Origin of the sequence: Priestia sp. FSL R5-0597 (assembly GCF_038006305.1) — a bacterium.
Taxonomy (GTDB): Bacteria; Bacillota; Bacilli; order Bacillales; family Bacillaceae_H; genus Priestia; species Priestia zanthoxyli.
In genome coordinates this window covers 4,816,517-5,047,202 of the sequence record NZ_JBBOUZ010000001.1, presented here as the reverse complement: position 1 = coordinate 5,047,202, position 230,686 = coordinate 4,816,517, and the positions used below count along the sequence as shown (strand labels likewise).

217 protein-coding genes, 5 tRNA genes and 1 pseudogene (2 of these 223 cut by a window edge) are annotated in these 230,686 nt (G+C 38.4%); 175 read left to right on the top strand and 48 right to left on the bottom strand.

Features of this window, described 5'->3' with window-relative positions; all coding sequences use genetic code 11:
• From MKX72_RS26575 to rlmH, 16 genes are all read left to right on the top strand, one after another.
• On the top strand, nucleotides 1-568 hold the final stretch of the coding sequence (locus MKX72_RS26575) for a DHH family phosphoesterase (protein WP_025752414.1). Its footprint begins 1,406 nt before the window's first position; 568 of the gene's 1,974 nt are visible here — the last part of the coding sequence; its start codon lies off the left edge, out of view; the stop codon is at nucleotides 566-568.
• Nucleotides 565-1,014, top strand: a complete 450-nt coding sequence (gene rplI / locus MKX72_RS26570) for a 50S ribosomal protein L9 (RefSeq protein ID WP_013059910.1) — start codon at nucleotides 565-567, stop codon at nucleotides 1,012-1,014. Before MKX72_RS26575 ends, rplI begins: the two co-directional genes overlap by 4 nt.
• A gap of 115 nt (nucleotides 1,015-1,129) precedes the next feature.
• The gene (gene dnaB, locus MKX72_RS26565; protein ID WP_013059909.1) at nucleotides 1,130-2,494 is read left to right on the top strand and encodes a replicative DNA helicase; all 1,365 of its coding nucleotides are present in this window, start codon (nucleotides 1,130-1,132) and stop codon (nucleotides 2,492-2,494) included.
• Between the two features lie 187 nt (nucleotides 2,495-2,681).
• Nucleotides 2,682-3,968 (top strand): adenylosuccinate synthase, encoded by a 1,287-nt coding sequence (locus MKX72_RS26560; RefSeq protein ID WP_013085553.1) that lies wholly within the window; start codon nucleotides 2,682-2,684, stop codon nucleotides 3,966-3,968.
• Between the two features lie 168 nt (nucleotides 3,969-4,136).
• Nucleotides 4,137-4,209, top strand: a tRNA-Lys gene (locus tag MKX72_RS26555).
• Nucleotides 4,210-4,224: 15 nt separating this feature from the next.
• Nucleotides 4,225-4,296 (top strand) — tRNA-Glu (locus MKX72_RS26550).
• Between the two features lie 35 nt (nucleotides 4,297-4,331).
• Nucleotides 4,332-4,407 (top strand) — tRNA-Asp (locus MKX72_RS26545).
• Between the two features lie 4 nt (nucleotides 4,408-4,411).
• Nucleotides 4,412-4,484, top strand: a tRNA-Phe gene (locus MKX72_RS26540).
• Nucleotides 4,485-4,746: 262 nt separating this feature from the next.
• Nucleotides 4,747-5,454 carry a response regulator YycF gene (yycF, locus tag MKX72_RS26535; protein WP_013085552.1) on the top strand — a complete coding sequence of 236 codons (708 nt, stop codon included), beginning with the start codon at nucleotides 4,747-4,749 and terminating at the stop codon, nucleotides 5,452-5,454.
• A gap of 6 nt (nucleotides 5,455-5,460) precedes the next feature.
• Nucleotides 5,461-7,368 carry a cell wall metabolism sensor histidine kinase WalK gene (gene walK / locus MKX72_RS26530; protein WP_033580358.1) on the top strand — a complete coding sequence of 636 codons (1,908 nt, stop codon included), beginning with the start codon at nucleotides 5,461-5,463 and terminating at the stop codon, nucleotides 7,366-7,368.
• Nucleotides 7,359-8,726: a YycH family regulatory protein gene (locus MKX72_RS26525; RefSeq protein WP_028411920.1), complete on the top strand. Its 1,368-nt coding sequence runs from the start codon at nucleotides 7,359-7,361 to the stop codon at nucleotides 8,724-8,726. The genes walK and MKX72_RS26525 overlap by 10 nt, the downstream gene beginning before the upstream one ends.
• Complete coding sequence (locus MKX72_RS26520; RefSeq protein WP_033580359.1) at nucleotides 8,713-9,492, top strand: two-component system regulatory protein YycI; 780 nt, start codon at nucleotides 8,713-8,715, stop codon at nucleotides 9,490-9,492. The genes MKX72_RS26525 and MKX72_RS26520 overlap by 14 nt, the downstream gene beginning before the upstream one ends.
• A gap of 18 nt (nucleotides 9,493-9,510) precedes the next feature.
• Entirely contained in the window at nucleotides 9,511-10,305 is a 795-nt protein-coding gene (locus MKX72_RS26515; protein ID WP_014457688.1) for an MBL fold metallo-hydrolase, read from the top strand.
• 57 nt (nucleotides 10,306-10,362) lie between these two features.
• A complete protein-coding gene (locus MKX72_RS26510) occupies nucleotides 10,363-11,595 on the top strand; it encodes a S1C family serine protease (RefSeq protein WP_155008453.1) in 1,233 nt (410 codons plus the stop codon).
• A 73-nt stretch (nucleotides 11,596-11,668) separates the two neighbouring features.
• Nucleotides 11,669-11,827, top strand: coding sequence for a CxxH/CxxC protein (locus MKX72_RS26505; protein ID WP_013059901.1), 159 nt, complete (start codon nucleotides 11,669-11,671; stop codon nucleotides 11,825-11,827).
• Between the two features lie 83 nt (nucleotides 11,828-11,910).
• Nucleotides 11,911-12,390 (top strand): 23S rRNA (pseudouridine(1915)-N(3))-methyltransferase RlmH, encoded by a 480-nt coding sequence (gene rlmH, locus MKX72_RS26500; protein WP_028411923.1) that lies wholly within the window; start codon nucleotides 11,911-11,913, stop codon nucleotides 12,388-12,390.
• Nucleotides 12,391-12,526: 136 nt separating this feature from the next.
• Here rlmH and MKX72_RS26495 read toward each other — a convergent pair whose 3' ends face one another.
• Nucleotides 12,527-13,525: a tRNA dihydrouridine synthase gene (locus MKX72_RS26495; protein WP_014457691.1), complete on the bottom strand. Its 999-nt coding sequence runs from the start codon at nucleotides 13,523-13,525 to the stop codon at nucleotides 12,527-12,529.
• Between the two features lie 392 nt (nucleotides 13,526-13,917).
• Nucleotides 13,918-15,816 (bottom strand): PhoX family protein, encoded by a 1,899-nt coding sequence (locus MKX72_RS26490; protein ID WP_033580363.1) that lies wholly within the window; start codon nucleotides 15,814-15,816, stop codon nucleotides 13,918-13,920.
• A 381-nt stretch (nucleotides 15,817-16,197) separates the two neighbouring features.
• On the opposite strand from MKX72_RS26490, the gene MKX72_RS26485 reads away from it, so the two are divergent.
• A complete protein-coding gene (locus MKX72_RS26485) occupies nucleotides 16,198-17,040 on the top strand; it encodes a PepSY domain-containing protein (RefSeq protein ID WP_049166321.1) in 843 nt (280 codons plus the stop codon).
• A gap of 40 nt (nucleotides 17,041-17,080) precedes the next feature.
• Here the strand turns inward: MKX72_RS26485 and MKX72_RS26480 are convergent, their stop codons facing one another.
• Together MKX72_RS26480 and MKX72_RS26475 are read right to left on the bottom strand one after the other, a co-directional pair.
• Entirely contained in the window at nucleotides 17,081-18,529 is a 1,449-nt protein-coding gene (locus MKX72_RS26480) for a sensor histidine kinase (RefSeq protein WP_049166320.1), read from the bottom strand.
• On the bottom strand, nucleotides 18,526-19,209 hold the full coding sequence (locus MKX72_RS26475) for a response regulator transcription factor (RefSeq protein WP_028409748.1): 684 nt from the start codon (nucleotides 19,207-19,209) through the stop codon (nucleotides 18,526-18,528). Before MKX72_RS26475 ends, MKX72_RS26480 begins: the two co-directional genes overlap by 4 nt.
• 228 nt (nucleotides 19,210-19,437) lie before the next feature.
• On the opposite strand from MKX72_RS26475, the gene MKX72_RS26470 reads away from it, so the two are divergent.
• The 3 genes from MKX72_RS26470 (at nucleotide 19,438) to MKX72_RS26460 (ending at nucleotide 23,583) form a co-directional block, all read left to right on the top strand.
• A complete protein-coding gene (locus MKX72_RS26470; RefSeq protein WP_155008454.1) occupies nucleotides 19,438-20,475 on the top strand; it encodes a PepSY domain-containing protein in 1,038 nt (345 codons plus the stop codon).
• A 193-nt stretch (nucleotides 20,476-20,668) separates the two neighbouring features.
• A complete protein-coding gene (locus tag MKX72_RS26465; RefSeq protein WP_033580367.1) occupies nucleotides 20,669-21,868 on the top strand; it encodes a class I SAM-dependent rRNA methyltransferase in 1,200 nt (399 codons plus the stop codon).
• Nucleotides 21,869-22,149: 281 nt separating this feature from the next.
• Complete coding sequence (locus MKX72_RS26460) at nucleotides 22,150-23,583, top strand: anion permease (RefSeq protein ID WP_028411930.1); 1,434 nt, start codon at nucleotides 22,150-22,152, stop codon at nucleotides 23,581-23,583.
• A 29-nt stretch (nucleotides 23,584-23,612) separates the two neighbouring features.
• On the opposite strand, the gene MKX72_RS26455 is transcribed toward MKX72_RS26460, so the two are convergent.
• A complete protein-coding gene (locus MKX72_RS26455) occupies nucleotides 23,613-25,064 on the bottom strand; it encodes an alpha-amylase (protein WP_047749557.1) in 1,452 nt (483 codons plus the stop codon).
• 238 nt (nucleotides 25,065-25,302) lie between these two features.
• On the opposite strand from MKX72_RS26455, the pseudogene MKX72_RS26450 reads away from it, so the two are divergent.
• Nucleotides 25,303-25,503 (top strand): annotated as a pseudogene (locus tag MKX72_RS26450) (ATP-binding protein); the annotation flags it as partial.
• A gap of 325 nt (nucleotides 25,504-25,828) precedes the next feature.
• On the opposite strand, the gene katA reads toward MKX72_RS26450, so the two are convergent.
• Both katA and cstA read right to left on the bottom strand, forming a co-directional pair.
• Nucleotides 25,829-27,289 carry a catalase KatA gene (gene katA, locus MKX72_RS26445; RefSeq protein ID WP_034263806.1) on the bottom strand — a complete coding sequence of 487 codons (1,461 nt, stop codon included), beginning with the start codon at nucleotides 27,287-27,289 and terminating at the stop codon, nucleotides 25,829-25,831.
• 276 nt (nucleotides 27,290-27,565) lie between these two features.
• Nucleotides 27,566-29,374: a carbon starvation protein CstA gene (gene cstA / locus MKX72_RS26440; RefSeq protein ID WP_014457699.1), complete on the bottom strand. Its 1,809-nt coding sequence runs from the start codon at nucleotides 29,372-29,374 to the stop codon at nucleotides 27,566-27,568.
• A gap of 253 nt (nucleotides 29,375-29,627) precedes the next feature.
• Between cstA and proB the strand changes: the two genes are divergently transcribed.
• Together proB and MKX72_RS26430 are read left to right on the top strand one after the other, a co-directional pair.
• Nucleotides 29,628-30,452, top strand: coding sequence for a glutamate 5-kinase (proB, locus tag MKX72_RS26435; protein ID WP_013085533.1), 825 nt, complete (start codon nucleotides 29,628-29,630; stop codon nucleotides 30,450-30,452).
• On the top strand, nucleotides 30,449-31,693 hold the full coding sequence (locus tag MKX72_RS26430; RefSeq protein WP_155008455.1) for a glutamate-5-semialdehyde dehydrogenase: 1,245 nt from the start codon (nucleotides 30,449-30,451) through the stop codon (nucleotides 31,691-31,693). Before proB ends, MKX72_RS26430 begins: the two co-directional genes overlap by 4 nt.
• A 273-nt stretch (nucleotides 31,694-31,966) precedes the next feature.
• Here the strand turns inward: MKX72_RS26430 and MKX72_RS26425 are convergent, their stop codons facing one another.
• Nucleotides 31,967-33,352 carry a sugar porter family MFS transporter gene (locus MKX72_RS26425; protein WP_049166315.1) on the bottom strand — a complete coding sequence of 462 codons (1,386 nt, stop codon included), beginning with the start codon at nucleotides 33,350-33,352 and terminating at the stop codon, nucleotides 31,967-31,969.
• A 191-nt stretch (nucleotides 33,353-33,543) separates the two neighbouring features.
• Here MKX72_RS26425 and MKX72_RS26420 point away from each other — a divergent pair, with 191 nt between their 5' ends.
• The 9 genes from MKX72_RS26420 (at nucleotide 33,544) to MKX72_RS26380 (ending at nucleotide 44,994) form a co-directional block, all read left to right on the top strand.
• A complete protein-coding gene (locus tag MKX72_RS26420; protein WP_033580373.1) occupies nucleotides 33,544-34,320 on the top strand; it encodes an alpha/beta hydrolase in 777 nt (258 codons plus the stop codon).
• Between the two features lie 95 nt (nucleotides 34,321-34,415).
• Nucleotides 34,416-35,426 carry a LacI family DNA-binding transcriptional regulator gene (locus MKX72_RS26415; RefSeq protein WP_033580374.1) on the top strand — a complete coding sequence of 337 codons (1,011 nt, stop codon included), beginning with the start codon at nucleotides 34,416-34,418 and terminating at the stop codon, nucleotides 35,424-35,426.
• Between the two features lie 144 nt (nucleotides 35,427-35,570).
• Nucleotides 35,571-36,332, top strand: coding sequence for a threonine/serine exporter family protein (locus tag MKX72_RS26410; protein WP_013085528.1), 762 nt, complete (start codon nucleotides 35,571-35,573; stop codon nucleotides 36,330-36,332).
• Nucleotides 36,333-36,346: 14 nt separating this feature from the next.
• Nucleotides 36,347-36,802: a threonine/serine exporter family protein gene (locus MKX72_RS26405; RefSeq protein ID WP_013059882.1), complete on the top strand. Its 456-nt coding sequence runs from the start codon at nucleotides 36,347-36,349 to the stop codon at nucleotides 36,800-36,802.
• A 300-nt stretch (nucleotides 36,803-37,102) separates the two neighbouring features.
• The gene (locus MKX72_RS26400) at nucleotides 37,103-38,509 is read left to right on the top strand and encodes a cytochrome ubiquinol oxidase subunit I (protein WP_028411940.1); all 1,407 of its coding nucleotides are present in this window, start codon (nucleotides 37,103-37,105) and stop codon (nucleotides 38,507-38,509) included.
• Nucleotides 38,496-39,512, top strand: coding sequence for a cytochrome d ubiquinol oxidase subunit II (cydB, locus tag MKX72_RS26395; protein ID WP_028411941.1), 1,017 nt, complete (start codon nucleotides 38,496-38,498; stop codon nucleotides 39,510-39,512). Before MKX72_RS26400 ends, cydB begins: the two co-directional genes overlap by 14 nt.
• On the top strand, nucleotides 39,512-41,224 hold the full coding sequence (gene cydD / locus MKX72_RS26390) for a thiol reductant ABC exporter subunit CydD (protein WP_155008456.1): 1,713 nt from the start codon (nucleotides 39,512-39,514) through the stop codon (nucleotides 41,222-41,224). The genes cydB and cydD overlap by 1 nt, the downstream gene beginning before the upstream one ends.
• The gene (gene cydC, locus MKX72_RS26385; RefSeq protein WP_235918778.1) at nucleotides 41,224-42,969 is read left to right on the top strand and encodes a thiol reductant ABC exporter subunit CydC; all 1,746 of its coding nucleotides are present in this window, start codon (nucleotides 41,224-41,226) and stop codon (nucleotides 42,967-42,969) included. Before cydD ends, cydC begins: the two co-directional genes overlap by 1 nt.
• Before the next feature lie 225 nt (nucleotides 42,970-43,194).
• Nucleotides 43,195-44,994, top strand: coding sequence for a cation:proton antiporter (locus tag MKX72_RS26380; protein WP_028411944.1), 1,800 nt, complete (start codon nucleotides 43,195-43,197; stop codon nucleotides 44,992-44,994).
• 29 nt (nucleotides 44,995-45,023) lie between these two features.
• On the opposite strand, the gene MKX72_RS26375 is transcribed toward MKX72_RS26380, so the two are convergent.
• The 9 genes from MKX72_RS26375 to MKX72_RS26340 all read right to left on the bottom strand — a co-directional run bounded on the left by MKX72_RS26375 (nucleotide 45,024) and on the right by MKX72_RS26340 (nucleotide 55,345).
• Complete coding sequence (locus MKX72_RS26375) at nucleotides 45,024-46,400, bottom strand: O-antigen ligase family protein (RefSeq protein ID WP_028411945.1); 1,377 nt, start codon at nucleotides 46,398-46,400, stop codon at nucleotides 45,024-45,026.
• Between the two features lie 25 nt (nucleotides 46,401-46,425).
• Nucleotides 46,426-47,928: a murein biosynthesis integral membrane protein MurJ gene (murJ, locus tag MKX72_RS26370; protein ID WP_013059875.1), complete on the bottom strand. Its 1,503-nt coding sequence runs from the start codon at nucleotides 47,926-47,928 to the stop codon at nucleotides 46,426-46,428.
• 178 nt (nucleotides 47,929-48,106) lie between these two features.
• Nucleotides 48,107-49,816 (bottom strand): DUF6020 family protein, encoded by a 1,710-nt coding sequence (locus MKX72_RS26365; RefSeq protein ID WP_155008458.1) that lies wholly within the window; start codon nucleotides 49,814-49,816, stop codon nucleotides 48,107-48,109.
• 27 nt (nucleotides 49,817-49,843) lie between these two features.
• Complete coding sequence (locus MKX72_RS26360) at nucleotides 49,844-50,932, bottom strand: glycosyltransferase family 4 protein (protein ID WP_155008459.1); 1,089 nt, start codon at nucleotides 50,930-50,932, stop codon at nucleotides 49,844-49,846.
• A 210-nt stretch (nucleotides 50,933-51,142) separates the two neighbouring features.
• Nucleotides 51,143-51,511, bottom strand: a complete 369-nt coding sequence (locus MKX72_RS28345; RefSeq protein ID WP_155008460.1) for an EamA family transporter — start codon at nucleotides 51,509-51,511, stop codon at nucleotides 51,143-51,145.
• Between the two features lie 7 nt (nucleotides 51,512-51,518).
• Nucleotides 51,519-51,869 (bottom strand): DUF2304 domain-containing protein, encoded by a 351-nt coding sequence (locus MKX72_RS26355; RefSeq protein ID WP_034648222.1) that lies wholly within the window; start codon nucleotides 51,867-51,869, stop codon nucleotides 51,519-51,521.
• 8 nt (nucleotides 51,870-51,877) lie between these two features.
• Entirely contained in the window at nucleotides 51,878-52,567 is a 690-nt protein-coding gene (locus MKX72_RS26350) for a glycosyltransferase family 2 protein (RefSeq protein WP_202188193.1), read from the bottom strand.
• A 347-nt stretch (nucleotides 52,568-52,914) separates the two neighbouring features.
• A complete protein-coding gene (locus MKX72_RS26345) occupies nucleotides 52,915-53,703 on the bottom strand; it encodes an endonuclease/exonuclease/phosphatase family protein (protein WP_155008461.1) in 789 nt (262 codons plus the stop codon).
• Nucleotides 53,704-53,707: 4 nt separating this feature from the next.
• Nucleotides 53,708-55,345 (bottom strand): PTS transporter subunit IIBC, encoded by a 1,638-nt coding sequence (locus MKX72_RS26340; RefSeq protein WP_155008462.1) that lies wholly within the window; start codon nucleotides 55,343-55,345, stop codon nucleotides 53,708-53,710.
• A gap of 275 nt (nucleotides 55,346-55,620) precedes the next feature.
• Here MKX72_RS26340 and pgmB point away from each other — a divergent pair, with 275 nt between their 5' ends.
• Together pgmB and MKX72_RS26330 are read left to right on the top strand one after the other, a co-directional pair.
• A complete protein-coding gene (gene pgmB, locus MKX72_RS26335) occupies nucleotides 55,621-56,328 on the top strand; it encodes a beta-phosphoglucomutase (protein ID WP_155008463.1) in 708 nt (235 codons plus the stop codon).
• A gap of 88 nt (nucleotides 56,329-56,416) precedes the next feature.
• Entirely contained in the window at nucleotides 56,417-57,286 is an 870-nt protein-coding gene (locus tag MKX72_RS26330) for a Cof-type HAD-IIB family hydrolase (protein WP_033580381.1), read from the top strand.
• Between the two features lie 33 nt (nucleotides 57,287-57,319).
• Here the strand turns inward: MKX72_RS26330 and pdxK are convergent, their stop codons facing one another.
• Nucleotides 57,320-58,144 (bottom strand): pyridoxine/pyridoxal/pyridoxamine kinase, encoded by an 825-nt coding sequence (gene pdxK / locus MKX72_RS26325; RefSeq protein ID WP_033580382.1) that lies wholly within the window; start codon nucleotides 58,142-58,144, stop codon nucleotides 57,320-57,322.
• A gap of 490 nt (nucleotides 58,145-58,634) precedes the next feature.
• Here pdxK and MKX72_RS26320 point away from each other — a divergent pair, with 490 nt between their 5' ends.
• Nucleotides 58,635-59,324 carry a hypothetical protein gene (locus MKX72_RS26320; protein WP_243495283.1) on the top strand — a complete coding sequence of 230 codons (690 nt, stop codon included), beginning with the start codon at nucleotides 58,635-58,637 and terminating at the stop codon, nucleotides 59,322-59,324.
• 62 nt (nucleotides 59,325-59,386) lie between these two features.
• Here the strand turns inward: MKX72_RS26320 and ald are convergent, their stop codons facing one another.
• Together ald and MKX72_RS26310 are read right to left on the bottom strand one after the other, a co-directional pair.
• A complete protein-coding gene (ald, locus tag MKX72_RS26315) occupies nucleotides 59,387-60,520 on the bottom strand; it encodes an alanine dehydrogenase (protein WP_013059863.1) in 1,134 nt (377 codons plus the stop codon).
• A 252-nt stretch (nucleotides 60,521-60,772) separates the two neighbouring features.
• Nucleotides 60,773-62,008: a PucR family transcriptional regulator gene (locus MKX72_RS26310; RefSeq protein ID WP_028411954.1), complete on the bottom strand. Its 1,236-nt coding sequence runs from the start codon at nucleotides 62,006-62,008 to the stop codon at nucleotides 60,773-60,775.
• Between the two features lie 396 nt (nucleotides 62,009-62,404).
• Between MKX72_RS26310 and gndA the strand changes: the two genes are divergently transcribed.
• Complete coding sequence (gene gndA / locus MKX72_RS26305; protein WP_013059861.1) at nucleotides 62,405-63,817, top strand: NADP-dependent phosphogluconate dehydrogenase; 1,413 nt, start codon at nucleotides 62,405-62,407, stop codon at nucleotides 63,815-63,817.
• 42 nt (nucleotides 63,818-63,859) lie between these two features.
• Here gndA and zwf read toward each other — a convergent pair whose 3' ends face one another.
• Both zwf and MKX72_RS26295 read right to left on the bottom strand, forming a co-directional pair.
• On the bottom strand, nucleotides 63,860-65,362 hold the full coding sequence (gene zwf / locus MKX72_RS26300; protein WP_013085508.1) for a glucose-6-phosphate dehydrogenase: 1,503 nt from the start codon (nucleotides 65,360-65,362) through the stop codon (nucleotides 63,860-63,862).
• Nucleotides 65,363-65,667: 305 nt separating this feature from the next.
• Complete coding sequence (locus MKX72_RS26295; RefSeq protein ID WP_013085507.1) at nucleotides 65,668-66,114, bottom strand: staygreen family protein; 447 nt, start codon at nucleotides 66,112-66,114, stop codon at nucleotides 65,668-65,670.
• A 177-nt stretch (nucleotides 66,115-66,291) separates the two neighbouring features.
• Between MKX72_RS26295 and MKX72_RS26290 the strand changes: the two genes are divergently transcribed.
• The 3 genes from MKX72_RS26290 to MKX72_RS26280 all read left to right on the top strand — a co-directional run bounded on the left by MKX72_RS26290 (nucleotide 66,292) and on the right by MKX72_RS26280 (nucleotide 67,774).
• Entirely contained in the window at nucleotides 66,292-66,966 is a 675-nt protein-coding gene (locus MKX72_RS26290; RefSeq protein ID WP_028411955.1) for a uracil-DNA glycosylase, read from the top strand.
• A 103-nt stretch (nucleotides 66,967-67,069) separates the two neighbouring features.
• A complete protein-coding gene (locus MKX72_RS26285; RefSeq protein ID WP_028411956.1) occupies nucleotides 67,070-67,387 on the top strand; it encodes a YwdI family protein in 318 nt (105 codons plus the stop codon).
• A gap of 15 nt (nucleotides 67,388-67,402) precedes the next feature.
• Entirely contained in the window at nucleotides 67,403-67,774 is a 372-nt protein-coding gene (locus MKX72_RS26280) for a DUF423 domain-containing protein (protein WP_013059856.1), read from the top strand.
• A 24-nt stretch (nucleotides 67,775-67,798) separates the two neighbouring features.
• On the opposite strand, the gene gerQ is transcribed toward MKX72_RS26280, so the two are convergent.
• The 3 genes from gerQ to hemQ form a co-directional block, all read right to left on the bottom strand.
• Nucleotides 67,799-68,281, bottom strand: coding sequence for a spore coat protein GerQ (gene gerQ, locus MKX72_RS26275; RefSeq protein ID WP_028411957.1), 483 nt, complete (start codon nucleotides 68,279-68,281; stop codon nucleotides 67,799-67,801).
• A gap of 26 nt (nucleotides 68,282-68,307) precedes the next feature.
• A complete protein-coding gene (locus tag MKX72_RS26270; RefSeq protein ID WP_016765947.1) occupies nucleotides 68,308-68,730 on the bottom strand; it encodes a cell wall hydrolase in 423 nt (140 codons plus the stop codon).
• 156 nt (nucleotides 68,731-68,886) lie between these two features.
• Complete coding sequence (gene hemQ / locus MKX72_RS26265; RefSeq protein ID WP_013059854.1) at nucleotides 68,887-69,630, bottom strand: hydrogen peroxide-dependent heme synthase; 744 nt, start codon at nucleotides 69,628-69,630, stop codon at nucleotides 68,887-68,889.
• A 276-nt stretch (nucleotides 69,631-69,906) separates the two neighbouring features.
• Here hemQ and pta point away from each other — a divergent pair, with 276 nt between their 5' ends.
• A complete protein-coding gene (pta, locus tag MKX72_RS26260; protein ID WP_013059853.1) occupies nucleotides 69,907-70,878 on the top strand; it encodes a phosphate acetyltransferase in 972 nt (323 codons plus the stop codon).
• A 31-nt stretch (nucleotides 70,879-70,909) separates the two neighbouring features.
• Here the strand turns inward: pta and MKX72_RS26255 are convergent, their stop codons facing one another.
• Both MKX72_RS26255 and MKX72_RS26250 read right to left on the bottom strand, forming a co-directional pair.
• Nucleotides 70,910-71,761, bottom strand: coding sequence for a lipoate--protein ligase family protein (locus MKX72_RS26255; protein ID WP_028411958.1), 852 nt, complete (start codon nucleotides 71,759-71,761; stop codon nucleotides 70,910-70,912).
• Between the two features lie 128 nt (nucleotides 71,762-71,889).
• Entirely contained in the window at nucleotides 71,890-72,564 is a 675-nt protein-coding gene (locus MKX72_RS26250; RefSeq protein ID WP_033580385.1) for an RsfA family transcriptional regulator, read from the bottom strand.
• Nucleotides 72,565-72,765: 201 nt separating this feature from the next.
• On the opposite strand from MKX72_RS26250, the gene MKX72_RS26245 reads away from it, so the two are divergent.
• The 3 genes from MKX72_RS26245 (at nucleotide 72,766) to MKX72_RS26235 (ending at nucleotide 75,024) form a co-directional block, all read left to right on the top strand.
• Nucleotides 72,766-72,990 carry a DUF1450 domain-containing protein gene (locus MKX72_RS26245; RefSeq protein WP_013059850.1) on the top strand — a complete coding sequence of 75 codons (225 nt, stop codon included), beginning with the start codon at nucleotides 72,766-72,768 and terminating at the stop codon, nucleotides 72,988-72,990.
• Between the two features lie 193 nt (nucleotides 72,991-73,183).
• Nucleotides 73,184-74,491 (top strand): HD domain-containing protein, encoded by a 1,308-nt coding sequence (locus MKX72_RS26240; RefSeq protein ID WP_013059849.1) that lies wholly within the window; start codon nucleotides 73,184-73,186, stop codon nucleotides 74,489-74,491.
• Nucleotides 74,492-74,514: 23 nt separating this feature from the next.
• Nucleotides 74,515-75,024 carry a YwgA family protein gene (locus MKX72_RS26235; protein WP_033580386.1) on the top strand — a complete coding sequence of 170 codons (510 nt, stop codon included), beginning with the start codon at nucleotides 74,515-74,517 and terminating at the stop codon, nucleotides 75,022-75,024.
• Between the two features lie 46 nt (nucleotides 75,025-75,070).
• On the opposite strand, the gene MKX72_RS26230 is transcribed toward MKX72_RS26235, so the two are convergent.
• Entirely contained in the window at nucleotides 75,071-75,256 is a 186-nt protein-coding gene (locus MKX72_RS26230) for a 2-hydroxymuconate tautomerase (protein WP_013085497.1), read from the bottom strand.
• A gap of 273 nt (nucleotides 75,257-75,529) precedes the next feature.
• On the opposite strand from MKX72_RS26230, the gene MKX72_RS26225 reads away from it, so the two are divergent.
• Together MKX72_RS26225 and MKX72_RS26220 are read left to right on the top strand one after the other, a co-directional pair.
• Entirely contained in the window at nucleotides 75,530-76,177 is a 648-nt protein-coding gene (locus MKX72_RS26225; protein ID WP_028411960.1) for a site-2 protease family protein, read from the top strand.
• A gap of 16 nt (nucleotides 76,178-76,193) precedes the next feature.
• A complete protein-coding gene (locus tag MKX72_RS26220) occupies nucleotides 76,194-76,706 on the top strand; it encodes a YwhD family protein (protein WP_013085495.1) in 513 nt (170 codons plus the stop codon).
• Between the two features lie 38 nt (nucleotides 76,707-76,744).
• Here MKX72_RS26220 and MKX72_RS26215 read toward each other — a convergent pair whose 3' ends face one another.
• The gene (locus MKX72_RS26215; protein ID WP_028411961.1) at nucleotides 76,745-78,811 is read right to left on the bottom strand and encodes a transglycosylase domain-containing protein; all 2,067 of its coding nucleotides are present in this window, start codon (nucleotides 78,809-78,811) and stop codon (nucleotides 76,745-76,747) included.
• A 266-nt stretch (nucleotides 78,812-79,077) separates the two neighbouring features.
• Here MKX72_RS26215 and speE point away from each other — a divergent pair, with 266 nt between their 5' ends.
• From speE to argS, 4 genes are all read left to right on the top strand, one after another.
• Nucleotides 79,078-79,905 carry a spermidine synthase gene (gene speE, locus MKX72_RS26210; protein WP_034264012.1) on the top strand — a complete coding sequence of 276 codons (828 nt, stop codon included), beginning with the start codon at nucleotides 79,078-79,080 and terminating at the stop codon, nucleotides 79,903-79,905.
• Nucleotides 79,906-79,980: 75 nt separating this feature from the next.
• Complete coding sequence (gene speB / locus MKX72_RS26205; protein WP_028411962.1) at nucleotides 79,981-80,859, top strand: agmatinase; 879 nt, start codon at nucleotides 79,981-79,983, stop codon at nucleotides 80,857-80,859.
• A 189-nt stretch (nucleotides 80,860-81,048) separates the two neighbouring features.
• Nucleotides 81,049-81,489: a DUF1934 domain-containing protein gene (locus MKX72_RS26200; protein WP_014457736.1), complete on the top strand. Its 441-nt coding sequence runs from the start codon at nucleotides 81,049-81,051 to the stop codon at nucleotides 81,487-81,489.
• The gene (argS, locus tag MKX72_RS26195; protein WP_033580387.1) at nucleotides 81,486-83,156 is read left to right on the top strand and encodes an arginine--tRNA ligase; all 1,671 of its coding nucleotides are present in this window, start codon (nucleotides 81,486-81,488) and stop codon (nucleotides 83,154-83,156) included. Before MKX72_RS26200 ends, argS begins: the two co-directional genes overlap by 4 nt.
• 32 nt (nucleotides 83,157-83,188) lie before the next feature.
• Here argS and uvsE read toward each other — a convergent pair whose 3' ends face one another.
• Nucleotides 83,189-84,142, bottom strand: coding sequence for a UV DNA damage repair endonuclease UvsE (gene uvsE / locus MKX72_RS26190; protein WP_034263994.1), 954 nt, complete (start codon nucleotides 84,140-84,142; stop codon nucleotides 83,189-83,191).
• 24 nt (nucleotides 84,143-84,166) lie between these two features.
• On the bottom strand, nucleotides 84,167-85,360 hold the full coding sequence (cls, locus tag MKX72_RS26185) for a cardiolipin synthase (protein ID WP_155008464.1): 1,194 nt from the start codon (nucleotides 85,358-85,360) through the stop codon (nucleotides 84,167-84,169).
• Nucleotides 85,361-85,558: 198 nt separating this feature from the next.
• Here cls and MKX72_RS26180 point away from each other — a divergent pair, with 198 nt between their 5' ends.
• The 9 genes from MKX72_RS26180 (at nucleotide 85,559) to MKX72_RS26140 (ending at nucleotide 98,818) form a co-directional block, all read left to right on the top strand.
• A complete protein-coding gene (locus MKX72_RS26180) occupies nucleotides 85,559-87,670 on the top strand; it encodes a (Fe-S)-binding protein (RefSeq protein WP_034263992.1) in 2,112 nt (703 codons plus the stop codon).
• A 104-nt stretch (nucleotides 87,671-87,774) separates the two neighbouring features.
• Complete coding sequence (locus tag MKX72_RS26175) at nucleotides 87,775-88,938, top strand: acetyl-CoA C-acetyltransferase (RefSeq protein WP_028411968.1); 1,164 nt, start codon at nucleotides 87,775-87,777, stop codon at nucleotides 88,936-88,938.
• A 15-nt stretch (nucleotides 88,939-88,953) separates the two neighbouring features.
• Nucleotides 88,954-89,808, top strand: a complete 855-nt coding sequence (locus MKX72_RS26170) for a 3-hydroxybutyryl-CoA dehydrogenase (protein WP_028411969.1) — start codon at nucleotides 88,954-88,956, stop codon at nucleotides 89,806-89,808.
• Nucleotides 89,809-89,820: 12 nt separating this feature from the next.
• Nucleotides 89,821-90,948 carry an acyl-CoA dehydrogenase gene (locus MKX72_RS26165; protein WP_028411970.1) on the top strand — a complete coding sequence of 376 codons (1,128 nt, stop codon included), beginning with the start codon at nucleotides 89,821-89,823 and terminating at the stop codon, nucleotides 90,946-90,948.
• A gap of 11 nt (nucleotides 90,949-90,959) precedes the next feature.
• Nucleotides 90,960-92,093 carry an acyl-CoA dehydrogenase gene (locus tag MKX72_RS26160; RefSeq protein WP_013059833.1) on the top strand — a complete coding sequence of 378 codons (1,134 nt, stop codon included), beginning with the start codon at nucleotides 90,960-90,962 and terminating at the stop codon, nucleotides 92,091-92,093.
• Between the two features lie 27 nt (nucleotides 92,094-92,120).
• Nucleotides 92,121-92,765 (top strand): TetR/AcrR family transcriptional regulator, encoded by a 645-nt coding sequence (locus MKX72_RS26155; RefSeq protein ID WP_014457745.1) that lies wholly within the window; start codon nucleotides 92,121-92,123, stop codon nucleotides 92,763-92,765.
• On the top strand, nucleotides 92,762-96,004 hold the full coding sequence (gene icmF, locus MKX72_RS26150) for a fused isobutyryl-CoA mutase/GTPase IcmF (protein WP_155008465.1): 3,243 nt from the start codon (nucleotides 92,762-92,764) through the stop codon (nucleotides 96,002-96,004). The genes MKX72_RS26155 and icmF overlap by 4 nt, the downstream gene beginning before the upstream one ends.
• Before the next feature lie 349 nt (nucleotides 96,005-96,353).
• A complete protein-coding gene (rpoE, locus tag MKX72_RS26145; protein ID WP_033580392.1) occupies nucleotides 96,354-96,890 on the top strand; it encodes a DNA-directed RNA polymerase subunit delta in 537 nt (178 codons plus the stop codon).
• Between the two features lie 320 nt (nucleotides 96,891-97,210).
• Nucleotides 97,211-98,818 (top strand): CTP synthase, encoded by a 1,608-nt coding sequence (locus MKX72_RS26140; protein WP_155008466.1) that lies wholly within the window; start codon nucleotides 97,211-97,213, stop codon nucleotides 98,816-98,818.
• Between the two features lie 38 nt (nucleotides 98,819-98,856).
• On the opposite strand, the gene MKX72_RS26135 is transcribed toward MKX72_RS26140, so the two are convergent.
• Nucleotides 98,857-99,387, bottom strand: coding sequence for a DUF2529 family protein (locus MKX72_RS26135; protein WP_033580394.1), 531 nt, complete (start codon nucleotides 99,385-99,387; stop codon nucleotides 98,857-98,859).
• Nucleotides 99,388-99,624: 237 nt separating this feature from the next.
• On the opposite strand from MKX72_RS26135, the gene MKX72_RS26130 reads away from it, so the two are divergent.
• The 40 genes from MKX72_RS26130 (at nucleotide 99,625) to fabZ (ending at nucleotide 135,644) form a co-directional block, all read left to right on the top strand.
• Nucleotides 99,625-99,999, top strand: a complete 375-nt coding sequence (locus MKX72_RS26130; RefSeq protein ID WP_087944205.1) for a response regulator — start codon at nucleotides 99,625-99,627, stop codon at nucleotides 99,997-99,999.
• Between the two features lie 224 nt (nucleotides 100,000-100,223).
• Entirely contained in the window at nucleotides 100,224-101,081 is an 858-nt protein-coding gene (locus MKX72_RS26125) for a class II fructose-bisphosphate aldolase (RefSeq protein ID WP_013059826.1), read from the top strand.
• Between the two features lie 137 nt (nucleotides 101,082-101,218).
• Complete coding sequence (gene fsa / locus MKX72_RS26120; protein ID WP_013059825.1) at nucleotides 101,219-101,863, top strand: fructose-6-phosphate aldolase; 645 nt, start codon at nucleotides 101,219-101,221, stop codon at nucleotides 101,861-101,863.
• 207 nt (nucleotides 101,864-102,070) lie between these two features.
• Entirely contained in the window at nucleotides 102,071-103,357 is a 1,287-nt protein-coding gene (locus MKX72_RS26115) for a UDP-N-acetylglucosamine 1-carboxyvinyltransferase (protein WP_028411974.1), read from the top strand.
• 525 nt (nucleotides 103,358-103,882) lie between these two features.
• Nucleotides 103,883-105,157 (top strand): transcription termination factor Rho, encoded by a 1,275-nt coding sequence (gene rho / locus MKX72_RS26110; RefSeq protein ID WP_014457752.1) that lies wholly within the window; start codon nucleotides 103,883-103,885, stop codon nucleotides 105,155-105,157.
• A 154-nt stretch (nucleotides 105,158-105,311) separates the two neighbouring features.
• On the top strand, nucleotides 105,312-105,512 hold the full coding sequence (gene rpmE, locus MKX72_RS26105) for a 50S ribosomal protein L31 (protein WP_013085477.1): 201 nt from the start codon (nucleotides 105,312-105,314) through the stop codon (nucleotides 105,510-105,512).
• A gap of 204 nt (nucleotides 105,513-105,716) precedes the next feature.
• Complete coding sequence (locus MKX72_RS26100) at nucleotides 105,717-106,331, top strand: thymidine kinase (RefSeq protein ID WP_306430466.1); 615 nt, start codon at nucleotides 105,717-105,719, stop codon at nucleotides 106,329-106,331.
• Between the two features lie 138 nt (nucleotides 106,332-106,469).
• A complete protein-coding gene (prfA, locus tag MKX72_RS26095; RefSeq protein WP_013059820.1) occupies nucleotides 106,470-107,537 on the top strand; it encodes a peptide chain release factor 1 in 1,068 nt (355 codons plus the stop codon).
• On the top strand, nucleotides 107,537-108,388 hold the full coding sequence (gene prmC / locus MKX72_RS26090; RefSeq protein WP_028411975.1) for a peptide chain release factor N(5)-glutamine methyltransferase: 852 nt from the start codon (nucleotides 107,537-107,539) through the stop codon (nucleotides 108,386-108,388). The genes prfA and prmC overlap by 1 nt, the downstream gene beginning before the upstream one ends.
• Before the next feature lie 121 nt (nucleotides 108,389-108,509).
• Nucleotides 108,510-109,403 (top strand): stage II sporulation protein R, encoded by an 894-nt coding sequence (spoIIR, locus tag MKX72_RS26085; protein ID WP_033580396.1) that lies wholly within the window; start codon nucleotides 108,510-108,512, stop codon nucleotides 109,401-109,403.
• Between the two features lie 85 nt (nucleotides 109,404-109,488).
• On the top strand, nucleotides 109,489-109,935 hold the full coding sequence (locus MKX72_RS26080) for a GNAT family N-acetyltransferase (RefSeq protein ID WP_034263676.1): 447 nt from the start codon (nucleotides 109,489-109,491) through the stop codon (nucleotides 109,933-109,935).
• Between the two features lie 192 nt (nucleotides 109,936-110,127).
• Entirely contained in the window at nucleotides 110,128-111,168 is a 1,041-nt protein-coding gene (locus MKX72_RS26075; RefSeq protein ID WP_098627061.1) for an L-threonylcarbamoyladenylate synthase, read from the top strand.
• 67 nt (nucleotides 111,169-111,235) lie between these two features.
• Entirely contained in the window at nucleotides 111,236-111,796 is a 561-nt protein-coding gene (locus MKX72_RS26070; protein ID WP_028411979.1) for a manganese efflux pump MntP, read from the top strand.
• A 231-nt stretch (nucleotides 111,797-112,027) separates the two neighbouring features.
• Nucleotides 112,028-112,456, top strand: a complete 429-nt coding sequence (locus MKX72_RS26065) for a low molecular weight protein arginine phosphatase (protein WP_155008467.1) — start codon at nucleotides 112,028-112,030, stop codon at nucleotides 112,454-112,456.
• Between the two features lie 79 nt (nucleotides 112,457-112,535).
• The gene (gene rpiB / locus MKX72_RS26060; protein ID WP_028411981.1) at nucleotides 112,536-112,997 is read left to right on the top strand and encodes a ribose 5-phosphate isomerase B; all 462 of its coding nucleotides are present in this window, start codon (nucleotides 112,536-112,538) and stop codon (nucleotides 112,995-112,997) included.
• 35 nt (nucleotides 112,998-113,032) lie between these two features.
• Nucleotides 113,033-113,584: a TIGR01440 family protein gene (locus MKX72_RS26055; protein WP_235918779.1), complete on the top strand. Its 552-nt coding sequence runs from the start codon at nucleotides 113,033-113,035 to the stop codon at nucleotides 113,582-113,584.
• Between the two features lie 117 nt (nucleotides 113,585-113,701).
• Nucleotides 113,702-114,946: a serine hydroxymethyltransferase gene (gene glyA / locus MKX72_RS26050; RefSeq protein ID WP_013059811.1), complete on the top strand. Its 1,245-nt coding sequence runs from the start codon at nucleotides 113,702-113,704 to the stop codon at nucleotides 114,944-114,946.
• A 213-nt stretch (nucleotides 114,947-115,159) separates the two neighbouring features.
• Entirely contained in the window at nucleotides 115,160-115,789 is a 630-nt protein-coding gene (upp, locus tag MKX72_RS26045; protein ID WP_013059810.1) for a uracil phosphoribosyltransferase, read from the top strand.
• A 22-nt stretch (nucleotides 115,790-115,811) separates the two neighbouring features.
• The gene (wecB, locus tag MKX72_RS26040; protein ID WP_155008469.1) at nucleotides 115,812-116,963 is read left to right on the top strand and encodes a non-hydrolyzing UDP-N-acetylglucosamine 2-epimerase; all 1,152 of its coding nucleotides are present in this window, start codon (nucleotides 115,812-115,814) and stop codon (nucleotides 116,961-116,963) included.
• Nucleotides 116,964-117,030: 67 nt separating this feature from the next.
• Nucleotides 117,031-119,223 (top strand): S8 family serine peptidase, encoded by a 2,193-nt coding sequence (locus MKX72_RS26035; protein WP_155008470.1) that lies wholly within the window; start codon nucleotides 117,031-117,033, stop codon nucleotides 119,221-119,223.
• Nucleotides 119,224-119,520: 297 nt separating this feature from the next.
• A complete protein-coding gene (locus MKX72_RS26030) occupies nucleotides 119,521-119,742 on the top strand; it encodes an AtpZ/AtpI family protein (protein ID WP_013085464.1) in 222 nt (73 codons plus the stop codon).
• A gap of 6 nt (nucleotides 119,743-119,748) precedes the next feature.
• Nucleotides 119,749-120,120 carry an ATP synthase subunit I gene (locus tag MKX72_RS26025; protein ID WP_013059806.1) on the top strand — a complete coding sequence of 124 codons (372 nt, stop codon included), beginning with the start codon at nucleotides 119,749-119,751 and terminating at the stop codon, nucleotides 120,118-120,120.
• Between the two features lie 18 nt (nucleotides 120,121-120,138).
• Nucleotides 120,139-120,849, top strand: a complete 711-nt coding sequence (gene atpB / locus MKX72_RS26020; RefSeq protein WP_013059805.1) for a F0F1 ATP synthase subunit A — start codon at nucleotides 120,139-120,141, stop codon at nucleotides 120,847-120,849.
• Nucleotides 120,850-120,939: 90 nt separating this feature from the next.
• Complete coding sequence (gene atpE, locus MKX72_RS26015) at nucleotides 120,940-121,152, top strand: F0F1 ATP synthase subunit C (protein ID WP_013059804.1); 213 nt, start codon at nucleotides 120,940-120,942, stop codon at nucleotides 121,150-121,152.
• A gap of 102 nt (nucleotides 121,153-121,254) precedes the next feature.
• Nucleotides 121,255-121,773, top strand: a complete 519-nt coding sequence (locus MKX72_RS26010; RefSeq protein WP_013085463.1) for a F0F1 ATP synthase subunit B — start codon at nucleotides 121,255-121,257, stop codon at nucleotides 121,771-121,773.
• On the top strand, nucleotides 121,770-122,315 hold the full coding sequence (locus MKX72_RS26005) for a F0F1 ATP synthase subunit delta (RefSeq protein WP_028411987.1): 546 nt from the start codon (nucleotides 121,770-121,772) through the stop codon (nucleotides 122,313-122,315). Before MKX72_RS26010 ends, MKX72_RS26005 begins: the two co-directional genes overlap by 4 nt.
• 15 nt (nucleotides 122,316-122,330) lie before the next feature.
• A complete protein-coding gene (gene atpA, locus MKX72_RS26000; protein WP_013085461.1) occupies nucleotides 122,331-123,839 on the top strand; it encodes a F0F1 ATP synthase subunit alpha in 1,509 nt (502 codons plus the stop codon).
• Nucleotides 123,840-123,944: 105 nt separating this feature from the next.
• Nucleotides 123,945-124,802 (top strand): F0F1 ATP synthase subunit gamma, encoded by an 858-nt coding sequence (locus tag MKX72_RS25995; RefSeq protein ID WP_013059800.1) that lies wholly within the window; start codon nucleotides 123,945-123,947, stop codon nucleotides 124,800-124,802.
• Between the two features lie 36 nt (nucleotides 124,803-124,838).
• A complete protein-coding gene (atpD, locus tag MKX72_RS25990) occupies nucleotides 124,839-126,260 on the top strand; it encodes a F0F1 ATP synthase subunit beta (RefSeq protein ID WP_013059799.1) in 1,422 nt (473 codons plus the stop codon).
• A gap of 26 nt (nucleotides 126,261-126,286) precedes the next feature.
• A complete protein-coding gene (locus tag MKX72_RS25985) occupies nucleotides 126,287-126,691 on the top strand; it encodes a F0F1 ATP synthase subunit epsilon (protein WP_028411988.1) in 405 nt (134 codons plus the stop codon).
• A 274-nt stretch (nucleotides 126,692-126,965) separates the two neighbouring features.
• Nucleotides 126,966-127,202 carry a DUF1146 family protein gene (locus MKX72_RS25980; protein ID WP_013059797.1) on the top strand — a complete coding sequence of 79 codons (237 nt, stop codon included), beginning with the start codon at nucleotides 126,966-126,968 and terminating at the stop codon, nucleotides 127,200-127,202.
• 160 nt (nucleotides 127,203-127,362) lie between these two features.
• Complete coding sequence (locus MKX72_RS25975; RefSeq protein WP_028411989.1) at nucleotides 127,363-128,103, top strand: YwmB family TATA-box binding protein; 741 nt, start codon at nucleotides 127,363-127,365, stop codon at nucleotides 128,101-128,103.
• 31 nt (nucleotides 128,104-128,134) lie between these two features.
• The gene (gene murA, locus MKX72_RS25970) at nucleotides 128,135-129,439 is read left to right on the top strand and encodes a UDP-N-acetylglucosamine 1-carboxyvinyltransferase (RefSeq protein WP_028411990.1); all 1,305 of its coding nucleotides are present in this window, start codon (nucleotides 128,135-128,137) and stop codon (nucleotides 129,437-129,439) included.
• A 161-nt stretch (nucleotides 129,440-129,600) separates the two neighbouring features.
• The gene (spoIID, locus tag MKX72_RS25965; RefSeq protein ID WP_028411991.1) at nucleotides 129,601-130,623 is read left to right on the top strand and encodes a stage II sporulation protein D; all 1,023 of its coding nucleotides are present in this window, start codon (nucleotides 129,601-129,603) and stop codon (nucleotides 130,621-130,623) included.
• Between the two features lie 161 nt (nucleotides 130,624-130,784).
• Nucleotides 130,785-131,615: a M23 family metallopeptidase gene (locus MKX72_RS25960; protein ID WP_034263682.1), complete on the top strand. Its 831-nt coding sequence runs from the start codon at nucleotides 130,785-130,787 to the stop codon at nucleotides 131,613-131,615.
• A 275-nt stretch (nucleotides 131,616-131,890) separates the two neighbouring features.
• Nucleotides 131,891-132,154: a sporulation transcriptional regulator SpoIIID gene (spoIIID, locus tag MKX72_RS25955; protein ID WP_013059792.1), complete on the top strand. Its 264-nt coding sequence runs from the start codon at nucleotides 131,891-131,893 to the stop codon at nucleotides 132,152-132,154.
• Nucleotides 132,155-132,340: 186 nt separating this feature from the next.
• Nucleotides 132,341-133,342 carry a rod shape-determining protein gene (locus MKX72_RS25950; protein WP_013059791.1) on the top strand — a complete coding sequence of 334 codons (1,002 nt, stop codon included), beginning with the start codon at nucleotides 132,341-132,343 and terminating at the stop codon, nucleotides 133,340-133,342.
• 114 nt (nucleotides 133,343-133,456) lie between these two features.
• On the top strand, nucleotides 133,457-134,281 hold the full coding sequence (locus MKX72_RS25945; protein ID WP_033580401.1) for a flagellar hook-basal body protein: 825 nt from the start codon (nucleotides 133,457-133,459) through the stop codon (nucleotides 134,279-134,281).
• Nucleotides 134,282-134,304: 23 nt separating this feature from the next.
• Nucleotides 134,305-135,126, top strand: a complete 822-nt coding sequence (locus MKX72_RS25940; RefSeq protein WP_033580402.1) for a flagellar hook-basal body protein — start codon at nucleotides 134,305-134,307, stop codon at nucleotides 135,124-135,126.
• 83 nt (nucleotides 135,127-135,209) lie between these two features.
• On the top strand, nucleotides 135,210-135,644 hold the full coding sequence (gene fabZ / locus MKX72_RS25935) for a 3-hydroxyacyl-ACP dehydratase FabZ (protein ID WP_013059788.1): 435 nt from the start codon (nucleotides 135,210-135,212) through the stop codon (nucleotides 135,642-135,644).
• 28 nt (nucleotides 135,645-135,672) lie between these two features.
• Here fabZ and MKX72_RS25930 read toward each other — a convergent pair whose 3' ends face one another.
• Complete coding sequence (locus MKX72_RS25930; protein WP_028411995.1) at nucleotides 135,673-136,095, bottom strand: helix-turn-helix domain-containing protein; 423 nt, start codon at nucleotides 136,093-136,095, stop codon at nucleotides 135,673-135,675.
• 523 nt (nucleotides 136,096-136,618) lie between these two features.
• Entirely contained in the window at nucleotides 136,619-137,056 is a 438-nt protein-coding gene (locus MKX72_RS25925; protein ID WP_028411996.1) for a YwpF-like family protein, read from the bottom strand.
• A 96-nt stretch (nucleotides 137,057-137,152) separates the two neighbouring features.
• Here MKX72_RS25925 and ssb point away from each other — a divergent pair, with 96 nt between their 5' ends.
• Complete coding sequence (ssb, locus tag MKX72_RS25920) at nucleotides 137,153-137,515, top strand: single-stranded DNA-binding protein (RefSeq protein WP_063248419.1); 363 nt, start codon at nucleotides 137,153-137,155, stop codon at nucleotides 137,513-137,515.
• Between the two features lie 282 nt (nucleotides 137,516-137,797).
• Here ssb and MKX72_RS25915 read toward each other — a convergent pair whose 3' ends face one another.
• The 3 genes from MKX72_RS25915 to MKX72_RS25905 form a co-directional block, all read right to left on the bottom strand.
• Nucleotides 137,798-138,844 carry a C40 family peptidase gene (locus tag MKX72_RS25915; protein ID WP_047749581.1) on the bottom strand — a complete coding sequence of 349 codons (1,047 nt, stop codon included), beginning with the start codon at nucleotides 138,842-138,844 and terminating at the stop codon, nucleotides 137,798-137,800.
• A 297-nt stretch (nucleotides 138,845-139,141) separates the two neighbouring features.
• On the bottom strand, nucleotides 139,142-141,772 hold the full coding sequence (locus MKX72_RS25910) for a DEAD/DEAH box helicase (RefSeq protein ID WP_033580403.1): 2,631 nt from the start codon (nucleotides 141,770-141,772) through the stop codon (nucleotides 139,142-139,144).
• Nucleotides 141,765-143,327, bottom strand: a complete 1,563-nt coding sequence (locus MKX72_RS25905; RefSeq protein ID WP_048021738.1) for a hypothetical protein — start codon at nucleotides 143,325-143,327, stop codon at nucleotides 141,765-141,767. The genes MKX72_RS25910 and MKX72_RS25905 overlap by 8 nt, the downstream gene beginning before the upstream one ends.
• Before the next feature lie 241 nt (nucleotides 143,328-143,568).
• On the opposite strand from MKX72_RS25905, the gene galU reads away from it, so the two are divergent.
• The 3 genes from galU (at nucleotide 143,569) to MKX72_RS25890 (ending at nucleotide 146,757) form a co-directional block, all read left to right on the top strand.
• Nucleotides 143,569-144,453 (top strand): UTP--glucose-1-phosphate uridylyltransferase GalU, encoded by an 885-nt coding sequence (galU, locus tag MKX72_RS25900; RefSeq protein ID WP_155008471.1) that lies wholly within the window; start codon nucleotides 143,569-143,571, stop codon nucleotides 144,451-144,453.
• A 246-nt stretch (nucleotides 144,454-144,699) separates the two neighbouring features.
• A complete protein-coding gene (locus MKX72_RS25895; protein ID WP_028412002.1) occupies nucleotides 144,700-145,983 on the top strand; it encodes a nucleotide sugar dehydrogenase in 1,284 nt (427 codons plus the stop codon).
• 66 nt (nucleotides 145,984-146,049) lie between these two features.
• Nucleotides 146,050-146,757, top strand: a complete 708-nt coding sequence (locus MKX72_RS25890) for a WecB/TagA/CpsF family glycosyltransferase (protein WP_028412003.1) — start codon at nucleotides 146,050-146,052, stop codon at nucleotides 146,755-146,757.
• Between the two features lie 36 nt (nucleotides 146,758-146,793).
• Here the strand turns inward: MKX72_RS25890 and MKX72_RS25885 are convergent, their stop codons facing one another.
• Together MKX72_RS25885 and MKX72_RS25880 are read right to left on the bottom strand one after the other, a co-directional pair.
• Complete coding sequence (locus MKX72_RS25885; protein ID WP_028412004.1) at nucleotides 146,794-148,323, bottom strand: flotillin family protein; 1,530 nt, start codon at nucleotides 148,321-148,323, stop codon at nucleotides 146,794-146,796.
• A 20-nt stretch (nucleotides 148,324-148,343) separates the two neighbouring features.
• Nucleotides 148,344-148,877 (bottom strand): NfeD family protein, encoded by a 534-nt coding sequence (locus tag MKX72_RS25880; protein WP_013059777.1) that lies wholly within the window; start codon nucleotides 148,875-148,877, stop codon nucleotides 148,344-148,346.
• Between the two features lie 629 nt (nucleotides 148,878-149,506).
• Here MKX72_RS25880 and MKX72_RS25875 point away from each other — a divergent pair.
• On the top strand, nucleotides 149,507-150,559 hold the full coding sequence (locus MKX72_RS25875; protein WP_013059776.1) for a glycosyltransferase family 4 protein: 1,053 nt from the start codon (nucleotides 149,507-149,509) through the stop codon (nucleotides 150,557-150,559).
• Nucleotides 150,560-150,597: 38 nt separating this feature from the next.
• Here MKX72_RS25875 and MKX72_RS25870 read toward each other — a convergent pair whose 3' ends face one another.
• A complete protein-coding gene (locus MKX72_RS25870; RefSeq protein ID WP_028412005.1) occupies nucleotides 150,598-151,596 on the bottom strand; it encodes an LCP family protein in 999 nt (332 codons plus the stop codon).
• 195 nt (nucleotides 151,597-151,791) lie between these two features.
• Complete coding sequence (locus MKX72_RS25865) at nucleotides 151,792-152,427, bottom strand: YigZ family protein (RefSeq protein ID WP_098627053.1); 636 nt, start codon at nucleotides 152,425-152,427, stop codon at nucleotides 151,792-151,794.
• Between the two features lie 438 nt (nucleotides 152,428-152,865).
• Between MKX72_RS25865 and MKX72_RS25860 the strand changes: the two genes are divergently transcribed.
• From MKX72_RS25860 to cudC, 15 genes are all read left to right on the top strand, one after another.
• Entirely contained in the window at nucleotides 152,866-154,014 is a 1,149-nt protein-coding gene (locus tag MKX72_RS25860) for a sensor histidine kinase (RefSeq protein WP_034264327.1), read from the top strand.
• A 77-nt stretch (nucleotides 154,015-154,091) separates the two neighbouring features.
• Entirely contained in the window at nucleotides 154,092-154,775 is a 684-nt protein-coding gene (locus MKX72_RS25855) for a response regulator (RefSeq protein WP_013059772.1), read from the top strand.
• Nucleotides 154,776-155,153: 378 nt separating this feature from the next.
• Nucleotides 155,154-155,585, top strand: a complete 432-nt coding sequence (gene fliS / locus MKX72_RS25850) for a flagellar export chaperone FliS (protein WP_155008490.1) — start codon at nucleotides 155,154-155,156, stop codon at nucleotides 155,583-155,585.
• A 120-nt stretch (nucleotides 155,586-155,705) separates the two neighbouring features.
• The gene (locus MKX72_RS25845) at nucleotides 155,706-156,143 is read left to right on the top strand and encodes a YaaR family protein (protein ID WP_028412008.1); all 438 of its coding nucleotides are present in this window, start codon (nucleotides 155,706-155,708) and stop codon (nucleotides 156,141-156,143) included.
• A gap of 106 nt (nucleotides 156,144-156,249) precedes the next feature.
• Nucleotides 156,250-157,095 carry a DegV family protein gene (locus tag MKX72_RS25840; protein WP_033580406.1) on the top strand — a complete coding sequence of 282 codons (846 nt, stop codon included), beginning with the start codon at nucleotides 156,250-156,252 and terminating at the stop codon, nucleotides 157,093-157,095.
• A gap of 97 nt (nucleotides 157,096-157,192) precedes the next feature.
• Nucleotides 157,193-158,683 carry a DEAD/DEAH box helicase gene (locus tag MKX72_RS25835; protein ID WP_235918780.1) on the top strand — a complete coding sequence of 497 codons (1,491 nt, stop codon included), beginning with the start codon at nucleotides 157,193-157,195 and terminating at the stop codon, nucleotides 158,681-158,683.
• Nucleotides 158,684-158,778: 95 nt separating this feature from the next.
• A complete protein-coding gene (locus MKX72_RS25830; protein WP_224980623.1) occupies nucleotides 158,779-159,372 on the top strand; it encodes a ComF family protein in 594 nt (197 codons plus the stop codon).
• Between the two features lie 61 nt (nucleotides 159,373-159,433).
• Nucleotides 159,434-159,847, top strand: a complete 414-nt coding sequence (locus MKX72_RS25825; RefSeq protein ID WP_048021753.1) for a TIGR03826 family flagellar region protein — start codon at nucleotides 159,434-159,436, stop codon at nucleotides 159,845-159,847.
• Between the two features lie 159 nt (nucleotides 159,848-160,006).
• The gene (gene flgM / locus MKX72_RS25820) at nucleotides 160,007-160,261 is read left to right on the top strand and encodes a flagellar biosynthesis anti-sigma factor FlgM (RefSeq protein WP_014457790.1); all 255 of its coding nucleotides are present in this window, start codon (nucleotides 160,007-160,009) and stop codon (nucleotides 160,259-160,261) included.
• Between the two features lie 21 nt (nucleotides 160,262-160,282).
• On the top strand, nucleotides 160,283-160,744 hold the full coding sequence (locus MKX72_RS25815) for a flagellar protein FlgN (RefSeq protein WP_235918781.1): 462 nt from the start codon (nucleotides 160,283-160,285) through the stop codon (nucleotides 160,742-160,744).
• 18 nt (nucleotides 160,745-160,762) lie between these two features.
• Nucleotides 160,763-162,286, top strand: a complete 1,524-nt coding sequence (gene flgK, locus MKX72_RS25810) for a flagellar hook-associated protein FlgK (protein WP_154992153.1) — start codon at nucleotides 160,763-160,765, stop codon at nucleotides 162,284-162,286.
• 2 nt (nucleotides 162,287-162,288) lie between these two features.
• Entirely contained in the window at nucleotides 162,289-163,170 is an 882-nt protein-coding gene (gene flgL, locus MKX72_RS25805) for a flagellar hook-associated protein FlgL (protein ID WP_028412015.1), read from the top strand.
• A gap of 81 nt (nucleotides 163,171-163,251) precedes the next feature.
• On the top strand, nucleotides 163,252-163,674 hold the full coding sequence (gene fliW, locus MKX72_RS25800) for a flagellar assembly protein FliW (RefSeq protein WP_028412016.1): 423 nt from the start codon (nucleotides 163,252-163,254) through the stop codon (nucleotides 163,672-163,674).
• A 24-nt stretch (nucleotides 163,675-163,698) separates the two neighbouring features.
• The gene (csrA, locus tag MKX72_RS25795; RefSeq protein WP_029714345.1) at nucleotides 163,699-163,929 is read left to right on the top strand and encodes a carbon storage regulator CsrA; all 231 of its coding nucleotides are present in this window, start codon (nucleotides 163,699-163,701) and stop codon (nucleotides 163,927-163,929) included.
• A 226-nt stretch (nucleotides 163,930-164,155) separates the two neighbouring features.
• Complete coding sequence (gene cudC / locus MKX72_RS25790; protein ID WP_028409671.1) at nucleotides 164,156-164,710, top strand: choline uptake/conversion transcriptional regulator CudC; 555 nt, start codon at nucleotides 164,156-164,158, stop codon at nucleotides 164,708-164,710.
• A 42-nt stretch (nucleotides 164,711-164,752) separates the two neighbouring features.
• Here cudC and MKX72_RS25785 read toward each other — a convergent pair whose 3' ends face one another.
• The gene (locus MKX72_RS25785) at nucleotides 164,753-165,955 is read right to left on the bottom strand and encodes an iron-containing alcohol dehydrogenase (RefSeq protein WP_016765895.1); all 1,203 of its coding nucleotides are present in this window, start codon (nucleotides 165,953-165,955) and stop codon (nucleotides 164,753-164,755) included.
• Nucleotides 165,956-165,976: 21 nt separating this feature from the next.
• On the bottom strand, nucleotides 165,977-167,467 hold the full coding sequence (gene betB, locus MKX72_RS25780; protein ID WP_176344900.1) for a betaine-aldehyde dehydrogenase: 1,491 nt from the start codon (nucleotides 167,465-167,467) through the stop codon (nucleotides 165,977-165,979).
• A gap of 630 nt (nucleotides 167,468-168,097) precedes the next feature.
• Between betB and MKX72_RS25775 the strand changes: the two genes are divergently transcribed.
• Nucleotides 168,098-169,810 carry a sodium:solute symporter family protein gene (locus tag MKX72_RS25775; protein ID WP_028412019.1) on the top strand — a complete coding sequence of 571 codons (1,713 nt, stop codon included), beginning with the start codon at nucleotides 168,098-168,100 and terminating at the stop codon, nucleotides 169,808-169,810.
• Nucleotides 169,811-169,849: 39 nt separating this feature from the next.
• Here MKX72_RS25775 and MKX72_RS25770 read toward each other — a convergent pair whose 3' ends face one another.
• On the bottom strand, nucleotides 169,850-171,247 hold the full coding sequence (locus MKX72_RS25770) for an amino acid permease (protein WP_028412020.1): 1,398 nt from the start codon (nucleotides 171,245-171,247) through the stop codon (nucleotides 169,850-169,852).
• Nucleotides 171,248-171,578: 331 nt separating this feature from the next.
• On the opposite strand from MKX72_RS25770, the gene MKX72_RS25765 reads away from it, so the two are divergent.
• The 5 genes from MKX72_RS25765 (at nucleotide 171,579) to hpf (ending at nucleotide 175,757) form a co-directional block, all read left to right on the top strand.
• Nucleotides 171,579-172,259, top strand: coding sequence for a hypothetical protein (locus MKX72_RS25765; protein ID WP_028412021.1), 681 nt, complete (start codon nucleotides 171,579-171,581; stop codon nucleotides 172,257-172,259).
• Nucleotides 172,260-172,461: 202 nt separating this feature from the next.
• A complete protein-coding gene (gene fliD / locus MKX72_RS25760; protein WP_033580411.1) occupies nucleotides 172,462-174,258 on the top strand; it encodes a flagellar filament capping protein FliD in 1,797 nt (598 codons plus the stop codon).
• 16 nt (nucleotides 174,259-174,274) lie between these two features.
• The gene (gene fliS, locus MKX72_RS25755) at nucleotides 174,275-174,676 is read left to right on the top strand and encodes a flagellar export chaperone FliS (protein WP_028412023.1); all 402 of its coding nucleotides are present in this window, start codon (nucleotides 174,275-174,277) and stop codon (nucleotides 174,674-174,676) included.
• A 125-nt stretch (nucleotides 174,677-174,801) separates the two neighbouring features.
• Nucleotides 174,802-175,017, top strand: a complete 216-nt coding sequence (locus MKX72_RS25750) for a hypothetical protein (protein ID WP_223546273.1) — start codon at nucleotides 174,802-174,804, stop codon at nucleotides 175,015-175,017.
• Between the two features lie 188 nt (nucleotides 175,018-175,205).
• A complete protein-coding gene (gene hpf, locus MKX72_RS25745) occupies nucleotides 175,206-175,757 on the top strand; it encodes a ribosome hibernation-promoting factor, HPF/YfiA family (RefSeq protein WP_013059750.1) in 552 nt (183 codons plus the stop codon).
• Nucleotides 175,758-175,830: 73 nt separating this feature from the next.
• On the opposite strand, the gene MKX72_RS25740 is transcribed toward hpf, so the two are convergent.
• Nucleotides 175,831-176,235: a GNAT family N-acetyltransferase gene (locus MKX72_RS25740; protein WP_028412025.1), complete on the bottom strand. Its 405-nt coding sequence runs from the start codon at nucleotides 176,233-176,235 to the stop codon at nucleotides 175,831-175,833.
• A 226-nt stretch (nucleotides 176,236-176,461) separates the two neighbouring features.
• On the opposite strand from MKX72_RS25740, the gene secA reads away from it, so the two are divergent.
• The 6 genes from secA to cccB all read left to right on the top strand — a co-directional run bounded on the left by secA (nucleotide 176,462) and on the right by cccB (nucleotide 183,675).
• The gene (secA, locus tag MKX72_RS25735) at nucleotides 176,462-178,978 is read left to right on the top strand and encodes a preprotein translocase subunit SecA (protein WP_013059748.1); all 2,517 of its coding nucleotides are present in this window, start codon (nucleotides 176,462-176,464) and stop codon (nucleotides 178,976-178,978) included.
• A gap of 99 nt (nucleotides 178,979-179,077) precedes the next feature.
• Nucleotides 179,078-180,176 (top strand): peptide chain release factor 2 gene (gene prfB / locus MKX72_RS25730; RefSeq protein ID WP_114896991.1). Its coding sequence is split into 2 segments (ribosomal slippage): nucleotides 179,078-179,140 and nucleotides 179,142-180,176, totalling 1,098 coding nucleotides; the frame shifts between segments, so codons are not numbered across the junction.
• A gap of 305 nt (nucleotides 180,177-180,481) precedes the next feature.
• On the top strand, nucleotides 180,482-182,215 hold the full coding sequence (locus tag MKX72_RS25725; protein WP_371129336.1) for an alkaline phosphatase D family protein: 1,734 nt from the start codon (nucleotides 180,482-180,484) through the stop codon (nucleotides 182,213-182,215).
• A gap of 26 nt (nucleotides 182,216-182,241) precedes the next feature.
• Nucleotides 182,242-182,460 (top strand): twin-arginine translocase TatA/TatE family subunit, encoded by a 219-nt coding sequence (locus MKX72_RS25720; RefSeq protein ID WP_028412028.1) that lies wholly within the window; start codon nucleotides 182,242-182,244, stop codon nucleotides 182,458-182,460.
• Nucleotides 182,461-182,519: 59 nt separating this feature from the next.
• A complete protein-coding gene (tatC, locus tag MKX72_RS25715) occupies nucleotides 182,520-183,236 on the top strand; it encodes a twin-arginine translocase subunit TatC (protein WP_028412029.1) in 717 nt (238 codons plus the stop codon).
• Between the two features lie 124 nt (nucleotides 183,237-183,360).
• Entirely contained in the window at nucleotides 183,361-183,675 is a 315-nt protein-coding gene (gene cccB, locus MKX72_RS25710) for a cytochrome c551 (protein ID WP_013059743.1), read from the top strand.
• Between the two features lie 25 nt (nucleotides 183,676-183,700).
• On the opposite strand, the gene MKX72_RS25705 is transcribed toward cccB, so the two are convergent.
• Nucleotides 183,701-184,237 carry a flavodoxin family protein gene (locus MKX72_RS25705; RefSeq protein ID WP_028412030.1) on the bottom strand — a complete coding sequence of 179 codons (537 nt, stop codon included), beginning with the start codon at nucleotides 184,235-184,237 and terminating at the stop codon, nucleotides 183,701-183,703.
• Nucleotides 184,238-184,575: 338 nt separating this feature from the next.
• Between MKX72_RS25705 and ftsE the strand changes: the two genes are divergently transcribed.
• The 7 genes from ftsE to MKX72_RS25670 all read left to right on the top strand — a co-directional run bounded on the left by ftsE (nucleotide 184,576) and on the right by MKX72_RS25670 (nucleotide 191,958).
• Nucleotides 184,576-185,262 carry a cell division ATP-binding protein FtsE gene (gene ftsE / locus MKX72_RS25700; protein WP_013085414.1) on the top strand — a complete coding sequence of 229 codons (687 nt, stop codon included), beginning with the start codon at nucleotides 184,576-184,578 and terminating at the stop codon, nucleotides 185,260-185,262.
• Nucleotides 185,252-186,142 carry a permease-like cell division protein FtsX gene (ftsX, locus tag MKX72_RS25695; protein ID WP_014457813.1) on the top strand — a complete coding sequence of 297 codons (891 nt, stop codon included), beginning with the start codon at nucleotides 185,252-185,254 and terminating at the stop codon, nucleotides 186,140-186,142. The genes ftsE and ftsX overlap by 11 nt, the downstream gene beginning before the upstream one ends.
• Before the next feature lie 160 nt (nucleotides 186,143-186,302).
• Nucleotides 186,303-187,511, top strand: coding sequence for a murein hydrolase activator EnvC family protein (locus MKX72_RS25690; protein WP_033580413.1), 1,209 nt, complete (start codon nucleotides 186,303-186,305; stop codon nucleotides 187,509-187,511).
• Between the two features lie 173 nt (nucleotides 187,512-187,684).
• The gene (locus MKX72_RS25685) at nucleotides 187,685-189,124 is read left to right on the top strand and encodes a S41 family peptidase (protein WP_028412032.1); all 1,440 of its coding nucleotides are present in this window, start codon (nucleotides 187,685-187,687) and stop codon (nucleotides 189,122-189,124) included.
• Nucleotides 189,125-189,286: 162 nt separating this feature from the next.
• A complete protein-coding gene (locus tag MKX72_RS25680) occupies nucleotides 189,287-190,477 on the top strand; it encodes a PDZ domain-containing protein (protein WP_034264283.1) in 1,191 nt (396 codons plus the stop codon).
• A gap of 26 nt (nucleotides 190,478-190,503) precedes the next feature.
• Entirely contained in the window at nucleotides 190,504-190,728 is a 225-nt protein-coding gene (locus MKX72_RS25675) for a DUF2198 family protein (protein ID WP_028412034.1), read from the top strand.
• Nucleotides 190,729-191,043: 315 nt separating this feature from the next.
• Nucleotides 191,044-191,958: a proline dehydrogenase family protein gene (locus MKX72_RS25670; protein ID WP_028412035.1), complete on the top strand. Its 915-nt coding sequence runs from the start codon at nucleotides 191,044-191,046 to the stop codon at nucleotides 191,956-191,958.
• A gap of 64 nt (nucleotides 191,959-192,022) precedes the next feature.
• On the opposite strand, the gene MKX72_RS25665 is transcribed toward MKX72_RS25670, so the two are convergent.
• The gene (locus MKX72_RS25665; protein ID WP_047749599.1) at nucleotides 192,023-193,684 is read right to left on the bottom strand and encodes a sigma-54 interaction domain-containing protein; all 1,662 of its coding nucleotides are present in this window, start codon (nucleotides 193,682-193,684) and stop codon (nucleotides 192,023-192,025) included.
• A 335-nt stretch (nucleotides 193,685-194,019) separates the two neighbouring features.
• Between MKX72_RS25665 and uvrB the strand changes: the two genes are divergently transcribed.
• From uvrB to MKX72_RS25540, 25 genes are all read left to right on the top strand, one after another.
• Nucleotides 194,020-195,999, top strand: a complete 1,980-nt coding sequence (uvrB, locus tag MKX72_RS25660) for an excinuclease ABC subunit UvrB (protein ID WP_033580416.1) — start codon at nucleotides 194,020-194,022, stop codon at nucleotides 195,997-195,999.
• A gap of 6 nt (nucleotides 196,000-196,005) precedes the next feature.
• A complete protein-coding gene (gene uvrA / locus MKX72_RS25655; RefSeq protein ID WP_028412038.1) occupies nucleotides 196,006-198,882 on the top strand; it encodes an excinuclease ABC subunit UvrA in 2,877 nt (958 codons plus the stop codon).
• Nucleotides 198,883-198,969: 87 nt separating this feature from the next.
• The gene (locus MKX72_RS25650) at nucleotides 198,970-199,281 is read left to right on the top strand and encodes a hypothetical protein (protein WP_013059730.1); all 312 of its coding nucleotides are present in this window, start codon (nucleotides 198,970-198,972) and stop codon (nucleotides 199,279-199,281) included.
• A gap of 38 nt (nucleotides 199,282-199,319) precedes the next feature.
• Complete coding sequence (locus MKX72_RS25645; protein WP_028412039.1) at nucleotides 199,320-200,411, top strand: DUF4097 family beta strand repeat-containing protein; 1,092 nt, start codon at nucleotides 199,320-199,322, stop codon at nucleotides 200,409-200,411.
• Between the two features lie 41 nt (nucleotides 200,412-200,452).
• A complete protein-coding gene (locus tag MKX72_RS25640; protein ID WP_013059728.1) occupies nucleotides 200,453-200,647 on the top strand; it encodes a PspC domain-containing protein in 195 nt (64 codons plus the stop codon).
• Between the two features lie 2 nt (nucleotides 200,648-200,649).
• On the top strand, nucleotides 200,650-201,015 hold the full coding sequence (locus MKX72_RS25635; protein WP_155008474.1) for a phage holin family protein: 366 nt from the start codon (nucleotides 200,650-200,652) through the stop codon (nucleotides 201,013-201,015).
• Between the two features lie 190 nt (nucleotides 201,016-201,205).
• A complete protein-coding gene (gene hprK, locus MKX72_RS25630) occupies nucleotides 201,206-202,141 on the top strand; it encodes an HPr(Ser) kinase/phosphatase (RefSeq protein WP_013059726.1) in 936 nt (311 codons plus the stop codon).
• Nucleotides 202,142-202,157: 16 nt separating this feature from the next.
• Nucleotides 202,158-202,991 carry a prolipoprotein diacylglyceryl transferase gene (lgt, locus tag MKX72_RS25625; RefSeq protein WP_033580417.1) on the top strand — a complete coding sequence of 278 codons (834 nt, stop codon included), beginning with the start codon at nucleotides 202,158-202,160 and terminating at the stop codon, nucleotides 202,989-202,991.
• A gap of 60 nt (nucleotides 202,992-203,051) precedes the next feature.
• Nucleotides 203,052-203,699, top strand: a complete 648-nt coding sequence (ppaX, locus tag MKX72_RS25620) for a pyrophosphatase PpaX (RefSeq protein WP_155008475.1) — start codon at nucleotides 203,052-203,054, stop codon at nucleotides 203,697-203,699.
• Nucleotides 203,696-204,223, top strand: coding sequence for an acyltransferase (locus MKX72_RS25615; protein ID WP_155008476.1), 528 nt, complete (start codon nucleotides 203,696-203,698; stop codon nucleotides 204,221-204,223). The genes ppaX and MKX72_RS25615 overlap by 4 nt, the downstream gene beginning before the upstream one ends.
• 183 nt (nucleotides 204,224-204,406) lie before the next feature.
• Entirely contained in the window at nucleotides 204,407-205,588 is a 1,182-nt protein-coding gene (locus MKX72_RS25610; protein ID WP_028412043.1) for an ATP phosphoribosyltransferase regulatory subunit, read from the top strand.
• On the top strand, nucleotides 205,588-206,220 hold the full coding sequence (gene hisG / locus MKX72_RS25605) for an ATP phosphoribosyltransferase (RefSeq protein WP_155008477.1): 633 nt from the start codon (nucleotides 205,588-205,590) through the stop codon (nucleotides 206,218-206,220). The genes MKX72_RS25610 and hisG overlap by 1 nt, the downstream gene beginning before the upstream one ends.
• Before the next feature lie 15 nt (nucleotides 206,221-206,235).
• The gene (hisD, locus tag MKX72_RS25600) at nucleotides 206,236-207,504 is read left to right on the top strand and encodes a histidinol dehydrogenase (protein WP_033580419.1); all 1,269 of its coding nucleotides are present in this window, start codon (nucleotides 206,236-206,238) and stop codon (nucleotides 207,502-207,504) included.
• Nucleotides 207,505-207,579: 75 nt separating this feature from the next.
• A complete protein-coding gene (gene hisB, locus MKX72_RS25595; RefSeq protein WP_013059719.1) occupies nucleotides 207,580-208,164 on the top strand; it encodes an imidazoleglycerol-phosphate dehydratase HisB in 585 nt (194 codons plus the stop codon).
• Complete coding sequence (gene hisH, locus MKX72_RS25590; protein WP_034264272.1) at nucleotides 208,165-208,812, top strand: imidazole glycerol phosphate synthase subunit HisH; 648 nt, start codon at nucleotides 208,165-208,167, stop codon at nucleotides 208,810-208,812.
• On the top strand, nucleotides 208,799-209,533 hold the full coding sequence (gene hisA / locus MKX72_RS25585; protein WP_025752584.1) for a 1-(5-phosphoribosyl)-5-[(5-phosphoribosylamino)methylideneamino]imidazole-4-carboxamide isomerase: 735 nt from the start codon (nucleotides 208,799-208,801) through the stop codon (nucleotides 209,531-209,533). The genes hisH and hisA overlap by 14 nt, the downstream gene beginning before the upstream one ends.
• Nucleotides 209,533-210,291, top strand: coding sequence for an imidazole glycerol phosphate synthase subunit HisF (gene hisF / locus MKX72_RS25580; protein WP_025752585.1), 759 nt, complete (start codon nucleotides 209,533-209,535; stop codon nucleotides 210,289-210,291). Before hisA ends, hisF begins: the two co-directional genes overlap by 1 nt.
• Complete coding sequence (gene hisIE / locus MKX72_RS25575; protein WP_013059715.1) at nucleotides 210,288-210,911, top strand: bifunctional phosphoribosyl-AMP cyclohydrolase/phosphoribosyl-ATP diphosphatase HisIE; 624 nt, start codon at nucleotides 210,288-210,290, stop codon at nucleotides 210,909-210,911. Before hisF ends, hisIE begins: the two co-directional genes overlap by 4 nt.
• Before the next feature lie 181 nt (nucleotides 210,912-211,092).
• The gene (locus MKX72_RS25570; protein WP_155008478.1) at nucleotides 211,093-212,595 is read left to right on the top strand and encodes a tetratricopeptide repeat protein; all 1,503 of its coding nucleotides are present in this window, start codon (nucleotides 211,093-211,095) and stop codon (nucleotides 212,593-212,595) included.
• 111 nt (nucleotides 212,596-212,706) lie between these two features.
• Complete coding sequence (gene trxB / locus MKX72_RS25565; RefSeq protein WP_013059713.1) at nucleotides 212,707-213,660, top strand: thioredoxin-disulfide reductase; 954 nt, start codon at nucleotides 212,707-212,709, stop codon at nucleotides 213,658-213,660.
• A 303-nt stretch (nucleotides 213,661-213,963) separates the two neighbouring features.
• Complete coding sequence (locus tag MKX72_RS25560; protein ID WP_013059712.1) at nucleotides 213,964-214,422, top strand: 8-oxo-dGTP diphosphatase; 459 nt, start codon at nucleotides 213,964-213,966, stop codon at nucleotides 214,420-214,422.
• Nucleotides 214,423-214,463: 41 nt separating this feature from the next.
• Entirely contained in the window at nucleotides 214,464-215,357 is an 894-nt protein-coding gene (gene rapZ / locus MKX72_RS25555; RefSeq protein WP_013059711.1) for an RNase adapter RapZ, read from the top strand.
• Complete coding sequence (locus MKX72_RS25550; protein ID WP_028412048.1) at nucleotides 215,354-216,340, top strand: gluconeogenesis factor YvcK family protein; 987 nt, start codon at nucleotides 215,354-215,356, stop codon at nucleotides 216,338-216,340. Before rapZ ends, MKX72_RS25550 begins: the two co-directional genes overlap by 4 nt.
• 33 nt (nucleotides 216,341-216,373) lie before the next feature.
• On the top strand, nucleotides 216,374-217,318 hold the full coding sequence (whiA, locus tag MKX72_RS25545; protein ID WP_013085390.1) for a DNA-binding protein WhiA: 945 nt from the start codon (nucleotides 216,374-216,376) through the stop codon (nucleotides 217,316-217,318).
• Between the two features lie 28 nt (nucleotides 217,319-217,346).
• The gene (locus MKX72_RS25540) at nucleotides 217,347-217,601 is read left to right on the top strand and encodes an HPr family phosphocarrier protein (protein WP_013059708.1); all 255 of its coding nucleotides are present in this window, start codon (nucleotides 217,347-217,349) and stop codon (nucleotides 217,599-217,601) included.
• Nucleotides 217,602-217,635: 34 nt separating this feature from the next.
• Here MKX72_RS25540 and clpP read toward each other — a convergent pair whose 3' ends face one another.
• Nucleotides 217,636-218,223, bottom strand: coding sequence for an ATP-dependent Clp endopeptidase proteolytic subunit ClpP (gene clpP / locus MKX72_RS25535; protein ID WP_013059707.1), 588 nt, complete (start codon nucleotides 218,221-218,223; stop codon nucleotides 217,636-217,638).
• 220 nt (nucleotides 218,224-218,443) lie between these two features.
• On the opposite strand from clpP, the gene MKX72_RS25530 reads away from it, so the two are divergent.
• The 13 genes from MKX72_RS25530 to rnr all read left to right on the top strand — a co-directional run.
• A tRNA-Arg gene (locus MKX72_RS25530) sits at nucleotides 218,444-218,515 on the top strand.
• 201 nt (nucleotides 218,516-218,716) lie between these two features.
• Complete coding sequence (locus MKX72_RS25525) at nucleotides 218,717-219,391, top strand: hypothetical protein (protein ID WP_155008479.1); 675 nt, start codon at nucleotides 218,717-218,719, stop codon at nucleotides 219,389-219,391.
• A 286-nt stretch (nucleotides 219,392-219,677) separates the two neighbouring features.
• Nucleotides 219,678-220,988 carry an RNA polymerase factor sigma-54 gene (gene rpoN / locus MKX72_RS25520; RefSeq protein ID WP_028412050.1) on the top strand — a complete coding sequence of 437 codons (1,311 nt, stop codon included), beginning with the start codon at nucleotides 219,678-219,680 and terminating at the stop codon, nucleotides 220,986-220,988.
• Nucleotides 220,989-221,000: 12 nt separating this feature from the next.
• Nucleotides 221,001-221,249 (top strand): glutaredoxin family protein, encoded by a 249-nt coding sequence (locus tag MKX72_RS25515; protein WP_033580423.1) that lies wholly within the window; start codon nucleotides 221,001-221,003, stop codon nucleotides 221,247-221,249.
• Between the two features lie 133 nt (nucleotides 221,250-221,382).
• Entirely contained in the window at nucleotides 221,383-222,411 is a 1,029-nt protein-coding gene (locus MKX72_RS25510; protein WP_014457838.1) for a sugar-binding transcriptional regulator, read from the top strand.
• 46 nt (nucleotides 222,412-222,457) lie between these two features.
• The gene (gene gap, locus MKX72_RS25505; RefSeq protein WP_014457839.1) at nucleotides 222,458-223,465 is read left to right on the top strand and encodes a type I glyceraldehyde-3-phosphate dehydrogenase; all 1,008 of its coding nucleotides are present in this window, start codon (nucleotides 222,458-222,460) and stop codon (nucleotides 223,463-223,465) included.
• Between the two features lie 309 nt (nucleotides 223,466-223,774).
• Nucleotides 223,775-224,959: a phosphoglycerate kinase gene (locus MKX72_RS25500; RefSeq protein WP_028412053.1), complete on the top strand. Its 1,185-nt coding sequence runs from the start codon at nucleotides 223,775-223,777 to the stop codon at nucleotides 224,957-224,959.
• Nucleotides 224,960-225,134: 175 nt separating this feature from the next.
• Nucleotides 225,135-225,890, top strand: coding sequence for a triose-phosphate isomerase (gene tpiA, locus MKX72_RS25495; RefSeq protein WP_013085385.1), 756 nt, complete (start codon nucleotides 225,135-225,137; stop codon nucleotides 225,888-225,890).
• Nucleotides 225,890-227,422 (top strand): 2,3-bisphosphoglycerate-independent phosphoglycerate mutase, encoded by a 1,533-nt coding sequence (gene gpmI / locus MKX72_RS25490; RefSeq protein ID WP_155008480.1) that lies wholly within the window; start codon nucleotides 225,890-225,892, stop codon nucleotides 227,420-227,422. The genes tpiA and gpmI overlap by 1 nt, the downstream gene beginning before the upstream one ends.
• Nucleotides 227,423-227,446: 24 nt before the next feature.
• Nucleotides 227,447-228,742, top strand: coding sequence for a phosphopyruvate hydratase (gene eno, locus MKX72_RS25485; protein ID WP_028412055.1), 1,296 nt, complete (start codon nucleotides 227,447-227,449; stop codon nucleotides 228,740-228,742).
• 209 nt (nucleotides 228,743-228,951) lie between these two features.
• A complete protein-coding gene (gene secG / locus MKX72_RS25480) occupies nucleotides 228,952-229,185 on the top strand; it encodes a preprotein translocase subunit SecG (protein WP_014457843.1) in 234 nt (77 codons plus the stop codon).
• Between the two features lie 268 nt (nucleotides 229,186-229,453).
• Nucleotides 229,454-230,194 (top strand): alpha/beta hydrolase, encoded by a 741-nt coding sequence (locus MKX72_RS25475; protein WP_028412056.1) that lies wholly within the window; start codon nucleotides 229,454-229,456, stop codon nucleotides 230,192-230,194.
• Nucleotides 230,195-230,232: 38 nt separating this feature from the next.
• Nucleotides 230,233-230,686, top strand: partial view of a ribonuclease R gene (gene rnr, locus MKX72_RS25470; protein WP_028412057.1) — the beginning only. The gene runs 1,889 nt beyond the window's last position; the window shows 454 of its 2,343 coding nt (coding positions 1-454); the start codon lies at nucleotides 230,233-230,235; the stop codon falls past the right edge of the window.

The following is a 230,686-nucleotide window of genomic DNA, read 5'->3' as shown; positions in this document are numbered from 1 at the left end:
ACTCGTTACTGAGCTTCTTGAATACCAGCCAAAACGATTTAAAATTGATATGCTAGAAGCAACAGCACTTTTAGCCGGTATTATTGTCGATACAAAAAGCTTTACATTACGCACGGGATCTCGTACGTTTGATGCAGCGTCCTTTTTACGTTCTCAAGGCGCAGATACGGTTCTTGTTCAAAAGTTTTTAAAAGAAGATATTACGCAATATGTACAGCGAGCACGCTTCATTGAACATGCAGAGATTTATACAGCGGGTATTGCCATTTCACGTGCTGAACCGAACAAAATGTATGATCAAGTGTTAATCGCGCAAGCTGCAGATACGCTGCTTTCAATCAGCGGAGTGGTTGCTTCGTTTGTTATTTCTAAGCGACGGGATAATCTAATTGGCATTAGTGCTAGATCGCTTGGAGATATCAATGTACAAGTTATTATGGAAAGTCTCCAAGGCGGAGGCCACTTAACGAATGCTGCTACTCAGCTTCAAGACATTAGTTTGGATGAAGCTGAAGAAAGGCTTAAACAAGCAATTGATGAGTACTTAGATGGAGGTAAAAAATCATGAAAGTAATTTTCTTAAAAGATGTAAAAGGAAAAGGCAAAAAAGGTGAAGTGAAAAATGTTTCAGATGGTTATGCACATAACTTCTTATTAAAAAATGGTTATGCTGTTGAAGCTACGGGCGGTAATGTGAAAGTATTAGAAGCACAAAAAAATAGAGAGCAAAAAGATGCAGCTGCAGAACTGCAAGCAAACAAAGAGTTAAAAGCAACTCTTGAAGAACTGACAGTTGAATTAACAGCAAAATCTGGTGAAGGCGGCCGTTTATTCGGTTCTATCACAAGCAAACAAATTGCTGAAGAATTAAAGAAAAAACACAAAATTAAAGTAGATAAGCGTAAAATTGAATTAAATGATGCCATTCGCGCATTAGGCTACACAAATGTACCGGTTAAATTACATCCGGAAGTAACGGCTACTGTAAAGGTACATGTGACTGAACAAAAATAAACGTACGATTGAAAAATAGGTAAATAATATAAAGGGTTGGCGCGGACTTGTATTTGTTCGCGCCAACATTTATGATGAAAGAAAATATGAAAGAATATAAGAGGGGCATAGAAATATGAGTGATCTTTTTGCTGATCGTCTTCCGCCTCAGAATATTGAAGCAGAGCAAGCGCTATTAGGGGCCATTTTCTTAGAGCCTTCTTCTTTAACCTTAGCATCTGAACTGCTGATACCTGAAGATTTTTACCGGGCATCGCACCAGAAAATCTTTACATGTATGCTGAAACTTTCTGACCAAGGTGAACCGGTTGATTTGGTAACGGTAACGTCTGAATTAGCTGATCAAAAAATCTTAGAAGAAGTTGGCGGCGTATCGTATTTAAGTGATTTAGCTAACTCTGTTCCAACGGCTGCAAACGTAGAGTATTACGGTAAAATCGTAGAAGAAAAGTCGATTTTACGCCGTCTAATTCGTACTGCAACGCATATTGCTTCAGAAGGATATGCAAGGGAAGACGAAGTGGAAGTTTTATTAAATGAAGCGGAAAAAAACATTTTAGAAGTAGCACAGCGTAAAAACAGCGGTGTGTTTCAAAATATCAAAGATGTACTTGTACAAACGTACGATGATATCGAAGTTCTTCACAATCGAAAAGGTGACATTACAGGTATCCCAACTGGGTTTAGTGATTTAGATAGAATGACAGCAGGGTTCCAACGAAATGATTTAATCATTGTAGCGGCCCGTCCATCGGTAGGTAAAACGGCTTTTGCCTTAAATATTGCGCAAAACGTTGCAACGAAAACGGATGAGAACGTAGCAATATTCAGTTTAGAGATGGGTGCTCAGCAGCTTGTTATGAGGATGCTGTGTGCCGAAGGAAATATTGATGCACAAAGGCTGCGTACAGGCTCGCTTACAGCCGATGACTGGGGAAAGCTCACGATGGCAATGGGATCTTTGTCCAATGCAGGGATTTATATTGATGATACACCGGGTATTCGAGTAGGTGAAATTCGTTCTAAGTGTCGTCGCTTGAAACAAGAAGGCGGACTTGGGATGATTTTAATTGACTACTTACAGCTTATTCAAGGTAATGGACGAAGCGGAGAAAACCGACAGCAGGAAGTATCTGAAATTTCGCGTGCGTTAAAAGCTTTAGCCCGTGAATTAGAAGTTCCTGTTATCGCCTTATCACAGCTTTCCCGTGGCGTAGAGCAGAGACAAGATAAGCGACCGATGATGTCTGATATTCGTGAATCCGGAAGTATTGAGCAGGATGCCGATATCGTAGCTTTCTTATATCGTGAAGACTATTATGAAAAAGACACAGAAAATCAAAATATTATCGAGATTATTATAGCCAAGCAGCGTAACGGTCCAGTTGGAACCGTACAGCTTGCCTTTGTAAAAGAATACAATAAATTCGTTAATCTCGAGCGGCGCTTTGATGACGCAGGAGTGCCGCCTGGTGCATAAAACCTCTCAATATGAGAGGTTTTATTTTATTGTTATCGCATTCGTTCCGCAAAATACGATATATTTGTAATAACTTTTGTTAAATCGTTCGGATTTAATTGACTTTAGTGTGATAAATTGATACACTTATCCATGGTTAAATTATGTCGTAGTGAGCTGTTGCTTACTAAGCGGAGGTGCTTAAGATATGTCTTCAGTCGTTGTAGTAGGAACACAATGGGGAGATGAAGGAAAAGGGAAGATTACAGACTTCCTATCAGAAAATGCAGAAGTGATTGCACGTTACCAAGGTGGGAACAATGCAGGTCACACAATTAAGTTTAATGGTGAAACTTATAAGTTACATTTAATTCCTTCAGGTATTTTTTATAATGACAAAACGTGTGTAATTGGAAACGGTATGGTTGTTGATCCAAAAGCACTTGTTCAAGAATTAAAATACTTACATGATCGCGGTGTAACAACAGAAAACTTACGTATTAGTAACCGAGCTCATGTGATTCTTCCATATCATTTAAAATTAGATGAAGTTGAAGAAGAACGTAAAGGTGAAAATAAGATTGGTACAACGAAAAAAGGTATTGGACCAGCTTATATGGATAAAGCAGCACGTGTTGGTATTCGAATTGCCGATTTACTAGACCGTGAAGTATTTGAAGCAAAATTAACACAAAACTTAGCTGAAAAGAATCGCCTTCTTGAAAAAATGTATGAAGTAGAAGGCTTTACATTAGAAGAAATTTTAGATGAGTACTATGAGTATGGTCAACAAGTTGCAAAATATGTTGTTGATACATCAGTAGTATTAAATGATGCGTTAGACGAAGGACGTCGTGTACTATTTGAAGGCGCACAAGGTGTTATGTTAGATATCGACCAAGGAACATATCCATTTGTTACATCTTCAAACCCAGTAGCGGGTGGAGTAACAATTGGTTCTGGTGTAGGTCCATCTAAAATCAAACACGTTGTAGGTGTATCAAAAGCCTATACAACTCGTGTTGGTGACGGTCCTTTCCCAACTGAATTAACAAACGAAATCGGTGATCAAATCCGTGAAGTAGGACGTGAATATGGTACAACAACTGGTCGTCCTCGCCGTGTAGGTTGGTTTGACAGTGTAGTTGTACGTCATGCTCGCCGCGTTAGCGGAATCACAGACTTATCTTTAAACTCAATTGATGTATTAACGGGAATTGAGACATTAAAGATTTGTGTAGCTTACCGTTATAAAGGGGAAGTTATGGAAGAATTCCCTGCTAGCTTAAAAACACTTGCAGAATGCGAACCTGTATATGAAGAGCTTCCAGGTTGGACAGAAGATATCACGGGTGTGAAAACATTAGATGAGTTACCTGATAACGCTCGCCACTACTTAGAGCGCGTGTCTCAATTAACAGGTATTCCTTTATCTATTTTCTCTGTAGGTCCAGATCGTACACAAACAAATGTATTACGTGGTGTATATAGCTAAATAAAAAGAGTTAGCTCTTCGTGAGCTAACCTTTTTTATTTATAATTGGTGCTTTTTTAACAAGACTTTTAAAAAAAGCTCAATAATAAAAAGAAAGTTTTAAAAAAACTATTGCATTTATATGAAATATCATGTTATTATAATAAGCGTCGCTAAGAGATATAACATGAGCCATTAGCTCAGTTGGTAGAGCATCTGACTTTTAATCAGAGGGTCGAAGGTTCGAGTCCTTCATGGCTCACTTTTGTTACAACGTGGCCCGTTGGTCAAGCGGTTAAGACACCGCCCTTTCACGGCGGTAACACGGGTTCGAATCCCGTACGGGTCATTTTTAATATTTTTAATACATAGCATATAGACTGAGGTCCCGTGGTGTAGCGGTTAACATGCCTGCCTGTCACGCAGGAGATCGCGGGTTCGATTCCCGTCGGGACCGCCATTTTGGCTCGGTAGCTCAGTTGGTAGAGCAAAGGACTGAAAATCCTTGTGTCGGCGGTTCGATTCCGTCCCGAGCCATCAAAAAGCATGACTTTATTTAAAGTCATGCTTTTTTCTTTTATTTACATTTAAAAGAAAACGTTATTTGCTTTGCATCTCTTTTATGGTAATATATTACTTTTGTATTTGGAGATGGTTGAAAATCATATATCTTCATGTATAGTAGAGGATGAACTTGTGACGTTTCAAGGGTTATCAAGTATAATAAAACTACGGTATTCAAACAGTATGAATACTATCTTTTATATTTTGCTTCAACTAATAAAGGAGAACGATGATCATGGATAAACGTATTTTAGTCGTAGATGACGAAAAGCCGATTGCAGATATTTTAAAGTTTAATTTGCAAAAAGAAGGTTACGAAGTATTTTGTGCTTATGATGGCGTAGAAGCACTTGAAAAAGTGGAAGAAGTACAGCCTGAAATGATTTTATTAGATATTATGCTTCCTCAGAAAGATGGAATGGAAGTTTGCCGAGAAGTGCGCAAAAAATATGATATGCCCATTATCATGTTAACAGCAAAAGACTCTGAAATTGACAAGGTTTTAGGTCTAGAATTAGGTGCAGATGATTATGTAACTAAGCCGTTCAGTACGCGTGAATTATTAGCACGTGTAAAAGCTAATTTACGTAGACATCAGCAGGTAGCTGTTCCAACAGAAGAAAGTGAAACGAATGAAATTACGATTGGAGCACTTGTTATTCATCCAGATGCTTATATTGTGTCTAAGCGCGGAGAAACGATTGAACTGACTCATCGTGAATTTGAGCTGCTGCATTATTTAGCGAAGCACATTGGACAAGTCATGACGCGTGAACACTTGCTTCAAACTGTATGGGGTTATGACTATTTTGGTGATGTGCGTACGGTAGATGTAACAGTTCGAAGATTACGTGAAAAAATTGAAGATAATCCAAGCCATCCAATGTGGATTGTAACAAGACGTGGAGTAGGCTATTATTTACGCAGCCCAGAGCAGGAGTAATTTTAGATGAAGAAAGTAAGGCTCCTGCAATCTATTCATTTAAAGTTTGTATTGATTTATGTGCTGCTCATTTTAATTGCGATGCAAATTATTGGGGTCTATTTTGCACGACAATTAGAAAAAGAATTAGTTAACAACTTTCGAACGTCTCTTCAAGAGCGGACAGACTTGCTGACGTATAACATTGGACAAGAAATGGTGAAAAATCGTGATGATGATTCACCGACTCTTGAGGAAGACTTAAAGACTATTTTAAGAGATTTTGCTTCAAGACCCAATTTAGCTTCAAATGATATGAATGACATTTCTGAAGTAAGAGTCATTGACCAAAATAGAAGAATCATTGCTACATCGAACTCAAATCCTCAACAGATCATAGGTAAAAAGACTAATGATTTAGCGATTACAAATGCGTTGTTAGCAGGAACGAACTCTGATAATGTATTTGTTGATCAAAGCGGGCAGCGAATCAGAGTTATGATACAGCCTATCCGTTTACAGGATAAAGTAGGTGCCAGTCAATCAAGTTCAACTAATAAAAATGGAAAAGTTCAGTCTAGCGAAGAAATCTTAGGCGCTATTTACTTAACAGCTTCCATGGAGCCTGTTTACGATCAAATGAGTAATATCAATCAGATCTTTAAGGCAGGTACGGTGATTGCTCTTTTTATCACAGCTATTTTAGGCGTGTTTTTAGCTCAGACCATTACTCGTCCAATGTCTGAAATGAGAAAACAAGCACTTGAGATGGCCAAAGGGAATTTTACGAGAAAAGCTAAGGTGTACGGGTATGATGAAATTGGTCAGCTAGCTCTCACATTCAACAACTTAACAAGAAAGCTTCAAGAAGCACAGGCAACGACAGAAGGGGAGCGCCGTAAGCTTAGTTCGGTATTAGCTCATATGACGGACGGCGTTATTGCGACGGATCGAAAGGGAAGAGTAATTTTAATTAATGATCCAGCCGCAGCTATGCTAAATGTTTCACGTGAAACGGTTTTGTCTGATCCAGTTGTTTCCCTATTAGATCTTGAAGAAACGCATACGTTTGAAAGCTTGCTTGCCAATCAAGAGTCATTAATTTTGGACTTTAGTACAAAATCGGATCCCTTTATTTTACGAGCTACCATTTCCGCTATTCAAAAAGAGACCGGTTTTATCAACGGGATTATCATTGTCTTGCATGACATTACAGAGCAGGAGAAAATTGATCAAGATCGCCGAGAATTTGTAGCGAATGTTTCACATGAATTGCGTACGCCGTTAACAACGATGCGCAGTTATTTAGATGCGCTTGCAGACGGTGCTTGGCAAGATAAGGACTTAGCTCCAACATTTTTAAATGTAACGCAAACGGAGACAGAGCGAATGATTCGTCTCGTTAACGACTTGCTTCAATTATCTAAGCTAGATAGCCAAGACTACCGATTTAGTCGTGACCCAATCAATTTTGTGAAGTTTTATCATTACATCATTGATCGCTTTGAAATGACAATTGAACAAGGTATTTCGTTCGTGCGCGACTTGCCAAATGAAGCAATCTATGTCGCTATTGATCAAGATAAAATTACACAAGTATTAGATAACATTATTTCCAATGCAATAAAATATTCACCTGAAGGCGGAACCATTACATTTTCAATTGCTCAGCATACGCATGAAATTGTTGTGAGCATTAAAGACCAAGGTATGGGAATTCCAAAATCAAATTTAGCTAAAATTTTCGAACGCTTCTATCGTGTAGATAAAGCACGAACGCGTAAATTAGGCGGAACAGGATTAGGGCTTGCTATTGCCAAGGAAATTATTGAAGCACATGATGGACGCATTTGGGCAGATAGTCAGGAAGGAAAAGGAACAACGATTTACTTTACTCTTCCGATTGAAAGTGAGAATGATGACGAATGGGAATGAGATATGAACATATCAAAACGGCCATCTTAGTTGTTCTCGTCGCTTCCAGTTTAATTATGACGTATCATATATGGACGTATCAGCCTTCTTATAAGGTCATTTCAAAAAATCAACATTTGCAAGAAGTTGAAGTTAGTTCAAAAAGTAAAATAGAAGATCATATTCTTCCAACAGAAGTTCTCTATCATCGAAACGATAATCACTACATGTCTCACGATGAAGATGATGTAAACAAATGGGTAAATGAAATGAAAAAGTGGAAATTTTCGAATGTGACGGACGTTTCGGATGCTATTTCTCCTGATGGATTTTTAAATTATGTCCATGGAAGTAATTCTATTGAAGTGCTGTATCCAGACGCACTACCTTTGAAAACATTTCAACAGCTTTTTTCATTTTCTCAAACGTCTTTGCCTAATCAAACATTTGACCGTGTACTCATTAAAATTAAGCGTACACCTTCCTTTTTCGTGAGCGTGTATCTTGTGAATTATGAGCAAAAAAAGATTTATTCGGTTACAGTCAAGAATTTGGCCAAAGATGATATCAAAGAATTAGAAGATAAAATGAAGCGTACGTATGCCCCGAGCCTTGTATATAAAGAAAACAAAAATCGGTATATCTTCCTTCCGGAAAATAATATTACGATGAATAGTGAAGTCTACTATACGAGCATGAGGCATTTAGATATTGAAAAATATAAAGAAGCGCTTTTTAACAACCCAGACTATGCACGGAAAGAAACGTCTACAAACCGAGATGTCTACACTGAAGGTACAAAAGTGATCAATGTCAATACGAAGACAGATGTGATGGAATATGTGAATCTTGTAAATTCCACGACCGAGGTAATGGAAGATTATAATTTAATAAATCGCAGCTTTAGCTTCGTTAATGACCACGGCGGCTGGACAGAATCTAATTACAGGTTCAACAGCTGGAATCGCATTACAAAAGAAATTAGCTATCGTTATTATAAAGATAACTATCCAGTGTACAGCAATCAGGGAATGACTGAAATATATCAAAGATGGGGAAATGCGGAGATTTTAAATTACCGTCGTCCTCTTTATCGTTTTGTAAGAGTACAGGACTCGAGTGTAGAAAAGCTGCAGTCATCTCAAAAGGTGATTCAATTAATTGAAAAACATCAAAACTTTGACCCGAATCTGTTAAAAGATATTTCAATAGGCTATCAGCTAGAAGAAGTGTCACAGCAGCCGAAAACCGGCGAAAAGACGGTTGAGTTTAATTCTAATTCTGTCAAACTCGTTCCTTCTTGGTTCTATTATTATAATAGCAAATGGTATCGAATTGCACCGCCGACCGAAGGAGGCGATAACGATGGATTGGAATAGAACAAAAACCATCTTTATTTTCACTTTCTTGATTCTTAATATTTACTTAGGCTATCAGATTTTTAAAACTCATCAAGAAGATCAGTACTCTCTATTTGTGGAGTCGAGCGTGGAAGAACAATTAACGAGTGAAGGCATTGAATATAAACATTTACCTGTAGATGTGAAAGAAGCTTCTTCGTTAAATGCTAAAAGTAAGCTGTTTAAAGAAGAAGACTTAAAAAAGCTGAAAGAGCAAAAAGCAACGCTGCTTGAGGAAAAAACAATTCGAAGCGTATTGGACAAACCTTTTTCAGTGCCTGAAAAAAATACAAAAGCAAAGCTAAGTCAATTTTTGAAACGATATGTGCTCTCCGGTGAAGATTATGAGCTATGGAACGTTAATAAAGAGAAAAAAACAGTTACATTCTTTCAACAATATAAAAAGCACAAAATCTATGACAATGAAAATGGCATGATCATTGCTCATTTAAATGACAAAGGTGAAATTGTTTCATATGAACAAACGATGCTAGGTTCCGTGAAAACGTTGGATGATGAGCAGGATGTTTTGTCTCCTTTAAAAGCATTGGAAAATTTGTTTTTGAAGGATGAATTGAAAAAGAAAGATTCTGTAACAAACGTAGAGTTTGGATACTATACGTTTGATCTGCCGTTATTAAATTCTCAAGTTTTAGCACCAACTTGGCACATTGTTGTAAATGGAGATACAAGTTATTTTGTAAATGCCTTTGAAGGACAGATCATTAAAAAAGGAAATAAATAAGTATTTGGAGTGAGATAAATGAGCCTGCATTTCAGCGTGCTAGCGAGTGGGAGCACAGGAAATGCGATTTTAGTAAGTGATGGAGAACATTCCTTACTAGTTGATGCAGGGCTGAGCGGAAAACAAATGGAAGCTCTCTTTCAACAAGTAAATCGCAATATCCCGGATTTATCAGGAATCTTAGTGACTCACGAACATAGTGACCATATTAAAGGACTAGGTGTTCTGGCACGTAAATATAAGCTCCCTATTTTCGCAAATGAAAAAACGTGGAACGCAATGGACGGCTTGATCGGCAACATTGATACGGAACAGAAGTTTCACTTTGAAATTGGCCAAACGAAATCGTTTGGTCAATTGGAAGTGGAGTCTTTTGGCGTTTCGCATGATGCTGCAGAGCCTATGTTTTATGTCTTTCATCAAGGGTCTAAAAAATTGACCCTTATTACGGATACCGGCTATGTAAGTGACCGCATGAAAGGTACAATTAAAAATAGTGATATGTACGTATTTGAAAGCAATCATGATGTTGAAATGCTGAGAATGGGGCGCTACCCTTGGAGCATTAAAAGACGAATTCTAAGCGACGTGGGACATGTATCAAATGAAGACGCGGCGCTTGCAATGGCAGATGTGATCGGAGATCAAACCAAACGCATTTACTTGGCGCATTTGAGTCAAGACAATAACATGAAGGAAATTGCCCGCATGTCGGTTGCGCAAGTGTTACAACAAAAAGACATCAATGTAGAGGACAATATTCTTCTATGTGATACTGATCCAAAAAGACCGACTGATATTGTTTATGTATAGTCTCTAGAAAGGAAGCGAAAAATAACTTCATTTAGTACGTGAATGCAGACATTCACGATGATAAATGAAGGGTTCGGTGATAGTGTGGAACATTATGATGAAGGCCAAGAGCCGAATAGTCGGCCGCCTAAACGCCGCAGAGGATATTTCGCTTCTGCTCTGATTGGAGCTATTATAGGTGCACTTATTGTACTGCTTCTTATGCCAGCCTTGGTGAGGAACGGGATTTTGCCATACGGATGGATGAATGATGAAAACGGAGATGAACAAACAGGGTCTACGATACAAAAGTCAGTATCTCTTGACGTTACTACGGCCGTCACCAAAGCCGTTTCCGAAGCCAATGCAGCAGTTGTAGGAGTTGTAAACATTCAGAACTCTGAAAGCTTTTGGAATGATGAACGAACTGATGCCGGGACGGGCTCAGGTGTTATTTACAAAAAGCAAGGCAATAAAGCTTATATTGTGACAAACTATCATGTCATTAAAGGCGCTAACGAAATTGAAGTGAGCTTCAGTAACGGTACAAGGGTATCAGCTAAAATTCTTGGCAGCGATGATTTAATGGACTTAGCAGTTCTTGAAATTGATGCAGGTCACGTGACAAAAGTGGCTACCTTCGGAAATTCTGATAAGCTTAAAGCTGGTGAACCAGTGATTGCTATCGGAAACCCGCTAGGCCTTCAATTTTCTGGATCCGTTACACAAGGAGTTGTCTCAGGAGTTAACCGTGTCATTCCTCAAGATTTGAATGGCGATGGAAATCCTGATTGGCAATCAGAAGTCATTCAAACAGATGCCGCAATTAACCCTGGCAATAGCGGGGGTGCTCTTGTTAATATTGATGGTGAATTAATAGGCATTAATTCCATGAAAATTGCCCAAGAAGCAGTTGAAGGCATTGGTCTTGCAATACCAATTAACATGGCTAGGCCCATTATTAATGACTTAGAACGACATGGTGAAGTTAGACGTCCGTATCTTGGAGTTAGTACACTATCATTAAGTGAGGTATCAGGGTATCATTTAAAAGAAACCCTTAAGTTACCGCATGATGTAGTAAACGGAGTCGCTGTTCTAAAAGTCGAGCCAGGTTCGCCAGCCGCTAAAGCTGGGTTGAAGGAATATGATGTGATTGTTGAGCTAGATCACAGCAAAGTAAGGGATATTGCGACACTTCGCAAACACCTCTACATTGAAAAAGAAATTGGCGATAAAATGAATGTAACGTTCTATCGTGATGGCAAAAAGAAATCCACAGAAGTAAAATTAACTCGTCAAATGAAGTAAAAGAAAAGTTATCCACAGGGGATAAACTCCTGTGGTTTTTTAATGAAAAGAATAGAGAAAGGAAGATAAATACATGAAGATATATTGCTGTTTAGAACACACGGAACTAGCGCTGGATGTAATGGTAGATGAGATTGAGCTAGCACCGGTTTTTGAAAAAATAGAAAATTCAACTGACAAAAAAAGCTGCGAATATTGTGACAATGAAGCTGTATATGTAGTAGGGAACTAATATTCTTATACAAAATGTGGATATGACATGTGGATATGTGGATAATATCTGTGGATAAGGGATAAAGGAGAGGAGAATAGCCTGTGAATATCTCTATTATAACCATTGGGAAGTTAAAAGAAAAATACTTAAAACAAGGCATTGAAGAATATTTAAAGCGTTTATCAAGCTATGCAAAAGTAGAAATTATTGAGCTTGCAGATGAAAAAGCGCCCGAAAACTTAAGTGAATCTGAAATGGAACAGGTGAAACAAAAAGAAGGAGAACGCATCTTAGCGAAAATCTCAGATGATACTCACGTGATCGCATTAGCTATCAACGGAAAACAAAAATCTTCCGAGGAACTGGCAAAAGAAATCGATTCATTAGCTACTTACGGAAAAAGTAAAGTAGCGTTTGTCATTGGCGGATCGCTTGGCTTAAGCAGCGAAGTAATGAAACGTTCAAACGCAGCTCTTTCTTTTTCAAAAATGACCTTTCCTCATCAGCTTATGCGCCTAGTATTAGTAGAACAAATTTACCGAGCTTTTCGTATTATTCGAAATGAACCTTATCATAAATAGAACGTGTGGATATTTTTTCATCAAAAGCTGAGGCAGAAGGAAATGTAGAACCTTCTGCCTCAGCTTTTATCATATGTGGATAAATAGCAAACGTCTATAAAATAGAACAATTGAGTTTAAGCAAACGAGCTCTTATTTAAGAAACAGAAAAACCTTCGTCTTCTTTCACTCCAGCTCTGTCTTTAAACTCATCAAGCAATGCACGCACTTCATCAGTCGTTTCCGTGCTCATGAGCAGATTTCTTAATTCACTTGCACCGCGGAATCCACGAACGTAAATTTTGAAAAAGCGTCGAAGCGGTTTGAAAGGGCGCGGCTCTAGTTCTTCAGAATATTTGTCATGAAGGTCTAGCTGCAGGCGAAGAAGTTCTAATAGCTCTTCGCTTGTGTGCTCTTTCTTTTCTTTTTCAAACGCAAACGGATTATGGAAAATTCCGCGTCCAATCATAATTCCATCAACGCCGTACTTCTCCGCAAGTTCAAGACCTTTCTGGCGGTCAGGAATATCACCGTTAATTGTTAGTAGCGTATGAGGAGCAATTTCGTCACGAAGCTTCTTGATCTCCGGAATTAACTCCCAGTGCGCGTCAACATCGCTCATTTCTTTTTTCGTACGAAGGTGAATAGAAAGGTTCACGATATCCTGTTCTAAAATGTGCTTCAGCCAGTCGTACCACTCATCAACTTGCGTATAGCCAAGACGAGTCTTTACGCTTACTGGAAGCCCTCCAGCTTTGGCTGCCTGGATAATCTCAGCCGCAGTATCTGGACGGCGAATCAAACCAGAACCTTTTCCGTTTCCTGCAACGTTCTGTACAGGGCAGCCCATATTAATATCAATGCCGCGAAAGCCCATTTCTGCCATGCCAATACTCATTTGACGGAAGTATTCAGGCTTATCTCCCCAAATATGCGCAACGATTGGCTGTTCATCATCTGTAAACGTCAAACGTCCTTTTACGCTATCTTTCCCTTTCGGATGGCAGTAGCTTTCCGTATTCGTAAACTCTGTAAAAAATACGTCAGGTCGCGCTGCTTCAGTCACAACATGGCGAAAAACGACATCCGTCACAGCTTCCATCGGTGCCAAAATAAAAAACGGACGCGGCAACTCATGCCAAAAATTATCTTTCATCTTATATCTAAACCCTTTCTTTTAGGGAAAACATCTTCCCAAAATTAAAAAGTGTAATTTCTTTTATAAGGTTGAATGCTAGTATAAACTTCAACCAATATATACTTTAATGGTATGGAACGAAAAGTGCAAGGGAACGAGACATTTTGTTTAGCTGGAAATACTTATTGAAACGAATTCTATATCTAGCATTAGTGGGGCATAAGGGAGCCTGAAGGGATATACCGGATACTTACCAATAAATATGCTAACGCGTTTGGGGCTAGGCACTTTCTTTAAGGATATTATAAAGTATTCACCATAATTGTGGTTGCGATAAGCGGTTTTATAAATAACTTCTACTATATAAAAACCACGTCTGTCACTCACAACAGACGTGGTTTCATTACGTATTAATGCTTTTTGTAAGGAGCGCCGTCCTTAGAAGGCAGTCCAGAAATGTATCCGACACCACCTGTTTCTTGAATGCCAATGCTTTCTTTCATTGCATTAGCTAACTCTTCTTTATCAACAGCGGTAATATTTTTGTCGCTGATGTCCTCGCCCGGGTGCTGATAGTTGCTTAGTACGTAGCGAGAGTTTTTAATGTTTTCTACTGCACGAAGTCCTGTTGCTTCTGCTCCCACTGGAACCGAAAGGATGCGTGATAGTTTTTTGGTTTTTACATTATAGGCCCATACAAAGTTGTTTGTGTGCAGTGAGCTGTCTTCTCCGATAAACAGTGTATTTAAGTCATTTGAATACGTAAGGTTATCAGGGTTGGCAATTTTATTTGGATCCGCTGTATTGCCGTATGCATCTGCTTTTTCTAGGTCTTGTCCAATCAATAGCCCTTCCATACTTGCAGGAACGTAGCGGCTGTTAATCTTGCCTTTTGCTTGGTCTTTTTGATGCGAGCCTAAGTTCAGCTGGTAGGTCACACCAGACTCTAATTTTGGAAGCTGAATATCATCTTGTACAGCACCAGGCTCTTTTAGCATGGCACTATTTTGGTAAGAAATAGCCATATACGCTTTTTTGTCTTTTTTATTAACCGTTAGTCCTTCCATCTTGTTGAATTCAGACGTGGCACCTAGAATCGCACCGTATCTGCGTGATTCTAAAAAGGCAGCTGCTTTTTCCATGCCAGGCTTTACTTTTAAATATTCAACTTTTTTACTTGCGGCGGTTTTGACTGCTTTAAATCCTTTTGTAGGCTGGTCGGCTGTTTCAAAAATATCACTAAATTTTGTGCCTTTGTCGATTATTGTTTTCACTTCATTGTCTGTTGCATGGCCAAGCTTAATCCACTGAAGGTCGCCTTTCCCTCCATTTTTTGTGCTCGTTTGTTTAAACTTTGCGGCATAAAGAGTTCCTGCTGAGAAGTCTTTTTCCTTATCTGCTACATACATAAACATCATGGTATTAGACCCATCGTCTCCAAAAAGAGCGGTTTTATTATCTGGAAGTACCTGCATCATTTCATGTGAAAAACGGCCTGTGCTGTAATGTTTTACGACAGACGCATCGCCGCTTTCATCCACTGAAATTTCTGGAATCCAGCCGTAGTAGTAAGGGTTTGCTTTTGACGTGTCACCGAAATAAAGCTTAGCGAAGTTCGTAACGTCTTTATAAGAGCTAGATGCAGGGTCTTCAAAAGCGCGTGCATCAGGCTCGTATTCTTCTGAACCGAGGTGAGTACCCCAATCCGTTGTAGAGCCATTACACGGCGTCCACAAACCATTTACATTAGAAAAATCAATTTTTTTGGCATGGTTGACGGTTAGTTTTCCTGTTTTATCATCTCGATCAACTTGTGTAAGCGTCATGGAAGCAGGAAGACCGGAAATCTCTTTTCCAGCATTATTAACAGATTCGTATTCATAATGTGAAATAATATAAGACTTACCGTTAATGGTAATAAAGCTGTTTGAATCCGGCGCGTCTGATACGTACGGTGATGGCTGATCAGGAACGCTTCGGTCAATAATTGGATCCCCGTTTGCATCGATTGGTGTACCTGCGGCGATTAATTCTCCTTTATTATCGACAATTTTATCTTTTGAAAGAAAGAGTTGGTTATAGTTAAGCGGCGTTTCTTCCACACTTCCATCTTTATACGTTACTTTTACAGAGGCCTCTGTATACGTTTTAATCATATTTTCAATCGTAGTAGGTGCTTTCATTGGCTGAAACTCGACGCTTTTGATTTGTTTTGGATGTTGAACTGGATGATGCTCTGCTGCAAAAGCAGAAGCGGCGCTAGAAGCTAAGAGAGTGAGAGATAGTCCAAGAGATACTCGTTTTTTCATGGTTGATAACCTCCAAATCGTATTCATACATTTATTAAATCATTTGATTGTTGAGGAAATATGAAGAGAAGCATTGGATTTGTTGAGCTGTTGTTAAGAACGTTGAACATTTAGATGACAAGTTTAACTAGAAGTTATTCAGCTATCTTTCAGAATTTGTTCAGATAGCATTCAGCTGGGCTTCATAGTGAATTCATGTTCCGCTCTTACAATAAACACATAGCTAAAGAGGACAAGAAGCGCTTTGGCTCGTACAGCAAAAGTGAAAGGTATTTTAGCAGAAAAAAACGTTACTCCAATGGCGCTATTTTGATAAATGACCGCTGTTAAAACCTTTAGCTTGTGCTGTAAATACATTGGAAATTACGCGGAGGTATAATCATGATTGGAAAAGTATTAGCAGGAAAAGCAGTAGTAGCAAAAGCCGTGGGAGGTGCCACAATTGGAACAGCTATTGCTCTTGGTTCAATGACAAGTGCATTTGCTTCAGACGGTCAGCACATTACTTCAACAAAAGCGTCGGCTCATACTGAAGCGGCCACATATACACAAGCTCAAGCAAAAACAATTGCCTTAAAGAACTGCGGAGGAACGGTTCAATCGGTTTCTTTTGAAAATAACGCCTACACGTTTTTAATTCACGGAAAAGATAATCAAGACCATCATGTGAAAGTAAATGCACACAGCGGAAAAGTGGTAAAGGTTGAAAAACTATCTTTTTCTCAAAGTGAGGCACAAGCAGTAGCGGTGAAAAACTGTGGAGGAACGGTTAAGTCGGTAGGCTTCAACGATGGAGTGTATACGTTCTTAATTCATGGAAACGATAGCCGTGATCACCACGTAAAAGTCAATGCACAAAGTGGAAAAGTGATTCAAATTCAAAGCGCTGCATTTACAAAAGCACAGGTTCAATCAATTGCATTAAAAAATTGCAGTGGAACGATTCAATCGAGTTCATATGCAAATGATGTATACACATTTTTAATTCACGGGAAAGATAACAAAGATCACCATGTGAAAATAAACGCTGAAACGGGAAAAGTAATCAAAGTCGAAGCGGTAAAGTTTACGCAAGAACAAACTAAACAAGCTGCTCTTCAACAGCACAAAGGAACGGTTCAATCTGTTTCATTCAGTGAACAAGCGTACACGTTTGTGATCAAAGGAACAGACAATATAAAACATACTGTAAAAATCAGCCCTCAAACAGGAAAAGTATGCTGATTTGATAAAAAAGACGATTGCTTCAAGGCAATCGTCTTTTTTATGTCAAGGGCAATACGATTTCAAAAGCAGTTCCTGCATTCAATTTGCTTTCTACATGTATTTTCCCCCCGTGCAGCTCTATAATAGATGCGCTAATGGCCAAGCCTAAGCCCGCTCCTCCATATGCCCGAGAGCGTGAAGCATCAGCTTTGTAAAATCGCTCAAATAAATGAGGAAGGTGTTCTTGAGGAATACCATGACCGTTATCTTGTATTATTAACGAAAGTTCTTTCTCATTTATTTTTCCTATCACTTGAATAACTCCTGTAGTTGGATTTGTATGCTGTACGGCGTTGGAAAATAAGTTTAAAACAACTTGTTTAAATTGATCTTTGTTAATGTCTGATGGTAAACGGCTTGGAAAGTCGAATAAAACCTTTCTGTTCCCCGCCAATAGTATGAGTTGAGGTCTCATATCTAAAATCAACTCATCTACAAAACAGTATTCTTTTTGAAACGGTGGAAGTTGATCAAGCTGAGCAAGAAGCAGAAGATCCTGAATAAGTTTGTGCAGTCTTTTGGACTCTCCATACATGCTTTTTAATGCGTCGTTTAATTGTTCTGGATTACTGCTAGCCCCTCTTAATAAAACTTCTAAAAAGCCGTGAATAGATGTAAGCGGCGTTCGCAGTTCATGGGAAGCATCCGCAACAAAACGCCGCATTTGTTCTTTGGCTTCTGTTTCTGCTTTAAATGCTTTTTCAAGACGTTCAAGCATTTCATTAATAGAAAGAGAAAGGCGATCCATTTCGATTTGTCCTTGATTAACAGGCAAGCGGTCATGTAAGCTTCCGGCATTAATATGCTCCACTTTTTTAGTAGTAGTAAACAAAGGGACTAACGTCTGTTTTAAAACAGAAGAAAAAACAAAAAAAGCAATGGTCATTGCGGTAAGTGAAAGCATTAAAAAGATGAGCATTTGTCTGATTAAGAGGTCTCTTAATGATTCTGTGGGAGTATTAATTTGAATAACTCCCTGTATTTCTCCATCAAAGATAATGGGTTTTAAAACAATGACTTGCTCTTGATGACCATCCATTTTTTTTATGAGGCTCGTCGTGTTGTCCGGCTGGTTGCTGTTTTTCATTACTTGTTTGTATGCAGATGCAGAAAGCTTAGGGAAGTAAGAATGATGTGGATCCTTAGCCAGCCGTAAAAAGGTGCTTTTTTGATTGATAAAGGTAATATTAACGCCCGGGAAATAAACCATTGGTCTTGATGATTGTTTTACATTCTGGCTTGTTTCAATATCGTGCTTCCAGACATCATCGGGAATTAAGTGAATTTGGTCTTCGATGCTTCTAATTTTATTTGTGTAAATAAATTGCTTCATAAATACGTATTGAAAAACGCCTATCAGCATCAGTAAACTCAAAATAACGAGTAAACTTCTAGATAAAAGCTGAAGGCGAAGAGAGTTCAAATGAAAGAAACGTTTGTGCTTCATGAAATATCAATCCGGTACCCTACACCGCGAAGCGTTCGAATAACGGTTCGGCTATGGTCCTGTAATTTTTCTCTCAGTGATCGAATGTATACTTCAACAATGTTTTCTTCTCCTCCAAAATCATATCCCCACACTCGATCTAAAATGGTGGATTTACTTAGTACGAGACCGTGATTAATAACTAAGAATTTTAAGAGTGCATATTCAGTAGGGGATAAATCAAGTATGTGATTAAGGTATTTAATTTCTTTGCGGCGGTCATCAATTTTAAATGGACCGATGGATACTTCGTCTAATAAGTTGGGAAATTGATTGCGGATTCTAGCTTGAATGCGCGCAAGAAGTTCTTCAAAACTGAAGGGTTTGACCATATAATCATCTGCTCCAATAGTCAGCCCCTTTACTCGATCGTCCACTTGATCTTTTGCTGTTAGCATGATGACAGCTATATTCCCCATTTTCTTTAACAAGCGGCATACTTCAAATCCATCCATTCCCGGAAGCATAACATCTACAATAGCGATATGAGGCTTGAATTCTTTGGCTATATTAATGCCTTCCATTCCGTCTTGGGCAGCTTTGATATCAAATCCTTCATTCGTTAACCCTAAAGATAAAAACTGTAAAATAGTTGGTTCGTCATCTATAAGCAAGACTTTAATTCCTTTTAGTTGATCCATCATGGTGAAAACTCCTTTGCTCCTCTACTTTCTATTATGCTTTTTTATCTGAAACAGCCCTGAATAATAGCTGAAAGCAAGCTGAAAAATAGTAGCTATTCTTATATCTTCAGCTAACTTTAAGCTTCTATTCGTCTTATTCTCAGAAATCTTTTGCATAATGAACGGCGTACTAGATAGAACGCCATAGACGGAAAGTCTAATGGTGAAGGAGGAGGAAATGTAAGGATGATTAAATGGGCAAAAGTATTGTCTACATCTGCTTTAGGAGCTGCAGTTGCATTTAGCTCTATTACAACGAGTCACGCTGCAGAGATGAAGACAGCGAAAGCAGAGACAACTGAACATGTCAGTATCTCGCAAGCTCAGGCAAATGGTATTGCTCTGCAAGATTGCGACGGGACAGTCACATCTACGGAATTTAAGCAAGAATCAAGTGTGTATGTGATTACAATTGTAACGAATAACCTTGAGCAAAGAATCGTAGAAGTAAGCGCAAGCACTGGAAAAGTAGTGAAGAAGCAAGAAGTGAAGTTATGGACACAAAATCAAGTGAAAGAATCCATTTCTAAGCAGTATACAGGAGCGATTCAATCTATTACATTTAACAAAGAAACGCATGAATATACGTTAACTGTAGTAGATGGCAAAGTAGAATATACGCTAACCGTGGATGGTCTAACGGGGAAAGTCATTCATGAGAATAAAAAAGAGCTGCAGCTAATATCAGAGCAAAAAATAAAAGAAGCAATTGTTAAACAATATAGTGGTTACGTATATAGTCTAGAGTTTAAAGAATCCGCTAGTCAGTATGTCGCAGTGATTCTTAAAGATAGCACTCAATATACGGTAACGTTAGATGCTTTCACAGGAAAAGTAGTTAATACTTCTCAGCAAGAAGTGAAGCTATTAACGAGACAAGATGCAAAAGATCTTGCATTGGCTACATATGCAGGTAAGGTGAAAATGGTAGAATATGATCAAAACGCAGCGATTTTCACAGTAAAAATAATCAAAGATAATACGGAATACACCGTTACAATCGATGCGGTTTCGGGTGAAATCACACATGTAAAACATGATAAGCTTCAGCCGTTAACGGAGACCGCTGTAAAAGTTCTTGCTTTAAAACATCAAGAAGGAAAAGTAGAGCATATTGAGCTTATAACAGAAAACTCAATAACTGTATACGTGGTGACTTTAGTGAGCGGAAGCAAGCAGCAGACGCTTAAGTTCGATGCATATACTGGACAAGAGTGCTCATAATTTTTTATCTTAAAACATAAAACATACATTTCATTTTTCATTCATATCAAGCAGAGGGTGCTTCAAGGCATCCTCTGCTTTTCTATTTTGTAACTGGAAACATTACCGGTTATCTATGTTAAGATAAATGTAGATTATTCTCGTAAAATGGATAAAACTAGAATGAACTAAATTAAATAGATAGGGTGTACACATGAGAAAAGAAGTACAAGTTATAGCCAAAGAAGCTTTTATTAAAAAAGTGAATAAAGGTTATCCACTCATTGAAAAAGATGCGCTTGTTGATGGTCATAAACTGCAAGAAGAAGGCGTTATTATTAACTTAGTCACTCCAAAGAATCAATTCTTAGCCAAAGGCTATTATGGAAAACAAAACAAAGGCTACGGATGGATTCTGACGAAGAAGAAAAGTGAACAAATTGACGCGGCGTTTTTTGTACGAAAAATTCAGCGAGCTATTACCTCTCGTCACGATTTTTATGCGTCTGAAGATACAACTGCTTTTCGTGTATTTAATAGTGAAGGTGACGGAATTGGCGGCTTAATCATTGATTATTATGACGGATATTACGTCACGAGTTGGTATAGTGAAGGAATTTATCAATTTAAAGAATACGTTATTGAAGCTTTAAAATCTGCGCCTAACTTTAAAGGGCTGTACCAGAAAAAACGTTTCAACGTAAAAGGGCAGTATATTGAAGAAGATGATTTTGTCACAGGAAATAAAGGTGAATTCCCTTTAATTGTAAGAGAAAATGGTATTCGTTTTGCCGTTTATTTAAATGACGGAGCGATGGTTGGGGTCTTTTTAGATCAGCGAGACGTCCGTAAAACGATTCGAGATAAATATGCAAAAGGAAAGACCGTTCTAAACATGTTTTCGTATACAGGCGCATTTTCAGTGGCGGCCGCTCTTGGAGGAGCTGCGAAAACAACAAGTGTCGACTTGGCCAATCGCAGCTTGGCAAAAACAATTGAGCAATTTAGTGTAAATGGAATTGATCACGAAGCACAGGACATTATTGTGGAAGATGTTTTTAAGTATTTTAAATATGCGGTTAAGAAGAATATGACGTTCGATCTTGTGGTGCTAGATCCGCCGAGCTTTGCTAAATCGAAAAAGCATACGTTCAGCGCGGCAAAAGACTACAAAGATTTATTAAAAGAAGCCATTGCTCTTACAAAGCCAAATGGTGTCATTGTAGCTTCGACGAATGCAAGTAATTTTGATATGAAAAAATTTCATTCGTTTATTGAAAAAGCTTTTAACGAAAAAGGGGAACGTTACAAAATGATGGAGCAGTTCTCTCTTCCAGCTGATTTTAAAACAATAAAAGAATTTAAGTCAGGTGATTATCTCAAAGTCGTGTTTATTCAAAAGGTAAATCGTTAAATGCAAGGCTGCATGATGAACTCATGCAGCTTATTTATTTTGATGAAATAACGCTTACAAGCTATTTTGAAGGGAATAAAATGAAGGTGAAAGATAAAAATTGTCAATATGTATGATAAAATAATAAAGGAATTATGCTCAACACTTCACAAATTTACAATATCATCCTTATGAAACGTATTTTTACAATTATTTTATTTTAAATGGGACAAGTATTGGGTACGAAGGGGAAAGAGCATACTACTACTATTATTATTTAAAAACATGAAAGGAGAAAGATTATGGCTGAAACAACTAAAAAGCCTGCCGGCGAAGTGAAGTTTATTCCTTTATTAATTTGTCTGGCAATCGGACTTGTTTTATGGTTTATTACACCTCCGTCCGGACTTGATGTGAAGGCTTGGCACTTATTCGCTATTTTTGTGGCTACTATCGTAGGTCTTATCATTAAACCATTGCCATTAGGCAGTGTAGCTATTTTATCTTTAACCATTATTGTATTAACTAATACATTAACACTTGAACAATCGCTCAGCGGTTTTCAAAATACGACGATTTGGTTGATCGTTATTGCATTCTTTATTTCTAGAGGTTTTATTAAGACTGGTCTAGGAACAAGGGTTGCCTATATCTTTGTTCGTTTGTTCGGTAAAAAGACGTTGGGACTATCGTATTCTCTTATCGTAAGTGATTTACTTTTATCACCTGCAATGCCGTCTAATACAGCACGAGCTGGAGGAATTATTCTTCCAATCATTCGTTCTTTATCTGAAACATACGGATCGAGAACTGGAGACGGTACGGAGCGCAGAGTCGGTGCTTTCTTAACAAAAGTATCGTTTCAAGGAGATATGATTACATCGGCTATGTTCGTAACAGCAATGGCGGCCAATCCTCTTGCTGTTAAAATGACGGAACAAATTACAGGAAAGACTATTTCATGGGTTGGATGGGCAGCGGCTGCAATCGTACCTGGAATTATCAGTTTAATTGTGATTCCGCTCGTTATTTATAAGCTGTATCCGCCAGAATTAAAAGAAACGCCGGAAGCATCTGAAATTGCAGCAAAAAAACTAAATGAAATGGGCCCGCTAAAGAAAGAAGAATGGTACATGATTGGGGTATTTTTACTTTTGCTTGTGCTGTGGATTTTTGGCGCTAATTTAAATATTAATGCAACAACAACTGCTTTTATTGGTCTATGTGCGCTGCTTTTAACGCAAGTGTTAAGCTGGTCGGACATCAAAAAAGAACAGGGAGCATGGGATACATTAGTCTGGTTTGCTGTTTTGGTTATGATGGCAACTTTCTTAAATGATCTAGGCATGATTCCTTGGTTCAGTGATCTGATGAAAGGCACTGTTAGTCATATGTCTTGGATGACGGCGTTGATTGTACTAGCTATTGCGTATTTTTATTCTCACTACTTTTTTGCGAGTAACACGGCTCACGTCAGCGCTATGTACGCAGCATTTCTATCTGTCATCGTGGCCGCTGGTGCGCCTCCGTTACTGTCAGCATTAATTTTAGCGTTCTTTAGCAATTTATTTGGCTGTTTAACTCACTACGGCAGTGGACCGGCACCGGTGTTCTTCGGTAGTGGATATGTAACGCAGCAAAAATGGTGGTCGCTCGGCTTTTTAATTTCAATTATTCATATTATCATTTGGATTGGAATTGGCGGCTTGTGGTGGAAACTGCTAGGTCTATGGTAAAAAAAACAGTGGCGCAGGCCACTGTTTTTTTATGCTTCAGCCCAAACGGATACAGAGCCGCCATTTACAGGGAAGTGTCCGTAGCCGTCTTCTTCAATCACAACTTGGTCTTCTCGGTTCTTTGTGAAGTCGATCCACGTTTGTCCGCTTCGGTGTTCGCCGACGAACATTCTCTTTTCCCCGTCTTCGCCGTTTGACATCACCACAGCGCATCCAGACTTATCAAATTCCTCTACACCATGCCTTACCCATCCAATGGTATTCGGGTGATCAAAATAATCGTCTTGCTGTCCGTATGCTTTGTCATAGCGTACGTGCAAGAGAGCAGAAATATCTTTTTCTTTTCCCTCAATTGGATGCTCTCCGCCTATCCCAAAATAGTCTCCGTAAAATACACAAGGATAGCCGTCTTCACGAAGTAAAATTAGAGCGTAAGCACTTTGTTTGAACCAATCTTCTACCCAAGATTCTAAAGATTCATTTGGCTGAGAGTCATGGTTATCTACAAATGTGACAACATTCAACGGATGAGTCTTAACCAATGTATCATCAAAAATTGTGGTTAAATCAAAATCTCTTCCTTGCTGAGAGGCTTCATGCAGTTTGTAATGCAGCGATACGTCAAACAAATCAATTTGATAATCAATAACGTCTAAAAATTCCTGACAGGCTGTTAATTCTGGATTCCAAAACTCTCCCACAAAATAAAATGGCTTTTCTTGAGAAGAGGACAATTCGTGAGCAAACTCTTTAATAAAATCATGGTTAATATGTTTAATGGCGTCTAATCGGTAACCGTCGCACTGCAGGGTGTCTGCTAACCATTTTCCCCATTTGATCATTTCTTCTCGAACTTCAGGGTGGTCGTAATCAATATTCGCAAACATTAAATAATCGTAGTTGCCAAACTCTTGATCAACATTTTCGTTCCAGCTTTTGTTTTCCCCGGCAATACGAAACACACCTTCTTTTCCGTTTTTATCATCGTAATCAGTGCCATTAAAATGATTAAAGTTCCATTTGAAAGAAGAATATTGATCGCCGCGCCCTTCAAATGTAAACTTTGTCCACCCTTCAATTTCAAAGGGTTCAGAAATCTCTTCTGTTCGGTTCATGGGGTCTACTTCAATGACGTGGAAGGTTTCTTTTTCATCCGCTGCAGCTTTATGATTCATCACAATATCAACATAGACATTAATTCCGTGATTATGACAGGCATCAATTGCTTCATGCAGCTCTTGCTTGGTTCCATACTTTGTACGAACGGTTCCTTTTTGATCAAACTCGCCAAGATCATATAAGTCGTAAACGCCGTAGCCATTATCCTCTGATGAAACACCTTTTGTAACCGGGGGAATCCACACGGAATCAATTCCTTGTTCTTTTAGTTGAGGAGCGAGCTCTTTGAGGCGTTTCCAATGCTCGCCATCAGCTGGCACATGCCATTCGAAAAATTGCATAATTGTATGATTCCGTTCCAAGTTAAATCATCCTCCTTTTAAATAAAAAGATATAATCGCTCACGGATAGTTCTTTAGAATCAAATGAGGAATTGATTATATTTTTTCTTTTAACGTTCCTGTTATCCCTATTCCTTAAACCTTTTTCAATATATGTCGCTTAAGAAAATCTTAAAATTTTCTCTTCTTTTTTCTTAAAAAATGCAGTTTACAATAAAACCCATAGACGAAATGACCCATGACATACTTTTGAAAGGAGACTGAGAAAGCAATGGACGAATATGTAGTTTTAGTTGTAAACAATGAGCTGTTTGAACGATTTAAAAGAGGGGACGCCTCAAGACAAACCGATGGCTCTGGACTTGGTTTAGCTATTGCTAAGTCAATTATTGATTTGCACGGAGGAGAATTGAATATTGAAATTGACGGAGATTTATTTAAAGTAACGATTACTCTTTAATGTGAGTGAATATAAACAGCATATCTAGTAAAAAAGAGAAGCAACCTCATTATGCTGGTTGCTTCTCTTTTTTTAGCGTTCGTAATTTTATTCCGCAACCGCAAAGTGTACTGTGCTTTAGTACTTTTATTTCTCTATGACACTGATTACATCTTATTTCTTGTCCAACCATTTCTTCATCCCTTCCTCTTTTTACAAGAATTTAAATAAGTATCCATAAAATATGGATACTTATTTAGTGATAAAATGTTAAACTAATTGAGAAAAAACGAAAATCTAAAATGAGAAAAAAACCTTTATTTTCTCATTGGGAAAACTGATATCTTTATTTTACTTGCTGCGGAACAGACAATCCTAAACCGTCTGCAACGCGTGTTCCATACTCTGGATCCGCTTTGTAGAAGTGCTGAATTTGACGCAGTTTAATCTCTTCTTTTTCTACAGGCTTCATAGCTTCAACGATGTTTGCAACTAGTCGTGTACGCTCGTCTTTGCTTAGGAGGCGGTATAAGTCACCTGCTTGCGTGTAATGGTCGTTATGATCATATGCAACACTATCGGCAACGCCTGAAACAGGGTATGCCGCTTGTTTGTTTTCATGAGATTCTGTCGGACCGCCAAAGCTGTTTGGCTCATAGTAAACAGAACGGCCGCCGTTATCGTCAAAGCGCATTTGACCATCACGCTGATAGTTATTTACTTCATTGCGCGGACGGTTAATAGGTAGCGCTTGATGGTTAGCACCCACGCGGTAGCGATGTGCATCGCTGTATGCGAATAGTCGACCTTGCAGCATTTTATCAGGTGATACGTCAATTCCCGGTACAAGCGTTCCAGGTGAGAATGTAGCTTGCTCCACTTCGGCAAAATAATTTTCTGGATTTCGGTCCAAGACCATGCGACCTACTTCAATTAACGGATAGTCTTTTTGTGACCAAACCTTTGTTACGTCAAACGGATCAAAGCGGTACGTATCAGCGTCTTCTAATGGCATAATTTGAACGTACAGCTTCCATGAAGGGAAATCGCCTTTTTCAATGGCATTAAATAGATCTTCAGTATGATAATCTGGATTTTCACCAGCTAGCTTTGCGGCTACGTCTGGAGACAGATTTTTCACGCCTTGCTCTGTTTTAAAGTGATATTTTACCCAAACGCCATCTCCTTCGGCATTAACCCATTTAAATGTATGGCTGCCAAATCCATGCATATGGCGTAACGTTGCCGGGATACCGCGATCAGACATTAAAATAGAAACTTGATGCAAAGATTCAGGAGATAAAGACCAGAAATCCCACACGGCCGTCGGGTTTTTCAAATGCGTGCGTGGATCGCGTTTTTGTGTATGAATAAAATCGGGAAATTTAATCGCATCTCGGATGAAAAATACAGGTGTATTATTTCCGACTAAGTCGTAGTTGCCTTCTTCTGTATAAAATTTAACAGCAAATCCGCGAGGGTCGCGAACGGTATCTGCTGAGCCGTTTTCACCAGCTACTGTTGAAAAGCGAACAAATAGAGGTGTTCGTTTTCCTACTTCAGAAAGGAAAGCTGCTTTTGTATAGGCTGAAACATTGTTTGTCACTTCAAAATAACCGTGGGCACCGGCGCCTTTTGCGTGTACGACGCGTTCAGGAACACGCTCTCGGTTAAAATGGGCTAATTTCTCTAAAAGGTGAACATCTTGAATTAAAGTAGGTCCGCGTGAACCAGCGGTCATCGAATTTTGATTATCTCCAACCGGAGATCCCCAACTAGTCGTTAAGTTATTCTTGTTTGTTGTCATCTTAGAACCACCTCTTATTTGAATTTTATTATGTTAGAAATAATAATAACATTTTTAAATAAAAAATCAATACTAAATTATAATTATTATAATTTAAAGTGTTAATTTTGAGATGTAATCAGTGGGGGTTATAAGCATGTGAAGTGTACGAACTATTTTAAAAATTTTCTGTATAGTATATTTAGTTTAATAATAAAAATGCCTGGTGTGCAATTATTTTGACCGGCTATTACCATATCAAAAACACGCTTGCTTATATAAGCAAGCGTGTTCGTTTTATATATTTTGTGATAAGTTTGCTTTCGCCGCTAGTTCAGCCTGAGGCGTGCGCCAAAGCTGCGTCCATTTTTGAATCGCGGCAATCATAATAATGAGACCGAGTATAAGCATGATGATTGAAAGAGTCGCATTTAATATGCTGTAACCTGCCGCAGCTTCATTTAAATACACATTCTTAACCATCCAATAACCCGCGTAGTTAACCGTTACGTAAAGGTAGGCTAGTGGAATAAGACAAGTAAGCATATAGGAGCGCTTATCTGCAATTCTAAGAATAACGGTTGCACCAATAATTAAACCAATGGATGCCATTAACTGATTCGATACGCCGAACAGCGCCCAAACTGAGCCAATATCTCCTGAGAACAATAAGTATCCCCACATAAAACAGGCTAGGGCACTTGCAAAAATGGACCCAGGAAGCCAGTCTACTCGCTTCAATGGCTTATAAAATTCACCAAAAAAGTCTTGAATTAAATAGCGGGAAACGCGTGTACCCGCGTCGATAGCAGTCAAAATAAACACTGCTTCAAACATAATAACGAATTGAAAAAAGTAAGAAGACAGGTGGCTGAACCAAGGAATTTCCGTGAAAATATACGTCATTCCTACAGCCAGTGTAACAGCGCCGCCTGTACGGCCTTCTAAGTTTAGGCCAATTTCTTGGCTAAGCTGAGGAAGAGCCGTTACGTTCATGCCAAGCGTTTTGAACACTTCAGGTGTAGAGTTGATTGCAAAATAGTCTCCAGGATGTAAAGCAGTTGCGGCAATTAATGCCATAATTCCTACTAAGCATTCGACTAACATCGCGCCGAAGCCTACAACTTTAATGTCACTCCAACGATCGAGCATCTTAGGAGTTGTTCCTGAACCAACAAATGCATGGAAGCCAGAAATAGCACCGCAGGCGATCGTAATAGAAATGAACGGCCACACAGGTCCTGCTAAAATAGGGCCGCCTCCGTGAATAAATTCAGTAACTGCAGGAAATGGAATTGCTGGATTTACGAAAAACACGCCTACAATCAGCGCGATAAAGACACCAATTTTCATAAAGCTGCTTAAGTAATCTCGAGGTGCTAAAAGCAGCCAAACGGGCAAGGCCGCTGCAAAAAATGCATAAACGGGAAGAATAATTGAAAGTGTTTTAATATCTAGCGTTAAAAAATCTCCTAAAGCTGTTCCTTGAATATAAGGACCGCTAAATACGGCGATTAAAATTAAAATGAAGCCGACGGTAGAAGCCGCTTTTAAATTACCTGTTTTTTTGTGGTAAATACCTACCCCCATTGCGATCGGAATGGTAATTCCAACAGCGAATGTACCCCAAGGATTTTTCTCAAGGGCGTGTAACACGACCATAGATAAACCGGCCATTGTAATGGTAATGATAAAAAGCATAGCTAAACCTGTACAAAAGCCAGCGACGGGTCCTAGCTCTTTTTTAGCCACTTCTGAAAGCGACTGGCCTTTTTGGCGCATAGATGCAAATAACACAACTGCATCGTGAACGGCTCCTCCGATTACAGCTCCGATTAAAAGCCAGAGCAGTCCGGGCAAATAGCCAAACTGAGCTGCTAAAATAGGTCCAACGAGCGGACCCGCAGCTGCAATAGCTGCAAAGTGATGACCAAATGTTACCCATCGATTGGTTGGCACGTAATCTTTTCCATCTTCAAGCTCATGTGCCGGCGTTTTTTGCGCATCGTTTAGTTTCAAGACCTTAACAGCCATGAATGTTCCATAAAGCCGATACGCAATCATTAAAATACAGATAGATCCAATAACAATCGTAACCGCATTCATTACAAATCCCCCTATCCCTTAGTTGTCTGATGTTTGTACTACTACACAATGTTATGTAATTGTGTGTTCCCCTTACAACTTTCATTATAAGAGAAGAAAGCGCTTTTATCACCAGTTTTTCCCTTAATTATTTAAAAAATTAGAAAGTTCAAATTCCCTTTGAAAAACTATAAGACTTTTCACATAATCTCTGCTATAATTTTTAAAAAAATTAGTACGCATTTAGGTGTTTTTAGTTAGGGAGATGAAATGAGTGAACCATCGTCAAGAGTTACAAAATAGCAAGCGTATCGTAGTCAAAGTAGGGACATCTACGTTGACCTATGATAACGGAGATATTAACTTAGCACGCATTGAAAAACTAGCGCGTGTGTTATCTGATTTAATGAATGCAGGAAAAGAAGTTGTGCTTGTTACATCAGGTGCCGTTCAAGTGGGAGTAAAAAAACTAAAGTTAAAAGAAAAGCCAACTTCTATTCGAGAAAAACAAGCAGCAGCCTCTGTCGGGCAGTGTGAGCTTATGCATATCTATAGTAAATTCTTTGGTGAGTATAGTCACATTGTTGGTCAAGTACTGTTAACAAAAGATGTAATCGAAGATGAACATGTGCGCAATAACGTTGTGAACACGTTTGAAAAATTAATTGAAGACAAAGTGATTCCTATTGTGAATGAAAACGATACAGTTGCCATCGATGAGATTGAAAACATCGTGCGTTTTGGAGATAACGATAATTTATCCGCCATTGTTTCAGTTTTGATTCACGCAGATTTACTTGTTATTTTATCTGATATTGACGGTTTCTTTGATTCAGATCCCACAAAAAACCCTAACTCTAAATTAATGAAAGTAATAGATGGCATCACGCCGGAGCTTGAGAATTTTGCTGGAGATAGTGGAACTGACGTTGGAACAGGCGGAATGGTCACAAAGCTGACCGCTGCTAAAACAGCTACAAGTGCAGGCGTGAGCTTAATCCTAGCAAATGGGAAAGAACCAAGTATTTTGCGAGATATTATTGAAGGCCAAGAAATTGGAACGTTATTCTTAAAACAAGCTGAAGGAGTAATGAAATGAGTGAATTGCAGCTTAAAGGAAAGCAGGCAAAAGAAGCCTCTTATTTCTTAGGAAATGTAACGAGCGAACAAAAACAGCAGGCACTTTATAAAATGGCGGCTGCTCTATTGGATCAACAAGAAACGATTTTAAAAGCAAATAAATTAGACGTAGAAAAAGCCGTTCAAAAAGGCACGTCAAAAGCGATGTTGGATCGCCTATCTTTAAATGAAGAGCGGATTCATGGAATGGCAGACGGCCTGCGCCAAGTAGCTGCGCTTGCAGATCCGGTAGGAGAAGTGCTGTCTATGGCTAAACGACCAAATGGCTTACAAATTGGGCAGCAGCGTGTACCTATTGGTGTCATAGGAATTATTTATGAAGCGCGTCCAAACGTTACATGTGATGCAGCAGGCCTATGCTTAAAAGCAGGAAATGCGGTTATTTTACGCGGAGGCAGTGAGGCATTTTATTCGAATCAAGCGATTGTTTCTGTGTTATCTCAAGCTGCGGCAAGTGCAGGGCTTCCTGAGCATAGCGTACAGCTTATTGAAGATACGTCGAGAGAAACAGCACTGGAGTTAATGAAGCTAAATGAATATATCGATGTATTAATTCCTCGAGGCGGTGCAGGTTTAATTGAAGCGGTGGTAAAAAATGCAACGGTTCCTGTTATTGAGACAGGAACCGGGAACTGCCACATTTATGTTGATGAAGAATATGACCGTGACATGGCAGCCAGTATTGTCATTAATGCAAAAACATCTCGTCCAGCGGTGTGCAACTCAGCCGAAAAGCTGATTATTCATGAACGGGCGGCTCATGAATTTTTGCCGATTATTGTTCAAGCACTACGAGACAAAGATGTAGAAGTACGCGGTGATGAACGTGCGCTCACAATCGTTCCAGATCTTGTTCCAGCAGGGGATGAGGATTGGAAGAAAGAATATTTGGATTTCATCATGGCAGTTAAAATCGTAGATGATATCGATGAAGCGATTTCCCATATTAATGTTCATAGTTCACATCATTCTGAAGCGATTGTAACAACAAATTATGCTCATGCTCAGCGTTTTTTACAGCGCGTTAATTCAGCTGCTGTTTATGTGAATGCTTCGACGAGGTTTACGGACGGAGAAGAGTTTGGTTTCGGGGCAGAAATCGGAATTAGTACACAAAAGCTTCATGCGCGTGGACCAATGGGATTAAAGGAATTAACAACATTAAAATATATTATTTACGGAGATGGACAAATTCGATAAAAAGAAGAGGCTGGGACGAAAGTATTTTAGACAAAGTAAAACCGAACCATTGATCAAAATTTTTGATTAGTGGTTCGGTTTTTTTGTTAGGGTGAACATAGTTTTCATCTGTTTAAATTCTTCTAGTAGTTGATTGGAGGGCGAGATGAAGACTCCCGCGGAAAGCGAAGTCTTGCACGGAAATCAACTACGGTGTCATAAGCCGTTTAGCTCATGTATCCCATTTGTTTTTCTTTAGATTGGATTCATTTAGATATACCCCAACCTCTTCCCTTACTTCCATATATGTTCAATTTCTTCAAGTGACTTTCCTTTTGTTTCTGGCACCCACTTCCATATAAACAAAAATGAAGCGATACACATAATCATAAAAGATAAAAAGGTAAAAGATCCTCCAGCTTTGTTCCAAAGAATAGGAAAAAACTGAGACACAAACCAATTAGCTATCCACAAGAAAAAGGTAGAAATAGACATTGCATAGCCTCTCGCATGATTAGGAAAAATTTCAGAAATCACAACCCATACAACAGGTCCCATAGAAATATTAAAAAGAAATAAATAAAAAACAATAAGTAAACTAGTAGTCAAGCCTTCAGTACCCTGTGAATGAAATCCAAAAGAAACGAGAAGCTGCGTAACGGCCATACCGGCTGTGCCAATAAGTAATAAAGCTTTGCGGCCAATCCGGTCGATAAGCCACATGGAACAAAGAACGCCTAAAAAGGCAGCTACACCAATCATAGACGTAACAAGGAGCGATAAATCTCCTCTAGCTCCAGCTGCTTCAAAAACTTGCGGGGCGTAATAAATAATGGCATTGATTCCGACAAGCTGTTGAAAGGCTGCAAGTAGAATACCAATAAGCAACGCTTTTCGAAGGCCTGCCTCTTTAAAAAGCGAAAGAGAAGCCGGTTGATTTTCTTTTAACGATTGCTCAATATGATACAGCTCTTGGCGTGCAATGTGTGTACCATTGATTTTAATTAAAATGTCCATAGCTTCTACAGTGCGGTTTGCTTTTACTAGCCACCTCGGACTTTCAGGAACAGGAGAAAGGATAAGAAGAAATAAAAGAGCTGGAATCCCAGAAGCACCGATAATGTAGCGCCATCCTGTGGAATTCTGCCATGCGTCTTCCCCAATAGATAAAATGTAGTCATTCACAAAATAGACAGAAACAATCCCAACGGCAACAGCAAATTGATAAAGAGAGCCTAAGCGGCCGCGCATGTGCGGAGGGGCTATTTCAGAAATATAGGTAATAGAAAGAACGGAGGCCATACCAATGCCTAGCCCTCCAATAATTCGAGAAATAATCACAAAAGAGATGGCTGAAGATAGCGCTTGCATAATTGCGGATACGATAAATAAAGAAGCTGCTAAAAGCAAGATACCTTTTCTACCGAATCGATCACTCAGTTTTCCTGAAGAAAGTACCCCAACGGCACCCCCGAGCAGCAAACTAGATACAACAAAACCTACCATCGTTGGACTGAGATTAAAATGCACTTCCATTAACCCAATAGCCCCTGAAATGACGGCTGTGTCATAGCCGTAAAGTAACCCTCCAAAAGCAGCTGCACATGAAATGAAAATAACAAAAAATAGATTTCCTTTTTGCTCCTTATACTCGTCAGAAGTTACTTTTACTATCCCCATATAAATTCCTCCTTTGAATCGCGTTCACTATTTTAATTTAAAAAAACGTTATACGTAAAACGTTTTCATAAAAGATGTTTTTATGTTAAACTAAAAATTGTAAATAATCAAACTATTTTTTAACTTTTATATGAATTATGTACGTTTTGTTATCAATCAATGGGGAAGAAAAAGTAAGGGGGAAGAGAAATATGGCGTTTATTCAATGTGATTTTTTTTCAGAAGTATTGCAAATAAGTACTTCAATGAACGTTTTGATACCGCAGCAAACAAAATCTCAGATTGGTTTACAAACCAATACAAGAAGTGAGAAACACCCTACGCTCTATTTATTACACGGTCTTTCTGATGATCATACGATATGGATGAGAAGAACTTCGATTGAACGCTACGCATCAGAATTAGGACTTGCAGTTGTAATGCCAAATGTAGATCGTAGCTTTTATAGAGATATGGCTTATGGAAAGAAGTATTGGACGTTTGTAACAGAAGAACTTCCTCAATTGGCTAGGTCATTCTTTCCGTTATCGGAAAAAAGAGAAGATAATTTTGTGGCTGGTCTTTCTATGGGAGGGTACGGCGCTTTAAAATGGGCGTTTCGCAAACCACATCAATTTTCTGCAGCTGCCAGTTTATCAGGAGTGATGGACATTGAAGGGCTTGGAGAACGAGGGGAAGTTCAGTTCCTAGATTATCCTTTGATTTTTGGCATGCCGCCTGTTATTAGACCTGAGGATGATCTTTTCTGGCTGCTTGAAAATCGCCGGCGCTATGGAGAAGTGACTCCGCGTATTTATCAATGCTGTGGAACGGAAGATTTTTTATATCAGGAAAATAAACGTTTTTCCGAGCGATGTAAGCAAGAGCCTATTTGTTTTACATATGAAGAAGGAAAAGGAAGTCACGACTGGGCATATTGGGATCAAAAAATTCGAGATGTGTTAAAGTGGCTGTTTAGTGAAAAGTAGGGAAGGTAGTTTTGGGTGGTTCCGACTTCTAGTAGTATAATAAAGAAAAATGTTTACTTGGTCGATAGACTAAAAGGAAATAGGAGTCGGTACGAATGGGGAGAAAAAAAGTCACGATTACAGAAGTAGCAAAAGAAGCGGGTGTTTCATTAGCTACGGTATCAAGAATCTTCAATAATAAAGACGGTAAAATTAAAATCAGTGAAAAAACAAAACAAAAAGTACTAAAAGCAGCAGCTCATTTAGGGTATCAGACAAATCCATTTGCGGCAGCTCTGCGGGCCCAAAAAACAGGGATTATCGGGATATTAATTAGAGATTTAAAAGACCCATTTTTAATTGAGCTGTTAAAAAAGGTACAGCAGCAAGTTCAAAGTCGAGGGATGGACGTTCTTATTGGACATACGGATTACCAAGAAACAACGGCTGAGCGTCAATTAAATGTGATGATGAATCATTGGTTTGATGGAGTCATTTTATTAGATTATGTAGCCGCTCCGCATCCGTTTGTAGACGTATTAAAACAATATCAAACGCCTTACGTTTCTCTTACAGGAGACGGCTCTTCTGCACTTTGGCCAATTGTACATGTAGATGATGCGGAGGGAATGCAATTAGCTGTTGCTCACTTAACGGACCTTGGCCATAAGAATATCGGGTTCGTTGGAAAAGCTGTAAGCGGAGTCGAGCACCGTCTGTCTCTTTTTTATCAGTATGTACCGTCAGCAAACGCAAAGTTTGTGAAAGAGGATATGAATAACTCAGATGAACTATATCAGTTTATAAATGAGCTAGCTCATCATCCAGAGCCCCCAACTGCGCTTATTTGTGCTACGGATTACATTGCTCTGAAAGTGATACACTGTGCGTGGCAAAACGGACTTCACGTTCCAGCGGATTTGTCTGTTATAGGGTTTGATGATATTACAGAAGCTAGTGAAGCGCAACCTCCGCTAACAACCATCCGTCAACCGATGGAAAAAATGGCTGAAAAAGCAGTAAACCTCTTACTTCAGCAAATTCAGGATCAGCAAGAAATAGATCAGGTACAGTATAAAATGGCACCTGTATTAGTAGAGCGTGAGACCACAAAACGTATGAATTGATAAGGAATGTATATACTATTCCTGAAAGTGTGAGACAAAAAGTCCACACTTTTTTGCATTAACCATTGCGTCCACTTCCCTCTTTCTTATACACTGTATGCTGTAGGGGAAAAAACCAAGCTTTAATATGTTTGGAGCGATTTGATGACACAACAAAAATTAGATAAATATGAAATTATGGACGTTAGCTTACTAGCAGGTAAAATTATGTTAGAAAGCGGAGCAGAAACGTATCGAGTAGAAGACACAATGATGCGGATTGCAGCGTCTTACGGTATAAAAAAATCCCACAGCTATGTGACGCCAACAGGGATTATGTTTTCACTTGAAACGAAAGAACCGACGAAAACGAAGTTAATTCGTATTTCCGAACGAACGACCGATTTAAAAAAAGTAACTATGGTAAATAGCGTCTCAAGAACCATCAGTCAAGGAAACATCTCCTTGGAGGAAGCGTATGAAATGCTACAAGAAATTGAAGCAACGAACGTAGCTTTTCCACTATGGGTTCAACTTGCAGCTGCATCCATTTCTAGCGGATGCTTTTTAATCATGTTTCAAGGTTTATGGACGGACTTTATTCCAGCGATGTTTTCAGGAGGTCTCGGATTTTTAACCGTGGTGTATTTCCACCGTCTTATTCCGATTCGCTTTTTTGCTGAGTTTACCGCTTCGTTAGTTATTGGACTTTTATCAGCTCTTTTAGTCGCTTCAGGACTAGGAACGCAAATTGATAAAATTATTATTGGATCCGTTATGCCTCTCGTTCCTGGGTTATCGATTACCAATGCAGTGCGAGATTTAATGGCGGGACATTTACTGTCTGGATTATCAAAAGGAGCAGAAGCGTTTCTGACGGCATTTGCTATTGGTGCAGGTATTGCCATTGTATTTACGCTTCTATAGAAGGGAGGCATCATATGCATATCGTAGAGCAGATAATTACAAGTTTTATTGCTTCAGCAGCGTTTGGGATTATTTTTAATGTTCCACGTGAATCATTATTAAAAAGTGGCTTTGTCGGAATGATTGGCTGGCTCATTTACTATTTGCTAACGTTCTATGGTGTAGATGAAATTCCAAGCACTGTAGCATCGGCCTTTTTTATTGCTATTATTAGTCAAATTTACGCAAAAATTTATCGTACGCCGATCATTATTTTCACCGTAGCAGGTATTATTCCGCTCGTTCCAGGGGGAACAGCATACGATGCCATGCGTAACTTTGTAGAAAATAATTATAATGAAGCGATTAGTCTTGCAGCAAAAGCCTTTATGATTTCAGGTTCAATTGCCATTGGTATTGTATTTTCTGAAGTCATTAACCAAATCATTCGTCAATCTAAATTAAATGCGAAAGCAAAATATCGACCGTAGAGAAGCAAGCTCAAATCAGAGCGTGCTTTTTTTATGAAAAAGTAAAGAGATCCTGCCCTTTTTTGTCACAAGAAAGTCACGTTTTAGTCTAAAAACGTTCAAAAAATGTACGTGCACAGCTAAAAAAATAGACTATACTATGTAAATAGAAAGAGAGACATTACATATGTTTGTGAAACATTGAGCATATTTCTCGAATTGTTATGCTCAATGTTTCACAATATAAGTAAAAGATGCTCAGAAATGATCAAAGTATCTATGGAAATGATGAATGTTCTTATATATGAAAGGAGAAAGAAGATGGATACAGTCATACTATCACGTATTCAATTTGCATCAACGACGCTGTTTCATTTTATCTTTGTACCGCTGTCTATCGGCCTTGTCTTTTTAGTAGCGATCATGGAAACGATGTACGTAGTAAAAAAAGATGAACAGTATAAAAAGATGGCAAAGTTTTGGGGGCACTTATTCCTGATTAACTTTGCTGTCGGAGTCGTAACAGGTATTTTACAAGAATTTCAGTTCGGCATGAACTGGTCAGAGTACTCAAGATTTGTAGGAGATGTATTCGGTGCGCCGCTTGCTATTGAAGCACTGCTCGCGTTTTTTATGGAGTCCACGTTCCTCGGGCTGTGGATTTTCGGGTGGGATCGTTTGCCTAAATGGCTGCACTGTCTATGTATTTGGCTTGTTAGTCTAGGTACTATCTTTTCAGCGTTCTTTATTTTAACGGCTAATTCTTTTATGCAGCATCCGGTCGGAATGGAGCTAAATAATGGCCGTTTAGAAATGAATGACTTCTTTAAATTGTTAACGAACGGTCAGCTGTGGGTCGAATTCCCTCATACAATTTTAGGTTCGTTTGCAACAGGCGCCTTTTTTATCACGGGTGTCAGCGCTGTTATGCTCTTGAAGAAAAAACATGTGGCTTTTGCTAAAAAATCATTTCAAGTTGCTATCCTTGTAGGGCTAGTTTCAGGTGTAGGAATTGCACTATCTGGGCATGAACAGGCCGGATATTTAGTTAAAACACAGCCGATGAAAATGGCCGCAAGTGAAGGATTATGGGAAAACAGCGGAAGTCCAGGTGCTTGGACAGTAACAGCAAATATTCACCCTGATGAAAAGAAAAATACGAGTGAAATCAAAATACCTTACTTATTAAGCTTCTTATCATACGGTAAGTTTTCAGGCTCCGTTCCTGGAATGAATGAGCTGCAGCAGCAGTATACGGCGAAATATGGAGAAGGAAATTATATTCCACCCGTTCGAACAACGTTTTGGAGTTTCCGCATTATGGCTGGTCTAGGTGGCGTATTATGTGCATTAGGCATTTGGGGCACGTACTTGCTTTCTCGTAAAAAACTTCAAGAAAGCAAACTATTTTTACGTATTATGACGATTGCCATCGCCTTTCCGTTCCTTGGAAGCTCAGCAGGTTGGATTATGACAGAGATTGGCCGTCAGCCTTGGGTTGTATTTGGCTATATGAAAACCGAAGATGCCGTGTCTCCTGGTGTAACAGCAGGTGAATTGCTATTTTCTATTATCTCGTTTTCGTTCTTTTACTTAATTTTAGCTGTGATTATGGTGTTCTTGTTCGTTAAAGAAATTAAAAAAGGTCCAGATCACGATCACGAAGCACATACAAAAGTAACATCAACTGATCCGTTTACAAAGGAGGGATACAATGTTTTCTCTTAATGAATTCTGGTATTTGCTAGTATCCATTCTGTTTGTTGGTTTTATCTTTTTAGAAGGCTTTGATTTTGGGATTGGAATGGTGTCTCGCTTTTTAGGAAGAAACGACTTAGAGCGACGAGCTTTTATTAATACAATCGGTCCTTTTTGGGATGCAAATGAAGTTTGGTTAATTTCAGCAATCGGTGCTATGTTTGCCGCTTTTCCAAACTGGTATGCAACGCTATTAAGCGGGTCATATGTTCTTTTTGTTCTTCTGTTGCTTTCGCTTATCGGACGCGGTGTAGCATTTGAATTTCGAGGAAAAGTTGAAAAACAAGCGTGGAAAAATGCGTGGGATTGGGTTATCTTCTTTGGAAGTCTTTTTCCACCGCTCATTTTCGGCATCTTATTTTCAGCACTAATGAAAGGATTGCCTGTTGAGCGCAACATGCAAATGAATGCCGGCTTTTCGGATATTGTGAATCTATATACCATAACGGGCGGCGTGACGCTAACGATGCTTTGCTTATGGCACGGACTTATTTTTGCGACGATCCGTACGATGGATGACATTAGAGATCGTTCACGAAAAGTTGCCATGAAGCTTTTGCCTGTTAATGCCTTGCTGCTTCTTATTTTTTCAGGCATGACGTTTTTTGAAACAAATTTATTCAGCAATCATAGCCGCTTGATGCTATACACATTTTTTATCGGTATTTTCGTGTATTTACTAGCAGGATTTTTCCTTACACGGAAAAAAGACGGATGGGCCTTTGCTATGTCTGGCTTAATTTTAATTTTATCAATTTCCTCTATATTTGCAGGATTGTTTCCAACCGTTTTGGTTAGTTCAGTCAATGAAAGCTATAGTTTAACGATTCATAATGCAGCATCAGGGAATTATTCCTTGAAAATTATGTCTTACGCTGCTATTGCGTTACTGCCTTTTGTGTTAGGTTATCAAATTTGGAGCTACTACGTTTTTAGAAAACGTGTAGATCATAAGGAGCATATGGAGTACTAATGGGTAGAAATTTAATGGTTTACAACGGAATAAAAATGGTTCTTGCCGTGTTAATAGGGCTTATTACTATTCAAAGTGTAGCCATTATTTTTCAAGCTAAGTGGCTTGCCGAAGTAATTACTGCTCTTTTTCATGGTGAAAGTTTAACTTCGCAGACAAAAGCAATCGGATTGTTTTTGTCTGCCTTTATGGTTCGTCAGATCGTAAGTTTTATAGTGAAAAAAACAGCATATCAATTTGGAGTCAAAACGACTCAGGAACTTCGTTTGACGGTCATGAAAAGCATTTTTGCACTCGGACCGCGCTTTACCAAAAATGAAGGGACAGGAAACTTGGTGACGCTCATCACCACAGGCCTACAGAAGCTTCGCGCTTATCTTGAGCTGTTTTTGCCTAAACTGGCCGCCATCAGCGTTACACCTTGGCTAGTGCTCGCTTTCGTTTGGTATCAAGATCGGCTTTCAGGCATTATTTTGCTTGTAACTATGCCAATTTTAATTTTATTTATGATTTTACTTGGACTGGCTGCCCAGAAAAAAATAGATAGCCAATGGGAGACGTATCATGTGCTGTCCAATCACTTTGTAGATTCGCTTCGAGGATTAGAAACGTTAACATTTCTCGGGAAAAGTAAGGAGCATGCTGAAACGATTGGAAGAGTCAGTGACCGCTATCGAAAAGCGACAATGGGAACGCTCCGAATTGCTTTTTTATCTACGTTTGCTTTAGATTTCTTTACGATGTTATCTGTAGCCATCGTGGCTGTTATGCTCGGTTTGCGGCTAGTGAACGGTTCGATGACGTTAGAGCCTGCACTTATGATTTTATTGCTGGCGCCTGAATACTTCCTGCCGATACGGGAAGTCGGAAACGATTACCATGCAACATTAGACGGAAAAGAATCCGGAGATGCATTAATTAAGATTGTAAAGCAGGCTGAAAAACCGTCGGCTAAAGAAGAAGATGTTCCTGATTGGACGGAAAACAGTGAAATTCAATTGCGTCATATCACCGTAAAATATGACGAAGAGCAGCCGCCTTCTCTTGAAGATGTGTCACTTCATGTTAAAGGAAGTAAAAAAATTGGGATTATAGGAAAAAGCGGAGCTGGAAAATCGACGCTTATTGATATACTGAGCGGCTTTGTACAATTTACAGAAGGGTCTGCTGAAGTAAACGGCGTGCCGGTTGATTTACGCTCAGATGCTTGGCAAAAGCAGATTACGTATATCCCTCAGCACCCATTTATTTTTAATGGAACAGTGAAAGAAAATATTGAATTTTATCAGGATAGAGGCGGTTCTTATGATTATGAAGATGCTTTAACGAAAGCAGGACTTTTATCTACGATTCAACAGATGCCTAAGAAGGAAAATGAAGTGATAGGAGATGGAGGACGGCAGCTTAGCGGTGGCCAAGCTCAAAGGATTGCCCTAGCTAGGGCGTTTCTGAACGATCGCCCTATTATTATGCTTGATGAACCAACGGCGCAAGTAGATATTGAAACGGAATATGAATTAAAGCAAGATATCTTAACGATGTTTCAAGACAAGTTATTTATTTTAGCTACGCACCGTCTGCATTGGATGAAAGATATGGACCTCATTGTTGTAATAGAGAACGGAAAGGTTGCAGAAGTCGGCAATCATCAAGAACTGATTCGAAAAAAAGGAGCTTACTATCAATTTTTACATGAAGAGGAGGAGATATGATGAAATATAAAAGTTGGATATGGCCCTACTTTAAAACGTATAAATATCGTATCTTTTCTATCTTATTACTAAGCTTGTTAACGATTGGTTCTGCTTGTGCGCTAATGTTCACATCAGGTTACTTGATTTCAGCTTCTTCCTTACGGCCAGAAACAATCTTACTGGTGTACGTTCCCATTGTGCTTGTGCGTACATTTGGTTTAAGTCGAGCAGCCTTTCGTTATGCGGAGCGTCTTGTTAGTCACGATTTTATTCTTCGCATTTTAGCTAAAATGCGTACACGTCTTTATCATTTGATTGAACCGTTAGTTGCTACATCCCGCTATCGAACGGGAGATGTTTTAGCGGTTCTCGCTGAAGATATTGAAAGTTTACAAGACTTGTTCTTGCGTACCATTCTTCCAACAATCTCAGCTGTTATTTTATACGTTATTTCGATTGTAGCTTTAGGATTCTTTAGCCTAAAGTTTGCATGTTTGATTGCCATCTATTTATTTTTGTTAGTAGTAGTGATGCCGCTTTTTTCCCTTTGGCATATGAAAGCGGCCAATCAGCGATATAAATCAAGCAAAGCACAGTTATATGCTAAGGTCACAGACGGGTTTTTAGGAGTTGCTGATTGGGTGTTAAGCGGTCAGCAGCAGTCATTTTTTCATTCGTATAACAAAACAGAAGATGAGCTAGACCGCATGGATCGTAAGCTTAAACTATGGACGTATTACCGAGAATTGATTGGCCAAGTTATTGTAGCAGGTTTAATTGTCACAATGATTTGGTTTGGGGCTTCTCTTTTTGCAGACAAAGAGCTTGCAGGTGTTTTTATTGCTGCTTTTATTTTAGTAGTATTTCCTTTATCTGAAGCACTGCTGCCGGTATCTAATGCAGTAGAAAAAATTCCTCAATTTGAAGAGTCATTAAATAGAGTGCAGGAAATGGAAAATAACTGGGAATCTGTGAATGGAAAGAAAAAACATACTCTTTCCCTACCTTACAAAGGTTCATGGGACTCGGTTAGCTTAAAAGTCGAGCATGTAAGCTTTCGCTATAGCAATGAGGAAGAGTCAGTCATTCATGATCTTTCATTTCAAGTCGAGCAAGGGAAAAAAATTGCGATTCTTGGCAAGAGCGGAGCTGGAAAGTCGACTCTGTTAAAGCTGCTGCAAGGCTCCTTATTGCCTACAGAAGGTACAGTTCAACTAAACGGTCAGTCTGTTGCTGAAGTTCGTGAAGATGTACCAAAACTCATCTCTGTATTAAATCAAAATCCTTATTTATTTAATACAAGCGTAGCAAACAATTTATTACTAGCTAATGAAGAGGCTACAAAAGAAGAGGTAATTGAGGCAATGAAGCAAGTCAATATGCACTCCCTTGTGGAAGGTTTGCATCAAGGATATCAAACGTCCATGCTCGAAACAGGTCAGCGCTTTTCAGGAGGAGAACGTCAGCGGATTGCGTTAGCACGTGTTCTACTTCAGCGTACGCCAATTGTTATGCTGGATGAGCCAACTGCAGGGTTGGATACCGTGACTGAAAAGAGTTTGTTATCCACTATCTTTGAAACTCTTCACGACAAAACTTTAATTTGGGTTACACATAATTTAGTTGGGATGGAAAAGATGGATGAAATCTTATTCCTACAAGATGGAAAGATAGCCATTCGCGGAACGCATGAGGAATTACTTGCTACGAACAGTCACTATCAAAAGCTATATGAATTGGATCATCCGGTAAAAAGCCTTTAGCAGCAGCTAAAGGCTTTTTACTATTTTATACTAAAGTGAAATTCGACAAACATGAGTAAGATATGTGTCGAACGAAGGAAAATAGCTTGGATTCAAAGAGGGGAGAGGCGTTTAGCATTTTTGAAAAAGTGGTAAAACAAGGTAGTGTTTGTTTCTTCCTGTATAACATCGGTTTATTTTAGGGAAAATATATACACATTATGCGAACGAGAGAAGGAAGATACAATGGAACCTATGCTTGTACATATCACACTTGTAGTGGGACTAGGAGTTCTATCTCAGTGGCTGGCTTGGAGATTTAAGCTACCAGCAATTGTCGTGATGTCGATTATCGGACTGCTAACAGGCCCTATTTTAGGTTTAATTGATCCTAAAGCACAGTTTGCTCAGCTTTTTGATCCTTTTGTATCGATTGCTGTAGCTGTTATTTTATTTGAAGGCAGCTTGAACTTAGACATGAGAGAGGTAAGAGGAATCGAAAAGCCCGTGTTTCGCATTGTGACACTGGGAGCCATGCTAGCTTGGATGTTAGGCTCTTTAGCTGCTCATTATATAGCGGATTTATCCTGGGCGGTGGCAATTGTTATCGGAGGGCTTTTTATTGTGACGGGTCCAACCGTAATTTTACCTCTTTTACGACAAGCTAAATTAAAACCAAAACCAGCAGCGATTTTAAAATGGGAAGGTATTATTGTCGATCCATTTGGTGCACTGTTGGCCGTTTTTTCGTTTGAAATTGTTCAATTTTTAGTGCTGAGAGAAGTGAGTGGAAAAACAATTCTCTTTTTCTTCGTAGCCTCTATTATTGCCGTTTTAATAGGATGGATTCTTGGCCGCGGAATAGGATGGATGTTTCAAAAGGGGCATATTCCAGAGTATTTAAAATCTCCGGTCGTATTTATTGTCGTTATTGCCTGCTTTACAGTAGCTGATGAAATTAAGCATGAAACAGGTCTTCTAGCAGTAACAGCGATGGGGATTACCCTTGCTAATATGCATATTTCGTCTATTAGTGATATGCGACACTTTAAAGAGAATATTTCGGTTCTATTAACTTCTACTATTTTTATCATGTTAACGGCTGGACTGACGATGAAGACCATTACTGAAATTTTTCATTGGAATATTATTTTGTTTGTTTTACTTATGCTGTTTATTGTCAGACCTGTCTCCATCTTTTTATCAACGGTAGGCACAGATTTATCTATAAAAGAAAAAATACTGATTGGCTGGATTGCCCCGCGCGGAATTGTGGCGTTAACGGTCTCGAGCTACTTTGCGAAAGTACTAATTGATGAAGGATTTAAAGATGCTTCCATCCTAACAACGCTGACATTTGCTTTAGTGTTTGCTACGGTTTGTGCACACGGTTTTTCTCTTTCATGGCTAGCTAAGAAGCTTGATTTATCAATTGGAGAAGAACCTGGTATTTTGCTTGTAGGAAGCAATGATTTTACGGTTGCCTTTGCAACGAAGTTAAAACAGCTAGGTTATCCAGTATTAGTTGCTGATTCTTCGTGGGAGCGGTTAAGAGTTGCGCGCAGAGCGGAGGTAAATGTTTATCACGGAGAAGTACTAGCTGAGCAAACGGAATATCATCTAGACTTAACTCCTTATGAATATGTGATTGCTGCAACTGAGTTAGATGCATATAATGCGCTTGTTTGTACTGCTTTTCTTCAAGATATGGGGCGGAACAATGTTTTTCAATTGAGCATTCGTGACCAAGAAGATTCAAGAGAAGATGTCGATGAAATTATGCATACAGTAAGAGGACGTATGCTCTTTAAGAAAGGAATTACGTGGGAGTTTCTGCATCATAAAATGGAGCACGGCTATACGATTTACAATACAAAAATTACGGATGAATATACGTATGAAACATATGTTGAGGAGAAAAGCGATGATTCTCTTTTACTAGCAGTGAGCAAGCAAGGAAAGGCATTGAGTTTTTTTGCTCATGATCAAGAAATAAACGTTAATGCGGGTGACACGGTGTTAAGCCTTCAGCCATTAAAAAGATAAAAAAACAGGCCGTTAATGACCTGTTTTTTTTATGCTTGTCTTTGTTTAAAATGAATGACGAACAGATAAGCAGCAGCTGCTGCAAAATAGATGGTAACGGCTGGTGCTGTAAAGACATGCCCAGCTACAAAAGCAATTCCAAGAGCTAATACAATTGCTGTACTATACATCATAAAGCTTTCATCAAGAAGCTGTGATGGCTCTTTAAATAATCGAACCAGTACGGTTAAACCAACTACTAGAAGTGGAAGAACCCATAGTAAAAATCCGATGATACCTAAAGAGAAAAACAAATCATAAAAATCCATTTCAATCATCTTTGGCGGAAGCTGTTTTGTATAGTCACCAGAAAAGCCCATACCTATCATTTTTCGTGCAATAGGTGCTTTTGCATACTCTTCCTTATGATGAGCTAAGAATTGCTCACGGCTGCTTAGAATCAGATTTTGAATATCTTTATCATCTAAATTTGATTCCTTTTGTTTTTTCTTTTTAGCCGGCTTTTCTTTTTCTTTCTTTTCCGGCTTTTCTTGCTTTGTTTTCTCTTTTTTAGCCTCTAACATATCGATGTGCGTATATGTGTTTTTATAAGCTGGAGAAATCGGAGTAGTTGCTCCGGTTACAATTAAAAGCAGAATTGAGATTACTAAGTTGGCTTTAATTAAGCTGCGTTTATTCGTAAATAATTTAGCAAATAAGACAACTGTTGCTACAACTAAAGAAAGAATAACGGCACCTAAGCCTACTTTCGTTCCAAGCATGATGGACGAAACGGCTAACAAGATAAAAGGAATCCAGTAATAAGCTTTTGAAAACGAACGTACTTTATCTAAAGCTAAAAGCAGTGTGAGAGGAAGCAAAATAGCAATGGTTGCGCCTAGCTCATTCGCTGCATAAAACCAGCCTTTAAACCCAATTTTATTATACTGATAACTCTCTAGTGCTGTACCCGTTAGCATTGTACCGATAAAAACAATACTGATGATGAGTGAAGCAGTTAATAAGTTTTTGCTCAGTATTCTTTTTACATCCACAGATGATCGATAATGTGAAAACATCACAATCATTCCAAGCAGCGTAACGTTCATATAAACAACTTTATTGAAAAATTTAATTTCTTGCCCAATATAATAAGGATCTTTCCATTGATGATTTAAGTAGATGTTGAGTCCAAGAAAGAGTGCAAAAACAATAAGGTAGATAATCGAATATCTAGCCCATTTTGATTGTTTGGCAAACACTAAAAGTAGGACACCTGCAAAAATCATATATAGAAAGCGAATAACAACCCCAATTGAGAGACCACTATCCATGTTCAAAACCATGTACGTCGTTAGCATATCAATAATCGGCTGAATTGAAATAAAACCAACGAACAGAAAAAATAACCAGTATGTGTTCTTCATATAGTACTCTCCTGTTTTACGTGAATTAACGTTTTCTTTTAACTAAAAGCATAACACCTTCTACTCTGCATAATAGCGTCGACATTAAGTATACTAAACCACCTGCAATACAGACAATACCAAATCGTAAGATAACATGTAATGAATTCAAAAATGCGATGTCCTTTAAGAAGAACATGACGATCGCAACAGGTACGGAAGCTAAAAGAATTTTTCCTGTTTCTTTCACTAGATATCCGTAATGGAAGTGATTGATTTGTTTTGCCAGCATAACGAATACGATAGCCGTATAGAAAAAGGCAACTACTGACATGGAAAGTGCTAATCCTTGGTATCCCATAAATTTAGTGAAAATCATGTTAAAGATGATATTTAACACAATGGATAATAAGCCTGCTCTCATAATAAGATAACCTTTTTGAAGAGAATAAAATCCTTTTGCAAGAACAGCTTGCAGGGAATAGAAAAACACCGAACCTAGGTAATAATAAGATACATCTGTTGTTTTTAACGTCGAATGTGCGTCAAATGCACCGCGCTGGTAAGCAATCATTACAATGTCTTTCATATAAAAGATCATGATAACAATCGTCGGAATCAGCAGCATCAGCATAAACGTAATCCCTTTTTCAATTCCTGATTTAAAGCGCTCTTCATCTTTTTCAGAAATGGCTCTTGCAATCAGCGGGTAAATAATGGTTGCGACCGTAACCCCGAATATTGCCTGGGGAATACTTACAAGTCTGAAGGCGTAATTTAAGTATGAAATAACACCTTCACCAAAGGAGCCAGCAAAGAAGAAGTTTACAGTTAAATTAATTTGACCGACCATAATGGTCACACCAACAGGGATGAATACTTTATAAAAAGCCACCACTTCATCACGGTCAATTTTTTGCTTCCATAACAGCAGATGCTGCGGTTTAAAATAGACAACTTTAATTAAGAAAGAAGCAATAGTTCCTATAAAATAGCCAAGAGCAATTGCATAGCCGCCCATAATTGAATGTAATAGGATTGTACTTAAAATTGTAAATAATACAACAACCGTTTGAGAAAACACAGAGAAAGAATATTGACTTCGTGCATCAAATACACCTTCGTATACGGCATTCACTCCAACTAATGAAAGAGATAAGAAGTACATAACGCCCGTATAAATTCCTAGTTCGATTGCTGCTTTAGAAAAATTAGAATACGAAGCGGGAAAGTAAAAGAAAGCCGCAATTGATCCGAGAACCGAAATAATGAAACAAATAAGAAAGGTTGATTTAACAATATTAGTTAAATGAACCTTTCCTTTATTTTCTTTTTCATAACGTAAATAACTAGGAATAAACGCATCCTTCATCCCCGTTAACATAAATAAGATAAAAGCGTTTGGAATAATCATTGCTGCGTTGTATGAATCGACGATATAACTTGTACCGAAATAATTAGCAATAACTAAATCACGAATCATACTAGAAAATTTCAAAAATAATGTTGATATGAGCAGTAAAATGCTCGCGAATTTTAAGTTTTTCATGCGAAACTCCTACCTTTAAATTAGAAAATACAATAAAAATAATAAACTTTAGTTTTAATACAAGCAAAGTCACTAATAAAAAATTATTTTTATTGTAAATAAATAGTCGGAAAGAAAAATTAAATAACTTTCCGACTATTATCCAAATTAGATTAAAAGTACGTAACGATTTATTTTTTTACAATGAGTGTTCTTCTTCATCCCGCTTTATAAAAGGCACAGCAATTAAAAATATTGATATAAAGACACTTGCTAAGAGGTACCTAAAATCTTGTGCTGGTAAACCTGCAAGTATCGATAGAGTATTTAATAGCCAAGGTACTATAATAACCAGTGATTTTTTACCTTTACGTATAGCAAGAAATAGCCCAGATAATAAAATAATACAGTGATAAAAAGCTGGTTTCCATAAAAATGAAAATACAGGTTGTTTAAATATAGCTAAGTATTTATTGGATATATTTGTAAATTTTTGGCTAATGATTTCATTCTTTAAACCAAGGTCATTTCCATAATAAACATTAGTAACATAAGTGTCCGTGTATCCATCTTTAAATGTTGTTACTTGCCAGACTAGAGAAGATTGTTTTAAGAAGGCTTCAGTTGCAAGTAAAGGATTTTTTAGGACAATGCTTATATAATTTTTAAAATATAAGCCGGTATCTTCAAAAATGAATTCACGGTTATAAGATTCCCAAGTGAATTTTATTGGATTTGTATTATAAGGATTATATTTTTCTTTCCACAGTTCAATAGGAAATACCTTATCAAAATAAGCTCTTTCTTCTTTTGTCATATCGCCATCATTAACAATGATGTTAGCAATTTGTTGTGTAGGTATAGATAGAGCTTCATTTGGATCTGAAGGTTTAACATTTAGAGCGTGGAAAACTGGTCCAGCTATAATTCGTTCTAAAATAAAAACAATTAAAAATATAGAAAGTAGAGGCTTCCATTTATTTTTAAAAAGTATAATGAGTAAGACAAAAGTAAGGATAAAAACTGGCAATCCATTATGCCTGAAGAAAGCAGTGCCAAAAGCAGACAAAAATAATAGTAAGAACCCAGAACGACTTTTTATCCAATTACCTTTAGAAAAATGTAATTTCGTTAAATTTACAGTGAAAAATAGTAAAAAGGCACTGTAAATAATATCTTTCCATATAATGATGGAGAAAATAGTAAAACTTGGGATAACAAGTATAATAGCCGTTAAAATTCCTAGGAAAAGAGGGTGGACCTTACGTTTAAGTAAAAAGTCAAAAGCATAACCATATACACTTGTAACCACTAAGATTTGAAAAAGAGCTATTATACCCGGGCTATTCCAAATTTTAACAAGAAGCATAATAAGCCATGTGAAAATAATTGGATGACCATCATCAAATTCTCCTGTATGAGCTTGCCTCCATTGAGATAAAGAATCAGGAGTCATAGCAGCTGGGAAAAAAGCTACCCAGTAAAATAAACTAATTCCTAAAACCAATAAAATTATTAACCATGTATACTTGGTCGTTTTTACCAAATTGTAGTTAAAATCATTTAAATCCCTTATAAATACCGCTGCAGCTAATGTTAATAAGAACGCAAATAAAAAGCGGCTAAGTATATATATCATAAACAAAAACAATGTCGATACTGTAACGTGTAGGTTATTTAAAAAAGCAAATTGTATTAAAAAAGAAACAATTATTATCATTATCCAAACTATAATATTGAATCTAAACTTATCTTTATATGAATAAAGATAAATAGAAGCAAAGGTAGCTAAGATAATTGTAAGTAAGATGGAAGCATAATTTCCACTTTGACTATCACCTAAAAATAAACCTATAGCTATTAGAGCTAAGATGATTGTGAAAAATAGTAATCTTTTGTTGGTTTTCATTTTTTTTCTCCTATTGTTAGAATGCCCTTAATCATTAAAAATACGAGGGAGTTTTTTAGAGATAACATTAATAGTGTAATCATGTGCTGTAAGAATTGCTTGTCTTGACAATCTTTGTTTGTACTCTTCAGAACTACTCATAAAGAACCATAATTTTTCAGCCAATTCTATTTCATTACCAGGCTGGAAAAATAGACCGTTTTCATCTTCGATAATATAATCTTTTAATCCTCCAATTTTGCTACCAATCACAGGCGTTCCGCAAGCCATAGCTTCAAGTCCAACAAGACCTAAACTTTCTCCTTTGCGAACAGTTGGAAAAATAAATGCATCTATGGCGTTATAGACATATTTTAATGAAGTTTGAGGGAGTAATGGAAAATGAATAATTTTTTCCTTAATACCTAACTCTTCTGCTAAATTATGAAACGCGTCTTCATCTTTTCCACTACCAATGTACAAATACTTATAAGATGTTGGGGTAGCTTCTTCAAGGTGAGCAATAGCTTTTAAATAATATTCCCAACCTTTTCCAACGTCGATTCTACTTACACACCCAATATACTTTTGATGTGGATCTAGTTTTAACATTTCAAAAGCTTCGTTCCTATCTGAAAAAGGATAGAAAACGTCAGGATTAACTCCACCACTTGGAAAAACATATATGGGGGTTTTTACCTCGTACTTCTCTTTAACTAATGACATATAGTAAGGAGAAGGAGTAATAATTTTGGCGGACTCCTTCAACAACTGTTTAACTCTAGGTTGAAATTTCTCCTGGGAAGAAACTTCGGGAACAACATCTGAGCCGTGAACATTTGTTATAATAGTGACTCTACTATTTAGTTTCTTTAGCAGAAGTAATGGAGCTGCATTATGCGCAGCATAGTGCACATATATATAATCATATTTTTTTGTTAGCCCACTCCAAATAATTTTAGTGTAATGAAGTGCATATCCAAATAACTTTTGAAGTTTTGTTTTCTTTTTTTGTAGTACAATACGATCCACCTGAAATTGGTTATTCAATAAGATTTGCTCGGTGTTTTGGACAAAAACACCATAGCTAGGAAACTCTTCTGAAGGATACATATTTGAAATTAATAAAACTTTCACGTTTAATCACACCCAACAATTTGCTGATTTTATATATTATGCGTATGGTACTTTACATAAATTAATATAATTACATATGCATTCTTAACATCCAAATATTATAGCATACCTTAATTTTAAAGTATAAAGCTTTCTAAAAGAGATTTTTAGAATATTCATAAAAAAATATAAAAAAATTCATAACCTAAAAGTGTAGGTTATGAATTAGATTTAGTTCGTAGAGGTAAAGCCTATAAACGATACGCCTATCATGATAAATAAACACCCTAATACCTTATAAAGTGTAAGGGATTCTCCAAAAACAAAAAAAGCTCCAAATACTGCTAGAATATAAGCCATACTCTGTATAGGGTATGCCACACTTAAAGGAACTCTCGTTAGAATAAAAAGCCATAAGACGGTAGCTAAGCCATATAGGGCTAACCCAGAAATGACATATGGAGAAAGAAATAGATTAATGATAGAATGTAAAGATTTAAATGGTTGAGGCTTCGATTCTAAACCAAATTTCCATAAAAATTGTCCGCACACAAGAGTTATGGTATTAGCTAAAATCAATAAAAAATTTGCTATGTTCATTATAGTTCTATAAATTCCTTTCTTTCTCTTGAATCGAGTGCTTTAATAAAGCCATCTCTTGAGTTAAATCTTTGATTTTGTCTTGTTGTTTAGAAATTAATACATTTTGATAAATCAAAATGTTTAAAATCAAAATTAAAGCCAACAGAAAGAATAAAGAAGGCATATAATAAATACCGATTTTGGATACTAATACGTTAAAAAACGGCAAAGATATGGCGATAATAACTCCTGCTAAAGAAATCAGAAGCCAGAAAAAAGCTACTTGATCTTTTAATTTATGTTTACTTGTATAGACTAACACTTGAAATAAGAATATTAATGCCACGACTAAAGATATAATTTGAACAGGTGTCATAATTCCTCCTAAAACACTTTTCTAATCACAGAGAAAAATGTAACTTTTATCATATAATAAATTGATTTTAGTGGTGTAATGGATGAAGTTCCCCCTTGACGAGAGTTCATATCTACACGTGTTTCATGGATGTTGTATCCTTTTTTAGCTAAGTCTACAACAACCTCAACTTCTGGATAATCTTGTGGGTAATAGTTAGAAAACTCTTTAATAATCTTTTTATTTACAACTCTGTATCCAGATGTGGGATCTGTTACTTTTTTTCCTGTTAATATGTGTATTAATTTATAGAAATAATAAATACCTACTCTCCTTGTTAAAGAGCCACGATAATCAGTTTTTTCAATAAACCGTGATCCAATTACCATGTCAAAGTGGTTAATATCAATTTCATCTATTAGTTTTACCAAGTCTTTAGGATTATGTTGACCATCTGCATCTAATTGGATAGCATAGTCATAGTCATTTTTTAGAGCATACTTATACCCAGTTTGCATTGCACCGCCAATTCCTAAGTTTATAGGAAGGTCTAAATGATTGAAATTATTGGAATTTAGAATTTCTTGCGTTTTATCTTTTGAACCATCGTTAACAACTATATAATCAAAATTGTTCATACGCTTTACGTTGCTAACTGTGTCTATTATGTTATCTTCTTCGTTATATGCCGGAATAATAATAAGCGCTCTTTTTTTCACTATTTTCACCCTTATAAATAAATTTTATAATTAAGGAATACCCATTGGAAGTTTGTCTATTTATCATTTCTGTAATCGACAGGGTTTTTTGTTTAAGATAAAGTCGTTAAAGCTAAATAGTTATTATTTAGCACCTATTTAATATTACATTTATCTGTTTTAAATCTCAATAATTTTTAGTAACATAAATGAATTACACTGGCTACTGAGTTAGTAATTCCCTGTTATATTAACTTTTACTAGTTGTTTTCTATTCAATAAAAAAAGATATGAATGTAAGTAAGTATCTATTAGGACCCTTGCGTACATTTATATCTTTTTAATAAAGTTGTTTGTTATTCAATTTATTAGAATTTTAAATATAAGCTTACCCCAAAATGGTCGGAAACAACGGGATAATGTATGCCGTTAAACACCACAGTTGATGACTGAATATCCTGCGCATGACTCGATAGAATTAGATCAAGGCGCAGTGCCCGTTCATTATCATCCCATCCAGCAATGTTACCTTTAACTGTAATACCGCTGTCTTTTTTGTTCGATAGAGTATACGTATCATAGAGGCCTTGGCTCAACAGGTAGTCGTAACCTTCATTTCGTCTATGAGCGTCATTATTAAAGTCTCCGAGTAGGAAAAATGGATTATCTTTGTGTACATGAGCTAGCAGCGTATCAACTTGCTGCTTGAACGGCTCTTCCTCGTCATCCCACCAGCCAAGATGACAAGAATAAAACGTAAGAAGTTCTTTTTCATATTCGATTGTTGCTCCAACAATTCTTCTCGTTTTCCAATAGTCAATATTTGACGTTTGTGAAACAAAAAATGAATGCTCTTCAATAATCGGGTGTTTCGTTAAAATGGCAATTCCTTCTTCATACACTTCATAGCCTATATGAGATAAATCCCATACCAATTGATAGTCTTCACCTTGCTTACCCAGTTCTTTTGCTAAAAGCCAAGCGTAATTATCGCTGCGAATGTAGTCATATACATAAGGTGCGTCTACTTTTTGGCTTACTTCCTGTAAAGCAATGACATCATATTTTTCTTTTTTAATTACTTCAGCTAGACAAGATAACTTGTCTAGCTGATTTTCCTCTTGCCAAGAGTGGCAATTTAACGTTAATAGCTTCATTGTGTTAAGCTCCTAACAAATCTTGAATGTCGGATTTCAAAACATCCGCTTTAGGTCCATAAATAGCTTGTACCCCTTTATCTTTCAAGATTAAACCAAGGGCTCCGTTTTGTTTCCATTCACTTTCTCCTGCAACGGCATGTATATCTTTTACCGTTACACGTAAGCGAGTCATACAAGCATCCACGTCTTCAATATTGTTTTCTCCGCCAAGCAGTCCAATAATGACTGGGGCAAGCGAATCATTTTTCACCTGCTTGCTGCTTGTTGCAGTTGTTTCTTCATCGATATAGTTTCCGTTACGTCCCGGTGTTGGGAAGTTAAAACGTTTAATTAAGAAGTTTGCCACTCCAAAATTTAAGCCAAAAAATACAAGGCAGGCGATGACAAAGTTCATTAAGTCAGCCCATAGTCCGGCTTTGATAATCATTGGTGTACGTGTTAATAGTTCAATTACGCCAAATGAGTGTACGCGAACATGAACAATATCAACAATGGCAAAAGCCAGTCCTGTCATAATGGCGTATACGACGTATAGAAGAGGCGCCGCGAACATGAACATAAATTCAATCGGCTCTGTTACGCCTGTTAAGAAAACAGCTAGTCCAGCTGAAAAGAACATTGAACGATATTTCGAACGTTTGTCAGGATCTACGTTGCGATACATTGCTAAAGCAATTCCAATTAATGACGCACAAGATAAAATCATCTGTCCTACTTTAAATCGTGCAGGTGTAACGTCATGTAAGAGCTGCTTGTAGCTGTCCATATCTCCTGCAGCACGGAAGTTATTTAAGTCTGCAATCCAAGCAAGCCACAAAGGATCTTGACCGGCAACAGTGGAACCTGCTCCAGAACCCGTTAAAATTTTGTACGTACCGCCTAGCTCCGTATAGTTCATAGGAACTGTCAGCATATGATGAAGACCAAACGGAAGAAGGAGACGCTCTAATGCTCCGAAAATAAATGGTGCCAGAATAGGAGCTGTATCTCTAGATGTTGCAATCCACTGTCCGAAGCTGTTTAGCGAACCTTGGATGAACGGCCACACAATGGATAAAAGCAGTGCCGTTACAACTGAACCACCGATGACTACAAACGGTACGAAGCGCTTGCCGTTAAAAAACGAAAGGGCTTCAGGCAATTTATCATAATTGTAATATTTGTTGAATAAATTTGCGCCTAAGAAACCAGCGATAATTCCTACGAATACTCCCATGTTAAGAGCGGGAGATCCTAAAATAGATGTGAAGTAGTCTTTTACAACTAATTCTTGTCCAAACAGTGATTGAACCGTTGCTTTTGAATCTGAGAGCATTTCTGCTTTAACTCCAAAAATGGCTCCTGTAATTCGATTAATAAGAATGAATGCAATGAGTGCAGCAAATGCACCGCCAGCACGTTCCTTTGCCCAAGATCCCCCGATGGCAACAGCGAACAAGATGTGAAGATTTGTAATGACACCCCATCCTATATCTTCCATCACTCGTGCAATTGTTTGTACAGCAGTGATGTCTCCCCCAGTCATTGCAACTAGTTTTCCAAGTGAAATCATAATACCAGCTGCGGGCATAACCGCTACTACTACTAATAAAGCCTTACCAAACTTCTGCCAAAAATCAAATGAAAAGAACTTCTTCATAGTTTTTCCCCTTCCCCTATGTATGGGTTTTCATTTTATTTTTTGATAAACTATATTTTTAAGACAGTGCAACCGTTTGCATAAACCTATTGTAATAAAAGGGCTTTCATAATGCAATACTGTAATTTCTCTTTTTTTGAAAAATTTATTCATAAATTATAAATGATGAAAAAATTTTTATGATAAAGTGAACAATATCAACGGTATTTTAACATGGTGGGATGTAATAAAAGCATTTAAGTAATGGCATAAAGATAGGTACAGAGGAGGATAATATGAAAAAAGAAGAGCTACAAGCGATTATTTTTGATTTAGACGGTGTTATTGCAGATACAATACATTTATATTATAGAGCAAATAAAAAAGTAGCAGATCAACTTAACGTTTCGTTTTCTGAAGAACTAAATCAACAGCTGCAGGGAATCAGCCGGATGAGAACTGTAGAGCTCATTGCTGCGCAAGGCAATGTACACCTGACAGTGGAACAAAAAGAAGAGCTTGCTTATGAAAAGAATAAGCATTATCAGGCTTTAACAAGAGAAATGACAGAAGATCATTTACTTCCAGGCATTAAAATGTTGTTAGAAGATTGTAAAAAACAAGGCATTAAAATGGGAATTGCTTCTTCTAGTTCGAATGCAAATACTGTAATAGATGCGCTAGGAATACGCTCTTTTTTTGATTGTATTGTGGATGTGAGGAAAATCAAGAAGGGAAAACCAGATCCAGAAATATTTTTGACAGCTGCCGATCAATTAAAAGTAAAACCCGATGCATGTGTGGCAATAGAAGATGGAGAGGCAGGTATAAAAGCTATTAATCAAACAGATATGGTTTCTATCGGCGTTGGTAAGCATCTGAGGGAAGAGGATGTGAATTTTCGCGTATATTCAACAGCTGATTTGCATGTAAAGACGATCAAAGAGGTTTTCGAAAAAGCAAGAAAAGGAACAGATTATAACAGCGCGTATACAAAAAATTAGTAAATCTTTTACATGCAAGTAGCAAAGCGCTAAAAAACATATGCTAGAATAAAATAAGAGAGCAAAGATACATAGGAAGGGGTACATCATGATTAAATGTATTGCGATCGATATGGATGGAACGCTAGTAAATAGTGAACAAGTTGTAAGTAAAGAAAATGCCCAAGCGATTAAGACAGCTCAAAAGGCAGGGGTGGAAGTTGTTGTTGCTACGGGACGTTCTTATGAAGAAGCGCGTTATGTTTTAGAAGAAGCAGGACTTCATACATATTTAATTTGTGCAAACGGAGCAGAGCTTCGCAATCCACAAGGGGAAAAACAATATTCAGTAGGCATGACGATGGAAGCTATTCGTGAAGTAGAAGATATTTTTAAGAAGTTTCAGCTGTACTTTGAAGTCTATACAAGTGAAGGTACGTATTCAAATGACTATGAAAAAGCTTTGTCCGTATTAATGGATATTTATTTAAGTGCTAGCTTAAAAGATAATTATGAAAAATCGTTAGAAGCGGCAAAAGAGCGTTTCAATAGCGGCAGAGTAAAGCTTATTGAAGAGTATGAAGCGCTGTTTCAAGATCCAAACAAGGACATTTATAAGCTGCTTGCTTTCTCTTTTGATGAAGAAAAGTTAGAGCAGGCAAAAGTAGAACTTGTGAAGTTAGATTCTATTGCAGTCAGTGCATCTGGTAAAGAAAATATTGAAATAAATGATGAAAATGCTCAAAAAGGAATTGCGGTTACATCATTTGTTCAAGAACGCCATATTTCTTTAGAAGAAACGATGGCTATTGGAGACAATTATAACGACGTATCGATGTTTCAGCGAGTTGGACGTGCCGTAGCGATGGGAAATGCCCCTCAAGAAATTAAAGAGTTTGCCCATATCGTAACAGGAACAAATGACGAGCACGGCGTAGCTCAAGCTATCTTAAATGCGCTTGAAACAGTCAAACAATAAGCAAAATAGAAAAGCATGCCTTTAGGCATGCTTTTAGTTTGTTACTTTTTCTTTGTTACGACGGTATGCACCGTGATTTGTTGGTCCGACATATTGATTTAAAGCAAATGAATGGCGAATTGCTTCTGTAATAAACTCTTTTGCTGTATAAATAGCTTGTTTGACGTCACTGCCTTTTGCCAATTCAGCAGCAATCGCAGCTGAGTATGTGCATCCAGCACCATGTGTAAATGTCGTTTCAATACGTTCAGACTCTAAGATCTCAAATGTCTTTCCATCATAAAGCAAATCGATTGCTTTTTCGTGTGCTAATTTACTTCCACCTTTAATCAATACATATTTGGCACCAAGTTCAGAAATTTTCACGGCTGCTTCTTTCATTTGATCAACCGTTTTGATAGGGCCAAGTCCGCTTAATTGACTAGCTTCAAATAAGTTAGGCGTTACGACTGTTGCTTTTGGAACTAGTACATCACGCAAGCTGACAGTTGTTTCCGGATGAAGCGCTTCGTCTTCTCCTTTACATACCATCACAGGATCTACTACAACATTTTTTAAATCGTATTCTTCAATTGTTTTTGCCGCTAGTTCAATAATTTCCACTGAGCCAAGCATACCCGTTTTTAGAGCTTGTACGCCTACGCCTTTTACAATTGTTTTCAGCTGCTGTTCAACAGTGGAAGGTTGTTGTGGAAATACGTTATGAGACCAGCTGTTATCGGGATCCATTGTTACAATTGTTGTTAAAGCTGTCATTCCGTAAACACCAAGTTCTTGGAATGTTTTTAAATCCGCTTGAATGCCAGCTCCGCCGCTGCTATCAGAACCAGCAATGGTTAATGCTTTATTCATTGTCATAAAAAATCCTCCCGTATTTTAAGTTCATAGAGAAAATAGAGTAAAATTTCTACCGGGCGGCTTTTAGTTGCCCAATGTGTTTTAGATAAATTTCTTCCATTCACTTTTTCTTCTATTTTATCGCTTTTAATGTAGATATTCAATTTCTAAAAACTGTATGAATCCTACGTGTAATTTAGAATTATCATGACTGACTGTGAAGCATGAGTTAAATGAACGTTAGCGAATGAGATATAAGGTGGTTTGAACATTTACTTTACATAAACTTAAGAGTAACCACCTTCACAAGTAATCGCATGCTAAAAAACCTCTTATTAAAAGGCTTTTTACCTTATTGTACAAGCACTCTTTTTCTTAATGAATAAAATGAATAGAAACTTAAGAAAGGGTGATTCACATAAAAAAACATTATAATCATGACAGTTATAAAGATGCCCCGGATTCTTCTAATCAATCACAACTTCAAAAGAGAAATCACAAAGACTGTTATATGAAATCGAATTTAATGAGCGATAACTTCAAAACTGTTAAGACAGGTACTTTAAATGTTTGTATAATCGTATTACCAGGAGCTAAAGTTGATCGAAACTCTAAAGATAATCCGTCTACAGTTCCCAACCGTGTAAAAAGAGACATAGCGGCTGCTAATAGGATATGGAAACAATATGAGAAAAACCAATTAATCCAGGGGGTTACATTTACTATTACACGTTCATTTGTTTTTTTGGAAAACATCAGTGGCATTGTAAGTAATGCGGAAAATTTTCCAATTAGAGGAGCTAGTCATCTTACAATGGTACAAGCAATGCTTGAAACTGGCCGAAAAGTTTGTCAAGACGCTGATGTATACGTATTTTATATGAATGGAAATAGATTTGGGCCTGTTAATTTTGACTATTCATCGACTCTTGCTGTAACTTATAACTCTTTTCCACTTGTAATTATGACAAATGCAAGTACAGATGAGTATCTTCTTGCACATGAATTAGGTCACTTTATGTTTATTACGAATCGGTTTAACGAGACAGATGATCCTGAACCATTTCATGAATTAGATGGTAATCATAATAGAACGCCTAGCAACCTTATGTTTCCTACTCCTGAGTTCTGGCCAATGGTACCGGAGATTACCGGTGAACAGATACACAAAGCTTTAAATAGTCGTGTTTTTTACAGCTAATTGCTGTTTATTTAAAATAAAAACGCCCTTAACAGAGGGTTAAGGACGTTTTTTACTATCTATTAAATAGAAGCTAATTCTTTTTCAAGAGCTACGTCTACTGATACATAATCATAACCTAAATCATGTGCAACTGCTTCGTACGTAATAGCTCCGTTTGCAACGTTCACTCCTAATTTTAACGCTTCGTTTTGAGCGATTGCTTTGTGAACACCTTTAGAAGCAATTTGAAGTGCGTAAGGTACCGTTACATTTGTTAAAGCAATCGTTGATGTGCGTGGAACTGCTCCTGGCATGTTCGCAACTGCATAGTGTACAACACCGTGCTTTTCATAAGTAGGCTGATCGTGTGTTGTAATGTGGTCAATTGTTTCAACGATACCACCTTGGTCGATTGCTACGTCAACAATAACAGAACCTGGCTTCATGGTTTTCACCATTTCTTCTGTTACGAGTTTTGGAGCTTTTGCACCTGGGATTAATACTGCACCAATCACTAAATCTGACTCTGCTACTGCATCCGCAATGTTATAGGGATTTGACACTAGCGTATTGATTTGGTTGCCAAAGATATCGTCTAATTGACGTAGGCGTTCAGGACTTAAATCAATAATTGTTACATCAGCACCGAGGCCGATTGCGATTTTTGCAGCATTTGTACCAACACCGCCGCCTCCAATAATCGTTACTTTTCCGCGGCTAACTCCAGGAACACCCGCTAATAAAATTCCTTTTCCGCCGTTTGATTTTTGAAGGAATTGTGCACCAATTTGAGCAGCCATACGTCCTGCTACTTCGCTCATAGGTGTTAATAGAGGCAATGTACGATTGACTGCCACTGTTTCATAAGCAATAGCCGTTACACCGCTATCTTTTAATGCTTTTGCCAGTGCTGGTTCAGCTGCTAAGTGAAGGTAAGTGAATAAGATAAGACCTGGTCTAAAATAGCCGTATTCACTTGCTAATGGTTCTTTTACTTTCATGACCATTTCAGCTTGTGCCCACACGTCAGCTGCTGTCTCAACAATTTCAGCTCCGGCTTTTACATAATCTTCGTTTGTGAAGTTACTTCCAATACCCGCTTCATTTTCAATTAATACACGATGACCTGTACCAACAAATGATGCTACGCCTGCTGGTGTAATCGCTACTCGGTTTTCGTTGTTTTTGATTTCTTTTGGTACGCCAATAATCATGATTAATTTCCCCCTTGGTCGTTTGTGTATCTTTAGTATAAAGAAAGTTTTGTGAAATTTCTTTGTCTAGAAAGAAGAATTGAAGAAGCGGTTTTTGTTTAAACACACAAATGTAACCGCTTACTTATCAGAATTTTTAATTTTTATGTCAGGTTATCTAACATTGTTAAGGGAAGAAAACATAAAAAAAGAGCTATTTATTTATCGGAAAATAAATAAATAGCTTTCTGTTAAAAAATATAACATTATCTGTTATTTTTTATATTTCATTAACTTAATATCAATATAAAGAGTCATTTTTTGATTAACATCCTTTAAGTTGATATCACCAATCTCTGAAATTCGCTTTAATCGATAGCTAAGTGTATTCATATGCACATTTAATTCTTTGGCTGCTTCATTAATATTGTTATCATTATTTAAAAATACTTCAAGAGTCTCCACCAAGTTACTGTTATGACGAAGGTCATAATCAGTTAGCTTCTTTAAAGAATGGTTTTCAAATTGATCTTGAACGCGCTTGTCTAAAATAACATCTAGAAATTGATAAATACCTAATTCTTGATAGTTAATAATCTCTTTTGTTTCTTCTGGAAACTTACTTTTCATATCTAATACGTTCAAAGCTTCTTTATAGCTTTTTTCGATATGATCGTGCGATGAATAAATACTGCTGCAGCTGGCTTTAATTTGAGTAACATCAAAGCGTTCATGCATGTTTCCTCTAAAATAGTCTACAAAATCTCGCTGTTCATCAAGAGGATTTTCAACCGCATCCAAAGAAAGCAGTAAGATTAAATCATTGCAATCAATCGTATAAAGAACGATTTTTAAGCGGTGCATTGTTTTCAACATATACGAAATTTGGCGTTCAGCTTCAGGCGTAATATCTTCTTGGAAGCGGAAGATAGCAATGGAAAACGCTGATGGAGCCGTAATTTGAGCTTCATAAAACGCTTCTGAAATTTCTTGGCGAGACTTAATGTGGCCAGTTAATAATTTCCAGAAAAATTCCTGTGAGCGTTCCTCTCGTTTGTATTTTCGAATTTGAAGCTGCAGCAATTTGTTTTTTAATACATTCGCAGCTTTTTTTAATAGCTCCACTTCTTCATCGCCTAAGGCTTTCTCAATTTCCACAGCCCAAATGAATCCTAGAACTTCTTCATTTTTCCAGATAGAAATGGCTATACGATCTCCAAGCCCGATTTCATTTATATTTTTCACACGCACAGGTTCATTTGTCTCAAGCAGTTTCGGAATAATGCCTTCTTTCCATAAGTTGTTAATGACTTTTTCCGGAACTCTTCTTCCAATAATCGTAGCAATACGCGCTTGGTCCGTTCTTTCATCATGGGTGCTGTAAGCTAGTAAGCGATGATTAGCATCTTCAATCGTAATAGGGCAGTTCAATACCTCGCTAATGCGATCAGCAAATTCTTCAAGCGTATCAAAATTTTCTTTGAACGGATCTTTGATTGGTTTTGTCATATATAAAATCCCTCTTCGTAAAACAAAATAAGTACTAGTGCAGATTTTTTAGCTGCAGTAAATATAGTAAAACGGTAACAACCGTGTTGATCATCAATTCATTGAAATGATTAACTGCTTAATATTTTAACAAAAGTAATTGTTTAAGAAAATGTTAAAATGCGTCTAAAGGTAGTTAAGAATGTACGGATGATTAGTAACTGCGTTCATTTCACTTATTTTATCGAAATTTTCTTCAAAATAATCAATGTTCGGTGAGCATGATTCTTTTCAAATGTGTATAATAAAACGTATGATTATGGTTATATCAAACTTGAATCTGTAACTTTCTTTATGATATGTTCAGTTACGATTAGGTTGACCAATTCATATTACACATGAAGGGAAGAATTTAACATGGCAAAACAACAAATCGGTGTTATCGGTTTAGCGGTTATGGGGAAAAACTTGGCGCTAAACATTGAGAGCAGAGGCTATTCTGTTTCAGTTTATAACCGCTCTCCTGAAAAGACAGAAGAGTTCCTAAAAACAGAAGCAGAAGGTAAAAATTTTGCAGGTACATACAGTGTGGAAGAGTTTATTAATTCTCTTGAAAAACCGCGTAAAATTTTATTAATGGTTAAAGCTGGTGCTGCTACAGATGCAACAATTGATTCGTTAAAACCATACTTAGAAAAAGGCGACATTTTAATCGATGGCGGAAATACATTCTTCCAGGATACAATTCGTCGTAACAAAGAGCTAGAAGAATTAGGTATCCATTTCATCGGTACAGGCGTATCCGGCGGAGAAGAAGGCGCATTAAAAGGACCTTCAATCATGCCTGGCGGACAAAAAGAAGCATATGAACTTGTAAAACCAATCTTAACAGCTATTTCAGCGAAAGTTGAAGGCGATGATTGCTGCACATACATTGGACCAAATGGTGCAGGTCACTACGTAAAAATGGTTCATAACGGCATCGAGTATGGCGATATGCAGTTAATTTGTGAAGCATACTTCATCATGAAAAACGTATTAGGCTTAGAAACAGATGAATTACATGAAGTATTTGCTGAATGGAATAAAGGCGAGCTAGATAGCTACTTAATTGAAATCACAGCTGATATCTTTACGAAAAAAGATGAAGAAACAGGTAAAGCACTTGTAGACGTTATTTTAGATACTGCAGGTCAAAAAGGTACAGGTAAATGGACAAGCCAAAGTGCGCTTGATTTAGGTGTACCACTACCAATCATTACGGAATCTGTATTTGCACGCTTTATTTCAGCTATGAAAGAAGAACGTGTAAAAGCAAGCAAAGTATTGAGCGGTCCAAATGCAGCTGCATTTGAAGGCGATAAAACCGAATTAGTAGAAGCAATTCGTAAAGCATTGTACATGAGTAAAATTTGTTCATATGCGCAAGGGTTTGCTCAAATGAAAGCAGCTTCTGAAGAATATGACTGGAATTTACAGTACGGTGATATTGCAATGATCTTCCGCGGTGGTTGTATCATCCGTGCACAATTCTTACAAAAAATTAAAGAAGCTTACGATCGCGATGCAGATCTAACAAACTTATTGTTAGACCCATACTTCAAGGATATCGTAGAAGGCTATCAGTCGGCTCTTCGTGAAGTTATTTCAATTGCGGTTAAACAAGGTATTCCTGTACCAAGTTTCTCAAGTGCATTAGCTTACTATGACAGCTACCGTACAGAAACGCTACCAGCGAACCTTTTACAAGCGCAACGTGACTACTTCGGAGCTCACACATATCAACGTGTTGATAAAGAGGGCGTATTCCATACTGAGTGGTTAAAATAAAAAACAAGAAAAGCAGCTGTATACTACAGCTGCTTTTTTTATTTACTCTTTAGGTGAGAAGTTGTCTTCTCCGACTGGCCACCAGTGGAAACCGTCTTCAGCAAGCAATGCGTCTGATTCTTTTGGTCCCATTGAACCTGATTCGTAGTTCGGGAAGTTTTGTGCTTTTGTGCTTTCCCATGCTTCTGAGATAGTATCAACAAATTTCCAAGAAAGGGCTACTTCATCCCAGTGAGTAAAGTTCGTTGCATCTCCAAGCATGCAATCATAAATAAGGCGTTCATAAGCTTCCGGTGTATTCATTTTATCTCCACAGTTATTGCAATAGTTCAAGTTAATCGGTGTGGATGATGTGGCACCTGGCGTTTTACGCGCGTTCAAGTGAAGCGTAATGCCTTCTTCCGGTTGGATATGAATGACAAGCAAGTTTGGATGAATTTCTTTATCTTTATTGAAGTACAGGTTCATTGGTAAGTCTTTGAACTGTACAACAATTGTCGTTGCTTTTTCTTTCATGCGTTTACCTGTACGGATATAAATCGGTACGCCAGCCCATCTGAAGTTATCAATCATAAGCTTACCAGATACAAATGTAGCGGTATTAGACTCAGGATCAACCGAGTTTCCTTCGCGATAGCCGATAACTTCTTCTCCTTCAAGTACACCTTTGCCGTATTGACCTCGTACAAAATAATCATCTACTTCATCCACTGATAAAGAGCGAAGAGCACGCAATACTTTTACTTTTTCACTGCGAATTTCTTCCGGTGTTAATTTAATCGGCGGTTCCATTGCAAGTAGGGCCACCATTTGAAGCATATGGTTTTGTACCATATCTCGAAGGGCACCTGAAGATTCATAGTAACGGCCACGGTCTTCTACACCAAGCGTCTCACTAGACGTAATTTGGATGTTTGAAATGTATTGGTTGTTCCACATCGGTTCAAATAGAGCATTTGCAAAACGGATAACTTCGATATTTTGCACCATTTCTTTACCGAGATAGTGGTCGATACGATAAATTTGATCTTCCTTAAATGCATGGCGAATTTGTTCATTTAATTCTTTAGCAGAAGGATAATCATGGCCAAACGGCTTTTCAATGACTAGGCGGCTCCAGCCTTCTGTTTGTGTTAAACCTTCATTTTTTAAATTCGAAGCAATTGTTCCGAAAAATTCAGGTGCCATTGCTAGATAGAAAATACGATTTCCAGGCACGTTGTATTGCTCATCAAGGCTTTCTGTTAGGCTTTTTAATTCTTGATAAGAAGCGACATCTGTTACGTCAAACGGTTGGTAATAAAAATGTGAAGCAAACTTTTCAATGTCAGCGTCACTGTTTTTGAAACTGCTCACTGATTTTTTTACATTTTCGCGTAATTCGTCATTAGTCCAAGGTCTTCTTGCGACACCAACAACAGCGAAATCTTCCGATAGTTTGTTCGCTTTATATAAGCGGAAAATAGAGGGGAATAACTTACGTTTTGCTAAATCACCTGTAGCGCCAAAAATTACGATAATGGATTTTGGTTGTACATTTGTCATTACTTCTAGGACCTCACTTTGTCGTAGTTACGTTCAATTTTTTTCCGCTTTAACAGACAACACTTAAATGAAATCTGGGGATTCATTGCCCGTTAAACTCGGCCTTTATAAACAAACGAATGATTGCTTGTTTACCTTTTCCTTTATGTATAGAACTACTAATAAATTGTAACGATTTTAAAGGGTTAACGCAAATAGATTAAAACAATTTGTAGTTATTATTCCATGTTTTTAACAAGTTTAAAAGTATTTTGTTTCGAATACGGAGAAAAAGCTACCGTTATTTTAACAGTAGCTTTTCTCATTTATTTATATTGATACAGGGAACCGATAGATTTTTTTGTTGAAAATGGCAGCTCAGGGCTATCGGCAATGATAAAAATAGGACAGTGCATTAAAAGTGGATGTTTTTCGAAAAAGGAAGCATCAGCGTGATAGATAGACGATAGAATAACAGGGAGCTGTTCTAAAAAGTGAAGGTAGCGTGTAATGGTTTCATCTGTTGATGTATGCGCACCGATGTAATAATACACAGTAAGGGAATAAAAACCTTTATCGAAGACGAAGGATGCTAAATATTCGTTCCGCTCTTTTTGCATATGATCGTAGGCAAATTCAATGCCGATTTGAATGGAAGGAACAGAAGTGTGTTGACCTGGGAAAACGGTGTATTTTCTTGGTATCATTGGTTCAACGGGTGTAACACCCAGGCTGTAGGTTACGTCTATTTGGTGGGGATTGCTGATGATCATATGGAATCCCTCCTTTAATATAAAAATACACTCTTTATAAGTGTATACAAAGTTTCATTGAACATGACAATATTAAAATATGCCCAGGCTCTCAGCGTATTTAAAGCAGGCAACGTTTGAGCAGGCGGCAGAGTTTACGATAAAATAACAAAAAAGATTATTATGAGGTGATAAGCAATGAGTATTTTAAAAAATGACTGGGCTCCTTTATTAGAAGAAGAATTTCAAAAAGACTATTACATACAGCTTCGAGAATTTTTAGTGGATGAATATAATCACCACACCATTTATCCTGATAAATATGATATTTTTAACGCTTTACACTATACGGATTATAAAAATGTAAAAGTTGTCATATTGGGACAAGATCCTTATCATGGACCAAATCAAGCGCATGGACTGAGCTTCTCTGTTCAACCAGGAGTCAAAACACCGCCTTCTTTAGTGAATATTTACAAAGAGCTGAAAAATGAAATGGACTATCACATTCCGAATAACGGTTATTTAGTCAAATGGGCAGAACAAGGTGTTCTTTTGCTTAACACTGTTTTGACGGTTAGAAGAGGGGAAGCGAATTCTCACAAAGGAAAAGGATGGGAACAGCTGACGGACCGCATTATTGAATTAGTGGCACAAAAAGAGGAGCCGGTCGTGTTTTTGCTGTGGGGCAAACATGCACAAGCTAAAAAAGAGCTCATTCATCATTCACACCATTTAATTTTGGAAAGCCCGCATCCTAGCCCATTTTCAGCTAATCGAGGCTTTTTTGGCAATAATCATTTTCAACGAGCAAATGAGTTTTTGCTCCAACACGGACGTCAATCCATCGATTGGCAAATTGATGATGTGTAAAAGTGAGCATTTCATGAAGATTAGCTTCAGACATAGCCTCCTATTTCATCTTTTGATAAAATAGCTGTATAAAGTCATATTGAATGTAAGATGAGGTGTCTACATGGATATAAAAATGGCGCAGCTCCTTGATAAAATTAGTGCAGAAGTACAAAAAGCGAAGCACCATTCGAATAGTGGGAACGTTCGAGATCAATTGGTTGCTATCAAAGCACTGTGTGAGCTTGCATTAGATCAAAATGAAGAGGTTTCAGCATCGAAACCTGTCTCGGTTTCAAAACCTGTTGTCATGTCTTCACCGGAAATTATGCAATCGCCTGAGATTATGCAGCAACAGATTATTCAGTCATCCAAACCTAATTTTGAAGGAACGAAATTGAAATCAGATGATGCAAACGGCGATAGTTTGTTTGATTTCTAAAGTGAGGAGAAAAACATGAAACTATTTTTAATAATCGGTGCAATCAATGCGATGTTAGCGGTTGCTCTTGGTGCCTTTGGAGCACACGGGTTAGAAGGGAAAATCTCAGAGAAGTATTTAGAGGTATGGAAAACAGGAGTGCAGTACCAAATGTTCCATGCAATGGGGCTGTTCGTTATTGCGTTTTTATTAAGCAAATTTCCTCAGTCTTCTTTGTTAACAGCTTCGGGCTGGATTATGTTTGCAGGGATTGTGCTGTTTTCAGGCAGTCTCTATGTATTAAGTACGTCCGGTATTAAAGTTCTTGGCGCGATTACTCCCCTAGGTGGAGTTGCTTTTATTGTAGCCTGGATTTTAATTGTTGTTGCAGCTGTAAAATGGCTATAAAAAAACCCCTGAAAAGGGGTTTTTTTAACGCGGAGAATAATTGCTCAACTGCTGGCCTCCACCGCCAAATGGATAATTGTATTTAATTTCTTCATCGAAGGTAATGTAATCAAGATAAACCATAAGCAGTACATAGCGCGTTCCAGTCTGTGGATCACTTAAAATGATATGATCGCGTCCGGCCGCTTCAATAATACCTCTAAAGACCTTCGCGTTCCACTGCGTATTATTTTCAAACGTCATATATACAGTCGCTATTTTTCCTCGATTTAAACGTAAAATATTTTCAATATATGATTCTTCAATAGGCAGTTGATTTGGGTCTTGCGGGGCACCACTGCCTCCAGAAGAGGTAGGGGGTGGCCCTCCTTGGCTTTGCCCTTGAACCTGCGGCTGGCCGCCTGGCTGGGGCTGCTGCGGCTGAGGCATATAATAAGGGTAGTTTGGACTCATATACGGATTTTGCATATATTGCTGTTGCGGTTGATTAGACTTTGGTTTTTTCATAGGAACCTCCTTCAAACAAAAAGAAATTAGTAAACTCCTGGACAATCAGCTTGAGTTGGTGCAAAGAAACAGTGAGATTTAAATCGTCCTGTGTTATTTTGGTTATACCATTGAGCAGGACAGTCGCCGCTGGGCTTGAAAAACCACAGTGAGTTTTCCGCGGGGTTAAAACGTTCCCCTCTTAATACACGTCGTGCAAGTGTAATTTCAGACTGGCGGGCACGCTGATAAAAGTAGCCTTTTTGAGTTGCTTCAAATCCGCCTGGGTTTTGAAATACCATCTGACGAATGGTTCTTATATTTCTAAAATCCAAACAGGGAGCTTTAGCGCGGTTCACGCCTACATTTCCTACCAGTAACATCCCTTGTTTTCCTTCACTTTCAGCTTCAGCTCGAATGAGTCTGGCTAGGAGCTTAACATCTTCTTCGTTGTGTGCAACGACTGCCATTATCCCACCTCGCTTACTTGTGACACTGTTGTATATATATGGTCCTGTAGATGCGAATATGCCATGGGTAGAAAATAAAAAAACCTGTTTCCAAGTGGAAACAGGTTTTTTATATACTAAATTTTATAAAAGAGATGAACGCTTTTGCAGCTTAGTTTAAACGTGTAAAAAGCGTGCAATAGCTTCTTCTTTTAATAAATTTCCGACAAAGAAGCTGCCAAATTCCCCGTAGCGAGCACTTACTTCGTCAAAACGCATTTCGTATACTAATTTTTTAAATTGAAGAACGTCATCTGCAAAAAGAGTAACGCCCCACTCATAATCATCAAACCCAACAGAACCCGTAATGATTTGCTTTACTTTTCCAGCGTATTGACGTCCAATCATTCCGTGGCTGCGCATTAAGCTGCGTCGTTCTTCCATAGGAAGCATGTACCAATTGTCATTTCCTTGACGACGTTTATCCATTGGATAAAAGCAAACGTGACTAGCTTTTGGTAAAGTTGGATATAGTCTAGCTTGGATTTGAGGATTTTCATAAGGATCCTCCCCAGCAGGTAAGTAGTTGCTTAATTCAACTACTGATACATATGAATAAGTAGGAATGGTAAACTCAGCAAGCTTTGTTTTGTTAAATTCTGTTTCAATTTCATTTAGTTCTTCCATAGTAGGACGAACAAGCATTAGCATAAAATCTGCTTTTTGGCCGACAATGGTATATAAAGCATGACTGCCTTGCTTTTCAGCTTCAGTTCCTTTCCATTTCTCAATCAAACCTAAAAATTCATGGATGGCCGCTTGGCGATCGTCGCTTGATAACTGCTTCCAAGCGCCCCAATCGATTGAACGGAAATCATGAAGTGCATACCAACCGTCTAATGTTTGTGCTGCTTCTGCCATTTCGTTTCACTCCTATTGTCCGATTATGATAAATTCCAATTCTACTATATCATAGTTTGTCCGAAGAACTGGAATGAAAAACCTGTGATTTTGTGACTAAACTTTAAACAATTGTTGCAAAGTAAAAACAGGTTTTATTTTGAGTGTTAGCGGAAAATTAAGAATTAAAAGACTTTTTCGTAATCATGGATTCTTGAAGGACATGCCTTTGATTTTTAAAAAAAGTGGAGTATCCTATTATGAGAAAAGTTTTTTACATATCGAGGAGGATTTACTTTGAGTGATTTATTTACAGGTTTAAAACAAAAAGTATCAGCTAGCGATGTATCAATCGTATTCCCAGAGGGATTAGATGAGCGCGTATTAGGTGCTGTTTCTCGTTTAGCTGCCGACAATATCTTAAAGCCTATCGTTGTTGGAAATAAAGACGCGGTAGCATCAAAAGCAGCAGAATTAAACGTAAAATTAGACGGTGTTGAGGTTTTAGATCCTCAAAGCTACTCTGAATTTGATGAAATGGTGGCAGCATTTGTTGAGCGTCGTAAAGGCAAAGCAACAGAAGAAGATGCTCGCAAAATTTTATTAGATGAAAATTATTTTGGCACAATGCTTGTTCATATGAACAAAGCTGACGGTCTTGTAAGCGGAGCTGCTCATTCTACAGCAGACACGGTGCGACCTGCTCTACAAATTATCAAAACAAGACAAGGTGTTAAGAAAACATCTGGCGTATTTATCATGGTTCGCGGCGATCAAAAATACGTATTTGCTGACTGTGCAATTAATATTTCACCTGACAGCCAAGATTTAGCTGAAATTGCTATCGAAAGTGCTCGTACAGCTGAAATGTTCGATATCGATCCTCGTGTTGCTATGCTAAGCTTCTCAACAAAAGGATCAGCAAAATCTCCGGAAACAGAAAAGGTAGCAAACGCAGTAGAAATTGCAAAAGAATTAGCACCAAGCGTAACATTAGACGGCGAATTCCAATTCGACGCAGCATTTGTTCCTTCTGTAGCTGAAAAGAAAGCACCAGGTTCAGTGATCAAAGGAGATGCAAACGTATTTGTATTCCCAAGCCTTGAAGCAGGTAACATTGGTTACAAAATTGCACAGCGCTTAGGAAACTTCGAAGCAGTAGGTCCAATCTTACAAGGTCTAAACAAACCGGTAAACGATCTATCTCGCGGTTGTAACGAAGAAGATGTGTACAAGCTTGCTTTAATCACAGCTGCTCAAGCACTTTAATAAAAAAACTCCGTCCTAGGGCGGAGTTTTTTTATTCGGCTAATGAACCCAACGCTTTTTCATTGCGGTCATACATGCGCTGCAGCTGCGTCTCAAACAGCATTTGTTCGGTAGCATTTAAAGGCATATTTACAAGAGAAGAGCTCATGCTATTCAGTGTTTGCAATAAAAGCAGCATGACATCAGAAACGGTTAAATCAATCTGTAATAGTTCAGATAGAGAAGCCATTGTATGAGGCTCGATATCTGGGTATGAAAATTTAGTTTCTGTGTTTTGGAGCCCTTTTTTGTAAAACTCTTGAATGAGAGAAGCGCGTTTAGAGCCGCTTCCGTTAACGCATAAGTAAATTTGTACGGCCACACCGCCGCGAACGCGTCGCTGTGAAATGCCTGCAAATTTTTGATTGCGAATGCTCAAATCAAAGCTGCCGGGACAATAGGATCCTACGATTTCCTTCGCTTCAATTGCGGTACCGTAAGATGCAAACATGGCCTTAATCAAATCAAACATGGCTTCATAGCCACGATCAATATCAATTCCTTTTTCTGCATCTGGAAAAATTAAAGAAATGTTTAGAACATCTTGATCAAGTACGACAGCGAGGCCGCCTGAATTGCGGACGATTGTTTTATACCCTTGTTCATGTAAATAAGCTGCACCTTCAGCCAGGTGAGGGAGCTTTGTATCTTGAATGCCTAATACAATCGTATCGTGATGCACCCATGAGCGCATGACAGCTGGAGATTCACCTCTTCCAACGGTTGTACAAAGCGTGTCATCGATGGCAAAAGAATGACGGGCATCAAAATGAGGACCTAGACTGGATTGATCAATAATACGCCAAGCGGGCTGTGCTAAAAGTTTCAAACTATTCTGCTGCATATCTCAAACCCCTTTATAAACAGTAAACGAACATATTATAGCATAAAGGCGTCAGGTCATTGTCTGTAAAATAGAAAAAGAAGAAAGCAGAGCCAAGTTTGACATCCCTCTTTCTTCGTTCGTGTAGCTTATTCAGCCATTTTCTCAAGATTTCCGTTACGATCCATTTTAAACGTAGTAGAAGAACGCTCTTCTTCATCAAATAGAGCTAACTTTCGCGCACGGTTCATGATTTGCATTAATGTTTCATAGTCTTCTTGAATAGTAGTAGCATTAGCTTCGAGATGTTTAATTTGTTTTTCCAACTCTGTGTTTTTCTTAGCTAACTCTGCATTTTCTTGCATCAAGCGTTTGTTTTCGCTTTGCAATGCTTGTAAATTGCTCGCTTGATTTGGCATTGTTTGCAAGAAGCGAATAACATCAGCCATTGAAAGCTCCTCACTGCTGCTTCTTTCTACGTGTGTTTCAGGTAAGCTATATGTTGCTGTAGGCGCAGACATCATTTGTTCCACATGCTCTACAGATGCTGGTGGCGTATATAATAATTTTTTTTTGCCTTGCTCTTGTCCAAGTGCACGCATACGCTGTTTTCGCTGTTTTTTAGCTAGCTGCAGTGCTTTTTCATACTGATGGCGTACAACAGCATTCCATCTGAATCCACATGCTGCTGAAGTTCGATTTAATTCATCTCCAACTTCTTCAAACGCATTCAACTGCGTACTTCCTTCGCGGACATGGCGCAATACTGTTTCAGCTAATAATAAGTCGTTTTCTTCTGTCCAAGCATCTTGTCTATCTTTCACTTTGTTCACTCCTCTATTTTCCATGACTCATAGTAATCATGTTTTGTAGTATCATCATGTACAAAAAATCCATACTTTATACCATTTCTTCTAGGAGTATGATAGATTTTGCTTCCTTCTTTAACTTGCATCGGACTTCAAATAGGGGTAAAATACCCCTTAGACAAAATGATGAACCAATTTTGAAAGGATTGTGTCAACATGGCAAATGAATTTAGAATTTGTGATGATTGTCAGGCAACAAACGTCAAAACGTTGTTACCTCGACTTAAAAAAATAGATGAACAAGCTGAAGTACAAATCGGTTGCCAGTCTTACTGTGGACCCGGACGTAAAAAGTCATTTGCATTTGTAAATAACCGTCCTGTAGCAGCGCCAACAGAGGACGAATTAATCGAGAAGATTGAAAAAAAAGTAAAAAAATAGATAGTGAAACAATAAATAGCTGCTTTTCTGCTACTTATTTGTCGAACGAGCTTCTTACAAACAGAATCGCCTTGTTTGTTAGGTAAATCACCTTGGTTGCTTGACAAGGTGATTTTTTATTCTGAATAGGAAAATAGGAAGTGAGTGTCGAAAAATTATAGCAACAACAAAGTGAAGATAGAGAGGTATGTAAATGACATATCCTAATGAAAAACTCAGTGAAGAAAAAGTATTTAAAGATCCTGTTCACCGCTATATCCATGTAAGAGATCGTGTTATTTGGGAGCTAATTGGGACAGCCGAATTTCAAAGGCTGCGTCGTATTAGACAGCTAGGAACGACATACTTAACGTTTCATGGGGCTGAACACAGCCGTTTTAGTCATTCCTTAGGTGTTTATGAAATTGTGCGCCGTATTATTGACGACGGTTTTCAAGGACGCCCTGAATGGAATGAAGATGAGCGTCTTCTTTGTCTTTGTGCTGCTTTACTGCACGATTTAGGTCACGGTCCGTTTTCACATTCATTTGAGAAGGTTTTCCACTTAGATCATGAAGAATTTACACAAGCCATTATCGTAGGTGACACGGAGGTAAATCAAGTGTTGACGAAAGTGGGAAAGGATTTTCCTAAAAAAGTGGCCGAAGTAATCGCGAAAACATATGAAAATAAGCTTGTCGTTAGTTTAATTTCCAGTCAAATTGATGCAGATCGCATGGATTATTTGCAGCGTGATGCGTATTACACAGGAGTAAGCTACGGTCACTTTGATATGGAACGAATTCTTCGTGTTATGCGTCCTCGGGAAGACCAAGCCGTGATTAAACACAGCGGTATGCATGCGGTTGAAGATTATATTATGAGCCGCTACCAAATGTACTGGCAAGTGTATTTTCATCCTGTTACGAGAAGTGCTGAAGTTATTTTGACAAAAATTTTACATCGCGCGAAAGAGCTCCATCATCATTACTATGAGTTCAAGCAGGAGCCCACTCATTTTTATTCGATTTTTGAAGAAGAAATATCGCTAAAAGAGTATTTGAAATTAGATGAATCTGTTATTTTATTTTATTTTCAAGCATGGGAAGAAGAAGAGGATGAAATTTTATCTGATCTATGCCGAAGATTTATGAATCGTCAGCTTTTTAAATACATTGAGTTTAATCCAAATTCACAAATGAAAATGTGGATGGAGCTTACAACACTTTTTAAAAAAGCGGGCATTAACCCAGATTATTATTTAGTCGTCGATTCTTCAAGCGACCTACCATACGATTTTTATCGACCGGGTGAAGAGGAAGAACGTTTGCCGATTCATCTGTTGATGCCAAATAATGAAGTGCGTGAATTATCACGTCAGTCGGAGATTGTTGAAGCAATTTCAGGGAAAAAGAGAACCGATCATAAATTATATTTTCCACAAGATCTCATTGATCAATTGTCGTCTAAGCGAAAAGTTAAAGATCAGATTATAAACTTACTAAAAGGAGATCAGAGTTAAATAGTATAGGAGTTGAAGGGGCTGTGTTAAACGATCACGCAAAGATTGTGAAAGTATTTTCCGCGGCGGGAGAAGTTGTTGGCAGAAAAAAGTTACAAAAGATGATATTTATCGGAAAAAAACTGAAGTTTCCTTTTTATGAAAAGTATAATTTTCACTTTTTTGGACCTTATTCTGAGGAATTAACGCTTCGAATTGAGGAGCTGTGTAACTTGGGCTTTTTAAGTGAAATTAAAGAGAAAAAAGGCGGGTATATGCAGTATCGTTACGTATTAACAGAAGCGGGAGAAGGATTTTTAAGTCACTATGATTTAGAGCTTCCTCACTTGCAGGAATGTATGAAGGATATGAACGAGCAAAGCTCTAAATTTTTGGAGCTCGTCTCTACGATTTTATATTTTGATAACTTATCTAAAGAAGAAGTAAAAGAAAAAGTGTTTACGTTAAAGCGTAAGCAAAACTATACAGAAGAAGACATTGCAGAAGCATACGAATATATTGAAAAACTTCAGGCAACTCTGTCTGTACATTAAAAAGATGCCATAGGTCAACTCCTATGGCATTTTTTTTATGTAGGCGTTATTGATCGCTCATGCGCTTGCCCGCTACAGCGTAATGGTTTTTAGACATTTCTTCGATGATAATGGATACTTTTTCAGGTGATGCACCTGTTGTTTCTACAACAGCATCCGTCACTTTTTCAACAAGAGCTCTTTTTTGATCATCTGTACGGCCCTCAAGCATCTTAACAGTTACAACTGGCATAATGTGTACACTCCTTTTTGGTCAGTATATGATTAGTGTACCCGTTTTCTGAATAAAATGACAGTATGAGGTAGTGATGCAGGTCATAATCTGTAGTATACTTTTTATCATAACATCGATGCTAAAAACCAGGTGGGGCCATAGGGAGCCCATGTCTGGTTTTTGAGACCTTTGAGGCCATATTCAAGAAGTCTTGTATCCTTCTTCGTAAGCAAACGGTTTATTTAGTAGATATGATGTGTAGAAATTATTTTAAAATAAAGGAGATAAAGAGTGGAACATTTTTTAGCTTTTTCATTGCAAGACCTTCCTTACGTGGTGATGACCCTTATTGTTGCATTCACACTGCATGAGTTTGCACATGCGTATGTAGCTTATTTATTTGGAGACCACACGGCTAAAAAGCAAGGAAGGCTAACGCTTTCTCCGCTGGCACATTTAGATCCATTTGGAACGCTTTTGTTAATTATCGCAGGTTTTGGGTGGGCGAAGCCGGTTCCTGTTAATCGCTATTTCTTTAAAAAGCCTCGTTTAGCTGGTATTCTAGTATCGATAGCGGGACCGTTTAGCAACTTGTTGTTGGCATTTATCGGCTTGCTTATTTACTATTTGATGAACAATGCCGCAGTGGACAACGATGCGCTTTATCGTTTTTTTACATTATTTATTCAAATAAACCTAACACTAGGCGTATTTAACTTGTTGCCTTTTCCGCCTTTAGACGGCTACCGCGTGATTGAAGATCTCGTTCCGCCGTCTACGCGAGCCAAAATGACGCAGTATGAGTCTTGGGGTATTTTTGTATTTTTGATTCTTGTGATTACACCTCTGGATCGAATTGTAATCTGGCCGCTTCTAAACGGAGCAGCAACGTTTGTGATGAATATCTTTCAGCAGATATTAGCACCACTGATTTACTAAATAGAGGAGGCTTACTATGACTCAGCCAAAAAAGAAAAGTATAGGATTTAATATCATAAAAGACGATTCAACCGACGGCCACGGCGGCTACGGGGTTGGAGCGTTAAGTTTAGAAAACATTTCACCGGTTTTTGTTTGCCCAAGCGATGAAGAAGTATTTGTCGATATTGGTGCGATGCATGCCAGAAGTGTAGTAGAAAAAGGAATTAAGTTCTTACCGAATAAAGACGAGGTGCCAAACGGCAAGTTATATTGGCTTGTATGGGTAACGATTGATCGCAAGCAAGAAGGACCTTACTACGCAGGTATGACAGCATGTGAAATGACCGTTGATCGTGAAATTCGCCGCGGCTATAAGTCACTTCCTGAACATGTAAACAAAATGGATAAATCCTTAAAACGACGCATTATGGTAGAAGAAATGGATAACAAGTCTAAGGCTTTGCTTCGTGAGTTTTTGAAGTCTCATAATGAAGAAATCTGGACGTTATCTAATGATGACTTAAAAGAAGCGCTTCAAACATCGTAATGCTAAAAAAAGCTTAAGGCCAAGGCCTTAAGCTTTTTTTAATCAAACCATTTTGGGAACCAGTGAAATTTTTTACCTTCTGTTTCACGCTCTTTTTTCTTCGTTTTTGCTGCATGATCGATGTGATCAGTACAATATGTTTTAGGCTGTGTTCCAGTTAAATAATAAGCTTTATATTGAACAGGACATGATTTGGATGCTAACTTTCCATTTTGAGGATTAATGTTGACGCTCATTAATCCGTTTGGTGCTTTAAACTTTTCTTTTTTCTTCCCTTTTAAAGCATCTTCCATAAATAGCGCCCACATTTTTTTTGCGTATCCTTTTTCAGCTACATCATCCATTGTCCTTCCTTGATCATATCCAACCCAAACGCCTGAAACGAGCTGAGGAGAGTAGCCAATCATCCAGCTATCCGTAGAGGTTGTGCCGGATTTTCCCGCGTAAGGACGAGATACATATTTAGAAATAGGCTTTCCTGTGACGGTTGTGTAGCCATTTAGCTTTTGATTAAACATGCCTGTCATTAAATGGGTAGTAAGAAAAGCATAGCGTCTATCAATGACTTGTTTCCGTTCAGAAGGAGCTTGATAAACAACTTCTCCGTCATGGGTTTCAATTCGTTTAATAAATGTTGGACGAATTTCTTTTCCGCCATTAGCAAAGATGCCGTACGCATTAACCATATCAATGACTTTGACAGGTGAAGTTCCAAGAGCTAAAGATGGAACTTTCTTTAAAGGTGATGATATACCAAGTGTTTTAGCGGTTTCGATCAAGCGATTTTCCCCAATGAACAAATGCGTTTTGACCGCATAAATATTGTCTGAAAGTGCGATGGCTTGAGCCATTGTAATAGGCGCATCTGCATAATAATTGTGATAGTTACTAGGCGTGTATGTCGAAACACCATCTTCTAATTTGAACGTCGTTTCTTCACTTTTCATTGGAGTGGATTCAGTAAAACCATCTTTTAATGCCGCATAGTATAAAAATGGCTTCATCGTTGAGCCAGGCTGTCTTACTGCTTGAGTAGCGCGGTTAAACGGGCTCTTTTCATAATCTCTTCCACCAATAAGAGCTTTCACTTGTCCATTTTTAGGATTCATCGCAACAAATGCACTTTGTACGTCTGAAGAGCTGCTGATAACATCTTTCATTTTTTCTTCTGCCGTTCGCTGCATCTTTTCATCCAGCGTTGTATAAACGCGAAGTCCATTTGTATAAATCATGGTTTCATCAATGCCTAAATCTTGCTTTAATTCTGCTAGCGCTGCATCCATAAAGTAAGAAGCGTCTTCTTTGTTAGGATCTTTTTCAGCAGGCTTTGAAAATGCTAGGGGAGTTACCAGCGCTTTTGTTGCTTGCTTCGACGTAATAATTCCATCCTCTTTCATGAGAGATAAAATGATATTTTGTCGCTTTTTTGCATTTTCCTGATGAATAAGAGGAGAGTAGTAGCTAGGGCCTTTTGGAATACCGGCTAACATACTCGCTTCACTTAACGTCAAATTTTTGGCGTGCTTATCAAAGTACAGCCTAGCTGCCGCTTCAATTCCATAAGCTCCATGGCCGTAGTAAATCGTATTCATGTAGCCTTCTAGAATTTGGTCTTTGCTATAATTCATTTCTAACCGAATCGTATACAGAGCTTCTTGAAGCTTTCGAGTCCACGTTTTGTCGTGCTCTAAAAACAAGTTTCGTGCATACTGCTGAGTAATAGTACTCGCACCTTGTACTTTTCCCATAGCTTTTATATCAGCTACAATTGCTCCGGCGATTCGATGCATATCAAAGCCGTGATGCTCATAGAAGCGCTTATCTTCAACGGCTAAAGTCGCATCTTTTACGTAAGGTGAAATTTGATTAAGTGAAACCCAGTAGCGCTTTTGTCCATTGTGAACTTCATCAAGAACTTTACCGTTTGCTGAGTAGAAAACAGCTGTTTGAGAAACGTTTAGCGGAGGGGGGCCAGCGATTTTGGCGTAGAGAAAGATGCTTATGTAGGCAAACAACAATAAAGCCCCCGCTAATATACCAAGGACGAGAAGAATTCGGAAGATGCGTCTTGCCTTTTTTAAATGTTCGGTTAATACCGTTTCCATTTCTATTCACCACCAATATGTGTCACTATGCACCATACATGTTGCTTTCAACACAACAAAATTCTATTAAAAGAGCGGTGCAAGTAGATTCTAAAGCTTGTATCTATCATCAGTATGAAATAGAAAAGGAGGTTTTAAACCTCCATTGCTAAAAATTTTACTTGCTTTTTTGCTGAATTCATCTATACTTTTTTCATGTTTGTATAAATTATGTTAGGGTAATCTATGCATAGGTTAATTCTCAAAATAGAAGGGAAGATTTTGAAATGGAATTATGGTTCACAGAAAAGCAAACAAAGAACTTTGGTATTACAGCTAAAATTAATCGCACTTTACATACAGAGCAAACGGAGTTTCAAAAATTAGACATGGTTGAAACAGAAGAGTTTGGTAACATGCTCCTACTTGACGGTATGGTTATGACAACAGAAAAAGATGAGTTCGTTTATCATGAAATGGTTGCACATGTACCGTTATTTACGCATCCAAATCCAGAAAACGTACTAGTTGTAGGTGGAGGAGACGGAGGCGTAATTCGTGAAATCTTAAAACACCCAAGCGTAAAAAAAGCGACGTTAGTTGATATCGATGGAAAAGTTATTGAGTACTCAAAAAAATTCTTACCTTCAATTGCGGGTAAACTAGAAGATCCTCGTGTTGATGTACAAGTAGATGACGGATTTATGCACATCGCTAAAAGCGAGAACGAATACGATGTCATTTTAGTGGATTCAACAGAGCCAGTAGGTCCAGCTGTGAATTTATTTACAAAAGGATTCTATGCAGGTATCTCAAAAGCACTTAAAGAAGATGGTATCTTTGTTGCTCAATCGGACAACCCTTGGTTCACGCCAGAACTTATCTCAAATGTTCAGCGTGATGTAAGAGAAATCTTCCCGATTACACGTCTATACGTAGCAAATATTCCAACATACCCAAGCGGTTTATGGACATTTACAATAGGCTCAAAGAAACATGATCCATTGGAAGTAAGCGAAGATCGTTTCTTTGATATTGATACAAAATATTACACAAAAGAATTGCACAAAGCGGCATTTGCCTTACCTAAATTTGTGCAAGATCTTATTAAATAAGTTATCACATACAAGTGAGATGCCAGAGGTTTAAGGCTGGCATCTTTTCTATGAGTAATGAAGGAGGAACAAAATATGCGTTTTGATGAAGCTTATTCAGGTAATGTATTTATTGGCAGTCACCCTGTTTTTGAAGAAAGTGAAGCGGTTCTTTACGGAATGCCAATGGACTGGACAGTTAGCTATCGTCCAGGTTCACGATTTGGCCCAACTCGTATTCGTGAAGTATCAATTGGATTAGAAGAATACAGCCCGTATTTAGATCGGGAGCTAGAAGAAGTGAAATATTTTGATGCAGGAGATATTCCACTTCCATTTGGGAATCCTCAGCGCAGCTTGAACATAATTGAAGAGTATATCGACCAGCTTTTAGCAGCGGACAAGTTCCCATTAGGCATGGGCGGAGAGCATTTGGTTTCTTGGCCTGTTATGAAAGCTATGTATAAAAAATACCCGGATTTAGCCATTATCCATATGGATGCTCACACAGACCTTCGTGAAGAGTATGAAGGAGAACCACTTTCTCATTCCACTCCAATTCGTAAAGTTGCTGAACTAATCGGACCGGAGAATGTTTATTCATTTGGTATTCGTTCAGGAATGAAAGAAGAATTTCAATGGGCAAAAGAAAACGGTATGCATATTTCAAAATTTGAAGTTCTAGAGCCGTTAAAAGAGATTCTACCAACACTTGCAGGTCGTCCTGTTTATGTAACAATTGATATCGATGTATTAGATCCAGCGCACGCTCCTGGTACAGGAACAGTAGATGCAGGCGGTATCACATCAAAAGAGCTTTTAGCTTCTATTCACGCAATTGCTAAATCAGATCTTCGTATTGTCGGAGGAGATTTAGTCGAAGTAGCTCCAATTTATGATCCGTCTGAACAAACAGCTAATACAGCAAGCAAGCTTATTCGCGAAATGATCTTAGGCTGGGTTCAAAAGAAATAAATAAAGTAAAAAGGCGGCCGCCTACGGCCGCCTTTTTTGTTTGAAATATGTGAGTACGTCAAACACAGTGAAAAAAGGAATTCTCGGCTTATCTATCATATTTCCTTTGAAGTATTATTGAATTCTTTCTTTAGAATGTTTATACTATTTAAGTTATAACGTATTCATTTTAATAAGGAAGTGTCTTTTGTGAGTAACGCTTCAGAAGTCAAAAAACCCATTGAAGTTAAAATTGTGACGGATATCCGTGATGGTCACCGAAAAGAGACAACATCGGTAAATGCAAAAGGTATGTATTATGAAAAAGGATCGAAAATTTATCTTACATACACAGAGCGCCAAGAGGAAATCGGAGATATTAGAACAATGGTAAAAATTAGCGAAGACGAAGTATCAATTAACCGAACTGGTGCTGTTCAAATGAAGCAATCGTTTCGTAAAAAGGTACAGATCGAAGGAACTTATATAAGCCCTTATGGACGTATGGATTTACTAACATTCGCTCATAACATTGAATATAAACAAATGACTCAAAAGGGTCGGTTATTTTTAACGTATGATCTAGAAGTACAGGGTCAGCCTACCGGGAAATATGCGTTAACCATTACATTCAAGGAGGAGAAAAAATGAACATCGTCGAACAAGTGCAGCAAAAATTAAAAGCTGAAATTCAAGATGCTGTGGTCAAAGCAGGACTTGCTGAAAAAGCAGAACTTCCAGAAGTTCTATTAGAAACCCCAAAAGATAAAACACATGGTGATTATTCTACCAATATGGCTATGCAGCTAGCTCGTATTGCCAAAAAAGCACCGCGTGTTATCGCTGAAGAGCTTGTAGCAAACTTCGATAAATCAAAAGCATCTATCGAAAAAATTGACATTGCAGGCCCTGGATTCATCAACTTTTATATGAATAACTCTTATTTAACAGAGCTTATCCCAACGATTATAAAAGCTGGTGAAGCATACGGTGAGACAAACGTAGGGAACGGACAAAAAGTACAGGTTGAGTTTGTTTCAGCTAATCCGACAGGAGATTTACATTTAGGACATGCCCGCGGTGCTGCAGTTGGAGACTCATTATGTAATGTTCTTGAAAAAGCAGGTTACGATGTATCACGTGAATACTATATCAATGATGCTGGTAACCAAATTAATAACCTGGCTTATTCAGTAGAAGCACGCTACATGCAGGCTCTTGGTTTAGAGAAAGAAATGCCTGCAGACGGCTATCATGGTGCTGATATTATAAACATCGGAAAAGAGTTAGCAAAAGAGCACGGAGACAAGTATGTAAACGCCTCTGAAGAAGAGCGTTTTGAATTCTTCCGTCAATACGGATTAGATTATGAGTTAGCTAAATTAAAGCGTGATCTTGAACAGTTCCGTGTGAAATTTGACGTATGGTATTCTGAAACGTCTCTTTATAAAAATGATAAAATTTCAGTTGCACTTGAAACGTTGAAAAAACAAGGCCACGTATATGAAGAAGAAGGTGCTACGTGGTTCCGCTCTACAACATTTGGTGATGATAAAGACCGTGTGTTAATTAAAAATGACGGTTCATTTACGTACTTAACGCCAGATATTGCGTATCACCAAGACAAAATTCAACGCGGATTTGATAAGCTAATTAATATTTGGGGAGCCGACCACCATGGATATATTCCTCGTATGAAAGCGGCGATTCAAGCGCTTGGTTATGAAAAAGATACGCTGGAAGTAGAAATTATTCAAATGGTTCAACTGTATCAAAATGGCGAAAAAATGAAGATGAGCAAACGTACAGGTAAAGCAGTAACAATGCGTGACCTAGTAGAAGAGGTAGGTCTTGATGCAACTCGCTACTTCTTTGCGATGAGAAGTGCGGATACACATTTAGACTTTGATTTAGATTTAGCTGTTTCTCAATCTAATGAAAATCCTGTATACTACGCGCAATATGCTCATGCCCGTATTTGCAGTATTCTTCGTCAAGGTGAAGAGATGGGGATTCAATCAACATCTGGCGCCGACCTTTCATTAATTAGTGCAGAAAAAGAAATGGAACTGCTGAAGAAAATCGGAGAGTTCCCTCAGGCCGTAGCGGAAGCAGCAACAAAACGTATTCCGCACCGCATTACGAACTATGTATTTGATCTTGCTTCTACGTTCCATAGCTTCTATAATGCAGAAAAAGTATTAGACAGCGATAATATAGAAACAAGTAAAGCGCGTATTGAACTAGTGAAAGCTGTTCAAGTAACGCTTCAAAACTCCTTAAAACTAATTGGTGTTTCAGCACCTGAAAAAATGTAAATAAAAAAAGAGCCTCTTGGCTCTTTTTTTATTTAAAAAACAAGCGTGGCGCCTCCCGTACGCTTTACTCCTCTCATTGATGCTAAATCTTCCACTAATTTTAGCAGCGCTTTATCTTTTAACTTTGCTTCAATCATTACGTCAAAATCTTGTCCCATATCTTTAGCTATTTGCAAAAAAGGTGCGATGAAATCAGTTGAGACATAATCAGAGTGACTTCTAAATTCTTTTTCAGATTTAGGAGAAGAGATATGTACTTTTGGTTTTAATCCGATATGTTTCCACGTGTCAAAGATACGAGGGAGCAATAGGTCAAGAGGTTCTTCTCCTTCATTTGCTTTATGGTGGTGATAATCAAAGAGGAGAGGGACTTTCTCTTTTTCGCATACGGCTAATGTTTCTTCAGTTGTGTATGTTTTATCATCGTTTTCAAGAGTCATGCGCTTTTTAATGGCAGGCGGCAGCGTTTGAATGTTTTCATGAAATCGACCAATCGCTTTTTCTTTATTGCCATAAGCTCCTCCTACATGAATATTAATAAGAGCTTGATCAGCTACTCCCATCGCTTCAAGCATTCTATAGTGATAATCCATATCTTTTACCGCATTTTCTGTAATGTGTTTTTTGTCGCTTGTAAATAATGTGAACTGATTGGGGTGAAAACTCACGCGCAGCTGATGATTCCGAATCAATTCTCCTATCTCTGACCAGTCTTCTTGGAACGCATCAATGTAATTCCAAGCTACTTCAGGATGAGTAGCTAAAGGGACAAGAGAAGATGACAATCGATACAGCATAATTTCGTGGGCAATATTAAAATGCAAAGCGCGCTTAGTATGATTCAAATTTTGTTTTGTGACGTGATGAAGCTTATCCAGCCTCTCATCTTTTTTCATTTTTCCCCATCTAGTAAACGTGAGGGTTTTAGCAGGTGAGCAGTCCCAAAGCGACAGGGCATGTGATACATAGCCAAATCTAATTTTCATGATAAATCTTCCTCTTTTCGTTCATTAAAGTAACGGAGAAATAAAGGTTGCAAATCCTTGCTTTAGTTTTTCACTCCATTTTCGGTTTTTGACATCTTCTAAAGACAAAATTGGGCATTCCCCCATACAAGCTTTAAAGCTGTTCTTTATTTCTTCAATATACGTTGCATCATAGATTAAACAGTTGATTTCAGCATTTAAGAACAAGCTTCTTTTATCAAAATTAGCCGTTCCTACATCGCAGATAACATTGTCTGCAATTAATACTTTGGCATGGTAAAAACCGTAATAATATTGATAAATCATACAACCTGCTTGAAGTAATGTGGGAAGATAAGCAAACGCAGCATGATGAACAAGCGGTTGATCTGCACGCATTGGAATTAAAATATGAACTTTTACTCCCCGTGTACGAGCTTGGAGTAAAGCATTCATCAAAGGTTCACTTGGAATAAAATAAGGAGTACCTATGTACAATTCCCTATTGGCTTGGTTGATAATCGATAAAAAGCTTTCTTCAAGTGAAAAACCTTCAGTCGACTTTAGCTGAATAACATAGTCTCCTTCAGAGGTTGGTGGAAAGTATCTTTCCACTTTACGCAGGTCTAAGCCGGTAGCAGCATACCAGTCGCTCAATAGTTGCATTTGAAGGTCTTGTATACCTTCCCCTTTCATACGCAGGTGGTAATCTTTCCACACCCCAAGCTTGGCGTCGAGTCCTAAATATTCTCTTCCAATATTAAAACCGCCAATGTAGCCAACTTTCCCATCAATAACGGCCATTTTACGGTGATTGCGTGCGTTGAGTGTATAAAACAAATAAGGCCACCGTAGCGTTCGACTGTAAGCAAAATGAACACCTTGTTTCTTTAAGAATGCAATTTTGTTTTTCTTGATTTTATAGCTTCCTACACGGTCTACCAATAATCTGACTTCAACATTTTGCTGTGCTTTTTGGACTAGTAAATCTAAAAATTCTTGGCTAATTTCATCATTTTGTACAATGTAAAACGATAAATGGATAAATGAAGAGGCATTTTCTATTTCGTGAAATAAATCTTTATACAAGACATTCCCGTCTGCGAACAAAAAGAGAGAAGCACGGCGTTTTGGAAAAGTATTTTCAGCCTGGGAAAATACTTTCTTTCCAACACCAAGGTCAATTGCAAGCCAAGCAATAAAAATAATAAAAAGTAAAATCACAATCATGCCGCTCATCATGTCACCTCTTTTCCCGATGTAAATACATTTTATGTTGTTCTTAGTGTCACCTTGTTTAAATAGAATATGAACAAAAGAACGAAAAGATATTGACTGAATGCTCATTCATTATATACAATGAAAACAGATATATTATCAGAAAATTTAGTCGTCAGGAGGAAAGAAAGGTAACAAATTATTCAAGGAGGGGACGAGATGACAGGGTTGCTGTGGGTGAATTTTCTCTTTTTTATTATTGTAACCGCTTACGCTATCTCTTTGTTTGTATATTTAATTCGCACACGCATTGAGTACATTCAATTAGGAAAAAAAGTTGAATTTGATCAGCGGTTAAAAGAAAGGCTGCAAAAAATTTGGGTGAATGTGTTTGGACAAAAGAAACTGTTAAAAGATAAAAAAAGTGGAATTATGCACGTCATGTTTTTTTATGGGTTTATTTTAGTTCAATTCGGCGCGTTAGACTTCATTATAAAAGGTTTGCTTCCAGGTAAACATTTGCCGCTTGGACCTTTATATCCCGGCTTTACATTTTTCCAAGAAATTGTGACGTTTTTGATTTTAGTAGCAGTTGTCTGGGCTTTTCACCGTCGCTATGTAGAAAAGCTTGTGCGTTTAAAAAGAGGATTTAAATCTGGTTTAGTACTGATTTTTATTGGAGCACTTATGCTGTCAGTGCTTGTTGGAAACGGCATGTCAATCATCTGGCATAATCATGAACCAGCATGGACAGAACCGATTGCGTCATCTATTGCCATCTTGTTTAAGGGAATCAATGATACTGCCGCTATCTCCATTTTTTATGTTTCATGGTGGATTCACTTAGCCGTGTTATTGACGTTTTTAGTATATGTTCCTCAATCAAAACATGCTCATTTACTGGCTGGACCGGCTAACGTATTTTTTAACCGTGTTTCTAAGCCAGGTAAGCTTGAAAAGATTGATTTTGAAGATGAGACGCAGGAGACGTTTGGGGTTGGTAAGATTGAAGAATTCACGCAGCATCAGCTCATTGATTTATATGCCTGTGTAGAATGCGGTCGATGTACGAATATGTGTCCGGCAACTGGTACGGGGAAAATTTTGTCTCCAATGGATTTAATTTTGAAGATGCGCGATCACTTAACAGAAAAAGGAGCGGTTGTGACATCTAAGGCTCCTTGGGTTCCTACGTATGCATTCTCTAAAACAAAAGGAAATCAGCTGGCGATGATGGCGGCCAGCCAAGGCGGAGCAGAAGCCGCAGCAACAGCGGAATATAATCCCGCCCTAATTGGAGATGTCATTACGGAAGAAGAAATTTGGGCATGTACAACGTGCCGAAACTGTGAAGATCAATGTCCCGTAATGAACGAGCATGTAGATAAGATCATAGATTTACGACGTTTTTTAGTATTAACCGAAGGAAAGATGGACGCGGATGCTCAGCGTGCCATGACGAATATTGAGCGTCAAGGAAACCCTTGGGGATTAAACCGAAAAGAGCGTGAAGAATGGCGACATGTAAGAGAAGATGTTCACATTCCGACTGTTAAAGAAGTAAGTAAAGCGGGTGAAACGTTTGAGTATTTGTTCTGGGTAGGTTCGATGGGATCTTATGATAACCGCAGTCAAAAAATCGCTCTATCGTTTGCTAAGCTTCTCAATGAAGCTGGTGTTTCATTTGCGATTTTAGGAAATAAAGAAAAAAATTCTGGTGATACGCCCCGCAGGTTGGGCAATGAATTTTTATTCCAAGAGTTAGCTTCTAAAAATATCGCTGAATTTGAAAAAAATGAAATCAAAAAAATTGTTACGATTGATCCACATGCTTACAATATCTTCAAAAATGAATATCCAGATTTCGGTTTTGAAGGAGAAGTGTATCATCACACAGAATTATTAGCTATGTTGGTGAAAGAAGGTAAGCTGACACCAAAACATGCGGTTAATGAAAAAATTACCTTCCATGATTCCTGTTATTTAGGAAGATATAACGAAGTATACAGTCCACCAAGAGAAATTTTGAAAGCGATTCCAGGTGTTAGTTTGATTGAAATGGATCGCAACCGTGAAAATGGTATGTGCTGTGGAGCAGGAGGAGGGTTAATGTGGACGGAAGAAACGACCGGCCAGCGCATTAACGTAGCGCGCACGGAACAAGCCTTAGCCGTTAATCCAAGCATTATCAGTTCAGGTTGTCCGTACTGCTTAACGATGCTAAGTGACGGAACAAAAGCAAAAGAAGTAGAAGAAAAGGTTCATACGTATGACGTAGCAGAACTGCTTGAAAAGTCAATTTATGGTGACGTGCAAGAACAGGTTTCATAAAGGAGAAGTAGAGATGGTATTCATCTCTACTTTTTAAAGAAAAGAAATTGAGCAAGCGTTCAATCGGCAAGGACAAAGAGTAGGAAAAAGGGGAGGAAACAATAGTGGGGAAAACAGTTATTGTGAGTGCAGTTCGAACACCTTTTGGAAAATTAGGTGGCAGCGTAAGCGGACTAAAAGCGGCAGAACTAGGGGGGAGAGCGATTCAAGCAGCATCAAAGGGACGTACAGAAATTGATTCCGTTATTATGGGGTGCGTGCTGCAAGGGGGCCAAGGACAGCTACCTTCTAGGCAAGCCATGCATTATGCAGGTTTACCGTGGCAAGTAGAGACGGAAACCATTAATAAAGTTTGTGCATCGGGTATGCGCAGTATTACAACTGCTGATCAGCTGATTCGATTAGGAGAAGCAAAAACAATCATTGCAGGTGGAATGGAATCGATGAGTAACGCGCCGTATCTTCTTCCAAAAGCAAGATGGGGATTCCGGATGGGAGATAGCGTGGTGACGGATTTGATGGTTCATGACGGTTTGACATGCAGCTTTACAGGGGTGCAAATGGGTACGTATGGAAATCAAATAGCTTCTGAAATGAATATTTCCCGAGAAAAGCAGGATGAATGGGCGCTTCGCAGTCATCAATTAGCGGTAGAGTCAGAAGAAAAAGGGAGATGGGATGCAGAAAGAATTTCAGTTGATATTCCGTCTAAAAAAGGAACGATAACGGTTCAAAAAGATGAAGGACCAAGAAAAGATACGTCGTTAGAAAAACTCTCGTCTCTTCGGCCTGTATTTGGCCACAGTGGAACCATTACAGCAGGAAATGCACCTAGCGTGAATGACGGAGCAGCTGCGCTCATGCTAATGGATGAAGATGTGGCGAAAGCAAATGGCTATGAGCCGTTGGCTACGATTATAAACCATACTTCTCTTGCGATGGAGCCAAGGGAATTTCCGAAAACGCCTGGGTTTGCTATTAACAAGCTACTGCAAAAAACAAAGAAGACAGTAGACGATATTGCGCTGTTTGAAATCAATGAAGCTTTTTCAGCAGTAGCATTAATGAGTATGGAGATTGCAGGGCTTCCGGCTGAAAGAGTAAATGTGAACGGCGGGGCAGTGGCACTTGGACATCCGATTGGAGCAAGCGGCGCCCGTATTGTTGTAACGCTCATTCATGAATTAAGACGACGAGGCGGCGGACTAGGCATTGCTTCTATTTGCAGCGGCGGCGGCCAAGGTGATGCCATCATGGTAGAAGTGTAAAAGGGGGAAATCAACTTGAATATTGAAACAGTTATGGTTATTGGAGCAGGTCAGATGGGAGCAGGCATTGCGCAAGTATTTGCTGCGAACGGATATCAAGTTTCTTTGTATGACGTTGATCAAAAAAATACACAAAAAGGAATAGAAGGTATTGATAAACGTCTGAAAAAACAGGTGGAAAAAGGTTCTCTCTCAGCTAAGGAATATGAAGGGATTATGGAGCGCCTTCACTTGGCAAATGAAATAACAGCAGCACAAAAAGCAGATTTAATCGTCGAAGCGGTTGTGGAAAAGATGGAAGTCAAGCAAGCCATTTTTGCGGAGTTGGATTCGTTAGCCCCGAGTCATACTATTTTAGCAACCAACACGTCTTCGCTTCCTATTACTGAAATTGCAGCTGTGACCACTCGACCTGAAAAAGTAATTGGCATGCACTTTATGAATCCTGTTCCCGTGATGAAGCTCGTTGAAATTATTAGAGGGCTGGCTACTGCTGATGAAGTGTATCAAGCGGTCTATGAAACAACAAAAAAATTAAATAAAACCCCGGTGGAAGTTCATGATTTTCCAGGGTTTGTTTCAAATCGAATTTTAATGCCAATGATTAACGAAGCTGTGTTTACGCTCTATGAAGGTGTAGCAAACGAAGAGGATATTGATCAAGTGATGAAACTAGGAATGAACCATCCAATGGGACCTTTGACATTAGCAGATTTCATCGGCCTCGATACATGTTTGTTTATTATGGAAACGCTCCATAAAGGGTTTGGTGATGACAAATATCGTCCTTGTCCATTGCTTAGGAAATATGTAAAGGCAGGATGGCTTGGTCGAAAAACAGGAAAAGGATTTTTTACGTACGAAACATAAAGGAGTGGCAAAATGATCTTTTTTACGTCTGAACAACACATGATTAAAAAGATGGTAGCTGATTTTAGTGAAAAAGAAGTCGCTGCGGCTGTGCCAAACATGGAGAAGGGTGAATTTCCTCGAGGTTTATTAAAGCAGATGGCTGATCTTGGCCTGATGGGCATTCCCGTTCCTCAAACATACGGAGGAGGTGGACTGGACTTTGTGTCATACATGATTGCCATCCACGAAATATCAAAAGTAAGTCCAGCCCTCGGCGTCATTTTGTCTGTTCATACTTCTGTAGGTACGAATCCTATTGTCGTATTTGGGACGGAAGATCAAAAACAAAAGTATGTAAAAAAACTTGCGACAGGTGAATATTTAGGTGCTTTTTGCCTAACAGAACCTAGTGCAGGGTCTGATGCCGCAAGCCTAAAAACAAAAGCAGAACGAAAAGGAGACCACTATCTTTTAAATGGGTCAAAGCTTTTCATTACAAACGGGGGAGAAGCGGATACATATATTGTATTTGCTAAAACGAATCCCGAACGCGGGTCGAGAGGGATGAGCGCCTTTATCGTTGAAAAGACGATGGAGGGATTTTCAGTAGGAAAAGATGAACATAAAATGGGTCTTCACGGTTCTCGAACGGTTCAACTGCACTTTGAAAATATGCAGGTGCCTGTAGAAAATCGTCTCGGAGAAGAAGGTGAAGGATTTCGAATTGCTATGGCTAATTTAAATGCTGGAAGAATTGGTATTGCTGCTCAGGCGGTAGGAATTGCTGAAGGTGCGTTAACGGCAGCCAAAAACTATGCAAATGAACGATATCAATTTGGAAAGCCGATTTTATCTCAGCAGGGAATTGCCTTTAAACTGGCTGATATGGAAACGGCTGTTGAATCAGCGAAGCTTTTAATGTACAGAGCCGCTTTTTTATATGATCAAAAACTTCCTTGCAAAAAAGAAGCCTCAATGGCGAAATTGTTTGCTTCCCAGACGGCTATGAATGTAGCAATCGATGCGATTCAAGTTTTGGGAGGCTATGGTTATATGAAAGATTATCCAGTAGAGAGGTATTTTCGTGACGCCAAAGTGTGCGAAATCTACGAAGGTACAAGCGAAATTCAGCGCATTGTCATTAGCAGTCAACTATAGGGGGAATAATCATGTTTTTTAAACTTTCAGAAGAGCACGAAATGATTCGAAAAATGGTGCGAGACTTTGCCAAAAACGAAGTGGCTCCGACAGCTGCACAACGAGATGAAGAAGAGCGTTTTGACAGAGGAATCTTTACACAAATGGCTGATCTAGGATTAACAGGTATTCCATGGCCAGAGCAATACGGAGGAATCGGCAGTGACTATCTAGCTTATTGCATTGCCGTTGAAGAACTATCTAGAGTATGTGCATCAACAGGCGTTACGTTGTCGGCTCATACTTCTCTTGCCGGCTGGCCAATCTATACATTCGGAACAGAAGAACAAAAACAAAAATACCTGAAACCTATGGCAACGGGTGAGAAAATAGGTGCTTATGGGTTAACGGAACCGAGTGCTGGATCAGACGCAGGAGGAATGAGAACGCTCGCTGTAAAGGACGGAGAAGATTATATTTTAAATGGTTCTAAAATCTTTATTACAAACGGCGGCGAAGCAGATATTTACGTCGTATTTGCTCGCATCGATCCTAATGAAAAACGCACGAGCGCTTTTATTATTGAAAAAGATATGCCGGGATTTTCAGTTGGTAAAAAAGAAAAGAAACTGGGCATTCGCTCCTCACCTACCACAGAAATTATTTTCGAGGATTGCCGTGTTCCAAAAGAAAATTTGCTAGGAAATGAAGGAGAAGGATTTAAAGTTGCCATGATGACGCTAGATGGCGGCCGAAATGGTATTGCAGCGCAGGCGGTAGGAATTGCTCAAGGAGCGTTAGATGCGGCGGTGGCTTATGCAAAGGAACGTCAGCAATTTGGAAAGCCCATTATTTCTCAGCAAGGAATTGCGTTTAAGTTAGCCGACATGGCCACGAGTATAGAAGCTGCCAGACTGTTAACCTATCAAGCTGCTTGGCTCGAGTCTCAAGGGCTGCCATACGGCAAAGAATCAGCCATGTCAAAATTATATGCTGGGGATACAGCAATGAAAGTAACGACAGAAGCTGTTCAAGTATTTGGAGGGTACGGTTATACAAAAGATTATCCAGTAGAACGTTTTATGAGAGATGCAAAAATCACGCAAATTTATGAGGGTACACAAGAAATTCAGCGTCTCGTCATTTCTAGGTATCTTGCTAAATAAAACACTTGTTGTAGGAGAGGTGAAAAAATGAAAAAGAGAGAAGTTCTCACATCCATTAAAGATGAAAAGCTGATTGTAGAGCGTCGTAATCAAATGATTAAAGGGGCCGTCACGCTATTTAAGGAAAAAGGTTTTCACCGAACAACAACAAGGGAAATTGCCAAAGCCGCTGGGTTCAGTATCGGTACACTTTACGAATATATTCAATCTAAAGAAGATGTTTTATATCTTGTATGTGACAACATTTACGACGAAGTGAGAGAGCGATTAGAAGAGATGGTAGTGGATCGTTATACAATCGCTGAGCTTCAACAAGCGATTCAACACTATTTTAAAGTTGTAGATGAGCTTCAAGATGAAGTATTAGTTATGTACCAAGAAGCGAAATCGCTGTCTAAAGATGCGCTTCCATATGTATTAAAAAAAGAGCTGGATATGGTTGAAATGTTTAAGGTTATTATCGAAGGCTGCGTAGAAAACAATCAATTTGCACTTACGGATAAAGAAATTTCGCTGTTTGCTCATCATTTATTTGTTCAAGGTCAGATGTGGGCATTTCGCAGATGGTGGCTGCAAAAGCATTATTCACTAGAAGAATATACAAATATGCAGTTGGATTTTTTACTTAAAAATTTTTCATTTCAACAACTGTGTGAGGGGGAGACAGTTTGAATACAAGCAAAAGACCGCTTCGTTTTTTAACCGCTTCTAGCCTGTTTGACGGCCACGATGCGTCTATTAATATTATGAGACGGATTCTTCAAGCCAAGGGGGTAGAAGTCATTCATCTGGGGCATAACCGATCTGTTGAAGAAATTGTTAACGCTTCCATACAAGAGGATGTTCAGGGGATCGCCATTTCTTCTTACCAAGGCGGCCATGTAGAATATTTTAAGTATATGTACGATTTACTCCAAGAACAACAGGCTTCTCATATTAAAATTTATGGCGGCGGCGGCGGGGTAATTATTCCGAGTGAGATTCAAGAGCTTCATGATTACGGCATCTCTAAAATCTTTTCTCCGGAAGATGGACGAAAAATGGGGTTAGAAGGCATGATTCAATTCATGATCGATGATTGTTATTACACAAATCCCCCTGCACTGCCGAATGATCGAACCTTAACGCCGGCTAATGACCGTTTAATTGCCCAGCTTATTACATGTGCTGAAAATGAAGCCTATGAATACACAAAAGAGCATGCAGCCGCTCTTGAAGAAATACGAGAAAGTGTAATCGACAGCGAGACAGATCAAAAAATACCGGTTATTGGAATCACAGGAACAGGAGGAGCGGGGAAAAGTTCGCTTACGGATGAATTAGTAAGAAGGTTTATTGAACATATTCCAGATATTCATGTAGCTGTTTTATCCGTTGATCCAACTAAACAAAAGACCGGAGGAGCGCTTCTTGGGGATCGAATTCGCATGAACATCGCAGCGTCTCCTCGTGTGTATATGAGAAGTTTGGCCACGCGTTCATCTGGACATGAGCTATCGGCGGCCATTCGAGATGGAATTGCCGTCGTGAAAAAAGCGGGCTTCGACATTATCATTGTCGAAACAAGCGGCATCGGGCAAGCTGATGCTCAAGTTAAAGATATTGCAAACGTCTCTCTTTATGTCATGACAAGCGAATTTGGCGCGCCGTCGCAGTTAGAAAAGATTGAAATGATTGATTACGCAGACTTTATTGTCATCAATAAATTTGAAAAAAAAGGTTCCGAAGACGCAAAAAAACAAGTGCAGCGTCAATATCAGCGCAATCATCAGCTGTTTGAAAATAGTCTCTCTACGATGCCAGTTTACGGAACAATCGCGAGTCAGTTCAACGACGGGGGAACAAATATTTTATTTGAAGATCTTGTAAATCATCTGCATCAAACATACCGTACGTCTTGGCACGTAGAAAAATCATCAGAGCGCGTAAGTGAAAAGAAATATACCATCATTCCTAATGATCAACAGCAATATTTACAGGAGATTGTAAACAGCGTTCGCTCTTATCACCGCAATACGGACGTTCAAGCGCAAACAGCGCGTAAATTTTATCAGCTAGAGGGTGCTCTCGAAGAAGTGGAAACAGAAACAGCCAAGCAAGAGCTCACTCAGCTAAAGGAGAAATATCAAAAACAGCTAACGGCCGAATCGATTGAAAAGCTGGAAAACTGGCCTAAATTAAAAAGTCAGTATCGGCAAGAAGAACTTATTACAAAGGTAAGAAATAAAGAAATTAAAACGTCTTTGCAAGTTGATACGCTATCAGGACTGCGTATTCCGCGCGTGGCCCTTCCAAAGGTTGATGAATACGGGGAAGTTCTTCGTTTTCTTTATAAAGAAAACGTGCCAGGTGCATTTCCATACACAGCAGGTGTTTTTCCGTTCAAACGAAAAGGTGAAGATCCTAAGCGTCAATTCGCAGGTGAAGGAACACCAGAACGAACCAATCGCCGCTTTCACTATTTGTCAAAAGATGATGAGGCCAAGCGTTTAAGTACAGCGTTTGATTCTGTAACGCTTTATGGAGAAAATCCGGATCCAAGGCCGGATATTTTCGGGAAAATTGGCGAAAGCGGCGTAAATGTCTGTACGCTTGATGATATGAAACTTTTGTATAAGGGATTTGATCTTTGCCATCCTTCGACTTCCGTTTCGATGACGATTAATGGGCCGGCTCCGATATTATTAGCTATGTTTATGAATACAGCTATCAGCCAGCAGGTAGAAAAGAAAGAAGAAGAATTCAAGCGTCCTTTAACGGAACAGGAATACGAGGAAGTAAAATCGGGTACGTTGAAACAAGTAAGAGGAACCGTTCAAGCGGATATTTTAAAAGAAGATCAAGGCCAAAATACGTGTATTTTTTCCACAGAATTTGCGTTAAAAATGATGGGAGATATTCAGCAGTACTTTATTGACGAGAAAGTGCGCAACTATTATTCTGTGTCTATTTCAGGCTATCATATTGCTGAAGCAGGGGCGAATCCAATTTCTCAGCTCGCGTTTACATTAGCCAACGGTTTTACGTACGTGGAATATTACTTAAGCCGAGGGATGCATATTGATGATTTTGCTCCTAATTTATCGTTTTTCTTTAGTAATGGACTTGACCCTGAATACACGGTTATTGGACGTGTGGCAAGAAGAATATGGGCAATTGTGATGCGTGATAAATACGGCGCAAATGAACGCAGTCAAAAGCTTAAGTATCATATTCAAACATCCGGCCGATCGCTTCATGCACAGGAAATTAATTTTAATGATATACGTACGACGCTGCAAGCCTTAATGGCTCTTCATGACAACTGCAACTCTCTTCATACCAATGCGTATGATGAAGCAATTACAACACCGACAGAGGAATCTGTACGTAGAGCGATGGCCATTCAACTAATCATTACAAAAGAGCATGGACTCACTAAGAATGAAAATCCATTACAGGGCTCTTTTATTATTGATGAACTAACAGACTTGGTAGAAGAAGCGGTATTGGCTGAATTTCAACGCTTAAATGATCGAGGCGGCGTTTTAGGTGCGATGGAAATGCAGTATCAGCGAGGTAAGATTCAAGATGAATCGATGGAATACGAGATGCAAAAACATACGGGAGCTTTACCTATTATAGGAGTAAATACGTATATTAATCCAAATGAAGAGGAAAGTTCCTCAGTTGATGACATGCAGTTAGCCCGCGCATCAAAAGAAGAAAAAAATCATCAAATTAATCAGCTTCAGAAGTTTCAACAGCAGCATGAAGAAAAAAGAGAAGACGCGCTGAAAAGGTTAAAGAAAGCTGCAACAGAAGGAGAGAACATTTTCAAAGAGTTAATGGAGACTGTTAAAGTAGCCAGCTTAGGAGAAATTACGCGAGCTTTATATGAATGCGGTGGGCAATATCGTCGAAATATGTAATAATGTATCGTTAGTATATAGTGATATATTAAAAGCCGCGATGACTATTTTTGGTCATCGCGGCTTTTATAGACTTAACCCTAACGGACTCAGAATAACTGATGGTGAATTCCTTTTGGTCAAAGGATACTGTTGGTGTATCAAGTAGAATGTATTATAGTAATAAAATGTCTATTTTTTCGTTGTTTTATGCGAAATTCTCGAGAATTTTAGAAACGAGGCTAGCATAAATGTATTGAATTTGTTTATAATGAATGGTATGTATTTATTCGTTTCCATCATTTACACATATGATGAATTGATTTAATAGATTTTCGATATACATAGCCATAGAAAGGATGTGCCAGATTTGAGTTTAGCACAGTACTCAAAAACGGATTTAAAAGAAATGTCGATGATTGAGATTGCTTACGCGCTTCTAGAAGAAAAAACAGATCGTCAAGCAATGTCATTCCAAGAAATTATTGCTGAAATTAAAGCAGCAGCGGAAATGTCAGATCAAGAATTAAAAACGAGATTAGCTCAGTTTTATACAGATATTAATATTGATGGTCGCTTTTTAACAGTAGGGGACAACCATTGGGGTCTTCGTGGATGGTATCCTTTTGACCAGGCTGAAGAAGAAGTTATTCCGGTTGCAAAACCTAAAAAGAAAAAAGCGAAAAAAGCTGTTGTTGAAGAAGTTGAAGACTTTGATGATCTAGAAGAAGATTTAGATTATGAAGATGTTGACGATCTAGACGAAGAAGAAGATTTTGAAGACATCGATGAGCTAGAAGAAGATGAAGATGATCTTGCAGAAGACGATTTTGACGATTTAGAAGATGATCTAGACGATGATGAGGAAGATGAAGAAGACGATTATGAGGACGAAAAAGAAAAATAATCCTTCTTGACTTTTTCAAGCGAAGTAGGTAGAATCTTTTTTGGGCTCTTTAAACAAGCATTTAAAAAGTTTTTATTTAAAATAGACTATTGCTCCCAATCCAGTTTTGGTATTGGGAGCAATTTTTTTATTTTATTTATCAATGTTTTACACCCCGATATGTTCTTATAAATCCTTGATAGAAACTTTCTTTTGGTTCTTGAACGTTTCACATTCATAAGGTTTCTTATAATTTCGCATGCACAATGAATGAATTGTGATTGTTTATGTGAAAACTTTTAATATTGTACAGCTCAAATTATTTAGAGGGGGAAGTATAGATGACAAAGTATATTTTCGTAACAGGCGGTGTTGTATCATCTCTAGGAAAAGGGATTACAGCAGCTTCTTTAGGCCGTTTATTAAAAAACCGTGGGTTGAACGTAACGATTCAAAAGTTTGATCCATACATTAACGTAGACCCAGGAACAATGAGTCCATACCAACACGGTGAGGTATTCGTAACAGATGACGGCGCGGAAACAGACTTAGACTTAGGTCACTATGAGCGTTTTATCGATATCAACTTAAATCGCTACAGCAATGTAACAACAGGTAAAGTATATTCAACAGTATTGAAAAAAGAGCGTCGCGGTGATTATTTAGGCGGAACAGTTCAGGTTATTCCGCACATCACAAATGAAATTAAAGAACGCGTTTTCCGTGCAGGCAAAGAAACAAACGCAGATGTTGTTATTACTGAAATCGGCGGAACGGTAGGAGATATTGAATCACTTCCTTTCCTAGAGGCTATTCGTCAAATCAAAAGCGATATTGGCCGTGACAACGTTATGTATATTCACTGTACACTTGTGCCATATTTAAAAGCGGCTGGTGAAATGAAAACAAAACCAACACAGCATAGTGTAAAAGAATTACGTAGCTTAGGTATTCAGCCAAACGTGATTGTTGTTCGTACAGAAATGCCAATTTCTGAAGATATGAAAGATAAGCTAGCTTTATTCTGCGACATTGATCCAAAAGCAGTTATTGAGTGTGCAGACGCTGAAACATTATATGAAATTCCACTATCTCTACAAGAGCAGCACTTAGATCAAATCACATGCGATCACTTGAAATTAGATTGCAATGAGGCAGAAATGACTGAGTGGAAAGCACTTGTTGAGAAAGTAAAAGGACTTTCAAACACAACAAAAATTGCATTAGTTGGTAAGTATGTAGAGCTTCAAGATGCTTATATTTCTGTTGTAGAAGCAATGAAACATGCTGGATATGCATTCGATGCAGATGTAAATATCAAGTGGGTAAATTCTGAATTTGTAACAAAAGAAAATGTTCAAGATTTACTTGGTGATGTAGACGGTATCTTAGTTCCAGGTGGATTTGGGGATCGTGGAATCGAAGGTAAAATTGTGGCAACACAATATGCACGTGAGCAAAAAGTTCCATTCTTAGGTATTTGTTTAGGTATGCAGCTAGCATCAGTTGAGTTTGCACGCAATGTATTAGGATTAGAAGGCGCACATTCAGCAGAAATTGCACCTGAAACAAATTATCCAATTATCGACTTATTACCGGAACAAAAAGACGTAGAAGACTTAGGTGGTACATTACGCTTAGGATTATATCCTTGTAAATTGTCTGAAGATACGCTTGCATATGAAGCATATCAAGATGAAGTGGTGTATGAGCGTCATCGTCACCGCTATGAATTTAACAACGAATATCGCCAGCAAATGGAAGAGAAAGGCTTTATCTTCTCTGGTACAAGCCCGGATGGCCGTTTAGTTGAAATTGTAGAGCTTAAAGACCACCCATGGTTCTTGGCTTCACAATTCCACCCAGAATTCACGTCTCGTCCAACAAGACCGCAACCATTGTTCAAAGAATTTATTCGCGCATCAATGGAGTCAGGCCAAAACAAATAAGTGAAATAAAAACACGCTGTCTTTAGACAGCGTGTTTTTTATTCATATTCTTCTACGATTTCTTTTAATGTAAAAATTAAACCGTAGTACGCGTATAAAGCGACCATCATTGCTGGAAAACCAAATCTTGAGCCGTCTTCTCCAGGAATAAGGGGCTTTAACAATTTTGTATCAATATGAGCATCTGCGAGTGCTGTTAAAGAAGGTTCGGTTATTTCTTTAGGGACAGCAGCAATGCTGACAAATGGAATATCGCGTTTCTTTAAACGTTCAGCTATTTCCACAGCTTTGTGATCTGTTGAAAATCGAGAGACAAGCAGTACGCGATCGACGCTAGTCAGCTGATCCAATTCATGTAAAGGCAAAGGTTTTGCCTGACTTAAAGGTTCTGCACTGCTTAGTGCTTCTAGTGTAACGGCATGCATTTCTTCTACACCATAAATATAGATAAATCCTTCTCCGACAGAGGCCTGTGCTAAAATACGCGCGGCATCTTCAAATTGGAATTCTTCTTGTTCTTCAATTCGTTTAAAAAAACCTGAAAGTTGAGTTGTGAAAATTTTAAGCATAGAATCTCCCTTCGATTTAAGCGGCTAAAGCCGTCTATCTACACATTATAACGAAAAAAGCTATCTGTATTCTATCTTGAAATGAGCTACAATGAAAGTAAAGTGCAATGAAGTTAGATGGATGACAAAAAAAGCTATGTTTTGTAACAATTTCTCTAATTAGCAGGGATTTTTGTTTTAAAGGCGAAATACATATGTTAGTTTTGTCTGTAGAAGAGGAATATAAAAGGTGGGATTATATTGGCAGAGAAAATTTTAATTGTTGATGATCAGTATGGTATACGTATTTTATTAACGGAAGTGCTGCAAAAAGAAGGCTATACGACATTTCAAGCGGCGAACGGCTTCCAGGCGATTGATATTACAAAAGAGCAAGCACCGGATCTTGTCTTATTAGATATGAAAATTCCAGGAATGGATGGAATCGAAATTTTAAAAAGGTTAAAGCAGCACGATGAAACGATTAAAGTCATCATTATGACCGCTTATGGTGAATTGGATATGATTCAAGAAGCAAAAGATCTAGGAGCGTTAACTCACTTTGCAAAACCTTTTGATATTGATGAAATCCGCAAAGTTGTTAGGGAATATATACCAGTAAAGTCGAATTAAGGTTTTGGTAGGGTTTTCATCCTAACAAATTTTGAATATCAGCCTAAAAATGTTGCTGTTTTCATTGTTAGTTGGTATCCTAATTACTGTATTCATAATTCGACAATCTATTATGTAAAGATGCGCGTTGTTTCTACATGAAACACTCAATTCAAGAGCATACTATTTGAGTGTGCCTTTTGGTTAGCATCTAATCTAAGGTTGATTTTAAGGAGGATTTCAATATGCCTTTAGTATCAATGAAAGAAATGCTTATTACAGCAAAAGAACAAGGCTATGCAGTAGGTCAATTTAACTTAAATAACTTAGAGTTTACTCAAGCTATTCTTCAAGCAGCAAAAGAAGAAAACTCTCCAGTTATTCTTGGTGTATCTGAAGGTGCAGCACGCTACATGGGCGGTTTCAAAACTGTTGTAGCAATGGTTGAAGCTCTAATCGAAGATTACGACGTTCAAGTACCAGTTGCAATTCACTTAGACCACGGTTCAAGCTTTGAATCATGTGCAAAAGCAATCCATGCTGGATTCACTTCTGTAATGATCGATGCTTCTCACCACCCATTTGAAGAAAACATTGCAATTACTTCTAAAGTAGTTGAACTAGCTCACTTCCACGGAGTATCTGTAGAAGCAGAACTAGGAACTGTTGGTGGACAAGAAGACGACGTTATTGCTGAGGGTGTTATCTATGCAGATGCTAACGAGTGTGAAGAACTTGTTAACCGTACAGGTATCGATTGCTTAGCTCCAGCATTAGGATCAGTTCACGGACCATACAAAGGTGAACCAAACCTAGGTTTTGCTGAAATGAAAGAAATCGGAGATCGTACAGGCTTACCATTAGTTCTACACGGTGGAACTGGTATTCCAACAAAAGATATCCAAAAATCAGTTTCTTTAGGTACTGCTAAAATCAACGTAAACACTGAAAACCAAATTGCTTCAGCTAAAGCTGTTCGTGAAGTATTAGCTGCGCAACCTGAACAATATGATCCACGTAAATACTTAGGACCTGCTCGCGAAGCAATCAAAGAAACGGTTCAAGGTAAAATGCGTGAATTCGGTTCTTCTAACAAAGCATAATTTGAAATCTTCGGATGGCCTGTTTGCAGTTAGTTGAGTCTGAAAAATAAAACCGTCTTATTTTTATTGTAAGGCGGTTTTATTTTTACTATAATTTTCTTATCATTCTGAATACATAACACAGGGGGATGGCATTCATGAAGTTTTTTATTGATACGGCTAATTTAGACGAGATTAAGGAAGCGCATTCATTAGGTTTGTTAGCGGGGGTTACAACAAATCCTAGTTTAGTAGCTAAAGAGAACATCACGTTTGAAGATCGTCTTCGTGAAATTACAGAGTTCGTTGAAGGATCTGTAAGTGCAGAAGTGATTGCGCTTGATGCAGAAGGCATGATTCGCGAAGGAAAAGAGCTTGCTGCGATTGCGCCGAATATTACAATCAAGGTACCGATGACTCCAGATGGCTTAAAAGCAGTAAAAGAATTTACTAGTTTAGGTATTAAGACAAACGTTACGCTTATTTTCTCAGCTAACCAAGCGTTAATGGCAGCAAGAGCAGGTGCTACTTACGTATCGCCTTTCTTGGGAAGGTTAGACGATATTGGTTTTAATGGCCTCGATTTAATCTCAGATATTGCAGATATTTTTGCAATTCATGACATTCCATCCGAAATTATTGCAGCATCTATTCGTCATCCGATGCACGTAACAGAAGCTGCAAAAAATGGAGCACATATTGCGACAATTCCTTACAAAGTTTTAATGCAATTGTTCAAACATCCGTTAACAAATGCAGGAATTGACCAATTTTTAGCAGATTGGGAAAAACGAAATGTCTAAACATGTATAAATTTGTGTGGCATTTACCATCCTGACAGGTGAATGCCATATTTTTCTTTTATCTTGTCGAAACTATACATGATTTTTTCATTTTCGTGTACACTAGTAGGTAATAGGAAAAATAACCATTCTTTTAGGTATTCTTTGTACCAAAATTTTCCTCAATTACTAGGTGAGAAACTTTCTTTCACTAGAAGGGAGCTATAAATGGAAAAGTTAAAAATACAAGGTGGCTTTACCTTAAGTGGATCCGTCCGCGTCAGTGGTGCTAAAAATAGTGCCGTTGCGCTTATTCCAGCAACAATTTTAGCCGAGTCACCTGTTACAATTGAAGGTCTGCCTGATATTTCAGACGTGCAGTTATTAGGGGATTTAGTTGAAGAAATTGGTGGGAAAGTAACCATTGATAACGACGAATTAACAGTAGATCCATCCGGAATGGTTGCAATGCCTTTACCGAACGGAAAAGTAAAAAAATTACGCGCTTCTTATTATTTAATGGGGGCGATGTTGGGACGCTTTAAAAAAGCGGTAGTTGGTCTTCCAGGAGGCTGTTACCTTGGTCCAAGACCAATCGATCAGCACATTAAAGGCTTTGAAGCTCTTGGTGCGAAAGTAACAAATGAGCAAGGAGCTATTTACATTCGAGCTGATGAACTGATTGGTGCTCGAATTTATTTAGACGTTGTGAGCGTAGGAGCAACAATTAATATCATGCTAGCTGCTGTGAGAGCAAAAGGGCGTACCGTTATCGAGAATGCTGCTAAAGAGCCTGAAATTATCGATGTAGCTACGTTACTGACAAGTATGGGTGCCCGTATTAAAGGTGCAGGGACGGACGTTATTCGAATTGATGGCGTAGATCAATTAAAAGGATGCCGTCATTCCATCATTCCAGACCGAATTGAAGCAGGCACGTATATGATTATGGGAGCGAGTATGGGAAAAGAAGTTGTTGTTGACAACGTTATCCCTCAGCACCTAGAGTCATTAACGGCTAAAATGCGGGAAATGGGTATTCATATCGAAACAAGCTCAGATCAGATTCTCGTAGCGACTCGTCAGCTGTTGAAGCCCGTAGATATTAAAACGTTAGTATATCCAGGTTTTCCAACTGATTTACAGCAGCCATTCACGACGCTTCTAACAAGAGCATCAGGTACAAGCGTTGTGACAGATACAATTTACGGTGCAAGGTTTAAGCATATTGACGAGCTGAGACGAATGAATGCATCTGTTAAGGTAGAAGGACGTTCAGCTATTATTAATGGTCCCATTCACTTACAAGGTGCACGTGTGAAAGCGTCGGACTTACGAGCAGGAGCAGCCCTTGTAACCGCAGGCTTAATGGCCAAAGGGATTACAGAAGTAACGGGTTTAGAGCACATTGACCGAGGTTACAGCCATTTAGTAGACAAGCTATCGGATTTAGGGGCAATGATTTGGCGTGAAGAGATGACTCAAGAAGAAATTGAACAATTTCAAAATTCATAGAGGCAAATTGCACAACAGTCAGGAAAGCAAATTCTAGAAATGAGCCGTTAAATAAGCTACACAGGTGTAGGAACGTTCTTCTATGTCTGTGTAGCTTATATATTTATGAATAGGGTAAATAGATAAAAAGGGGAAGCTAAAAGATAAATTTCACTTCTTATTTTAACGTCCAGTTTATTTCCTTTAATGTGAAATTATGAAAAGGTTTTCCTTGCTTCTCTTAAGCTATTAAATTTCCTTTTTTTTATTCATCTTCTAAAGTAAAAAAAGATTGATTAAAAAGATAGAAAAAGGTTAGAATATAAATTGCTACGTTAAATTTATCAAGATAATATAAATGGTTTTATGTCGGAATTATTCTTCTAAAAGTGTATGGTTAATCAATTGATTCTACTTATTATACTTCAAAGGTTATATTCTCCATTTTCACAGATTTATTCCATCCATATCATCTCTCAATTTTATATTTGAATTTAATATGGGAGGAACGGTTAAAAATTATTCATTATAAAGCGTGGTGTCCTAATGAACTTAACATTATCCAGTTTAGAAAATATGAAATTAAAAGAGCTATATGAACATGCTCGTGAGTATAAAGTTTCGTACTATAGTAAATTAACGAAAAAAGAACTTGTCTTTGCTATTTTAAAGGCTCAAGCTGAACAAGATGGGCTTTTATTTATGGAAGGCGTTCTTGAAATTATTCAGTCAGAAGGATTCGGTTTCTTACGACCAATTAACTATTCACCGAGTTCAGAAGATATTTATATCTCAGCTTCACAAATTCGTCGCTTCGATCTGCGTAATGGAGACAAGGTATCGGGGAAAGTTCGTCCTCCGAAAGAAAATGAGCGCTACTACGGGTTACTGCATGTAGAAGCAGTAAACGGAGAAGACCCAGAAACGTCAAAAGAACGCGTACATTTTCCAGCACTAACCCCGATTTATCCAAATGAGCAAATGCTGCTGGAAACTCAGCCAAGAAGTTTCTCTACGCGTATTATTGACTTGATTTCACCAATTGGATTTGGGCAAAGGGGACTAATTGTTGCGCCGCCAAAGGCAGGTAAAACGATGCTGTTAAAAGAAATTGCCAATAGCATTACAACCAATCATCCTGATGCGGAATTGATTGTTCTTCTTATTGATGAGCGTCCTGAAGAAGTAACGGACATTGAGCGTTCGGTTGACGGTGATGTTGTCAGTTCTACATTTGACGAAGTGCCAGAAAATCACATTAAAGTAGCGGAACTTGTCCTTGAACGTGCGATGAGACTTGTCGAACACAAAAAAGATGTTGTCATTTTGATGGATAGCATTACAAGACTTGCTCGTGCTTATAACTTAGTTATTCCACCGAGCGGTCGTACACTATCAGGGGGTATTGATCCAGCTGCTTTTCATCGTCCAAAACGCTTCTTTGGAGCTGCGCGTAACATTGAAGATGGAGGCAGCTTAACCATTCTAGCAACAGCCTTAATTGATACAGGCTCTCGTATGGATGATGTTATTTATGAAGAATTTAAAGGTACAGGTAACATGGAACTGCATCTAGATCGTTCACTAGCTGAAAAACGTATCTTCCCTGCGATTGACATTCGTCGTTCAGGCACACGTAAAGAAGAGCTGTTAATTCCAAAAGAGCATTTAGACCACTTATGGGCAATTCGCAAATCAATGGCAGATGCTCCTGATTTTGCAGAAAAATTCTTAAAACGTTTACGTCAAACAAAGACAAATGAAGAGTTCTTTTCGATGTTAACGGAAGAGAAAAAAACGCTTCTAGCAAATAAACGATAAGTTATAAAACATGTGGTTGCAAAAGCATACAACCCTTGTTATAATTTCATCATGTGTGTTGATAAAGTACACAGTGAAATAGTTATTATTTCATCACTATCTTTATCAATAAACTCTGTTTCAGAATGATTCAGGGCGGAAGGAGATGAAACGAATGAAAACAGGAATTCATCCAAACTATAAAACAGTTATGGTTAAATGTACTTGCGGAAACGAATTTGAAAGTGGTTCTGTAAAAGAAGAGATCCGCGTTGAGACTTGTTCTGAATGTCACCCATTCTACACTGGTCGTCAAAAATTCGCTGAAGCTGGTGGCCGTGTTGATCGCTTCAACAAAAAATACGGTCTTAAATAATCACATTGTCGAAACAAACAGGCAAGTAGCTTAACTTCTTGCCTGTTTTTTTGCTTAAAAAAGTAGAAAAACAGTGTCTGCTTGATAAAAAAGTGGGTACTTTATCATAGGAATAAGATCTACATAGAAGACGTAGATTAAGTTAGTAGCGGTTCGCTCAGAAACGGAACGAGAAGAAGGGAGAGTCCCGCAGTGGTGTACGTAATGAAACAAAGCGGTTGGATAGAAGTAATTTGTGGCAGTATGTTTTCAGGGAAATCAGAAGAGTTGATTCGACGTGTGCGCCGTACGCAGTTTGCTAAACAAAAAGCACAAGTGTTCAAGCCTGCAATTGATAATCGATATAGTGAAGAAGCTGTCGTTTCACATAATGGTACATCTGTTATGGCTTATTCAATCTCAGCATCGCGCGATATTTTAAAGCGAGTAAGTGAAGAGACAGACGTAGTAGCGATAGATGAAGTACAGTTTTTTGACACAGATATTTTAGAAATTGTTCAATCTTTAGCAGATCAAGGCTTTCGTGTGATTGTAGCAGGGTTAGACCAAGACTTCAAAGGTGAACCTTTTGGACAAATGCCCCAGTTAATGGCTATTGCAGAATCGGTAACAAAGCTACAGGCCGTATGCGCTTCATGTGGCTCTCCTGCGAGCCGTACGCAGCGTTTGATTAACGGTGAGCCTGCTTCTTATGACGACCCTATTATTTTAGTCGGTGCGTCTGAATCTTACGAACCAAGATGTCGTCATTGCCACGTTGTGCAAAAGTCCAAAGGACAGGCTGTGTCTGTGGACTCAAGCGAAATGGTCGAAAAATAAAGCAAGAATTTTATGATGATAAAAACAGAACGCGCAGTTCTGTTTTTTTGTTCATATACGTGTATTAACAAGGTTTTGACTCTATTTTAAAGCTATACTATAATTACAATGTTATGGATAAAGAATGAGGTGAATGACGTGTTTGATCGTTTAGAAGCGGTAGAGGCGCGCTATGAGAAGTTAAACGAACTTCTGAGTGACCCTGAGATCGTAAACAACCCCTCTAAGTTGAGAGAATATTCGAAGGAACAATCAGATATACAACAAACGGTAGCCGCTTATCAGGAATACAAAGATGTAAAAGAGCAGTTATCAGAAGCGAAAACGATGCTTGAAGATAAGCTTGATGCAGATATGCGCGACATGGTCAAAGAAGAAATTGCCGAGTTAGAAACGCAGCAAGAAGAGCTAGTTGAAAAGCTACGTATTTTATTAATTCCAAAAGATCCAAACGATGATAAAAACGTAATCATGGAGGTTCGTGGAGCGGCTGGTGGAGATGAAGCAGCGTTATTTGCAGCTAATTTGTACCGCATGTATTCTCGTTTTGCTGAATCACAAGGCTGGAAAACAGAAGTAATGGAAGCAACGACTACTGGAGTAGGCGGTTATAAAGAAATTATCTTTATGATTAACGGTAAAGGTGCGTACTCAAAGATGAAATTTGAAAACGGTGCACACCGTGTTCAGCGAGTTCCTGAAACAGAATCAGGCGGTCGTATTCATACATCTACAGCAACGGTAGCATGTCTTCCTGAAGCGGAAGAAGTTGAAGTGGACATTCATGAAAAAGACATCCGTGTAGATACATTTGCTTCAAGTGGACCTGGTGGCCAAAGTGTTAATACGACGATGTCGGCAGTTCGTTTAACACATTTACCAACAAATACAGTGGTATCATGTCAAGATGAAAAGTCTCAAATTAAAAATAAAGAAAAAGCAATGAAAGTATTGCGTGCTCGCGTGTACGACAAATTCCAGCGAGAAGCACAAGCAGAGTACGATGCAACGCGCAAACAAGCAGTTGGATCAGGAGATCGCTCTGAGCGTATCCGTACGTATAATTTCCCGCAAAATCGCGTAACGGACCACCGTATTGGTCTGACGATTCAAAAGCTAGATCAAATCTTAGAAGGCAAGCTTGATGAAATTATCGATGCATTAGTAATGGAAGACCAAGCGCGCCGAATGGAAGATTCGAACTAATGAAAGTATTTGAAGCCCTTAAGTGGGCTTCTTCTTTTTTGAAAGAGGCAAAGCGAGATGAAAACGCGGGAGAACTCTTGCTTCGCCATCACTTACAGATGACGAGAACTCATTTGCTAGGTGCTCTGCAGGAAGAACTAGAAGAAGAAACGCTAAAAAGGTTTGAACAAGATGTCCATGCTCATAAAGCAGGGATGCCTGTACAATATCTCATCGGGACAGAAGAATTTTACGGACGTTCATTTATTGTAAACGAACATGTATTAATTCCAAGACCGGAAACAGAAGAGCTCGTATATGGAATGATTTCTCGAATGAAAAAAGAATTTCAACACCAGTCTATTGAGCTTGTCGATATTGGAACGGGAAGTGGGGCGATTGCTATCACTTTAGCGTTGGAGCTTGACAGCGTCAATGTTACAGCAACAGATATAGCTATAGAATCTTTAAATGTAGCCAAGGAGAATGCTCAAAATCTGGACGCTGCTGTCACGTTTATACAGGGAGATTTATTACAACCATTCCTATCATCAAATCAGAAATTTGATGTAATTGTGTCTAATCCGCCTTATATTCCAGCAGATGATGAATTGTCCACAGTGGTAAAAGATCATGAGCCAAATCGAGCTCTTTTTGGTGGAAAAGATGGTCTGGATTTTTATCGACGTTTTATGGAAGAGTTGCCATATGTGACGAAGTCAAACAGTATTATTGGATTTGAGGTCGGGGCCGGACAGACAAAAGATGTAGCTGAGATGCTGCAAAAAACGTTTCCGACAGCTTTTGTAGAATGTGTATATGATATTAATGGAAAAGATCGAATGGTTTTTGCACAACTTCGTGATAACTAAAAAAATCAGAGGGAATGATTTTCCCTTTGGTTTTTGAAAATCATGCATTTTTTTACTAAATTACTAGTTTAAGATATCTTGCTTTCGGCCATACTGTTCCTATGAAAGGGCGGTGGCCGAAATGAAGAAATATGCTATCATTTATTTTATTTTATTAATTATTGGAGCAAATGCTCAACTTATATATACACATAACCAAGTGCAGGCAGATCAGCCTGCAGTCATTCCAGACGAGGCAATTCGACTGCGTATTTTAGCAAACAGCGACGGTGAAAAAGATCAGTACGTAAAACGTCTGATTCGTGACCGTGTGAACGAACAAATTACAGAATGGGTAAAAGATTTAACATCTGTAACTGTAGCTCGAAAAACAATTAAAGAAAATTTGCCAGCGCTTGAGACAATTGCGAAAGAAGTGCTAAAAGAAGAAGGCGTAAATGAATCTGTTCACGTTAAATTCGGAAAAGTAGAGTTTCCTACTAAGTTGTACGGTCAGTTTTTATATCCAGCAGGTGAGTATGAAGCCGTGCTTATTACTCTTGGTAAAGGAGAAGGAGCAAACTGGTGGTGTGTACTATTTCCTCCTTTATGCTTCTTAGATTTTTCAAACGGTGAAGCGGTAAAAGCGCCAGAGCCATCTGAAGAAGAACCAAAGGCAGAAAAAGAAAAACCAGCAGCTTCTGAATTAAAATCTGCAGACAAAACAGATGATACGTCGGCTGAAAGTAAAGAACCCGCAGTGAAGACAGAAATTCAATCTGCAACTATTACATCGGATTCTATTAAGCAGAAAGCTGAGGAACCTTCTCAACCAACGGCATCTTCTAAAGAAGCAGCTGCAAAGGATACAAGCAACACAGCGAAAGAAGAAACAAGCGCTAAGGCTGAGAAAAAGGAAAGTAAGGAAGCTGAAAAGTCTGTTTCATCTAAGAAAAAAGCTGATGCTAAATCGAAAGAAGATTCTGTAGAAGTTAAGTTTTTTGTAGTAGAATGGGTATCGTCCGTATTTAATTAATAGAATCATTAAAAATAAAATTCAGTTCTACTTTTTTTAACCATCTCATAGATTTGTTACTAGAAAACAAGTTGAGGTGATTAAAATGAGAGAACAATTAAAAATTGCCAGTAAAAATGATTATATTCGAATTCAGAAGTTTTTACAAAAAGCGGGTATTAGCACAGCGGGTGTAGAAGAACATATTCATCAATTTGTCATCATGGAAAGTGAAGAAGGCGAGCTGCTAGCAACAGTTGGGTTTGAAAAAGAAGGCATGGACGGAATTCTTCGCTCCCTTGTCGTGTCACCTTCTTTGATGCAATCTGATATTCTGCTGCTATTTAAAAGTATCGTTCAGCTGGCTCAAAAGCATGGTGTGAAGCAACTATATTTACTAACAAATAAGGCATCCTCTCTGCATTTTTTTCAAATGATGAATTTTCAGCAAACATCTTATAGTGCTCTACCTGATTTGTTAAAAGAACATTCGTATTTAAAACAGTTACCAAATCCTAAGGATGTCTACGTGATGTTTTATGCAGCTAGTTAAAAGGAAATGTGGATAAATCATTTTAATGGGGTATCCACAATGTTATTCACAAAAATCTAAGCTTTATCCACATTTTGTGGATAAAGCTTGTTTGCTGATATAATGAATGCATGTATTTTACTGTTTTTGATACATATTGTACTTTTAAAGTAAAAAAAACCTAGATATAGAAAGAAAAAGGAGTTGAAGAAGATGGAAACTAAGTTATGGGTTGTGGATAATTTTATGAACGAAAAAGATATTTATCCACAGATAGAAGAAGCAGCAGATTTGCTGCGCAACCACGAAGTGGTTGCTTTTCCTACAGAGACGGTATATGGATTAGGAGGAGATGCAACATCGGATAAAGCTGTGGATAAAATTTTTGCAGCGAAAGGACGTCCTAGTGATAACCCTCTTATTGTTCATATTGGAGATAAAGAGCAGCTGCATACATTTGTAGAGTCAATTCCTTCAAAAGCAGAGAAAGTGATTGATGCTTTTTGGCCAGGTCCTCTTACCGTGATATTACCTAAAAAAGATCAAGTTTCAGATAAGGTTACGGCTGGTTTAAACAGCATTGCAGTGAGAATGCCATCACATCCGGTAGCTCTTGCATTATTGAAAAAAGTGGCTTTGCCTATCGCAGCTCCTAGTGCAAACCTCTCCGGCAAGCCAAGCCCCACTTTAGCTCACCACGTGATGAATGATTTAGAAGGGCGTATTAGCGGAGTTGTAGATGGAGGAGCGACAGGGGTAGGAGTAGAGTCGACTGTCCTTGATTGTACTGAAGAGATTCCTATTATTTTACGTCCAGGCGGCATTACTCAGAAAGAGTTAGAAAGTGTAATTGGTCCCGTAAAAGTAGATCGAGCGTTAATAAGTGATAAAGAAGCGCCAAAATCTCCAGGTATGAAATATACGCATTACGCACCTGATGCACCGCTTGTCATTGTTGACGGCAGTTCAGATTTTTTCCAATCTATTATTGATCACTATCAAGATCAGGGTAAGCGAGTAGGGGTATTAACGACATCTGAACATGAAGATGTGTATAAAGCCGATGCCGTCATTACATGTGGATCTCGCTCAAATTTAGAGACGGTTGCTAGCCACTTATATGAGTCTCTTCGTTCATTTAATGAGTGCGATGTAGATATTATCGTTAGTGAAAGTTTTTCTGAAGAAGGAGTCGGTCATGCCGTTATGAATCGATTAATGAAAGCTGCAGGACATCACGTGATTAAGCAATAAAATTCATCTTCTAAACCTTTTCGAATGTGCATATTTTGAAATAGGAGCACGTCCGAGGAGGGTAAAGATGAATGTATCTCAGTTAATTAGTGAAATGATCACGTTAGTCATTATGGCGTTTGCCTTAGGAATGGATGCTTTCTCAGTTGGTTTGGGAATGGGGTTAATTCGTTTACGCTTTCGCCAAATTTTCTACATTGGTGTTGTTATCGGTATATTTCATATTTGGATGCCGCTATTGGGCATGTTTATTGGACGACTTTTGTCTGATAAACTTGGAATGTTTGCTACCTATGGCGGTGGAATTTTATTGCTGATTCTTGGGGCGCAGATGATTTATTCCTCCTTTAAGCATGACGATACGCCGTTTATCAAACCAGTTGGCTTTGGACTGTTATTTTTTGCGCTCAGCGTGAGTCTAGATAGTTTTTCTGTTGGACTTAGCTTAGGTATTTTTGGGGCAAGAACGTTTTTGACCATTATTGTTTTTGGCGTAGTGAGTATGCTATTAACTTGGTTAGGACTGTTGCTCGGCAGAAGAGTACAAGGCTGGCTTGGTTCATATAGTGAGGCACTGGGCGGGAGCATTTTATTAGCTTTTGGCATCAAATTGCTATTACCTTTTTAACTATATATAAATAGGTAAAGGACCATGACCATGCAGGTTATGGTCTTTTTTTGCTTCTTTTAGATTACAGCAATAAAAAAAGGAAAGCGAAGGTGTTTTTTTCAAGATAAATAAAGAGATTATGGATAAAAAACACCCAAAAAAGCTAACTGGATTTATGCAAGCAATAGAGATACAATAGGGTGGAATATCAACATAGTCGCACATAGTGAAAGCAAGGGAGGATGTATCTTGAAAAACATCTTATTTGTATGTACAGGAAACACGTGCCGCAGCCCTATGGCAGAAGCGTTGCTGAAAGCTAAAAAAATAGATGGAATAAACGTGAAGTCTGCAGGCGTATTCGCTTCAAATGGAAGTGAAGCTTCTGTTCATGCACAAGTTGCCCTTCAACAGAAAGGCATAGCTTGTTCTCATGCTTCGGCAGCATTAACGGACGAACAATTGATGTGGGCTACTTATATTTTTACGATGACGGAGCAGCATAAAATGCTAATTTTGAACCAAGCTCCATACGTAAGTGATAAATTATTTACGCTAAAAGAATTTGCCGGCGAGCAAGGTGAAGTATCTGATCCGTTTGGCGGATCATTACAGACGTACGAACAGACTTTAGAAGAGTTAGAGCGTATGATTAACAAAATAGTCGACAAATTATAAAAGGTCCCATAAATTTTTGCAGACTTAAACTGAACAAAAATTAATAGAAGATGAAGGTATGTATGAGGAGGAAACAAAGATGAAAGTAGCTATTGCATCTGACCACGGCGGTATAAATTTACGACAGGAAATTATCTCTTTAATGGAAGAATTAAATATTGAATATGTGGATTTAGGGTGTGAATGCTCAGCATCTGTCGATTATCCGGATTATGCACTTCCCGTTGCTCAAAAAGTGGCGAGCCAAGAAGTAAGTCGAGGCATTCTTATTTGCGGAACAGGCATCGGTATGAGCATAGCAGCTAATAAAGTAAAGGGAATTCGCTGCGCTCTAGTGCATGATACGTTTAGTGCAAAAGCCACAAGAGAACATAATGATAGCAACATTTTAGCAATGGGTGAACGCGTCATTGGGCCGGGACTTGCACGTGAAATTGCGAAAATTTGGTTAACGACAGAATTTGAAGGCGGGCGACATGAAAATCGCGTGAATAAAATTAAACAGTATGAGCAGCAAAGTGATGCAACAGTAACGGCATAATGTGAACGTATTCAATGGAAGAAAGGAAGAAAAACGTGTCTGAACTTACGAAATGGAAAGAGCAGTTGGAAACAGTTTTATCTGATTTTTCAGCACAAGTGCAGTTATCTTCAGAACATACACTTGTCATTGGATGCAGTACAAGCGAGGTAATTGGTGAAAAAATAGGAACCGCAGGCGCAATGGAAGTTGCAGAAATGATCTTTGATAAACTAGCAGATTTTCGAAAAAAAACGGGTGTCCACTTAGCATTTCAATGCTGTGAACATCTTAATCGAGCACTGGTAGTAGAAAGAGAATTAGCTCGTAAAGAACGCTTAGAAATCGTTAGTGTTGTTCCTATTCATAAAGCAGGTGGAGCAATGGCTACACAGGCCTATGGCCAGCTTAAAGATCCTGTTTTAGTAGAGTTTATTAAAGCTGATGCTGGGATTGATATTGGAGATACATTCATTGGTATGCATTTAAAGCATGTCGCAGTACCCGTTCGTTGTACGTTGAACGCAGTTGGACACGCTCATGTTACTTTAGCAAAGACGCGTCCAAAACTAATCGGTGGAATGAGAGCGTTTTACGAACTTTCGTAATTAAATATATTAAAATAATACACATTTTTTCTTTTTTATTCTAAATAAATCATGTTACAATGTAGTTGAATTAACAAATAACGAACATTGCGAATACGAAACGAGGAGAGGATTTTGATGGAGAAACAACTAATGCAACAAGATCCAGCAGTTTATAATGCGATCAAGGATGAATTACAAAGACAACGTACTAAGATTGAGCTAATTGCTTCAGAAAACTTTGTAACAACAGCGGTAATGGAAGCACAAGGTTCAGTTTTAACAAATAAATATGCTGAAGGCTATCCAGCTAAACGTTACTACGGTGGTTGTGAACACGTGGATGTAGTAGAAGACTTAGCTCGTGATCGTGCAAAAGAAATTTTCGGAGCAGAGCACGTGAACGTTCAACCTCACTCAGGTGCACAAGCAAACATGGCTGTATACTTCACTGTTTTAGAGGCTGGAGACACAGTACTTGGTATGAATTTATCGCACGGCGGTCACTTAACGCACGGAAGTCCTGTTAACTTTAGTGGTGTTCAGTACAATTTCATCGAATATGGTGTAGATCGCGAAACACATCGCATTAACTACGATGACGTATTAGAAAAAGCTCGTACACACAAACCAAAATTAATTGTGGCTGGTGCAAGCGCATATCCACGCGCAATCGACTTCAAGCGTTTCCGTGAAATCGCTGATGAAGTAGGCGCTTATTTAATGGTAGACATGGCTCATATTGCTGGTCTAGTAGCTGCAGGACTTCATCAAAATCCTGTGCCACATGCTCATTTCGTTACAACTACAACACATAAAACACTACGCGGACCACGCGGCGGTATGATTTTATGTAAAGAAGAATTTGCGAAAAAGATTGATAAGTCGATCTTCCCTGGTATTCAAGGTGGTCCATTGATGCACGTTATCGCTGCAAAAGCAGTAGCATTTGGTGAAGCATTACAAGATGAGTTTAAGCACTATGCTCAAAATATCATCGACAATGCTAATCGTTTAGCAGAAGGATTAAAGAAAGAAGGATTTGCTCTTGTATCTGAAGGAACAGACAATCACCTTGTGTTAATCGACGTAAGCTCAATGAATTTGACAGGTAAAGTAGCTGAAAAAGCGCTTGATGATGTAGGTATTACAACAAACAAAAATACAATTCCTTATGATGAGCAAAGCCCATTTGTAACAAGCGGTATCCGTATTGGTACAGCTGCGGTTACAACTCGCGGATTTGGCTTAGAAGAGATGGATGAAATTGCTTCTATCATCGGATTAACGCTTAAAAACATTGAAGATGAAGAAAAGTTAGCTGAAGCTAAAACACGCGTTGAAGCTTTAACAAGCAAGTTTGAAATGTATAAATCACTTTAAGAGAGACAGGCCTTTGTGCCTGTTTTTTTATGGAGAAAGTGGTAGCAATCCAATCATTTTTTGAATAATGCTTGAACTCAAAAACTTTTTTCTGTAAAATGAATGCAATGTATAAATTTAATTAGCAAGAGATATGTTTTTACTAGTACGTACCATTCAATTCGTTGAATGGTATTTTAATGTGTACATCTTTATATATAAGGAGAGATATCAATGGGCAAAGTATACGTATTTGATCACCCGCTTATTCAACACAAATTAACTTACATACGCGATGTAAAAACGGGAACGAAAGAGTTTCGTGAATTAGTTGATGAAGTGGCAAGCTTAATGGCTTTTGAAGCAACACGTGATTTACCGCTAGAAGATGTTGAAATTGAAACACCGGTTTGCAAAACAAAGTCAAAAGTTATTGCAGGGAAAAAGCTTGGTATCGTTCCAATTCTTCGTGCTGGTATCGGCATGGTAGATGGATTTTTAAAACTAATGCCAGCTGCTAAAGTTGGACACGTTGGCTTATATCGTGATCCAGAAACATTACAGCCTGTTGAATATTATGTAAAGCTACCTAATGATGTAGAAGAGCGTGACTTTATTGTAGTAGATCCTATGCTTGCAACAGGAGGGTCAGCTGTAGAAGCAATCAACTCTCTGAAAAAAAGAGGCGCTAAAAACATTAAATTTATGTGTTTAATTGCTGCTCCTGAAGGCGTGGAAATTGTAAAAGAAGCACACCCTGACGTAGATATTTACATTGCAGCATTAGATGAAAAATTAAATGACCATGGATATATTGTTCCAGGTTTAGGTGATGCAGGGGATCGTTTATTCGGTACAAAATAATTTGTAGATTTGGGTGATGAACATGAAGCAGCCAATTAAAGTAATGACGATATTCGGGACAAGACCAGAAGCAATTAAAATGGCTCCTCTAGTATTAGAGCTTAAAAAGCGACCAGAAGAGTTCGAAGCAATTGTTACAGTAACGGCTCAGCACCGTGAAATGTTAGACCAAGTATTGAGCATCTTTGACATTCAGCCTGACTATGACCTGAACATTATGAAGGATCGCCAAACCCTTATGGACGTAACGACCAGAGGATTACAAGGCTTGGACGACGTAATGAAAAAAGTAAAGCCGGACATGGTACTTGTACACGGTGATACAACTACGACGTTTATTGCTGGGCTAGCAGCTTTTTATAATCAGATTCAGGTCGGGCATGTTGAAGCAGGTTTGCGCACATGGAATAAATATTCTCCATACCCGGAAGAAATGAACCGTCAGCTTACAGGTGTTCTCGCTGATTTGCACTTTGCTCCAACAGATAAGTCTGCAGCTAATTTGCAAGCAGAGAACAAAAAAGAAGAGCGAATCTTTGTGACTGGAAATACAGCTATCGATGCGTTAAAAACAACAGTAAAAGAGACATATGAGCATGAAGTGTTAACGAAATTGGGAGATGATCGTCTTATTTTGTTAACGGCACATCGCCGCGAAAATTTAGGCGAACCAATGAAAAATATGTTCCGTGCTGTTAAGCGTATTGTAGATGAACATGAAGATGTGCAAGTTGTGTATCCTGTTCATTTGAATCCAGTAGTTAGAGAAACAGCAAACGATATCTTAGGAAATGACCCGCGCATTCATTTAATTGAACCGTTAGATGTAATTGACTTCCATAACTTCGCTGAGCGCGCTCATATTATTTTGACAGATTCGGGCGGTGTTCAAGAAGAAGCTCCTTCATTAGGCGTACCTGTATTGGTACTTCGCGATACAACAGAGCGCCCGGAAGGAATTGAAGCAGGAACGCTCAAACTAGCAGGCACGGAAGAAGAAACGATTTATACGCTAGCAAAAGAGCTGTTAATAGATGAAGGCGTATATAAGCAAATGTCACAAGCATCGAATCCTTACGGAGACGGCTTAGCTTCTAAACGCATTTGTGATGCTATTAGCTACTATTTCAACGGCCGTGAAAACAGACCGGAAGCTTTTAATCCGCTTTCGTAAGATTTCTAAACACCTTTCACATGAAAAGCGTCTCTTTGAGACACGATAGTGTGAGAGGTGTTTTTTTATGTGGATTAAATGGTTAATGATTAGCTTTATATTGGGGAGTGGGGGAGGGCAAATGTCGCTCAATCCGACATTTCCTTCTATAAAACAAGAAATGAATCATCAGGAAAAATCAATCATTGTGATGATTAAAAAAGAAAAATTCACGAAATTTAAAAGTCAGCTACAAAAAAATTATCCTAATATAAAGATTAAGAGCGAATTTCACACGGTGTTTACAGGACTTTCATTAAACGGCTCCATCTCGGATTTGGAAAAACTATCTCAGAATCCATCTATTATTAGTTCACATTCTATTAAAAACTATCAGGTTACAGAAGAAAATAGCGTAACGTTCATTGGCTCAGAACAGGTAAGAGGCTTGTTTGATACTCACAATCAGCGCTTAACAGGAAAAGGGATCAAAGTAGGCGTTATCGATACGGGTGTTGATTATTCTCATCCTGATTTAAAACAAACCTACAGAGGGGGTTACGATGTAATAGATGAAGATTATGAGCCGATGGAAACCACTCGTGAGCAAGGAGAACCGACTCTGCACGGTACTCATGTAGCTGGTATTATTGCAGCGAATGGGAATATTACAGGCGTAGCACCCCAAGCGGAAATCTATGCATACCGAGCTCTTGGACCTGGAGGAGCTGGAACGTCTGAAAGTGTTATTCTAGCTATTGAAAAAGCAATTCAAGATGATGTAGATATTATTAATTTATCATTAGGAAATGATGTGAATGGCCCTGATTTACCAACAAGCTTAGCGTTAGATCGAGCTGTTGAAAAAGGAATTGTAACGGTTACATCTAGCGGCAATTCAGGTCCAGGTTTATGGACGGTGGGCTCTCCGGGTACAGCGGGAAAAGCTATTTCCGTTGGCGCTTCTGTTTCTCCGACAACAGTTCAATTTCTAACAATTGGATTTAACAAAGAAAAAATTATGATGGCGCCAGTAGAAGGGTCTCGTCCATGGACGTTTAATCAAACGCTGCGTGTAATAAATGAAGAAGATTCCAAAGAGCAAAAGCATGCGTCGGGTAACGTCATTTTGCTAAAAGCAGAAGGAAATGCGGTTCAACAAAAGATTAAACAAGCTGAACAGGCGGGAGCAAAAGCGGTTATTTTATATAGCCCGACAGAAAAAAGCATAGTCAGTAAACTAAAAGAGTCAGTAAATATTCCCGTGATATGGGTAAGTAAAAAAAGCGGTGACACCATTACCCAACACATTCAGTCTCAACAACCGTACTTACGCACTGGCCAGCAAGTGGTGCAAGACTTGCTCACATCTTTCAGTTCAAGAGGGCCTGTAACGACTACTTGGGGAATCAAACCAGACGTCGTCGCACCAGGTTACTTCATTAATAGTACAGTTCCTGGAGGATATGAACGCATGCGTGGCACAAGTATGGCTGCGCCCCATGTAGCTGGAGCGTGTGCGCTGATTTTACAAGCTCACCCGAACTGGTCTCCTGAACAAGTCAAAGCTTCATTGATGAACACCAGTAAAGTAATGCAGCAGCTAAACGGTCAAACGTATCGCGTATATGAACAAGGAGCGGGAAGAATTCAAATAGCAAAAGCCGTCACAGCAGAATCTTTGTTTTATCCATCTTCTTTATCTTTTGGTATTTTTACGCGTCCATCAAAGAAAGTTTTATCTTTTAAAATTGATAACCAGTCTGATAAAGCAAAAACGTATCGCTTAAACGTTCCAAAAAGGGATGAAGGAGTGAACTGGGATGTTCCATTACCCGTCACGGTGCCACCCCGTCAGACAAAAGAGATAGCTGTCACTTTATCGGTGCAGCCCCGTTTTAAAAATAAAGGTATATATGACGGATATTTGGAAATAAATGATTCACGTGAAACATTTTCGCTTCCCTATATGTACATGATTAGCATTCCAGATTATCCTCGTGTCATGGGATTGCAAGTAGCAGCGGAAAAAGAGAAAAATACGTATAGCTATGAACTGTTTTTGCCTGAAGGAGCAGATCAGTTAGGCGTCGCTCTTTTTGATAAGCAGTCTTTACAGTTTGTATCGTATTTAGATGTTGACGTGGATGTAGAAAGAGGCATGAGAAAACGAAAAATAACGATTGATGAATCGCTTGTACCAGGAGTGTACCAAATATTTGCATTTGTGAAAAAGCATAGACAAGAGCAGGTTGTACACAGTACAATAACGATTGAATGAACCTCTTTAAATGTTTTCATTTGAAGAGGTTTTATGTGTGGCAGAAATGTGAACAATAAGAAGAGATTGTGAAGTTTTTAGCTTAAACACATTGACATTAAATATACGCTATTGTATGCTTACAGGGAATATAAATGATAAGGTTTTCAACCTGTGAAAACCGTTGATATTTCTGCGTATTTTATTAGCTGTTTTTACCTTTTTTAGCAATTTTTTTTGCCTTTCTATCATATATTGAGCTATGAAAACGATAGAGAATTCGGAAAAAAGAAAATTTTGCAAAAGGGGTATGAGCTTATGAAAGATCGCAACCGTCATCCTTTGCAAGCGATGGCATTAGTGTCAATCATTCTATCACAGTTAGCAGGTTCAGTCTTAATTGGCTTATTCTCTGGAAGATGGGCTGATCAATGGCTTGACACCGAACCACTATTTTTGATTTTAGGCCTTCTTTCAGGGCTAGCAGCAGGTGTTTTTATGATGCTGCGCACAGTCCACCATTTTTTTTCAGGAGATTAATAATTCATGCAGGATTTGCAGCACGTTTTTCCAAGACTTCGTTCATACATATTGTATTTGTTAGCATTATACGTTCTCGGCTGGGGATTTACAAGTTATAAGGCTGTTTTTGCAGGTTTAATTTTAGGAACCGCCCTGAGTTTGTATAATTTGTGGAACTTAGTAAGAAAGTTTGAGCAGTTTGGACAGGCGTTGGATGAGGGGAAAAAGCCCCGTTCAATTGGGACTGTTGTAAGATTTGCAACAGCTGCTCTCGCAGTTGTGATTACCATCTCTTATCCAAAAACCTTTCATATTATTAGTGTAGTTGTGGGATTAATGACGTATTATGTTGTCATTATCATAGATTTAGTTGTTCAAAATATGCGTAGAAGATAGAAAGAGAGGTGAACACAGTTGGGTCATGAATCACCAACTATAGAGTTTCTAGGCCTTACTTTTAGTCAAAGTAACTTGCTTATGGTTACCGTAGCTTCTGTTATTGTATTCTTAATTGCAGTTTTATGTACTCGTACTCTTGCTATGAAGCCAAGCGGTGCACAAAACTTTATTGAATGGGTCTTAGATTTTGTTAAAGGACTCGTTAATAGCAATATGGATTGGAAAACAGGTGGCCGCTTTTTGACGCTAGGTGTAACTTTACTTATGTACATTTTTGTGTCAAATATGTTGGGTCTTCCATTCGCCATCGTGATTGACCATAACTTATGGTGGAAATCGCCAACCGCTGATCCAGCAATTACGCTGACGTTAGCCGTTATGGTAGTTGTACTATCACATTATTATGGTATTAAAATGCGAGGTTTCTCTGCATACACGAAAGATTACTTCAAGCCAATGGCATTTTTATTCCCGCTTAAGATTATCGAGGAGTTTGCCAATACGTTAACGCTTGGCCTTCGTCTTTACGGTAATATTTATGCTGGGGAAATTTTGTTAAGCTTGCTAGCTGGTTTAGCAACAACAGGCTTCCTAGGTACAATTGGAGCTGCTATCCCAATGCTTTTATGGCAAGGATTCAGTATTTTTGTAGGCGCAATTCAGGCCTTCATTTTCACAATGTTAACGATGGTTTATTTATCTCACAAAGTGAGTAGCGACCATTAATTTATAAAGCTTTGTTCAAGTAATACCCAATTTGGACAAAACAAAACTTAGTTAAACAAAATCATATATATTAAGGGAGGACTTTATAAAATGGGTTTAATAGCATCTGCAATTGCGATTGGTTTAGCGGCACTAGGTGCTGGTATTGGTAACGGTCTTATCGTTTCTAAGACGATTGAAGGCACAGCTCGCCAACCAGAAGCACGTGGTACATTAACTTCAATGATGTTCGTTGGGGTTGCCTTAGTTGAGGCGCTTCCAATTATCGCCGTAGTTATTGCATTCATGGTACAAGGTAAATAATAATGTGTTACATGTGGCGAAGATCATTCAAAAGAACCTTCGCCATTACTTTATGTCTTTAAGAAGTAAATTATATATGTGGAGTCTCTGAAGGGAGTGAACATGGCCGTGTCGAACATGTTTGTGTTAGGAGCAGCAGGCATTAATGGTGGAGATATTCTTTTCCAATTAGTGATGTTCCTTATCCTACTTGCGTTACTTCAAAAATTCGCGTTTGGTCCTGTAATGGGAATCATGAAAAAACGTGAAGAGCATATTGCCGGTGAGATTGATGAAGCAGAAAAGCAAAATGAGGAAGCGAAGAAGCTTGTTGAAGAGCAGCGTGAAATCTTAAAGCAATCTCGTCAAGAAGTGCAAGTAATGATGGAAAACGCTAGAAAGTCTGCAGAAGATAAAAAAGAAGAAATCATTGCGGCAGCACGCGAAGAGTCTGAGCGTCTAAAAGCTGCAGCAAAACAAGAAATCGAACAGCAAAAAGATCAAGCAGTTGCTGCGTTACGTGAGCAAGTTGCTTCATTATCTGTTTTAATTGCGTCGAAAGTTATTGAAAAAGAACTTTCTGAACAAGATCAAGAGAAGTTAATTCATGAATATATCCAAGAAGTAGGGGATGTACGATGAGTCAACCAGCTGTAGCCAAGCGCTATGCACTAGCTCTTTTTCAATTAGCAACAGAAAAACAGATGATCGATGAAATGCAAGACCAGCTACAAATCGTTGAAGAGGTGTTTGCTAAAACACCTGAATTAATGGATGTATTAACTCATCCAAAAATTACAATTGAGCGAAAAAAACAGTTTGTAAGTGAGGCATTTGCTGAACTTTCACCAACTGTTCAACATACGGTTCTTCTATTATTAGAGCGTCACCGCATTCAAATTGTTAGCCAAATGGTGCAAGAGTATCGTTTCCTAGCGAACGAAGTACGTGGCGTGGCAGACGCAACTGTTTATTCTGTCAAACCTTTAAGCGCAGATGAGAAACGAGCAATCTCGCAATCATTTGCTTCAAAAGTTGGAAAACATACGTTAAATATTTCAAATGTAGTAGATAAAAGCCTAATCGGCGGCGTGAAGCTTCGCATTGGTAATCGTATCTATGATGGCAGCATTAGCAGCAAATTAGAAACGATCCACCGAGGACTTCTTGCACACAGATCGTAGATAGGGGTGAAATTCATGAGCATCAAAGCTGAAGAAATTAGTGCGCTGATCAAGCAGCAAATTGAAAACTATCAGTCTGAGATTAAAGTGAGTGATGTAGGTACTGTTATCCAAGTTGGGGATGGTATCGCACGTGCTCATGGCCTCGACAATGTCATGGCTGGAGAACTGGTTGAATTTTCAAATGGTGTCATGGGAATGGCACAAAACTTAGAAGAAAACAATGTAGGTATCATTATTTTAGGACCATATACAGAAATTCGTGAAGGTGACGAAGTTCGCCGTACAGGACGCATCATGGAAGTTCCAGTAGGAGAGCAGTTAATCGGTCGTGTTGTTAACTCATTAGGTCAGCCAGTAGACGGCTTAGGCCCGGTAGAAACAACAAAAACACGTCCAATTGAAGGTGCTGCACCTGGCGTTATGGATCGTAAATCAGTACATGAGCCGCTTCAAACAGGTATCAAGGCGATTGACGCACTTGTGCCGATCGGCCGTGGACAGCGTGAGTTAATTATCGGTGACCGTCAAACGGGTAAAACATCGGTAGCAATCGATACAATCTTAAACCAAAAAGATCAAGATATGGTATGTATCTATGTAGCGATTGGCCAAAAAGAATCAACAGTTCGTAACGTAGTAGAGACATTACGTAAACACGGTGCTCTAGATTACACAATCGTTGTAACAGCATCAGCTTCACAACCAGCTCCACTATTATTCTTAGCACCATACGCTGGAGTAACAATGGGTGAAGAGTTTATGTATAACGGTAAGCACGTACTTGTTATTTACGATGACTTAACAAAACAAGCATCAGCTTATCGTGAACTTTCATTACTATTACGCCGTCCTCCAGGTCGTGAAGCGTACCCAGGGGATGTATTCTATCTGCACTCTCGTTTATTAGAGCGTGCGGCAAAGTTATCGGACGCAAAAGGTGGAGGTTCATTAACAGCTCTTCCATTTATTGAAACGCAAGCAGGAGACGTATCTGCTTATATCCCAACGAACGTAATTTCGATTACAGACGGACAAATTTTCTTACAGTCAGATCTATTCTTCTCAGGCGTACGTCCTGCGATTAATGCTGGTCTTTCTGTATCACGTGTAGGGGGATCTGCACAAATTAAAGCGATGAAAAAGGTAGCAGGTACACTGCGTCTAGACCTTGCATCTTATCGTGAGCTTGAATCGTTTGCTCAGTTCGGTTCTGATCTTGACCAAGCAACTCAAGCAAAATTAAATCGAGGAGCGCGTACAGTTGAAATCTTAAAACAAGGTTTACACAAACCGCTTCGCGTAGAAAAACAAGTAGCTGTGCTTTACGCATTAACAAAAGGCTTCTTAGATGATGTTCCAGTATCAGATATTACACGCTTTGAAGACGAGTACTTAACATGGTTAGAATCAAACCGTAAAGAAGTACTTGAATCAATCCGTACAACTGGTGGCCTTCCTGAAGCTGGCGTATTCGAATCAGCACTTGAAGAATTCAAGAAAACATTTATTGCATCTGAATAATATATTGTCAGCATGGTATGTTAAGACAATCTTTCAATAAGGTGAAGGTGAACATTTGTTCACCTTTCATACCACGTGATCTTCTAAAACAAGGTGGTGAAACCTTTGGCATCATTACGTGATATACAAACTCGAATCACATCGACGAAAAAAACGAGCCAGATTACGAAAGCAATGGAAATGGTTTCAGCTGCAAAGCTGAATAGAGCGGAACAAAATGCAAAATCGTTTGTTCCATATATGGAAAAAATTCAAGAGGTAGTCTCAAGTGTAGCCCTAGGCAGCAGAGGCGCTTCACATCCAATGTTAACTGCGCGCAGCGTGAAGAAGACTGGTTATATCGTAATCACTTCAGATCGCGGTCTAGCAGGAGCATATAACAGTAATATTTTGCGAAAAGTATCTCAAGCTATTGAAGAACGCCATCAATCACCTGATGAATACGGTGTGATTGCAATTGGACGAGTAGGGAGAGATTTCTTCGTAAAACGCGGTATTCCGGTTTTGCTTGAAATCACAGGCTTAGCAGATCAGCCAGCTTTTGCTGACATTCAAGGAATTGCTTCACAAACAGTTCAAATGTTTGCGGACGGTACGTTTGATGAACTTTACTTATACTACAATCACTTTATCAATACGATTTCACAAGAAGTGACGGAGAAGAAGCTATTGCCTCTAACAGATCTTCAACCTTCTGGTAAACTTGTTGGTTATGAATTTGAACCATCACAAGAAGAGATTTTAGAAGTATTACTTCCTCAGTATGCAGAGAGTTTAATTTACGGCGGCCTGCTTGATGGAAAAGCAAGTGAGCATGCTGCTCGTATGACAGCGATGAAAAGTGCAACAGACAATGCAAAAGATCTTATCAATAATCTTACATTGTCATATAACCGTGCACGTCAAGCGGCAATTACCCAGGAAATTACGGAAATTGTTGGCGGAGCGGCAGCGTTAGAATAGAAAGTTTAATGGAAAAGCAAGTTAGGAGGGAACACGATGACAAAAGGACGCGTTACTCAAATCATGGGTCCAGTTGTAGACGTAAAGTTTGACAACGGACACCTTCCGGCAATTTATAACGCCCTTAAAATTTCACATAAACCGAGCAGTGCAAGTGAAGTTGCAATCGAATTAACATTAGAAGTTGCGATTCACTTAGGTGATAACACAGTTCGTACAGTAGCAATGTCATCCACTGACGGCTTAGTTCGTGGATTAGAAGTAGAAGATACAGGTGCAGCAATCTCAGTACCAGTTGGTGACGTTACGTTAGGTCGTGTATTTAACGTATTAGGTGAAAAAATCGACTTAGACGCCCCAATCGATGCAGGTGCACGTCGTGATCCGATCCACCGTCAAGCACCAAAGTTCGAAAATCTATCTACACAAGCTGAAATTCTTGAAACAGGTATTAAAGTAGTAGACTTATTAGCTCCTTACATTAAAGGTGGAAAAATTGGTCTATTCGGTGGTGCCGGTGTAGGTAAAACAGTATTAATTCAAGAGTTAATCAATAACATTGCTCAAGAGCACGGCGGTATTTCGGTATTCGCTGGTGTAGGTGAGCGTACGCGTGAAGGTAATGACTTATACCATGAAATGACAGACTCTGGTGTTATTAAGAAGACGGCTATGGTATTTGGACAAATGAATGAGCCGCCTGGTGCACGTCAGCGTGTTGCATTAACAGGATTAACAATGGCAGAATACTTCCGTGACGAACAAGGTCAAGACGTATTATTCTTTATCGATAATATCTTCCGTTTCACACAAGCGGGTTCAGAAGTATCAGCATTACTTGGCCGTATGCCATCAGCAGTAGGTTATCAGCCAACATTAGCGACAGAAATGGGTCAGCTTCAAGAGCGTATCACGTCAACAAGCGTAGGTTCTGTAACATCGATTCAAGCGATTTACGTACCAGCCGATGACTATACGGATCCAGCTCCAGCGACAACATTTGCTCACTTAGATGCAACAACAAACTTAGAGCGTAAATTATCAGAGATGGGTATTTACCCTGCGGTAGATCCATTAGCATCTACATCTCGCGCTTTATCTCCTGAAATTGTTGGAGAAGAGCACTATGCAATTGCGCGTCAAGTTCAACAAACGTTACAGCGTTATAAAGAGTTACAAGATATCATTGCAATCCTAGGTATGGATGAGTTATCTGATGAAGATAAACTTGTTGTACAACGTGCTCGTCGCGTTCAATTCTTCTTGTCTCAAAACTTCCACGTAGCAGAACAATTTACAGGTCAAAAAGGTTCTTATGTTCCTGTAAAAGAAACTGTTAAAGGATTTAAAGAGATCTTGGAAGGTAAATACGATCATTTACCTGAAGATGCGTTCCGTTTAGTTGGTCGCATTGAAGAAGTTATTGAAAATGCGAAACGTATGGGAGTAGAAGTTTAATTTAAGGGACATAGGAGGTTTTTTAAATGAAGACAATCCATGTCAGTGTAGTGACTCCTGATGGCCCAGTTTACGAATCAGAAGTGGAAATGGTAAGTACCCGAGCACAGAGCGGTGAGCTTGGTATTTTACATGGCCATATTCCGATGGTTGCTCCTTTACAAATTGGAGCCGTCCGCTTGAAGAAAGCAAGCAGTACAGAACTTGTGGCTGTTAGCGGAGGATTTCTTGAAGTAAGACCTGACAAAGTAACAATTCTTGCACAGGCTGCTGAAACAGCTGAAGCGATTGACGTAGCTCGTGCAGAAGAAGCGAAAAAGCGCGCTGAAATGCGCCTTGATAGCAAACAAGACGACGTTGATGTTAAGCGTGCTGAAATTGCCTTAAAACGGGCAGTCAATCGTTTAGATATTAGTCAACGTAAGTTCTAAAAAAAGCCCTCTCAAACGAATGAGAGGGCTTTTTTGCTCTATTATATAAAAGAGGAAGAGCAAATAGCATTCGTCTATGATTATATATTCTATTTAACTAAGCGTATCCGTCTTCTTTATTTTTCTTAATAATGGAAAAGGATCTTAAAATAGGGAATAAAATAAATGTTTTTCATGTTACCGTTTACGAATTTGCATAAGTGTGCTTTAATATGAAAAGAAGAGACGATGATCGTCTCTTCTTTTCATATGGTGTTTAAAAGGAGTGCTTTTATTGTTTGGAGGAATTGAGCAGCAAACGTTACTAACCATGATTTCACATTTGATTTTTATTGTGATTACTTGGTATGCTTTGCAAGGCTTTCAAATTGAAAAGCTGATGAAACCTAATCATGTGTTTCAAGCAAAATTAATGCTTATTTTATTGACCATTACTATTTCATCAACAGTAAGTAATTTCTTTTTGGATTATTTATTTTGGTCACAGCGCATTCCCTCATTTTTTCAATGATTGGCAAGCTATGAGTCTATGATAAAATAGACGTTCATTCGTTGAAGATATACGAATTTATACGCTAATGTATGTCGCTATGTCTAAATATGACGACCCTTTTCATGTATGTATCATCGCCTTCTGGAAAGACTGATGAGTACGGAGAGGGAGTGGCGAAATGTTTAAAAAAATTAGTGTCTTTTTGGCTATTTTCATTACTGGCTTATTCGTATATCATGGAAGTTATGTGAGCAATGCCCAAAACAATGAAACTACTATTGAGAAGATTGTTCACACCTTAAATAAGCAGCATGTTTCGTTAACTGAAGTATCGTTGTATGCAAGAGAAGAAGTAAAAGCTGTTACTGACCAAAAAACCTTCTATTCGCAAGCTGAAAGTATTAAAAGTAATTTTAGAGGTTTTAAATGGGAAGTGAAGAGGGAAAGAGACCTATGGAAAGCAATAGGTACACGCAAAAGTGAAGATGTGAACGAAGTCATTCTGTTAACTTATGCGATCGATGAACACAGCAATGCGTACATATCGTATCATGTAACGGGACAAGGTTTAAAAGAAAAAAATATGACCCATTTTCAAAATGTATTTCAGACAAATTATGAAAAAATTTTCCTGTCAGAACCCATAATTTTCTCTTGTGCAACAGGGGAAATCAATGATAAGATGGAAAGTGTTTTGTCTGTTGAAATTCAAGACCTATTACGAGCTTTCAATGCTAAACCAGTGGAATCTCTAGTGGAAGAGTCATTTACCTCTGTTTCAGCATATACTGGACTGTGGAAAGAAGCTCTTCAAACGAAAAAGCAGGAAATGAACTTACAAATTGCATTACGCAAGACAAGAATGGGCGGTCAAACAACCATAGTTGTTGGCACACCTATCATTACGTCTGAATATTAATATAGAGAAAATGGACGCGGAGGGGAATACCTTGGAAAAAATCATCGTCCGCGGTGGAAATAGATTAAGCGGTACAGTTAAAGTTGAAGGAGCAAAAAACGCCGTTTTACCTATTATCACTGCAACCTTATTAGCTAGTGAAGGAAAAACAATTCTAAATGATGTACCAGCTCTCTCCGATGTATTTACGATTGGCGAAGTTTTAAGACATCTGAATGCAGAAGTAGATTTTGAAACAAATCGTGTAGTTGTAGATGCATCAAGAGAGTTAAAAACAGATGCACCTTTTGAATATGTAAGAAAAATGCGCGCTTCAGTACTTGTAATGGGTCCTTTATTGGCGCGTATGGGTGAGGCTCGTGTAGCTTTACCTGGTGGATGTGCGATTGGATCAAGACCGATTGATCAGCACCTTAAAGGCTTTGAAGCAATGGGTGCTAAAGTTCAAGTAGGAAATGGTTTTATTGATGCAAAAGTTGAAGGAAGACTAAAAGGTGCTAAAATTTATTTAGACTTCCCAAGTGTAGGTGCCACAGAAAATATTATGATGGCAGCAGCATTAGCGGAAGGCACTACAATTATGGAAAACGTAGCAAAAGAACCTGAAATTGTCGACTTAGCAAACTTCTTAAACGCAATGGGCGCTAAAGTTCGCGGTGCAGGAACTGGTACGATCCGTATTGAAGGTGTTAATAAATTATATGGTGCAGAACATGCAATTATTCCAGATCGTATCGAAGCTGGAACATTCATGGTAGCAGCAGCTATTACAGGTGGAAACGTACTTGTACGCGGTGCAGTAGCAGAGCACATCAGTTCACTTGTTGCTAAAATGGAAGAAATGGGTGTTGAAATTACTGAAGAAGGCGACGGCTTACGTGTTGTAGGACCTGAAAAGCTAAAATCAGTAGATATTAAAACAATGCCTCATCCAGGGTTCCCTACGGATATGCAATCTCAAATGATGGCATTATTATTAGCAGCAGAAGGCACAAGTATGATTACAGAAACAGTTTTTGAAAACCGCTTTATGCACGTAGAAGAGTTTCGCCGCATGAACGCTGATATTAAAATTGAAGGACGCTCTGTTATTATTAACGGACCTTCTCAACTACAAGGCGCTGAAGTAGCAGCAACAGATCTTCGTGCAGCAGCAGCGTTAACATTAGCAGGACTTGTAGCAGACGGTTATACGCGTGTAACGGAATTAAAACACCTTGATCGTGGTTATGTAAATTTCCACAATAAATTAGCCGCTTTAGGCGCTGATATTGAACGTGTAAATGACGAAACAAAGCAGGTAGAACAAACTCAACAGGCTTCAGACGTCAAGTAAATATGTCATAAAAAAGCATCTCATAGCGAGATGCTTTTTTTGTCGTTGGACGACCCTTATGGCCGGTTTGCTGTCATAAAAGGTTGTCCACCTCCATACATATGGAATATAGGGATATAGGTGTTCCTTGTCAAAATAATAGATATGGAGGCTAGGCGTTCATGAAACAAGCAAAGCCAATCGTCGTACTAGGAGTCATCTTTTTTTTCGTTGTGTTACTCATCCCAACACTTCTCGTTGTTCCTTTTACTGAAAAGACAGATGGAAAGCTACATGAAAATGTCAAACAGACCCCAAAAACCGAAAAACTACAAAAAGTGACAGCGTCTCCTCTTGATGTCAGTGTTTATCGTACGGAAACGAAAAAAGTAGAAAAACTGCCGCTCGAAGACTATCTTGTAGGGGTAGTAGCAGCTGAAATGCCTGCTACTTTTGAACTTGAAGCACTTAAGGCTCAAAGTTTGGCAGCCAGAACCTATATTGTGCAAACTATGATGAATGGAAATAGTCATCTTCCCCAAGGAGCGGATGTGACTGATACCGTAGAGTACCAAGTATATTTAAATAAAGATGAGCTAAGAAGCCGATGGAACAAAGACTATGATTGGAAAATCAAAAAAATTCAAGAAGCAGTGAAGGACACCCAAGGTCAAATTCTTACGTATAAAAATAAGCCAATTAATGCTACGTTCTTTTCTACCAGCAATGGTTACACTGAAAATTCAGAAGCGTATTGGAAGAATTCCATTCCTTATCTAAAAAGTGTAGCTAGTCCATGGGATAAAAAGTCTCCTGAATTTACAAATCAGAAAGTAATGTCTGTTGCTAGCTTTGAACAGAGGCTTGGAGTGAAATTAACAAACAGTGGATCAGTAGGTGAAATCGTCTCTAGAACGCCGGGGCAGCGCGTAGATTACGTAAAGATAAACGGTAAAGAACTGTCGGGAAAAGATGTTCGGGAAAAACTGGATTTATCGTCAGCCGACTTTCATTGGACAAAAAAAGGGAATGAAATTATCATCAATACAAAAGGATATGGACATGGTATTGGGATGAGTCAGTACGGAGCAAATGGTATGGCACTGGAAGGAAAAACGTATAAAGATATTGTTACTCATTATTATACAGGTGTTGCAATTACTCCTAACGATCAGTTTGTTGCACAATTGACAGCTAAACGCTAATTCAACGACCCTTATAGCAGGGTCTTTTTTATGTTTTTCACTTTTTTTAAATAAAATGTATATTTTAGATTCATCTGTTGAAAAATAATCGAAAAAAATTTTTTATCGCTGTGTATATATTCATTCAATTGTGTTCAGACTGATTGCTGAGGTGATGATATATGAGAGAGGAAGAAAAGAAACGTACTTCTCCAAAATCGAAAGTTCAAAAATTAGTTAGAAAGCGTTGGGTGTTCCCGGCTATTTATTTAGCGAGTGCAGCAATTATTCTTACAGCAGTCCTTTGGTTTCAAGCTAATGGAAATGATATTAGCAAAGAAGACAAAAGCGGCTATAGCCAAGACGGTACGGCTTATCGAGACGACGCTGTAGAGGTAAATGCTTCGCTTGAAAATTTAAAAACGCCAGTTGCTAGTGAAGCATCAGCTATCGTGAAAAAGCCTTTCTACGACGATCAAGCATCTGAAAAACAACAAGAAGAAGCACTAGTTTTCTACAACAATACGTATCATCCAAACACAGGTGTTGATTTAGCTGTTAAGGGAGATAAATCATTTGATGTTGTAGCAGCAGCTAGCGGTACAGTAACAAAAGCAACAAAAGATCCTTTACTAGGTTATGTAGTAGAAATTGATCACAAAGATGGTTTAGTAACACAGTATCAATCTCTTGAGAAAGCTGATGTAGAAGTAGGAGATATTGTTAAACAAGGCCAAACGATCGCAAAAGCTGGAAAAAGCTTATATAATCAAGAAGCAAAAACACATGTGCACTTTGAAGTTCGTAAAGATGGTGTAGCAATTAATCCAAGCAGTTATTTTGGAAAATCGGTTAGTTCTATCAAAGAAGTCAAAGCAGCTGAAGTGACAGAACCAAAAGACGACTCTTCTTCTGAAGAATCAAAGGATAGCGAAAAATCATCTGATGAAAAGACTAAAGAAGATAAAGATTCAAAACAACCTTCAACAGATACGTCTAAACCAAATGCATAAAGCAAGACCATAAATACGAAAAGAAGCTGGATAAAACCGAGCTTCTTTTTTTATGAATTTTTCTAAAATGAGATGCATTATGTTAAAAAAGTAAATAAAAAACACTAAATTTTCAAAAAAATATAAGAAATCACTTGTCCTTACTGACTTTTCTAGCATATATCTGCACACAAGCTAATAAACTGTTACAAACCTATAAAGAGAATGTTAGAAAAGGGATAATATATACATTCCCTTGGATACTTCTCATATCCAATTTGGGGAGGGCGAGTAGTGTGCACGATTACATCAAAGAGAGAACTATCAAGATTGGAAAGTATATTGTAGAAACAAAGAAAACAGTTCGTGTAATTGCGAAAGAATTTGGCGTTTCGAAAAGTACTGTCCATAAAGATTTAACAGAGCGTCTACCAGAAATAAATCCTGAGTTAGCAAATGAAGTAAAAGAAATTCTTGATTACCATAAATCTATTCGGCATTTGCGTGGAGGAGAAGCAACAAAATTAAAGTACAAAAAAGAAGAAGAAACTGTAAAGTAAAAGAATGCCCGATATTGCCTTTTTTATAGAGGTAGTATAGGGCATTTTAATTTTTGGATAAAATAGGTATATAATAAATATTTTTGCTAATAACAACATACATATACAAATTGTGATAAAATAGTAAATTAGGAAAAAAGAATGGTTATCATGCAAAGATATGTAAATAGAAGGAGGATTTAAGGTATGTTAGCAAAAGACATTGGTATCGATTTAGGTACAGCTAACGTCTTAATTCACGTTAAAGGCAAAGGAATTGTGTTAAATGAACCGTCTGTTGTGGCGATTGATAAAAATACAAATAGAGTGCTAGCAGTAGGGGAAGAAGCGAGACGTATGGTAGGAAGAACGCCCAGTAATATTATTGCCATTCGTCCATTAAAAGATGGCGTTATCGCTGACTTCGAAATTACCGAGTCTATGCTCAAACACTTTATTAATAAATTAAATGTAAAAGGTTTTTTATCCAAGCCTCGTATTTTAATTTGTTGTCCAACAAATATTACCTCTGTTGAACAAAAAGCAATTCGCGAAGCTGCTGAAAAAAGCGGTGGAAAAACCATTTATTTGGAAGAAGAACCAAAAGTCGCGGCTATTGGCGCTGGAATGGATATCTTTCAGCCGAGCGGAAACATGGTCGTAGATATTGGTGGAGGTACAACCGATGTGGCTGTCCTTTCAATGGGCGATATTGTAACAGCAGCTTCTATTAAGATGGCTGGTGATCGTTTTGATGCGGAAATTTTGCAGTACATTAAACAAAAATATAAGCTCTTAATTGGAGAGCGTACAGCAGAAGAAATTAAAGTGAAAATTGGCACAGTGTTTCCTAAAGCTCGTAATGAAGAGCTGGACATTCGAGGGCGAGACATGGTTTCAGGCTTACCTCGTACGGTTACTGTTTATTCTGAGGAAGTAGAGGAGGCACTTAGAGAGTCTGTCAGCGTCATTGTACAAGCTTCGAAAAGTGTATTAGAGCGTACACCTCCCGAACTTTCTGCCGATATTATAGACAGAGGCGTTATTTTAACTGGCGGTGGAGCATTGCTTCACGGTATGGATCAGCTGTTAGCGGAAGAATTAAAGGTGCCTGTGCTAATTGCAGAAAATCCAATGGGTTGTGTAGCTGTTGGAACAGGTATTATGCTTGATAATATTGATAAACTATCTCGTCGCAATATTGTTTAAATAAATGAAGACTCCTCTATTGGCTCGTTTCATACAGAGGAGTCTCTTCTTTTATTTATTATACTCTGTCAGCCGGCTATAACGAACAACGTTTACTTGTAAGGAGGATGAAGTATGTTTAAAGGGTTTTACACGGCAGCAGCGGGTATGCTGTCTCAGCAGCGTCAAACTGACTTATTAACGAATAACATAGCAAATGCTAATACGCCAGGATTTAAAGCAGATCAAGGTACGTTAAAGGCATTTCCTGATATGTTACTGCAGCGAATGGAATCTGAAGATTTACCCACTGACCGTAACATCTCTGTTCAGAACAAAAAAGACATAGGTACAATTAATACGGGTGTGTATATGCAAGAAACAGTTCCAAATTTTACACAAGGTGATCTTCAGCAAACGTCTCAATCAACTGATATTGCATTGATGGAGCAAAATATGCCTACAAAAGAGGGCGGCCTATTTTTTGTGGTACAAAGCCCTAATAATACGCCTCAATATACAAGAAACAGTAATTTTACATTAGATCAAGAAGGGTTTTTAACTACGTCTACGGGAGCTTATGTATTAAATACAAATAATCAGCCAATTCAACTGAAAAGTGAAAACTTTACAGTTGATTCACAGGGTAACGTAACGGAAAATAATCAGCAGATTGCACAAATCGGTATTGCTTATTCTAGTGATTTACAAACGATTAAAAAGGCAGGGAATGGATTGTATGAAACGTTGAACAATCAGTCCTTGCCTTCAGCAAGAAATAATCCAGGCATTTCTTATCAGTTAAAGCAAGGATTTGTTGAACGTTCCAATGTAGATGCTGCTCAAAGTATGACGGATTTACTAACAGCTTACAGAGCTTTTGAAGCAAATCAAAAAATAATGCAAGCTTACGATAGAAGCATGGATAAAGCGGCAAATGAAATTGGACGTGTGCGCTAAAAGCAACAGGGGAGATGAAGAGAATGAACCGTACAATGATAACAGCGGCTAATACAATGGGGCAGCTACAGCAGCAGCTTGATGTCATCAGTCACAATTTATCTAATACAAATACGACAGGATATAAATCGAGAGACGCTTCATTTAACGATATGCTGTATCAACAAGTAAATAATCAAGTAGACCAGGGAACAGAAAAGCGGCTTACACCGTCTGGAATTCGACAAGGTTCAGGAGCTTATCTAGACCAAACACGCTTAAATATGACGCAAGGTGCTTTTGAAAATACAGACAAACCATTAGATGTAGCTGCATCAAATCCAAACGTTTATTTTCAAGTTGCCGTAAACGATTCCGAACAGCCTGTACAATATACGCGAGATGGTTCATTTCACCTTAGGCCTGAAGGCCCCAACAATGTTAAATTAGTAAACGGTTCTGGCCAGGATGTGCTGGGGGAAAATGGTCAAGCTATTATTTTCAGTAACGCATTTAAAGATATACAGATTGATGGAAGTGGAACGATAACGGTTACTACGAATACGGGCGTTGACCAGTTTACCCTTGGGTTAACAAATGTCCAAAAGCCGCAGGAGCTAGAAGCTAAAGGAGAAAATCTATTTGCTTTTCCAGCTGGGATGAACCAACCGAATATGTTTACAGATCTGACTGGAAAAGCTCGAGAAACAGCAGGCGTAGATCAAGGGAAATTGGAACAGTCAAATGTAGATTTGAGCAAAGAACTCACTGATATGTCCATTGCCCAACGTGCGTATCAGTTTAATTCCCGCTCTATTTCAATTGCAGACCAAATGATGGGCTTGGTGAATGGAATCAGAGCTTAAGCAAGTAGTTGCTTCTCAATTGAGCATTCTGTATATTGATAATAGTATCGTATGTTACATGCGGTTTGAAAGGAGACTTATTTATGCTTGATATTGAACAAATTAAAGAAATTATTCCACACCGATATCCATTTTTATTGGTCGATCGTATTTTAGAAGTGGAAGAGGGAAAGAAAGCAGTTGGTTTAAAAAACGTATCTGCCAATGAAGAATTTTTTAACGGGCATTTCCCTGACTATCCTGTGATGCCAGGGGTTTTAATTGTAGAAGCTTTGGCTCAGGTAGGAGCAGTAGCTATGCTAAAAAAAGAGGAAAATCAAGGACGTTTAGCATTTTTTGCAGGCATTGACAACTGCCGTTTTAAAAAGCAAGTAAGACCTGGTGATCAACTGCGTTTAGAGGTTGAAATTGTACGTGCGCGTGGATCTATTGGCAAAGGAAAAGGTATCGCAACTGTAGATGGAGAGTTAGTCTGCGAAACAGATATTATGTTTGCTTTAGGCGATAAAAAAGAATAGTACATAAGAGCTGCTGATGCAGCTTTTTTTATTGGCGCTGCAAAGCAGAAAAAAGTTTCTTTAATAAAGGTATAATATCCGTTAGCAACTCTTTTTGAAGAGTTGGTGACAGAGATGAAAATTGTAAGAGCACATGTTTTAATAAGGGCTGTTTATCTATGAGGGTTAAAATGGTATTTTCCTGTGAATCCGATTCACGTTTTCTTGTTAAGTAAAGAAGTTGGAAGTCATGTAAATAATCTTGTTTATAAGAGGAAGGCTCAATAAGTTGGTCGAGCGTAATTTGAAAACAATTACATAGAGATAGAAAATCAAAAATGGAAGGCGTTTGTTTCGAACATTCCCATTTTGAAATAGTTGTACGAGAAACATTCAACTGATTTGCTAATTCTTCTTGTGAAAATCCTCCTTTTAGTCTGAAATGTTTAATTCTTTCTCCAAAATCTTTCATATGCATCACCTGATTTCGTAAAGATAAGTATATGTCTTATTGTTCGAATGTAGTTCATGTTCTTTGTAACATGCTTAATTTGCACAATATGAAACATATACACTTTACTTTCTGCAATAGAGGGAATAAAACCTGTTTTTATTTCTTTTTTTTCTCTAAAAAGATTCATTTTTCTGCATGGATATAAAAAAAAGAACAAAAATAGAGGTTTTTATAGTAAAAAAATCCTATTTTTTGTTCGGTATATTGAAAAAAATGGTTGAATAACGGGGAAAAATGCATTAATATACGAATTACAAAGAAAAAGGAGTGAAAAAATGACAAATTTTTATTTGAAAAGGCAAGGTGCTCGAATAAGAGATAATCGCTTCAAACGTTCTAGTCATGCACATTTATTTTTAGGAAAAAAAGAAAGGTACCTCTCCAGTGAGTTCTCTTTTCTTTACCCTTCTCATGGACCAACGAAAAAGACCTCAAACAATAATCCTCTCTTTTAAATCCAGACACCTTGAGATGACTTGACTTATTTTTTAGATGTACTTTTTACCGGTCTGTTTCGAAGCTGCAGTTTGAACTGTTGAAGTAAATCTTGACCTGATAACCCTTGGTTAATTAAATCCTCTAAGAGCATTTCAGCATAATGAAGTCTCCGTTCTTTTAAAACACCTTTCATCAACAAACTAATACGATTTTCACCAATTGAAGTAATGGAAGCCACGGTAGCTATAAAGGTAGCTGGATCATTTGTTTCTTTCGTAATTTTAGCTTCTACCGTCACTTTTTGTTTATCTTTCAACAAAACATGAAATTCATCGTACCATTTCTTATCGATAACTGCTTCTAAAATCCAGTTATTTTCGCCGTCTTCTTTATTAATAATAAGGCCATTAGTTAGTGAGACAGACTGACGCTTTTCTTGATCATCAACCAATTGAAATGACACAAGTTTAAATGTTTTCATTGATGTTTCCTCCTTTACGTAAATAGTAGGTTATCCATATTATAACATGAATGAGCTTAAAGATTCCCATTATTCAATCAGTTGGAGTGGTAGACTATGATTAACCATGTTGTTCTTGTAGGAAGACTGACAAAAAAGCCGGAGCTTCGATATACCCATGAAGGGATTGCCGTATCTACTATTACGTTAGCAATTAATCGAACGTTTCGAAATGTTGAAGGTGAATATGATGCTGATTTTGTCAACATTACTCTGTGGAGAAAAAATGCAGAAAATACAGCTGCTTACTGTGATAAAGGAGCGGTTGTAGGCGTGGTAGGGCGTGTACAAACGCGCACATTTGAAAATAATCTTCAGCAACGAGTATATATGACCGACGTTGTGGCTGATGCGGTTAAATTTTTAAGTGGAAAGCCATCTGATTCTTCTTCATTTGGTTCAAATCAACAAGAAGAATAAAGTGATCTAGTATGAAAGGGGGTGATTAGTTCAGCTAAAGTTTTAATTCCCCTTATCTATCATAATAGAAGATAGATCCTCCTTAAGAGCAAGGCTCTTTCTATATTCTCAAGAGAGAAAATTAAAGTATTCACTATCCCCGAATTATTCCTCTATTTCAGCCGTTAAATTATTTAACGGTTTTTTTAATGAAAAGATCCGAACGAGTTTGATTCTCCCTCAAGAATCAAACTCATTCGGATCTTCCTTCAGCTAACATACTCTTGTCTCAGCTTCTATCAGTTATTTAGCAAACCTTTTTGCACCTAAGTAGCGCTTGCTCCAGTAGCTGTTATCTAAGCTTGCAATGGTTACACCGGTAGAAGATCCAGCATGAATAAATTGACGATTACCAAGGTAAATGCCCATATGTGTAGGGCCGCTAGAATATGTATTAAAAAACACTAGGTCACCAGGCTGTGGATTACTTACGGGTGTTGATACACTCCAATAACCAGCCGTCGTATAGCGCGTTGTAGAAATTTGTTGTTTCATTACGTAATAAATGAATCCGCTGCAGTCGAAACCAGAAGGAGTTGTGCCACCCCATTTGTAAGGAACACCCATATAACGTTTTGCATCTGAAATCATTTGCGATACATTTAATGTTCCGCTAGAAGTTGAAGGTGTTGATGTACTTGGTTTTGTTGTTGGCGTAGTTGTTTGGGCGCTTTTTGATACCTTTAATTGTTGATTTACATAAATCGTATTAGACGTTAATCCATTTATTTGTTTTAATTCGCTGACGCTCATGTGAAATGCCGAAGCTATTTTAGACAGGCTATCTCCACGCTGAACTTTGTAAGTTCCGTTTGCATCCTTAGAAGGAGTTTCTGCTGGTTTACTCGTAGTTGGAGTCGATGCGCTGTTGCTTCCATTTACTTTTAACGTTTGGTTAATATAAATGATGTTGGAAGAAAGAGTGTTCAAACGTTTTAATTCTTCTACGCTCATATTAAAACGAGTAGCCACTTTCCAAAGGGTATCGCCGCTTTGAACTTTGTAGGTTGAACCAGTAGCAGGAGCTGAAGGCTTTTCTTCCTTATTAGATGGTTGAGAGGTTGAAGCAGAAGGAATCGATAACGTTTGTCCTATGTGAATTGTATTTGAAGATAACTTATTTACGCTTTTTAAAGCTTCTACCGTTGTATGATATTTAGTAGATAACGACCAAAGTGTATCTCCAGCTTTCACTTGAACAGTTGAAGCAGATGCTTCAGCTGAAGCTTGATATAAGAATGTCCCGCCAACAATGGCGCCTAGAGATAAAGCGAGCTGCCTTTTTTTCATTAATAAATCCCCCTAATTATGTAAATGTTTCGTGTTTATTTTTCCAATATGTCTATTAAATTACAAAAATATTATATGTATAAATATGCTGGAATTTAAAGAGAAAGTAAAGGGTCTTTTTCGCTATAAAAATACCTTTTTATTCAAAAAACGATATTTATCGCGTTTTTTGTATCTTTATCAGTAGTTGAAGAACGATTTACACTTATTTTTTTGTGTCGAATGATCTAATAAAAAAAGAGGACAAGTAAAAAAGTCCTCTTTTTGGTAACGGTGTAACACATTTTATAATTTTTCTTATTCATTTCTGTAAGCAAGAAGCTCTTGTAGCTCTTTATTCGAAAGTTCTGTTACCCATTGATCTCCTTGGATGAGTTCATTGTTGAGATGTTGTTTTTGATTGATCACTTCATCAATTTTTTCTTCAATCGTTCCTCTTGTAATGAATTTATGAACATGAACAAATTTATTCTGACCAATGCGATGGGCCCGATCGGTTGCCTGGTTTTCAACGGCTGGGTTCCACCATCGGTCAAAATGAATAACGTGATTTGCAGCTGTTAAATTCAATCCAGTTCCACCTGCGCGAAGAGAAAGGATAAAGATGGCTTTTTTCCTTGCTTGAAATTGAGCAACCATTTCATCTCTTTGCTCTTTTGACAAGCTTCCGTGAAGGAATAAAACCGGCTCGTTGATTTCTTTTTCTAAGGTTCGTTGTAGCATGAGTCCTGTTTCAATATACTGAGTAAAGATTAAACAGCTTTCTTGCTGTGTGCGAATGCTCTCTACGAGTTCAATAATTTTTTCACTTTTATGAGATCGCCGTACCGTTTGTTTAGCTGCACTTTCCTTTAAGTACAAAGCTGGATGATTGCATAATAATTTTAGCTTATTTAGTGTTTGCAAAATCATGCCTTTTCGTTCAAATCCTGTTTTTTCCTCTGTTTCTTGAAGCATTTCTTGAACTAGCTCCTGGTAAAGTGAAGCTTGTTCCGCTGTCAGCGGGATATATTCTTTTTGTTCTTGTTTATCAGGCAGTGAGCGGGCGATGCTTTTATCTTGTTTTGTTCTTCTCAATAAGAAAGGTTGAATGAGTGCTTTAAGCTCAACAGTTCGTTCAGGTTTCTCGCCTTTTTCAATGCCGGCTACAAATCGGTTTTTAAATGAATTGATTGTTCCTAAGTAACCGGGATTGATGAATTCAAATAATGACCATAGTTCCAGCAGACGGTTTTCAATTGGAGTTCCAGTAAGCGCAATTTTGTGTCTTCCTTGCAGCTGACGAATGGCTCTCGCCTGTTTAGTCTGCGGGTTTTTAACATGTTGCGCTTCGTCTAAGGAAATGCTGTTCCATATAAACCCTTTCAACAATTCGACATCCAAAAGGGCAACTTGATAAGTCGTAATCACCACGTCAGTACTTTCACATATCTTCTCAAATGCATCTCCGCCGGTTCTTTTCGGCCCGTAATGAACATGAACACGAAGAGAAGGGGCAAATTTCTGTAATTCTTTTTCCCAGTTTCCAATTAAAGAAGTTGGGCAAACGATAAGAGAAGGAAAGCTATGTAACTGATGAATGTTTGTTAAATAACTAATTAATTGAATGGTTTTACCTAGCCCCATGTCATCTGCTAGACATCCTCCTAAGTTAAACTTTCTCAAAAACATGAGCCAATTCAAGCCTTGCTGCTGATAAGGTCTTAATATCCCTTTAAATTCAGAGGGAGGCAGCACTTCCGGCAGCCGTTCTAAATCCGTTAAGGATGTAATAAATGATTGAAAGGAAGCGGGGAGTTGGAATTCAACTTTTACCTCTTCTTCATCAGTTTTACTGTCTGCCATGTAGGTTAGCTTCGTTTTTAAAATTTCATGAATTGAGACGCCTTTTTTACTAGCTTCTTTAACAATTTTCTGCGCTTGTTTAATTAATCTAGAATCCAGTTGAATCCACTGTCCGTTAATAGATAATAATCGGCGTTTTTGTTCGACTAATTTCCGAAACTCTTCTTCTGAAAAAGTTTGATCGCCAATAGAAAATGACCAGCGGAAGCTGCTGATAGCTTGTTTACCAAACAATGCAGATGAAGTATTTTCTATAGCGCCAGATACTTTTATGGTGGCTTTTTTTAATGATTCCCACCAGCTTGGCAAATGGATAGAGACACCTTGTTCAATCAATGCTGCACTATCTTGAGTTAGAAATTCCCATACTTCCTCATCTGTTAGGACAGACTGAATAAACGCTCCTTTTTGGTATAAAGTAGGAGCCAATGCTTTCCATCGTTCGTGTTCGTAAGCGATATATGATTCGTAGTGATTCCACTCTTTAGGAAGTGTTCTTCCCAGTATAAAAGGTTCTTTGGCTTCATCGTGGGGAATCACAAATGTTTCAGCCGTCCATACATCTCCATCGGTCGTTGGCTCTACAACACGCAATGAAAGGTCAAAGGGAGGATTATAGCTCTCGCCTCCTATGCTTATTAAAAAGTCTTTTCCTTCTTTTTTTAATAGGCTCTCTTTAATTTGTGCTCGCCACTCTTGCTCATCAGCTTGTGAAAGCGATCCAGTCATTTGTTTTTTTAAAGGAAGAGAATGAAATTTCCCTTGGATAATCTTCTTTGTCATATCGACTGCAATTTGCTGATAATCTTCCGCTGAAGCGGACAAAGCCGGTTTCAACACATGCTGTTGAATAGGTGATTGTATGAAAGTGAACATTTGCCATGAAGAAAGAAGAATTCCTTTTTTTCCATTAATCTCAACCTGTGTAGCTTCACTTCCGTAATAGGTCTGTTCATGCCATAGAAACAGCGCATCTTTCCATGTATCAGGGAGCAAAATTTGGCCGCTAGGTGATACACAGTAGAGAAAAAAGTCATCGTGTACAGGTTCGACTTCAAGTGTTAAATGAAACAAATCAAACATTCAGTAAATCTCCTTTTTCTAATAGTTGTTGAAATGCGCGCTGTTTCTTCGTTTTTATCGCTAATTCTTCTATATAATGTTCCCATAGTAGAGAGCGATTCATTTGTAGATAAAGTCTTTTTAATTCTTGTAAGTAGATATAGGCTTCTTGATAACTGCTTTTCTTTTTTTCATAAATCAGCTTTGAAATCATTTGATGATAAAGAGGAATAACCAGCTTTTCATCTTTTTGTTTTAAGGCCTCTATCGTTTGCTCGTCATATTTGATGCTGTCATATTGAAGAAGCACCTGTAATTCAACCCATTTTTTTAATTGGTTAGAAGCATATAGAAAATCACTGTATTCAATAAAACTATAGGGAAGTAATGTTTGCAATGCTTCAGTATACAAAGTTTGCTCGTTCGTTAAGTCTTTATAGTGCTGAAATAAATTTACAATCATGGAGACCATATTTCGGCTTCCTTGATAAGTAGTTGGAACGGTGCGTACGTAATCTCCTATATAGGTCATTATATAAGAGCCCCACTGAGCAAAGCGGTCAGTTTCTTTTTCGTGCAATAAATCATTTAACCAAGGGATAAGATAGGGAATCATTTGTAATGTTCCATCGCTCAAACGTTCTTTTGCTTCTCTATCTTTTTCTTGAAGAAATAAAAGATAGGAAAGAGCTGTATTATTTATAAAAGAACCATGCTTGGCTTTTAATTCGCGTTCCTCATTTTTTCGCCATCTTTCTAACGTGAAGACTTTTTGCCAAATAACCCGATAAATTTCAATACGCTCATATTGTAAAGGTATATCATTATGCAATAATTCTCGGATGTATGGGATGCTGTCCTCTATAATAGATAATGCATCCCGATCGTATTTCGTTTGCTTTAATGAATCAGCGGTAGCATAAATTTCATTTGTTATTTTGTAGACGTGACTATATACGAATGATTCCTCGATGTTAGTAGAAAGCTGATGTGCCTGTAATTGAGCTGATAGTTTATAAAATGTATGAACCGCTCCATAGATACAAAATAAAGCATAAAGCAATGGATGCTCAGGAGCTTTTTTCACTAAAGAACGGTAATAGTACTGATAATATTCATGATAAATGGACCGGTCATTTTCGTTCCGCCCCTGCATAAAAAGCGTATACTGCTCCTCAAAAGTTTGTCTCCACTCTTGAAAAGTTGCCTTGGGTTTTTTTAACACTTGTTTGGCAGATAGCATAGTCAAAGCTTCTTTCTCATGGTTTCGCCATTCTTTGAATAGGGGCGAAAGCGGTTCTATTAATGAATACATATAAAAAAACGCTGCAAAGCAGTGTTCACAAAATCCGTTATGCTGACAAGAACAGGTACTTTCAGGGAGCAGCTGTTTGTTTAGTTCAACATAAAACGAATCGATTTTAACGTTTAATATCTGTTCATCATTGTGCAAAATGAAGAATGAATGGGTACGGTAAAGGTCTAGTCCTGCTTGGGCATTTGTACGATAGCGTGCATCACTGTACGGGAAATGATGTATAAATTGGTGCTGTAAGTGATCTGAAAACGAACTCATAATCCCATTCCTTTCTATACATAAGTGGAACATAAAATTATATTTATAAGTGATTAATTTTCTTTTCATTATAAATGATAAAAATAGAATTATACAAAATCTTTTGTTATGATAAAGCAGAATCCAACATGACTCTTTATAAAAAGAAATGGATTCAAGATGACTTTGTGTACATACTCAATCGAAGACTTACTATACTATAACCAATAAGCACGATTGACATTGACAGGAGGAAAAGTAAGTGGAAATTCGTAAAGCTATTATTCCAGCAGCTGGATTAGGGACACGCTTTTTGCCGGCTACAAAAGCACAGCCTAAAGAAATGCTGCCAATTGTAGATAAACCAACGATTCAATACATTGTGGAAGAAGCAGTAGCATCAGGTATTGAAGATATTTTAATTGTAAGCGGTCGCGGAAAACGAGCAATCGAGGATCATTTTGATAAATCATATGAGCTAGAAGAAACATTAGCGGCAAAGGAAAAGTGGGACATGCTTGAAGAAGTGCAGGGGATTTCGAATTTGGCTAATGTTCACTACATTCGTCAAAAGGAACCTAAAGGATTAGGTCATGCCATTCACTGTGCAAGAAGTTTTATCGGAGATGAACCGTTTGCTGTTATGCTAGGGGATGATGTAGTTCAATCAGAAACACCTTGTTTGAAACAGTTAATGGACGTATACGAAAAATATGAATGCGCTGTAGTTGGTGTACAGGAGGTGCCTAGGAAAGAAACCTCAAAGTACGGAATTGTAGGCCCTAAAGGAGAGCCTCTTGAAAAAGGATTATTAGACGTAGAAACGCTCGTTGAAAAACCGAATCCAGAAGATGCCCCTTCAGGCTATGCAATTATGGGGCGCTATATTTTAACACCGGAAATTTTTGATATCTTAAGCAGAGAAGAGATTGGTGCAGGTGGAGAAATTCAATTAACAGATGCTATTTTACGTCTGAATGAATTTCAACGTGTTCTTGCTTATTATTTCGAAGGAAAACGTTATGATGTTGGAGATAAATTTGGATTCATTAAAGCAACAATTGATTTAGCCTTACAAAGAGAACCGCTGCGAGAAGAGTTAGTGAGCTATTTTAGAGAAATTGTCGAAAAAGAAGGGCATATGTAAAAATAGATTTACTAGGAGAACTATTGGGAATCATGGAGATTTTCAATAGTTCTTTTGGGTTAGAGCCCGTTGGACAAAAGATGGTTATATCGTTTATTGATGAATTCTCATAAAATGTTACATAATAATAAGTAAAAGAAATTATTTCATGTTTTTATATAAATGCTATCATGAAATGACATTTTTCGATATAATATCAGATAGGTTTTATTTATTAAGCATGTCATATAAAGGAGATTTTCTGCAATGACAAAGAAATTGTGTGTAGTTGGTTTAGGATATATAGGTTTACCGACAGCTGTTATGTTTGCCAATCACGGCTTATATGTACATGGTGTTGACGTAAATGAAAAAGCAGTAGAATTAATTAAAAATAAGCAACTTCATATAGAAGAAAATGGCTTACAAGAACGTTTAGAATCAGCAGTTGACAACGGCCACTTTACGGTAGGCACAACAGCTGAAGAGGCGGATATTTTTATTATTGCTGTACCATCACCAATTAATGAAGATAAAACGGCAAACTTGAACTATGTTCGAGAAGCGACAAAATCAATTGTTCCTTACGTTCGTAAAGGAAATTTAGTTATTTTAGAATCCACAGTTCCTCCGCGTACAGTAGAAGACGTTATGCTACCTGTGCTAAAAGAAACTGGTTTAGAATTAGGCAGTGAGTTATTTGTTTCTCACTCACCTGAACGTGTTATTCCAGGAAAAGTATTTGAGGAACTAGTAAATAATGACCGTATTGTCGGTGGTATTAACGAAGAGTCCAGTCGCTTGACTGTTGAGCTTTATAAAACATTTGTAAAAGGAAATATTCACGTAACGGATGCTACAACAGCTGAAATGGTGAAAGTAATTGAAAACACATATCGTGATGTGAACATTGCCTTTGCAAATGAGCTGGCAAAAATCAGTGAAAAAATTGGTGTAAATGCGTGGGAAGCGATTAAGTTAGCGAACTATCATCCACGTGTAAACATCCATTTACCAGGTCCTGGTGTAGGCGGCCACTGTATTGCTGTTGACCCTTGGTTCTTAACGGAGCTTCAGCCAGAACTTGCGAAAATTATTTCTCTTTCTCGTCAGACAAATGATTCAATGCCTGAATATACAGCATTAAAAACGAAAAGCCTACTAGATGAGAAGGGCATTCAACATGGACGTGTAGCTGTTTTAGGTTTAGCTTTTAAAGGAAATATTGATGATATGCGTGAAAGTCCATCAACGGATGTGCTTCATCACTTAGAAAAGCTAGGTGTTGATTACACAGCATTTGATCCTCATATCAAAGAGAATAAAATCGAACGTCAGACGCAAAGTTTGGATGAAGCTGTTGCACATGCAGATGTGATTCTTATTTTAACAGATCATAATGAGTTCAAAGAGCTTCTTCCATCAGCTGTTGAAAATCATATGCGTACAAAGATTATTTTTGATACGAAAAACTGCATTCAGCGTGATCAATGGAAAGCAGCAGGCTTTGACGTAGTGTTACTTGGTGATTCAAAAGTTTCTACTTTATAAAAAGACGGGCTGAACAGCCTGTCTTTCGTTTGTAAAAAACTAAAAAATCAACATACGGGTGATTTAATGAAGGAAAACATCTTAGGAATAGACGTTTGTAGCGACACGTACGATGAGCTAGCGGCAAAGTTACTTCAGGATATAGATAAAGGCCGAAAATCATTTATTGTAGCAATCAATCCTGAAAAAATTATGAAAGCACAAGAAGATCAGGAACTAAAGTCACTGTTAAATCAAGCGACTTATCAAATTCCAGATGGAATCGGTGTGATTTTAGCTTCAAAGCTCAAAAAGGGACGTATTCGTGAGCGTGTAACGGGTATTGATATGATGCTGAAGCTGTGCAAAGAAGCAACTAATAACGGTAAAAGAATTTTTTTATACGGAGCCAAGCCTGGCATTGCAGATGAAGCCAAAGCTAAATTGGAAGAGATGTTTCCAGGGATTTTAATTGTTGGAACATTAAATGGCTATGAAAAAAATGAAGAAGTCATTGAACGTACGATTAATGATTCAGGAGCAGAAATTGTGTTTGTCGCTTTAGGCAGTCCAGCGCAAGAAAATTGGATTATTGCTCATAAAGAAAAACTCAATCCTTCTGTTTATCAAGGCGTAGGCGGCTCGTTTGATGTTATTTCAGGACGATTGAACCGGGCACCGGCTGTTTTTCAAAAATTTGGTTTAGAGTGGCTTTATCGACTATTAAAAGAACCATGGAGATGGAAGCGTCAGTTAGAATTGCCTAGGTTTCTTCTTCGAGTGTTAAGAGGTTAAAAAAGCATGCGGATTATATCCGCATGCTTTTTATTTTTAGATATCTTCTTTTTTGTTTTGTTGCTTGATTTCATCCGTTAGTTCGTGCAAGCTCTGGCGCACATTTCCTTTTCCAGAAAAGTTCTCAATCAATTCCTTTACATCTATACCTGAGGATGCTTTCAGCGATTCTTGAAGAGAAGACATTAAGTTTGTTGCATAACCAGTCACTTTATTAGCTCCGCTGTTTTCACCGTTGCTTCCTGTATCCACAACCGTAATTTTATCGATATTTGCTAAAGGACTTGCAACTTGTTTTGCATATTCAGGAAGCATTTTGATAATCATATCTAAAATAGCCGCTTGACCAAACTGCTCGAATGCTTCCGCAACTTTTTGTTTAGCCTCTGCTTCTGCTAAACCTTTTAAGCGGATAATCTCAGCTTCAGATTCACCTTGGGCACGCTGAGCGTCAGCTTTTGCTAAACCATCAATTCGAACGCGTTCAGCTTCAGCTTTAGCCATTGCTTCAATTCGATATTTGTTGGCGTCAGCTTCCGCAAGCTGTTTTGCTTTTTCAGCTTCTGCGGATTGCTCAACAGAGTAACGATCTGCATCTGCTTTCTTTTTTACTTCAGAATCGTATTGACGCTCACGACGAAGAATTTCTTTTTCTTCTAATTCAATTTGTTTCTGACGTTCAATAATGCGGATTTGCATTTCTTGTTCTGTTACATCTTGTTTCGCGCGAGCTGTTTCTAGATCATACGCTTGGTCAGCACGAGCTTTGGCAATATCTTGTTCGCGACGATATTCAGCGGTTTTTAATTGATTCATTTTTTCAGCTTCCGCGATTTCTGTATTTCGCTCAAGCTCCGCTTTTTGGGCATCTTTATGAGCCTCGGCACGCTTGATTCTTGTTTCTTTTTCAGCTTCCGCTGTTGCAATGTCAGCATCTCGCTTAACTTGAGCAATACGAGGCTTCCCTAGCGATTCTAGATAGCCGTTCTTATCCCGAACGTCTTTAATTGTAAACGATACAATAATTAATCCCATTTTAGCTAGATCTTGTGAAGCTACGCGCTGTACTTCTTGAGAGAATTTTTCACGGTTTTTATAAATTTCTTCGACCGTCATAGAACCAAGAATCGAACGAAGGTGACCTTCTAAGACTTCTCTAGCTTCGGTTTCACGATCTTCTTTTGCTTTGCCCAAAAACTGCTCAGCGGCCGTTGCGATTTCTGAAATAGAACCTCCAATTTTGATGATTGATACCCCATCAGCCATAACAGGAACACCTTGTTCTGTATATACTTCAGGTGTAGATACTTCCAGTTTGCTTGACAGCAAGCTCAGAGGCTCAGCCTGCTGAAAAACTGGCAGCACAAACGTACCGCCGCCGCGAACAATTTTAATGCGGTTTCCGGATTCATCGACGTGCACGTTTTTATTTCCGAGATAGCTCCCTGTTACAATTAACGCTTCATCTGGACCTGCTGTACGGTATTTTGTAATAAATACGGCAATCAGCGCAATTAATAAAAAAACAACAATTCCAACGACAACTAATATAGGTGTTGAAAACATAAAACTCCCCCTAATACTATTTATAATGAGTGATTGGTCATAACTTCTTCGTAAATCACAACGAGTGCGTTGCCCCTTTGTATATCTACCACAAGCACTTTGCTGCCTAAAGGTATAGCAGTGTTTTTAAAGCTGGCAGCGGGTTTGGAGATCGTGCCGCTAACCCCTTCGATAAATACTTCTCCATAACCATCTGCAGGAACGGAAGTAATAATGGTACCAAGTCTTCCTTTTAACGAATCTTCAGTAAAAGCAAGAGACTCTTCAGCCGATGATAAAGGAATCAATACGAAAACGTTGAGCAAAATAACGAGTAGAAGGGCAATAAGAGCGGAAATCGAAATAATCCAATAATTTTGCAATGACGTATAGGTGAACAAATATCCACTGGCACTAAAGAATGTTAAAAAAGAAAAAAGAAGAGTGGGGTTAAAAAAAGGTATCGCTTCAGATAATCCATCTAACAAATCGCTAAATAAAATGTATAAGAAGGTGAGACTTCCGCAGATAATTAATCCATACAAATACACTGTTTGAACAGATAGACCAAACATAGTTCATTCAACACCCCCTTTATGTAAGATGATTGATACTGTTTCTACTATGTATTACGAACCGTATCAAAAAAAGTTTCATTTTTTTGATAAAATTCCTTTTTTTGTTTAATTTTATCTCTGTCCATTTCACTATATTTTAACTTTTAAATGATATAAGATAAGGACAACGATTCAGCGAATGTGGTTTGAAGTAGTGGACATGCATAGGTCAAAAGTTTGTTCATATAATGAGTGGGGCCATGTGAAATAAAAATAAAGGTTTAAATATGCTTAATAAAAAGGAAAAAGAGTTAAAGATGACGAATAAATTAGACGAAAAGGGGGGAGTTCGCTTATATTTTAATAAAATATAGTAAAGAAAATGTTCTACATAAAATAACCACATAAGAATAAAGTAAATCAGCTGTTTATACACCAAAAAATACAGTTCTTTTCTATTAATAGTTTGTAAATGTGCTAATTTTTGAGAATAAATTTCTATTTAAGTAGTAGAATCATTGTGATATAATCCATTTTGGGAATAAGTAAGTAATTATTGTTATACGCAATTTGAAATACTATCCAATTATATAAAGTTGGATACATTTTTTATGGTTTTGGTTAACATAAACCTGAGGAGGGTCTCCATGCTATATTTGACCTTGTTTATTTGTTTTATTACATCTATTCTGATCACTCCGCTGGTTAAGAAGCTGGCGTTTAAAATAGGTGCAACGGATAAACCAAATCAACGAAAAGTTCATCAAAAAATTATGCCTCGCCTTGGAGGTTTGGCGATATTTTTTAGTTTTCTTATTGGATACCTCGTTTTACAGCCTGACAGTAAATATGCGCTGCCGATTTTAATCGGAAGCATCATTATCATCATTACCGGTGTCTTAGATGATATGATTGAGCTATCCGCTAAAATTAAATTAGGCGGTCAGCTAGTAGCGACATTAATTGTTGTTGTATACGGTGGAGTCCAAATTGACTTCATTAACTTGCCGTTTGGCGGAAAATTAGAATTCGGAATGTTAAGTATTCCAATTACGGTATTATGGATTGTAGGAATTACCAATGCTATTAATTTAATTGATGGATTGGATGGATTAGCTGCCGGCGTTTCCTCTATTGTATTGATTACCATCTCTGGTATGGCTATTATGATGGGTAATGTGTTTGTGACAAGCATGGGTTTCATCGTATTGGGAAGTACGCTTGGATTTTTGTTTTACAACTTTCACCCCGCTAAGATTTTCATGGGCGATACAGGAGCACTATTTTTAGGCTATATGATTTCTGTATTGTCTCTGTTAGGATTTAAAAATGTAGCGGTTATTTCCTTCATTGTTCCAGTTATTATTTTAGGGGTACCAATTTCAGATACGTTCTTTGCTATTATTCGCCGAATCGTAAAAAATCAACCGCTATCGGCTCCTGATAAATCTCATTTGCATCATTGCTTGTTGCGCTTAGGGTACAGCCATAGACAAACGGTTTTAATTATTTATGGAATGAGTGCGATATTTGGCTTAGCGGCAGTTATCTTTTCAAAGGTACAAACAATGTGGGGGTCTTTTCTTGTACTAGCTATCCTCCTTGTGGCGATTGAAATTATCGTTGAAAAAATAGGATTAGTTGATAAGACATATAGGCCAATTCTTAACATGGTTCGTGGGCTTCGTTTAAAAAATTAATTAAAAAGACCTCTTGGATATCCAAGAGGTCTTTTTAATTATTCTGTTGTATCTGAAGTTGATTCAATGCCTAAATGCTTGCGGAGCTTTTCACTTACTTTTTCCACTGAATCATTGTCTAGTTTGAAGTAGTAAACGCCGTTAATTTTTTCATCGCTACCGTCTAAGTTAATGGTTTCGATGTCTACTTTTTTCGAAGCGTAATCATAAAACGAAAGCATTTCACCGAACATTAAATTCGTTTTCATATTATCGCCAACCGCTTCGATAAGATTGCCATATTTATTAAGTGATCCAATGGAAGCAGCTTTTTTAATCATGGCTTCGATCAACTGCTGTTGTCTTTTTCCTCGCTCAATATCGTTGTCTTGTTTTCGTGTTCGAGCAACAGCTAACGCTTCTTCACCATTCAAATGTTGGTTTCCTGGTTTTAAGACAATAGCATTATGACGATCTTTTGAGTCCTTTTCACTCATCGCATAAGGTACATCAAAATCGATTCCCCCAAGTGAGTCTACAATGTCTGTGAAAGCTTTAAAATTCACTTTAACATAGTAATCAACAGGGACATTAAACAGCTGTTCTACCGTTTCTACAGTTGCTTTTGGACCTCCGTACGCATGCGCATGCGTAATTTTATCTTTTTTGTTCACTTCAGGTATATAAACCCGCGAATCTCGAGGTATGCTTACAAGCTTTACGGTTTTATTTGTTTCGTTAAAGGTCGCCAAAATCAAAGCATCTGTACGGGCTGATTTTCCGAACTTCCTGGTTTCACTGTCATCTACGCCCATAAATAAAATGGATATATCATCTTTTTTGGGATCGATTTTACGATCACGCATAGGAGAGTTATCGCGATCTCCAAGTCCTTCATAAGAATCAGAAGCTACTGTTTTAGCCTTAACAAATAAATAAGAGCCATAAGCGGTTGCAGAAAGCCCTAAAATAAGGATAGGTAACAGAAAAAATGTAAAAAGCCTTCGTTTTCTTTTCCGTTTGTTTACTCTTTTTTGAAAACGTCTATATTGAGCCATACGGTTTCTCCTTTTATTCGTATATTCGAACACTTATTGTGACACTTAGTATGTGTTATAAATTGGAATGTATGAATCAAACTCGTCAAAGCTATGCGTCTTTACGAGGTTTTTACTCATTGACAAGTAGCGCAACCATCAGAATAGTTGCGCTATTTATCAATTGTACAATGTTTTTTAATAAGAGTAAATAATTCATTCTACATCTTCTTCTAAATAGGTCGTCTCACCTGCTCGAATATCTGCTTGGCCGTTTGTTAGCTCGGTCATCCATTCAATAAATGCTTCTGTTTGAGCTTCCTCTACAAATGTTTCAATCTCTACCATGTCTGCGTAGTGGATTTCTTTTAATAGATAAACGGAACTGCGAAGCTCATTTTCTAATTTTCCAAGCCATGTATAGTCGACGGTTGTATGCATAACCGCCATGAGAGTTCGTTTGACTGTACCTAATTCATTTAACGCTTCGGAAACGGATTTTCCATACGCGCGCACCAATCCACCTGCGCCCAATTTAATACCTCCGAAATAGCGCGTAACGACGACTACCGTATCTTTTAAGCCTCTCTTTTTAAGCACTTCTAACATTGGTACGCCTGCTGTTCCACTTGGTTCTCCATCATCGTTTGCTTTTTGAAATTGATCTCGTTCTCCAATTAGGTAAGCTGAACAGTTATGAGTAGCATTCCAGTGCTGTTTTTTAATGTCTTGAATAAATTGCTGAGCTTCTTCCTCAGTTGTTACACGTTTCATATGACAAATGAATCTAGATTTTTGAATAGTGATTTCATGTGAACTTTCTTGTTTTACGGTATAATATTGTGATAACAATCAAAAAATCCTCCTTAGCGTTATAAATAGAAGAAAAACGGGTATTTACGTACTGTTTACTTGCTATTAGTATAAAATGTTTATGAAAAGACATCAATTAATCAAATTCAACATCACTTAAACAAGCCATACAGAATATACGTTATAATAAAATAGTGTGCAGGCTTGTATAGCTAAATAATGAAATGATTTAAACAGGCAGTTAGTCACTGTTGAAGAGTGAGCGTAAATGGTAATCTATTCAAATAACGCGAGTCAAGCGTCGATTGATGTCGAGTTTGAGGGTACTAAAACAACCGTTACTTTTTGGATATAAAAAGTCAGATAGGGAGAAAATATGGATCTTATCCTCACAATTCAGATAGGTCATACGAATACTATATATAGCATGAACGTATAGACATTTCTCCGAATGTGAGTATAGTTTGGGGTGAGTAAATGTCGAAACATAAATTAACAAGCAAGGCACTTGATGAAATTTTTGAGAAGATTATTGGCACAGTGGGAGATAGTAAAAATGAAGTCTATCGCCTTTCTGAAGATGCCAGACAAGAATATCAGCAAATTAAAGAAGAGTTAGAAGTGTTAAAAGGAAAAGTTCTTGAGACGATAGAGCAAGGTGATAAATTGGAAACTCAGGCAAGGTTGGCTCGAAAGCGTTTGTCTGATGTGAGCCGACATTTTCAAATTTATTCAGAGCCTGAAGTAAAAGACGCTTATGAAAAAGCACACGAATTACAAACTAAGCTGCTGATGAATCAGCAAAACGAATATCAGCTGCGTAATCGTCGAGATGAACTAGAAAGACGCTTGCTTACATTGGAAGAAACGATTAAACGTGCAGATCACTTAGTAGGTCAAATTTCCGTTGTGTTAAATTATTTAACAAGTGACTTAAAACAAGTAGGGGAAATAGTAGAAGATGCTATTCAAAAAGAGTATTTTGGCTTTCGGATTATTGAAGCTCAGGAAGAGGAACGGAAACGTTTGTCAAGAGAGATTCATGACGGCCCAGCTCAAATGCTTGCAAATGTTATGATGAGATCAGAATTAATTGACCGAATTTACCGGGAACGTAGTGCAAAAGAAGCAATGGAGGAAATTCGAGATTTACGAAAAATGGTTCGTTCTGCCCTATACGAAGTACGTCGAATTATATATGATTTAAGACCGATGGCACTTGACGACTTAGGTCTAATTCCGACGCTGCGTAAATATCTTGATACAATCGAAGATTATAACGAAGGCAAGCCTCGGATTACGTTTATTTCCATTGGACAAGAGAAGCGAACTGCTTCAAAATTAGAAGTAGCACTGTTTCGTCTAGTGCAAGAAGCTGTAACGAACGCATTAAAACATGCAGACGCGACGGAAATCCAGGTGAAGATAGAGTTCAACAATGAACACGCTATTTTGCTGGTCAAAGATGACGGCTGTGGTTTTAATCAAGAAGAGAAAAAAGAGAATTCGTTCGGCTTAATAGGAATGAAAGAGCGTGTTGATTTGTTAGATGGGACTATTTCTGTTCATTCGAAAATTAACCAAGGCACGCTTGTTATGATTAAAGTACCGATTATAGCCGCTTAAAAAGGCAGAGATATGTATATAAATAGGGGTCAATATAGAGTAAAACATTTGTTGTTCGATTTGGGGAGGAATCAAACATGCAGACAAGAATTATCATAATCGACGATCACCAATTATTCCGTGAAGGAGTAAAAAGAATTTTAGATTTCGAAAAAGATTTTGAAGTAGTTGCAGAAGGTGACGACGGTAGCGAAGTTATTGACCTTGTAGAAGAACATCAACCTGATGTTGTAATCATGGATATTAACATGCCGGCTGTGAATGGTGTAGAAGCTACGAAAAAGCTTGTAGAAGTAAATCCGGATGCTAAAGTTATTATCTTATCTATTCATGATGATGAGACGTATGTAACTCATGCCTTGCAAACAGGGGCACGAGGCTATCTGCTAAAAGAAATGGATGCGGATGCGTTAATTGAAGCGGTGAAAGTAGTTGCAGAAGGTGGTTCATATTTACACCCTAAAGTAACACATAGTTTAGTAAAAGAGTACCGTCGACTAGCAGCTCAAGGACAGTCGTCTTCTTATCCGCACGAACCAATTGAGATTCGCCGTCCACTGCATTTGTTAACACGTCGTGAGTGCGAAGTGCTACAATTGTTGGCTGATGGTAAAAGTAACCGAGGAATCGGAGAAGCATTATATATTAGTGAAAAAACCGTTAAAAACCATGTGAGTAATATTTTGCAAAAAATGAATGTAAATGATCGCACGCAAGCTGTTGTTGTGGCAATCAAAAACGGTTGGGTAGAAGTAAGATAAGTTCAAAAGTCCGATATACCGCTAGGTATATCGGACTTTTTTTTTCTTTTTATAACTTTTTTTGAAATTGTGGGTAAAAAGTCATGTGTAATGAGAGAGGAAACCAACCGATAAGTTAAGGGAAGAAGATATCTTCTAGGAAGGCGAAGGGTGATACCTCTGTGCATTTACTCGTCCTTCAACTTTCGACAAAAGCATCCATACCTCAAAACAATGTCCATCCATTTGATGCAAGCTCTTGTAAAGGAAGGTCTTCAATACATTCAGATACATATGAGGTCGTAAAAGAATTTATTCAAACCTCAACTGGTATACTTTAAAAATTTAAGAGTTATAGCGCAACACATAGAAAATGGATTTAAAGAAGGCAAGAAGGTGATGAAGCTGAATTTTATAACGGAAGAATTAATCTATCATAAATCTCCTCAAGAGCTAACAGCTATGATGTATGAAAAATTTATTCAAAATATTGATGAAGCTGTTAGAGCAATTCAACACAGCGATTATTTTACAGCGAATGAAAAAATTAAACAGTGCAACGATATTTTATATCGTCTAGGAATTGGCTTAACATATCAAGCAGGTATTATTGCAGAGCAGTTAGATACCCTTTACAACTATATGTCTGAGCGATTAATTATGGCTAATTTAAAAAAAGATACGTTTATTTTATGTGAAGTTCAACAAATGATGAAGAAGCTTTCTAACGCTTGGAATGAAGTGTTAAAAAAGAGGCCTAAAGTTACCTCTTCGCCCCGCAAAAACAAGCTGTCTTCTTATGAACAGCACATACGTATTACTCTTAGCTAAAGGATAATCATCATATCCACGCATCAGATGCCTCTCGAAACTTTTCAGCTAATCAAGCAAGCACATCTAAAAGTCTAAACTGAATGAAGTGTATACTAACAGAGAAAGGAGAGATACATAGTGGAGTTACAGCGAATTAACGGTCTTTCTTCTTCCGTGAATCTCATTAGAGAAAAAGAAGTAAGTAGTTCGGCTTCATTTACAGGAGTAATGGTAAAGAAACAAAAAGAACTGACCTATGAACATTTAACTCAAGTGATAAATAAAATTGAAGAACAGGGAAAGCAGTTAGTAAAAAGTCAAACTATTGATTCTTTGCGGAAATACAAGACGCTTGTGAAGCAGTTTATGAACGAAGTCGTTAAAAATAGTTTTGAACTGCATGAAGAAAGAGGATTTAACCACAGAGGAACCACTAAAGTATATAAGCTAGTGAAAGAAGTGGATACGAAACTAGTTGATTTGACAAATGATATCCTTCAAAAAGAAAAAGACAGTTTAAATTTACTCAAGCAGGTAGGGGAAATTCAAGGTTTGTTAATTAATATGTATACGTGAAGGAGCTTTTACTAATAGGTAAACCTCTCGTTACATGCATTTTAATCCTAAATGTTGTAGAATAGAGTGAAATTATTTTATATAACAAAGGATGGATCCCTATCTTATGAAAACAGCAATTATTACAGATAGTACCGCCTATATATCAGAGGAAATTCGATCAAACTATCATATACATATGGTACCGCTAAGCGTTATTTTTGGTGAAGAAACATATCGTGAAGAAGTAGATATGACTGCAAATCAATATTTTGAAAAAATTAAAGAAGCAAAAAATCTTCCAACCACTTCTCAGCCTGCTATTGGAGAATTTGTAGAGTTGTTTGAACAGTTAAAACGAGATCAGTTCGATGCTGCTATCGTTATTACGTTATCTAGTGGAATTAGCGGAACGTATCAGGGTGCTTTGACGGCAGGTAGCATGGTAGAAGACTTTGATGTGCACGTATTTGATTCAGAAATCAGCTGTATGGTTCAGGGCTTTTATGCGATTGAAGGAGCCGAGATGGTCCGATTAAATAAACATCCTGACGAAATCATTGCGCGTTTCGAAGAGATGAAACTATCAATGCGTGCGTATTTTATGGTAGATGATTTATCTCACTTACAGCGCGGAGGTCGCCTAAATGCTGCTCAGGCTATTATTGGCAGTCTTCTTCAAGTAAAGCCCGTGCTCCATTTTGAATCTAAAAAAATCGTTCCGTTTGAAAAAATTCGTACGCGTAAGCGAGCATTAAAACGAATTACCGAGCTTCTTGATGAAGATGCAAAAGAAAACGTACCTATGAAAGCTGTAGTTATTCATTCTAATCGTGAAAATGAAGCAAAAGAAATTCAACGAGACTTAGAACAAGAATATCCTCATATTGAATGGAGCCTTTCTTATTTTGGGGCTGTCATTGGCACGCATTTAGGTGAAGGTGCCATCGGTATAGGCTGGTATAAAAAGTAATCGAAAACCAAATCATTTGATTTGGTTTTTTTGCAGGAAAAAACACCTTTTTTTGCGTATATAGATGTGTACGATAAAAATGGAAAGGAATGAAGAGATGCTTTTTACTGTTAAACAAGAACTGCTAGATCCCGTTCAAGTGCCTAGTCCTGATGCTTTTCCTCTCTCTCAAATCGATACGTGGAGAACTCCACCTTTAAATCCTTCATACCCTTACTCTTTAGATCTTCAGCGCTCTTTAAGCGGAAAGCAGCTGCTACTCAATCAGACTCCCTATCCTTTACCCCTCATTCGTGAACATTACCTAAACGGATATATTTCCTATCAAAAAGCAATCACCCAAAAAGAAAATCGATATAGATGCAACCGGTGTGGAAGTGATAGCCCTTTTTATTTCGCTTCATTTCCATGCAGTAGATGTCACCAGAACTGCTACTATTGCCGAGCATGTATTGTAATGGGCAAAGTAAGTGAATGCACACCCTTTATAAACTGGGAAGGGCCAGCAAGTAACGCCCTGCCAAAAAGCAGCGTGATGAATTGGAAAGGCACGCTGTCTAAAGCTCAAGAACGTGCTTCAAATGAGCTCATTCAAGCTATAAAAAAGGATGGAGAGCTGTTAATTTGGGCTGTTTGCGGAGCAGGAAAAACGGAAATTTTATTTAAAGGTATTGAATCCGCGTTGAACAGCGGAAAGAAAGTCTGTATTGCTACTCCAAGAACAGACGTGGTTATTGAGTTAAAGCCAAGAATTCAATCGGCATTTCCGGATATATCTGTGCTGGCTATGTATGGAGGCAGCGAAGACCGTTTTCATGAATCCTCTCTTATTATTTCCACCACTCATCAACTTTTGCATTATTATCAAGCATTCGATGTGCTTATTATTGACGAAGTAGATGCATTCCCGTATTCAACAGAGCCTATGCTGCACTATGCTGTTGCAAAAGCAGCTAAACACGTTGCGTCAAAGATTTATTTAACAGCGACTCCAAGTGAATCATTAAAAAAAGACGTTGAGCAAGGAAAAAAACAAGTAGTTAAAATTCCAGCCCGCTATCACCGAATGCTTATTCCTGTTCCTCGGTTTGAATGGTGTGGCAATTGGAAGAAAAAAATAAAAACAGATACCTTGCCTGCTAATGTTGAGAAATGGGTAAAAAAAAGAATAGATGAAGGGAAACAATGCTTTGTCTTCGTCCCGCAAATTAAGTGGATTGCTCCGATCACAGACATGATTCGAAAGCTGACCGAAAAGGTAGACGGTGTCCATGCTGAAGATTCCCAGCGAAAAGAAAAAGTAATGAAATTTAGAGAAGGGCAGCTCGTTATTTTAGTAACGACAACCATATTGGAGCGAGGCGTAACGGTTCCCAACATAGATGTTGCAGTATTGGGAGCAGAAGAAACGATTTTTACTGAAAGTGCTCTTGTGCAGATTTCAGGAAGGGTGGGGAGGAGTGCTCAATTTCCAACGGGAGACGTGGTCTTTTTTCATTATGGACAATCTCTGTCTATGCGAAAAGCAAAAGGACATATTGAACATATGAATGCTCTAGCTTATAAGGAAGGGCTGATTGATCGATGACAATATGTCTGATTTGTTTTGAACCTCTTGTCTCTTCTTTCGATTGGAGGTCATTGTTAAAATCTTCTTCAACGGATAGGATTTGCACTGTTTGCTTGCAAAGATGTCCCATCATCACCAGTAGCGTTTGCAGGGGATGCGGCCGCTCTCTTGCAGACCTGGCTCCTTCTCATTATGAGCTAGACACATGTAAGGACTGTCAGAAATGGAATGATGCTTCTTTTTTTAACCGTTCTCTTTATACGTACAGTGATTTTATGCAAAGCATAATAGAGCGTTTTAAATTTCAAGGAGACTATGAAATTATCCAAGCATTCAAGGAGCAGTGGTATAAGTTCTATAAAAAAGAATGTAACCCAAAAGCTATACTAGTTCCTGTACCTTTAACGGAGGAGAGATTATACGAAAGAGGGTTTAACCAATCTTTAGCACTAGCTGAACTGATCAGTGACAACATAGAAATGCCTCTTGTTCGTTGTTCAGGAACAAAGCAATCAAAGAAAAATAGGCGAAGTCGGCTGACAGAAAGGCTGGAATTTAAAGTAGTCGACTCCTCAATGGTTACGAATCAAGAATTTCTCTTGATTGATGACATTTATACAACAGGAGCAACCGTGCGCCAAGCGGCAAAGTGTTTGCAGGAAGCTGGGGCACGTTCAGTTCGTTCGCTCACTTTAATTCGTGCATGAAGATGTATAATTTAAAACTTTGACCGATAGTAAAATAAAAAACAAATGAGGAGTTTCGAATATGGGAACGTTAGATAATTGCAGGGAATGCGGTCATTTATTTGTGAAAATTGGATCAATAAATATATGTAAATCATGTTTTGACAAAGAAGAAGCTCTGTTTCAACGTGTTTCTTCATTCTTGAAGAAAAGAGCAAATCGTACAGCAACGACTTACGAAGTGATGAAAGAAACGGGCGTTTCAGATTTGTTAATTCATCAATTTATTCGACAAGGTCGCTTAGTGTTAGCTAACTTTCCAAATATAAGCTATCCATGCATGCAATGCAACGCTCAGATTCGGGAAGGGAAACTTTGCCATTCATGCTCTCAAGAAATTAAACATGGGTTAGAAAAGCATAATCGTGAGATGATTCGTTCAAATGAAGAGCCCACGCGTCCCACCTATCGTTCTAACGAAAGGAAAAAAGAGTAAAAGTGTGCTGAATGTTTGCAGACTCTCTATCTATAGACCTATGTTTAAGGTGGACTGTGAAAATGGTCTCAACTTCCTTGCGGATGCTAAAGGTTTAGGTGGAAATTCCGATATAATGAATAGAGATAACGGATACAAATATAAAAAGAGGTGAGAGAGATGAAGATTAACCCATCGAACTTATTTGGAATAAATCCGTACAAAAAACAATCAGAAAAAACAGAACAGGTCTCTAAAAAAAATCCACAAGATCAGATTCATATTTCATCTGAGGCGAAGAAACTTCAGGGAAATGAACCATCTCCAGAAAGACTTGAAAAATTGGAGAAGCTCAAACAGCAAATTAACAGCGGAACATACGAAATTAACGGAAAAGAAATTGCTAAAAGTATTGTAGATTTCTATAAAAAATAAAAGGACTGACATTGATTGAACGTGCAAGAAATTCAAACGATACTAGAAAAACAAGTAACGCTTCATAAAAGTTTGTATGTCATTGTTAAAGAGAAAACGAATTTTATTATTAAACAAGATGTAAAGGCATTGACGGCTTCTTTGCAAAAAGAGCAATCTCATATAGCTGCTATTTCTGCACTGGAAACAAAACGTATAGAAGCAATGGAAAAAGGCGGACATACTGCTCGCTCCATTGAAGAAATAGCAGGCTCATTCTCTGAATACTCCATCTTGATACCCTTTCAAAAACAGCTAATAGATATCATTCAAGATATAAAGTATGCAAATGACTTAAACAATCAGCTGCTCACACAGTCTTTACAGCTGATTCATACCGAACTAGACCTTCTTGTTCCATCGAAGCGAGAGGATTCGTTCAATTACACAAAAACAAATAATAGATCGTTTCAGTCCAACTCTATTTTTAATTCGAAGGCATAAAGAACGGAGGAAAGCAGAATGAGTTCAACATTTCATGGTTTGCAGGTGGCTAAACGAGGAATGGACGCCCAACAAGCGGCTCTTTACACGATTGGCCATAACGTATCTAATGCAAATACGCCGGGCTATACGCGTCAGCGAGTAAGTTTAGAAACGTTCCCAGCTTATCCGGCCCCAGGGATGAATCAGACTGGGACTGCGGGTCAAATAGGAATGGGAGTAGAAGCCAGCACGGTAGAGCGAATACGTGATACATTTTTAGATACCCAGTATCGAGATGAAACCATTAAAGTGGGGTATTGGGATGCACGCGCTGGTGCTCTTGAAAAAATGGAGGAAATTATGAATGAACCTACTGAAGATGGACTTTCAGCTGTTTTTAATCAATTCTTTGAGGCCATTCAAGATGTAGCTTCACACCCTTCAGAAGCAGGAGCCAGGTCTGTTATGATTGAACGAGCTGAAGCAGTAGGCGATACTTTCTCTTATTTATCTACTTCTTTAAAAACGATTCAAGGTGATTTACAAAACGAGCGTGACGTAGCCGTAACACAAGTAAATTCGTTGCTAGAGCAAATAAATAATGTGAACCAACAAATACAAAACGTAGAACCAAATGGCTATTTACCTAATGATTTGTATGATGAAAGAGATCGGCTGCTAGATGAGATTTCTAAATTTATGCCGGTTTCTTTAGAGTATACAAAAAGCAGCGGGAACGCTTCTGCAACGTCAGAAGGAGTGGTAACGGTTCAGCTTCAAACGTCTCAAGGACCTATTACTCTTTTAGATGGGAAAACTCATCAAATAAATACCATCAGTTTGACAACAAATCAAGATTCCTATGTGACGGGCATTCATATAGGGGATGAGATACGGAAACCTGAGTCATTTCCTCAAGGAAAACTTAAAGGGTTAATTGAGGCTTCTGGATATATAGATAATAGTGGTAATAGAACTGGTGTTTACGCTTCAATGATTGATGATTTAGATGAAATGGCATATGAATTTGTGAACTGGTTTAATGATAAGCACGAACAAGGTGTCACGCTAGATGGTGAGAATGGTGTGTCCTTTTTTAATGAGATTTCTCAAAAAGAAGGAGCTGCAACTGGAATTGTTATTGCTGATAAAATCAAACAAAACACAAACAATATCGCTGCTGCTTCTTCGGCCTCTTCTGAAGATGATGGAACTGGCCGCAAAGGAGATGGACAAAATGCTCAGCTGTTGTCTCAATTTCGTCAAAAGGTGCTTATTAATTCCGGAAACGGAGCTGTTTCATTAGATGGATTTTATCAATCTGTCATTGGCCAAATGTCAGTAGATGCCCAACAAGCCAACCGCTTAAAAAGTAATTCAGAAACTCTCCAAGGAGCTGTGGAGCAAAGGCGCCAGTCTACCAGTGCAGTTTCATTGGATGAAGAGATGACCAATATGATTCAGTTTCAGCATGCATATAACGCTAGTGCCCGTATGGTGACGATGATTGATGAAATGCTTGATAAAATTGTAAACGGTCTTGGAACTGGAGGAAGGTAAAGATGCGTGTCACACAAGGAATGTTAGCGGCTAATTCGTTAAAACAGATTAGCAATAGCTATAATAAGCTGGAAACCCTTCAAAACCAATTATCAACGGGAAAGAAAATTACTCGTCCTTCCGATGACCCGGTAGTCGCTACGAAAGGAATGGCGTATCGGTCTAATCTTTCTGAAGTAAATCAATATAAACGTAATTTAACAGAAGCTCAGTCTTGGTTTGATAGTTCAGAATCAGGACTTGAACAAGTCAATTCCATTCTTCAGCGCACTAAAGAGCTGGTCGTGCAAGGGTTAAACGGTACGAATGAAAGTGATGACCGACAAGCGATTGCACGTGAAATTGAACAGTTAAAGCTGGATTATATGCAAGTCGGCAATACGCAGGTGGCAGGAAACTATATCTTTAACGGTGTAAATGTGGGAGCACCGCCGATTAGTGAGAATGCAAGCGGTATGATAGAATCGAATATTAATCTGGATCCTTTTTCGGTTGAGGTATCAAAAGGTATCCAGCTGAGAGTCAATATTCATCCTGAAAACATCTTTGGACAAGGTGCATTCGACTTAATGAACAATGTTCAAACAGCTTTTGAACAAAACGATGTAAACTCACTAAAAGATCTTTCTACACAGGTAGACACGCAGCTGTCTACGCTATTAGCGGAGCGATCTGAATTGGGAGCAAGGAGCAATCGGCTTGAGCTGATCGAAAACCGCCTTGATTCACAGGAAATTACGGCTACTAAGATGCTTTCAAATAATGAAGATGCAGATATTGAAAAAGTCATTACGGATTTAACCGTACAAGAAAGCGTGCATCGTGCTGCTTTGGGAGTAGGGGCTCAAATTATTCAGCCTACGCTGCTAGATTTCTTGCGTTAAAAAGCTCCTTCTAAACAGAAGGAGCTTTTTTATAATGAAAAAAGATAACAAGAAAAAATTAATTAGCAAAGGTGTGATGAGATGAAAATTTCCACAAGCTATCATGGAGATATAGAAATAGATAATCAGCAAACACTGACATTTAATCAAGGGATTCCAGGTTTTTTGGAAGAAACTGAATTTGTTATTTTACCACTTCCGGAAGCCGAAGCTTTCCAAGTTCTGCAGTCTACTCAAACCAAAGAATTAGCTTTTATTATCACGGATCCATTTCAGTTTTTTTTAGATTATGATTTTCAACTAGAACCTCAGGAAATCGAAAAGCTTCAATTACAACAAGCGGAAGATGCAGCTGTTTACGTATTGCTTACGATGTCAGATTCTGTGGAAAAGATAACGGCTAATTTGCAGGCTCCTGTTATTATTAATACAAAGCAACAGCTTGCTAAGCAAGTGATTTTAATGAATACAGCTTACGAAACGAAGCACAGGTTATTTGAGTAAGAGGAATAGATAAGGAGTGAGTCCATGCTTGTTTTAACACGAAAGTTACATGAAACAATCAAAATAGGTGATGAAATTGAAGTGACCGTCCTTGCAGTTAATGGTGATCAAGTAAAGTTAGGAATTCAAGCTCCAAAGTCTGTAGATATTCATAGACAAGAGATTTATGAAGAAATACGTAACGAAAATAAAAGTGCTTCTCAAATTACATTACATGCTATTGATATGCTGAAACAATTACCGAAAAAGAAATAAAACAATCAGGTTGAAAATAATTAAAAATATACCGTATAAATAATAGCTAAATCGGGAAAGATAAACATATAGTATTCCCCACTATGTCTTAAGCCTTTCTCTTTAAGAGAAGGCTTCTTTTTTATCAAAAAATTGAACTGAATTTCTGTTTTTTTCCTTTTTATCGTGTATCATTAAATTTATTAAGTATAATTCAAATAAGTTTAACAAAAGAGGAGAAGAGTAAATGAGTGATGTTCAAGAGTATCATGATTTATTAAAAGAAGCCGAAGATGTGGTTGTCAGTGCTTTAGCTGATACGATGGATTTATATGGTGTTACACCTTCAGTAGGAAGGCTGTATGGCATGCTTTATTTTATGGATGAACCTGTTACATTAGATCAAATGAGTGAAGAATTGGGTATGAGTAAACCAACGATGAGTACATCTATTCGTTCGCTGCAAAATATTGACATGGTCCACAAAGTGTGGAAAAAAGGTGTTCGAAAAGACTTATATGAAGCAGAAAAAGATTTTTCTAAGTCCTTTTTTTCATTTTTCTGTAAGAAGTGGCAAAGAGAAATTTCAGTTAATTTAGAGGCAATCGAAGAAGCGGAAAACAAGCTGCAGATTCTTTTAAATGATGAAGATGTACCTGAGGAGATCGCAGTAAAAGCAAAGCGTAATTTAGCGCAGATTATAGAGTCCAAACATTATTATCATTTCTTGAAAAAAGTAGTGAAAGTTTTTGACGACCGAAGAATCATCGATATTTTAAATGAAGAATTAGCGAAAGAGTAACATAAAAAAGGCTGTTGAAAAATCAACAGCCTTTTATCATTTTTATACGGTTAATGGTGTAGCTTCAAAACAGCGGTTATAAATCCATTCGTAACTTTTTACAGTTAAATCACGAGGATTCCCAACTGTTTGAGGATCATTAAATGCTTCTTGCGCTAAGCGAGAAACCGCTTCTTTTGGAACACCTTGTTCTTCTAAAGAAGGGATTTGTACATCTTTAACTAATTGATATACTTCACGAACAGCTGCTTGAGCTGCTTCTTCAAGTGTTAGTTCATGTGTATTAACCCCTAGAGCTTGAGCTATGCGCGCAAATTTCTCAGGCTCACCCATCCAGTTATACTCCATTACAGGACCTAGCATTGCTGCTACGCAAGGGCCATGGGCAATTGGATAAATGCCTCCTAATGTTTGAGCCATCGCGTGAGCTGCTCCTGCAGATTCACTTCCATATGAAAGGCCAGCAAGCATAGCTGCATGCGCCATTCCATAGCGTGCTTCGATATCCTGTCCATTTGCAACTGCACGTCGTAAGTATTTTCCAACGTACTCAATAGCCAATAAAGCAACAGAGTCTGTCATTGGTTGCGCAAAGTGGCATGTATAACACTCAATTGCATGAGCTAATGCGTCAATTCCTGTACCGGCCGTAATATGTGAAGGCATAGATACGTGCAGTTCTGGATCAATAATTGTTAAGTGAGCAGCAATTAAAGGTCCACCTGTATTAAACTTAAACTCACGAACAGGATCCGTAATGACGGCCCATTGTGTGACTTCGCTTCCTGTACCCGCAGTTGTAGGGATTGTTGTTAAAGGAGGGATACGTTTTGTTAAAGGTTTTTTTCCTTCAGCTGCTTCATAATCTAAGACGGGAGCATTATGAGCTACTTCTACACCAATAGCTTTTGCCGTATCCATTGAACTTCCGCCTCCAACAGCTACTAGTCCGTTGCATCCATTTTCCTTGTACATTTTTGTGCCGTCTGCTACTACGTGAATAGAAGGGTTGGCTTCTACTTGGTCAAATAGAATAACGTCTACGTCCGCTTCTTTTAAACTAGCGATTACGGGATCTGCTAAACCTACTTTTTTTACACCAGGATCTGTTACTAATAAAACTTTAGACACACCTAGGTTTTTTACTTCCTCTCCAGTATGTTTTACAGCACCAATTCCATGTTTTACAACCGTTGGCATCTCAAAACTTTTTAAACGTTCCATTCTTTCAAATCGCATAAACATCTTTAAATTCCCCCTTAATTTTTATTGAAACCAGCGCATTGGCTGTGGATTTGTATTGGTATAAATATGTTTAATTTCCGTATACTCTTCTAGACCGATATGGCTAAGCTCTCTTCCAATCCCAGATTGCTTATAACCTCCCCAAGGAGCCTGCGGGAAGTAGGGATGATAATCGTTAACCCAAGTTGTTCCCATACGAAGTGCTTTCACTACACGTTCAGCTCGGTTCATATCACTTGTCCAAACAGCTCCAGCTAATCCATAGATCGTATCGTTAGCAAGTGCGACTGCTTCTTCTTCAGTACTGAAGCGCTCAATTGTCATAATCGGACCAAATGACTCTTCTTGGACAACTTTCATGTCTCCATGACAGTTTGTAAAAATAGTTGGTTCGATAAATAAGCCTTTTTGTAAAGAATCCTGAGTCGGACGCTTGCCTCCTAAAACAAGAGAAGCACCTTCTTGTTTCCCTAGCTCAATATAATGTTCCACTTTAGCTAGATGTTCTTTTGAGATAACGGGTCCCATTTGAGTGGCTTCGTCCATGCCGTCCCCTAGCTTAATTTTTTTGGCTTGTTCAATAACTGCTGAAACAAATTTATCGTGAATATCATCTTGAACGAGTAATCTCGCACCAGCTGAACAAACTTGACCAGCATGAAAGAAGACCGCATTTAATGCATAGTCAACCGCAGTGTCAAAGTCAGCGTCAGCAAAGACGATATTCGGATTTTTCCCTCCGAGTTCAAGAGCAATTTTTTTAAAGTTGCCTGCGGCAGCCTGCATGACTTTACGTCCAGATACTCCGCCACCTGTAAAGGAAACTAAATCTACTAAGTGACTCTCTGCCATTTCTTGTCCAACGGTCGCACCTGGACCGAGCACAATGTTAATGACGCCTGCTGGAAAGCCAACTCTTTCAAAAATTTTCATCATATGAATAGTTGTTAAAGGGGTGATTTCGCTTGGTTTAATAACAATTGTGTTCCCAGCAGCAAGTGCGGGAGCCAATTTCCAAGAGGCTTGCAATAACGGGTAATTCCAAGGAGTAATTTGGCTGCACACGCCTACAGGCTCACGGACAACGCGGCTAACAGAATCGGGATTAGGTGACTCAATCATCTGTCCGCCATCTTTATCTGCTAATCCAGCATAGTATTGAAAGACATCAGCAATTCCATCCATGTCTGCTAGGCTTTCAACGAGGGTTTTTCCGGTATTTAAGGTTTCAAGCTTTGCTAGTTCCTCGCGATCATTGCGAATTTCTTCCGCTACTTTAAATAACAAAGAACCTCTTTCGGCCGCTGTAAATTTAGACCATTCACCTGCATCAAAAGCTTTTCTAGCTGATTCAATGGCTTCTATGGCATCAGCACGATTTCCTTCTGTAACGACAGCGATAACCTCTTGATTAAAGGGGTTTACAATTTCTCTTTTCTCGCCGCTGCGTGCTTCAACCCATTGGCCGTTTATGTGCATTTTCTCAAGCATAAGTGTTTGTTCCAATAGCATCGACCTCCAAATAATAGAATTTGTTAAATTTATATTTAACGTTCTTAACAATTTGAATTATAGCATCGGCCATTTAATTTAGTCAAATCCAAAAACTTTAAATGTTCTGAATTTAAATTGATTTTCTTCTCTATTAAGAGCTGATTATTCGGATATTAAGAAAAAATTTAACAAAAAGTAATTAAAAAATACTGATTGCTATGTCCCTTGATACAAAAGGTTTTTTTATGTATGAGCTATGAGAATATTATTCTTTTTTTATATGAAAACCCTTAAACTTTTTTGACAATATCCTAAACATTCAGATATATTAACCATAGTACGATATCTGCTTGCATACAAACCTTGAGAAACAAAGGATTTTGAATGTGGAAATTAAGAAAGGAGTTTAGAGAGAAGATGAAAATAATTATGAATTTTTAGCTGAATAATAAAATAAGTCAATTTAAATTATTTTAATATAATTATATAAACGTAATTTCTCCCCTTCGTATTGGTATTTATAATCCAACTATTTATAGTTTATTCTAAAAAAATCTATTTTTAGGTTTAATTGTATGCTGGTAGGAAAAAGGAATAGAGGACAGTTATGTCTTTAGATTTCTTTATCAATTTAAAGGATGTGAGACGATGCAAAATGCTAAAAAGCCATTTCGTTCAGACACACAACAAGCCAGGCCTGAAAAGTCGAATGAGACTTCTGACTTTTCAGGGAAATCAAACAGAAACAACCGTCTACTAACCCCCTTATGGACAACTATTATAGGATTTTTCATCTTTATGGTTGTCGCATTTATCTATTCTCTCTATAATCCAGATCTCTATTGGCCAGGCCTCATTTTAATGTTCATTATGTATGGTGTTATTTATTTTATTGGTGCTCGAGCTGCTGCAAGTAAAAAAGGAAAATCAGATGATATGCTTGTTGCGGGAAGATCTATGCCGCTATGGATTTCAATGTTCACAATGACCGCTACTTGGGTAGGTGGAGGGTATATTGCTGGAACGGCCGAAACTGTTTATTCCTCAGGACTGACTTGGACGCAAGCGCCATGGTGTTATTCAATCAGCTTAATTTTAGGCGGTATCTTTTTTGCTAGAAAGATGAGAAGGTTTGAGTTTATGACAATGCTCGATCCTCTAGAATCTCGTTTCGGTAAGAAAATGGCTACGGTTCTTTATTTTCCAGCTATATTAGGAGAGCTGTTTTGGAGCGCAGCTATCTTAACTGCTTTAGGAACAACATTCGGTGTGATTTTAGGCCTCAGTTTTTCAATTTCCATCATTCTTTCCGCACTTATTGCCATTGCATACACCGTGATTGGCGGCTTGTGGGCAGTAGCACATACCGATATCTTACAGCTTTCTATTATGTTTTTAGGATTATTTCTGGTGCTTCCTTTTGCATTTTCGAATACGGGAGGGGTGGGAGCCGTTTTTTCTACTTATTCAGAAGGTATGACTGGTTCTCTTCATTTATTTCCTCCATTAAAAGGCTGGGAAGATCCAAAATGGGGAAATACATATTGGCAATGGTGGGATAGCACATTTTTACTTATTTTTGGTGGTATTCCATGGCAGATTTATTTTCAGCGCGTGTTATCTGCTAAAAATGAAAAAGCAGCAATGTGGCTATCTATTACAGCCGGCATTTTTTGCGCTCTAGCGGCCTTGCCTCCAACTTTAATAGGAATGATTGGTTACAGTGCGGACTGGTCTTCATTTGGAGCGTCAAGCCCTGAGAGCGCGTCTATGATTTTAACATACGTATTTAAATATCTAACGCCTGATTTAGTAGGAGCGATTGCGCTTGGAGGACTAGCTGCTGCCGTCATGGCTGCAGTAGCGGCTTCGTTACTTTCAGCTTCGGGAATGGCAGCTTGGAACGTGTATCGTCCGATTGTAAAACCAAATGCGACACAGGCGCAGTTAGATAAAGTTATTAAACGTTCTATCATTATCATTGGAACTGGAGCAACTTTAATTGCTTTAAACTCTGAGAGTGTCTACTCCTTATGGTATTTATCAGGGGACCTAGTGTATTGTATTCTTTTTCCACAATTGGTTTGCGCTTTGTTCTTTAAAGGAGCAAACTGGTACGGATCGTTGGCTGGATTCATTGTGTCTCTTGTTCTTCGAATCGGTGGAGGGGAACCGCTGCTTCATTTAAAAGCGCTGCTTCCGTATCCGATGATAGAAGACGGGGTGGTCATGTTTCCATTTCGTACATTTGCGATGGTAGGCGGGTTGTTAACTATTTTTATTGTTTCTTACGCAACGCGACGTATTTGCCCTCCTCAGCCGCTTCGAAACCTTCATCGTGACATATCGGTTGAGAAATAATCAAAAACAAAATAAAAAAAGCCGCAGATGCGGCTTTTTTTATTTTGCAATATTTTCTGACTCGGAAAATTGATCGTCAGGTCGCTTGTTATTTGTTTTTTTGATGAATGAGTATGAAAGAAGAACAACAGCGGTTAATCCAAGAGTTAAGAAAAACTGTGAGCGCATCGAATCAATAAATGCCATTGATAAGAAGATCACGGTAATAACAGCAATTGTTACGTATGTTAAATACGGGAACAACCACATTTTCATTCCTTTAATTGGCTGGTTGGCTTGAATCATTTTCTTACGCAGGCGTAAATGCGAAATAGCGATAGCTAAGTACACAATAAGAGCAATGGCTCCTGATGCGTTAACTAAGAATAAAAAGAGTTTATCCGGCGAAACGAAGCTAAAGATAGCACATACATATGCGGCAGCTGTGCTAATCCATACGGCTCTTGCCGGCACGCCTGATTTGCTTACCTTTGCTAAAGCACGAGGAGCTTGTCCTTTTTGAGCTAATGATAAAATCATTCGCGAGTTCGTATATAAAGCAGAGTTTAAGCAAGACAAAACGGATACTAATACGACTAAATTCATAATTTGTGCAGCTGCTGGAATGTTGACCATTTCTAACATTGTTACGTACGGACTTTTTAGTAAATCAGCTGAGTTCCAAGGTAAAAGAGTTACTAAAATAGCAACTGAACCAATATAGAAAATTAAAATTCGCCATACGACACTGCGAATAGCAGTTGTAATAGCTTTTGCTGGATTTTCTGATTCACTAGCTGCAATAGCCGCAATTTCAGCTCCAAAATAAGAGAAAATAACGGTAATAACTCCTAAAAAGATAGAGTTCGTACCTTTTGGCATAAAGCCTCCGTGCCCCGTTAAATTAGCTAAACCAGGTGAAGATGTACCTGGGATTAATCCGAAAATAATAGCTAAACCGATCCCCATAAAAGCAACGATTGCCACAATTTTAATCATTGCAAACCAATATTCAAATTCTCCAAATGATTTGACAGAGAATAAGTTTGTTAAGGTTAATGCAAAGGTTAAGATTAAGCTTAAAAGCCAAATTGGTACGGAAGGGAGCCATTCATGAACAATTGCTCCTCCTGCAGTGGCTTCGATTGCAATTACAATTAGCCAGAAAAACCAGTAAAGCCATCCAACAGCATAACCTGCCCACGGGCCAATTCCTTGCTGAGCATATGTCGCGAATGAACCTTTATCTGGATTTACCATAGCCATTTCACCGAGCATACGCATTAATAGAACGACTAACAGTCCGGCTGCTGCATATGAAACTACTGCTGCTGGGCCTGTTGCGTTAATAACGGATCCGCTTCCTACAAACAAGCCGGCCCCGATAATACCTGCAATGGAAATCATGGAAACGTGACGTTGCTTTAACTTTCCGTGTGATTCTGTTTTGTTTCCCATCGTATTCACTCCTTTAAAATTATCGAAAGACTATTAGAAAATAAAGTAAATTCTGAAAATATAAATAGAAATTCCTCCCCTTACCTTTATAATAAGCAAGAAGTGTGCCAATTATCAAATTCCTATAAAAATCGACTTTAAGTTACTAAAATCGACGCATTTTAAGTCGAAAAAGACTCGTTTTATTCACTATAGACTTATTCGCCATTTGGGATGTCGAGTATATACGTACATTTTATACAAGTTTTCGACATACATCTTATTTATCTTGTATGATAAAAGATAAATCGGTATTATGTTCCAAGAAGAATGTTTGAAAGGGTGCGTGTGTTTGAGAAAATTTATAGCTGTTATTTTTCTATTTATTATCCTTTTATTTGGGTTGTATTTTTTCGTTAGTCCAGTTAGAAATGTTGAAAAGCTTGATCAGACTGCTTCATTATCTTCACTAGCACAAGAAAAGTCCGCTCGTGCGACGTCGCTAGAACTGAACGGAGGCTCCCCTATTTTAGGCTACCGATTGAGCGAGAGCGATGTTAACGATTATTTGCGCAGCTACCTTTATGAAAATGATGAAACGGTTGAGGGAGCAGAAGCGGAGTTGCTTCCGGAACATATAAAATTTTATATTAATAAACATGTAGTATCTTTTATGGAATCACAGTTTGTAGTTGATGTAACACCAAATGCCGAGAATGGAAAGCTTGTTTTGAAGGTGAATAGTGTGCATTTAGGAAGAATGCCGATTCCGAGGTCTCTTGTATGGGATCGCTTAAATATTAACGAGTCTTCTGATGTCACGGTCGATAAAGAAATGAATGAAATTACTCTGCTCAATAATTTGCCAGATTCCATTTCGTTTGAGCAAGCAGATACAACGGATGAATATATAAATTTATCTGCCTCTGTAACCATTGATTCGTTACGAGATATTATAAATCTAGCACCATACCTTATTCCTAAGGATATTCAAAGGAATTTATCCCAGAAACTGAACTTGTTTGGCCAATAATAAAAAGCTCACTTATTGTAAAAAAATAAGTGAGCTTTTTCTATCTTGCACCCTTTGACCTATGAAAAAAATGTTCGTTTTACCGATACAAAATAGAGAAGTGGTGAACCTATGAACGAATAGGGAGATTCGAAAAAATATACTTATATTTTATGGCTAGCAGTTGATGGATAGATGAATAAAAAAACGGTGGTGATGGTAAGTGGTAAGAGTAAGTGGATTAGCAAGTGGGATGGATATTGATCAAATCGTCAGTGATTTAATGAAGGCTGAACGAATGCCTATTGATAAGATGAAAAAACAAAAGCAAACGTTAGAGTGGCAGCGCGACGATTATCGCTCTATGAATTTGCTGTTATCAGACTTTAATAATCTTGCTTTTAATATGACCTTGCAGTCTTCTTATTCGTCCAAAACGGTATCTTCAGCAGATGAAACAAAAGTAAAAGCAGCAGCTACTTCCTCAGCAGGAAATGCGTCTTATACCCTTTCAAACGTGACAATGGCGACTGCTGCGCAAAATATCAGTAGTGGGAAAATTTCAGAAGGCACTATTGACCCTACTAAAAGTTTATGGGAACAAAAAACCTTGCTTGGCAGTGCGTGGAGTGGAAAAGAGGTCAAGCAACCTGACATTACAATAAGTGCTGATACAAAGACTGCCAAGTTATCCAAAGGAGCCATTTTTGAGGGAAGCCTGCCTTCCTCTATTCAAGTGAAAAATGGAGAATCTTCTCAAGAATTTAATATAAAAACTACAGGTGATCCTACTTTAATAGGAGAGAATGATGTATTCGTTAATATGAATACGGGCGAAATGACATTCGGTTCCACGTTAGCAAACGGTAGTACTGTTCAAGGATTTACGTATAAGCAAAATGTCCTCCAGTTTTCTATTACAACGTATGACAGCAATGGAAAAGCAACAGGAGATAACGAAGACGGCAGTATGTCATTTGAATTTGATGGTTCAGCGTCATTAAATACTGTTTTGACCCAACTTAGTAATTCAAAAGTAGGTATTTCAGCCTTTTACGATGAAGGAACAGATAAAGTTGTCTTTACTCGCAAAGACACAGGAGATTTGTCAAAAACCGGTAGTGCAGGCGGTCAAAAAATGGTGTTCTCAGGAGAGTTTTTAACCAATTTCTTAAAATTAAATACTCAAAAAGAAACCGGCGGAACAGACGCAAAATTTACGCTAAACGGTCTAGAAACAACTCGTAAGTCTAATACATTTACAACGGGAGGCGTTACCTATACCCTTCAAAATAATTTCACAGGAGATGTGCGCGTTAACGTAAGCAATGATACGCAAAAAGTATTTGATACAATCAAAGATTTTGTGACTAAATATAATGAGCTGATTGAGAAAATTAATGGAAAGATTACCGAAGAAAGAGACCGAAACTATCAGCCTTTGACGGATCAAGAAAGAGAAAAGCTAACGGACAAACAAGCTGAGCAGTGGGATGATAAAGCAAAAAGCGGTTTGTTAAAAGGAGACACAATTTTATCAAGCGGGCTGAATCAAATGCGTTCTAACTGGTATGCCTCTGTATCAGGAGTGAGCGGAGCATTTTCACAGCTAACGGACATCGGCATTTCAACTAGCGCAAACTATAGTGATCGAGGCAAGCTAGTGATTGAAGGTGACGGGACTAAATTAAAAGAAGCAATTGAAAAAGACCCGCAGTCTGTTATGGATTTATTTATGAAAAGTGGAAGTACAACAAGTGAAAAAGGGATTGTACGACGTTTACGAGATACGATTACTCAAACCGTATCCAAAGTTGAGCAGCGCGCTGGCCGTTCAACATGGACAAGTGAACAATTTTTGCTTGGGCGGAATTTAAAAAGCGTAAACAGCCAAATTACTAGTTTTGAAAGCAGGCTCACACAAGTAGAGGACCGGTATTATCGTCAGTTTACAGCAATGGAGAAAGCCATTCAAAATGCAAATGCTCAAAGCGCGCAGTTATCGCAATATTTTAGTTAAGAAGGAGTGAACGTTTATGGCAGCAAATAATCCATATCAAGCGTATCAGCAGGGAGCTGTTCAGACTGCCTCTCCAGGAGAGTTAACGCTTATGCTGTATAACGGGTGTTTGAAATTTATCAAACTTGCACGAACAGGCATACAGGAAAAAAATATTGAGCTAAAAAATACGAATTTGTTAAAAGCACAAAATATTATTCAAGAATTAATGATTACCCTTGATACAAACGTGCAAGTTGCTAAGTCTATGATGACTATGTATGACTATATCAACCAGTGTTTAATTGAAGCGAACACAAAAAATGACATAGAGAGCTTGGATGAAGCCGAACAATATGTAACAGAGTTCCGCGATACGTGGAAGCAAGTTGTGCAGCTTCACCGCCAGCAAGTCCATGGAAGCGGCGGCCAAGCATAAATATGATAAACGAACTGTATCAGATAACTGACGAGATTTACCGACTTACTCAAATATTTTCTGACAAAAATCGAGAAGAGGACATTCAGAAATTAGAGTATCTTCTATTAAAAAGACGTGACCTCATGGAGAAGCTGCCGCCAAAAAGTAGAGATCATGAATGGATGGGTAAGAAAATTGTCGAAATGAATAAGACGATTGATCAAAATCTGATCTTCATCCGGCATCGAATCATGGAAGATCTCCGTTTGCTAAAAGTGAAAAAAAAGCATAATAACAGCTATGTAAACCCTTACGAAATGAAATCGTTTGATGGGATGTTTTACGATAAAAAAAATTAATTTTGCGTAAAAAATACAACCCTTCTTCTTATGAAGAAGGTCTATTTTTTTGGTTTTTTCATAAACTTTTCTCAAGTTCCAAAAATTTTCACTAAATTTTCTAAAAATTTTAATAGTTTAGGAAGGGATTGTGTCGGGTATTGTAGAATTGTAGAGGTATAGCAATGGATTAAAGGAGGAGTTCGAACATGATGTATAACATTCGCGGTGAAAACATTGAGGTGACTCCAGCAATTAGGGAATACGTAGAGAAAAAGCTTGGTAAGTTAGAGCGTTATTTCGACGAGACACCAACTGCTGACGTAAATGTAAACTTAAAAGTCTACAATAACGATCAAAAAATAGAAGTCACAATCCCAATGAATGATCTCGTATTGAGAGCTGAAGAGACCCACAGTGATTTATACGCAGCTGTCGATCTTGTCCTAGATAAATTAGAGCGTCAAATTCGTAAACATAAAACAAAAGTGAATCGAAAAATGCGTGAAAAAGGTGCTGAGAAGTATCTATTTGCAGCATTAGAAAGTGAAGCGAACGTAGCTGTTGCAACTGAAGAGGATGAATTAGAGCTAGTTCGTACAAAACGATTTAATTTAAAACCAATGGATAGCGAAGAGGCTATTTTACAAATGAATATGTTAGGACATAGTTTCTTTGTATTTACAAATGCTGAGACAAACATTACAAACGTTGTGTACCGAAGAAAAGATGGCCGATATGGATTGATTGAACCAAACTAAAGGTTACAGTCTTTCTTAAATAAGAGCAGTAAAATAAAAGCAGCGTGCTTCCGCACGCTGCTTTTTTAGCTGTTTAAAAAAATAGTTCCATAACTACATAGCGTGTAGAAGATTTGGTGAATACACGCGTGGTTTCTTTCATTTTGAATGCCTGATAAAAAGATACTTTATTTTCTCGTGCGTTACACCAGACCCTTCGTATCCCAAGATTCTTGAGTTTGAACAAAACTTCTTTTAGCAAATGACTGCCGTACCCTTTTCCTTGTTCTTCTTTGAGCGTAGCAAATTTCCGGAATTGAGCTTCATCACCTGTTATAAATAAGGAAACAACTGATTTTAACTCTCCTTTTTCAAACAGTCCATAGTGCATGCCTGATGGATCCTCTTTCAGCTGAACATAACTGAAATCTTTATGAGGCCACATGACGATATGTCGGACTTCCCAAGCTTGTTCTTTCGTAATCGTTTGAACGTTCATTCTACATCCCCCTTTTTTATTGTAAGAGTGAGGCAGGGAAAATCACAATAGAAAATAACTCCTTAATAGAGTAGTACTAGTAAAGAGACAGACGAAAAAGGGTACAAGTTGCTACTTGTTTAGCTGCAATGTTACAATTTTACTCAGAATGTTTTATAATGAAAGATACAGATATGAATGAAAATAGTATAAAATGTACTGATTATAAATAGAGGAGCGTTTTAATATGCTTGGATTATTTAAAAAAGTGTTTGACGGCAATCAGCGCCAAATCGGCCGTTTAGAAAAAATGGCGGACCAAATTGATGCGTTAGGTCCTGAAATAGCGTCTTTAACGGACGATCAGCTTCGTGAAAAAACAGCTGAATTTCAACAACGCTACCAAAATGGTGAATCGCTCGATAACCTATTAGATGAAGCTTTTGCGGTTGTACGTGAAGCAGCGAAACGTGTGTTAGGCATGTATCCGTACAAAGTTCAGCTAATGGGGGGTATTTCTCTGCATGAAGGGAATATCTCGGAAATGAAAACGGGTGAAGGTAAAACGTTGACAGCTACTATGCCTGTATACTTAAACGCCATTACAGGCAAAGGTGTACATGTAGTAACAGTCAATGAATACTTAGCGAGCCGTGATGCTAGTGAAATGGGTCGTTTATATGAATTCCTAGGCTTGAAAGTAGGGTTAAACTTAAACCATTTAACGCGTGAAGAAAAACAAGAAGCATATGCAGCGGATATTACGTATAGTACAAATAATGAACTAGGATTTGACTATTTACGTGATAACATGGTGCTTTATAAAGAACAAATGGTTCAACGTCCGCTTCATTTTGCTGTAATCGATGAAGTTGACTCTATCTTAATTGATGAAGCACGTACGCCGCTTATTATATCCGGCAGCGCACAGAAATCGACTGCGCTTTATATTCAAGCTAATGCATTCGTTCGCACGCTTGATAAAGAAACCGATTTTACTTTTGATATCAAAACAAAAAGCGTTCAGCTAACCGAAGAAGGTATGTCAAAAGCCGAGCGCGCATTTGGCATTGAAAACTTATTTGATATTTCACACGTAGCGCTAAACCATCACATCAACCAAGCGCTTAAAGCACATGTAACGATGCAAAACGATGTGGATTATGTAATTGATGAAGATCAAGTCGTAATCGTTGACCAATTTACTGGTCGTTTGATGAAAGGAAGACGTTTTAGTGACGGCTTGCATCAAGCTATCGAAGCTAAAGAGAACGTTGAGATTCAAAATGAAAGCATGACGTTAGCTACAATTACATTCCAAAACTACTTCCGTATGTATGAAAAATTATCAGGTATGACGGGTACAGCTAAAACGGAAGAAGAAGAATTCCGTAATATCTACAACATGCACGTTGTCGTTATTCCGACAAACAAGCCAATTTCACGTGATGATAAAGCGGATTTAATTTACAAGTCAATGGAAGGCAAGTTTAATGCGGTAGTGGAAGATATTGCCGAGCGCCACGCAAAAGGACAGCCTGTTCTTGTTGGTACAGTTGCGATTGAAACATCTGAAGTTTTATCAGCATTATTAAAGAAAAAAGGCATTCGCCATCACGTTTTAAATGCAAAACAGCATGAGCGTGAAGCGGATATTATCGAGAATGCGGGTCACAAAGGTGCGGTAACAATCGCAACGAATATGGCCGGTCGTGGTACGGATATTAAACTAGGTGAAGGTGTCGTTGAAGCTGGAGGTCTTGCTGTAATTGGTACAGAGCGTCATGAATCACGCCGTATTGATAATCAGCTCCGCGGACGTGCTGGACGTCAAGGGGACCCAGGGGTGTCTCAATTCTATCTATCCATGGAAGATGAATTAATGCGCCGATTTGGTTCTGATAATATGATGGCGATGATGGATCGTCTTGGTATGGATGATTCACAGCCAATTCAAAGTAAAATTGTAACAAGAGCTGTTGAATCCGCTCAAAAACGCGTTGAAGGTAATAACTTTGATGCGCGTAAACAATTGCTTCAATATGATGATGTTCTTCGTCAGCAGCGTGAAGTTATTTACAAACAACGCTTTGAAGTGCTTGATTCAGACAACTTACGTGCGATTGTAGAACGTATGATTGAATCAACGCTACAGCGTGTGGTTGAGGTAAATACACCGCGTGAAGAATTAGAAGAAGAATGGAATTTACAAGCGATTATTGATTACGTAAATGCTAATGTTCTTGAGGAAGGCGAAGTCACAGAAGAAGATCTTCGCCGTAAAGAGCCTGAAGAAATGGTAGAACTGCTGGTAGATCATGCAAAAGCTCGTTATAATGAAAAAGAAGAGCAGCTCCCTGAAGAACAAATGCGTGAATTCGAAAAAGTAGTTGTTCTTAGAGCAGTTGATTCTAAATGGATGGATCATATCGATACGATGGATCAGCTTCGCCAGGGTATCCACCTTCGTGCGTACGGTCAAACAGATCCTCTTCGCGAATACCAAATGGAAGGTTTTGCGATGTTTGAAAATATGATTGCAACCATTGAAGAAGAAGTGACGAAGTATATCATGAAAGCAGAAATTAACAACAACCTTGAGCGTCAAGAAGTAGCGCAAGGTCAGGCGGCTGTTCATCCAAAAGAAGGAGACGCGCCGGCTAAGAAGAAGCCAAAAGTAAATGCGATAGAAGTTGGCCGAAATGATCCTTGTATCTGTGGAAGTGGCAAAAAGTATAAAAACTGCTGCGGTAAAGAATCATAAAATAAGAGTCAATTAGTATAGAATGAACTAGTACAGGAAGGAAATGAGTCTTCTCATTTCCTTCCTGTGCGTCAAAAATAAAATAGAGGTGTTTAACTCATGGATTTAGTAGAAATTAAGCAAGAACTTGACAAAACAGCTAAGCGATTAGCGGACTTTAGGGGGTCTCTTTGACCTCGATACAAAACAAGCTCGTATCGATGAATTAGATGAGACTATGGCTGATCCAAATTTTTGGAATGACCAGCAGGCAGCTCAGACTGTTATTAATGAAGCCAATGGTTTAAAAGATGCAGTAAATCAATTTAACCACTTAGATGAAACATACGAAAATTTACAGATATCTCATGAACTTGTAAAAGAAGAATACGATGAAGATTTAGCAGAAGAACTAGTTAGTGAACTAAAAGAGCTTATTTCAGGCATGAACGACTTTGAATTACAGCTGCTTTTAAGCGAGCCGTATGATAAAAATAACGCCATTTTAGAATTGCACCCAGGTGCTGGTGGAACAGAATCACAGGATTGGGGTTCAATGTTACTACGTATGTATACGCGCTGGGCGGAGAAAAAAGGTTTCAAAGTAGAAACACTTGATTACTTACCTGGGGATGAAGCTGGTATTAAAAGTGTAACGCTTTTAATTAAAGGCCATAATGCGTACGGGTATTTAAAAGCTGAAAAAGGCGTTCATCGTCTCGTTCGTATTTCTCCGTTTGATTCATCAGGCCGTCGCCATACGTCATTCGTATCGTGCGACATAATGCCGGAATTTAACGATGAAATTTCAATTGATATTCGTACGGAAGATTTGAAGGTTGATACGTACCGTGCAAGCGGTGCCGGAGGTCAGCATATCAATACAACAGATTCAGCTGTTCGTATTACTCACCTCCCAACTAATGTAGTCGTATCTTGTCAGACGGAACGTTCACAAATTAAAAACCGTGAGCAAGCAATGAAGATGTTAAAATCTAAGTTGTATCAGTTAGAAATTGAGAAGCAGCAAGAACAGCTAGCTGAAATCCGCGGAGAACAAAAAGATATTGGATGGGGAAGTCAAATTCGTTCTTACGTATTCCATCCGTATTCGTTAGTAAAAGATCACCGCACAAATACCGAAGTCGGAAACACGCAAAGTGTAATGGATGGAGATCTAGATCCGTTTATTGATGCGTATTTACGTTCTCATATTTAATCAAAAGGCAGTATACCTCGGTATGCTGCCTTTTTTTAGTTGTTAGGACTTTGTAAAATTTGAATGAAGAAAAACGAGCGTAAAGAACTATTTGTAGATAGAAAATTAAGAAAATGCAGAAATTTAAAGGTTGCTGTCGTCCGTTCGCTTATTTTGTCAATGAAATAAAATGGTTTAAAATACCTATTTTATGGTAAATGCTTCTTTACAATCCTTTATACCTCTTTTACAAACAGCTTTTATAATTTGAGTTAAATCAAGAGGAAGGGGCATGTGCAGTGGCAAATAAATCGTTACACGAATTAATAGAGCAAGTAAAACAGAACAGTTTTTCTTCGAGTAAAGGGTTTGATAGAAGGCGTTTTTTACAAGGAGCTGGAAAAGTAGCAGGAGTATCACTTGGCTTAACAATTGCTCAGTCTATCGGTTTAAATGCAGTAGAAGTTTCAGCGGCAGCGCCTAAATTTTCAAGTTATCCGTTCACTTTAGGCGTCGCATCGGGAGATCCTTTAGCAGATAGTATTGTTCTTTGGACAAGATTAGCACCAGACCCATTGAATGGCGGGGGAATGCCTAATCAACCCGTTCCAGTAAAATGGGAGCTTGCCGAAGATGAAGACTTTCATCGAATTGTCAAACGAGGAACAGAAATAGCTAGACCTGAACTTGCTCACTCTGTTCACGTTGATGTAAAAGGATTAAAGCCAGGCCGTATTTATTATTATCGATTTAAAAGCGGTCATGAGTTAAGCCCGGTTGGAAAAACAAAAACACTTCCTTCAGCAAATGCAGAAGTAGCCAGCATGACGTTTGCATTCGCTTCGTGTCAACAGTATGAACATGGTTACTTTACAGCTTATGAACATATGGTTAAAGAACAATTGGATTTTGTGGTTCATTTGGGCGATTACATCTATGAATATGGACCAAACGAGTATGTGGCTGCAAGCGGAAATGTTCGTACTCACAGCAGCGCAGAAATTCAAACGCTTCAAGACTATCGAAACAGGCATGCTCAGTACAGGTCAGATGCCAATTTGAAGTCTGCTCATGCTGCTTTTCCTTGGATTGTGACGTGGGATGATCATGAAGTAGAAAACAATTATGCAAATGTAATTCCTGAAAAAGGACAATCAGTAGAAGCATTTATTCAACGCCGCGCGGCAGCTTATCAAGCTTATTACGAACATATGCCTTTGCGTCAAACATCCTTGCCTCACGGAACGGATATGAGATTGTATCGTGACTTTTCATATGGGAAACTAGCTTCCTTTCAAGTGTTGGATACGCGTCAATACAGAGACGATCAAGCAAACGGAGACGGAACAAAGCCGCAAACGCCAGAATCTCTTGATCCTAAACGTACACTATTAGGGATTGAACAAGAAAAATGGCTTTTTACTAATCTTGAAAAATCAGCGTGTCATTGGAACGTACTGGCTCAACAAATTTTCTTTGCTCCCAGAAAATTTGGAACGGCGGCTAAGCCTACATACAGCATGGATGCATGGGATGGGTATACGGCGAATCGTCAGCGTGTTATTGATTTTATTGAAAAGAAAAAGTTGGACAACGTCATTGTACTAACTGGAGATGTGCACGCTAACTGGGCTTCTAATTTACACACGGATTTTGCCAATCTTAATTCAAGAATTATTGGTGCAGAGTTCGTTGGCACCTCCATCACTTCCGGAGGGAACGGAGCAGATAAACGAGCTGATACGGATAAAATTTTAAGTCAAAATCCACATCTTACATTCTTTAATGATTACAGAGGATATGTAAGGTGTACGGTCACTCCTGATATATGGCAAGCTGATTATCGCGTTGTGCCTTTTGTAACAGAACCTGGTGCGGAAATTTCAACTCGAGCTTCCTTTCAATATAAAAAAGATGGAAAAGGTATGACAGAAGTTGAAGTAAATAACGTGCCGCGTGGGCTAAAGATTTCTAAGGAAGTAGAGGAAGATCGTATGCGGGCACACGGGAAAGCACATGAAAAACAAGAGTTGAAAAAGAAAGAAAAAGTACAGCAGTAAATTGAGTAAGGGAAAGGAGGTCAAGTATGCTTTCTAATATTGGAATTCCTGGTTTAGTTATTATTTTGGTCATTGCGTTAATTATTTTTGGGCCGTCTAAGCTGCCGGAAGTTGGACGGGCGTTTGGGCGAACATTAACTGAATTTAAAGGAGCAGCAAAAGGGCTCGTATCAGATGATGAAAGTGTTAAAGAAAAGCAGGCAGCAACCGTTTCTGAACAAAAAAGGAATGAATCGACATTGTAAGTAAGGAAATAGACGAGGAAACTCGTCTATTTCTACTTGTCAGAAAGGAGAAATAGACAATGGGAGAAATGAGCTTGATGGAGCACCTTGAAGAATTGCGTGTTCGTATTATTAAAACACTTTGTGCATTTGTAGTTTTACTTATTGTCAGTTTTGTATTTGTACAAGATATTTATCAGTGGCTAGTGAAAGATTTGGACGGTAAGCTTGCTGTACTTGGACCAAGTGAAATTGTATGGATTTATATGGTGATTGCATTTGTTTTTGCGCTTGCTTTTACACTTCCAGTAGCTGCTTATCAAGTATTTCGGTTTGTTTCACCGGGATTAAAAAAGGAAGAGTATAAGATTATGATTACCTTCATTCCATTCTTTTTTCTCTTATTTGTAAGTGGCTTGGGGTTTGGTTATTTTGTTTTATTTCCAATGGTTTTAGCATTTTTAACAGGTTTGTCGAATGATCAGTTTTCACTCATGTTTACGGCGGAGCATTATTTCCGTTTTATGCTTAATCTGTGTTTACCATTTGGTTTTTTATTTGAAATGCCTTTAGTTGTCTTATTTTTAACGCGTTTAGGGGTTCTAAATCCAGTGAGGTTAGCTAAAGCAAGGAAGTTATCTTATTTTGCTTTAATTGTGATATCTGTGCTTATTACTCCTCCTGATTTTATTTCGGATATTTTAGTCATTGTCCCGCTTCTGCTCTTATATGAGCTCAGTGTGACAATTTCACGCGTAGTATACAAAAAACGTTTAGGAAACGAATCAATTGCTTGACCTCATACATAAATACGATGAGAGAATTCATGAAATTGAAACAAAGTCCTTGTAAACAGAGTGTTTTAAACATTCTTGAGTAGGTTATAATAGAGTGAAAACTCTACAGCAAGGGGGAGAAGGCTTGAAAAAAGTATTATTAACGTTAACAATTGGCCTAGCGCTTGTTTTGTCCGCGTGCGGCGGAGGCAGTTCCAAAAATGAATCTGCCGGTGAATCTTCAGCGAGTGCAGAAGATATTGTGAAGAAAAACTGTACAGGCTGTCACGGTGTAGATTTAGGAGGAGCAAATGGGCCAAGCTTGCAGCATGTAGGCAGCAAGCACTCAGAAGCTGAAATTGAAAACATTATTAACAATGGTCAAGGCGGTATGCCAAAAGGACTGATTAATGAAGAAGATGCCAAAAAAGTTGCGGCTTGGCTGGCAAAGAAAAAATAAGACGGGTATCCGTCTTATTTTTGTGTTAAAGCTGCTTTAATTGTTCATTTAAGACAATAGCTTGCTGTTGAGCTTTGACATCTTTTGCTATGTCTCCAGGTGCATTGGCTTCTCCAATGATGTATCCGCTAAAGGAAGAACCAATAAAATCGACAATGTATTGAAATTGCATAATAAGAGGAAGGGCCTTTACAGATGCGCCTGTGCCCCCGACTACTAATACATAGACGCGCTTATTTTTCATTTGTTCTTTAAAGTTGATTGTCGAATCTCTAAGGCTTTCAGACCAACGATCCACAAAGTTCTTCATCAATCCGCTCATACCGTACCAGTAAAGAGGCGTAACAAATAAAATAGTATCGTGCGCTGCCATCTTTTTCGCTATATCATAATAATCATCTTGTTGATTGGTAAATCCATGTTCATCGTGACGCATATCAGTAATGGGGTTAATGGTATGCCTACGTAAGTAAACTTCTTCAGTATTGATATCTTTTAAGACTGCTTTAGCCAATTCTTCCGTATTTCCGTTTTCCCGTGAACTTCCATAAATAGTGATCATGTTATCTCTCCTCATCGTTTTTCTTATTTATCATACCTTGTTTGTAAAAAAGTAGACATGAATGTGCTTTGTCTAACGATATTCGTAAAAAAATGAACAGCAAAAAACAACAGAATTAAAAATAAGGATAAATTCTCATACCCTGCTAAAAATATCCTACTTATGTCATATTTGAAATAAAAATGTAATATTTTTGGGGCTTATTTTCACGAAGAGTGATGTTATAATGAGAAAGCGCGTGAGAAGAGTCGAATTTTTGGTTTGAATTGTAGAGTTTTGTCGTATTTTGACAAGTTTTACATAGTATTAAAATAACACACTTGATTAGGTGATTACTTATGATTGAAATGCAAAATGTATATAAAACGTATCCGAACGGTGTAAAAGCAATCAATGGCATTAGCATCAAGATTAATCAAGGTGAGTTTGCTTATATCGTAGGACCAAGTGGAGCAGGAAAATCCACTTTTATTAAAATGATGTATCGTGAAGAAAAGCCTTCTTCAGGAAATATCATTGTAAACGGTGCAAATGTAGCAAAAATAAAAGATAGCAGAGTTCCTATCTTTAGACGTCATATTGGTGTAGTCTTTCAAGATTTCAAGCTGCTTCCAAAATTAACGGTCTATGAAAACATTGCTTTTGCACTAGAAGTAATTGAGCAAAGTCCCGAAGAAATTAAAAAGCGAGTGCTAGAGGTGCTAGAGCTTGTTAAGTTAAAGGGTAAAATGGATTCTTTCCCTGATGAATTATCTGGAGGAGAGCAGCAGCGTGTGTCTATTGCGCGTTCAATTGTGAATAGTCCTAAGGTTGTCATCGCCGACGAACCGACAGGGAACCTTGATCCGGAGACTTCGTGGGAAATCATGGATATTTTTGAGGAGATTAATAAACGCGGTACGACTATTTTAATGGCAACGCATAACCGTGAAATTGTAAATACAATTCGAAAGCGCGTAATTGCGATTGAAAATGGAAATGTTGTGCGTGATGAAGTAAGAGGTGAATACGGATATGAAGGCTAGGACATTCGGTCGCCACTTACGTGAAGGATCTAAAAGTTTAGGAAGAAACGGCTGGATGACATTCGCATCTGCAAGCGCGGTTACCGTGACGCTCTTGCTTGTAGGCGTATTTTTTATGTTGATGATGAATTTAAACCACATTGCTAAATTGATTGAAAATGATGTGGAAATTCGCGTTCACGTTGATGCTGCAGCGACAGCGGATGATCGAAAAGCAATGAAAGAAAAGCTAGATGCAATTAAGCAAGTTGATACGGTGACGTTTTCTTCTAAAGATAAAGAGTTAAAAGATTTAATTAATAGTATGGGTGATGAAGGACAAGCTTTTGAACCGTTTGAGCAGCAAAACCCATTAAATGATGTGTTTGTTGTTAAAACAAAAGAGCCGACTGATGTCGCAAAAGTAGCTAAACAAATTGAGAAATATCCGTATGCAGCAAAAGTTCAATACGGACAAGATCAAGTTGAAAAGTTATTTAAAGTGCTGAAAGTAGCTCGTAATATCGGAGTAGTACTGATTTTAGGGCTTCTATTTACAGCGATGTTCCTCATTTCAAATACAATTAAAATTACGATTGTAGCTCGCCGTGAAGAGATTGAAATTATGCGCTTAGTTGGAGCCACAAACTCCTTTATTCGCTGGCCGTTCTTTATTGAAGGTCTGTTTTTAGGAGTGCTTGGTTCTATTGTGCCAATTGCTGTTATTATCGGTGTGTACAGCGTTTTATATAATGAAGTTCAGCCTAAGTTCGATGGATTCTTTGAACTTTTACCTGCTTTTCCATTCGTGCTTCAAGTATCGCTATTACTACTTGTAATCGGTGGTCTAATTGGGATGTGGGGAAGTACATTATCCATCCGTAAATTCTTACGAAAATAAAGATAGATTTTTAACATAATAGATTATAACAACCTCACATTTGATGTTTATCAGATGTGAGGTTGTTGTGTAATTACAGATAAAAATAGAAAAAAGTGCTAATGGGGGTCTTGCTAATGCCCGTTTATACGGGGAAATATGTGCAAATGGGGAGAAACAAATGACACGTAAGACATTAGTAATGACAGCAGCAGTTTTAGTTGGACTAGGTACAGCTTGGATAGGTAATGAAAAAGTTGCTTATGCAGAAAGTGCCAGCACTACTAAACTCAGTGATTTAGAGAAAAAAAGTAACGATGTGAACCAAAATATTAATCAAAATAAAGAGAAATTAAAAGAAGTTCAAGAACAGCAAAAAAACGAAGAAGCTGAGATTGCGCGTTTGGATTCAGAAGTCGGACAGACAAATGCAGACATCCGCAGCCGTGAAGCTGAAGTAGAAAAAGCAAAGCAAGACATCGAAAAGCTGAAAAATGAAATTGACGTTGTAAAAAAAAGAATTGAAAAACGAAATGAGCTATTAAAAAAGCGTGCTCGTGCTTTACAAGAAAACGGCGGGTCTGTGGATTACATAGATGTACTGCTAGGCTCTGAAAGCTTCGGAGACTTTATTAGCAGAGTGAGTGCGGTTTCGACAATTGTAGGGGCTGACCGCGATTTGTTAATGCAGCATGAAGCTGATAAAAAGGCAAAAGAAGAGAAAGAAACAAAAGTTCAAAACAAGCTAACGGAAGTAAATCAAGCGCTTGAAGAACTTAAAAATCTTCGTGCGCAGCTGCAAAAACAAGTGGATGAAAAGAATCACCTCATGCAAACGCTCAAAGATCAGGAAAAAGAATTTAATGAAGAAGCCGTTGGATTAGAAGAGCAAGCTTCTATTTTAGCCGATCAAAAAAATGCAGCACAAGCTCAACAGCAAGAAATTGAAAAAGCCGGGGCAACAGAGGAGGCACCACCTGTTACAAGCGGGTCGTTTATGAGGCCGGCAAAGGGCCCGGTAACATCTCATTTTGGATATCGAGAAACGTTTGGAAGAGGACATTACGGTATTGATATTGGAAAGCGAGGAGAAAGTGTGCCAGTTGTAGCCGCAGCAAGCGGAAAAGTAATTAGAGCATATCATTCTTCTTCTTTTGGTAATGCCGTATTTATTCGTCACAATGTCGAAGGTCAGACGTGGGTTACAGTTTATGCTCACTTAGAGAGCTACAGCGTCTCAAGTGGTCAATCTATCAATAAAGGTCAACAATTAGGTTATATAGGGAACACAGGACGTTCGTTTGGTGCTCACCTGCATTTTGAATTGCATAAGGGCGATTGGAAAGGCAAAAGCTCTGCTGTAAACCCTGAACGTTATATTAAATTTTAAGTTCCTAGCATACGTGGTACAAGCTCAACATATAGTTTAACAAAAAGGCATCGCACTTGATTTGTGTGGTGCCTTTTGCTACAAATAACACATGCATCCTTTTTATTACATAGTTTTGGTTGTATCTATTATAATAAGAAGAGATGGCTTAAGGTTGAGGAGGATGAAAGAACTTGAATCGGAAAATCGTTGCACTATTAATGGCACTCTCCTTAGTTGTTGGAGCAGCAGGTACATATTTTGGCATTCAGTATGCAAATGCTGGAACGGTCAGTACCCCCCTTACAACTTCTTCAAATGATAGTAAAGTGGAAAAGGAAGAGCTAGACAAAATCAAGCAGGCTTACGAACTGATATCTTCAAAATATTACAAAGATGTAGATGACAAAAAATTATTAGATGGCGCAATCCAAGGAATGGTACAAACCTTAGGAGACCCTCACTCATCTTACATGGATAAGAAAACGGCACAGCAATTCACGCAGTCTCTTGATTCATCGTTTGAGGGGATTGGTGCTGAAGTAAGCATGGTAGATGGAAAAGTAACAATCGTAGCTCCGTTTAAACAATCTCCTGCGGAAAAAGCAGGATTAAAACCAAATGATCAGATTTTAAAGATCGATGGTAAAAGTATCGCGGGTCTTGAATTGAATGAAGCGGTATTAAAAATTCGCGGTAAAAAAGGCTCTACCGTGACATTAGATGTTCAAAGACCAGGCGTGAAAGAAACGATGAAAGTAAAAGTTGTAAGAGATGAGATTCCAATTGAAACCGTCTATTCTTCTGTTAAAAATGTAAACAATAAAAAAATTGGTTACATGGAAATTACGTCATTCTCTGAATCAACGGGAGACGAATTTACGAAACAGTTGAAAAAACTTGAAAATAAACATATTGATGGTTTAGTTCTAGATGTTCGTGGAAATCCTGGTGGCTATTTAACGAGTGTTGAAAAAATGCTCGATAAATTAGTAACGAATAAAAAGCCATACATTCAAATTGAAGATCGTAACGGTGAACGTCAAAAAGTGGTTTCTTCAATGAAAAAGCAAAAGGATTATCCAATTGTGGCCTTGATTGATGGAGGAAGTGCATCTGCTTCTGAAATTCTTGCCGGGGCATTAAAAGAAGCAGGCGGATACAAGCTAGTCGGTGAAAAATCCTATGGAAAAGGAACGGTTCAACAAGCTGTTCCAATGGAAGACGGCAGTAATTTAAAATTAACGTTCTATAAATGGCTAACGCCTGATGGAAACTGGATTAACGAAAAAGGTATAAAACCAACGGTAGAAGTCAAGCAGCCGGATTACTATTATGCAAATCCAATTCAAGTTGATAAAAAGCCATTAACACGTGATATGACAGGTGACCAAGTGAAGAATGCTCAAGTGATGCTAAAAGGCCTTGGCTTTGAACCTGGACGTACAGACGGATATTTTAGTAAAGAGACAGAAACAGCTGTAACTGCATTCCAAAAAGCCAATAAGCAAAAAGCTACAGGTGAAATTGATGAAGATACAGCAGCGCTTTTACAAACAAAACTATTAGAAAAAATTAAATCCAAAGATGAAGATCGTCAGCTTCAAACGGCTTTAAAGCTAGCTAGTCAATAAGAAGTAGAAAAAGTTCCGTGCTTTTCCAAAGCACGGAACTTTTTTAGTAAAAACAACATTGTCGGTTAGTGATGCATTTTGATAAAATAAAGAAGCCTATGATACATAACAATCAATCGTAAATGTTGTAATAAAAATGTGAAAAATACAGGTGGTGAAAAAATGGATTTTGCATTAGAGCTTTTAAAAGGTATCGGGCGTTTATTTTTGCACCCGTTAACTTATTTATTTCTGCTCGTCTCGTTTTTTGTAGGTCTTTCTCGCGTCAAGAGAGAGCGTCAGAATTTTCATGTTCGCGTGTTTGATTTTATTTTAGAAGCAAAATATTTATTTTTTCCAGGTATCATTATTGGTTTGATTTTATCCGTTGTTACCGTGTTGCTAGGTGTCTATGTATCTATAGGAACGATTGTACTTGTAGCTGTTTTAACTTTTATCATAAGCGGCCCGTGGACGTTTAAATGGCTTTCTCCTTCTTATACCGTAGGACTGGCTGTGCTTGCGACCTTGCTTATTCCTGCAGCTGGTTTCGGTGAAGGATTTATTCAAACGTGGTCTGTGCAAGCTCATAACGCAGATTTACCTTCTCTTACTATTTTAATGTCGCTGCTTGTATTAGCAGAAGGATATTTAATTTGGAAGTTTGGAGCAAAAGGTACGTCTCCAGCCATTGTGAAAAGTAAAAGAGGGCAGGAAATTGGGGCTCATTATTCTCAAAAATTATGGGTTGTTCCGCTTTTTGTCTTAATTCCAGGCAGCGCCATTACGTCTGTGTTTCCATGGTGGCCTGTGTTATCTATTGACGGAACATCATTTAGCCTGTTTTTTGTTCCTTTTGCTATCGGTTTTTATCAGCGAATTCAAAGTATGGTTCCGTTTAAATCTATTGAATTTACCGGTAAGCGTGTATTAGCATTAGGCGTGGGATTAACGATTATTACAATTGCTGCTATTCTTTATCCTCCTGCCGCTGTCGCTGTTGTTATTCTAGCGATCATAGGAAGAGAGTGGATTCGTTTGCAGCAGCGTCGAAGCGATGAAAAAGCGCCCGCACTATTTACTAAGCGTACGCAAGGTTTGGTTGTGTTAGGAATCATCCCTCATTCTCCGGCAGAGAAAATGGGTTTGAAAGTAGGAGAAGTGATTATTAAAGTAAATGGAATCGCTATATCTGAAGTCCATAAATTTTATGAAGCATTACAAGTGAATAACCGTGCTTTTTGTAAGCTAGAAGTTATTGACGAAAATGGAGAAGTTCGCTTTACTCAGCGAGCATTGTATGACAACGAACATCATGAACTAGGTATTTTGTTTGTACACAATTATACAAAACGTAATTCACAAGCTGGTTAAAAGACGGATAAAAAGGAGAAATGTTTGTGGAAGTCAAAACGATTGCCGCAGTTTTTCTACCCGCCATATTGCTTGTTCTGTTTGCTAGAGTAACATATAACCTATATGTTGCCACAGCGCTGACGCTTTTGTTGATAGCTGTTTCTGTATATAAAGGGTACGCAGATTATCCGCTTATTATTTTAATAGATTTACTTTCAGCAGCCATTGGTTTTATATATGCAAAAGGCATGCTAGCAGCTGGAAAATAAAGATTGTTGCTTTGATGATAAGTGAATCGTCCTATTATCAAAACGTACGCAAAAGCTCTCTACGAAATGTGGAGAGCTTTTTTATGTCGAAAAACGAGTTAGAACTCATAACACTGTTGTTACGGTTCCATCGATAAATGAGTATAATTAAATTAATTATACAAATATGTTTGTAAATAAAATAACTTAAACAATTTTGTGTAAATTATTTTAAATGTGTGTACAAATATGTAGTTGGGGTATAGAAAAATAAAGAAATTAATCTGAAAATTATATTTATTTTGATTTTTAAAAATAAAAGGAGGTTTAGTATCGATGGAAGTGTTAATGAGAACGATGTTTCAGTCGCTTGGCAAAAATCATTCAATGAATAAATTAGCTAAAAAGTATGGATTGCGGATGGGGGCAGCTCGTTTTGTTGCTGGAGACTCAATTGAATCAGCAATTCAAACATCCAAGGAGCTTAACAATGGTGGGAAAGTTGTGACACTCGATCATTTAGGCGAATTTGTTTTTACAGAAGAGGAAGCTAGGTTATCTACGGCCATGTGCATTCAGACACTAGAAGCCATTGCAGCATCGGGCGTTCAATCAAATTTATCATTAAAGATGACTTCTTTAGGATTGGATATTAGCAAAGAGCTTTGTATGGAAAATATGCGCAGAATTCTACACACAGCCAGAGTGAATGATATTTTTGTTCGAATTGATATGGAAGACTACTTGCACTGCCAAATCTCCCTTGATATGTATAAAGAATTACGTAAAGAATTTGATAATATTGGAATTGTGATTCAAGCGTATCTTTATCGTACAGAACAAGATATGAATGACTTACATCAATATCAAGCCAATTTACGTCTGGTAAAAGGAGCTTACAAAGAATCGCCAGAAGTATCGTTTCCGGAAAAGAAAGACGTAGATGAAAACTATAAAAAAATCATTAAAATGCATTTATTAAATGGACACTATACAGCTGTAGCAAGTCACGATGAGGAAATGATTCAGTATACAAAACGATTAGTAAGAGAAAACGGCATTTCAAATGATCAGTTTGAGTTCCAAATGCTTTATGGAATTTGCGTAGAGCTACAGGATCGTCTGGTCAAAGAAGGATATAAAGTCAGGGTTTATGTTCCTTACGGAATTGATTGGTTTGGGTATTTCATGAGACGCCTAGCCGAACGCCCCGCCAACGTATGGTTCGTATTAAAAAATTTCTCCAAATAAGTTCAGTTCAAGAAACATAAAAAATTCGACACAAGTATCCTGAGCTTCGTGTCGAATTTTTTAATTAGTTTAATCCGTATTCTTTGATTTTGTTATAAAGGGTGCCGCGCGAAATGCCAAGCAGATCTGCTGCTGCACTTTTGTTTCCGTAGGTTTTTTGAAGAGTCTCTTCTATTAGCCTAGCTTCTTGGAGAGAATCTTCTTCTTTTTGAACTTCTGTGAAAGAACTGGCATCCTTCAGATTGTCAGGAAGGTGCGTAAGGGTAATCAACGACTGATCACTAAGAAAAATCATTCGTTCAATCGTATTTCTCAGCTCGCGAATATTTCCTGGCCAATCGTATTGCATAAAGGCTTCGAGAACTTCAGAGCTGATGAAAGGAGCCTTCTTTTTATACTTTTTACTAAATTCCTGTACAAATTGCTGCGTTAATGCTTCAATGTCTTCTTTATGGTCTCGAAGCGGCGGAATGATAATATTAATGACGGTCAGCAAATAGTAAAGATTTTCATGGAATTCACCGGCTTTTAGCAACTCTTCCAAAGGCGTCGTAGTAGAGGCTACAATTCGGGTTTGGACTTGAATTTCTTCCGTGCCTCCAACGTGATAAAAGGCTCGTTCTTCCAAGTAACGGAGAAACTTAACTTGAATTTCAAGAGGCATTTTATCAATTTCTTCAATAAATAACGTCCCGTTATGAGCCTGCTCCAGTTTTCCTGCAATGGTCGTTGGATCTTCTGAAAAGACGTCTTTTTGATGACCAAAGAGTTCAATTTCCAGAAGTCCAGATGGAATAGTGGCGCAATTTAAAGATAAAAAAGGTTCTTTATGTTTGGATCCCCCGTAGTGGATGGCCTGAGCCAGCATTTCTTTCCCAGAACCAGGTTCTCCTGTTAATAAAATAGGCATATCTGTAGATGCCACTTTTTTGGCAATGTCAACGGCTTGCTTAATTTCAGGACTGATACCCGCAAAAGAAGAAAATGGATTATCTTTCGGAATGAGAAGAGATACATCAATTTCTTCATTTAGTCTTACAATATTGGTAATGTCATGTTCGGTTGCGACTCCACCTATGACTCGGTTGTTTCTTATAATAGGAGATGCATTGATAAGCACGTGAGTTTGTTCATTAGGACGATGATACGTTCCGCGCACAGGACGCCCTTCATTTAGAATCGTATGTAGAATGATGGATTCATCTTTAAAATGCTCTCCGATTTTTCTACCAATAATATCATCTCTCTGAATCTTATACGTATGTTCCGCAGCAGTATTCCACAAGATTACATTTCCTTCATGATCGACCGCTGTCACTGCATCATTAATGGTTTCTGCCAATGTATCAAAATAGGAAGCTAATATCTCATTTTGGCTATGCAAATGTGTAATCCACTGTGAAGGTGTTACAAGTCCTATTGTGGTTTCTTGGTTTTCTGCTTGAATGAGGACTGGTCTATTCCAGTTTGTGTTGGCTTGTAAATTGGCTAACGTAGAAGTAGAAGATGAAGGCCAATTTGTGTCCGCTATTACTTTTTTAATGGACGATGCCTCGTCATGACCTGTTAAAAGGTATCGTTCATCTTTTTGTATTACATAAAAGGTACTTGCTGTGACTACAACGAAATCATAGTTGGAAAGTTCAGATTTCACTTTAGCTAAAGAAGTTGATTCTTCAACTGTTATAAAGGAGTTATTTATAAGAACTTGATCAACGCTTGCCATACTAAACCCCTCTCAGTACATATTTTTTATACTGTATCATAATTTAGAAATTGGCGCAAAAGCCTATCTTTTTCAAACAATTAGGCAGCTTACTTTCTTTTATTGCTTTCATCTAAAGAGTTGTATTCCCCTCGAAAAGGGTAGTATAAGAATTTAGTGGGTAATAAAGTAACAGGGTAAAAAATCAAAACAAACAAACACTATATAAGATTAATACTCATTAGTTTCATTTATGAGTATAAAGTGATAAAATACGAATATCAGTTCGCGTTTTCGGTTTTTACATATCGTAATAAAAATAGATAAAACAAGAAAATAGAAACGGAGGCCTTCATTTGAAAGATCAGTTTGAATTAGTATCCCCATATCAACCGCAAGGTGATCAGCCAAAGGCAATTGAAAAGATTGTGAAAGGAATTAAAGAAGGTAAGCAGCATCAAGTATTATTAGGTGCTACAGGAACGGGAAAAACCTTCACTATGTCTAATGTTATTAAGGAAATAAATAAGCCGACATTAATTATGGCTCATAACAAAACGCTTGCTGGTCAATTGTACAGTGAGTTTAAAGAGTTTTTTCCTAATAATGCAGTCGAATACTTTGTCAGTTACTATGATTACTATCAGCCTGAAGCTTATGTACCTCAAACAGATACATTTATTGAAAAAGATGCAAGCATTAATGACGAGATTGATAAACTTCGTCACTCGGCAACTTCTGCTCTTTTTGAACGAAAAGATGTCATTATTATTGCCAGCGTATCCTGTATTTATGGATTAGGGTCTCCGGAAGAATACAAAGAAATGGTCGTATCTCTTCGAGTAGGAATGGAAAAAGAACGCAATCAGCTGCTTCGTACGCTAGTGGATGTACAGTACGAAAGAAACGATATTGACTTCAAGCGCGGAACGTTCCGCGTTCGCGGTGATGTTGTTGAGATTTTTCCTGTGTCTCGAGATGAACACTGTATTCGCGTGGAATTTTTCGGGGATGAAATTGACCGCATTCGCGAAGTCGACGCCTTAACAGGAGAAATTATTGGAGATCGTGAACACGTGGCTATCTTCCCGGCATCTCACTTCGTCACGAGGGAAGAAAAAATGCGTGTGGCCATTCAAAACATTGAAAAAGAACTAGAAGAACAGCTAGAGAAGTTAAAAGAAGCAGGAAAGCTTTTAGAAGCGCAGCGCTTGGAGCAGCGCACTCGCTACGACCTAGAAATGATGAGAGAAATGGGATTTTGTTCAGGAATCGAGAATTACTCTCGTCATTTAACGCTTCGTCCGGCTGGTTCTACACCTTATACACTGCTGGATTTCTTCCCGGAAGATTTCCTTCTTGTGGTGGATGAATCCCACGTTACCATTCCTCAAGTTAGAGGAATGTATAATGGAGACCAAGCGCGTAAACAAGTGTTGGTGGACCATGGTTTCCGCTTGCCGTCTGCATTAGATAACCGTCCGCTTAAATTTGATGAATTTGAACAGCATATTAAACAAATCGTCCATGTTTCAGCAACACCAGGTCCTTACGAACTTGAGAAGGCGCCTGAGGTGATTGAACAAATTATCCGTCCAACGGGATTATTAGATCCAAATATTGAAGTTCGACCAATTGAAGGGCAGATTGATGATTTAATTGGAGAAATTCACGACCGGATTAAGCGAAATGAACGAGTGCTCGTCACGACGTTAACAAAGAAAATGTCTGAGGATTTAACGAACTACTTAAAAGAAATTGGCATTAAAGTTCAATATCTTCACTCTGAGGTGAAGACGCTCGAGCGTATTGAAATTATCCGAGAGCTGCGGCTTGGAAAATATGATGTGCTCATAGGGATTAACTTACTTCGTGAAGGTTTAGATATTCCAGAAGTTTCGTTAGTAACCATATTAGATGCGGACAAAGAAGGATTCTTGCGTTCAGAACGATCGCTTATTCAAACCATTGGACGTGCTGCGCGAAATGCTAATGGACATGTCATTATGTATGCAGATCGCATCACAAACTCTATGGACATTGCTATCAATGAGACCAAGCGTCGTAGAAGTATTCAAGAAGCTTACAACGAAGAGCATGGTATTACACCGACAACGATTCAAAAAGAAGTTCGAGGCTCAATTCGTGCAACAGTAGTAGCAGAAGATACAGAAACGTATGAAGAAGCACCGGCATTTGATAAACTCAATAAAAAAGAAAAAGCAAAGCTCGTAGAAGAAATGGAACAAGAAATGAAAGAAGCAGCCAAAGCGCTTAACTTTGAACGCGCAGCTGAGCTTCGTGACTTGATTCTAGAATTAAAAGCGGAAGGGTGATAAAACATGGCGATGGAAAAAATCGTGGTAAAAGGTGCACGAGCCCACAATTTGAAAAATATCGATATTGAAATCCCGCGAGACAAATTAGTGGTATTAACAGGTTTGTCAGGTTCTGGTAAATCTTCTTTAGCTTTCGATACAATCTATGCTGAAGGACAAAGACGTTATGTCGAGTCACTTTCGGCGTATGCAAGACAGTTTTTAGGTCAAATGGATAAGCCAGATGTAGATTCGATCGAAGGATTGTCGCCTGCTATTTCAATCGATCAAAAAACAACGAGCCGAAACCCTCGTTCAACCGTCGGAACTGTGACCGAAATCTATGACTATTTGCGCCTTTTGTTTGCTCGTGTAGGAAAGCCGATTTGTCCTAATCATGGAATTGAAATTACGTCTCAAACGATTGAGCAAATGGTAGATAGAATTTTAGAGTACCCTGAACGTACAAAACTTCAAGTACTGGCCCCTGTGGTATCTGGCCGAAAAGGCACCCATGTAAAAGTATTAGAAGATATTAAAAAGGAAGGGTACGTTCGCATTCGAGTAGACGGAGAAATGCGTGAAATAACAGAAGAAATTGAACTGGAAAAAAACAAAAAGCACTCCATTGAAGTAGTGATTGATCGCGTTGTTGTCAAAGAAGGTGTAGCCGCTCGTTTGTCGGACTCTTTGGAATCAGCTCTTCGCCTTGGAGATGGGAAAGTAATTATTGATGTAATAGGTGAGGAAGAATTACTTTTTAGCGAGCATCATGCTTGTCCAAAATGTGGCTTCTCCATTGGAGAACTTGAGCCCCGCATGTTTTCATTTAATAGTCCGTACGGGGCGTGTCCAACGTGTGACGGGTTAGGAACGAAATTGGAAGTGGATAAAGATTTAGTGATTCCTAACTATGACTTAACACTTCATCAGCACGCAATTGCACCTTGGGAGCCAACAAGTTCTCAATACTATCCGCAGCTGCTTGAAGCCGTATGTACACATTACGGCATCGACATGGATGTGCCGGTTCGAGATATCCCGGAACATTTATTTGATAAAGTATTATATGGCAGCGGTAAAGAAAAAATTTACTTTCGCTATGAAAATGATTTTGGCCAAGTAAGAGAAAATCATATCGAATTTGAAGGTGTGCTTCGGAACGTAGAACGCCGTTATCATGAAACAAGTTCTGATTATATCCGTGAGCAAATGGAAAAATACATGGCTCAGCAAGCTTGTCCAAAATGTAAAGGAAATCGTTTAAAACGCGAAAGCTTAGCGGTGCTTATTGACGAAAAGCATATAGGAGATACAACACGCTTTTCAGTAAAAGAAGCATATGACTTTTTTGAAAGTCTCAGTTTATCTGAAAAAGACATGAAGATTGCGGATATGATACTGCGTGAAATTCGTGAGCGTCTAAGCTTTCTCATTAACGTGGGACTTGATTACTTAACATTGAACCGCTCTGCTGGAACTCTTTCAGGAGGGGAAGCGCAGCGCATTCGCTTGGCTACTCAAATCGGTTCTCGTTTGACGGGGGTTCTTTATATTTTAGATGAACCTTCTATCGGTCTTCATCAACGTGACAACGATCGCTTAATTCGCACAATGCAAGACATGCGCGATATTGGAAATACGTTGATTGTTGTAGAGCATGATGAAGATACGATGATGGCAGCTGATTATTTAATTGATATCGGACCAGGAGCCGGCGTACACGGGGGTGCCGTTGTTTCTCAAGGCACGCCTCAGGAAGTGATGGATGATGAAAATTCCTTAACGGGTCAATATCTATCAGGAGAGAAGTTTATTCCACTTCCAGCCGAAAGACGTTCGATAGATAAAGATCGGATGATTGAAATTATAGGAGCAAAAGAAAATAATTTGAAAAATGTAAAAGCAAAGCTTCCGTTAGGTGTATTCACAGCTGTTACAGGTGTATCTGGATCAGGTAAGAGTACGCTTGTAAATGATATCCTTCACAAATCATTGGCGCAAAAGCTGCATAAAGCAAAAAGCAAAGCAGGAGAACATAAAGAAATCAAAGGCATTGAACATTTAGATAAAGTCATTGATATTGATCAGTCTCCCATAGGCCGTACGCCTCGTTCAAACCCTGCAACCTATACAGGTGTATTTGATGACATTCGAGATGTATTTGCCCAAACAAACGAAGCAAAAGTGCGCGGATATAAAAAAGGCCGCTTTAGCTTTAACGTGAAAGGCGGCCGCTGTGAAGCTTGTCGAGGAGACGGTATTATTAAAATCGAAATGCATTTCCTGCCAGATGTATACGTTCCTTGCGAAGTCTGCCACGGCAAACGATATAACCGGGAAACTTTAGAAGTAAAATACAAAGATCAAAACATTTCAGATGTGTTGGATATGACAGTTGAAGACGCGCTTCACTTCTTTGAAAACATTCCAAAGATTAAGCGGAAGCTGCAGACCATTTACGATGTAGGACTTGGCTATATCACGCTTGGACAGCCGGCCACTACTTTATCGGGTGGAGAGGCCCAGCGTGTAAAGTTAGCTTCAGAGCTTCACCGTCGCTCAACAGGAAGAACGCTGTACATTTTAGACGAACCGACTACCGGTCTTCATGTCGATGATATCGCACGTTTATTAAAAGTGCTTCAGCGTTTAGTTGAAAATGGAGATACAGTTCTAGTGATCGAACATAATTTAGACGTGATCAAAGCAGCTGATTATCTACTTGATTTAGGGCCTGAAGGTGGAGATAAAGGCGGACAAATTGTGGCTACGGGTACGCCAGAAGAAGTGGCGAAAGTAAAAGAATCCTATACGGGCCATTATTTGAAGCCAATTTTAGAACGTGACCGTAAGCGTATGGAGAAAAAAGTTGAAAAAGCAGAGGCATTAACTCGTTAAAAGACACCAGCATTGGTGTCTTTTTTATAAAGAATGAAACTTTTTAACTCATTAAAACGTAATACATGATATAAGGAGCTGATTATTATGGAAGGAAATCGCATACTATCTTCCTTAAATTATTTTAGCGTTTTCTTTGCACCATTTTTATTACCTATTATTATTTATTTTGTTGTTCATAACATAGAAGTAAAGAAACATGCAAAAACTGCATTTTTGTCACATTTATTACCTATCGCTACAGCGATCTTGTTCTTATTTTTCTTGCTTCCTGCTCTTACTGGCTCTAGTGGAACGGTATTTATTCTTTTAATTGTAGCTTTAGTTGTTGTTTCTTTAGTTAATGTTGTTGTGTTTGTATGGAATATTGTAAAAGGGATACAAATATTAAGCAGATAAAAGTTAAATGACTAAAACGTAAAGAGGAGATGGAAGGTATGAGTGAAAAGCGCAAACAAATTTTACAGATGGTAGAAGAAGGGAAACTTAGCGTAGATGAGGCTTTAACCTTGCTGAATTCACTGGAAAAAGACTCAGCTAATGACTCTTACTATGCTACGCCTGATAAAGCTGAGCTATCCCCTTATGTAGGAGGAAAACAGAAAAAAACGTACGCTTCTAAGTCATCTCAAAGCTCTTTAAAGGAAAAATTATTTACATTTGTAGATCAAACGGTAAAAAAAGTAAAAGAAGGAGATTTAGATTTTAACTTTGGTCCTTCGATTGACGTTCAGCACATCTTTCAGCAATCAGAAGCATATATTCAAGAGATTGACGTAGATTTAGCAAATGGAAGCGTTCAACTCCGACCTTGGGGAAGTACAGAAGTACGAATAGAGTGTGAAGCTGCTATCTACAAAGTAGAGAATTCGGATGAAGCGCGCCGCACTTTCTTGCAGCATACCGCATTTTCCATCGAAAATGGCAAACTGCGCTTTGCAATTCAGCAAAAGCAAATGAAGGTGAAAGCGATTATTTATATTCCAGAAATGGAATATGAACGCGTCAAGCTCCGTATGTTTAATGGTTCAATCGATGGGGAAAGACTAAGCGTACGAGACCTGAAAGCCAAAACAGCTAATGGCACCATCCGCTTTTACGATGTGAATAGCCATTCTCTTGAAATGGAGACATCAAACGGGCATATGGAACTTTCTCGAATACTCGCTTCGAAATGTGAGCTTGAAACAATCAATGGAACGGTTAAATTTGATGGAGATACAAAAAAGATTGATGTTCAGACATTTAACGGGGATATTGATACGTATTTAAAAGGAGAGCGTATTGAAAAAGCATTTTTCAAAACGACTACAGGAAGCATTACGCTCTATACGCCGTCCCACCTCTCCGTTGATGGAGATTTGAAATCTAACTTTGGGAATTTTACGTGTACACTTCCTGAGATGGAAATAGTAGATGAGAAAAAAGAAACGGTGATGAAACAACTTCGTTTCAAAGCAAATGTCGCTTCGCCGAAAGGCTATAAATTGTTAGCTGAATCCAAAACGGGCTCAATTGTTATAAAATAGAAAATGCTTGTTTTAGTAAAAAAACAAAGGAGATGATTAACGTGCGAAAGTTGTATCGTTCGCGAACAAATCGCAAGCTTGCGGGTGTTATCGGCGGTATTTCTCAGTATATCGGAATAGATGCTTCACTACTCCGCGTATTGTTTATCATCAGTTTATTTTTTACAGTAGGTACTCCGGTCATTTTATATATGATTTTTGTGTTTTTAGTTCCAAATGAAGAAGGAGATTTCTAAAAATGTTATTGCGTGGAATCATTAGTATTTTAATCAATGCCCTCGTATTAATCGTAATCGCAGGTTATATTGACACCTTTCACTTGGAATCGGTCAGTGCAGCTATTATCGCGAGCTTAATTCTATCGATTTTGAATGTGTTTGTTAAGCCGATTTTAATTTTACTCACCCTGCCGGTGACGTTTCTTACGCTTGGCCTATTCTTATTCGTCATTAATGCCATTACGCTGATGATTACACAAAGTGTTATGGGAGATTCTTTTAATGTTGACGGGTTTGGTACAGCGCTTTTAGCCTCAGTAATCATGTCGCTTTTAAATGCGCTTATTCAACGAGTGATTGTTGAACCGCTTCAAAATAGAAGATAACTTTCTTGCAATATTTAATTTTCTAAAAAAGATGGTAAGGCGATGCAGCCTATGCCATCTTTTTTTCTTTTCTTTCCGTATTAATGATAAAATAAAGTGGCTAGTAGAACCAAACGCGACATAAAAGCGAGAGTTGGATATACTGTAGACATGAACAGGTATATGACTGTTTATAAAAGGAGGATGCACGGTGGTTAAAGTACGTACAAAAGACATCATTGAGAAATTTAAATTAGAGCTTATTAGCGGAGAAGAAGGAATCGACCGTCCTATTTCAACAAGTGATATTTCACGCCCGGGTATTGAAATGGCAGGTTATTTTACATATTACCCAGCAGAACGTATTCAGCTGTTAGGTAAAACAGAACTATCATTTTTTAAACAGTTAGATGATGAACAAAAAAAAGTTCGAATGGAAAAGATGTGTACAGATATCACGCCGGCTATCATTGTTTCGCGCGAAATGGATGTACCGAAAGAACTTATCGAAGCTTCAGAGCGTGAATCAGTTCCTGTGCTGCGTTCGAGCTTTAAAACAACGCGACTTTCCAGCCATTTAACGAATTTTCTTGAAAGCCGGCTAGCACCTACGACTGCCCTGCACGGCGTATTAGTTGATATATACGGAATTGGTGTATTAATCATGGGAAAAAGCGGCGTTGGTAAAAGTGAAACAGCTCTAGAGCTTGTTAAGAGGGGTCATCGTCTAGTAGCCGATGACTGTGTGGAAATCCGTCAAGAAGATCAAGACACCCTTGTAGGAAATGCGCCTGGTTTAATCGAGCATTTGCTTGAAATTCGAGGACTAGGGATCATCAATGTGATGACGCTATTCGGCGCAGGAGCTGTACGAAGCTATAAGCGAATTTCACTTGTTATTCAGTTAGAGACATGGGATCAGCAGAAACATTATGATCGCCTTGGTTTAGAAGAAGATAAAATGAAAATTATTGATACAGACGTTACAAAAATTACATTGCCAGTACGTCCGGGACGAAACTTAGCTGTTATCATTGAAGTGGCAGCAATGAACTTCCGCTTAAAGCGTATGGGTATTAACGCAGCAGAACAATTTTCTGCACGTCTAACAGATGTAATTGAAGAAGGAGACCGTGAAGATTTATAAGAAAGGGTGTTAACTTGTGGAAGCAACTATTCAGCCGTTAGATCGCGTTTTCCTTGAAATTGGCCCTCTAACGGTCTACTGGTATGGTGTCATTATCGGTGCAGGTGTTCTGTTGGGTCTTTATATTGCGACAAGAGAAAGCGTAAGAAGAGGCTTATCAAAAGATACATTTGTTGATCTTATTCTATTTGCTGTGCCAATAGCTATTATTTGTGCACGAATTTATTATGTATCCTTTGAATGGGGATACTATTCAAAGCATTTGAACGAAATACCTCAGATTTGGCAAGGCGGGATCGCCATTCATGGTGGCTTAATCGGAGGCGTATTAACTGCCATTGTGTATTCGAAAGTAAAAAAGATTTCATTTTGGAAGTTGGCTGATATTGCTGCGCCTAGTTTAATCCTTGGCCAAGCCATTGGGCGCTGGGGCAACTTTATGAATCAAGAGGCACATGGGGGGCCGGTTACCCGTGCTTTTTTAGAAGGGTTGCACCTTCCAAATTTTATTATTAACCAAATGTATATTAATGGTACATATTATCACCCTACGTTTTTATACGAATCATTATGGGATTTTGCCGGATTTATCCTGTTGATGGTACTTCGCCGCACCAGTCTGCGAAAAGGAGAAATTTTCTTATCTTATTTAATCTGGTACTCAGTTGGACGCTTCTTTGTAGAAGGGCTTCGCACGGATAGTTTAATGCTGACGCATACACTCAGAATCGCTCAAGTTGTTTCACTTGCACTGATTGTCATAGCCATTATTTTAATTATTATCCGCCGCGTGACGGGAATGAGTAAACAGAAATACTTAGAGAATGAAGAAACACAATCTAAGGCGTAAATGAAGAAAAGCTACAAGGTTTAGACAAACTTGATTTGACGCAAGGGAAGGAAATGAATAATGACGATTAATACGGTTTTGTTTGATTTAGACGGTACGTTAATTGATACAAATGAATTAATTATTGCTTCGTTTACTCATACGCTTAATCACTATTATCCTGAACAATACACTCGTGAAGATATTTTACAGTTCATGGGTCCGCCTTTATACGACACGTTTGTAGAAATGGATAAAACGAAAGTAAACGAAATGATTGAGATGTATCGCACGCATAATCTAGCCAATCATGATTTGCTTGTGAAAGAATTTGAAGGCGTACTTGAAACAGTTAAATGGCTGCACGAGCAGAATTATAAATTAGGTATTGTCACAACTAAGCAAAGAAATACGGTCATGATGGGGCTTAAGTTAACAAAGTTAGATCAGTTCTTTAATACGATTGTCGCAATTGAAGACGTAACAAATGCAAAGCCGCATCCTGAGCCGGTCGAAAAAGCGCTGAATCTGCTTGATGCTAAACCTGAAGAAGCGCTGATGGTAGGAGATAACCATCACGATATCGTTTCCGGCCAAAGAGCTTACATGAAAACAGCTGGAGTTGCTTGGAGTGCAAAAGGAAGAGATCATATCGCTTCTTATAACCCTGATATTATTTTAGAAAATATGACGGATTTAATTAATATATTAAAAGGAGAACGTCAGTGAGAAAAACAACGCGCTATCCGGTTAAAGGAGCTAACTCCCTTTGGCATGTCTATAAGACCGTGCCTTTTTGGAAAGTAGTGCGCAACTTCCTCATCATTCAATGCGCTCGTTATACGCCTGTTCTTTCGATGAAAAACTGGCTGTATAAAGCGTGCTTAGGGATGAAAGTAGGACCTCAAACATCCTTTGCCCTTATGGTGATGCTTGATATTATGTTTCCTGAAAAAATACAAGTAGGACGCAATACGGTCATTGGATACAATACCACTATTCTCGCTCATGAATATCTGATAACGGAATATCGTCTTGGAGATGTCATCATTGGGGATGAAGTGATGATTGGAGCAAATAGCACCATCCTTCCAGGTGTAACAATCGGCAACGAAGCGGTTGTAGCGGCTGGAACGGTGGTTCATAAAGATGTAGCACCCGGTTTCTTTGTTGGAGGTAACCCTATGCGTGTCATCTATACAAAAGAAGAAATGGAAAAGCGCAGGGAAGCAGAACCTAAAGCCACAACTTAGCAAGAACTAAGCTGTGGTTTTTTTTGTAAATTTGAACAGCTGGCGGTTGACGGCTGACTTTATCGGGTGTAAACTATCAATAACTTTAATTTGTTATTTCGCTAATACATTAGCGCGATAAAGTAAAATCAACCTATCAATGGTTCCTTAATAGATAAAATCAAGCTTAAAGGACGTGTCAGAATGTCAAAGTTATTTATGTTTGAAAAACCCCTTGGAATGAGAGATACCCTGCCAGCTCTTTTTGAAAGAAAAAAACAAGTTCGCAGTCAGCTGGCAGATGAAATCAGCAGCTGGGGCTATCAATATATGGCAACACCTACTGTGGAATACTACGAGACGGTAGGAAGCGCATCAGCTATTTTAGATCAACAATTGTTTAAACTTTTAGATAAAGAAGGGCATACGCTTGTGCTGCGACCGGATGTAACAACGCCATTTGCACGTGTGGCCGCTTCAAAACTTTTAAATAATTCTCCTTTGCGCTTAGCTTATGAAGCAAATGTATTCCGAGCTCAGCAGCGTGAGGGTGGCCGCCCGGCGGAGTTTGAGCAAATAGGCGTTGAGCTAATTGGAGATGCTACGATGAGCAGCGATGCTGAAGTCATTGCTCTCATGATCGGCGCATTAAAAAGAGCGGGACTTAAATCATTTAAAGTCGCAATTGGCCACATCGGGTTCGTTAATTCGCTTTTTTTAGAGATTGTCGGAAATGAAGAACGTGCTAACGTGCTTCGCCGCTTTTTATATGAGAAAAATTACGTGGGTTATCGTAATCATGTAAAAGATTTGAATCTATCTTCTATCGATAAACAGCGTCTCCTTCAGCTGCTTAACCTGCGTGGAGATGAAAAGAAGATTGAAGAAGCGGTTGAACTCGTTGAAAACGAAGCTGGGCAAAAAGCAGCCGGTGATTTGAAAAAGCTATGGAATATGCTTGATGCGTACGGTGTAACGGATGAAATTAAAATTGATTTTAACTTAGTCAGTCATATGAGCTATTACACAGGTATTTTATTTGAAGTTTTTGCTGAAAACGTTGGTTTCCATATCGGTAATGGAGGACGTTATGACCAGCTTCTTGAAAAATTCGCGTCTAAAACACCAGCTACAGGATTTGGAATTCAGCTCGACCGCTTAATTGAAGCGCTGGGCGAAGAAGTATATGAGCCTTCAGTAGTGTACGGCATATTATATAGTCAAGAGCGTTTAGATGAGGCATTAGCTTTAGCTGCTGAACAGCGCAAGCAAGGATACCGGGTAGTGACTCAGGAAATTGCGGGCGTTGATGATGTTGATGTATTTACTGCACAGTTTGAAGAAGTCACGTTTCTAATTGGAAAACGAGGCAAGGGGGGACAATAATGAGTGAACTATTAACAATTGCAATGCCAAAAGGACGTATTTTTGAAGAAGCAGCTGAACTTTTGCGTCAAGCAAACTTTCAATTGCCGCCAGAATTTGACGATTCGCGCAAGCTGATTGTAGACATTCCTGAAGAGAACATGCGCTTTATTTTAGCGAAACCAATGGACGTTACTACTTATGTAGAATACGGAGTAGCGGATCTTGGTATTGCAGGCAAAGACGTAATGTTAGAAGAAGAACGAGATGTCTATGAGCTGTTGGATTTAAATATTAGTAAATGTCATCTGGCCGTTGCCGGCTTGCCTAATGCTAAAAAATCAGAAATTGCTCAAAAAGTGGCAACCAAATATCCAAATGTAGCATCTACTTATTTCAGGGAGCAAGGAGAGCAAGTAGAGATTATTAAATTGAATGGTTCGATTGAATTAGCGCCTTTAATCGGCCTTGCTGATCGGATTGTTGATATTGTATCAACAGGACAAACACTAAAAGAGAACGGACTTGTTGAATTGGAGCACATTGAAGATATTACATCGCGTTTGATTGTGAACCCTGTAAGCTATCGTTTAAAAGACGAACGAATTGATGATTTAGTGAATCGTTTAGCCCAAGTGGTTCAACCTGTATAAAAGAGGTGACATACATTGAAAATTACACGTGTAACAGAACAAGTGAGCTTAAAGCGTACGATTGATCAAGGGACGAGTGCCCAAAGAGAAATTGTCGTAAATATTTTAAAACAAGTGCAAGAGCAAAAAGACGAAGCTTTAAAAAGATATACAGCCCAATTTGACGGCGTTGAGCTTTCTTCTTTGCTTGTGACAGAACAAGAAAAGAAGCGTGCTTATGAGCTGGTTGATGCAGATATGCTGTCAATCATTCGTGAAGCTGCTGACAACATTCGTGATTACCACGCAAGAATGGTCGAGCAGTCTTGGATGACAACAAAAGAAGACGGCACCATTTTAGGGCAGAAAGTAACGCCTTTAGATGCAGTAGGTGTTTATGTACCGGGAGGTCTTGCAGCGTATCCTTCTTCCGTTTTAATGAATGTCATTCCTGCTCAAGTGGCAGGTGTAAAACGTATCGTGATGGTTTCACCTCCAGGAAAAGACGGCGCGCTTCCTGCTGGAGTAGTTGTAGCAGCGAGTGAGCTTGGGGTAGAAGAGATTTATAAAGTAGGGGGAGCTCAGGCAGTAGGAGCACTTGCCTATGGAACAGAAACAATTCAACCCGTCGATAAAATTGTAGGGCCTGGTAATATCTTTGTTGCATTGGCGAAGAGAGAAGTATATGGCTTAGTAGACATTGACTCAATTGCTGGACCTAGTGAAATTGTCGTACTAGCAGACGATACGGCTAAGCCGAACGAAGTGGCCGCTGATTTATTGTCTCAAGCAGAACATGACAAATTAGCTTCAAGTATTTTAGTTACGCCTTCTATGAAGTTAGCCGAAGCTGTTAAAGAAGAAGTGGAAAGGCAAGTAGAATCTTTACCACGTAAAGAAATTGCCAAACCTTCTATTGATAACCATGGTGCTATTTATGTGACCGGGTCATTAGAAGAAGCGGTTGAAGCTGTGAATCAATTAGCCCCTGAGCATTTAGAAATTATGACTGAAAGTCCCCTTGAACTTTTAGGTTCCATTCGTCATGCCGGTGCTATTTTTCTAGGAAGATACAGTTCAGAACCTGTTGGCGATTATTTCGCAGGACCAAACCATGTTCTTCCAACCAATGGGACAGCAAAATTCTCAAGTCCTTTATCAGTTGATTCATTTGTGAAGAAGTCTAGTATTATTTCATACAGCCAACAAGCCCTGCAGAAAAATGTCTCAAAAATCGCAGCGTTTGCTCGTTTAGAAGGGCTAGAAGCTCATGCAAGGGCGGTTGAAGAACGCTTTAAAAAATAAGGCGGAGATTAAAAAAAAAGAGTAGAAATGTTCTTTTCTTTACTTATTACATGCACAGTTGAAAGGAGTTTCACAATGAGAGAGTCAAGTATTAAACGTACAACAAACGAAACGGATATTGCATTAGCGATTGGAATCGATGGAGAAGGAAAAGCGAACATTGATACAGGCGTTCCTTTTTTAAATCATATGCTCGATTTATTTACCAAACACGGACAGTTTAACCTTGATGTAAAAGCAGATGGAGACACGGAGATTGATGATCACCATACAACGGAAGATATCGGTATTTGCCTTGGTCAAACGTTCAAAGAAGCGCTCGGTGATAAAAAAGGAATTAAACGCTATGGAAATGCGTTTGTACCAATGGATGACGCGTTAGCCCAAGTCGTAGTAGATTTAAGCAATCGTCCTCATTTTGAATTTAAAGGTGACATTCCCGCTTCGCGCGTCGGTACATTTGATACAGAGCTTGTATATGAATTTTTATGGAAATTTGCATTAGAATCTCGCATGAATGTACATGTAATCGTACACTACGGTAAAAATACGCACCACATTATTGAAGCGGTATTTAAGGCATTAGCACGTGCTTTGGACGAAGCGACAACGATTGATCCGCGTGTCAAAGGTGTGCCTTCGACGAAAGGGATGTTGTAAATGATTGGCATTATTGACTATGGGATGGGAAACTTATACAGCGTAAGTAAAGCTCTTGAACGATTAAACTATGACTATATCATCTCCGCAGATCCTGCAGAACTAAGAAAGGCAAAAGGGCTGATTCTTCCTGGAGTTGGAGCATTCAAAGATGCGATGGAACAGCTGAATCAAACAAAGCTGACGGACTTTATTAAAGAAGAAGTAGAAAAAGGGATGCCTTTGCTTGGAATTTGTTTAGGTATGCAGCTTTTATTTGAAGAAAGCGATGAGAACGGTGTAACAAAAGGGCTGGAACTGTTAAAAGGGAGAGTCGAGCGTATTCCCGGCATTACTGCCGAAGGACAGACATATAAAGTTCCGCATATGGGCTGGAACTCTTTAGATTTTCATCAGCAGTCCGCTCTGCTTGATGGAATCAGTGCAGGTCACGTGTACTTTGTTCACTCTTATTACGTAAAAACAAATGACCAAGACGTGCTTTTAGCAACAAGTCCTTATGATGTTGAAGTTCCAGCAGTTGTTGGAAAAGAACACGTATTTGGCACTCAATTCCACCCTGAAAAAAGCAGTGCAATCGGAATGCAAATGCTTCAAAATTATGCAAACTTCGTAGAGAAAAGGAGCCCATCGTATGAGCAAATTTGAAATATATCCAGCCATTGATATGCGCGGAGGGAAGTGCGTCCGTTTGCTTCAAGGAGATTACACAAAAGAAACGGTGTACGGAGACTCTCCGGTAGATATGGCCACACAATTCGCAAGTGAAGGCGCTCAGTGGATTCACATGGTTGATTTAGACGGCGCAAAAGCGGCTAAGCGCGTGAATGATGAATTTGTGCTAGGCGTGAAAAAGAAATTAAATGTACGTGTGCAAATTGGAGGAGGCATTCGCTCAGAAGCTGACGTTGCTTACTATTTAGAAAACGGAATTGACCGCGTTATTTTAGGAAGTGCAGCTATTTCAAATCCTGAATTTGTGAAAAAAATGTTGAAGGAATATGGTGCGCGTATTGCTATTGGTATTGATGCACGTGATGGCTATGTTGCGACGGAAGGCTGGGTGGAAACATCTACAATCAAAGCGACAGAACTAGGAAAAGAATTGGCTAATGCTGGTGCGGAAACATTTATTTTCACGGATATTTCTACAGATGGTATGCTGTCTGGTCCTAATGTGGAAGGAATTGTTGAAATGGCTAAGGCTACTGGAAAAGGTGTGATTGCATCAGGGGGAGTTAGTAAGCTTGCTGATCTAGATGCACTAAAGAAATATGAAGCTGACGGCGTTATTGGTGCGATTGTAGGGAAAGCACTTTATACAAATAAGTTTACAGTAGCTGAAGCACTTCAAGAGGTGAAAGCGTAATGATTACAAAACGAATCATTCCTTGTTTAGATGTAAAGGACGGCCGTGTGGTAAAAGGAGTTCAGTTTGTGGAACTTCGAGATGCAGGAGATCCTGTAGAGTTGGCGAAATTTTATGATGAAGAAGGCGCAGACGAATTAGTCTTTTTAGATATTTCTGCTTCTCATGAAGGACGCAAAACAATGGTACATGTTGTAGAAGAAGTAGCATCTCAGCTAGCGATTCCTTTTACGGTGGGCGGAGGAATTAATGCATTAGAAGATATGAAGAGAATGCTTCGTGCTGGTGCAGACAAAGTGTCATTAAATACAGCGGCCGTACTCAATCCGGCACTGATTACAGAAGGGTCCGACTTTTTTGGAGCTCAGTGTATTGTGGTAGCAATCGATGCTAAGTACGATGAAAGCTTACAATCATGGCGAGTCTATACACACGGAGGCCGCAATGCAACGGACTGGGAAGTAATCGACTGGGCAAGAGAAGCAGTGAAGCGCGGTGCGGGTGAGATCTTGTTAACGAGCATGGATAAAGACGGCGAAAAGTCAGGGTTTGATTTAGCGTTAACCAAAGCGGTCAGCCAAGCGGTGAGCGTTCCTGTTATTGCTTCTGGCGGCGCAGGAAATGGTCAAGATTTTGTCGATGCGTTTGAAAAAGGAGAAGCTGACGCGGCTTTGGCGGCTTCGATCTTTCACTATAAAGAAACATCTGTAAAAGAAATTAAAAGCTATGCAAAACAACAAGGAGTGAGCATTCGATGACGATTGAAAACATTAAATTCAACAGTGATGGACTTGTGCCAGCTATTGTACAAGATGCTGTGAGCAAAGAAGTTTTAACATTGGCTTATATGAACGAAGAATCACTTCAAAAATCAATTGATACACGTGAAACATGGTTTTACAGCCGTTCTCGACAAGAGTTATGGCACAAGGGCGCAACCTCTGGGAACACACAAAAAATTGTGAGCATGGCATATGACTGTGATGCTGATTCTCTTGTTGTAAAAGTGGAGCCTCAAGGTCCTGCTTGTCATACGGGGGCTTACAGCTGTTTTAATGAAACAATTCTTGGCGAAAATAAACAAAATGATAATCGGTTTGCTATTATTAATGAGCTAGAAGAAGTGATTGCTAAGCGTGAAGCTGAAATGCCAGAAGGAGCTTATACGACGTACTTATTCGATAAAGGCGTAGATAAAATCCTCAAAAAAGTAGGAGAAGAAGCAGGTGAAGTGATTATTGCAGCAAAAAATCGTGACCATGATGAGCTGAAGTGGGAAGTTGCGGATTTACTGTACCACGTACTTGTTTTACTTCGTGAGCAAAAGCTGCCTTTGGACGATGTCCTATCAGTATTAAAGGAACGTCACTCTAGCTAATAGCTACATAGTGAAAGGAGAGAAGGAGTTGTCTCATTTTAGATAAAAGAGGCAAAACCTTCTCTTATTTGCGTCAAGAAACGACTGCTTGCAGGCTCCTTTTTTGAATAGAGGTATTAAACTTCTTGGCAAATGTGATATACTACGAACGTCGAAATTATCAACTTATTTGGAGGGCTTAATGGAAAAACACTCAAAAGTAATTCAAAAAATGGCACAAGTAATTCCATTTTCGCAAACGGGTGACTTCTATTTCGAAAAAGCGCTGCAGGCGTTTGAAGAAGAGGAGTCAGATAAAGCGCTCAAGTATTTAACGCGTGCAAACAAAGAAAATGCCCGTAATCCACAGCTTCTTACAAACGTTGGAGTAGCTTTAACGGAGCAGGGAGATTATCAAGATGCCAACGAGCTTTTTCTCCATGTGATTCATCATATGGACGATACATTAGGAAGCTGTTACTACTATATAGCCAACAGCTATGCGCATCTTGGACTGTTTGAAGAATCAAAAAAATACGCGATGTATTACATTGAGCATTTTCCAAATGGTGACCTCTTTCGATCGGCTACAGATCTGTTAGATTTACTATCAATTGATGTGGATGAAGAAGATGAAGAGCCTAAAAATCAGCTAGGCGACATGCTGATTATAAAACAAGAACAAGCAAAACGACTGCTTGAAGCAACGAATTTTGAAGAAGCAGTGGATTTGTTAACTGAAATAATTGATGAGTATCCAGAATTCTGGTCTGCATATAATAATTTAGCGTTAGCTTATTTTTATTTAAATAAAATTGATGAGGCAATGGATTTGCTGAATGAAGTATTGGAGAAAAACCCTGGAAATCTTCATGCGTTATGCAATCAGCTGATTTTCTATTATTATTGCCATAAGCATAAAGAAGTTGAGGAGCTTACAGACGGGCTTAGCCGCGTTTATCCGATGTCATTTGAACACCGCTATAAGCTTGGAGCAACATTTGCGTTGATTGGTCAATACAAACTATCATACAGATGGTTAAAAAAGCTTTATACACAAGGTTTTCAAGGAGACAACTCATTTCATTATTGGCTTTCATACGCCTCTTACTATACTGGACATGAAGCCTTCGCTAAAGAAATGTGGAAGCTGGCATTGGAAGACGTTCCTGATAAAGAAGGAGAGGAGCCTTGGCGCATCAGTCAAAAAGCTGCGAAGGTTTTTCAATCGAAAGTGGATGTTACAGCGAAAAAGAAGTGTGCAACAAACAATGTTCACGATCAGCTTTACAGCTTGTATATGGCAAAAAAGCTTCCTGAACAGCAGCGTCTGCTTCTTTTAGAAGAAATCAAATCGTCCATACATATGAGTACACTTTTGGATGAAGTATATACGTATGTATGGCAGGATAAACAACATGTGATTTTTGAGGTGGCAGATGTTATTGAACTGGAGATGGAATCGCAGACTGAAAGTGATACCCAGGATCTTTTAAGCTTTTGGTTTTATGTATATGTACAGGTATATAAACAATCCTATTATTTTCAGCATGTGAACGTAAATGCATGGGCTGCAGCCGTCACATATATATGGGCGAAAGAACAAAACCAGTCTATTACTCAAGCCGATGCGGCAAAACAATATTCCATTTCGGCTGCAACAGTTAGAAAGTACAGTAAAATTGTGAATACGTTATTAAATTGAGCAAAAAAATAGACGATAATAGGAAGAACATATTAGGATAGTGGTAACGAAATAATTATCCATAAATTTGGAATCAACTACGAAGGAATTTCCTAAAAGGAGTGTAAAGAAATGACAGAAGAAAAAATTTATGATGTCATTATTATTGGGGCAGGTCCAGCAGGTATGACTGCTGCTGTATATACATCTCGTGCAGATTTATCAACACTAATGATTGAACGCGGAATTCCAGGCGGTCAAATGGCTAATACGGAAGATGTAGAAAACTATCCAGGTTATGATCATATCCTTGGTCCTGACCTTTCTAACAAAATGTTTGAGCATGCAAAAAAATTCGGTGCGGAATATGCGTACGGTGATATTAAAGAAATCATCGACGGAGAAGAATACAAGACAGTTCGTGCAGGCAGCAAAGAATATAAAACACGTTCAGTAATCGTTGCTACTGGTGCTGAATATAAAAAATTAGGTGCGCCAGGAGAAAAAGAACTAGGCGGCCGCGGCGTATCTTATTGTGCTGTATGTGACGGTGCATTCTTTAAAGGTAAAGAGCTAGTCGTTGTAGGCGGTGGAGACTCTGCGGTTGAGGAAGGCGTATATTTAACACGCTTCGCAACAAAAGTAACAATTATTCACCGACGCGATGAGCTTCGCGCGCAGAAAATCCTACAGCAGCGTGCATTTGACAACGAAAAAGTTGATTTTATCTGGAATACAACAGTCAAAGAAGTAAATGAAAAAGACGGTAAAGTAGGCAGCGTAACGTTAGTAGACACAAAAACAGGTGAAGAGCGCGAGTTTGGTGCGGACGGCGTATTCATTTATGTTGGAATGGTTCCACTAACAAAACCATTCGAAAGCCTAAACATCACGAATAAAGAAGGATATATTGAAACGAACGAGCAAATGGAAACAAAAGTACCAGGTGTGTTCGCAGCTGGAGACGTTCGTGAAAAGGCTCTTCGTCAAATTGTAACAGCTACAGGTGATGGCAGCATTGCTGCTCAAGCGGCTCAGCACTATGTAGAAGAGTTAAAAGAAAAGTTAAAAGCTATTCAGCAATAAGGCTGAAATCAATCGTTTACAAAACGTAATTCGGTTTTAACTGTTCTGTAACACCTGTGAAACATTGATGGGGTACTATATAGATAGTAATTGACCCCCTTTTATAAAATATATGTATGTCGGGCATAGGACGTGTTCCTATGCCTCTTTTTTTTGACTATAACAGATTGAATTTACGTATATAACAGCAAGCGTTTATTTTCAGAAAATTTAGTAATAGTTAGTTCATCTCCGTTGTGAGAGAAGTTTGTTTCGTAGTATAATAAAAGAAAATGTCAGTATACATATGATGAGGTGGAAAACATGCAAAGGGTCACAAATTGTGTATTAATGAAAGACGATAAAGTATTGTTGCTTCAAAAGCCACGAAGAAACTGGTGGGTGGCCCCGGGTGGGAAAATGGAGCAAGGAGAATCTGTAAAAGACTCTGTTGTAAGAGAATTTCGTGAAGAAACAGGAATTTATTTGAAAAATCCCACTGTAAAAGGTATTTTTACATTTACGATGAAAGAAAACGATCAAATTTCATCTGAGTGGATGATGTTTACTTTTTTTGCTACAGATTTTGATGGGACAAATGTGCTAGAATCAGAAGAAGGCAAACTCGGTTGGCATAATTTGAGTGAAGTAAGTGAATTGCCGATGGCCCCGGGAGATCATCACATTATCGATTATGTAGCAAAAGGGTCGGGTGTTATTTATGGCAACTTTACGTATACAACGGATTTCGAGTTATTATCTTATCGAATTGATCCTTGTTAATGATAAATAGACATGTATGCATAGATTGAGGGGGATGAAAAATGAGTACTGGGTCTGTAAGCGATATTCAATTAGTGATTATTACTGGAATGTCAGGTGCAGGAAAAACAGTAGCAATTCAGAGTTTTGAAGATTTAGGGTTCTTTTGTGTAGATAATTTACCCCCTACATTGCTACCGAAATTTTTGGAACTCATGAAAGAGTCAGGGAATAAAATGAATAAAGTTGCTCTTGTTATGGATTTGCGAGGCAGAGAGTTTTTTGAAAGCCTATTTGAAGCATTAGATAACATGAGTGAAACAACGTGGGTCACGCCACAAATTTTATTTTTAGATGCAAAAGATTCTGTACTGGTGACGCGCTACAAAGAAACGAGACGTTCACATCCGCTAGCTCCTTCGGGTTTACCGTTAGAAGGAATTGGTATGGAACGGGAGCTGCTTGAGGAGTTAAAAGGAAGAGCTCAGCTTATTTATGAGACATCAGAGTTAAAGCCAAGAGAGCTTAGAGAAAAGATTTTAACTCAGTTTTCTTCGCACGCTTCACAAGTTTTTACTGTTAATGTGATGTCATTTGGTTTTAAATACGGGGTGCCTATTGACGCTGATTTAGTCTTTGATGTGCGCTTTTTGCCAAACCCTCACTATATTGACCATATGCGTCCTAAAACAGGGCTTGAAGAAGAGGTTTCTTCTTACGTATTAAAATGGACGGAAACTCAAAAGTTCATTGAAAAAGTAGTAGACCTACTTTCGTTTATGCTTCCGCAGTACAAGCGAGAAGGTAAAAGCCAGCTGGTCATCGCTATAGGGTGTACAGGGGGACAGCATCGCTCCGTCACATTAGCTGAATATTTAGGTCACCATTTCCAGAATGAATACAAAACTCATATTTCTCATCGTGACATTGAGAGGAGAAAGGAAAATCATAGATGAGCAGTGAACAGCTTCCAAAAGTTGTCGTCATTGGGGGAGGAACGGGTTTACCAGTGCTGTTAAGAGGGTTGAAGGAATACCCTCTTGATCTTACAGCCATCGTAACCGTAGCAGACGACGGGGGAAGTTCTGGCCGATTGCGCGATGAACTTGAAATCCCTGCTCCTGGTGATATTCGAAATGTGCTAGCTGCTTTATCTGATGTAGAGCCACTAGTTGAAGAGCTTTTTCAACATCGATTTGATACAGGAAATGAGCTTACAGGCCATTCTCTTGGCAATTTGTTGCTTGCAGCTATGACGTCTATTACTGGCGATTTTGTGCATGCTATACGAGAAATGAGCAAAGTACTAAACGTCAGAGGGAAAGTGCTTCCGGCAGCTAATCAAAGTGTTGTGCTGCATGCGGAGATGCAAGATGGATCCATCGTAACAGGTGAATCTAAAATTCCAGAAGTTAATAAAAAAATTAATAAAGTGTTTTTATCGCCTGCCGATGTGAAACCGCTTGTCGAGACAATAAAAGCTATTCGACGCGCTGATTTAATTGTATTGGGGCCGGGAAGTCTTTATACAAGTATTTTGCCGAATTTACTGGTGCAAGATATTTGTAATGAGCTTTGTTCGACAAAAGCAAAGAAAGTGTACGTGTGCAACGTGATGACGCAGCCGGGTGAGACATTGGGTTTTAAGGCAAGTGATCATATTAAAGCGCTTTACAACCATATGCCGTGTGCGTTTTTAGATGCGATTATTGTCAATAATGCACCTATTCCGGCACCTTTAAAAAAGAAATATCAAGTAGAGCAGGCTCAGCCTGTAGAATATGACCGTGAAGTATTGCTAAAATTAGGGTTAGAAGTGATTGAAGATCAAATTATTCAGTATGACGGCAGCGTAATTAGGCATGATACAAAAAAAGTAGCAAAGCTTGTGTATTCTATGCTGACATCGCTGCAAGGTAAAGCGAATACTGGTGTTTAACACTATTTCCGTATGTAGATTGGAGGTGAAGTTATGTCATTTGCATCAGAAACAAAAAAAGAGTTAACGAATTTAGAAGTCAAGGATTGCTGTGCAAAAGCAGAGCTCTCTGCATTAATTCGAATGAATGGTTCACTTTCTTTTTCGAATAAAAAATTCACAGTTGATGTCCAAACTGAAAATGCAGCGATTGCTCGACGCATTTATGTCCTGCTTAAGAAAAATTATGATGTGTCAGTAGAACTGCTTGTACGTAAGAAAATGCGGCTGAAGAAAAACAATGTGTATATTGTTCGATTAGTAGAGAAAACAAGAATGCTTTTGGAAGACTTAAAAATTGTAGAAGAAGGATTCACGTTTACACATCGTATTTCACCAGAGCTAGTACAAAAGAAATGCTGTAAGCGATCCTACTTAAGAGGCGCATTTTTAGCCGGCGGCTCTATTAATAACCCGGAGACATCATCGTACCATCTTGAAATCTTTTCATTGTATGAAGAGCACAACGAAGCTTTATGCAATTTAATGAACGAATTTCAATTGAATAGTAAAACATTAGAACGAAAAAAAGGCTATATTAACTATTTGAAAGAAGCTGAAAAAATTACGGAGTTTCTAAATATCATTGGAGCCCATAACGCTCTTTTACGGTTTGAGGATGTAAGAATTGTCCGAGATATGCGAAATTCCGTTAATCGCTTAGTTAATTGTGAAACAGCTAACTTAAACAAAACAATCGGAGCGGCCATTCGTCAAGTGGAAAACATTCGTTATATTGATGAAACAGCTGGATTAGATATCTTACCAGAAAAGCTGAGAGAAATTGCTCGTTTGCGTGTGGAATATCAAGACGTTACGTTAAAGGAGCTTGGTGAGATGGTATCTGGAGGTCAAATTAGCAAATCAGGCATTAACCATCGATTGCGTAAAATTGACCAAATAGCAGACAAGCTTCGCGCCGGTCAGCCAGTCACATAAGGGGAATTGCAAGGGGGAGGATTTTATCATGGAAAAACAAGTAGAAGTAAAATTAAAAACGGGATTACAAGCTCGTGTTGCGGCACTATTCGTGCAAGAAGCAACTCGTTTTACATCTGATGTGTACTTGAAGAAAGATGAGAAAGTAGTCAACGCTAAAAGTATCATGGGGTTAATGAGCTTAGCGATTAATAACGGTTCTCTTATTACGCTCATTGTTGAAGGGGTAGATGAAAAAGAAGCAATGGATGCGTTAGTCGCTTACGTAGAGAACGATGCATAAAAAAGCCTTTCCCAAAGTGGGAAAGGCTTTTTTCTTATTTAGGGTCGTTTTCTAATACTTTGTCAATTAGACCGTATTCTAAAGCGCGTTCAGCAGTCATGAAATTATCACGATCTGTATCACGTTGTAGCACTTCTAACGGTTGACCTGTACGCTCAGCTAAAATTGAATTTAGTTTTTCACGTAAGAATAGAATACGTTTTGCCGCAATTTCGATTTCAGTAGCTTGTCCTTGAGCACCACCAAGAGGTTGATGAATCATTACTTCGCTGTTTGGAAGAGCAAAACGTTTGCCCTTTTCACCAGCAGCCAGTAAGAAAGCACCCATTGATGCAGCCATACCGATACAAATTGTAGAAACTTTTGGCTTAATGAATTGCATCGTATCATAGATAGCCATTCCAGCTGTAATAGAGCCACCTGGGCTGTTGATATAAAGTGAGATATCTTTTTCTGGGTCTTCAGCAGCTAAGAATAGAAGCTGAGAAACGATCGAGTTAGCTACATTATCATCAATAGCACTACCTAAAATAATAATGCGGTCTTTTAATAAACGTGAATAAATGTCATAAGCACGTTCACCACGGTTTGTTTGTTCAATAACTGTAGGAATTAAGTTCATATTAAATTCCTCCTTAACAAGAATAATTTGTTATGTACCTATAATACACGTATGGTCAATAAAGGTCAAACAAAAGAACCTCTACTACACATATTCGCTTAAAAGACTATGTATTCCTCTTTGACATTATTAAAATTTTTCCCCCTTCTAAAAAAAATAAACGTAGTATTCTATTGAAAAGAGAAGTTTTCTCTCCTATAATGGAAGTTGTGACAAATATGCCCTCGTAGTGTAGTGGATAGCACAAGAGATTCCGGTTCTCTTAGGGTGGGTTCGAATCCTGTCGAGGGCGTCTTAAAACGTTGCGGATTACGCAACGTTTTTTATTTTGAGTAAAAAGGCTCATCTTCTCAAAAAATAATATTTATTTTCCTTCTATAACCCTTTATACGCGTAAGGAAGCAAGAAATTAATTCCATTGTACCGGTTGCGGAATTTGTCAGAATACTATAAAACAGTATATAAGGAAAAGAAACACGGAGGAGGAATAAATATGAAATACATGAACAAACTTTTCATTGTCAGTGCATCGGTAGCCCTATTACTATCTGCATGCGGGACGAACGAAGATTCTGCTCAGCCGAAGTCTAATAATCAAGCAGAAAATGTTCAGCAGGATACAGCTTCTAAATCTGATCAAACATCAGGCGCTGCAAAAGAAGAGTCGAAAAAAGATGCGGATTCTGCTGAGGTCTCAGCCGAACCTTCAGGAAGTCAATCATCGACTAGCGAAACGGCGGAAGGTGGACAGTCAAGGTCTTCTTCAGAAACAAAACTAACAAAAAGCCCAGAACAAGATTATTCTATTCAAGTAATGGACGGCTATAAACTAACGGGTGAAGAACCTGGAAAAGATGCGTTAGTGTTAACTTCAGATGATTCTCAATTTATGCGTATTGAAATGCTTTCATCAGAAGCATCGCTGGATGACGCTGCTCAATCTGTTAAACAAACGGCAACAGCAGTTAATAAAAATGCAGCAGAGAAAAAGAATCTTGAAGAGAATGGAATCTTCAAAGATTCTGTTTGGTATGAAGCCACATCTGGCGATCATACGGTAAACGCCGTGTTGGTTAAAGGAAAGAAACCAATGAAGCTAACCATTTTTACGAAAAATGACGCAGAAAACTTAGACAAGTTTATGCAAATGGCACAAACTATTCAATAAGCAATTCTTCTATATATTATACAAATGCAGAAAATTCGACATGACGAAGAAAACGTCATGTCGAATTAGTACTCGGATCATGTAGTAGGCGCGAATTATAATGAAAAGTTATAAAGGTGTATAGCTCTATTACTTTTTTGATGGTTAGTAACTAAAAATAGGATGAAATGCTTCGTTAACAAAGGTTGACGGAGATTTTTTGATGAAAAAATTACATATAAAAAATAGTTACATGCTCTTTGAAAGCGTTTTTATAGTAAAATAGATGAAGGGGAGGGGAGAAATAATGGAGATTGGATTATTTCAGCAGCAGTCGTTAAAACTGACGATGTCAAAAGAATTATCACAAGCTATTTCTCTTTTACAATATTCATCGATGGATATTGTAGCGTTTTTACATGAGCAGGCGCTTCAAAATCCGCTTATAGATTTTTCAGAGCTGCCCGTCAATACATCTCACAATCAAAAAAATCATGCAACTTCTGATTCAACAGATTATATGAGCAGTATACCAGCTCCTAAAGAAACGCTGTACGAACATTTAATGAATCAATCCGCATTATTAAAATTAGATGAATGTGAGCAGGCAGCCGTTGAGTTTGTTATTCATAGTCTGGATGATGCTGGCTATTTGCACGATGAGTTAATCATACTTGCTAACCAGCTTGGCCAAGATCAAGAGCAGGTTGAAAAGGCTCTTCAACTTGTGCAGCAGATGGACCCGGCAGGAGTAGGGGCGAGAAGTTTACAGGAGTGCTTAATGCTCCAATTAAAAAGAAGTAATCAATGGACAGAAAAAATAGAGCAAATTTTGACACATCACTTTGAGGAATTTGCTTATAAAAAATGGATGAAAATCTCAAAGTTATGTCAAATCTCACTTGAAGCTCTTCAACAATTACATGAACAGATTAAGAAATTAAATCCTCGTCCTGGATCATTTTATATGAAGTCCAATGAACGATTCATTGTACCGGATTTTATTGTGAAAATTGAAGATGGAAATGTCGTTGCTTATGCAAATGAGGATTTGGAACCTCGTCTTTCAGTGAACGAACAATACAAACTTCAGCTGAAAAATAAGCAGAACCAAGAAATGTTTTCTTATTTGCAAGAGAAATATCGTGAATTTCAATGGATTATGAAAAGTTTACACACACGCAAAGACACATTAAACGCATTAATGAATACTTTACTCGTTGAACAAGAAGCGTTTTTTAAAAAGGGCCCTTCGTATTTGAAGCCGTTAACGATGAAGGAAGTAGCGGAACAAACCTCTGTGCATGAATCAACGATTAGCCGTGCTACTCGGCACAAATATATTCAAACGCCTTTTGGCACCTTTTCAATGAAATCTTTTTTCTCAACTAGTATTCAACTGGGCAACAACGAAGCGACTTCTACAACTCACGTAAAAGAACTGCTTAAAAAGCTAGTATCAGAAGAAAACAAACAGCGTCCGCTTTCAGATCAGCAGTTGGCTAACGTCTTGCAAAGCAATTATAACGTTACTATTTCAAGAAGAACGGTAGCCAAATATCGAGACCAATTAAACGTTCTACCATCCAGTCAACGAAAACTTTTTGTCACGCAGTAAAGGAGTGGGAATGTGGAAGTCGTACTATATACCAAAAATGGCTGTCATTTATGCGATGATGCAAAGAAGCTGCTTGCAGAGATGCAGTCTGAGTTTCCCTTTCAGCTTATGGAACGAGATATTTACAAAAACGATGAGTGGCTGGAAAAGTATCACCTTGCGATTCCTGTAGTAGAAATGGATGGAGAAGAAGTGGAATATGGAAAAATAACAGGTATTCCATTAAGAAAACGCTTACTTTTAAAAATAGGCAACACATGAGTTGAATAAAGGATTCACTCCTGTTAGAATAGATTTTGTAGCAGGGTGAATTTTTTTTGCGCAAGGTGGGACATAATATGTCTATATGGGACAAAATATGTCCAGCAAGTTTATGCCTTAAGGGGATTTTAACATGCGTTCTTTAATAGAAGTACAACGAAAATTATTACCTGAACTTCTCTCAGTTATGCAAAAGCGCTATCAAATCTTGCAATACATACGTTTAATGCAGCCGATTGGCCGCAGAAACTTAGCTGTAAGCCTTGGGCTAACAGAGCGTGTGTTACGAAGCGAAGTAACATTCTTAAAAGAACAAGATTTGATTGACATTTACCCTAGTGGGATGACGCTTACAAACGAGGGAGAACTACTTCTAGCTGAGTTAGAAGAAGTAATGAAGGAAGTTTCAGGACTTCGATTATTGGAAACAACATTAAAAGAGGCGTTTTCTTTATCAGAAGTTGTTGTTGTATCTGGAGATAGTGATCAGTCTCCTTGGGTCAAAAATGAAATGGGTCGAGCATCTGTTTCGTGTATCAAGGAGCGCCTTGTTGGTGAAAAAAATACCGTTGCTGTTACAGGTGGTACAACGCTTGCCGCCGTTGCCGAAATGATGACACCTGATTCAAAACACCCTGATGTACTTTTTGTACCTGCTCGCGGAGGGCTAGGTGAAAATGTACAAAACCAAGCAAACACGATTTGTGCTAAGATGGCTGAAAAGTCCATGAGTCACTATCGCTTGCTTCATGTTCCAGATCAGCTTAGTGATGAAGCATACCGATCCATTATCGGTGAGCCATCTATTAAAGACATGCTTCATTTAATCAAGTCCGCTGGTATGGTTGTTCACGGAATAGGAGACGCTATGACAATGGCAGAACGCCGTAAAACACCACAAGCTGACTTAGAAAAAGTGAAAAATGGACATGCTGTAGGTGAGGCATTTGGATACTATTTTAATCATCAAGGCGAGGTTGTTCATAAAGTTAAAACAGTTGGCATACAACTCGATGATTTAAAGAACAATAAATGTGTTATTGCTGTTGCAGGAGGTTCATCAAAAGCAAAGGCAATTAAAGCGTTTATGCAACAAGCGCATGATTCGATTCTCATTACAGATGAAGGCGCCGCAAAAGAGTTAGTAAGGGATTTTAATTAATCCCTCATATAAAAAAATACTTTTTACATTCAAGGAGGAAATACCCATGGCAGTAAAAATTGGTATTAACGGATTTGGTCGTATCGGCCGTAATGTATTCCGCGCAGCTTTAAAAAATGATAACGTTGAAGTAGTAGCAATCAACGACTTAACAGATGCTAACATGCTTGCTCACCTTTTAAAATATGATTCTGTACACGGAAAATTAGATGCAGAAGTAGTAGTAGATGGTAGCAACTTAGTAGTAAACGGTAAAACAATCGAAATCTCTGCTGAACGCGACCCAGCTCAATTATCTTGGGGCAAACAAGGCGTAGAAGTTGTTGTTGAATCTACTGGATTCTTCACAAAACGCGCTGACGCTGCAAAACACTTAGAAGCAGGAGCTAAAAAAGTAATTATCTCTGCTCCAGCATCTGATGAAGACATCACAATCGTAATGGGTGTTAACGAAGACAAATACGATGCAGCTAACCACAACGTAATTTCAAATGCTTCTTGTACGACTAACTGCTTAGCGCCATTTGCTAAAGTGTTAAACGACAAGTTCGGTCTTAAACGTGGAATGATGACAACAGTTCACTCTTACACAAACGACCAACAAATCTTAGACTTACCACACAAAGATTACCGTCGTGCTCGTGCAGCTGCTGAAAACATCATCCCAACTTCAACTGGTGCTGCTAAAGCTGTATCTCTAGTATTACCTGAATTAAAAGGTAAATTAAACGGTGGAGCTATGCGTGTTCCAACTCCAAACGTTTCTTTAGTAGACTTAGTTGCTGAACTTGACAAAGAAGTAACTGTTGAAGATGTAAACAATGCTCTTAAAGAAGCTGCTGAAGGCGATCTTAAAGGCATCCTTGGTTACAGTGAAGAGCCACTAGTATCTGGTGACTACAACGGTAACATCAACTCTTCTACAATCGATGCATTATCTACAATGGTAATGGAAGGTAACATGGTTAAAGTTATCTCTTGGTACGATAACGAGAGCGGATATTCTAACCGTGTAGTAGACCTTGCTCAATACATCGCTGCTAAAGGACTATAAGAATAACTTAAAATTCGCTTCTATTTGATTCAATAAGACAGAAATCGACTAGACTTTCCTTTTTTATTGGATATCTGAAAATAGAACGACTATAATAAGACTTGCTAAGGAAGAGAGGGGCATACCCCCTCTTCCTTGATTTATGTATTGGCTTCTACATGAAAAAGCGTCATAAACAGCTAACTGGAGTTTCACTTTATATAGAAAGGCGCCAATATATAAAATGAAATGTCCGTTGGTTTGTGGATTGATGATTACATAGAAGCCTACTTGCTTAGTACCATAAATACTTAAGGAGGCCTTTTAACGATGAACAAAAAAACGTTGAAAGACATCGATGTAAAAGGAAAGCGAGTATTTTGTCGCGTAGACTTTAACGTACCAATGAAAGACGGAAAAGTAACAGACGAAACTCGCATTCGTGCAGCTGTTCCTACTATTCAATATTTAGTAGAACAAGGTGCAAAAGTAATTTTAGCTAGCCATCTTGGACGTCCAAAAGGCGAAGTTGTTGAAGAATTACGTCTAAATGCTGTTGCAGAACGTTTACAAGCTCTTCTTGGTAAAGACGTTGCAAAAGCTGACGAAGCTTTTGGTGAAGAAGTAAAGAAAACAATCGACGGCATGAGCGAAGGCGATGTTTTAGTACTTGAAAACGTACGTTTTTACCCAGGCGAAGAGAAAAACGATCCTGAATTAGCAAAAGCGTTTGCTGAATTAGCAGATGTATACGTAAACGATGCATTCGGTGCAGCTCACCGTGCGCATGCTTCAACAGAAGGAATTGCTCAACACATTCCAGCAGTAGCAGGTTTCTTAATGGAAAAAGAGCTTGATGTGCTTTCAAAAGCATTATCGAACCCAGAACGTCCATTTACTGCAATCGTTGGTGGAGCAAAAGTTAAAGACAAAATCGGTGTAATTGACCACTTACTTGATAAAGTAGATAACTTAATCATCGGTGGAGGACTTTCTTACACATTTATTAAGGCACTAGGCCATGAAGTAGGTAAATCACTTCTTGAAGAAGACAAGATTGAACTTGCAAAATCTTTCATGGAAAAAGCTAAGAAAAACGGAGTAAACTTCTACATGCCAGTGGACGTGGTAGTAGCAGATGACTTCTCAAATGATGCTAATATTCAAGTTGTATCAATTGAAAACATTCCAAGCGATTGGGAAGGCTTAGACGCAGGACCGAAAACGCGTGAAATCTATGCTGACGTAATCAAAAACTCTAAGTTAGTTATTTGGAATGGACCAATGGGTGTATTTGAATTAGACGCATTTGCTAATGGAACAAAAGCAGTAGCTGAAGCTTTAGCAGAAGCAACTGACACATATTCAGTAATCGGCGGAGGAGACTCTGCAGCAGCTGTTGAAAAATTCAACCTAGCTGATAAAATGAGCCATATTTCTACAGGTGGCGGTGCGTCACTAGAGTTTATGGAAGGTAAAGAACTTCCAGGCGTAGTTGCACTAAACGATAAGTAAGTTTATGTTTCAGTAAGACGGAGGACCGACCTGACGACTGATAATATAAATAATTATCAAGCAGCGAAGAAGGATGACCAAGAGATAAAAGGGACCGAATCACTTTTAACAGCACCCTCTTGGACATCTAACGCGTGAAGTGAAAACCCACAATAAACAAAGGACGGTGTTACACATGCGTAAACCAATTATTGCAGGAAACTGGAAAATGAATAAAGTACTTTCTGAAGCAACTAGCTTTGTTGAAGAAGTAAAAGGAGCAGTACCATCTCCTGAAAGCGTAGATTCAGTAGTATGTGCACCTGCACTATTTTTAGATCGTTTAGTAGAAGCGACTAAAGGCACAGACTTAAAAATTGGTGCACAAAACATGCACTTCGAAGAAAACGGTGCGTTCACTGGAGAAGTGAGCCCTGTTGCATTAGCAGACCTAGGTGTGAACTACGTAATTTTAGGACACTCTGAACGTCGTGAAATGTTTGCTGAAACGGACGAAACAGTAAACCAAAAAACAATTGCTGCATTCAAACACGGTTTAACACCAATCGTTTGCTGCGGTGAAACAAACGAAGAGTATGAACAAGACCAAACAAAAACAGTTGTAGCTAATCAAGTACAAAAAGCATTAGCTGGTCTAACTGATGAGCAAGTAAAACAAACGGTTATCGCATATGAGCCAATCTGGGCAATCGGTACAGGTAAATCTTCAACTGCTGAAGGTGCAAACGAAGTTTGTGCATACATCCGTAGCGTTGTTGCAGAACAATTCTCTCAAGATGTTGCAGATGCTGTACGTATTCAATACGGCGGTAGCGTAAAACCTGCTAATATTAAAGAATATATGTCTCAATCAGACATTGACGGAGCTTTAGTAGGTGGAGCAAGCTTAGAAGCAGATTCTTTCTTACAGCTTTTGGAGGCTGGTAAGTAATGAGTAAAAAGCCAGTAGCATTAATCATCTTAGATGGTTTTGCATTACGCGATGAAGATAAAGGTAATGCGGTAACACATGCAAAAAAACCAAACTTCGACCGTTTCTGGAACGAGTATCCTCATGCTACACTTCAGGCGTCTGGAGAAGCTGTAGGCTTACCGGAAGGCCAAATGGGTAACTCTGAAGTAGGTCACTTAAACATCGGCGCAGGCCGAATTGTGTACCAAAGCTTAACTCGTGTAAACGTAGCAATTCGTGAAGGCGAGTTTGAACAAAACGAAACGCTTGTAGCAGCTGTAAAGCACGCAAAAGAAAAGGGTACAAACCTTCATCTTTTCGGACTTTTATCTGATGGCGGTGTACACAGTCATATCGAACATCTTTATGCATTATTGCGTCTAGCTAAGAGTGAAGGCTTAGAAAAAGTCTACATTCATGGCTTCTTAGATGGTCGTGACGTAGCACCTCAATCTGCTGAAACGTATTTAAAAGAACTTAATGAAAAAATTGAAGAGTACGGCGTTGGTGAAATTGCAACACTTTCAGGACGTTACTACTCAATGGACCGCGACAAACGCTGGGAGCGCGTAGAGAAATCATACCGCGCAATGGTGTACGGTGAAGGTCCATCATATACAAGCGCTGAAGAGTGCGTAAAAGATTCATATGAAAATGGAATCTATGACGAATTCGTTTTACCTTCTGTTATTACAAAGGAAGACGGATCGCCAGTTGCGAAAATTCAAGACGAAGATGCAGTCATTTTCTACAACTTCCGTCCCGATCGCGCAATTCAAATTTCAAATACGTTCGCAAACGAAGATTTCCGCTCATTTGATCGCGGTGAGAAACATCCGAAAAACTTACATTTTGTATGTCTAACTCACTTCAGCGAAACAGTTGACGGATATGTAGCCTTTAAGCCAATTAACTTAGATAATACGCTTGGTGAAGTATTATCTCAAAATAACTTAAAGCAGCTTCGTATTGCTGAAACGGAAAAATATCCTCACGTAACGTTCTTTATGAGCGGTGGACGTGAAGCAGAGTTTCCTGGTGAAACACGTATCTTAATCGATTCACCAAAAGTAGCAACATATGACTTGAAACCTGAGATGAGTGCTTATGAAGTGACGGACGCGTTGCTTGCAGAAATCGAGGGCGACAAGCAGGACGCTATTTTATTAAACTTTGCAAACCCTGATATGGTAGGTCATTCAGGTATGTTAGAACCAACGGTAAAAGCGATTGAAACAGTAGATGAGTGCTTAGGCAAAATTGTAGATGCAATTTTAGCTAAAGGCGGTACAGCAATTATCACAGCAGACCATGGTAATGCTGATGAAGTGATTACACTTGAAGGTAATCCAATGACGGCTCATACAACGAATCCTGTTCCGGTAATTGTAACAAAACAAGGCTTAGAGCTTCGTGAAGACGGTATTCTAGGGGATCTAGCTCCTACAATGCTTACTCTTCTAGATGTAGCACAGCCAAAAGAAATGACAGGTAAAACATTAATTAAATAATTAATTATAAAGGAGAGTTTTAAAATGCCAACAATTCTTGACATTTATGCACGCGAAGTATTAGATTCTCGCGGTAACCCAACAGTTGAAGTAGAAGTATATACTGAATCAGGCGCTTTCGGACGCGCAATCGTACCAAGTGGTGCTTCTACTGGTGAACACGAAGCAGTAGAATTACGCGATGGTGACAAATCTCGCTACCTAGGTAAAGGTGTATTAAAAGCAGTAGAAAACGTAAACGAAATTATCGCTCCTGAATTAGTAGGTATGGACGCAACTGATCAAATCGGTATCGACCGCCTTATGATTGAGCTAGATGGTACGGAAAACAAAGGTAAATTAGGTGCTAACGCTATCCTTGGTGTATCTATGGCAGTAGCTCACGCAGCAGCTGATTTCGTAGGTCTTCCATTATATCGTTACCTTGGTGGATTCAACGCGAAGCAATTACCAACTCCAATGATGAACATCATCAACGGTGGTTCTCATGCTGATAACAACGTTGACTTCCAAGAGTTCATGATTTTACCTGTAGGAGCTCCTACATTCAAAGAAGCAATCCGTATGGGTGCTGAAGTATTCCACGCGTTAAAATCTGTTTTATCTGCAAAAGGCTTAAACACAGCTGTAGGTGACGAAGGTGGATTCGCTCCAAACCTTGGTTCTAACCGTGAAGCATTAGAAGTAATTGTTGAAGCAATCGAAAAAGCTGGCTACAAAGCTGGTCAAGACATCCAATTAGGTATGGACGTTGCTTCTTCTGAATTCTTCAACAAAGAAACTGGTAAATATGACTTAGCAGGCGAAGGTCGTACAGGCGTAACTTCTGCTGAAATGGTAGATTTCTACGAGCAGTTAGTTAACGAATTCCCAATCGTTTCAATCGAAGACGGTTTAGACGAAAATGACTGGGATGGTCACAAGCTATTAACTGAGCGCATTGGCGGCAAAGTACAGCTTGTTGGTGACGATTTATTCGTAACAAACACGAAAAAACTTTCTCAAGGTATCGAACAAGGCGTAGGTAACTCTATCCTTATCAAAGTTAACCAAATCGGTACATTAACTGAAACGTTCGAAGCTATTGAAATGGCTAAACGTGCTGGTTACACAGCAGTAGTTTCTCACCGTTCTGGTGAAACTGAAGATGCAACAATCGCTGATATCGCTGTTGCAACAAATGCTGGTCAAATCAAAACTGGTTCTATGAGCCGTACAGACCGTATTGCGAAATACAACCAATTACTACGCATCGAAGACGAGCTAGGTGTTCTAGCTGTATACGATGGCGCTAAATCTTTCTACAACTTAAAAAAATAAGTTGAAATCATAAAAAACGGATGACGATTGTCATCCGTTTTTTTTATGTTAAAATCCGGTGTATTTCGCTGTCATTACTTGTATGAGAGGGTTTTTTATGATAAATTAACCTTAGCGTAGTGCGCGTACTTTATCCCCGGTAATGCCAATCAGAAGGGATGAAGAAACCCCGCTGATTGACTATTACTTGGTGTAGGAGGTGTGTCTTAGTGCATACATTGCTGATTACTTTGCTAGTGATTGTTTCAATTGCATTGATTGTTGTGGTCGTTTTACAATCAAGCAAAACTACTGGATTATCTGGAGCTATTTCCGGTGGAGCTGAAACGTTATTTGGAAAACAAAAAGCACGTGGAATTGACTTAGTTTTACACCGTTTGACAGTAGTGTTATCTATCTTATTCTTTGCGTTAACACTTGCTGTATCTTATTTCAAACTTTAATATGTTACTGGATAGACTGCCACCTAATGCATACGTACTTGGTGTATACCAACTTATGTATTAGGTGGCTTTTTTAATGGGCGTGTTGAATACTTTAATTTCATTTTTAAGTAATGATATAATATAGCTTTAGAAAAAAGTACTAAATATAGTATAAAAGCGTAAAAGTTGACGGACACATCTCTTGTTATGTGATGACCGTCACATAAATACATGTTTTTTTCTATTATGACTGCAGATATTATAACTAAAAGGAGTTAAATGATATATGAAAATTGCACAACCAAAGCCATTTACATTTGAAGGCGGCGAAAAGGCTGTTTTATTACTTCACGGTTTTACCGGAAATTCTGCTGATGTTCGTATGTTAGGTCGTTTTTTAGAGAAAAAAGGATACACATGCCACGCACCTCACTATAAAGGACACGGTGTAGCGCCTGAAGAGCTTGTTCATACTGGTCCAAAAGATTGGTGGAAAGATGTCATGGAAGGCTATGAGTTTTTGAAAAGTAAAGGCCATGAAAGTATTGCCGCTGTAGGTCTTTCACTAGGTGGCGTATTTTCACTGAAATTAGGTTACACTGTACCTATAAAGGGTATTGTGCCTATGTGCGCGCCTATGTATATAAAGAGTGAAGAAGTCATGTATGAAGGTGTTTTAGCGTATGCACGCGAATATAAAAAGCGTGAAGGTAAATCGTCTGAACAGATTGAACAAGAAATGGAAGAGTTCAAACAAACACCAATGAACACGTTAAAGTCTTTACAGGAATTAATCGCTGAAGTGCGAAATTCAGTTGATATGATTTATGCACCGACATTTGTTGTACAAGGTCGTCATGATCATATGATTAATACAGACAGCGCCAATATTATTTATAATAGCGTCGAGTCTCCTACAAAAGATATAAAGTGGTACGAAGAATCTGGTCATACCATTACCTTTGATAAAGAGCGAGATCAGCTTCACGAGGATGTATATGCATTTTTGGAATCACTTGATTGGTAATAGAGATAATACGAATAAGGAAAAAGGAGGGACATGATGTGAAAGAAGAAAATCAGCCCTATATGAATGAAATATTGGATTTTATGAAAAGGGATAATTACAAACCTTTGACTGTCCAAGAGCTTGCAAAAGAATTTAATACGGAGGATGCAGAGTCATTCAAAGAGTTTGTTAAGGCACTTGTTATTATGGAAGAGAAGGGTTTAATTATCCGAGCAAGAAATGACCGCTACGGGCTGCCGGAACAAATGAATTTTGTCAAAGGGAAAGTAAGCGGACATGCAAAAGGGTTTGCGTTCGTAGTTCCTGAAGAAAAAGATGCGGGTGATGTATTTATTCCCCCTACTGAAACAAACAATGCTATGCACGGAGATATTGTGCTTGCAAGAGTGTTATCAGAATCATCAGGTGCTCGTCGTGAAGGAACCATTGTAAAAATCTTAGAACGAGGTACCCAGCAAATTGTAGGTACGTATACGCAAAGCAAGAATT

What these genes read in the sequence shown, in the direction of transcription:
- rplI (WP_013059910.1), top strand. Translation starts at nt 565, where the DNA reads ATGAAAGTAATTTTCTTAAAAGATGTAAAAGGAAAAGGCAAAAAAGGT.
- dnaB (WP_013059909.1), top strand. Translation starts at nt 1,130, where the DNA reads ATGAGTGATCTTTTTGCTGATCGTCTTCCGCCTCAGAATATTGAAGCA.
- MKX72_RS26560 (WP_013085553.1), top strand. Translation starts at nt 2,682, where the DNA reads ATGTCTTCAGTCGTTGTAGTAGGAACACAATGGGGAGATGAAGGAAAA.
- yycF (WP_013085552.1), top strand. Translation starts at nt 4,747, where the DNA reads ATGGATAAACGTATTTTAGTCGTAGATGACGAAAAGCCGATTGCAGAT.
- walK (WP_033580358.1), top strand. Translation starts at nt 5,461, where the DNA reads ATGAAGAAAGTAAGGCTCCTGCAATCTATTCATTTAAAGTTTGTATTG.
- MKX72_RS26525 (WP_028411920.1), top strand. Translation starts at nt 7,359, where the DNA reads ATGGGAATGAGATATGAACATATCAAAACGGCCATCTTAGTTGTTCTC.
- MKX72_RS26520 (WP_033580359.1), top strand. Translation starts at nt 8,713, where the DNA reads ATGGATTGGAATAGAACAAAAACCATCTTTATTTTCACTTTCTTGATT.
- MKX72_RS26515 (WP_014457688.1), top strand. Translation starts at nt 9,511, where the DNA reads ATGAGCCTGCATTTCAGCGTGCTAGCGAGTGGGAGCACAGGAAATGCG.
- MKX72_RS26510 (WP_155008453.1), top strand. Translation starts at nt 10,363, where the DNA reads ATGATAAATGAAGGGTTCGGTGATAGTGTGGAACATTATGATGAAGGC.
- MKX72_RS26505 (WP_013059901.1), top strand. Translation starts at nt 11,669, where the DNA reads ATGAAGATATATTGCTGTTTAGAACACACGGAACTAGCGCTGGATGTA.
- MKX72_RS26495 (WP_014457691.1), bottom strand. Translation starts at nt 13,525, where the DNA reads ATGAAAGATAATTTTTGGCATGAGTTGCCGCGTCCGTTTTTTATTTTG.
- MKX72_RS26490 (WP_033580363.1), bottom strand. Translation starts at nt 15,816, where the DNA reads ATGAAAAAACGAGTATCTCTTGGACTATCTCTCACTCTCTTAGCTTCT.
- MKX72_RS26485 (WP_049166321.1), top strand. Translation starts at nt 16,198, where the DNA reads ATGATTGGAAAAGTATTAGCAGGAAAAGCAGTAGTAGCAAAAGCCGTG.
- MKX72_RS26480 (WP_049166320.1), bottom strand. Translation starts at nt 18,529, where the DNA reads ATGAAGCACAAACGTTTCTTTCATTTGAACTCTCTTCGCCTTCAGCTT.
- MKX72_RS26475 (WP_028409748.1), bottom strand. Translation starts at nt 19,209, where the DNA reads ATGGATCAACTAAAAGGAATTAAAGTCTTGCTTATAGATGACGAACCA.
- MKX72_RS26470 (WP_155008454.1), top strand. Translation starts at nt 19,438, where the DNA reads ATGATTAAATGGGCAAAAGTATTGTCTACATCTGCTTTAGGAGCTGCA.
- MKX72_RS26465 (WP_033580367.1), top strand. Translation starts at nt 20,669, where the DNA reads ATGAGAAAAGAAGTACAAGTTATAGCCAAAGAAGCTTTTATTAAAAAA.
- MKX72_RS26460 (WP_028411930.1), top strand. Translation starts at nt 22,150, where the DNA reads ATGGCTGAAACAACTAAAAAGCCTGCCGGCGAAGTGAAGTTTATTCCT.
- katA (WP_034263806.1), bottom strand. Translation starts at nt 27,289, where the DNA reads ATGACAACAAACAAGAATAACTTAACGACTAGTTGGGGATCTCCGGTT.
- cstA (WP_014457699.1), bottom strand. Translation starts at nt 29,374, where the DNA reads ATGAATGCGGTTACGATTGTTATTGGATCTATCTGTATTTTAATGATT.
- MKX72_RS26430 (WP_155008455.1), top strand. Translation starts at nt 30,449, where the DNA reads ATGAGTGAATTGCAGCTTAAAGGAAAGCAGGCAAAAGAAGCCTCTTAT.
- MKX72_RS26425 (WP_049166315.1), bottom strand. Translation starts at nt 33,352, where the DNA reads ATGGGGATAGTAAAAGTAACTTCTGACGAGTATAAGGAGCAAAAAGGA.
- MKX72_RS26420 (WP_033580373.1), top strand. Translation starts at nt 33,544, where the DNA reads ATGGCGTTTATTCAATGTGATTTTTTTTCAGAAGTATTGCAAATAAGT.
- MKX72_RS26415 (WP_033580374.1), top strand. Translation starts at nt 34,416, where the DNA reads ATGGGGAGAAAAAAAGTCACGATTACAGAAGTAGCAAAAGAAGCGGGT.
- MKX72_RS26410 (WP_013085528.1), top strand. Translation starts at nt 35,571, where the DNA reads ATGACACAACAAAAATTAGATAAATATGAAATTATGGACGTTAGCTTA.
- MKX72_RS26405 (WP_013059882.1), top strand. Translation starts at nt 36,347, where the DNA reads ATGCATATCGTAGAGCAGATAATTACAAGTTTTATTGCTTCAGCAGCG.
- MKX72_RS26400 (WP_028411940.1), top strand. Translation starts at nt 37,103, where the DNA reads ATGGATACAGTCATACTATCACGTATTCAATTTGCATCAACGACGCTG.
- cydB (WP_028411941.1), top strand. Translation starts at nt 38,496, where the DNA reads ATGTTTTCTCTTAATGAATTCTGGTATTTGCTAGTATCCATTCTGTTT.
- cydD (WP_155008456.1), top strand. Translation starts at nt 39,512, where the DNA reads ATGGGTAGAAATTTAATGGTTTACAACGGAATAAAAATGGTTCTTGCC.
- cydC (WP_235918778.1), top strand. Translation starts at nt 41,224, where the DNA reads ATGAAATATAAAAGTTGGATATGGCCCTACTTTAAAACGTATAAATAT.
- MKX72_RS26380 (WP_028411944.1), top strand. Translation starts at nt 43,195, where the DNA reads ATGGAACCTATGCTTGTACATATCACACTTGTAGTGGGACTAGGAGTT.
- MKX72_RS26375 (WP_028411945.1), bottom strand. Translation starts at nt 46,400, where the DNA reads ATGAAGAACACATACTGGTTATTTTTTCTGTTCGTTGGTTTTATTTCA.
- murJ (WP_013059875.1), bottom strand. Translation starts at nt 47,928, where the DNA reads ATGAAAAACTTAAAATTCGCGAGCATTTTACTGCTCATATCAACATTA.
- MKX72_RS26365 (WP_155008458.1), bottom strand. Translation starts at nt 49,816, where the DNA reads ATGAAAACCAACAAAAGATTACTATTTTTCACAATCATCTTAGCTCTA.
- MKX72_RS28345 (WP_155008460.1), bottom strand. Translation starts at nt 51,511, where the DNA reads ATGAACATAGCAAATTTTTTATTGATTTTAGCTAATACCATAACTCTT.
- MKX72_RS26355 (WP_034648222.1), bottom strand. Translation starts at nt 51,869, where the DNA reads ATGACACCTGTTCAAATTATATCTTTAGTCGTGGCATTAATATTCTTA.
- MKX72_RS26345 (WP_155008461.1), bottom strand. Translation starts at nt 53,703, where the DNA reads ATGAAGCTATTAACGTTAAATTGCCACTCTTGGCAAGAGGAAAATCAG.
- MKX72_RS26340 (WP_155008462.1), bottom strand. Translation starts at nt 55,345, where the DNA reads ATGAAGAAGTTCTTTTCATTTGATTTTTGGCAGAAGTTTGGTAAGGCT.
- pgmB (WP_155008463.1), top strand. Translation starts at nt 55,621, where the DNA reads ATGAAAAAAGAAGAGCTACAAGCGATTATTTTTGATTTAGACGGTGTT.
- MKX72_RS26330 (WP_033580381.1), top strand. Translation starts at nt 56,417, where the DNA reads ATGATTAAATGTATTGCGATCGATATGGATGGAACGCTAGTAAATAGT.
- pdxK (WP_033580382.1), bottom strand. Translation starts at nt 58,144, where the DNA reads ATGACAATGAATAAAGCATTAACCATTGCTGGTTCTGATAGCAGCGGC.
- MKX72_RS26320 (WP_243495283.1), top strand. Translation starts at nt 58,635, where the DNA reads ATGAAATCGAATTTAATGAGCGATAACTTCAAAACTGTTAAGACAGGT.
- ald (WP_013059863.1), bottom strand. Translation starts at nt 60,520, where the DNA reads ATGATTATTGGCGTACCAAAAGAAATCAAAAACAACGAAAACCGAGTA.
- MKX72_RS26310 (WP_028411954.1), bottom strand. Translation starts at nt 62,008, where the DNA reads ATGACAAAACCAATCAAAGATCCGTTCAAAGAAAATTTTGATACGCTT.
- gndA (WP_013059861.1), top strand. Translation starts at nt 62,405, where the DNA reads ATGGCAAAACAACAAATCGGTGTTATCGGTTTAGCGGTTATGGGGAAA.
- zwf (WP_013085508.1), bottom strand. Translation starts at nt 65,362, where the DNA reads ATGACAAATGTACAACCAAAATCCATTATCGTAATTTTTGGCGCTACA.
- MKX72_RS26295 (WP_013085507.1), bottom strand. Translation starts at nt 66,114, where the DNA reads ATGATCATCAGCAATCCCCACCAAATAGACGTAACCTACAGCCTGGGT.
- MKX72_RS26290 (WP_028411955.1), top strand. Translation starts at nt 66,292, where the DNA reads ATGAGTATTTTAAAAAATGACTGGGCTCCTTTATTAGAAGAAGAATTT.
- MKX72_RS26285 (WP_028411956.1), top strand. Translation starts at nt 67,070, where the DNA reads ATGGATATAAAAATGGCGCAGCTCCTTGATAAAATTAGTGCAGAAGTA.
- MKX72_RS26280 (WP_013059856.1), top strand. Translation starts at nt 67,403, where the DNA reads ATGAAACTATTTTTAATAATCGGTGCAATCAATGCGATGTTAGCGGTT.
- gerQ (WP_028411957.1), bottom strand. Translation starts at nt 68,281, where the DNA reads ATGAAAAAACCAAAGTCTAATCAACCGCAACAGCAATATATGCAAAAT.
- MKX72_RS26270 (WP_016765947.1), bottom strand. Translation starts at nt 68,730, where the DNA reads ATGGCAGTCGTTGCACACAACGAAGAAGATGTTAAGCTCCTAGCCAGA.
- hemQ (WP_013059854.1), bottom strand. Translation starts at nt 69,630, where the DNA reads ATGGCAGAAGCAGCACAAACATTAGACGGTTGGTATGCACTTCATGAT.
- MKX72_RS26255 (WP_028411958.1), bottom strand. Translation starts at nt 71,761, where the DNA reads ATGCAGCAGAATAGTTTGAAACTTTTAGCACAGCCCGCTTGGCGTATT.
- MKX72_RS26245 (WP_013059850.1), top strand. Translation starts at nt 72,766, where the DNA reads ATGGCAAATGAATTTAGAATTTGTGATGATTGTCAGGCAACAAACGTC.
- MKX72_RS26240 (WP_013059849.1), top strand. Translation starts at nt 73,184, where the DNA reads ATGACATATCCTAATGAAAAACTCAGTGAAGAAAAAGTATTTAAAGAT.
- MKX72_RS26230 (WP_013085497.1), bottom strand. Translation starts at nt 75,256, where the DNA reads ATGCCAGTTGTAACTGTTAAGATGCTTGAGGGCCGTACAGATGATCAA.
- MKX72_RS26220 (WP_013085495.1), top strand. Translation starts at nt 76,194, where the DNA reads ATGACTCAGCCAAAAAAGAAAAGTATAGGATTTAATATCATAAAAGAC.
- MKX72_RS26215 (WP_028411961.1), bottom strand. Translation starts at nt 78,811, where the DNA reads ATGGAAACGGTATTAACCGAACATTTAAAAAAGGCAAGACGCATCTTC.
- speE (WP_034264012.1), top strand. Translation starts at nt 79,078, where the DNA reads ATGGAATTATGGTTCACAGAAAAGCAAACAAAGAACTTTGGTATTACA.
- speB (WP_028411962.1), top strand. Translation starts at nt 79,981, where the DNA reads ATGCGTTTTGATGAAGCTTATTCAGGTAATGTATTTATTGGCAGTCAC.
- argS (WP_033580387.1), top strand. Translation starts at nt 81,486, where the DNA reads ATGAACATCGTCGAACAAGTGCAGCAAAAATTAAAAGCTGAAATTCAA.
- uvsE (WP_034263994.1), bottom strand. Translation starts at nt 84,142, where the DNA reads ATGAAAATTAGATTTGGCTATGTATCACATGCCCTGTCGCTTTGGGAC.
- cls (WP_155008464.1), bottom strand. Translation starts at nt 85,360, where the DNA reads ATGAGCGGCATGATTGTGATTTTACTTTTTATTATTTTTATTGCTTGG.
- MKX72_RS26180 (WP_034263992.1), top strand. Translation starts at nt 85,559, where the DNA reads ATGACAGGGTTGCTGTGGGTGAATTTTCTCTTTTTTATTATTGTAACC.
- MKX72_RS26165 (WP_028411970.1), top strand. Translation starts at nt 89,821, where the DNA reads ATGATCTTTTTTACGTCTGAACAACACATGATTAAAAAGATGGTAGCT.
- MKX72_RS26160 (WP_013059833.1), top strand. Translation starts at nt 90,960, where the DNA reads ATGTTTTTTAAACTTTCAGAAGAGCACGAAATGATTCGAAAAATGGTG.
- MKX72_RS26155 (WP_014457745.1), top strand. Translation starts at nt 92,121, where the DNA reads ATGAAAAAGAGAGAAGTTCTCACATCCATTAAAGATGAAAAGCTGATT.
- MKX72_RS26140 (WP_155008466.1), top strand. Translation starts at nt 97,211, where the DNA reads ATGACAAAGTATATTTTCGTAACAGGCGGTGTTGTATCATCTCTAGGA.
- MKX72_RS26135 (WP_033580394.1), bottom strand. Translation starts at nt 99,387, where the DNA reads ATGCTTAAAATTTTCACAACTCAACTTTCAGGTTTTTTTAAACGAATT.
- MKX72_RS26125 (WP_013059826.1), top strand. Translation starts at nt 100,224, where the DNA reads ATGCCTTTAGTATCAATGAAAGAAATGCTTATTACAGCAAAAGAACAA.
- fsa (WP_013059825.1), top strand. Translation starts at nt 101,219, where the DNA reads ATGAAGTTTTTTATTGATACGGCTAATTTAGACGAGATTAAGGAAGCG.
- MKX72_RS26115 (WP_028411974.1), top strand. Translation starts at nt 102,071, where the DNA reads ATGGAAAAGTTAAAAATACAAGGTGGCTTTACCTTAAGTGGATCCGTC.
- rho (WP_014457752.1), top strand. Translation starts at nt 103,883, where the DNA reads ATGAACTTAACATTATCCAGTTTAGAAAATATGAAATTAAAAGAGCTA.
- rpmE (WP_013085477.1), top strand. Translation starts at nt 105,312, where the DNA reads ATGAAAACAGGAATTCATCCAAACTATAAAACAGTTATGGTTAAATGT.
- MKX72_RS26100 (WP_306430466.1), top strand. Translation starts at nt 105,717, where the DNA reads ATGAAACAAAGCGGTTGGATAGAAGTAATTTGTGGCAGTATGTTTTCA.
- prmC (WP_028411975.1), top strand. Translation starts at nt 107,537, where the DNA reads ATGAAAGTATTTGAAGCCCTTAAGTGGGCTTCTTCTTTTTTGAAAGAG.
- spoIIR (WP_033580396.1), top strand. Translation starts at nt 108,510, where the DNA reads ATGAAGAAATATGCTATCATTTATTTTATTTTATTAATTATTGGAGCA.
- MKX72_RS26080 (WP_034263676.1), top strand. Translation starts at nt 109,489, where the DNA reads ATGAGAGAACAATTAAAAATTGCCAGTAAAAATGATTATATTCGAATT.
- MKX72_RS26075 (WP_098627061.1), top strand. Translation starts at nt 110,128, where the DNA reads ATGGAAACTAAGTTATGGGTTGTGGATAATTTTATGAACGAAAAAGAT.
- MKX72_RS26070 (WP_028411979.1), top strand. Translation starts at nt 111,236, where the DNA reads ATGAATGTATCTCAGTTAATTAGTGAAATGATCACGTTAGTCATTATG.
- rpiB (WP_028411981.1), top strand. Translation starts at nt 112,536, where the DNA reads ATGAAAGTAGCTATTGCATCTGACCACGGCGGTATAAATTTACGACAG.
- glyA (WP_013059811.1), top strand. Translation starts at nt 113,702, where the DNA reads ATGGAGAAACAACTAATGCAACAAGATCCAGCAGTTTATAATGCGATC.
- upp (WP_013059810.1), top strand. Translation starts at nt 115,160, where the DNA reads ATGGGCAAAGTATACGTATTTGATCACCCGCTTATTCAACACAAATTA.
- wecB (WP_155008469.1), top strand. Translation starts at nt 115,812, where the DNA reads ATGAAGCAGCCAATTAAAGTAATGACGATATTCGGGACAAGACCAGAA.
- MKX72_RS26035 (WP_155008470.1), top strand. Translation starts at nt 117,031, where the DNA reads ATGTGGATTAAATGGTTAATGATTAGCTTTATATTGGGGAGTGGGGGA.
- MKX72_RS26030 (WP_013085464.1), top strand. Translation starts at nt 119,521, where the DNA reads ATGAAAGATCGCAACCGTCATCCTTTGCAAGCGATGGCATTAGTGTCA.
- MKX72_RS26025 (WP_013059806.1), top strand. Translation starts at nt 119,749, where the DNA reads ATGCAGGATTTGCAGCACGTTTTTCCAAGACTTCGTTCATACATATTG.
- atpE (WP_013059804.1), top strand. Translation starts at nt 120,940, where the DNA reads ATGGGTTTAATAGCATCTGCAATTGCGATTGGTTTAGCGGCACTAGGT.
- MKX72_RS26010 (WP_013085463.1), top strand. Translation starts at nt 121,255, where the DNA reads ATGGCCGTGTCGAACATGTTTGTGTTAGGAGCAGCAGGCATTAATGGT.
- MKX72_RS26005 (WP_028411987.1), top strand. Translation starts at nt 121,770, where the DNA reads ATGAGTCAACCAGCTGTAGCCAAGCGCTATGCACTAGCTCTTTTTCAA.
- atpA (WP_013085461.1), top strand. Translation starts at nt 122,331, where the DNA reads ATGAGCATCAAAGCTGAAGAAATTAGTGCGCTGATCAAGCAGCAAATT.
- atpD (WP_013059799.1), top strand. Translation starts at nt 124,839, where the DNA reads ATGACAAAAGGACGCGTTACTCAAATCATGGGTCCAGTTGTAGACGTA.
- MKX72_RS25985 (WP_028411988.1), top strand. Translation starts at nt 126,287, where the DNA reads ATGAAGACAATCCATGTCAGTGTAGTGACTCCTGATGGCCCAGTTTAC.
- MKX72_RS25975 (WP_028411989.1), top strand. Translation starts at nt 127,363, where the DNA reads ATGTTTAAAAAAATTAGTGTCTTTTTGGCTATTTTCATTACTGGCTTA.
- spoIID (WP_028411991.1), top strand. Translation starts at nt 129,601, where the DNA reads ATGAAACAAGCAAAGCCAATCGTCGTACTAGGAGTCATCTTTTTTTTC.
- MKX72_RS25960 (WP_034263682.1), top strand. Translation starts at nt 130,785, where the DNA reads ATGAGAGAGGAAGAAAAGAAACGTACTTCTCCAAAATCGAAAGTTCAA.
- MKX72_RS25950 (WP_013059791.1), top strand. Translation starts at nt 132,341, where the DNA reads ATGTTAGCAAAAGACATTGGTATCGATTTAGGTACAGCTAACGTCTTA.
- MKX72_RS25945 (WP_033580401.1), top strand. Translation starts at nt 133,457, where the DNA reads ATGTTTAAAGGGTTTTACACGGCAGCAGCGGGTATGCTGTCTCAGCAG.
- MKX72_RS25940 (WP_033580402.1), top strand. Translation starts at nt 134,305, where the DNA reads ATGAACCGTACAATGATAACAGCGGCTAATACAATGGGGCAGCTACAG.
- fabZ (WP_013059788.1), top strand. Translation starts at nt 135,210, where the DNA reads ATGCTTGATATTGAACAAATTAAAGAAATTATTCCACACCGATATCCA.
- MKX72_RS25930 (WP_028411995.1), bottom strand. Translation starts at nt 136,095, where the DNA reads ATGAAAGATTTTGGAGAAAGAATTAAACATTTCAGACTAAAAGGAGGA.
- MKX72_RS25925 (WP_028411996.1), bottom strand. Translation starts at nt 137,056, where the DNA reads ATGAAAACATTTAAACTTGTGTCATTTCAATTGGTTGATGATCAAGAA.
- ssb (WP_063248419.1), top strand. Translation starts at nt 137,153, where the DNA reads ATGATTAACCATGTTGTTCTTGTAGGAAGACTGACAAAAAAGCCGGAG.
- MKX72_RS25915 (WP_047749581.1), bottom strand. Translation starts at nt 138,844, where the DNA reads ATGAAAAAAAGGCAGCTCGCTTTATCTCTAGGCGCCATTGTTGGCGGG.
- MKX72_RS25910 (WP_033580403.1), bottom strand. Translation starts at nt 141,772, where the DNA reads ATGTTTGATTTGTTTCATTTAACACTTGAAGTCGAACCTGTACACGAT.
- MKX72_RS25905 (WP_048021738.1), bottom strand. Translation starts at nt 143,327, where the DNA reads ATGAGTTCGTTTTCAGATCACTTACAGCACCAATTTATACATCATTTC.
- MKX72_RS25895 (WP_028412002.1), top strand. Translation starts at nt 144,700, where the DNA reads ATGACAAAGAAATTGTGTGTAGTTGGTTTAGGATATATAGGTTTACCG.
- MKX72_RS25890 (WP_028412003.1), top strand. Translation starts at nt 146,050, where the DNA reads ATGAAGGAAAACATCTTAGGAATAGACGTTTGTAGCGACACGTACGAT.
- MKX72_RS25885 (WP_028412004.1), bottom strand. Translation starts at nt 148,323, where the DNA reads ATGTTTTCAACACCTATATTAGTTGTCGTTGGAATTGTTGTTTTTTTA.
- MKX72_RS25880 (WP_013059777.1), bottom strand. Translation starts at nt 148,877, where the DNA reads ATGTTTGGTCTATCTGTTCAAACAGTGTATTTGTATGGATTAATTATC.
- MKX72_RS25875 (WP_013059776.1), top strand. Translation starts at nt 149,507, where the DNA reads ATGCTATATTTGACCTTGTTTATTTGTTTTATTACATCTATTCTGATC.
- MKX72_RS25870 (WP_028412005.1), bottom strand. Translation starts at nt 151,596, where the DNA reads ATGGCTCAATATAGACGTTTTCAAAAAAGAGTAAACAAACGGAAAAGA.
- MKX72_RS25860 (WP_034264327.1), top strand. Translation starts at nt 152,866, where the DNA reads ATGTCGAAACATAAATTAACAAGCAAGGCACTTGATGAAATTTTTGAG.
- MKX72_RS25855 (WP_013059772.1), top strand. Translation starts at nt 154,092, where the DNA reads ATGCAGACAAGAATTATCATAATCGACGATCACCAATTATTCCGTGAA.
- fliS (WP_155008490.1), top strand. Translation starts at nt 155,154, where the DNA reads ATGAAGCTGAATTTTATAACGGAAGAATTAATCTATCATAAATCTCCT.
- MKX72_RS25840 (WP_033580406.1), top strand. Translation starts at nt 156,250, where the DNA reads ATGAAAACAGCAATTATTACAGATAGTACCGCCTATATATCAGAGGAA.
- MKX72_RS25835 (WP_235918780.1), top strand. Translation starts at nt 157,193, where the DNA reads ATGCTTTTTACTGTTAAACAAGAACTGCTAGATCCCGTTCAAGTGCCT.
- MKX72_RS25825 (WP_048021753.1), top strand. Translation starts at nt 159,434, where the DNA reads ATGGGAACGTTAGATAATTGCAGGGAATGCGGTCATTTATTTGTGAAA.
- flgM (WP_014457790.1), top strand. Translation starts at nt 160,007, where the DNA reads ATGAAGATTAACCCATCGAACTTATTTGGAATAAATCCGTACAAAAAA.
- flgK (WP_154992153.1), top strand. Translation starts at nt 160,763, where the DNA reads ATGAGTTCAACATTTCATGGTTTGCAGGTGGCTAAACGAGGAATGGAC.
- flgL (WP_028412015.1), top strand. Translation starts at nt 162,289, where the DNA reads ATGCGTGTCACACAAGGAATGTTAGCGGCTAATTCGTTAAAACAGATT.
- fliW (WP_028412016.1), top strand. Translation starts at nt 163,252, where the DNA reads ATGAAAATTTCCACAAGCTATCATGGAGATATAGAAATAGATAATCAG.
- csrA (WP_029714345.1), top strand. Translation starts at nt 163,699, where the DNA reads ATGCTTGTTTTAACACGAAAGTTACATGAAACAATCAAAATAGGTGAT.
- cudC (WP_028409671.1), top strand. Translation starts at nt 164,156, where the DNA reads ATGAGTGATGTTCAAGAGTATCATGATTTATTAAAAGAAGCCGAAGAT.
- MKX72_RS25785 (WP_016765895.1), bottom strand. Translation starts at nt 165,955, where the DNA reads ATGTTTATGCGATTTGAAAGAATGGAACGTTTAAAAAGTTTTGAGATG.
- betB (WP_176344900.1), bottom strand. Translation starts at nt 167,467, where the DNA reads ATGCTATTGGAACAAACACTTATGCTTGAGAAAATGCACATAAACGGC.
- MKX72_RS25775 (WP_028412019.1), top strand. Translation starts at nt 168,098, where the DNA reads ATGCAAAATGCTAAAAAGCCATTTCGTTCAGACACACAACAAGCCAGG.
- MKX72_RS25770 (WP_028412020.1), bottom strand. Translation starts at nt 171,247, where the DNA reads ATGGGAAACAAAACAGAATCACACGGAAAGTTAAAGCAACGTCACGTT.
- fliS (WP_028412023.1), top strand. Translation starts at nt 174,275, where the DNA reads ATGGCAGCAAATAATCCATATCAAGCGTATCAGCAGGGAGCTGTTCAG.
- MKX72_RS25750 (WP_223546273.1), top strand. Translation starts at nt 174,802, where the DNA reads ATGGAGAAGCTGCCGCCAAAAAGTAGAGATCATGAATGGATGGGTAAG.
- hpf (WP_013059750.1), top strand. Translation starts at nt 175,206, where the DNA reads ATGATGTATAACATTCGCGGTGAAAACATTGAGGTGACTCCAGCAATT.
- MKX72_RS25740 (WP_028412025.1), bottom strand. Translation starts at nt 176,235, where the DNA reads ATGAACGTTCAAACGATTACGAAAGAACAAGCTTGGGAAGTCCGACAT.
- secA (WP_013059748.1), top strand. Translation starts at nt 176,462, where the DNA reads ATGCTTGGATTATTTAAAAAAGTGTTTGACGGCAATCAGCGCCAAATC.
- MKX72_RS25720 (WP_028412028.1), top strand. Translation starts at nt 182,242, where the DNA reads ATGCTTTCTAATATTGGAATTCCTGGTTTAGTTATTATTTTGGTCATT.
- tatC (WP_028412029.1), top strand. Translation starts at nt 182,520, where the DNA reads ATGGGAGAAATGAGCTTGATGGAGCACCTTGAAGAATTGCGTGTTCGT.
- MKX72_RS25705 (WP_028412030.1), bottom strand. Translation starts at nt 184,237, where the DNA reads ATGATCACTATTTATGGAAGTTCACGGGAAAACGGAAATACGGAAGAA.
- ftsE (WP_013085414.1), top strand. Translation starts at nt 184,576, where the DNA reads ATGATTGAAATGCAAAATGTATATAAAACGTATCCGAACGGTGTAAAA.
- ftsX (WP_014457813.1), top strand. Translation starts at nt 185,252, where the DNA reads ATGAAGGCTAGGACATTCGGTCGCCACTTACGTGAAGGATCTAAAAGT.
- MKX72_RS25690 (WP_033580413.1), top strand. Translation starts at nt 186,303, where the DNA reads ATGACACGTAAGACATTAGTAATGACAGCAGCAGTTTTAGTTGGACTA.
- MKX72_RS25680 (WP_034264283.1), top strand. Translation starts at nt 189,287, where the DNA reads ATGGATTTTGCATTAGAGCTTTTAAAAGGTATCGGGCGTTTATTTTTG.
- MKX72_RS25670 (WP_028412035.1), top strand. Translation starts at nt 191,044, where the DNA reads ATGGAAGTGTTAATGAGAACGATGTTTCAGTCGCTTGGCAAAAATCAT.
- MKX72_RS25665 (WP_047749599.1), bottom strand. Translation starts at nt 193,684, where the DNA reads ATGGCAAGCGTTGATCAAGTTCTTATAAATAACTCCTTTATAACAGTT.
- uvrA (WP_028412038.1), top strand. Translation starts at nt 196,006, where the DNA reads ATGGCGATGGAAAAAATCGTGGTAAAAGGTGCACGAGCCCACAATTTG.
- MKX72_RS25650 (WP_013059730.1), top strand. Translation starts at nt 198,970, where the DNA reads ATGGAAGGAAATCGCATACTATCTTCCTTAAATTATTTTAGCGTTTTC.
- MKX72_RS25645 (WP_028412039.1), top strand. Translation starts at nt 199,320, where the DNA reads ATGAGTGAAAAGCGCAAACAAATTTTACAGATGGTAGAAGAAGGGAAA.
- MKX72_RS25635 (WP_155008474.1), top strand. Translation starts at nt 200,650, where the DNA reads ATGTTATTGCGTGGAATCATTAGTATTTTAATCAATGCCCTCGTATTA.
- ppaX (WP_155008475.1), top strand. Translation starts at nt 203,052, where the DNA reads ATGACGATTAATACGGTTTTGTTTGATTTAGACGGTACGTTAATTGAT.
- MKX72_RS25610 (WP_028412043.1), top strand. Translation starts at nt 204,407, where the DNA reads ATGTCAAAGTTATTTATGTTTGAAAAACCCCTTGGAATGAGAGATACC.
- hisG (WP_155008477.1), top strand. Translation starts at nt 205,588, where the DNA reads ATGAGTGAACTATTAACAATTGCAATGCCAAAAGGACGTATTTTTGAA.
- hisB (WP_013059719.1), top strand. Translation starts at nt 207,580, where the DNA reads ATGAGAGAGTCAAGTATTAAACGTACAACAAACGAAACGGATATTGCA.
- hisH (WP_034264272.1), top strand. Translation starts at nt 208,165, where the DNA reads ATGATTGGCATTATTGACTATGGGATGGGAAACTTATACAGCGTAAGT.
- hisA (WP_025752584.1), top strand. Translation starts at nt 208,799, where the DNA reads ATGAGCAAATTTGAAATATATCCAGCCATTGATATGCGCGGAGGGAAG.
- hisF (WP_025752585.1), top strand. Translation starts at nt 209,533, where the DNA reads ATGATTACAAAACGAATCATTCCTTGTTTAGATGTAAAGGACGGCCGT.
- hisIE (WP_013059715.1), top strand. Translation starts at nt 210,288, where the DNA reads ATGACGATTGAAAACATTAAATTCAACAGTGATGGACTTGTGCCAGCT.
- MKX72_RS25570 (WP_155008478.1), top strand. Translation starts at nt 211,093, where the DNA reads ATGGAAAAACACTCAAAAGTAATTCAAAAAATGGCACAAGTAATTCCA.
- trxB (WP_013059713.1), top strand. Translation starts at nt 212,707, where the DNA reads ATGACAGAAGAAAAAATTTATGATGTCATTATTATTGGGGCAGGTCCA.
- MKX72_RS25560 (WP_013059712.1), top strand. Translation starts at nt 213,964, where the DNA reads ATGCAAAGGGTCACAAATTGTGTATTAATGAAAGACGATAAAGTATTG.
- rapZ (WP_013059711.1), top strand. Translation starts at nt 214,464, where the DNA reads ATGAGTACTGGGTCTGTAAGCGATATTCAATTAGTGATTATTACTGGA.
- MKX72_RS25550 (WP_028412048.1), top strand. Translation starts at nt 215,354, where the DNA reads ATGAGCAGTGAACAGCTTCCAAAAGTTGTCGTCATTGGGGGAGGAACG.
- whiA (WP_013085390.1), top strand. Translation starts at nt 216,374, where the DNA reads ATGTCATTTGCATCAGAAACAAAAAAAGAGTTAACGAATTTAGAAGTC.
- MKX72_RS25540 (WP_013059708.1), top strand. Translation starts at nt 217,347, where the DNA reads ATGGAAAAACAAGTAGAAGTAAAATTAAAAACGGGATTACAAGCTCGT.
- clpP (WP_013059707.1), bottom strand. Translation starts at nt 218,223, where the DNA reads ATGAACTTAATTCCTACAGTTATTGAACAAACAAACCGTGGTGAACGT.
- MKX72_RS25525 (WP_155008479.1), top strand. Translation starts at nt 218,717, where the DNA reads ATGAAATACATGAACAAACTTTTCATTGTCAGTGCATCGGTAGCCCTA.
- rpoN (WP_028412050.1), top strand. Translation starts at nt 219,678, where the DNA reads ATGGAGATTGGATTATTTCAGCAGCAGTCGTTAAAACTGACGATGTCA.
- MKX72_RS25510 (WP_014457838.1), top strand. Translation starts at nt 221,383, where the DNA reads ATGCGTTCTTTAATAGAAGTACAACGAAAATTATTACCTGAACTTCTC.
- gap (WP_014457839.1), top strand. Translation starts at nt 222,458, where the DNA reads ATGGCAGTAAAAATTGGTATTAACGGATTTGGTCGTATCGGCCGTAAT.
- MKX72_RS25500 (WP_028412053.1), top strand. Translation starts at nt 223,775, where the DNA reads ATGAACAAAAAAACGTTGAAAGACATCGATGTAAAAGGAAAGCGAGTA.
- tpiA (WP_013085385.1), top strand. Translation starts at nt 225,135, where the DNA reads ATGCGTAAACCAATTATTGCAGGAAACTGGAAAATGAATAAAGTACTT.
- gpmI (WP_155008480.1), top strand. Translation starts at nt 225,890, where the DNA reads ATGAGTAAAAAGCCAGTAGCATTAATCATCTTAGATGGTTTTGCATTA.
- eno (WP_028412055.1), top strand. Translation starts at nt 227,447, where the DNA reads ATGCCAACAATTCTTGACATTTATGCACGCGAAGTATTAGATTCTCGC.
- MKX72_RS25475 (WP_028412056.1), top strand. Translation starts at nt 229,454, where the DNA reads ATGAAAATTGCACAACCAAAGCCATTTACATTTGAAGGCGGCGAAAAG.